Genomic DNA, 230,686 nt, shown 5'->3' on the forward strand with positions numbered 1-230,686 from the left:
GGCGTGGTCTCGGCCGGGTTCGATGCCGCAGTCAATGAGCGGGCCAATGACTGGCGCTGGCCGCGCGGCAAGATCCGCTACCAGCTCGCCATGCTGCGGGAACTGGCGTCGTTCCGGGCCATCGATTACACGGTGACTGCCGACGGCGAGAAGTGGCAGCAGGGCGCCATGCTGATTTCCGTCGCCAACGGCCAGTCGATCGGCGGCGGGATGAGGATCGTCCCGGGAGCCGCCCTTGATGACGGCTACCTGGACCTCTTCATTGTCAACCGGCTGTCCCGGACCCGGCTGCTGGCCGTGTTTCCCAAGGTCTTTGCCGGCAAGCACGTGGGCCACCCCGCCGTGCAGCTTCGCCGGGTCCGCACCGTGGAACTGTCTGCCGGCAATATCGTGGCTTACGTCGACGGCGAGCGGATCGGGGCGCTCCCGATGACCATTGAGGTCGTTCCGCGGGCCGTCTGCGTCCTGGCGTAGTGGCGTGGCCCGGCGTCTTCGCCCAGCTGCCGGGACCAGTTGCCGGGACCCGCCGTCTGGCCTAGCTGCCTGGCGTCGCGGCCGGCACGGCCTTGCGCGGGGACAGCCTGTTCAGCGCCAGGGCACCCACGAGCAGCCCGAAGTCACGCAGAGCGACATCGTAGAAGCCGCCGAGGACGATCAGGTTGATGATGATGCCCAGCAGCCAGGCGGCCACGATCACCGATCCGAAGCGCGGGCGCAGCGCCACCGCCACGCCGGCGACGATTTCCACCACGCCAACGATGTACATGATCGTCTGGGCCGGCAGCGGGACCACTTGGGTCACCACGGGCGCCAGGTACATCGTCCAGTCGGTCAAGAGGTTCGTGAACTTGTCCAGGCCGAACAGGATCGGCGCAACCGTAAAGACGGTCCGCAGCAGCAGGAAGGCCTGACGGTCCGCCGTGAGCTGCTGTGCGGGATTGGCGAGGGCTGGGGAAACTTTCATGGCATTGCTCCTTCTAAAAATAGATATCTCGATTTTAGAGGGCCCCGCAGCAATTAAGCAATGATTCTTGTTTTTAGAGATATTCTTGTGTCATGACCAAGCTTCCGTGGAACCAGAGGCTGGCGGCGGTCGCGTCGCTGGGAGACGAGAGCCGCAGGAGGCTGTTTGACTTCGTCGCCTCAGCGGCAGATGCCGTTGGCCGGGACGATGCCGCGCAGGCCGTGGGCCTGGCGCGGAGCACTGCCTCGTTCCATCTGGACCGGCTCGTGAAAGACGGGCTGCTGGCTGTGGAGTTCCGCAAGCTCGGAGGGCGGGAGGGCCCGGGGTCCGGCCGGCCCGCCAAGCTGTACCGGGCCGCCGTGGATGAGGTCGCGGCCTCGGTGCCCGATCGCCACTATGATCTCGCCGCCGAGCTGCTGGTGTCCGCGATCGAGGACGCAACCAGCGGCGGCGGTTCGCCGCGGGAGGCCCTGCTTCGGGCTGCCCGCGCGAGGGGGCAGTCGGCGGGTGAGTCGGCAGCCCGCGCAGCCGGCCGCGAGCCGGCGGGGGCCACCGGGGCGGAGCCTGCGGACTCCGCCGGCAGCCCCGATGGCGCCGGCCCGTTCGAGGACTTCCTGGCGGGGCAGGGCTATTGCCCGGCGGACGACGGCGGCGGGGGACTGGTGCTGCTGAACTGCCCGTTCCATCGCCTCGCCGCCGGGCACGCAGACGTGGTGTGTGCCATGAACGGAGCCTTTCTCGGCGGGGCCTCAATGGCCCTGGGGATCGAACCGGGCCGGATCGAAGCCCTCGCCATCGAAGATCTCAGGGAGCAGGGCGGCGCGCGGCCCGGGCAGTGCTGTGCCCGTATTCTTCCATCGTGACCGGACTGCCTGCGTGAGCCTGCCCGCCTGCAGCGGCGGCGGGCGGCCCGGCTTGGGCCCTGCCGGCGGGGTGGCCGGCGTTGCGGGCCTGGCCCTTGATTCCGGTCAGCAGCACGCCGGCGATCACCAGGAGGCCGCCTGCGATCTGCACGAGGGTGAGCGGGGTCCCGAACAGCACGGTGATGATCGCGGTGAAGACCACCATCAGGTTGAGGTAGTTTCCGGCGGTCCCGGACGGGGTGGTTTTCAGCGCCAGGTTCCAGAGGAGATAGGAACCAAGGGACGGGAACAGGGCGATATACGCCATCGACCAGCCTTCGGCCGCGGTATCGGGAAACCGCACGTTCATGGCGAGAGCAAACGGCGCCAGAGTCACGGTTGCGATCACCACCTGCACCGCTGTGGCCGCGACGGGCGGCACATCCAGCCGGCGGGCAACGATGGTGTAGAAGCCCCAGACGATGATCGCGCCAATCATCATGAGCTCACCGGTGTTGATGGCGAGGCTGACCACGCGGGCCAGCTCGCCCTGGGTCAGGACCAGCAGCACACCCAGCAGGCCAAGGCAGATGCCGAGCCAGCCCAGCCGTGTGGTCTTCTCACCGAGCAGGACGATCGCCATGACCACAATGAGGGCCGGGTTTGCGGCCGTCACCAGCGAGGCGTTCATCGCGGACGTGAATCCGAGCGCGCCGTAGAGCAGCAGTGTGTAGCCGCTCATGCCCAGGACACTCAGCAGCAGAAGCACGGGCCAGCGGCGCAGCACCGCGCCCCAGTCGGGCCGTTCAATGAGGTGGGCCAGGATCAGCAGCGGCACGGCGGCCAGGCTCCAGCGCCAGAAGGTCAGGTCCAGCGGTGTCATTGAGGCTCTGGCGGTCTGTCCGACGACGAAATTGCCGGACCAGAACAAGGTGGCCAGCACAAGGCAGAGTGGCGCTTTCACCGCTTGAATGTACACCAGCCCCGGGTGCTTCACTGTGCCCTTCACTGTGCCTCCGGCCGGTGCCTTCGCCCTGACACTGTGCCTCTGCCCTGAGACTGTGCCTTCGCCCTGGCACCGCGGCAGCCCGGGCGCGCGCAGGTAGAATTGGGCTGTGCCTGTCTACCTCGATCACGCCGCCACCACCACCCTCGCCCCGGAAGCGCTGGCCGCGCTGACGCGCGAACTGGCCCGGACCGGCAACCCGTCCTCGCTGCATGGATCGGGCCGCCGTGCCCGGCGCTCCGTGGAGGACGCGCGGGAAGTACTCGCGGCGGCCGCCGGCGCCCATCCCTCGGAGGTCATCTTCACCTCCGGCGGGACCGAGGCGGACAACCTGGCGGTCAAGGGCCTGTACTGGGCCCGCCGTGCCGAGGACCCGGCGCGGACCCGCATCCTCTGTTCCGCCGTCGAACACCACGCGGTGCTGGACACCGTCGAATGGCTCGAACGGCATGAAGGCGCTGACGTGTGCTGGCTCCCCGTGGATGAGGCGGGCGTCGTGGACCTGGCCGTGCTCGAAGCCGAGCTGTCCCGGGATCCGGGCTCGATCGCACTGGTGAGCGTCATGTGGGCCAACAACGAGGTCGGCACCATCCAGCCCGTCGCCCGGGTTGTGGAACTGGCACACGCCGCCGGCGTACCCGTCCACTCCGACGCCGTCCAGGCCTTCGGCTCCCTGCCCGTTGACTTCCGCGGGACGGGCCTGGACGCCATGTCCGTCTCCGGGCACAAGATCGGCGGACCGGTCGGCGTGGGCGCGCTGATCCTGGGCCGGGCGGTGAAGCTGACCCCGGTGCAGCACGGCGGCGGGCAGGAACGCGACGTCCGCTCCGGGACGCTGGACACCGCCTCGATCGCCGCGTTTGCCGCGGCCGCCGAGGCCGTTGCCGCGAAACTCCCCGAGGAAGCCGCCAGGATCGCGGCCCTTCGGGACCGGCTGATTGAGGGGGTCCGTGCGGCCGTCCCCGAAGCCGTCCTGCGGGGCGCCCCGGGCCCCGGGCGGTTGCCGGGCAATGCGCATTTCACGTTCCCCGGCTGCGAAGGGGACTCGCTGCTGTTCCTGCTGGACCTCGCCGGCGTCGAATCCTCCACTGGCTCCGCCTGCACCGCCGGTGTTCCGAGGCCCTCCCATGTGCTGCTGGCGATGGGCCTGGACGAGGACACGGCGAGGGGGGCGCAGCGATTTACGCTCGGGCATTCCTCAACCGACGCCGACGTCGATGCCCTGCTCGCGGCGTTGCCGGGCGCCTACGCGCGGGGCCGCCAGGCCGGCATGGCCGGGCATGAGTCCAGCATCCAGACCGCCGGAACGGTCGCGCGCGAGGCCGCCCGTCAGGCTTCCGGCAGGAGCTGATCCAGGAGCTAATCCAGGAGCTGATCCAGGGGTACCGAGGAGTCGGCAAGCAGGTCCGGGCTCACGGCGGTGCGGGCGTTGATGAGCGCCTTGATCGCCTTCTGCGGCTTGGCGGCGCGGGGCCAGTTGACATTCATTCCGGCGATCACCTGGCCCTCGCGCTGCCAGAAGGCAATGAACTCCTTGTCCGCAAGCGAGCCGCGGATGACCGGCGGGCCGGCAACGAGCGTCGGGAAGCCCGAGTACTCCATGCTGACGTCGTACTGGTCCGTGTAGAAGTACGGGATGGTCTCCAGCGTGGCGTCGAGGCCGAGCATCGCCTTGGCTGCCACCTTGCCGCCATTCAGGGCATTGGACCAGTGCTCGCTGCGGTGGTGTTCCCCGGTGAACGGGTGCAGGGCGTTGGCGACGTCGCCTGCGGCGAAGATCCCGGGCGCCGAGGTCCGCAGCGACGCGTCGGTGAGGATGCCGTTGCGGATCCCGAGCCCGGCCGCCTCGGCCAACCCGACCTCCGGCACAACGCCGACGGCGATGACCACGAGGTCGGCGGGCAGGACTTCGCCCGAGTCGGTGACCACTGCCGTCGCCCGACCAAACCACCCCTGAATCTCGGCAGCGGACGCCGGAAGCCTGAACCGTACCCCGTGGGCCTCGTGCAGCCCGCGGAAGAAACCGCCCAGGTCCGGGCCAATCGCCGCGCCCAGCGGCACGTCCTCCAGCCCCATCAGGGTGACGGTGTTTCCAAAGGTGCTGGCGGCAGCGGCCAGTTCCATCCCGATCCAGCCGGACCCGACCATGACCACGTGCAAACCGCCGCCGGCAAGGCGGGCGTGCAGGCGCCGGCTGTCCTCGACCGTCCGGAACGTGCTGACGCCCTCGAGACCGCTGCCGGGCAGCGGGATGGTCCTGGGCCGCGCTCCCGTGGCAAGCAGGAGCGAGCCGTACTCCAGCCGCCGCCCGTCATCCAGAACCACAGCCCGGGCAGCCGGGTCCACCGCCGTGACCTGGACGCCGAGCCGGAGGTCGACGTCGTTCGCGTCGTACCAGTCCTCGGGCACCACAGGCAGGGCGTCGTCGCCGGCCTTGCCCAGCAGGTACTCCTTGGACAGCGGCGGGCGCAGGTACGGCTGGTGGGACTCGGCGGCCACCAGCACCACCGGACCGCTGAAGCCCTCCGCCCGCAATGTTTTGGCGGCGGTGGCGCCGGCCAGCCCGCCGCCCACGATCACGATGTTCCCGACAGCCATGTCCGCTCGATTCCCGCGTCGGTGCGCTTCCGTTTTCTAAAACCGCTTGTCCTGACGCTAGAAGGGGGAGGCGGTCCCGTCAAGGCCTTTTGGGGAGGATTCGGCGTGGCGATAGAATGGCGGGGCAGGCATTGTGCTATTTCCGGGGGCCAGCAGTAGCACTGCGGTTCAACCCAGCAGTGAAAGCCCGGCAGTAGCCCAGCACTAAAAGCCCAGCAGCACCGCAGCTGCGAACAGCAGCCCCGGGGCCTGTGACCCCCGAACCCTAGAGAAAGCCAGTATGCGAGTTCTTGCAGCCATGAGTGGCGGCGTCGATTCCGCCGTTGCCGCCGCCCGCGCCGTCGAGGCGGGGCACGACGTCGTCGGCGTCCACCTCGCGCTGTCCCGGATGCCGGGCACCCTGCGAACCGGCAGCCGCGGCTGCTGCACCATCGAGGACTCCCGCGACGCCTGGCGTGCGTGCGACATCCTCGGGATCCCGTACTACGTCTGGGACTTTTCCGAACGGTTTAAGGAAGATGTCGTCCAGGACTTCATCGATGAGTACGCCGCAGGCCGCACCCCCAATCCCTGCATGCGCTGCAACGAGCGGATCAAATTCGCCGCCCTGCTGGAGAAGGCCATCGCCCTGGGCTTCGATGCCGTATGCACCGGCCACTACGCGAAGGTCATCACGGACGCCGACGGCAACCCCGAACTGCACCGCGCTGCGGACTGGGCCAAGGACCAGAGCTATGTGCTGGGGGTGCTGACCCACGAACAGCTCAAGCACTCGATGTTCCCGCTGGCCGAGACGCCGTCCAAGGCCGAGGTCCGCGCGGAGGCGGAGCGCCGCGGCCTCTCCGTGGCGAACAAGCCGGACAGCCACGACATCTGTTTCATTCCCGACGGCGACACCGCCGGCTGGCTCGCCGAGAAGATTGAAATGACCACGGGGGACATCGTGGACGAATCCGGCGCCAAGGTCGGCGAGCACCCGGGCGCCAACGCTTTCACCGTGGGCCAGCGCCGCGGGCTGAAGCTCGGCACCCCGGCCGCGGACGGCAAGCCGAGGTTCGTGCTGGAGATCCGGCCCAAGGAGAACAAGGTGGTGGTGGGCCCGGAGGCCCTGCTCGCCATCGACGAAATCCGAGGCATCAAGGTCTCCTGGGCGGGGCTGCCCATCGCCGAGGTGGCGAGCCGCGAAGAGTTTGACTGCTACGCCCAGGTCCGCGCCCACGGCGACCCCGTCCCTGCCCGCGCGCATATGGCGGACGACGAGCTTGTGGTCACGCTCACCGAGCCGCTGCGCGGCGTGGCCCCCGGCCAGACGGTGGTGCTCTACCAGGGCAGCCGCGTGCTCGGCCAGGCCACGATCGATGCCGCGCGCTCGCTGCAGCGGGCCGCGCTCTAGCTGCCCGCCCCACCGACTCCAGCGAAGGGTCCCGCCAGTTGGCGGGGCCCTTCGTCGTCTGTACCCTCCGTCGTCGTCAGACTACCCGGCCGTCCACGGCGCCCGGATGCGCAGGACCCTGCCGAAGATCCGGGCGGAATCCTGCAGAAAATGAGAGAAACCTTCGAATCGTGTAAATTTTGTGTCTCAACTCACAAAATGCAACGTTTCACCGAATGATCGTCTGGTTGAATCTAGGAATCAGCAAAGCGTGCCGCCCGACGAGTCAGTCGTTTCACTTCGGGCTGCGCTAGAACGCATCGAACAGAAAGTTCACAGATGGCAATGAACAAAAAGGCCTGGCACAGCGTCATCGCGCTGGCCGGGGTTTCCGCCTTTGCACTGACGGCCTGCACAGGGCCGACCGGGGGCGCTGGCGGGTCATCAGCCGCAGCTAGCGGTCCGATCGCCTACGGCACCACGGACAAGGTCACTGCCTTGGATCCGGCGGGCGCGTATGACAACGGTTCGTTCATGGTGATGAACCAGATCTACTCCTTCCTCCTCAACTCGAAGCCCGGCAGCGCAGATCCCGTGCCCGACCTGGCAGAGTCCGCGTCCTTCACCTCGCCGAACGAGTACACGGTCAAGCTCAAGCCGGGCCTCAAGTGGGCCAACGGCCACACGCTCGACTCCAAGGACGTCAAGTTCTCCTTCGACCGGCAGACCAAGATCAACGATCCCGCCGGTCCCGCAAGCCTGCTGACCAACATCGAAAGCATCACCGCCCCCGATGCCAACACCGTGGTCTTCAAGCTGAAGCAGGCGAACGACCAGACCTTCGCTCAGATCCTCAGCAGCCCCGCCGCGCCGATCGTAGACGATGAAGTCTTCCCGGCCGACAAACTGCTTGACGACGACTCGATCGTCAAGGCCAAGGCGTTCTACGGCCAGTACGTGATCGACACGTACAAGAAGAACGAGCTGGTCAGCTTCAAGGCATTCCCTGACTACCAGGGGGTCCTCGGCAAGCCGGCCAACGACGCCGCCACGATCAAGTACTACGCCGACCCCACCAACATGAAGCTGGACATCCAGCAGGGCAACATCGACGTCGCGAACCGCAGCCTGAGCGCCACCGACGTCGATGACCTCAAGAAGGACTCCAAGGTCAAGGTCAACGTTGGCCCCGGCGGCGAAATCCGCTACATCACGTTCAACTTCGACACGATGCCGTTCGGTGCCAAGGCTGCCGACGCCGATCCGGCCAAGGCGCTCGCCGTCCGCCAGGCCATCGCGAACCTCGTTGACCGCCAGTCCATCGCGGACCAGGTCTACAAGGGCACCTACCTGCCGCTGTACTCCAACGTTCCCAACGGCTTCCTGGGCGCCAACGAATCGTTCAAGGACGCCTACGGCGACGCCGGCAAGCCGAGCCCGGACAAGGCCAAGAAGGTCCTCGCCGACGCCGGTGTGACGACCCCCGTCTCGATGAACCTTCAGTACAACCCGGACCACTACGGGAAGTCCTCCGGCGATGAGTACGCCATGATCAAGGACCAGCTGGAGAAGTCCGGTTTGTTCAAGGTCAACCTGCAGTCCACGGAATGGGTCACCTACAGCAAGGCCAGCCGCGCCGACGAATACCCGCTGTTCCAGTTTGGCTGGTTCCCCGACTTCAGTGACGCCGACAACTACCTGACCCCGTTCTTCCCGGAGGGCGGCTTCCTGAAGAACCACTACAACAACCCCACCGTCAACGACCTGATCAGCAAGCAGCTCACCACCGTCGATAAGACTGAACGCGAGTCCACGATCAAGGATGCGCAGAATGCCCTCGCCAAGGACATCTCCACGCTTCCGTTGCTCCAGGGCGCGCAGGTTGCCATTTCCGGCAGCGGTGTCAAGGGTGTCGATTCCACCCTCGATGCCTCCTTCAAGTTCCGTTTGGGAACTCTTTCCAAGTAAGGCTGCAGCCCTGCTGTCCTGACCAGCCTGCGAGGCGGGGCGCCCTCGAGGCGCCCCGCCTTTGCTGGTCATTGCCGCATCCTGCAGTTCACGCCGGCCCGCCCAAGGCCGCGACAGCACAATCTTAGGTACCAATGACAACATTGACTGAGGCGCCGCTAAACGACGCCGACGGACTTCTTCCGTCCAAGAAAAAATCCTCGGGTGGGGGCTTGGGGACCTACATCCTGATCCGGTTCTTCCTGATCATTCCGACCATTTTCATTCTGGTGACTTTGGTCTTCTTCCTGATGCGGGTCATCGGCGACCCCATCACCGCAGCCCAGGGCGGCAGGCTTCCGCCGGAGGCGCTCGCGCAGCGCATCCACGACGCCGGCTACGACCGCCCGATCCTCGTGCAGTACCTCGAATACGTTGGCCAGGTGGCGACCGGCAACTTCGGCACCACCATCACCGACCGCCGCCCTGTGGTCGAAATGATCATCACGTTTGGCACGGCAACCCTGGAACTGGCCATCAATGCCCTCATCGTGGCGCTGTTGGTCGGCATCCCGCTCGGCCTGATCGCCGCCTACCGGCGCGACAAGGCCCCGGACGCATTTCTGCGGTTCTTCGCCATCCTCTGCTACGCGACCCCGGTGTTCTTCGCCGGCCTGCTGATGAAGCTGGCCTTCTCCGTCTGGCTGGGCTGGCTGCCCGTCGCAGGACGGGCCTCCACCAGGACCGAGCTGGCCATGGGAAGCCTGGCCGCACCGACCGGGATCTACTGGCTGGATGCCTTGCGCAGCGGCAACATGGCCGCGTTCGGCGATGTCGCGGCCCATTCAGTCCTCCCCGCACTCACCCTGGGGCTCTTGACGGCAGGGGTCTTCCTGCGGCTGGTCCGCACCAACGTCATCGGCACGCTCGGCAAGGATTACGTCGAGGCCGGCAGGTCCCGTGGCGTCAGTAATTACCGGCTCGTGACCAAGCATGCCTACAAGCCTGCCCTCATCCCGATCATCACTGTCATGGGGCTCCAGATTGCCCTCCTGCTCGGCGGCGCCGTCCTCACGGAGTCCACCTTCGAGTGGAAGGGCCTCGGCTACCAGCTGGTGCAATACCTGAACGCCCGCGACTTCGTCGCCGTCCAGGGAATCGTCGTGATGCTGGCGGTCATCGTTGCCGTCACGAACTTCATCGTGGACGTCGTCGCAGCCCTGATCGACCCGCGAGTGAGGTACTAGCCATGAATGCAACCAAAGTAAGCGGGCGCAAGCAGCCCCTCATCTACCGGCTGCCGGTGATCTCGCATTTCCGCTCGAGCGTCGGGCTGCAACGCGGCATGCTCGTCACAGGCATGGTGCTGGCCGCCGTCTTCCTGCTCGTCGCCGTGTTTGCGCCGTGGATCGCGCCCTACGGGTTTGCCCAGCTCAGCGACGCCGCCGGTCCCTTCCCGACACAGCAGCCCCCCAGCCCGGCCCACATCTGGGGCACCACGGTGGGTGGCTATGACGTCTATTCCCGGGTGCTCTGGGGTGCCCAGACGGCCGCCGTGGTGATCATCGTGGCCGTCGCGATGTCGATCTTCCTCGGCGTAGCCCTCGGCCTCGTCAGCGGCTACTTCGGCGGCTGGCTGGACCGGGTGTTCGTGGTGATCGCCGATGCGATCTACGCTTTCCCGTCACTGCTTCTGGCCATCGTGATGTCAATCGTCATCAGCCACGGGCAGTCCAGTTTCTGGGGAGGCATTGTTGCCTGCTCCATCTCCATCTCGGTGGTGTTCGTCCCGCAGTACTTCCGCGTCATCCGGGCCGAGACCATCCGGCTAAAGGCGGAGCCGTACGTCGAGTCGGCCAAGGTGGTGGGTGCCTCCAGCATCCGCATCATGGGCCGGCACATCTTCAAGAACGCAACCCGCACGCTGCCGCTGATTTTTACGCTGAACGCGTCCGAGGCCATCCTGACCCTGGCGGGCCTCGGCTTCCTGGGGTTCGGCATCGAACCGACCTCCGCCGCCGAGTGGGGCTATGACCTGAACAAGGCCATTGCAGATGCCTCCTCGGGCATCTGGTGGACCGGTGTCTACCCCGGTACGGCGATCGTCCTGACCGTGCTTGGGCTGACCCTCGTCGGTGAGAGCATCAACGACCTCAACGATCCCCGCCTGCGGGGCCGCAAGAAGGCTGTGGCAGGCAAGGGCGGACCCGACTCCACCGCCGGCACCCAGGCTGCACTCGAAGCAGAATCGAGAGTTCTATGACCACCAACATCGACAAGCCCGGCGCAGGCGCAGGCCCGGTCCTTGACATCGACCGGCTCAAAGTCACCTTCGCCACCGACGCCGGGGATGTGTATGCCGTCAAGGACGTGAGCCTCCAGGTCAACCCCGGCGAAGTGGTCGCCATTGTTGGCGAGTCGGGATCCGGCAAGACCGTGACGGCCAAGACCATCCTGGGATTGCTGCCGGAGACGGCCATCAGCCAGGGCGCGGTCCTGATCAACGGCAACAACGTCATCAGCGTCAGCGAAGCCAAGCTGCGGGAGATCCGGGGCCGCGACGTGGCCATGGTGTTCCAGGAGCCATCCACCGCCCTCAACCCGGTCTTCACCGTGGGGTGGCAGATTGCCGAGGGCATCCGCGCACACGCCGGCAGCGGCGGCCGCAGCAAGGTCTCGGCCAAGGAGGCCAAGGCGCGGGCAATTGACGCCCTCCGCAAAGTTGGCATCCCGGACCCGGAAACTCGGGTCAACTACTATCCACACCAGTTCTCGGGCGGCCAGAAACAGCGCGTCGTGATTGCCGCCGCGCTGGCCCTGAACCCTGGCCTCATCGTGGCCGACGAGCCCACGACCGCCCTGGATGTCACCGTGCAGGCCGAGATCCTTGAACTGCTGCGGGACCTGCGCGACAACTACGGGACCTCCATCGTGCTGATTACGCACAACATGGGCGTCGTCGCCGACCTCGCCGACCGCGTCGTGGTCATGTACCAGGGCGACGTCGTGGAGGAGGCATCCTCACGGGTGCTGTTCGCCGAGCCCAGGGAGGACTACACCAAGAAGCTCCTCGCCGCCGTCCCGCACCTGGGCCGCAACTCCGCCTCGGAAGGCATGGTGGAACGCGCCCACCAGGGCGGCAAAGTGCTGGTTGAGGCAAAGAACCTGACCATCGAGTACCCGGGGCGGCTCGGCAGCCCGGCGTTCAAGGCCGTCGACGGCGTCAGCTTCACCGTGTCCGAAGGCGAAGTCTTCGGCCTCGTGGGGGAGTCCGGCTCCGGCAAAACCACCATCGGCCGGGCGATCGCCGGCCTGAACCGCACCACGGGCGGCAGCCTGAATGTGCTGGGCTACGAGATGCTGAACTTCAAGGAGCGCACCTTCAAGCCGCTCCGCAAGGAGATCGGCTTCGTTTTCCAAGACCCGGCGGCCTCGTTCAACCCGCAGCTGACCATCGGCGATTGCGTGGCGGAACCGCTGATCATCCACTCCAACCCGACCGCGGCCGAGGCACGCAAGAAGGTCGGGGAGCTGCTCGAGTCCGTGCAGCTGCCGGCGTCGTACGCTGACCGGTTCCCGCACGAACTCTCCGGCGGGCAGCGCCAGCGCGCCTCCCTGGCGCGGGCGCTCATCCTGAACCCGAAGCTGCTCATCGCCGACGAGCCGACCTCGGCCCTGGACGTGTCCGTGCAGGCCGTCGTGCTGGAGCTGTTCAAGGAGATCCAGCAGGAGTTCGGCTTCGCGTGCCTGTTCATCAGCCACGACCTCGCCGTGGTGGACATGCTCGCCCACTGGGTCGGCGTGCTCTACAAGGGCAAGATGGTGGAGCAGGGCCTCGGCAACCAGGTGATGGGCAACCCGCAGCACGACTACACGAAGAAACTCATCGCCTCCCTGCCTGTTCCGGACCCCGACGAACAGGCCAGGCGCCGCGAGGCGTTCAAGGCCGTGCTCCACAGCTAACTGCCGGAACCGGGCACCTGCCCGATCCGGCGCGGCCCGATCCTGCGCCGGCCAGGGCGCCGGCAGGGCCACAGCCAAGGGGCATGCCCACCGTTCGCCACGAACGGTGGGCATGCCCCTTGGTGTCTCCGCAGGCGCCTGCAACGGTACTTAACAGCGGGAGGCATTGGCCGCCGAACCCCTAGACTGGGTCAATGACCGAGCAGAACCCCACTCTTCCCGAAACCGACTCCTACGACCCGGCGGCAAGCTCCCTGGCCGGTTCCGTGGATCCCGCGGTCATGGCGGAGCTGCTGTCGATCCGCTCCAGCATCGACAACATCGATGCCACCCTCGTCTTCCTCCTCGCCGAACGCTTCAAAGCCACCCAGAAGGTCGGCTTCCTCAAGGCCGCGCACCAACTTCCCGCCGGGGACCCGGGCCGTGAAACGGCGCAGATCGCCCGGCTGCGGCACCTCGCCGCCGAAGCCCACCTGGACCCGGCCTTCGCGGAGAAATTCCTGAACTTCATCATCGGCGAGGTCATCCGCCACCACGAGGCCATCGCCGAGGACCACCAGGCCGCCCAGGCCTCCGGCTCCGCGGACGCCGCCCGCGCCGCAGACGCCTAGCCATGGCAGCACCAGACGCGCCCGCACCGGGCCAAGTGACCGCGACCGCCCTTGGCCCCTGGCCGGGCGAGGACCCGGCCGAGGCCGCCCGCATCATCCGCGGTGAACTGGGCAGCCCGCACCTGCCGTTCCTCGCCGAGCTTCCCGATCGCGGCGTCGGCTCCGATGCCCTGGGCCGGACCGCCTCTTTGCTCGTGGAACTCGCCGTCGACGTCCAGCCGCATGGATGGCGGTTCGTGGACCGGCCCGGCAAGGACCTGCAGCGGGCCAAGTCGGCCCTGTCCACCGACATCAACATCATGGCGGACGTGATCGGCGTCGAGGAAGTGCCGTCGGACGATATCAAGATCCAGCTGCGCGGGCCGCTCAGCCTTGCCGCCGGGCTGCACCTGCACAACGGCGAGCGGGCCCTGATCGACTACGGTGCCCGCCGGGACATCGCGGACTCGCTCGCAGCGGGCGTGGAAGGCTACCTCAAGCGGGTGGCGGCGGCTGCCCCCGGTGCCCGGCTCGTCGTCCAGATCGACGAACCTGAAATTGCGTCGGTGCTGGCCGGCACCATTCCCACCGCCAGCGGTTACCGGACCCTGCGTTCGGTGCCGGGCCGGGAAGTGACCGAGTCCTGGCAATTGGTGATCGACGCGCTCCGGGCCGCGGGCGCCGTCGAAACCGTTGTGGCCGTCTCCGAGGTAGAGGCGCCGTTCGAGCGGATCCTGGCGGCAGGCGCGGATGGAATCGCTGTGCCGCTTCGGGCCCTGACCTCGCGCCAGTGGGAACAACTCGCGGGCGCGGTGGAGGCCGGCAAGCGGCTCTGGGCCGGCGCGCTGGACGTGGCTGATCCTGCCGCGTCACTGCCACGGGTCCGCGACGTCGTGGAAAACGTATGGCGCCCATGGCGGCAGCTGGGTCTGCCGGCGTCCACGCTGGGTGCGCTCCGGGTCACGCCGTCGGAGGGCCTGGCGCGGCACTCACCCGCCACTGCGGAGGCGGTCCTGACCCGGCTGACCCAGGTGGCGGACGGGCTCAACCAGCTTGCCCTCGGCTAGCGCGGCACCTTCGGCCGCCGGCGGCCCGGGGCGCAACCGTGCCCGCGGTGCCTCCGCTGTGCCCTGCTGGCCCCGGTCAGACCCTGCTTTCCCAGGCGTCCGGTCGGGCGTGCCCTGGCAGGTAGCCCGGCGCCGCAATACCGCCGGGGTAGGGCTCGAGCCGGTAGTCGAAATGGCCGGCGTAGACCAGCACCAGCCCGAGCTGGGGCTGGATCACCTTGACCTGGATCCGGTGCCTGCCGCCGTCCTGCGGCTCCCACCACTGCTCGGCGTAGGCCTTGGCGTCGAGGGCCGCCGGCAGCGGAATCCGGAGCGGTCCCACGAACAGCCGCGACGCCTCGGACACGCCGCGCAGCCGGCCCTCCGGCGTGACGCTGAGATTGAGGTCGGTGACGAGCCGCCGGTACCGGCCCACGTAGTCCACGAGCCCGGGCCCGAGCCCGCCGTCATCAAAGCTGGTGGTGTCCTGGAACAGCCGGGTGGTGCCCGGGAAGAAGATTTCCCTGCGGGCCGTCAGGCTGGACCTGCCGAACGGGTCCAGGTGGGCGTGGTTCTCGATCCGGAAGCGGACGCCCTCGCCGTACTCGGGGAAGAAGGCCTGCTCGCCGGTGGTGAGCCGCAGCAGGGGACGCAGCCAGGCCTGCCGGCAGCCGACGACGTCGAACACCCCCTCGCCGACGCCGTAGTGGCCGGATCCCGGTGCCAAAGCAAAGTATTCTTGAAGCTCCGGCTGCAGTCGGGCAAAGTCGCTGCCCAGGGCGCGCTGGTAGATCGGGGTGTTCACGGGTTCCTCCTGCGGTCCGGGCCGGTTCACTGGGCCTGTCCACAGCATGCAGGACAACGCGGCAATTGTCACAGCGTCCCGTGCATCGGCGCGGTTCCGGGCCGGTTCCGGCGGGGTTCCGGCGGCGGTGGCAGGCCCGGTTGCACCATGCCGGCGGGCCGCCCGATACGACAAAGCCAATTCAATGGGGGAATATATAACTATGAAGGCACGCATTCTGGTAGTGGATGATGACGAGGCTCTGGCCGAGATGATCGGTATTGTGCTGCGCAATGACGGCTTCGAACCCGTCTTCTGCGCGGACGGCGCACAGGCGCTGGACGTGTTCCGCTCCTCCAAGCCGGACCTCGTCCTGCTCGACCTCATGCTGCCGGGGATGGACGGCATTGAAGTCTGCCGCCAGGTCCGAGCCGAGTCCGACGTCCCGATCGTGATGCTCACGGCCAAGGCGGATACCTCGGATGTGGTCCGCGGCCTCGAGTCCGGTGCCGATGACTATGTGCCCAAGCCGTTCAAACCCGCCGAGCTCGTCGCCCGGGTCCGGGCCAGGCTCCGCCCGGGTGACCAGAAGGCACCGGAAACCCTGCGGATCGCCGATGTCACGATCGACGTGGCCGGCCACCTGGTCAGCCGCGGCAACGACCGGATCTCCTTGACGCCGCTGGAATTCGACCTCCTCGTCGCCCTGGCCCGCAAGCCGTGGCAGGTGTTCACGCGCGAACTGCTCCTGGAGCAGGTCTGGGGCTACCGGCACGCCGCCGACACCCGGCTGGTCAATGTCCATGTCCAGCGGTTGAGGTCCAAGATCGAACGCGACCCGGAAGCCCCCGAAGTTGTATTGACGGTCCGTGGTGTCGGCTATAAAGCAGGTTCCTGAGCCTGCGGACCGCAGTGTCCGGCAGTCCATAGCAACGGATACGGCGTCGCCGGCTGAGTCAGCCGCGCCGCCGTCGGCCGAGTTATCCGCGCCGCCGCCGGCCGAGTTATCCGCGCCGCCGGCCGAGTCGTCCGCGGCGCCGGCTGAGTCATCTGCGGCCTCATCGCCGGAGACGTCCATGCCCCGCGCGCCCGAAACGCCCCGCGGCGGGCCAGGCCCGTGGCGGCGTCTGGCCTTCCGGACCCGTTTGTGGGCCAAACGCGCGAGGATCGTTGGCGTCCGGGTCGCGCGGCTGGTCCGCACCGGGATGCAGCGCCTGTGGCCCGGCATCCTGTACCTGCTCCGGGCGGTACAGCGGAAGTGGCGGCGTTCGCTGCAGTTCCGGACGGTCCTGACCACGCTGATGCTGGCCATGGGCTCGTTCGCGGTGGTGGGCGCCTACCTGTCCAACCAGATCGCCAACAACCTGTTCCAGGAACGGCTCGCCCAGGCCGAATCGGAGACGCGCTACAACGTCAAGCAGGTCCAGGACACGTTCGACGGCGCCCAGGTCACCGACCAGTCCAGCGTCATCACCCTGGTCTATGACACCCTGAACGCGGTCGAAGGCCGCGGATCCGTGATCCAGCGGCGCTACGTCTTCGAGGCCATGCCGGAGCAGACCAAGCCGCGCAACCGTTGGGTTGAATCCCGGGCCTCGGACCAACTCACCATCGGCGTCATCCCCCCGGACCTGCGCAAGGCTGTGCAGGACTCGGGCAAGGACCAGTACTGGGCGTCCACCCAGTTCCCGGTAGGGACCGAAGACCGGCCCGGCATCGCCGTCGGCAACAAGGTGACCTTCAACGGCACCGTCTACGAGCTCTACCTCATCTATGACCTCAACACGGCGCAGAAGACCCTCGACGAGATCCAGAATGTCCTGCTGGCCGGCGGCGCGCTGCTGGTGCTCATGATCGGCGGCGTCGCCTGGTATGTGACCCGCAACGTGGTCAGCCCGGTCAGCCATGCCGCCGTCGTCTCCGAGAAGCTCGCCGCCGGCCAGCTGCAGGAGCGCATGGTGGTCAAAGGCGAGGACGAGGTTGCCCGCCTGGGCGCCTCGTTCAACCACATGGCCGCCAGCCTCCAGGAACAAATCACCCAGCTGGCCACGCTGTCCCAGATGCAGCAGCGGTTCGTCTCCGATGTCTCCCACGAGCTCCGCACCCCGCTCACCACGGTGCGCATGGCCGCCGAAGTCCTTTATGACGCCCGCGAGGACTTCGACCCCATCAACAAGCGCTCCGCGGAGCTGCTCTACAACCAGGTGGAACGCTTCCAGTCGCTCCTGGCGGACCTGCTGGAAATCTCCCGCTTTGACGCCGGCGCCGCTACCCTGGACGCCGAGCCCACCGACATCGTCCAGCTTGTCGCGCATGTCATCGAGGGGGTGGCGCCCGTCGCCGCCGAATACGGGTCCGCCGTCACCCTCAACGCCCCGGCCGGCAGCGTCATTGTCGACATGGACGACCGCAGGATCGACCGGATCCTGCGCAACCTGATCCTGAACGCCCTCGAACACGGCGAGGGCCGGCCGGTCAACGTTTCCGTGGCCGCCAGCGGCACCGCCGTGGCTGTGGCCGTACGGGATCACGGAATCGGCATGACCCCGGCTGAGGCGGCGCGCGTCTTCGACCGCTTCTGGCGCGCCGATCCGGCCCGGGCCCGCACCACGGGCGGCAGCGGGCTGGGACTGTCCATTGCCGCCGAGGACACCAAGCTCCACGACGGCTGGCTGCAGGCCTGGGGGAGCAAGGGAGAAGGGTCGAACTTCCGCCTGACCCTTCCCCTGCGCCGCGACGAGCCGATCACCAGGTCCCCGCTCCAGCTCGAACCGGTCAACGTCGGGCTCCCCGAGGCAGGCCGCCAGCGCACCGTGGTGTTGCTGGACCCGCTCCGGACCGCGGGCGGGACCGGTGTTGAGGGATCCTCGGACGGATTCGCAGACGGCTTCGATGACGACTTTTCTGACGACGGCGGCAGCGGTGCCGCCGGCGGGGCCATCCCGGACGGCGGCCCGGCCGGCCCCCGGGGGACCGGGACGGAGGGCAGGGCATGAGTGGGGTTTCGGGCAGGTTTACCCGCGTGGGGGCTGCGCTGCTGGCGCTCATCCTGCTTCTGTTGACCTCGTGCGCCCAGATTCCGCGCTCGGGGCCGGTGGGCAAGAGCACGGACGAGAGTGCGGGAAACCCGAACGCCCCGGTCTTCTTTCCGGCCGCGCCGCGTCCCGGCGCCGGACCCGAAGCGGTGATCGAAGACTTCTACCTCGCCGGCAGCGGCTACGAGGACGACTACGCCGTGGCCCGGCAGTACCTCACCCAGGGTTCGTCGGTGACGTGGAAGCCGGACCAGCGGGCGCTCGTGTTCCGCAAGGCCACGGTGGTGGCCACCGGCGTCGAAAATGTCTTCAACTACCAGCTCGACCTCGCCTATTCGGTGGACGCCGACGGCGTGGCCACGCAGCTTCCCGAGGGCACCACCGAAAACATACCCGTCACCGTGACCCAGGTGGACGGCGAATGGCGAATCTCCGATCTTCCTGACGGCACGGCCATTCCGGAAGAAACCTTCAAGGTCATTTACGGCGCGTTCCCGATCTACTTCTACGACCCCACGTTCACCTACGCAGTGCCCGACGTCCGGTGGTTCATCCGCAAGAAGACCGTCAAAGCCATGACGAGCGCGCTCCTGGGCGGACCCGCCCCCTACCTCAAGGGCGCCGTCGTCAGCGCGTTCCCTTCAGGCATCAAGCTGGCCCGCGAATCAGTGCCCGTGGTGTCCGGCGCCGCGCAGGTGGATCTCACCGCCAAGGACCTGGTCGAGGCCTCCAACGAGGACCGGCTGCGGATGCAGACGCAGCTTGCCCTGACGTTCCGCAGCCAACCGGATGTGATCAACGTTGAGCTCCGGGCCAACCAGGACCTGGTGCGCGTCGAGGACAACGGCACGGTCCTGCCTCCGGTCCAGGACGAAAGCGTCCCCGCTTACCAGATCGCCGTCAGCAACAATGACCTGGTCCGGTACGAAAACAACAGGATTTCACCGCTCCCGGACGTCCGGTCCGTCGCAGCCCTCTCACCCCGGGCGCCTGCGGAGTCCACCGAGTCGCAGGCGGCCGCGTTCCTCAACGCCGCCCGCACCACGCTGTACTCGATCGTTCCGGGCCAGCCCGCCAGGGCGCTGACCACGCGGGCCGCGCTGTCCCGGCCTTCGTTCGGCCGCTATGACTGGGTCTGGACTGCCGGGCCGGGTGCCGGCGGCGCCACCGAGGTGGTGGCCTACCGGCCGGTCGGTGCGGCGGAGAACGCCAGCGTACCCACTGTGACCCTGTCGCCCGGATGGCTCGCGGGCCGGACGGTGAAGGAGTTCCGGATTTCCCGGGACGGCACGCGGGCCCTCGTCATTTCGCAGCAGAACGGCAAGAGCAAGGTCCAGATCACCGGGATCATCCGGAACGCGGACGGCACCCCGAGGGACCTGACCGTGCCCCTGACGCTCCTGACCCCCCGGGACCCGGACCAAGGGGTCTGGGTGGATGACACCACCGTCGCGGTCATGAAGGCATCCGCCAGCGATGCCGTCACCCCCGAGCTGTTGTCGCTGACATCGGCACAGCCGCAGCAGCTGGCGCCGTGGCCCGGGCTGACCGCCCTCAGCGCGGGCAACGGACCGGCCGAGATCTACGGCCAGTCCGCGGAAGGGATCTTCCAGCGGCTGGGCAACGGCTGGTCACCGCAGCTCAAGGGCCCCATCGACCCCTCGTTCCCCGGCTGACCGGCGTCCCCTCGGACGACGGCTGACCGGCGTCCCTTCGTTCCCCGGCTGACCGAGGCCCCCTCGGACGACGGCGACGACGACGGCGGTGCCGCCGTCACCCGGATCCGGTGAAGGTTCCGCGAAGGTTCCGGCCGGGGTGTTGTCCACATAGCGGCCCGCCGGGCTGCTACCGGGGGCGCACCCGGTCCAGGATCGGAGAATGGGCAGCCACACCACCCGGGTCCCGGCAGCGGACCCTGATCTTGCCCCGGCCGCGGCCAGGGCGGCTCGACACCGCGGGAGCTACGCGCGGCCGCTGGCGAGGCTGGGCGACCGGACAGCCGAAGCGGCGGCTGAGGTGCTCGCCCTGGCCATTCCAGTGGACTGCGTCTGCTGCGGGGCGGAGGACTCGGCACTCTGCGGCGCGTGCTCCCGTAAGCTGCGCCTGCTGACGCTCAGGCCGTTCCGGGCGGAGGCCCAGGCTCCGGCCCTGATGGACATGGACGGCTCCGTGCTGCTGCCCGTGGTGGCGGCCGGGGCATACCGGGCCGAGCTGGCGCAGTGCCTGCTGTCCTTCAAAAGCCACGGGCAGGCCCGGCTGGGCGCCGAGCTGGCCCGGGGACTGGCGCGCGCCCTCCACGCCGCGTCCGGGCCCGGGCGGGGACTCGTCCTCGTCCCCGTGCCCACGAGCGCCGCCGCTTACCGCAGGCGGGGCTTCAGCCCCGTCCATATCCTGCTCCGTCGGCTCGTCCGTGGCGATGAAATCCCAGGGTTCACCGTCGCGGACGCGCTGCGGAAATCCGTGCCGCCCGCGCGGAACACCAAACCCCCGGCTTTGCCCCTGTGGGGCCGGTTGCGGGACGGCCCCACAGGGGCCGGCTCCCTGTCCGGCGGACAGAAGGGATTGGGCCGGGGTGAGCGCGCCCGTCGCGTGCGCGGATCCATGCGGGCCAGGTCCGGTCCGTGGCCTGCGCGAGTCGAAGGACGTGTCTGCATCATCGTCGATGACGTGCTGACCACCGGCGCCACCCTGGCGGAGGCGGCCCGTGCGCTCCGTGCCGCGGGGGCCATTGTCAGCGGCGCCGTCGTGCTGGCCGCGACACGCCCGCCGGCCGCCACCGATGTCGGCGCCGCCATCCCCGCGGCGGCGCGGATGATCGGTGGGAGCTAAAAAAATAAACCGTAAAAGGATGAATAACAGGTGTCTATGAACTAACGTCGAAGATGGGTACCAAGAACAGATGTACCTGTCGATAGCGGCTCGGAAAGGGGCTCGACTGTCAGTCAGATCGGCCCCCGGGAAGTACCGCCGTCGTGTCACCGAAGTCATTTGGAGGGCACCATGGAGTTCATGATCAGCGGACGCAACTTGACGGTCTCAGACCGGTTCCGCGAATATGCCGACGACAAGATCTCAAAGATCGCGTCGTTGGGAGACAAGGTCCAGAGGGTAGACGCGAAGGTCACCAAAGAGACCAAAGCCCGCCAGACCGCCGAATCGCTCACGGTTGAGCTGACAGTCCTGGGACGCGGCCCAGTAATCCGCGCAGAAGCGAGTGCCGCCGACAAGTTCGCTGCGTTCGATCTCGCTTACAACAAGCTTCTTGAACGCCTGCGCAGGGCCAGGGACCGCAGAAAGGTCCACCACGGCCGGCATACCCCGAAGTCCGTCACCGAGGCGACGGCAGCCCTGGAGCCGGCCAGCCCCAGCGAACCCCTCTATGTGGAGGCGGCGCAGCAGCAGGAGACCCATGCGATGGCGGCAGAGAAGTCGCCGTATGAGGTCGAGAACGATATTCCGGCCGGCGACTCGCCTGTACTGATCCGCCGGAAGGTGTTCGCCGCGTCCCAGCTCACCCTCGATGACGCCGTCGACAACATGGAACTTGTGGGTCACGACTTCTATCTTTTCGTGGACAAGGAGACCAAGGCGCCGTCGGTCGTCTACCGCCGTGACGGCTGGACCTACGGGGTCATCTCCCTGGACCAGACGTGCGAGCCCGGACATTCGAGTCTGGAAGACAAAATCCTGGCCTACCGTTCAGAGGATGAGCCCGCCAGCGCATAAGCTGGTGCAGACTTTTCCGACGAAGGGACTAACGTGCAAGCATCGCTGAGCCTGGCACAGGCACGGCGGATCGCGTTGGCAGCCCAGGGACTGGAGAAGGAACGGCCCACCGGACCCGTGAGTGCACGGGCGGTGGGCCGTACCTTTGCCCGGCTGCACCTGGTTCAGATCGACTCCGTCAATGTGGTGTCCCGCAGCCACTTCCTGCCATTCTTCTCGCGGCTCGGCAACTACGACCGCGCCATCCTGGCGCGCATGGCGGGGACCCACCCGCGCCGGATGATGGAGTACTGGGCCCACGAAGCCTGCTTCATCCGCCCTGACCATTTCCACGATCTCGTGCAGTGGCAGAGCCGCAAATGGGTGGGCGCGCACGCGATGGACCCCGAACTGCGCAACGGGGTGGCGGCCAAGGTCCTGGAAACCCTGACCGTCGGGAAGCCGCTGACCGCCGCCGAACTGACAGCCCGGCTCGGCCACGTGGAAGACCAGCAGCGGGACAACTGGGGCTGGAACTGGAACGCCGTCAAAAGGGTGCTGGAACATCTCTTCGAAGAGGGCCTTGTCTCCGCATCCTCGCGGACCGACTCCTTCGAACGGCGCTACACCCTCACCGCCCGGGTGCTCCCCGGACCGGGCAAGGAAGCGGTGGCACCCGAACCGGATGCGGCCGCGGCCATGGACCGGCTGATCGACGCCGCGGCCCAGGCCCACGGTATCGGGACGGTGCGATGCTTCGCCGACTACTTCCGGACACCGCAGAAGGACGCCGCCGTCGCCGTCCGGAACCTCGTGGACAGCGGCCGGCTGCAGCCGGTCACGGTATCCGGCTGGGACCGGCCCCTGTACCGCCACGTGGAGGCGAAACTGCCGCGCTCGGCCACCGGCCGGGCGCTCCTGAGCCCCTTCGACTCCCTCGTGTTCGAACGCCGGCGGCTCGAGGAGCTCTTCGGGTTCCACTACCGGATCGAGATCTACACGCCCGAGCCGAAGCGGAAGTACGGCTACTACGTCCTGCCGTTCCTGCTCCGCGACGCGATCGTCGCACGGGTCGACCTCAAAGCGGACCGGGCCGGCGGCCGGCTCCTGGCCAGGGCCGCCCACGCCGAACCCGGCGCGCCGGAGGACACCGCCGTCGAACTCGCCGCGGAACTGCAGCTCATGGCAGAGTGGCTGGGACTGGACGACGTAGTTGTCTCGCCAATGGGGAACCTTGCGCCGGCGCTCGCCGAAGCCGTGGCTGCCCGGTAAACCGCACTATCCGCTGTGAGGGAACAGGCGCCACCGGCCTTGCGTCTCTCCCGTAGACTAAACACGCCAGAATTCGGCAGCTTGAGACTGGGAGCAACTTCACGTGGCATCACTTATCGAAAAACTTCTCCGCACGGGTGACAAAAAAACCCTGCGGCAACTGCGGAACTATGCCGATTCCATCAATGCCCTGGAGAGCTCCTTCCAGACCTTCACGGACGCCGAGCTCCGTGAAGAAACTGACCGGCTGCGCGAACGCCACCAGGCCGGCGAGAAGCTCGACGATCTGCTGCCCGAAGCGTTCGCGGCCGTACGCGAGGCCTCGTCCCGTACCCTCGGCATGCGCCACTTCGATGTCCAGCTCATGGGCGGCGCCGCCCTGCACCTGGGCAACATCGCGGAAATGAAGACCGGTGAAGGCAAGACCCTGGTGGCCACCGCTCCGGCCTACCTCAACGCCCTCACCGGCAAGGGCGTCCACGTCGTCACCGTGAACGACTACCTCGCCGAATACCAGTCAGACCTCATGGGCCGCGTCTATCGCTTCCTCGGCCTCACCAGCGGCTGCATCCTCTCCAACCAGGACCCTGCACTGCGCCGCGAACAGTACGCCGCGGACATCACGTACGGAACGAACAACGAATTCGGCTTCGACTACCTGCGCGACAACATGGCGTGGGACAGCTCGGAACTGGTCCAGCGCGGCCACCATTTCGCCATCGTCGACGAAGTGGACTCGATCCTCATCGACGAGGCACGCACCCCGCTCATCATCTCCGGTCCGGCCCAGGGGGACACCAACCGCTGGTACAGCGAATTCGCCAAGGTGGTCACACGCCTGCAGGCCGAGACCGACTACGAGGTCGATGAGAAGAAGCGTACCGTCGGTGTCCTCGAGGCCGGCATTGAAAAGGTCGAGGACTACCTCGGCATCCACAACCTCTACGAGTCCGCCAACACGCCCCTGATCGGCTTCCTGAACAACGCCATCAAGGCCAAGGAGCTGTTCAAGCGCGACAAGGACTACGTCATCCTCGACGGCGAGGTGCTGATCGTCGATGAGCACACCGGCCGCATTCTCGCCGGCCGCCGCTACAACGAAGGCATGCACCAGGCCATCGAAGCCAAGGAAGGCGTCGAGATTAAGGCCGAGAACCAGACGCTCGCCACCGTCACGCTGCAGAACTACTTCCGCATGTACGACAAGCTCGCGGGCATGACCGGCACGGCCGAGACCGAGGCCGCCGAGTTCATGAGCACCTACAAGCTCGGCGTCGTTGCCATCCCGACCAACCGCGACATGACGCGGATCGACCAGGCCGACCTCGTCTACAAGAACGAGACCGTCAAATTCGACGCAGTCGTCAAGGACATCGCCGAACGCCACGAAAACGGCCAGCCTGTCCTCGTCGGCACCACCAGCGTCGAGAAGAGCGAATACCTCTCCCGGCTGCTGGCCAAGGAAGGCGTCCGGCACGAGGTCCTGAACGCCAAGAACCATGCCCGTGAAGCGTCCATCGTGGCCCAGGCCGGCCGCAAGGCCGCCGTCACAGTCGCGACCAACATGGCCGGCCGCGGTACCGACATCATGCTCGGCGGCAACGCGGAATTCACCGCCGTCGCCGAAATGGCCAAGCGCGGCCTGGACCCGGAGGAGAACTCCGAGGAATACGAGGCCGCGTGGCCCGAGGTGTTCGAATCCGCCAAGCAGTCCGTCAAGGACGAACACGAGGAAGTCCTGAACCTGGGCGGACTCTACGTGCTCGGCACCGAACGGCACGAGTCCCGCCGCATCGACAACCAGCTCCGCGGCCGTTCCGGACGCCAGGGCGACCCCGGCGAGTCCCGGTTCTACCTCTCGCTGACCGATGACCTGATGCGCCTGTTCAACTCCGGCGCAGCCGAACGGCTCATGAACAGCTCGGTGCCCGACGACGTCGCACTCGAATCCAAGCTCGTCTCGCGCGCCATCGCCTCGGCCCAGGGCCAGGTGGAAGGCCGCAACGCCGAACAGCGCAAGAACGTGCTGAAGTACGACGACGTCCTGAACCGCCAGCGCGAGGCAATCTACGGCGACCGGCGCCGCATCCTCGAAGGCGATGACCTCCACGAGAAGGTCCAGTACTTCCTGGAAGACACCATCAACGCCTTCATCGACGAAGCCACAGCCGAGGGCACCGGCGACGACTGGGACTTCAACCTCCTGTGGTCCAACCTCAAGACCCTGTACCCCGTGAGCTTCACCCCGCGCGACGTCATTGACGAGGCTGGCGGCAAGTCCCGGATCACGACCGAGTTCCTCCGGGAAGAGATCCTTTCCGATGCCCGTCTGGTCTACCAGGCCAGGGAGCAGGCGATTGGCTCCGAGAGCATGCGCGAACTGGAGCGCCGGGTGGTCCTTTCCGTCATCGGGCGCAAGTGGCAGGAACACCTCTACGAGATGGACTATCTCAAGGAGGGCATCGGGCTGCGCGCCATGGCCCAGCGTGACCCCCTGGTGGAGTACCAGCGCGAGGGCTTCATCATGTTCCAGGCCATGATGGAGGCCATCCGCGAAGAGAGCGTCGGCTTCCTGTTCAACCTTGACGTCGAAGTGACGCCGGCCGAAGACGTTGTGGTGGCGGACGCCGAGGGCCAGCACACCGAACACCACGAGCCGCAGATCCATGCCGCCGGGCTCGAAGCCCCGGAGAAACCCGCGCAGCTGCAGTACACCGCCCCTGGCGAGGACGGTGCCGCCCAGACCCGGATCGAGGCGAAGGTCTCCGGACGTTCGGGAAACCCGGCCAAGGCCGCGGCGCAGGACATCGGCCGCCGCGCTGCGAAGAAGAAGCGGCGCTAGGCACGACGCCAACACGGGAGGACCGGAGCATTTGCTCCGGTCCTCCCGTGTTTGCGCCTCCTTTCCCTTACATGCCGGGCATTCCCTTGCAGACCGGGCCCGGTTCCGCAGGCTCCTGCCCGTTGCTGCCTCCGGCCCTGCCGTTCAGCCGATCTCCAGCACTGTGACGCGCCAGGCCGCCGTGCCGCGCTCCAGCCGCAGCGCGACCGCGCGAACCCGTGATTCCTCGACCACCACGGCGCTGGCCTCGTAGACGTCATCCGACACTCGGCAGGCCCGGACGGACCTGACGGACGGGTTGCGGTGCAGCCTGCCCGCCGTCGGCGAGCTGCCGGAGGCAACCCGGCGGGTCAATGCGGCTCGGTGCTGCAGGGCCGCCAGACAGCGCGGGTCCAGGCGCCGGGAGAGCTGCTGTGCGGGCCGCGTCCCGGCCAGCACCTCGATCGCCGCCTGCACGGTGCTCCGGGAAATCGCACAAATCTCTCGGGCCTCGTCAACAACGCGCAGCGGCGGCGGGGCCGCAGTGGCGTGGTTGGCCGGTGGTGTAGCCGTGCCGGACACAACCCTGAGAGCGGGGGCATGCGGGACGGGGGTCGCCGCGGCTGAGCGGATCCCGGTGACTGCGTTCATGACGGTTCCTTTGCTGATGGCTGGTGCGGGTGGCTTGCGGCTGGTGCGGGTGGCTGGAACCGGGCGAATCTTCCGACCGGCTTGTCCCTGTGGTCTTCGGTGGGCCGGGACCAGGGCCGGGGCCGGCGCTGCGGCCCGGCCTGTGGTGCGGCGGCCCCTAGCGCGGCGGCGGGAGGACCAGGACCTGTCCGGGCCGCAGGAAGTGCGGGTCGGCTCCGATAGCGTCGCGGTTGCCCGCATAGAGCCGGGGCCACTCTCTGGCGATGTCGGCGTCGGAAGCCAACGGCCCCAGAGCGGCCGCGGTGATGCTCCACAGCGAATCGCCGGACCGGACCGTGACCTCCCTGCGGGCGCCGGGGAAGTCCTGTGTGCGCACATGGCGTGCAGCCAGCGGTCCGGCATCCACGATCGGGCTCAGCGGCTTCCACCGCGGATCCAGCGCGGAACCGGCTCCCGGCCCTTGTGGCTCCGGTGCCAAGGCCTCCCCGGGTGACGGAGTCCAGGATGCCGATACCGCTGCCGGACCGGGTCTTTCCGGTCCGGGCCCGCCAGGTGCAGTGGCCGCGCTGGCCAGCGGCGCCGTCAGCAGCTGCAGTCCGACGGCGGCGAGCACCAGCCGCCGCATGAACGCCGGGCTGAACCGGCCCGTGGCGGCCGCCGCGCGGGTCCGGCCGAGGCGGTCCAGCAGTGCCGCCGCGACGGCGAAAGCGAGCGACATCACCCACCAGGTGATGACAATCAGCCCGGCCGTATTTGCCACGATCCCGAGCTGGTCCTCGAAGGACAGCGACTGCCGGCGTGCCGAGCCGGACTGCCAGCGCTGAATCAGGAAACTTCCCGTAGCTGCGAGGAAGATCCCGAGCAACAGGATGGCGGCGGCCATGGCGGCGTCGGCCCGGACTGTTTGTCTGGGCATGGGGACGGGCAGGGGCCGGTCCCCGGGTTGCGGCGTCACTGTCCGGTCCATGGGCTATTCCTCCAGTCGAAATGTGTACCGTTTGATGGTGTTTAATGCCATTTGATAACTTTTAAGCCTGTTTAGTTGAGTCTGATCCTGTTGTGCTCCGTTTGTCTAGACGCAGTCCGAGTCTGTGGATAGTGGAGGCCTCGGATTGACCAGTGCGGGAGGGCCGCCTACGCTGGCGCCATGCGGTGGGACGCCTTGTTTGAGGACATGGAGGCACAGCTGGCCGCGCGCCAGCGGCTGGAATTAGAGGCTGAAATAGCCGAGCGTGCACTCGTGGACTCTGCGGGAGTGCAGCTCGCGGACCGGCTCCGCGGGTCCCTCGGGCTCAGTATCCGCGTGCATTTGTCCTTGGGGCGGGTGTTCGAGGGAGTGCTGAGCCACGCGGGCAGCGAGGCCCTGGTCCTTGATGAGCCCCAACACCAAGTGCTCATTCCCTACGCCGCGGCCGCGCACTATGGGGGCCTGTCGCGGGTGGCGGTCTCCGAACCGTCAATCGTCCGCCGGCGGCTCGGTTTGGGCAGCGCCCTCCGGGGACTCGCCAGGAACCGTGCACGGGTGACGATCTTTGCCGGTCACGGGAGGGCAGATGCGGGGCTCCACGGCATCATCGACACGGTCGGCAGGGACTTCCTGGACCTGGCCGTGACACGGGACGGCGGGGAACGGCCTCCGGCGAACGCCCGGAAGGTGATTGCCATCCCCTTCGGCGCCCTCGCGGGCATCAGGTCCGTAGGTACCGCGGGCGGCTAGTCAGCCCGCCAGGTTCAACTTCCGGCGGACTTCGCCTTGGCCTCTTCGATCATGCGGCTGGCCTCGGCATAGCGCTCCTGGATGTACTGCTCGAGCATCTTCTCCTCGACGCGCCACTGGCCGCGTCCGCCCACCTGGATTGCCTTCAGCTCGCCGCTGCGAACGAGCGCGTAGGCGGCCGGAGAGTTGATCTGGAGCTGCTCGGCAACGTCAGCGAGAGTCAGGAATCGGGGCATGAACCCATTTTGCCACCGTTGAGGCCTACTGGTGCCGTTATCCACAGTTTGCGCCTGTTTGGCCCCGGATCTTCCACCCGGGCGGCCCGGGCGCAACAATAGGGGTGCCCGGCATCCGGGAATGGACGGCGACGACAGGGGGAGCGGACGCATGAGTGGAAGCGCGGCAGCCGAAGGGGCTCGTTTGAAAAGGCCGTCCTGGAAAGACCCCCGGCTCCTCGTCGGAATCCTGCTGGTCCTGGCATCCGTCGTTGGCGTGGTCTCGCTGGTCGGCGCCGCGGACCAGACCACGGAAGCGTACGCGGCGCGGGAGCCGATCGCCGTCGGCGAGACGCTGACAACCGACAAGCTGCACCGGGTCAAGGTGCGGCTCGGCGAAGTGGAACAGCACTACCTGACCCCGGAGGCCGGCCTGGATGCCGGACTCGTGGCCGTGCAGCGGATCGGCAAGGACCAACTGCTGCCGCGTGAGAGTGTCGGGCAGCTCGACGGGCTGGACCGCAAGCCCGTGGCCGTCACCGTCGAGGAGACCCTTCCCGCCCAAGCCGTGGCGGGCTCGCGCGTGGATGTCTGGGTGGCGTTGCCGGATACCCGCAACGGCTTCAGCGAGCCCTCCCTGCTCCTCTCCGGCGCCGAAATTGCCCAGATCACCCCGGGCAGCACGGCCCTGGGCTCCTCACGTTCCACGGTGGTCATGGTGCTCGTTCCCGACGCCCAGATGCCCAAGTTGCTGGGGGCCCAGGCCAACAAAGCAAAGATCGCGGTCGTGTGGAACCCGGGCGGTACCTCGCGATGAGCATTCCCGTGGTGACTGTGGGGGACTCCCGCGATGACCTGGTCGGCGGACTGGAGCGGCTGCACGGGCCCGTGTCCGTTGTCCGGCGGTGCAGCGAGCTGGCGGAACTGCTGGCCGCCTGCCAGAGCGGGTTGGCCCGCGCCGCCGTCGTAGCGGCCGGCAGCGAAGAGCTGACGGCCTCGCTGGTGGACCGGCTGTCCGCCGTCGGCGTCGTCGTCATCGCCTTGACCGACAATCCGGAGGAAACTGTCCGCCTGCGGACCATTGGCGTGGCAGCGGAAGCCCGGGCCGTTGACGCCGCGGCCCTGGCGGCCCGGATTTCCGCAGCGGTGGCGCAGCTCAGTGGCACCGGAGAGGGCCCGGGACCGGCCGCGGGTGACGGCGCCCCTCCCGTCGCCGCCGCAGGGCAGGTGCCGCGGTCTTCCGGGGCGCACACCGTCACCGCAAGCACAGGCGCGAAGGGCCGGATCATTGCGGTCTGGGGTCCGGCCGGCGCGCCGGGCCGGACCCTGGTGGCCGCCAACATCGCGGGGGAGCTGGCCGCGGAAGGCCATTCCGTGCTGCTGGTCGACGCCGACAGCTACGGTGCCAGCGTGGCCGCCCTCCTGGGTCTGCTTGACGAGGCCGCCGGGCTGGCCCAGGCCTGCCGGCTGGCAGACCAGGGCCTGCTTGACGCCGATGCCCTGCTCAGGATCGCCACGACCGTGCCGACCAAGGCCGGCGCGCTGCGGGTGCTCACCGGGATTACGCGGGCGGACCGCTGGACGGAACTGCGCGCCGCGGCCCTCACACTGGTGCTGGAGCGGGCCCGGGAGATTGCGGATGTCACTGTGGTGGACACCGGCTTCTGCCTCGAAGCCGATGACGAGCTTGGCTTTGACAGTGGCGCGCCGCGCCGCAACGCCGCGACCCTGCGAAGCCTGGAGCTGGCCGACACGGTCTTTGCCGTCGGGGCGGCGGACTCCATCGGGGTGCCGAGGCTCGTCCGCGGCCTCGCCGAGCTTCGGGCGGCCGTCCCGCAGGCGGCGCCGCAAGTGGTCCTGAACAAAGTCAGGACCTCCGCCGTTGGGCGCTCGCCCGAACGCCAGCTGCGGGCCGCCTGGGAGCGGTACGGCCCCTCGGCGCCGTTGTCGGCGTTCCTGCCGTCCGACCCCGCGGCGAGCGACGCCGCCCTCCTGTCCGGGGCACTTTTGCTCGAATCCGCCCCTGAATCCGAGTTGAGGCACGCGATCGCCATTTTGGTTTGTGCACCTGCCCAGCGAAATAGGAAATCCTTTGTCTTTTCTTCCACAGCACGACGCCGGGCAAAGGGTTAGGGTCAACGTAAGGGCCGCAAAGAGGCGGCTGTGAACTTCTTTTATGGAGGCGTTTCGATGTCGTCTGGGTCCAGCGTGGAGGATCAGCCCGTTTCGATCGGTAGCAGCGAAAGCTACCTCGGGGATTACTACGAGCACCTCGCGGAGGAGGATTTCCGGGCCTATCCCCAGGAAGTCCTGACGGCAAGGACCGAAACCCACCGCCAGATCGCGGCGACGCGGAAGCCGGGCATCGCGAACATCGACCTTCGTGACGAGGCAGACTGCAGCGTCCTGTACATCGTCACCGACGATATGCCCTTCCTCGTGGACTCCGTCAACGCCGAGCTGGTCCGCCAGAACGCGCCCATCCACCTCGTGCTACACCCGCTTTTCGTGGTGACCCGCAACCGGGAGACGGGCAACCTCGTCAAGGTGGCCCGCGTCCCCTCCCACCTGGGCATCTCCAGCGGTGACACGGCGGCCATGCCGAACCTCTCCCACCTGATCGCCGAGGGCGACAACGCCTCGCACATGGAATCCTGGATCGCCGTCGAGATCGACCTCGTCGGCGAGGAGAAGCGCGCGGAGCTGGTCAAGGGAATCTCCCGCGTGCTTGGCGACGTCCGCGCCGCCGTCGAAGACTGGCCGAAGATGCGCACGAAAGCCCTTGAAATTTCCGCGGATCTGGACCGGGTGGCCAACCGGGCGCAGATTGCCGAGCTGCGCCAGGCCCAGGACCTGCTCCGCTGGCTCGATGACGGGAACTTCACCTTCCTCGGCTACCGCGAATACGACCTCGTGAACGAATCAGGCGAGGATGTCCTGGAACTGCGCGAGGAAAGCGGCCTCGGCCTGCTCCGCGCCGGCGCGGACACCCGCCAGGTCCAGCACCTCACCGAGGCCGGCCGGAAGAAGGCCCGCGAGAAGCGCGCACTCGTGATCACGAAGGCGAACTCGCGGTCCACCGTGCACCGCCCGGCGTACCTGGACTACATCGGGGTTAAAAGCTTCGACGCGGCCGGCAACGTCAACGGCGAACGCCGCTTCATCGGCCTGTTCGCCACAACCGCCTACGCCGGTTCCGTCCGCGATATCCCCGTAGTCCGGGAGAAAGTCGCTGCTGTTCTCAGCGACGCCGGCTTCCCGCCGGACTCGCACTCGGGCAAGGACCTCCTCGGCATCCTTGAAACCTATCCGCGCGATGAGCTCTTCCAGATCGAAATCCCGGACCTCGCCGCCATCGCCACCGGCATCCAGCGGCTGCAGGAACGCCGCCGGACGCGGCTCTTCCTCCGCCCCGACATCTACGGCCGCTTCATGTCCGCCGTCGTCTACCTGCCCCGCGACCGCTACACCACCAACGTCCGCCTGCGCATTGAGCAGGAACTGCGGGAGACCTTCAACGCCGTCTCCATCGACTATGAGGCGCGCATGACAGAGTCCGCTCTGGCCCGCCTCTTCTTCCGGATCCGGCTGCCCAAGGACGCCGATGTCAGCAACGTCAACAGCGACGAACTGGAGAAGCGGCTGGTCCGGGCCGCCCGTTCCTGGGGCGAAGGCATTTCCGAAGTTCTGCGCGCCCGCGGCGACGGCGGCACCAAGGAGGACGGCGCCAAGGAACTGGCAGCGGTCTGGGCCGAGGCGTTCCCGGCCGGATACCGGGTGGACTACGAGATCGAAGACGCGCTGCAGGACATCGACCGCTTCGAAAAGTACGGTGCCGCGGCCGAACGGGCCGGCGAAGCCGTCAAGGAGCACCCGGGCGTCCACGTGTACCTCCCCGACGGCGCCGGAGCCACACTGGAAGAGGACGCCCGGGTCAAGCTCTACATGCTGGAGCCGAAGAGCCTGAGCCAGATCCTGCCGTACTTCCACAACCTCGGCCTCGAGGTCCTGGACGAACGCCCGTTCGAGATCGAGACCGCGGATCACCGGGACTTCTTCCTCTACGACCTCGGCCTCAAGTACCCCGCCGGCGTGGATCCCCAGGCCACCGGCCAGCTGCTGGGCGAGTTCTTCGGCGCCGCCGTGACCGGCGCCGTGGAATCCGACAGCTTCGACCGGCTGGTACTGCGGGAGGGCATGCACTGGCGCCAGGTTGTCGTACTGCGCGCTTACGCCAAGTACATGCGGCAAATGGGCAACACCAACTCCTTCGGATTCCTGGCTGACACGCTGCTGGCGAACCCGGACGTCACCCGGGGACTCAGCGCCCTGTTCACAGCGCGGTTCGACCCGGCGCTCAGCGACTCCGACCGCGTGCTCAGGGAGGTAGAGGTCCTCGCCGGACTGGATGCAGCGATCGAGCAGGTCGCGACCCTCGATGCCGACCGTCTGCTGCGCACGTTCAAGAACCTGATCCAGGCCACGCTCCGCACGAACTACTTCCAGAACAAGCCCCACCTGAGCTTCAAACTGGATCCGTCCCTGATCGAGGGCCTGCCCTTCCCGCGGCCGATGTTCGAGATCTGGGTCTACTCGCCCCGGGTCGAGGGCGTGCACCTGCGCTTCGGCAAGGTGGCCCGCGGCGGCCTGCGCTGGTCGGACCGGCGCGAGGACTTCCGCACTGAAATCCTGGGCCTGGTGAAGGCGCAGACCGTTAAGAACGCCGTCATTGTTCCGACGGGCGCCAAGGGCGGCTTCTACGCCAAGCAGCTCCCGGACCCCGCCGCAGACCGCAGCGCCTGGATGGCCGAAGGTGTTGAGAGCTACAAAACGTTCATCCGCGGACTCCTGGACATCACGGACAACCTGATCGTGACGCCCGAGGGCGAAACCGTCAGGCCCCCGGCCGACGTCGTGCGCCATGACGACGACGATTCCTACCTTGTGGTCGCGGCCGACAAGGGTACGGCGTCATTCTCCGACATCGCCAACGGACTGGCCGGCGAATACGGCTTCTGGCTCGGCGACGCCTTCGCCTCCGGCGGCTCCGTCGGCTACGACCACAAGGCCATGGGCATCACCGCCCGCGGCGCGTGGGAGTCGGTCAAGCGCCACTTCAGCGAACTGGACCTCGACACCCAGGCCGAGCCCTTCACCGTGGTGGGCGTCGGCGACATGTCCGGCGACGTGTTCGGCAACGGCATGCTGCTCTCCAAGCACATCCGCCTGCTGGCTGCCTTCGACCACCGGCACATTTTCCTCGACCCCACCCCTAACGAGGCAACGTCCTACGCGGAACGCCAGCGGCTCTTCGAACTGCCCCGGTCCTCCTGGGATGACTACGACAAATCGCTCATCAGCGAAGGCGGCGGCGTCTTTGCCCGGCAGGCCAAGTCGATCCCCGTGTCCGCGCAGATCCGGACCGCCCTCGGCCTCCCGGAGGGCACCACAGAACTCAGCCCGCCGGAGCTCCTGCGCGCCATCCTCCTCGCCCCGGCCGACCTGCTCTACAACGGCGGCATCGGCACCTACGTCAAGGCCAGCACCGAAACGAATGCCGAGGTCGGCGACAAGGCCAATGACGCCATCCGCGTTGACGGCCGCGAACTGCGGGTCAAGGTGGTTGGGGAAGGCGGAAACCTCGGGATGACCCAGCGCGGACGCATCGAGGCCGCGCTGCAGGGCGTCATCCTCAACACGGACGCGATCGACAACTCGGCCGGCGTCGACTGCTCGGACCACGAGGTCAACATCAAGATCTTCGTGGACCGGATGGTGGCGGCAGGCAAGCTTGAGCCCGCCGAGCGTGCGGACTTCCTGGCTTCCATGACCGACGAGGTCGGCCGGCTGGTGCTCGAGGACAACATCGACCAGAACATCCTTCTCCTCAACGACCGGATGCGGGTCTCCGAATGGAGCCCGAGCTACGAACGGCTGATGGACTGGCTGGAAAAGTCGGCGGACCTCAAGCGGGACCTCGAGGCCCTGCCCACCACGGACACGCTGCGCGAGCGCCTGGAACAGGGCCAGGGGCTGACCTCCCCGGAGCTGTCGGTCCTGGCCGCCTACGCCAAGATCGAACTTGCCACCGCTTTGCGCGACAGCGACCTCGCCGATGACCCGTGGTTCCGCATGACGCTGCGGGCCTACTTCCCGGAGCAGCTGCGGGAGAGGTTCGACGCCGAACTGGACACCCACCCGCTGCGCCGGGAGATCATCGCGACCGTGGTTGCCAACGACATGATCAACCTCGGCGGCATCACCTTCGCGTTCCGTGCCATCGAGGAAACCTCGGCCACGGAGGCCGCCGTCGCCAAGGCGTTCGTGGCCCTCCGCGAGGTCTACGAGCTCGACATCATGGTCAAGGAACTCAACGAACTGCCGGCGTCGTTCCCGACCGAACACTGGAGCACCGTCCACCTGGACATCCGGCGGCTGCTGGACCGCGCCGTCCGGTGGCTCCTCGGCCAAGGCTCGGCGTCCCGTCCGATCGCCGAGATCGTGGCCGAATTCAAGCCGCTGATGGATCCCATGCGGGCCCGGCTGCTCGACTACCTCCGGGGCGACGACCGCGCCCGCGTGGCCGAATGGCTGGAGAAGGCGCGCAGCTGGGACCTTCCGGAAGACCTGGCACACCGCTGGGCGGAACTGTTCGAGAGCTTCGTGCTCCTGGACATCGCCAAGATCGTCCACGGCAGCAAGGAATCCGTGGCCGATATTGCCCACGTGTACTACACGGTCTTCAACCGCTTCCATGCAGATTCCCTGCTCGAACGCATCACCAAGCTGCCGAGGGAGGACCGCTGGCAGGCCCTGGCCCGCGCAGCCCTGCGTGATGACCTCTACTCCACCGTCTCGGACATGACGACGGCGGTGCTCGAGTGCACGCCGGCCGGGACTCCCGCCGAGGAGCGTCTTGCGGTCTGGGAGGGCCAGAACGCGGAGCAGCTGGGCCGGGCGAAGTCAATGTTTGATGAGGTCAATGCGCTCGAGGCCGATGACATGGCCTCACTGTCGGTAGCATTGAGGCTCTTGAGGTCAATCGTCCGACGCTAAGGGGCTGCCGTCCCTGGCGTCGCAAATGGAGGTGCTGTGGCAATCTTTACGGACCCAATCAGGGAACATGCTGATTTTGGCCCGGGGGATGCCGAATGGCTGCATCTCCTGGTCGGCGACTGGCAGATGGTCGCCGACCTCGCGTTCGCCGACCTGGCCCTGTGGTTTCCGCACCCGGAGTTCGGTTATGTGGCACTGGCCCACGTCCGCCCCTCCACCACGCACACGGTGTTCCACGCCGACTTCGTGGGGGAGGGGATCCGGTCGGACCTGCAGCCGCTGGTCGACAAGGCGTGGGAGAGCCGCGCGATCGAACGCTCCAACGAGACCAACTGGAGCAGCGACATGGCCCTGCGGGTCGAGGCGGTTCCGATGGTCCGCAACGGCCGCACCCTGGCGATCGTGACCTCCCATATGGACCTGTCGAGTTCGCGGATGCCCTCGCGGCTCGAGCTAACGTACCGGCAATGCGCCTACGATTTGCTGCGCATGGGAACCCTGGGCCTGTGGCCGGACTTCGCGTCGCCCACAGGCTCGCGCCGCGGCGCGCCGCGTGTGGGGGACGGTCTGATCAGGCTCGACGCCGAGGGGATCGTGCAGTATGCCAGCCCCAACGGGGTCTCCGCGTTCCGCCGCCTCGGCGACGGCGAGTCCCTCGAGGGCCGGTCCCTCGCCGAGGTCACTGCCGGGCTTCTGCGGGACCGGCGCATGGTCGATGAAACCCTGCCGCTCGTCGTCACGGGCCGGATGCCGTGGCGCAGCGAAATCGAGTCACGCGGCGTGAGTCTTTCGCTGCGCGCGATCCCGCTGCGCGACGAGCAGCAGCGGTTCGGCGCCCTGGTCCTGTGCCGGGACGTCTCGGAGCTGCGCCGCCGGGAGATGGAGCTGGTCACCAAGGACGCCACGATCCGCGAGATCCACCACCGGGTGAAAAACAACCTGCAGACTGTCGCCGCCCTCTTGCGGATGCAGTCGCGGCGCATGGTCAGTGACGAGGCCAAACAGGGGCTCGAGCAGGCCATGCGGCGGGTGGCGACGATTGCCCTCGTGCATGAGACGCTCTCGCAGGGCCTGACCCAGAGCGTTGATTTTGACGAGCTCATCGGCCGCCAGTTCCGGCTCTCCGCCGAGGTCGCCTCGCCCTCGCAGCAGGTCAAGACACAGCGTTCCGGCCTCTTCGGCGACCTGCCGAGCGACTTCGCCACCCCGTTGGCCCTGGTCATCAACGAGCTGGTCACGAACGCGGTCGAGCACGGGCTGGAGGGGCGCACCGGTACTGTCTGGCTCATCGCCGACCGGTCGGAGAGCGAGGACGGGGATGAACTTCTCACCGTGACGGTGGAGGACGACGGCGTCGGACTGCCGGACACGCCGTACGTCGAGGGCCTGGGCCTGCAGATTGTCCGCACGCTGGTCATGAGTGAACTCGGTGGCACTATCCACTGGCAGGGAAGGGACGGCGGGGGAACCGCAGTCCAGATTGTCCTGAGCCTGACGCCGCGCTGACAGCCTGACGCCGCGCTGATGCCGGGCGCACCGCAGGCTCCGGGTGCACCGGCTTAAACGGACAATGGCCGCGGACCTGTGGGTCCGCGGCCATTGCTGTAGGGTCGTGCGATCGTTGCCGGCACCGTAGCTATCGGTGCTTGGGCAGCAGAATCAGGAAGCGCGCCGTGCCCGTGCTGCGCGGCGCTTGAGGGCGCGGCGCTCGTCCTCGCTCATCCCGCCCCACACTCCGGCATCCTGGCCGGACTCCAATGCCCACTGCAGGCAGGTGTCCACGACCGGGCAGCGCCGGCAAACACTTTTCGCTTCCTCGATCTGCAGGAGGGCAGGTCCGGTGTTTCCTACGGGGAAGAACAGCTCCGGGTCCTTGTCAAGGCAGGCTGCGCGGTTACGCCAATCCATGCTGATCAGTCACTCCATTCCTGGGAACTCGTTAAATGCCTTTGTGAAATTATTCACTAGAGGCTTCATAAGAAAAGGGCCCATTGGGGCCCCCTCGGTCATCTGGATTAAGCGTGTCATGTTAACGCTGTGTAAACAAGGGGTAATAGAGGCCAAGATGCCTCGAGACCGTGAGCGATGCATCACATTCAGTGGCGGCGTCCTCACATCTAGACGACTATGTCCGGTAGTGTGCCAGTGTGTCAAGGCCCCCTGTGAACCCTGAAGATCCCCGTGAACATGCCGGCGAAAACCCCGGTGAGAATCCCCGCGAAAACCCCAGTGAGAGTCTCCCTGAAAATGCCGGCGGGCCTCCCGAAGCAAATTCGCTGCCGAATCCGGGAGAAACCCCTGGTGGTGGCCCTGTGCGGCCTCGGGGAATTGTTGTCATCGCCGTGATCGTGGCACTGGAAGCCACGGCGCTGCTCGTGGCGGCCGTCTGGTACGGGACCCAGCTTCTGACCGGGGCGCCGGTACTCTCTTTTTGGGGTGCCGTCTTTACGCTCTGCCTGCTGCTGGCCTTCTCCGTGTGGCTCTTTGCCGTCGCACGCTTCCTGCTGCGGGGGTTCCGCTGGCCGCGGGCCGGTGCCCTGGTGGCCCAAATCTTTGTGCTGACCATTGGCTTCCCCACCCTGACCGGCGGCTATCCGTTGGCCGGACTGGCCATGCTGATCCCGGCTGTGACTGCGATCGTGCTTCTGTTCGACAAGCGGGTCATAGCGTTCGCCTCACGGGCTGCCGGAGCCCCTCCCGCCCTGTAGAGGTCCGTCCCGTGCGGCGTGCCGCCCGGGGGAGATGTGGTCCTGGCCGCCGGCGGCGCGGAGGAGTGCCGCCCGGCCGGCCGGGCGGAGCGCAGCCAGCTGGACGGGCGTCGCGCGGCCGTCGGAAATGACGACGGCGCGTCCCGGCGGAGGACTGTGCTCCGGTTCGAACCGGACCCCGAACGGCTCACTGTCCATGAGCCCGCGCGGACGTATCAGGACCGCCCGCCCCTGGCCGCGCGCGATGGCAGCGAGATCCACCCGTTGCCCAAAGCCTGGGCCAAATCCCGCGGTGAGGATCACCCTCCAGCCCAGGCTGTTCAGGGACGCCAAGGCCCTGTTGGCCTCGGGTGAGAGCAGATCGGCGTCATCTGCGAGCGCAATCGCTGTCCGGTCCAAGGTGCCCGCGAGCGCGCTGGCGTGGAGCCCGGACCAGTACTGGCCGGAAGCGGTTCCCGGCCGCGGCGCGAGCCAGGCGCAAGCAGGGTTCATCCCCGGCAGCGCAGCCAGCAGCGTGCTTTTCCCCGAGCCGGGGCCGCCGAGGACCGCGAGAACGCCGCCGGAGGGCAACTGGATCCCCTGCGGCCGCAGTTCGTCCCCGCCGACCCCGAGGACCAAAGCAACCGCCGGGACTGGGACATCCGCCGGGCCGGGCATGGCGCCGGGCGCGGCAGCAGGCGCCGGAATCCTCTGCCCTGGACCGGAGCCGCACCGGGCCAGCACCTCGTCCACGGTCACCGACCCGGGCAGCGCGTCCACCCGGAAGGGCCTCGTCGAAACGGCCCCACTCGTGGGACGCAGCTCGTCCGCGGCCGCTGGTTCGAACAGCTGGGCCGCATGCCCGGTCGCCACAGGCGCGGGAACAAAAGCGCCGAACACGGCCACGCGGCCGGGGAGAGGCTCCAGCGCGGGAAGCCGCGGCCATGCGAGGCGGCCTTCGTCGGTAGAGCCTAAAGGGAAGAAGATCCGGTTGGGCAGGCCAGCGAAGAACCTCGCGGTCACGAGCTCACGCCCGCCGGAGACGAGGACAGTGATCCCTGCCCGGGAACCGTCCCGCACGATGTCATGAACGAGGTCTTCTGCCCAGGCCAGCGGCCCGGACCGGAATGCCGAGACCCAGGCGCCCCAGCCGCTGACCACCAGGACCAGCCCGGGCCGCGGCCTGCCCGCAGGCGCACCGAGCCGTGACGTGGCTTCTTCGGCGACGCGCCGCAGCACCCTGGCAGCCCGGCGCACTTCGTGCAGGCCGGCTACGGCGCCGACCCGGGATTCCGCTGCGGCGCCGCTGAAAGTGCCCGCGGCGTCAAGTATGTACAGGTGCGACTCCACCCTGCCGGCCAGAAGCTGATCAACCGCGAGGGCCATTGCTCGGTCCCCGGCACCGGTTTCAGCGCCGACAAGGCCCAGATGCCCATGCCCGGCGGGACTCCAGCCCAGCTCCGTGACGCGTTGGAGCTCCGGCAGGTCCACCCGCCCCAGCCGGACCATGTCCCGCCCGGCGTGCCCGGAACCTGGGTGCGGCAGCAGGGCCGGCAGCGGATCTGCCACCGGCCGGCGGGGCCTTCGTGTGCCGAGACCCTGCCACGCGGCCGCAGCGGCGTCGATCAACGCCGCCGCCCCCTGCGCCGGAGTCAAGGCCGGAGCCAGCGCCGGAGCCGGAACCGGTGGCAGGGCCGCGCCGTCGTCTGCTTCGCGTCCGGCGGAGCCGTCGGCCCGGACACCGGCGGCTGCCGGTGGCAGGGTCAGCTCGTCCGTGGCCGTGCGAACCGTGACCGTCCCGTCTGACCGCGGGTCGGCCCGGGGCGTCAGGGTGGCTGTCTGGAATTCCTCCGGAGCTTGTGCACCGCGGACCAGGAACGCCCGCCCGGGGCGTGCGATGGGAATCGCGGCCGCGAGCCCAGAGCCCATAACGTCGAAGGATTCGGGGCCGGACTGGACCCGGAGCGCGATGCAGGTGGTGACATTGGCCCTGATGTCGGCGTTCAGGGCTCCCTGCGGGCGCTGGGTGGCCATGATGAGGTGGATCCCCAGTGACCGGCCGATGGCGGCAATCCTCATAAGTTCGGTGAGGGCGCCGGGCGCTTCGTCCACCAGGATCCTGAACTCGTCAACGATGATGACCAGAGAGGGGACGGGCGGTCCGGCGGCCGGTGACGCCTCGTAGGCCGCGAGATCCGGGGCATTGGCCCGGGCGAGCAGTTCCTCCCTCCGGCGGACCTCGGCCCGCAGGGAAACCAATGTGCGCTCCACCTGCGCAGCGCCCAGATCGGTCAGCATGCCGACGCAGTGCGGGAGGCCGGTGAGCGGGCCCAAGCCGGAGCCGCCCTTGAAATCTATGAAGAGCAAGTTGACCCGGTCCGGCGGATGGCTGGCCGCGAGGCCGGCAGCAAGAGTCCGCAACATCTCCGACTTTCCGGAACCCGTGGTCCCCGCGACCAGGAAGTGCGGACCGTCAGCCTTCAGGTCGATCCGCACGGCACCCCGGGCCGCCACGCCGACGGGAGTACCCAGCCCGGCCTCCGCGCCGCTCCGGGACCAGCGCGGGGAGATGTCCTGTGCCGCGAGGGGAAGGACGTCGGCCAGGCTGCAATGCTGCGGGATGACCGGCGGGGGAGCCGCCGGCGTCCGCCGTGCGGCGCTGAACCCCCGGCAAAAGCGGTCAAAGACCTCGGCCGGGACCAGATCCGGCACGAAGTCCACGGGTGGGGACCCAGCCCTGATCAGGGCGCCGCGCCGGCCGAGGACAATGCCGGGGTGTACGCCGGGACCGGGCTCCGGCGAGCACTCGATCACCCTCCACCCATGCGCCGCCGCCATTGCCCTGAATGCCGGGCCGGCGCCAGCTGCGCCCGGGCCGGGCGCGGCGCCTGACTGCGCCGGAGTGTCCCAAAGAATGAGGACGCCGCGGTCAAATCCCCCGCCATGACCCGGAGGACCGCCGGGACCGCCGGGACCGCCTGGACCGTCGGGAGCGCCTGGACCGTCGGGAGCGGCGGAACCGGCGGCCAGCACGGCCGCAGTGGTGGCGTCATTCGCGGACAGTGTGACGCCGGGCAGGAAGCGCGCCGGCAACGGCACCGTGTCCGCAGGGCCATGCAGCAGCAGTCGGGTGCTGTCCGCCAGGGGATAGGCGGCCAATTGCAGGATGAACGAGCGCATCAGTCCGGCCTTCGCGGGCGCGGGGCCGTGGACGGTCACCACCGCCGGGACCGGGTCCAAGGTCAGGGGCACCTGGCCGAGCGACGGTGGCAGAAAGCCGGCGTCGGGTGGTTCGGGCCGGATATTCGCGCTCTGTTCCGCCAGCCCGAGCCGCAGGCAGATGTCCGGCGGCTCCCCGCCAGGCGCACGGGCTGCCGGGGGCACCGCAGCCGCGCAACCAATGGTCAGGTCAGCCGCGGAAGGTGCGGCGTGCCGGCGTCGTTCCCTGTCCTGCAGGGCGGCCTCCGCCACAGCGGCCTGGAACTCGCGACGCTGGCGGCGGCCCGAGAGGAACGGGACCAGGACGGACACGCCAGAGACTGCGGTGAAGGCCAGGAATATCCACATGCCGGTGAGAAATGCCATGCCGACGCCGACCAGGAGCGGCAGCACCGCGGCCAGCGCCATGGCGGCCCGGTGGCCTTGGGCGGCGGTGCCGCGGACAACCAGCGGCGCGGCAACGCTGGAGCCTGCCAGCACCGTCACGGCGTCCGGGGCAGCACGGGGCACGCCCGATGGCCCGAGCCGGAGCGAGATAGTGGAATCGCCGCAGCGGATCGAGGACGCCGTGGTCACCGGGGCCGTTCGCACGCTCCGGCCATCGACGCTGGTGCCGTTCGCACTGCCGAGGTCCATGATCGTGACGTCCGAGTCCCCGACGTCCAGGCGCGCGTGCTCCCGGGAGAGCGCGGCATCAGGGATCACGACCTCGGTGCCCCCGCGTCCGATCCGGAACCTTCCCCGCCGCAGGGCGACCAGCGTGCCCGCGCCGGGACCGCTGTCCACGGCCAGCAGCAACGTGGCAGTGTGCCGTCGGCCCGGCCCGGAGCTGAATCCCGCGCCCGATCCCGGCACGAGCCCAGCACCCTCAACCAGCACAGCACCCTGGACCAGGGGAGGCACGCCAACGGTCATGGCGGCGACCGGCGCTCCCCGGACGGACAGCTCACCGGTCCCGTAGCGCCGGGCAACGGCAGCCTCCAGGTCCGCGCCCGGGCACGGGTCGGGGACTTCGACGGACAGCTCAATGAGCTGCCCGTCCGGCGTCGTACCTGCTGCGGGGGCGCTCTGCATCAGGCTGCTGGGCGCGAGAGTGCAGTGGTAAATCATCCGCGGCATCCTTTCCGAGCGGCCGTCCTGTTCCACGGGTCCTGTTCCACGGTCCGGTTCCAGAGTAGGGAGGCTCCGGCCCGGCAGCGCCGGGGAAAATGATCCATGTGGAAAACGCTTCGCAGCGGCGCCGCTGCCCCCGCCATGCGGGGCTCCCGGACCCGTGACGGGGGTGGCATCTGATCGCGGGGCCAGCCGCGATTCGCCGGTACCCACAGGGTCTCAGGTAGGCTAGACCAGCAGACAATGCACAACATTGCGCTGCCCGCATTCGAACCAGGAGAGTTTGTGACCGCTGACCTCGTCATCGTAGGGTCGGGCTTTTTCGGCCTGACAATCGCAGAACAGGCCGCCACTGAGCTGGGCTTGAAGGTAGTCGTCATCGACCGCCGGCACCACATTGGCGGCAACGCCTACAGCGAAAAGGAAGAGCAGACCGGCATTGAGGTGCACCGCTACGGTGCCCACCTCTTCCACACGTCCAACGACCGCGTGTGGGAGTACGTAAACCGCTTCACGACGTTCACGAACTACGTCCACAAGGTCTACGGCGTGCACAAGGGCGAGGTCTACTCCCTGCCCATCAACCTGGCCACGATCAACCAGTTCTTCCGGGCCAACCTCACCCCCGGGCAGGCCCAGGAACTTATCAAGGAGCAGGCCGGCGAACTGGCCGGCACCGATCCTCAGAACCTGAACGACAAGGGCATCCAGCTGATCGGCCGCCCGCTCTACGAGGCGTTCATCAAGCACTACACCGGCAAGCAGTGGCAGACGGATCCGAAGGACCTGCCCGCGGGCATCATCTCCCGCCTTCCGGTGCGCTACAACTACGACAACCGGTACTTTAACGACAAGTACGAGGGCCTTCCGACCAACGGCTACACGGCGTGGATCGAGAAGATGGCCGAACACCCCAACATCGAGGTGCGGCTCAACACGGACTTCTTCGATGAGTCCCACGAGTACAGCAAGGGCAAGGTGGTCGGCAACATCCCGGTCGTCTACACCGGACCTGTTGACCGCTACTTCGACTACGCCGAAGGCGATCTGTCCTGGCGCACCATCGACTTCGAAGAAGAAGTGCTCGACGTCGGGGACTTCCAGGGCACGTCGGTAGTGAACTACAACGACGAAGACGTTGCGTACACCCGCATTATCGAGCCGCGCCACTTCCACCCGGAGCGCGACTACCAGACGGAGAAGACGGTCGTTATGCGCGAGTTCTCCCGTGCCGCGGAGAAGGGCGACGAGCCCTACTACCCGATCAACACGCCCACGGACCGCGATCGGCTCCTGAAGTACCGCGACCTGGCCGCGGCCGAGCAGGATGTCCTCTTCGGCGGCCGCCTCGGTACCTATAAGTACCTGGACATGCACATGGCGATCGGCTCGGCCCTGACCATGTTCGACAACAAGATCCGCCCGCACTTCGAAGGCGGCGCAAAGATTGAAAGCGGAGGAGTGGACGCATGAGCGCCGCAACCGACACCCAGGTAGATTCCGCCCAGCAGTGGGACACCCTGCAGCGGGTCATCCTGCCCAACGCCAGCCAGATGGACACGGTTCCCCTGTACATGGACATGGGTACCGCGACCGGCATCCAGCTTCCTACGGTCGGCAGCGGCGACGGCAAGAAGGCCCGGGCACAGTCCTTCAGCAGCTCCACCAAGGAAGCCCACGTTGAAGACTTCCTGTCCCGCAGCTCCACCAAGGTCCGTTCGGGGGAGCGGGTATCGTTCGGCAGCTACTTCAACGCCTTCCCGGCGAGCTACTGGCGGCGCTGGACGTCGGTGGACAAGGTCCGGCTTCAGGTCCGAACCCAGGGCGCCGGATCCGTCATCGTCTACAAGTCCAACGCCCGCGGATCCCTGCAGCGCGTCGACACGCGGCGCGTCGAGGGTTCGGCGGAGAACACCTTTGAGCTGTCCCTTGCGCCCTTCGGCGACGGCGGCTGGTACTGGTTCGACCTCGTGGCGGGCTCCGAACCGCTTGTCATGGTCGACGCCGAATGGCAGGGCCCCGCTGTTGAGAGCACGCCCGGGTCTGTCACCCTGCAGATCACGACGCTGAACAAGACCGACTTCTGCCTCAACAATCTTCGGCTGCTGGCCGAGAACCCCGATGCCCTCAAGCATGTCCAGGAGATCCTGCTGGTTGACCAGGGCACGCAGAAGGTCGAGGACGCGGACGGCTTCGCCGAAGTCCGTGAATCTCTTGGCGGCAAGCTGCGGATCATCAACCAGTCGAACCTCGGCGGCTCCGGCGGCTTTGCCCGGGGCATGTTCGAGGCCGTCGAAAACGGCAGTGACTACGTCCTGCTCATGGACGACGACATCGTGGTTGAGCCTGAAAGCATCATCCGCCTGCTCACGTTCGCGGACCGCTGTAAGACGCCGACGATCGTTGGCGGCCACATGTTCGACCTCTACAACCGGACGGTTCTCCACACGTTCGGTGAGGTGGTCAACCCCTACCGCTTCCAGCCGTCATTGCCGAGCGAGGACATGGTCCTTGGGCATGATTTCCTGTCCTCGAACCTGCGCCAGACCTCCTGGCTGCATCGCCGCTGCGATGTGGACTACAACGGCTGGTGGATGTGTCTGATCCCGACCTCGGTTATCCGGGAAATCGGCCTCTCCCTTCCGCTCTTCATCAAGTGGGACGACTCGGAATACGGGCTGCGCGCCAAGGCGCACGGCTTCCCGACAGTTTCCCTGCCGGGTTCGGCCGTATGGCATGTGTCCTGGATCGACAAAGACGATCTCGTGGGCTGGCAGGCCTACTTCCACGCCCGCAACCGGATCGTGGCGGCGCTGCTCCACAGCCCCTACGAGCACGGCGGCCGCGTGGTGCGCGAATCGCAGTATGCGGACATCAAGCACCTCGTGTCGATGCAGTATGCGACCGCGCACGGCCGTGGCTGGGCGCTTGAGGATGTCCTCAAGGGCCCGACCGACCTGCCGGACCTGCTGCCCTCGAAGCTGCCCGAGATCCGGAAGATGATGGCCGGCTACTCGGACTCGATTTTCCAGGCCGACGCGGACGATTTCCCGACGCCGAAGATGGACAAGCCGCCGCGCCGCGGGCACGGCGTGTCGCAGCCGTCCAGGGTCACCCTCCTTCCCTGGGCTGCCAAGACGGTCGCACGCCAGTTGTTCCGCCCGGTCACCAAGACGAGTGCGGAACGTCCGCAGACCAACATTGCGCACCAGGACAACCGCTGGTGGCGGATCGCGCAGTTCGACAGCGCCATCGTCTCCAACGCTGAAGGAACCGGCGCTTCCTGGTACAAGCGGGACCCCAAGCGCGTGCGGGAAATGCTCACCGAGAGCAGCCGCCTGCACGCTGCCCTGCTCAAGGACTGGCAGTCGCTGAGCAAGCAATACAAGGCGGCGATGCCGGAACTTACGTCCCTGGATTCCTGGAAGAAAATCTTCGAAGAACACACCCAGAGCGAAGTGAAATAGCGTGACAACCACGATTTCCGGGGAATTGACCCGCCCGGGTCTCGGTGGTGGATTTCGGGATCTTCGCCAGTCCAGTTTTCTGCTGAAACTGCTGGTCCGCAAGGAACTGAAAGTCCGCTACCGCGGCTCCGTTCTGGGTCTCCTTTGGTCCTATGTGAAGCCCGCTGTGCAGTTTCTCGTGTTCTATGTGGCCCTGGGCGTCTTCCTGGGCCTGGAACGCAGTGCACGGAACCCGGACGGCCTCTCGAACTATGCCGTGTATCTCTTCTCCGGAATCGTGCTGATCAACTTCTTCTCCGAAGCCCTCGGGAACTCCGCGCGATCGATCGTGAACAACGGCAACCTGATTAAGAAGATCTATCTTCCCCGGGAGCTGTTTCCGGTGGCGTCGGTCTGGGTATCGGCCGTGCATTTCTTCCCCCAACTCGTTGTCCTGGTAATCGGATGCGTCGTCGCCGGGTGGCACCCGGACGCGTTCCAGCTCCTGGCGGCGGTAGGCGGATTCGCCATTGTGGGCTTCCTGGCCACCGGGCTCGGGCTGTTGTTCGGGGCCGCCAACGTGTATTTCCGTGATTCGGAAAACCTCGTTGACATGCTCCTGATGGTGGCGACCTGGGCATCGCCCGTCATGTACTCCTGGACCATGGTGGAATCAAAGCTGGGACCCGGGCTCTTCGCCCTCTACCAGGCAAACCCCATCACGGTCGGCGTCGAGTTGTTCCACTATGCCTTCTGGTACCCCACAACTGACGGTTCTGCCGCGATGCCGCCGAACCTGTTCAGCCTGTGGCTGCCGGTCGGCATGATCATTTCGCTGGTGGTCCTGGCACTGGGACAGCTAACTTTTCGGCGGCTTGAAGGCCGCTTCGCCCAGGAGCTCTAGATGGCAAACGCGATTGAAGTTTCCAATGTCAGCAAGGAGTTCGTGCTCCGCCACACCCGTTCCATCAAAGAGGCGGTTGTCTGGCTCGTGAAGGGCCGCAAGGGGGATCTTTCCAAGAAGTTCCACGCCCTGAAGGACGTCTCCCTGATGGTGGAAACGGGGGAGACCGTGGCGCTGCTCGGCCTCAACGGCTCCGGCAAGTCCACGCTGCTCAAGCACATCTCCGGCGTGATGCTCCCGGATTCCGGCAGTGTCTATACACGCGGCCGCGTGGCCGGGCTGATCGAGGTCGGGGCGGGTTTCCATCCTGACCTGTCCGGCCGCGACAACGTGTACCTCAATGGAGCGATCCTGGGGATGACAGAGAAGCAGATCAACGAACGCTTCGACGCGATCATCGAATTCTCCGAGATCGGCGAATTCATCGACACGGAAGTCAAGTTCTATTCGTCCGGCATGTACCTGCGTCTGGCGTTTTCCGTGGCAGTCCACACCGACCCCGAGGTCTTCCTGATCGACGAAATCCTCGCCGTCGGAGATGAGCCGTTCCAGCGCAAGTGCATAGCCAAGATTCAGGAACTGGCCCAGCAGGGCAAGACTCTGGTGGTTGTCAGCCACGACCTTGACCTGGTGTCGCGGATCTGTTCCCGGGGTGTCTATCTCGAGCATGGCAACGTATTATTCGACGGACCTATTCATGAGGCCGTTGCCCGCCTCCGGGCCTAGGCAGTGCCGCAGCCGGTAACGGCAGCGCATCTGTTGGGACCATGTCCACTGGACATGGTCCCAACAGGTTCCAGGCAAGCGCACACAGCGCAAAATACCGATGACGTTGTTTGAAAACCGAAAGAGAACTGTGACCTCTGTCCCGTCGGCGGCTGTCCTGACCCAGCCCCAGGGCTCCCCCGAGCGGGCCAGGCCCGCCAGCAACACGGGCACTTCCAGGGCGGGAAGGAACGGCCGGCGACTGGACATCCAGGGGCTGCGCACCCTGGCGGTGGGCATGGTGATCATCTATCACGTCTGGCCCGGCATTCTCCCCGGCGGTTTTGTCGGGGTCGACGTCTTTTTCGTCATCTCCGGCTTCCTGATCGTGGGATCGCTCGTCCAGGAACTGGCGCGTACCGGACACATCCGGCTCCCTAACTTCTACGCGAAACGGATCAGGCGCCTGCTGCCGGCTGCCACCACGGTTCTGCTGGCGACCATGCTGGGCGCCGTGGTCCTGCTGCCGCAGAACCGCTGGCAATCCATTTCCCTGGACGTCATCATGTCCGCCCTGCAAGTGCAGAACTGGAACCAGGCCTTCAGCGTGGACAGTTACGCCGCGGCGACCGCCCTGGTGTCCCCGGTGCAGCACTTCTGGTCCCTGGCCGTGGAAGAGCAGTTCTACCTGATCATTCCCGTCATCCTGCTGGCGGGAGTGGCCGTCACCGTGAAACGGCGCCTCCGGATCGAAACCGTCTCCTTATGGATCCTGGCGGTGGTGTCACTGGCGTCGTTCGTCCACAGCGTCGCCTTCTCGTCCTCCCAGCACGACATGGCGTACTTTGCGACCACCACGCGGATCTGGGGGCTGGGCGCCGGGGGCATCGGCGCCCTGCTGATTCCCAAATTGCGCCTGGGCCCGGTGCGGGCCTGGCTTTCGGGCTGGATCGGCCTGGGCGTGATCGTCTATTCCGCGATGGCACTCTCCGTTGCGATGGACTTCCCGGGCAGCATCGCCCTCCTGCCCGTCGCGGGGACATTGCTTCTGCTCACCGCCGGTTCGCCGGCGGCCCAGCCGGCCACTCCGGGCAGCCCTGCCGGTTACTCGGCAAGCCGGGTCCTCAGCCTGCGGCCAGTGACCTACATCGGCGATCTCTCATATTCCCTCTACCTGTGGCATTGGCCCGTCGTCGTGATCTACGTCTTCCACCTCGGGCGGGCTCCGGGCGTCATCCAGGGAACCGCCATGGTGGCCATCAGCCTGGCCCTGGCGGTCGCCTCCTACCACCTCGTCGAGCAGAAGTTCCGGCACGGAACCCCGGCCGCCCAAGGATCGACGCCCGGACGGTGGGGATTGCTGCGCCGGAATGCCTTCGTCCTGGCAGCAGGACTGATCGTCGCGTCGACGGTGGCAGCGGCGGTGCCGTGGGGCGTCGTGGAAGCCAAGTCGCAGCAGCTGAACGCGGCCATGAACCTGCGCGACTATCCCGGCGCGACGGCATTTGATCCCGTCCGGCCCGCCGCCGTCCCCGACGGCGTGCCCGTCCGGCCCGATCCCGCCGTCGCCATGAAGGATGTGCCACTGACCTGGACGGAGACGTGCGGGAAGTTCAACCCGGCCGTCACCGGGGTTGACCAATGCGTTTTCGGCGCGCCGGAGGCCACCCAGACGGTGGTCGTCGTCGGGGACTCACACGCCGCGCAGTACGTGGATCCGCTCGTGATTGCCGGCGCAGACGGGGGCTGGAAGGTACAGGCCATGGTCCGGAACGGATGCCCCTTCACGGCAGCGCCGGCGGCCAATGGCACCACGGTGTACCGCAGTTGCTCGGAACAGAACAAGGCCACATTGCAGCGCATCCTGACGCTGCGTCCACAGTTGGTGGTGGTATCGGGAATGGCGCCGGCCGGCTACCGCGAAGCCCTCAACTGGACGTGGGCCAGCCCGGAAGAACTCGTCAACGGCTATGTCCAGCTCCTGAAGCCGCTCCGGGAAGCCGGGATCCGCGTGGCCGTCGTGCCCGACACGCCGTATCCGGAATTTTCGGCACCGGACTGCGTCCAGGCCAATGGACCAGGCTCGCCCGCGTGCCAGTTCAGCGCATCCGACGCCGGCACCGCCGCAGACCCCCTGCAGCTGGCCGGAGCACGCGTGCCCGGCGTCGAGGTTCTGGATATGTCCGCCTATTTTTGCCGGCAGGGGATCTGCCCGGCCGTGATCGGCAACGTGCTCGTGTACCGGGACAACCACATGACCAACACCTTTGCCAAGACGCTGGCACCGGCACTGGCCCGGCAACTCAGTTTCTAGGCAGCGGCCGCGGAGGTGCCCCTGGAGCCTGCCCCGCGGGCCAGGGACCGGCGCAGCCTGCGGGCAGGTTGCGGGCAAGGTGCCGCTGCAGGCTGCGGAACCTGCCCCGCAGCCTGCAGCACGCCGGGGTTCAGTTCCCGCAGGCCGTGACCTTGTAGAGCTTCGCCTCGCCCTGGCTGTCAATGAGCTGCACGCCGGGGTTCGCTGCGAGATTCCGCAGCCCGGCGGGAGTGTGGTCTCCGCCGTGGACTTCGACCGGGCCGAAGTCCAGGATGTAGTAGGCATTCGCCGCGCGGACTGCCTGGCAGACGCTGGCGTCCGTCGTCACGTTGCCCATCGAATCGTAGATCCGCTTCACGTCCGGGGAGACGTAGCTCATGACGTGCAGCTGGGCCGACTTCCGCTCGCCCAGCGCGTAGGACAGCGCCGCACCGGTGTAGGGATTATCGATCAGCAGGGCATTTTCGGGGACAGTCTGGGGCAGGCGCTTCATGAGCTGGAGCTCGTCGGTGGAGACCAGCGGCGAATCGGCGGCGAGCCTGTAGTTCCTCGAGCCCTGCTCAACCTCCAACTCCAGGCCGCCCTGCTGTCCCAGGGCGATGGCGGCCAGCACGACGGCGGCGATGCCTACGGTCCGGTAGGCCGCGGTTCCGGCGCGCCCCCAGCGCGGAGAGCCGTCAAGGGCCACCGCGAGGGCCTTGGACCGGCCGCGCACCGCCAGGATCCGGCGCCCTGCCCAGTCAATGCCGACGGCGACCAGCAGGACCGCAACCAGCGGCAGCAGGGCGGCAATCCGGTAGCTGTCGTTGTACCAGACGCCGGTGAGGAAGTCCCGGGTTTCCGACCTGGTGAAGCCGGAGACCACAACGAACAGATAGGTGAACAAGGCGAAGACGGCAGCGATCCACACGCGCTGCCAGCGGTCCTGGAAGCACGCCCAGAGGCCGAGGAATACCAGCGGGGCCACGAGCCAGGCCAGTGCCAGGCCATCGGGGGAGATGGTGACGGCTTCGCCGATGGCCTTCGGAATGCTCTGGTACGGGCCCCAGAACGAAGCCTCCAAGGGCGGGCGCAGATTGGTCCACAGCAGGTCGAACGCGACGGCGTACCCGGCGACCGGCAACGCCAGCCTCAAGACGTACGAGCGGGCGCGGGCCTGCTTCCGCCGAAGGGCAGCCGCAGAGCGCCACACCAGCGTCACCACCATGGGCAGCGTCCACGTCAGCCAAGCCATGAACGTCGTGGGATGGGCGACAATCAGGCCGGTGAGCGCCAGCAGCAGGGCAAGTATCGAGGCGAGATCGCGGCGGACCAGTCCGGGCGCCAACCCGGCACACGCCGCCGCCAGGGCGACGCTGGAGGGCAACACGCTAATGGCCAGCAGGTTGGGATACAGGACCCCAAAGTCCATCATGAGCAGCGGGAAGGCACCCAGCGACGCCGCCGCAATGCCTGCGGCGACCAGCGCGGCCGGGCGTCCCCCCGCCACGGACCGCGCCAAAAGGAGGCATCCCAACGGCCAGAACACGGCCGCAAGGACGATGCTGGTGATATTGACGGCGAGCGGGACGCTCGCGCCCGTTGCCATGGCGACGAGGGTGGCTACAGCGTTCCAGCCGGCCGGGTAGGCGCCGCCGCCGGTCATCGCACCCAGGGTCAACGACGACGCCTGGCCGGTATCCAGGGCAAACCTGACCGAATTCAGGTGGAAGACGGCGTCATACGTCTGGGAAATGGCCTGCGGGCTGCCGATGAGATGGACGGTGTGGACGGCTAGGAGCCCGCCGGCGATGACGGCTCCGGCCAGCGCCGCAAGGTCGCCGCGGACGTCCGGCACCCTCAACGGATTCAGGCCGGTTGCGGCCGGGCCGGAGGGACGGAACCGCGCCGCCCACAAACCGAGCAGGGACAGAGCCACCGCCACCGCGGCCACGGGGAGCAGCCCGAACCGCACCTTCAGGAACGGGGCCAACGTGGAGGTGATGACCACAACACCCACGGTCAGTGCGGGGGCCAGCGCCAGGGCGCTGAATCCCCTGAATCGCAGGGCAACGGAGATGATCAGCCCGGGCAGGACCAGGACAGCGCAGGCGATCAGGACCTGCGGTAAGACGGACATCCACATGGAGGGTTACGGCTCCAGGAGTCCGAGGAGGTACGCGCCGTACCCGCTCTTGACCAGCGGCTCGGCGCGCTGGCGGAGTTCATCGTCGCTCAGGAAGCCCTGGCGCCAGGCGATCTCCTCCGGGGCGCCGATCTTCAGGCCCTGCCGGTTCTCGACCGTCCGAATGAAGTTCGACGCGTCGTTGAGGTCATTAAAGGTTCCGGTGTCCAGCCAGGCCGTGCCGCGGGGCAGGATTTCGACGCGGAGCTTGCCCCTTTCGAGGTAGGTCCGGTTGACGTCGGTGATTTCCAGCTCGCCGCGGGGCGAGGGCTTCAGGTCCTTGGCGATCCCGACGACGTCGTTGTCGTAGAAGTACAGGCCGGGCACGGCGTAGTGGGACTTGGGCCGCTCCGGCTTTTCCTCCAGCGAGACGGCCTGGCCGGCGTCGTCGAACTCCACGACACCGTAGGCTTTGGGGTTCTTGACCCAGTAGCCGAAGACGGCACCGCCGTCGATGTTTTCATGCTTGCGGAGCTGGGTTCCCATCCCCTGGCCGTAGAAGATGTTGTCACCCAGCACCAGGGCAACAGTCTCGTTGCCGATGTGCTCCTCGCCGAGGATGAAGGCCTGCGCCAGTCCGTCGGGGGTGGCCTGCTGGACGTAGCTGAGGTTGACGCCGAACTGCGAACCGTCGCCGAGGAGGCGCTTGAACTGCTCGGCGTCATGCGGGGTGGTGATGATCAGGATGTCCCGGATGCCGGCCAGGATCAGCGTCGACAGCGGGTAGTAGATCATCGGCTTGTCGTATACCGGGACGAGCTGCTTGCTGATGCCGTGGGTGATGGGATGGAGACGAGAACCGGTCCCGCCGGCAAGAATTATTCCGCGCATGGTATACATACTCTCCTACCGGTCTGCACTCGGCCAAACCCGTGGAGGGCCTGCCGGTCGCGTGCCCGGTGGTGTCAGACCGAATGCCGGCGCCCGGTACGTCCGCGGAGGCCGTCGGCGGTGCCGCGGACCGCTGAGCCGAGCCGGGCGGTGCGGCCGGGCGCCAGCAGGGTCACGATCAGCAGATGCCGCAGATCGCCCCACATCCCGCCGGCCACCCAGGCGGGATACCGGCCCGCGTACCTGCGGCCCGTGACGAGGCGGTTCCTGAAGATGTAGTAGTAGCGCCAGGTCGCGGCGGTGCGCACCTGCAGCGGGCGGCCGCCCGCCGGGACGGGCCGGCCAAACACCTTGGCCTCCACCATCGTTCCCAGGGAGTGGTCGAACTCCGCCTCCGCGAGGACGGTGGGCAGGCCCGCGGCGAGTGCGCGGTAATAGTACTCGGTGTCGACCAGGTCGATGAAGAGCTCTTCCCAGAACCCGCCAAGGGCGTCCAGCGTGCCGGCCGGGATCAGGAGGCCCGACTGGATCGGCTCCCGGCCCAGGGCGACGCCGTTCCGGGACCCGGCGCGCAGCACCGGGTTTCCGTGGATCCTGGACGGGGAGATGAGGCCGGGCTCGACGCCGGCGGCCCGCGCGTCCGCGGCGGCACGGCGCAGCGCCTGCACATAACCCGCGGGCAGCAGGGAATCCTGGTCCACGGTCAGGATGTAGTCCGGGTTGCCGTGCCGGCGTGCCGTGCGGATGCCGGCGTTCAGTGCGGCGCCGATGCCGGCGTTCTCCGGAAGGCGCACCACTTCCGCGCCGGCCGCGGCCAGCGCAGCGAAGATCGGCTCGAAGCCGGGGCCGCCGCCGTCGTCAACCACCACGACGGCGTCCACCTGCTCGCGCAGCGATTCGACGTTGCCGATCAGCGCGGCCGTCGGCCGGAACGCGGTGACGACGCCGGTGACGCCGGTGGCAGGGACGGGGGACTCGCCGGTCACGTGGGGTTCGCTCACTTTCCGAAGGAATGCCGCAGGAGGATGCCGAGCGTCCCGGAGGCACTTTGCCGGAGCGTGCCCGCGAGGATCAGGAGGGCGTGCGCACGGGACGTGAGCCGCAGCCGGGCGGCGCGGGCCGCCTTGCGCCAGCCCTTCGCCGTGCACAGCGCCGCGGCCAGGTCGAAGAAGTCGCGCTCACCGGTGAACCGGGACCCGTCGACGAGTTTCGCGGACGACGCGCTGTGAGTGTGCCGGCGGTATTCGAAGCAGATATCCGGGACGATCAGCAGCTCAGCCCCGCCAAGCACCATGTCCATGACGAGGGCGAGATCCTGGATGACGGGGAAACCGTCACGGAAGTCGTAGCCCCGAATCCGGTCGCGGCGGAAGGCCAGGGAGGGCCAGTAGAGCCAGTCGCCGTGCAGGAGGCTGACCGCCAGCCGCTCGCCGCCCACGAGCCGGGACCCGGTGCCGCGCGGTTTGACCAGCCGCTGCTTGACGATGTCCACCAGGGGAACGGAGGGTTTGCCGTCCTCATCGATGATCTGGACGCCGGGCTGGATAATCCAGGCGTCGGGGAATTCGGCGTGGGCGCGAAGCACGACGTCCACGAAGTTCGGCAGCAGAAGGTCGTCGCATCCCATGACCACCAGGACGTCCTGGCTGGCCAGCGAGACGCAGGTCCTGAAGTTCTCGGTGATGCCCTCGTTCTTATCCTTGCGGATATACGTGATCCGGGGATCGTCCGCGGCCTCGACGTAGCGTCTGACGTCGTCGCCAGGGTACGCGTCGTCAACCACCGTCAGGCGCCAGTCCGGGCTGGTCTGGGCCAGGACGCTGTCCACGGCCAGTTTCATGTAGTTAACGTCGCCCCAGTAGGGGATAAAGATGTCCAGTGCCACCGGGGCCTCCTACTTCGTCGTCGGCGTCGCCGGAGCGTCGCCGTCCCGGGAGGACATGTCCTCGACCATGGTCCGGAGGATGGCCACTTCCTCCGCGAGGGTGCGGGTCTCGTCCTCGACCACGGACAGCTCCCAGGACAAGTGCAGGCAGACACCGAGCAGCAGCAGGATGCTGATGATGAACAGCAGATTGGACGGCAGCTGGACGCCGACGCGTTCGGCCACGATTGTCAGCAGGCTCGGAAACGCGGCCAGAACCAGCGTGCCGATGCCCACGAAGAGCCAGAGCGCTGCGTATTTCTCGCGAAGCTTCTTTCGGCGGAGCATCTCGAAGACGACGCCGACGATCGCCAGGGCAAGGAAAAAGGCGGGCCAGTTGCCCATTAGACGGCTCCTTTGGCGGCCAGTGCGGGGTCGGAAATGGTGGACCGCTTGCGGGTCAGCGCGAACATGAGGGCGAAGACGGACCGGCCGAGGTAGACGGCGGACTTGACGGGGTTGTGACTGGGAGTCCCGCCTTGGCGCGGGCGCATTTCCACCGGGACCTGGGTCACCCGGCAGCCGGAGCGGATCGCCACCACCAGGGAGTCGATGGTGTCACCCAGATACTCCGCAGGGTAGTGGTCCAGGTACTGGTTGATGGCGCGCCCGTTCGCGGCCCGGAAGCCGCTGGTCACGTCCGTGAGCCGGGTCTTGGCCAGTCCTGAGATGACCTTGGCGAGTAGCTGCATGGCCCACTTGCGGGGCCCGCTGACCGAATAGTCGCCGCGGTCGGCAAAGCGGGCACCGATGGAGATGTCCGCGTGCTCCAGGCCTGCCAGGACCTCGTGGATATTGCGGGGATCGTGCTGTCCGTCGGCGTCCACCTGGATCACGCGCTGGTAACCGAGGCGCTGGGCGTACTTGAAACCGGCCCTCATGGCACCGCCGACGCCCAGGTTGAACGGCAGCGTCAGGACGGTGGCGCCAGCGTCTTTCGCGACCGTCGCGGTGGCATCCGCCGAGCCATCATTGACCACCAGGACATCGTAGGGCCGGCCGACGCTGAGCACTTCCCGGACGGTATTCCCCACGGACTCGGCTTCGTTCCACGCCGGCATTATGACCAGCACACGGGTCGAGTCAAGAATTTTCATAGTTCTCCAATATATCAACGGCCCGGAGGCGGCTGACGGAGTGGGCGGCGTCCGGCTCGGGATTCGTGATCACCCGGGGGCATGCGGTGTTGACGGCGGCGACCGGCCGCGGGTATCTGGCGATCACGCTGCTGATCCTACCTTCCGGCCCCGGCCGCGGGCGCCCGCTGGCAGGATCCGGAGGGAAGGGCGCAGCAGGCCCAGGAACAGGAGGGCCTCGCTCACTGCCATGCCCAGGGCGATGCCGGGAACGTTGGCCGCCAGCCCGGCCGCCACCATGAGCAGCACGCCGACGACGGCGGAAACCGCGGTCCACATCAGCACCGACTTCTGGCGCTGGGCGGGGATCAGCACATTCCGGATCAGGGGCGTTGATGAGGAGATGAAGAAGAAGGACACCCCGTAGAACAGGCAGGTCAGGGTGTCCGCGCGGACAGCTTCGCCGAACATCACGCCGGAGACCCACGGGCCGAACAGTGTGAGGAAGATCCCGCCCGCGAGCCCCAGGGCCGCGTGGGCAGCCATGGCCGCGAAGTGGCGGCGGCGCGGGTCGGCGGCATCGTGCTCCAGGGTCCAGCCCTGGAACGTGTTGCCGAGCGCCACGATCGTGAAGAGCCCCAGGCGGTAGATGGCGTCCGCCGAGGCGAAACCGGCCGTGGCAGCGGCCGACGGCACCGTAGCGGTGGCGATCGGAACCGGGGACGAGCCGTAGGCGCTTCCCGTGAAGTTGATGCCGGCCGTGCCCGCGGTGGGCACGATCTCCCGCACGACGTTCCGCGGGCTCCGGGGCAGCCAGGTCCGGGGTTCGCCGAACCGGCGGTGGAATGCGATCAATGCCACGAGCGTCGTAAAGACCGAGACCAGCCCGTAGGTCCAGACTTGTCCGGTGAGCAGGATGACCGGGGCGCTGATGATGGCCGCGAAGAAGCGGGGGAGGGTGTCGTAGACGGCGAGGATCCGGGGCTGGCCGGTGCCGATGCCGTACCACGCGGGCGAGAAACCGGTCAGCGCTGTGGCCCAGGCCATGGTGATGGCATCGAGGCGGAAACCCTCCCGGGCCACGAGCGCGACGATCACGCTCATGACGGGCAGCACGACGACCGCGAGCAGGATCCGCGAACGGACGCTCCTGGAATAAAGTGCCGCCCGCAGCGGGAAGGCGCCGGCGCGGGCAATCTCGACCGGGCCGGAGATGTTCCAGCTCCAGAGAATGATGGTCGACGCAAAGATGCCAATGGCCTGGCCGGAGGTGATGCTGGACCAGCCGGCGGCCCCCACGACGCGCGAAACGACCGGGAGGAGCAGGAACGGCAGGACCAGCGCCAGCAGGGGCAACAGGGTGAAGCCTGCAAGCCTGAACAGAACGGGTCTCATGCGGTACGGTCCTCGTGCTGGGGGGGGCTTGACCTAACGATGATACGCGATTGCCCCGCACCGGCCCCTGGCCCAGGAGTCGCCTAGAGTGGTTCGCATGAACGACGAGAATGGCCCCGGCGTGCCGAAGATCAGGGCCAGCGTGTGCATGGCCACCTACAAGGGTGCGGCCTTTGTCCGGGAGCAGATAGCGTCCATCCTCGCCGAGTTGGGTCCCGATGACGAGCTCGTCGTGGTCGATGATGCGTCCCCCGACGAGACTGCCGCGATCGTGGAGGGGATCGATGATCCGCGGATCCGCCTCGTCCGCTCGCCTGTGAACCGGGGGTACGTGCGCAGCTTCGAGGAAGCGATCCGGCTGAGCCGGGGGGAGTACGTGTTCCTGTCCGACCAGGACGATGTCTGGATTCCGGGCCGGCTGGAGCTGATGCTCGCTGCCTTGTCCGGTTCTATGGTGGTCGCCAGCAATTTCGACGTGCTGGGCGGCGGAAACCGGCCCTGGATTCCGCGGCTGAAGTCCGCGGACTCGCGGCGGCACGTGGCAAACTTGTTCGCCATCCTGATCGGGTACCGGGCGTACTACGGCTGCGGCATGGCCTTCCGCCGGGAGGCTGCCCGCTACTTCACCCCGATTCCCGCTTACGTCCGGGAATCACACGATCTCTGGCTGGCCATCTGCGGCAATGTCGCCGGATCGATAACCCACCTTGACGAGTCGACCATTTACCGCCGGATCCACGAATCGAACCAGACGCCTGCCGGCCTGCGGTCGCTGCCCAAGATCGTCGCGGCCCGCGTGATGCTGGTCCGGCTCATGGTCGAAGCCCTCCGGAGGACCCGCCGGCGGGTCTGAGCCGGCAACGGCCTTTCGGTAAGCTGGCCTCATGCAGAAACTCCTCGTCACCGGCGGCGCCGGTTTCATCGGCTCCAATTTCGTCCACTACGTACTGGAGAACACCGACCACCACGTCACGGTCCTCGACAAGCTCACCTACGCGGGCAATGTGGAGTCGCTGGCGGGCCTGCCTGCAGACCGGTTCACGCTGGTGCAGGGCGACATCTGCGACGCCGCCGTGGTGGAGCGCCTGGTTGCCGGGGCCGACGTCGTGGTGCACTACGCCGCGGAATCCCACAACGACAACTCGCTGCACGATCCGCGCCCGTTCCTGGACACCAACATCATCGGCACCTACACCCTGATCGAGGCCGCGCGGAAGCACAATAAGCGCTTCCACCACATCTCCACCGACGAGGTCTACGGCGATCTCGAGCTCGATGACCCGGAGCGGTTCACCGAGAGCACGCCCTACAACCCTTCCAGCCCGTATTCCTCCACCAAAGCGGGCTCGGATCTGCTGGTCCGCGCCTGGGTGCGGTCCTTCGGCCTGCAGGCAACCATCAGCAACTGCTCCAACAACTACGGTCCGTACCAGCATGTGGAGAAGTTCATCCCGCGCCAGATCACCAACGTGATCGACGGCATCCGTCCCAAGCTGTACGGCAAGGGCGAGAACGTCCGTGACTGGATCCACGCCAACGACCACTCGTCCGCTGTCTTGGCGATCATCGCCGAGGGCCGGATCGGGGAGACCTACCTGATCGGCGCCGACGGCGAGAAGAACAACAAGGACGTCGTCGAACTGATCCTCAAGCACATGGGCCAGGCGCCGGACGCGTACGAGCACGTGGTGGACCGGCCCGGCCACGACATGCGGTACGCCATCGACTCCTCCAAGCTGAGCGAGGAACTCGGCTGGAAGCCGCAGTTCTCCAACTTCGAGGCCGGCATCGAGGACACCATCGCCTGGTACCGGAACAACGAGGACTGGTGGCGGCCCCAGAAGGCGGCCACGGAAGCGAAGTACAAGGAACAAGGCCAGTAGATTATGTCGATCGAGTTCTCGAAGAAGCTCACAGCGCACGAAACCCCGATCCCCGGCGTCGTCCTCTACGACCTTCCGGTCCACGGTGACAACCGGGGCTGGTTCAAGGAGAACTGGCAGCGGGAAAAGATGGTGGCGCTTGGCCTGCCCGACTTCCGGCCGGTGCAGAACAACATCTCGTTCAACGAATCCGCCGGCACCACCCGCGGCATCCATGCCGAGCCGTGGGACAAGTTCATCTCCGTGGCCACCGGCAGGATTTTCGGCGCCTGGGTGGACCTGCGCGAAGGCCCGACCTTCGGCGCCGTGTTCACCGCCGAGATGGACCCCAGCCAGGCCATCTTCATTCCCCGCGGGGTGGGGAACGCCTTCCAGACGCTGGAGGACAACACCGCCTACACCTACCTCGTCAACGACCACTGGTCCGCCGACGCCCAGGGCCAGTACACGTTCTTGAACCTCGCCGACGAGACCGCGGCCATCAGCTGGCCGGTGCCGCTGGGCCAGGCCGAGCTCTCGGACAAGGACAAGGCGCACCCGCGCCTGACGGACGTCACGCCGATGCCGCCGAAGAAGGTCCTCGTGGTCGGCGCCAACGGCCAGCTCGGCAAGGCGCTGCGCCGGCAGTACGACGGCGACCCGTCCGTTGAGTTTGCCGGCCGGGGCGAGTTTGACCTCGGCAGCGAGGACGCCTTCGCCGGACGGAACTGGAAGAACTACTCCACGATCATCAACGCCGCGGCCTACACCGCCGTGGATGCCGCCGAGTCGGCCGAGGGCCGGGCGGCCGCCTGGGCAGTCAACGTCACGGCCGTGGCGTGGCTGGCCCGCACCGCCGTCGAACACGACCTCACCCTGGTGCACGTGTCCTCGGACTATGTCTTCGACGGCACGCGCGCCACGCACGACGAATCGGAGCCGGTGGCGCCGCTGGGCGTCTACGGCCAGACCAAAGCCGCGGGCGACGCCGTCGTCAGTGTGGTGCCCCGGCACTACATTGTGCGCACCAGCTGGGTGATCGGTGAGGGCAACAACTTTGTCCGCACCATGGCCTCGCTGGCCGAGCGCGGCATCGAACCGTCGGTGGTTGATGACCAGATCGGGCGGCTGAGCTTCACCGAAGACATCGCCGCCGGCATCCGGCACCTGCTGGAATCGGGCGCCGAGTACGGTGTCTACAACCTCAGCAACGACGGCGAGCAGCAGTCCTGGGCGGACATCGCCGCGGACGTCTACGAACTCTCCGGCAAGCCGCGGGAGGCCGTGACCGGTGTGAGCACCGAGGAGTACTTCAAGGGCAAGGCCGTCTCGCCGCGGCCGCTGAACAGCGCCCTCAACCTGGACAAGATCAAGGCGACCGGGTTCACCGTTCCTTCCGCGGCGGAGCGGCTGAGCGACTACCTCGGTTCCTGATTTAACGGTCTTCAACGGTCAGCCCCAGGCACCACAACGCAGACCGGCCCCCGCATGTGCGGGGGCCGGTCTGCGTTGTGCGTGGTGCGGCGTCAGCCAGGGCCACTAATAGGTGAGCGTTTGGCACCCCAGCAGGGAGTTGTTCAGGCTCAGCATCGAGACCGCGACGCCGTAGGCGCACACCCGGTACTGGCCGCGCTGGGTGATGGGGACCGATGACGTGAAGCCGTGGTTGCCGACCGTGTCGAGAGACCGGTTGACGTCCGGGCGCTTCTGGTCGGCCATGAAGGCGTACCCCTTCCGGATCCCGTCAGGCGAGGTCACGTAGACGTGGTCCGGGATCGATGAGGCCGGGAAGGACGGATCCAGGGTCCAGCCGGATGCCTTGATGGAGGCTTTGCCGCTGGTGACCTGGATCGAGGCCGCATCCAGGTAACCCATGGTGGCGGGGGTCGGGGCCGCGCTGATGGACTTGCAGGCCAGCAGGGTGTTGCCGGCCGTGACCGGGGCGATGCCGATGGCATAGGCGCACACGGTGTACTTCCCGGCACCAGTCAGCGGGACCGAGACCTGGAAACCGTGGTCACCGACCGTCTGCAGCGCGGCGTTGACGTCCGGACGCGGGCGGTTCGCGGTGAAGGCGTAGCCGGGATTGGTTCCGTTGGGCGACTGGACGTAAACGTGCACGGGCACGCTCTTGCCTGGCTGCACCGGATCCAGTGCCCATCCGCTCACCTGGAAGTTCGCGGCGTTGGGCGCCTGGGTGAGGGACACCGAATCGTAGGAGCCGAAGGGTGCGGGGTTGGCCTCGACGTTTGTGGTCTTGCAGGACAGCAGTACGTTGGCGTTGCGCCCGATCCCGTAGACGCACGCACGGTACGATCCCGGAACGGTGGCTTTGACCTGGTAGTCGAATCCGTGGGCCAGCCCCAGGCCGGTGGCGTCCGCGACATCCTTACGGGCGACGTTGGCGCTCATCCGGTACCCTGTGGTTTTCCCGGCCGGGTCGGTGACGTAGGCGTCGGCGTAGCTGGAGGCCGAGGGGTTGGCGAGGTCGGCCGCCCAGCCCTTGAGCTGCAGCGTGACCTTGTCGGCCGTGCGGACCTGGCCGAAGCTGTCGAAGGACCCCGTCGGTGCCTCCACCCCGGTGGCCCGGAGCGACTTGCAGTCCAGGAGCGTGTTGCCGAAGGACCCGATGGCGTAGGCACAGACCTTGTACGTGCCCGAAGTCGTGATCCGGACCGTGCCGTCGAAGCCGTGCAACGGACCGTAGCCCAGGGCCTGGTTAACATCGGGCCGGGGCTGGTTGGCCTGCCAGGCGTAGCCCTTGGTGGTCCCGGACGGATCAGTCACGTAAATGTGGGTCTGGATCGAGGACGATGTTCTGGCCAGGTCTGCCGACCAGCCCCGGGCGCGCAGGGAGACCGCGGCGCCGTCGCGGGTTACGGAGAGGTCGTCGAAGGACCCGGTGGGCAGCGGCGTCCCGGCGAAGCGCTGGAGTGAGGCATAGTCGCCGTTCCAGATATTGGAGTCACCCACGAACGGCCCGGTGCTGCTGTATTGCCACATGCTGAAAACGCTCCAGCTGGAGGGGACGGGTCCGGCGTTGTCCGTGGCGGAGAGCGGGTAGGACGCGACCCACAGCGGGTAGTCGCCGAAACCCGCCGCGTTGGCCGTGCACTGGTTCCACCACGACGTGTTGGTGTAGATGACGGGAAGGCGGCCCGTGAGGGCCCGCATGGTGTTCCCGAAGTCGCGCACCCAGGACGTCAGCTGCGAGGGGGACATGCCGTAGCAGGTGTTGCCGAAGTAGAAGCCGTTGATGGTGCGGCCGGCGTAGGGGTTGAATTCGAAGTCGAGGACCGGGGGCATGGTCCGGCCGTCGGCACTCCAGCCGCCGCCGTTCTGGACGAAGAAGCGTGCCTGGTCGGCTCCCGAGGACCAGTTCGGGATCGCGAAGTGGTAGGCGCCCCGGATCATCCCGACGCTGCGGGCGCCGTCGTACTGGGCGCCGAAGGAATCATTGGTGAAGTAGTTGCCTTCGCTGGCCTTGACGTAGGCGAAGCGCGCCCCCATGTTCCACTGGCTCTGCCAGTTGACGCTGGTCTGGTGGCCGCTGACGTCCAGGCCTTTGACCCCGTACGACGGCGACCACGTGCCCTGCGTGGTAAGCGATTCAATGGCGGCGGACTCGGTGGTCGCCTTCAGAAGTGGCGACGGAGCGCTGACCCGGGCGGAGCGCTGGCCCATCTCGGCGCCACCGGGGCCGACCGCCGCGGCCATGGCCGCCCGGTCCTTGACGCCGCCCGGCGCCGCCGCGGACTGTGCGGCTGCCTGCGTTGCGGTCGGTGCCGGTGCCGCTGCCTGTATTGGGGTCGGTGCCGGGGCGGCCGTGGCGGCCGGGCGGGCCGTTGCGGATGGCGCCGGCACGGTGCTCGTGACCGTCGGCGACGGACTGGCAGGCGGCGTGGCAGACGCCGGGGGCGTGGCCGGCTGCTCGACGGCGGTTGCCGGCGACGGAACGCCGGTGATGGCCAGCAGGGTGGCGGCGAGGAGAATGGCCCCTGCCCGGCGGCATCGGTGGCTGGTGGGGGGATATAGGGTGCGCTTCATGTTCCGCTCCGGGGCAATGGCACGCTGTGGGAGCCGCGCCACACGGTCTCGCGCCCGAGGGGCTACGAAGAGAGCTGGCCGGGCTGAGAGAATGTCTGACTTAACGCGCTCACCCTAACATCGGCCGACATCTGAGACCAGTGATTCAAGTGTTACTAAAGTGAAAGTTGTCATGTTGAAACCAGGCGGTTATCCACATGCACCCACGGCACCCCTTGCCGGGCCGGTTGCCCGCCCTTAGTTTTAACCCCATCGCGCCGGCACAGGGGCGGCAGTCATATGGGGGTCCAGGTGGAGGCTGTACGCATTGTTGAGGATGAGGTCCGTGAGCTGATCCGCCGACGGGGCCTTGACCCCCTGCGGGAGTCCGGCGAAGTCCGGCGCCTGGTCGAAGCGGCGGTCAGCGACTACGACGAACGGGCCCTCCTGGCGCCGTTGCCCCCGCTGGGCCCGTTGGAGTCGGCCCGGAGATTCGTCTTCGACGCTGTGGCGGGCTTTGGTGCGCTCCAGCCGCTCCTGGACGATCCGGGCATCGAGGAAATCTGGCTCAACGCGCCCAATGAAATCTATGTGGCGCGCAACGGCGAATCGGAACTGACCTCCGTTTCGCTGACGGACCAGCAGGTCCGGGACCTTGTGGAACGGATGCTGAAGAGCTCGGGCCGGCGCCTGGACATGTCCTCGCCGTTCGTGGATGCGGCGCTCCCGGACGGCTCCAGGCTGCACGTCGTGATCCCGGACGTCACCCGGCGTCACTGGGCCATCAATATCCGCAAGTTCGTCGTCAAAGCCAGCCGGCTCGAGCACCTGGTGGAGCTGGGAACGCTCACCCCGCAGGCGGCCAGGTTCCTCGGCGCGGCCGTCGCCAGCGGCCTCAACATCCTGGTCTCGGGCGCCACGCAGGCGGGCAAAACCACCATGCTCAACTGCCTCGCCGCCAGCATCGGCACCCGCGAACGGGTCATCACGGTGGAGGAAATCTTTGAACTGCAGCTGCCGCTCCGCGACGTCGTCGGCCTTCAGTGCCGTCAGCCGAACCTGGAGGGGCAAGGGGAGATTCCGCTGCGCCGCCTGGTCAAGGAGGCCCTGCGCATGCGGCCGGACCGGCTGGTGGTCGGGGAAGTCCGGGAGGCCGAAAGCCTGGACATGCTCATCGCTTTGAATTCCGGGCTTCCCGGGATGTGCACCGTGCATGCGAACTCCGCCCATGATGCCGTGACAAAAATCTGCACGCTGCCGCTGCTCGCCGGCGACAACATCTCCAGCGCGTTCGTAGTGCCCACCGTCGCGTCCTGCATCGATCTGGTGGTCCATTGCAGCAGGCACGCCAGCGGGCGCCGACAGGTCACCGAGATCCTGTCCCTGGGCCGCCGGGTGGAAAACGGGATCATCGAGTCATCCATGGTGTTCACGATGTCGGACGGGCAGCTTCTGCCCAAGGCCAACTCCATGCCCGCCGCGGAAAAGTTTGCCCGCTCCGGGTACGACGTCGCGGCGCTGCTGGAGCAGCGGTGATGGCGCCGCTGGTCGGGATGCTGGGCGGCGCAGGCCTCCTGCTGATCTGGTGGTCCGCGTGGGAGAAGCCTGAGAACGTGCGGCGCAGGCCCCGGACCAGCCGGCTTGAGGACCTCCTGCGGTCGGCGGGCATCGAAAAGGTCAGCGCGGCAGGGCTGCTCGCCTCGTGCCTTGGACTCGGGGCCTTCACAACGCTCGCGTTCTTCGCGGTTACCGGGTCTTGGCCGATCTCGGCATGCTTTGGCCTGTTCGGCGGCTGGCTGCCGATGGCGATGGTCCGGTGGCGTGCCAGAAAGCGCACGGCTGTCCTCCGCCAGCTCTGGCCCGACGTCGTTGATCATTTGCGCTCAGCCATCAGGGCCGGCCTGTCGCTGCCGGAGGCCCTTATCCAGCTGGGCGACAAGGGCCCCGTGGAGCTTCGCCACGTGTTTGTGGACTTTGGCTCCGACTACCGGTCGGGAGGCCAATTCGATCCCTCACTCACCCGGCTCAAGGACCGTCTGGCCGATCCCGTGGCGGACCGGATCGTCGAGGCCCTCCGGCTCACCCGGGAGGTGGGCGGTTCGGACCTCGGGAGGCTGCTGGGCACCCTCGCGGAGTTCCTGCGGGAGAGTGCCAGGACCCGGAGTGAGCTGGAGGCAAGGCAATCCTGGACCGTCAACGCCGCACGCCTGGCCGTCGCTGCGCCCTGGATTGTCCTGGTGCTGCTGGCCAGCCGTCCTGAGGCTGTGATGGCGTACAACACCCCGCTCGGCGCTGCCGTCCTTTTGGGCGGCCTTGCCGTCTCCCTGCTGTCCTATGCCATCATGCTGCGTATCGGGGCGCTGCCGGAAGAACAGCGGGTCCTACGATGACCGGCCTGATGGCCGGCGCCACGGTGTGCGGGGCCGTGCTCGGGGCGGGCCTGTGGCTGTTCCTCGTCCGGCTCCCCTTCATGCGCCCAACGACGTTCGTCGAACGTATCGAACCGCAGCTGAGAACCCACAGCCTCGAATCCCGGCTTTTGCGCACCGCCCCGCGGAATGTCACACCGTTTGGGCCGCTCGAACGGATCCTCCGCCCGGCGTTCCGGGACGGTGCCAGGTCCCTGGGCCGGATCAACCTTGGCGCGACGGCGTTAAACCGCAGGCTCGCACGCGCCGGCAGCGCCAAAACAGCCGTGGACTTCCGGGCTGAGCAACTCCTCTGGGCGGCCGGCGGATTCGTCCTCGCCGGCGGCGTTGTGGCGCTCGCCGGCTCGATCGGCCGCTTCAGCCCGTTCGTCGCCGTCGTGGCCGTCGTGGGAAGCGCCGTCGGCGGGTTCCTGCTCCGGGACTACCTGTTGGGCGCGCACATCAAGAAACGGGAGGCGCGGATGATGGCGGAGTTTCCGAGCATCGCCGAACTCATGGCCCTGGCCGTCAGCGCCGGCGAAAGTGCCACCGGTGCCCTGGACCGGGTCTGCCGCAGCGCGCGGGGTGAGCTCTCGCAGGAATTCGGCCGTGTCCTCGCCGAGACCAGGTCCGGCAAGCCCCTCGTGGAAGCCCTCCACGAGTTCTCGTCCAGGACCGATCAAGGGCCGCTGCTCCGTTTCGTGGACGGGATGATCGTGGCCGTCGAACGTGGAACACCCCTCGCCGACGTCCTCCGGGCGCAGGCACAGGATGTCCGGGACACAGCCAAGAGGGAGCTCATGGAGTCCGCCGGCAAGAAGGAAATCGGCATGATGGTGCCGCTTGTCTTTGGCGTCCTTCCGCTCACGGTCATCTTCGCCGTCTTCCCCGGTCTGGCCGCCATCAGTCTCGGACTCTAGGAACCTGGCGAACGACGACGGCGAACGACGACGACGGACAGCCGGCGGCCCGGACAGGACTCAAGAAAAGTCATACGAGGAGGGGACAGGATACGAAGGACGCCCTGCAGCTGGCCGGCCAGCCTGGGCACACGGTGCACGATCTGCCGGCGACACGTCACAAACCATCAGATCCAAAAACAGGACTCCGGAAAAACAGAAAACCAGAAAACAGAGAACCAGAGAACCAGGAAAGAGGACACGGTGAAGAACTTCGGAACCCGGGCGGCATTGGCGGCCTGCGCGCTCAGCATGTTGACCTGGTGGTCTGCTCCGTCGCAAGCGCGGGCGGGGGACCACTCTGACGTGGGAACCGCCCATCCCCAGCGCGGGGACGTCCCCGGCTGGGTCATGATCACCCTCATGTCGGCAGTCCTCGTGGCCGCCCTGCTCGCGCTCGCCGGTCCTGCGCTTGAGGGACTCTTCAACCAGGCCATGGACAAGGTCGGACAGTAGGCAATGGCAGCCCAGGGCGGGGGGACCGGGCGCCAGATCGATAGCGGGGAAAACCGCAAGGGCGTAGAACGGGGCGCTGCAGTGGTGGACTTCGTGCTGATCGGTGCGTTGCTCACCTTGCTCTTCCTCGCGATCGTCCAGCTCACCCTGGTACTTCACGTCCGGAATACGCTGATCGACGCCGCCGCCTCGGGCGCCAGATACGGCACGTTGGCCGACCGCAACGACGGGGACGCCAAGGAACGGACTGTCCAGCTGATCACGGCGGCGCTCAACTCGGATTTCGCGCGGGACGTGGGGACAAGCGAATCGACGTTCCAGGGCATCCGCACACTCGAGGTGACCGTCCGGGCACCCCTGCCGGTCATCGGCTTCATCGGTCCCCGGGGGCTCTTGGAGGTGAAGGGCCATGCGGCCATCCAGCGTTGAACGGCCGGAGCACGGCGCCTCACCGGAACAGGGGAGTGCCGTGGTCGAGTTCGTCTTCCTGTCCGCACTGCTGATGGTGCCGCTGGTGTACTTCATCATCACCGTGGGCCAGATCCAGGGCGGCTCGTTCGCAGTCGTGGGCGCCGCCGACCAGGCCGCCAAGGTCTACGTTGCCCAGCCGGACGCGGCAAGCGGCCGGGCAGCGGCAGAGCAAGCCGTGCTGCTGGCGCTCGCCGATTACGGCCAGCCGGCGGGAAACGCCACCGTCGACACCCGTTGCGAGCCTGCCGATTGTCTGGCTCCCGGCTCGGCGGTGACAGTCACCGTCCGCCTCACCGTTCCCCTGCCGTTTGTGCCGTTCAGCGACGCACTGCATCTGAATGCGAGCCAGCTCAGCGCGTCGGCAACCCAGCTGGTGGGCAGGTTCCGGTGAGGGGCCGGCCCGGGCCCCGCCGGCAGGAGGGGCAGGTGCTGGTGCTGAGCATCGGCTTCGTGTTGATTGCCCTGCTGGTCGCCACCGTCGTGATGGCGGCCTCCAGCGTTTACCTCGAACACAAGAAGCTGCTCTCCGCCGCGGACGGTGCCTCGGTGGCGGCCGCGGACAGTTTCACCCTCGGCCAGCTGGGCAACTCCGGCGGCACACCGTCCGCCGTCCTCAGCGCGGCGAGGGTTCGCAGCGCCGCCGTCGACTATCTGGGCCGCAACGGCGCGTTCGACCGCTTCAGCGCCCTAAGCGTGGCGCCGGCGACGGGCAGCCCGGACGGCGCCACCGCCGTCGTCGTGCTGAGTGCAGCCGTCCACCCGCCGGTGGTGAACTTCCTGGTGCCGGACGGCATCCGGATCGAGGCGACGTCCACGGCCCGGTCCCGCCTCAGCCGGTGAGCTGCTGGCCCGCCACTCCGGTTGCCCTGTCAGTAGATGCTGCCAACCGGGCCGTCAGGCAACCCAAAGTAATAGGGCAACCAGCTATCGGGTGACCCAAAGTGACAGGGCAACCGGCAGGGTCAGGGGGCTAGGACACATAGCGTAGGCTTAAAAAACCATGGCAAACATTGATTTTCCCGCTGAAATCCGCGCGCTGCGGGCCACCTACACGTCCATCGAGAACGTCTCGAACGTCGAGGCGCTCAAGGAAGACATCGCCGAGCTCAGCGAGCGGGCCGGTGAACCCAATCTGTGGGACGACCCCGCCGCGGCGCAGGTCATCACCTCGAAGCTCTCGCACAAGCAGACCGAGCTCGAGCGGCTCAACAAGCTCGTGGCCAGGATCGACGACCTCGAGGTCCTCGTGGAACTCGGCCAGGACGAGGACGACGCCGACTCCATGGCCGACGCCGCCGCGGAACTCGAATCGGTCCGCAAGGCGCTGGCCGACCTTGAAGTCGTCACCCTGCTCTCCGGCGAGTTCGACGAGCGCGAAGCCGTGGTGACCATCCGCGCCGGCGCCGGTGGCGTGGACGCGGCGGACTTCGCAGAAATGCTGCTGCGCATGTACCTGCGCTGGGCCGAACGCCACGGCTACCCGACCACCATCATGGATACCTCCTATGCCGAAGAAGCCGGGCTGAAGTCCGCCACCTTCGAGGTCAAGGCGCCGTACGCCTTCGGCACGCTCAGCGTCGAGGCCGGCACCCACCGCCTGGTCCGGATCAGCCCGTTCGACAACCAGGGCCGCCGCCAGACCTCATTCGCGGCCGTGGAAGTGATCCCGCTGATCGAGCAGACGGACTCCATCGACATCCCGGACAACGAGATCCGCGTGGACGTCTTCCGCTCCTCCGGCCCCGGCGGCCAGTCGGTCAACACCACCGACTCCGCGGTGCGCCTGACCCACATCCCCACCGGCACCGTCGTGTCGATGCAGAACGAAAAATCGCAGCTGCAGAACCGCGCCGCCGCCCTGCGCGTGCTGCAGTCCCGGCTCCTGCTGCTGAAGAAGGAACAGGAGGACGCCGAGAAGAAGGCGTTCGCCGGCGACGTCAAAGCCTCATGGGGCGACCAGATGCGCTCCTACGTCCTGAACCCGTACCAGATGGTCAAGGACCTCCGCACCGAGCACGAGGTCGGCAACACCTCGGCCGTGTTCGACGGCGAAATCGATGACTTCATCGACGCCGGCATCCGCTGGCGGACGGACAACCGCAACGCCGAGAAGTAGGCCCGGCGCCGGGCCGGGCGCCTCCACTGGGAGGTCCCCGACAATCGCGCGACACGCCCCGCCGTTCCGGCGGTTCCGCCGTTACCCGTGCGTATAGTCGAGGGGCCGGAGCTCTACTTCCCCCAAACGAAAGCCCTTGCGCCGGCAGCAGAACCGGGCCCTCGCGGCCATGTCCTGCAGGGTACTAAGGGCCATGATCCGTTTCGAAAATGTCACCAAGGTCTATGACCAGAAGGCGCGGCCGGCGCTGGATTCGATCAACCTTGAGATCGACCGTGGCGAATTCGCCTTCCTCGTCGGCGCCTCCGGCTCCGGCAAATCGACCTTCCTGCGCCTGGTCCTCAAAGAAGACCGCGCCTCCTCCGGCGCCGTCTACGTGGCCGGCCAGAACGTCGCGAACATCTCCAGCTGGCGCGTGCCGCGCCTGCGCCGCGGGATCGGCGTCGTCTTCCAGGACTTCCGCCTGCTGCCGCAGAAGACCGTCTTCGCCAACGTCGCCTTCGCCATGCAGGTCATCGGCAAGAGCCGCAGCGTCATCCGCGACACGGTCCCCGAGGTCCTGAAGACCGTCGGCCTGGACGGCAAAGAAAACCGTCTCCCGCACGAACTCTCCGGCGGCGAGCAGCAGCGCGTGGCGATCGCCCGCGCCGTCGTGAACCGCCCCGGCATCCTGCTGGCCGACGAGCCGACCGGAAACCTGGATCCCACCACCTCGATGGGCATCATGGGTGTGCTGGACAAGATCAACCAGAACGGCACCACCGTGGTGATGGCCACGCACGACGACGACATCGTCAACGAAATGCGCAAACGGGTGGTGGAACTGAAGAACGGGGTCGTGATCCGCGACGAGGCCAAGGCCCTCTACACCTCCATGATTCCCGTCGTGGGCCAGTCGCGCCGGTTGCGCGACGCCAGCGGACGGGACGAACAGCCGCAGGTTATCCCGCCTCGGGCCGGCTCGCGCGCCGAAGCCCGCGCCGAGTTCCGCACCGCAGGGGAGGGCCAGGCGTGAGGCTTGCATTCGTCCTGGGCGAGATCGGCAGCGGCCTGCGCCGCAACCTGTCCATGGTGATCTCCGTGATCCTGGTGACCTTCGTGTCGCTGACCTTCGTCGGCGCCGCCGGCATGCTGCAGCTGCAGATCAACCAGATGAAGGGCTACTGGTACGACAAAGTCCAGGTGGCCATCTTCCTCTGCAGTGACGGTTCGACGGCGCCCGGCTGCGCCACCGGTCCGGCGACGCCGGAGCAGGAGGACAACCTGCGCACGCTGCTGAAATCGCCCGCGGTGGCGCAGTACGTCAACGACTTCCAGTACGAGTCCAAGGACGACGCCTACAAGCACTTCAAGGAACAGTTCTCCAATTCCCCGATCGTTGACTCCGTGACCCCGGACCAGCTGCCGGCGTCCTTCCGGATCAACATGAAGGACCCGGAGAAGTACGAAATCATCAGCGAGACCTTCTCCTCCCAGGCCGGGGTGGAGACCGTGATCGACCAGCGGCAGCTGCTGGAGCGGCTGTTCTCGGCCATGAACGCCGCGTCCCTGGTGGCCGTGAGCATTGCCGGCGTCATGATCATCTGCGCCATCCTGCTGATCGCAACCACCATCCGGCTCTCCGCGTTCAGCCGCCGCCGGGAAACAGGCATCATGCGCCTGGTGGGCGCGTCCAAGATGGTGATCCAGCTCCCGTTCATCCTCGAAGGCGTGATCGCCGCGGTGATCGGTGCCGCCCTGGCCTCCGGCACCCTGTGGGCCGTGGCCCGCTTCTTCCTCGAAGGCGTCCTGTCCAAGCAGTATCCGGACACCGCGTTTATCTCGCCCGGGCAGACCCTGATCCTGGTACCTGCCCTGATTGGCCTGGGCGTTGTCCTGGCCGGAATTTCCTCCCTGCTGACCCTCCGCCGGTACTTGCGGGTCTAGCTTTGCGCAACGAAAAGGGAATGCTTATGACACCGATGGCCCGCCGCCCCCTCCGGCAATCCCTCCGGCTCCGCCTGGTGGGGCGCCGCAGCCGGATGATCAGCGCCACTCTGGCGCTGGTCCTGGCCGGGACCATGGGGGCCTCGAGTCCGGCGGCATTCGCCGACGACCTTGAGGACCAGCAGGCCGCGCTGCGCGAGGAGGCGGCCCGGGTCCAGCACTCCCTCGAATTCGTGGACGGCAAGATCGCCCAGGCCGCGGCAGACCTGGTCCTGTACCAGGGCCAGCTCCCCGGCGCCCAGCAGGCGCTCACGGACGCCCAGGGCCGGGTGGCCGGAGCGGTCCAGGAAGTACAGGCCCTCGCGGCCCGCGTGGACCTGGCGCAGCAGAACAAGGCAAAAATCACGCAGCAGCTGGAAGCCGACAAACAGAAGATCGCGGACACCCGGAAACTGATCGGGCAGATCGCCACGCAGGCCTACAAGTCCGGCGGCGTCCCGTCCAATCTGTCCCTGTTCTTCGGCTCGAACCAGGGCAGCAGCCTGACGGACACCATAGACCTCGCGGACCAGGCCCTGCGCAGCCAGAACTCCGCGATGGACAAGCTCACCCAGCAGAGCGCCACCAACGTCAACGCGCAGGCCCGGCTGGCCGCCGTCGAGGCTGAAATTACCGACCTCAAGGCCAAAGCCGACGCCGCACTGGCCCGGGAAAAGGCCGCCCGGGACGAGGCCGCAGCCAAGAAGGCCGCCGTGGACAAGCTGATTGCCGACACCACCCGGCTCGACGCCCAACTCCAGGCCGCCAAGCCCGGCATCCAGAACCAGCTCGCCCAGGTCAAGGCCCAGCAGGACGCCGTCGCCGCCGAGATCGCCGAACGCGACCGGAAGCTGCGTGAGGCCTGGCTGGCCGAGCAGCGGCGCATTGCCGAGGCCGCGGCGGCCGCCGCCCGGGCGCAGGGACAGGCGGTCCAGCCGTATGTCCCGCCGGCCCAGGGCTCGCCGTCGGCCTTCGGGCTGCAGCACCCGTTCCCCGGCAATATTCCGATCACCTCCGGGTTCGGCTGGCGGGCGACGCCGCCGGGCACCATCGACTTCTACGGCCAGGGCGGCTACATGCACACCGGCATCGATTTCGGTGCCGCCTGCGGCACGCCCGTCTACGCCGCGGCTGCCGGCACCGTCTTCTCGGCCGGCTGGGCCAACGACGGCGGCGGCAACAACGTGAAGATCTCCCACGGGGTGGTCCAGGGCAACTCGCTGACCACGATTTACTACCACAACACTTCCGTGGCGGTCTCGGTCGGCCAGCACGTCAACCAGGGGCAGCTGATCGCCTATTCAGGCACCACCGGCAACTCCACCGGCTGCCACTCGCACTTCGAGACCTGGCTCAACGGCCGGGCCGTGGACCCGATGAACCTGCTGTAGTCCGGCCCGGGCGGTCCGGCCCGGGCCATCCGCTGAGGCGGGCGCACTGCCGTAAACTGGAAAGACTCCGCACCACCTGGCCGGAGTGAACCACCAACAAACCGAGGAGTCCTACCGTGCCCAAAGAAAGTGGCCGTAAGGTAGTGGCCACCAACCGCAAGGCCCGGCACGACTATCACGTCCTTGACACCTATGAGGCCGGCATCGCGCTGATGGGCACGGAAGTGAAGTCCCTGCGCGAGGGCCATGCCTCGATGGTGGACGGCTTCTGCACGTTCTACAACGACGAGCTGTGGATGGAGGGCATCCACATCCCCGAGTATCACCAGGGGAGCTGGACGAACCACGCCGCACGCCGCCGCCGCAAGCTGCTGCTGCACCGCGAAGAGCTCACGAAGATCTCGCACAAAATCCGCGAGTCGGGCTTCACGATCGTGCCGCTGCAGCTGTACTTCGTGGACGGCCGCGCGAAGGTCGAAATCGGCGTCGCCCGCGGCAAGAAGGAATACGACAAGCGCCAGACGCTTCGCGAACAGCAGGACAAGCGCGAGGCCCAGCGCGTCATGCGCGAACGCAACCGCCGCTAGCGCGCCGCAGGCTATCACGGTCCCCGGGAATGTTTCCCGGAGGCGGTGCGTTATGATTGGTAGTCCGGGAAGGATCCGAAAGTATCCGGTCCGGGTTTGATAAAAAAATACGGGGATGATCGGTTTCGACGATGTTAGTCGCGACAGGTGAAGCGGGCCGAGGATGCAGAATTATCTCGTAAACGCTGTCTGCAAACCAATAAGTGCCGAATCAAAACGCACTGACTTCGCTCTCGCTGCCTAAGCAGTAAGACAGTCCGTCAGCCCGAGGTTGCTATTGCCCCGGATCCTGGCGTCATTTAGATAGCCACTGCTGTTTACCTCCGTCATCGGGGTAAACGGGACTCTTAGATGACTGGGCCCGGATCAGCCAGCTGTTTGCAGCATGGCTGGGGCCGAGAAAATCCGACGCAAACTGCGCCCGGAGAAGCCCTGACAACACGACATCGGACGGGGGTTCAATTCCCCCCATCTCCACATAGGGGCCCGGCAACGGCGCTCCACCCCGTATTGGGTTCACGAAACTCCCCGCCGGCTTCTGTCGGCGGGGAGTTTTGTGCTTAAGGCCAATGAGGAGGGAAGCGTCTTCCGACACTTCCCTCCTCCTTCCAGTTGCTTGGCACTACATGCCGAGGATCTTCGCCTTCTGGACGCCAAACTCTTGTTCCGTGAGAATCCCTTGATCCTTCAGCGCCCCGAGCTGCTTGAGCTGTTCGAGGGCTTCGTTTGAGATGCCGCCGGCAGCCGGGGGAGGGGGTGGTGGCTGCTGGTAGACCGGCTGCTGGTAGGCCTGCGGCGGTGGTTCCTGCTGGGCCATCTGCGAATCGTAGGCCTCCTGCTGCTTGGCCGCGGTCGCGGCGTCCTTCTCGGCAAACTTGTTGGCCTGCCGTCGCTGGACCCGGCCGCTGACTGCACTGGCTGTCCCGGCAACCACCGCCGTGCGCCCTATACCTCTGAGAAGTCCCATAATTTTCTCCTGTCGGATTGCTTCCTGTGTGTCTTACGCGTCGGGTGCCGGCGACACGGCGGGTGCCGTCGTCTCGGCGGCGTCAAGGGCATCAAGTGCTTCCATCACGTCCGGAGCAGGGATCCGCGTGCTCGCGATGAGTTCGCCCCCGCTGTCCCGAACGGCCGCCACGAAAGGTGCCGCCCAGGTGTTCTCGTAGACGATCAGCGCGGCCACCGTCCCGGGGAGCAGCGCGGCCGAGGCCTCGGCGATGTCATCGTCGCCCAAAAGCCCGGTCCGGGCCCCCTCGAAGTAGGAGAACCCCGCCGCGGGACCGCCTGGGTCGGTGAGTTCGAGCACCTCGACAGATCCGTCGTCATTCTTCATGACGACGAGGAGATCGAAGAGGCGGATCACGCCCTGCTCGACGAGCTTAACGAGTTCCTCACTCGCCCGTCCCGTCAGTCCCGATACGGGGAACTCCAGGAGTACGAAGTCGACCGGCCCGTGGGCCTCAGTCTCCGGTGTGGTTGTCACTGGTATTCCTCCGGTCTGTGTCGAGCACGCTGTCTGGCGCACTGGTCTTAGTGTGGGCGGTCCCCGCCGGGCCGTCACCACCCGCGTCGAATGATTCCGATGGGCCCCGCGCCGCTCAACGGTTGGAACTGCGTCGCGGACATGGCCCCGGAATAGGACCTCTCGGTCGGATCCCAAGACCACTCAACCGCCAACGTGAGATTGTCACATCATCCATTTCGGGTGAGCCACCAGCCCGCCGGGACGTGTCAGGGCAACACGACAAGAGGCCGGAAGCAACGGCTTCCGGCCTCTCGATTTTTCAGCGCTTCTTGATGTGTGCCACTGGGTCGGTGTGGGCATCAACGATGTGTTTCGCCTTTTTCTCTGCCCGTTTTTCCTTGATGGTTTTAACCGACTTCTTCGACACGCTCTGGTGCGGCGTCTTGTCAGGCATGGTGCTCTCCCTCACGGCAGGGGCCAGGGGTAGCCCCGTCTTTTAAGCTACGCCTCGGGAACGGCGGCGTCCACGATCCCTGCGAAACGGCTGCCGACGCCGTCGTACACACTGCGCACGAGCCCGGGCCCGAGCACCGGGATCTCGCGTGCCTCGTGGTGCGCGCAGCAGACGTAAGTGAACTCTGGCCACCATTTTTTGGGCCGGGCCGCTTCGGAGAATCCGCAGACGGCACAGGTGAGCTGGACCCAGACGGGCCGCTTGCCGGTGCGGTTTGCCTTGGACTGGACCAGCCACGCCGGCGGGTTGTCCAGCAGCTCCCCCAGCTCGGCCTCGGACAGCCGGGGCGGGATGCCGTGACGGTGCGCCATTTCCAAGGGAATGTCGAGGGTCTGGGCTGCTTCACGTCGGGTAACCATCCTTCAACGATACGGGAACGACGGCGGCCCGAAGCCACCAGGGCGCCCCGATGTTACCCTCGACACACCGGCGGCGGGCTAAGGTTTTCAGCCCGCGAGGGCAAGCCCAAGCGCGGCGGCCGCGAGCCCCACGAGAAGGTTCGCGCCGATGTTGAGCGCCGCCGCCCGGTACCGCTCTTCGCTGACCAGGCGGACCGTCGCGGTGGTCCATGAGCTGAAGGTGGTCAGGCCGCCGGCGAGACCGGTTGCGATCGCGGCGTGCCAGTCGGTGCCCAGCTCCAGGTGGCCGGTCAGGCCGACGGACCAACCGATGATAAAGGATCCGGCGACGTTGACCGTGAACGTCGCCCAGGGCCAGTGCGGTCGGGAGCCCTGATGGTGCGCAAACCAGGAGTCGACGGCGAACCGCAGGAGTGCTCCCGCCACCCCGCACGCCCCGACCACGAGCGCGGTCATCATTGGGCACCGCCGCGGAGGTCTGCAATCGCCTTGCCGGTTTTCCAGCCGGCCGCCGCCGCCCCGAGGCCCAGGACCAGCGAGAGCCCGAGGTAGGCCAGCCACGTGGCATGGAAGCCGCCGCGGATCTGCTGGTCAATGGCGATCACCAGCGCCGAAAAGGTGGTGAAGGACCCTAGGAGGCCGGGGCCGATGCCGGCCCGCAGCCAGAAAGCCGTCTGCGGCCGCGCGATCCAGAGGGTGGTCAGGGTGGCCAGAACGAAACTCCCGGAGACATTGATCGCCAACGTGGTCCACGGCACCGCGCCGGTGCTTTCGGGAAAAATCAAGCCGGCGCCGAAACGCAGCTCGGTTCCGATCAGCCCGCCGACGGCGACGGCGGACCAGGCCTTCCACCCCGGCACGCCGGGGCGCGGCACGGCCCGGCGCTCGTCCAGCGCACCCTTCACTCAGCTCTCCGTGACGCTGCAGCCGGCGTGCCCGGCATCGCTGTGGACCCAGAGGGCCGAGGCGACCTCGTCGGCGAAATCGAATTCGCGCGGTGCCGCGGCGGAACCGATCCGCACTACCATGGGGCCACCGAAGGGACGCCGGCCCACCACCTCCACTTCGGCGTCGAGGTCGATGTCCTCTGCGGCGAGATAGCGCAGGAGCTCCGGGTTCTCGTCGCTGATCCGGGTGATCCGGCCGGTGTGGCCGTCGTCGAGTTCGCTCAGGCGGTGGGCGGCGGGCATCAGCACCGAGCCGTCGGCTGCCGGAATTGGATCGCCGTGCGGGTCCCGGGTGGGGTTCCCCAGCTTGGCCGCCATGCGTTCAATAAAGGTGTCCGAGACGGCGTGTTCCAGGAGTTCGGCTTCGTCATGGACCTCGTCCCAGCGGTACCCCAGCTCGCGGACGAGGAAAGTCTCGATCAGCCGGTGCCGCCGGACCATGGACAGGGCGAGCCGGACCCCATCGCTGGTGAGCGTGACGGCGCTGTAGGGCTTGTGGTCCACGAGGCCCTGGTCCTTGAGCTTGCGGACCATTTCCGAAACCGAGGAGTTGGCGACGCCCAGGCGCTGCGCCAGCTGCGTGGAGGTGATGGGCTTGCGCTGCCACTCGGTGAACGAATAGATGACCTTGACGTAGTCCTCGATCGAGGAGGAGGGCGTACTGGTCTTCACAGACCTAAGCCTACCGTCAGCTGCTTCCGGAGAAAGTGAGCCACAGCAGCACCAGGTTGAGAGCCACGACGAGCACCACGCTGATGATGGCGGCGACTCGGAGGGCCGGGCCGTCGGCGAACCGGCCCATCAGGGCTTTGTTGCTGGTCAGCACCACCAGCGGGACCAGGACAAAGGGAATCCCGAAGCTGAGGACCACCTGGCTCAGGACGAGCGCCCAGGTGGGGTCGAAGCCCACCGCCAGCAGCACGACGGCGGGGATGAGGGTCACGACGCGCCGGGCCATGACGGGGATCCGGATCTTGAGCAGGCCCTGCATGATGGTGCCGCCGGCATAGCAGCCCACCGAGGTCGATGCCAGGCCGGAGGCGAGCAGCCCGACCGCGAAGATCACGCCGACGATCGGGCCGAGATTGGCGGTGATGGCCGCGTGCGCGCCCTCGATCGTGTCCGTGCCTTCTTCGCCGCCGAGGGTGGAGGCGGCCAGGAGCAGCATGCCGATGTTGACCAGTCCGGCGATCGCGAGGGCGGCCACGACGTCGAACCGGGTGGCCCGGACCAGGCGCGCGATGGCCGCCGGGGGAACATGCAGGTGTTCGTCCGGCCGGTGCCGGTCCCGGGACAGGGCCGAGTGGACGTAGATGGCGTGCGGCATGACGGTGGCCCCGAGCATGCTGGCGGCCAACAGGACGGTGTCCGGGCCCTGGAAACCGGGCATGAGCCCGGCCAGGGCGGCCCCCGGATCGGGCGGGCTGATGAACAGCCCGGCCAGGAAGCCGACTGTGATGATGCCGAGCAGGAACATGATGATGAATTCGAACGGCCGCTGTTTCTGCCGGGCCTGGACCGCGAGCAGGAGCATTGACACGGCGCCGACAATCACGGCGCCAAGGGGGAGGGGCAGGCCGAAAAGCAGGTACAGGGCGATTGCGCCGCCCACCACCTCCGCGAGATCGGTGGCGGCGGCGACAACTTCGGCCTGCACCCAGAAGGCGCGGCGCCAGAACGGCTTGAGCCGTTCACCAAGGATCTCGGGAAGGCTCTTGCCCGTGACGATCCCGAGCTTGGCGGACTGGTACTGGACGAGGACGGCCATGACGTTGGCGGCCACGAGGACCCACACCAGCAGATAGCCGTACTGCGCTCCGGCGGTCAGGTTGGCGGCCACGTTTCCGGGGTCCACGTAGGCGATCGACGCCACGAAGGCCGGTCCCAACAGGCCGATCAGCGCCCTCCGGGCCCCCGGGTGTTTGTAAGTGGGGGCGTCCTGCGCCGGTTGCCCGTGTCCCGTTAGCTCCAGCACTGCCAGCTCCTGTGATTGGCGCGTCGGCGTTGACGCGATGATCGGCGCCGGCCGGAAAACAGCCGGTGTCAAAGTTTCGTGTGCCTATAAGAATTTATTAGGCATACCGAAACAATAAGCCCGGCGGGCGCTGCGTGCAATCCGGGGGAATCCGGGGGAATCCGGGGTGAGCGTGCATCAGGCCCGGAAGGCCCGCCACGTCTGGGTCAGGTAGGGCAGCCGGAGCACCTCGCCAGGGATGTGTCCCAGGTGCTCGTGCAGGTACCAGGCGAGGTTGTCGGTGACCTTGGCCCGGGTGGAGTCCGATGCCGCGAGATAGTAGCTGCGGGACTTGGCCAGCTCCTGGATGTCCTCCGTCGTGACGGAATCCTCCCAGCGCGTCAGGTGGCTCTCCAGCCCGGTGAACTCGGGGCCCACGGCCGGACGGAAGTGTGGTTTGTGGACGTCCCCGGCGTGCATGATCCGGGAGAGCCGGTGCACCCAGGGCACGCTGGTGTCCAGCTGGTTCCAGATCAGGCCCAGCACGCCGTGCGGCCGCAGGATCCGGGCAATCTCGGTGCTTGCCAGGCCGGGGTCGCACCAGTGCCACGCCTGGGCGACCGTGACCAGGTCAAAGGACTCCGGCTCGAGACCGGTGTCCTCGGCGCTGCCCTCGATGGCGGTGACGTCCGGCAGGGTCCGGCGCAACTGCCCGAGCATGTCGGCAGAGGGGTCCACGGCCACCGTGCCCAGTCCGCGTTCCGCCAAAAGGGAGGTGAACTTCCCGGTGCCCGCGCCAATGTCCGCGGCGTCCCTGGCTCCCGACGGGACCAGCCAGTCGGCTGACTCCTGCGGATAGCCGGGGCGGACGCGCTCGTAGTGCTCCCCGCCGTCCTGGAAGCTTTGTCCGAGTTCCTGGCGCCGCACGCTGTGCAGCTTCGGTCCGCTGTGCAGTTTCGGTCCGCTGTGCGGCTTGACTCCGCTGTGGAGCCTGGGGCCGGCGCTTGCCACGTGCGATCTCCTTCGGGAAGGTCCTGCTGGTCTCAGATACCTTTCGAATTTACCGCACCCGCGCCGGGCCCCGATCCTGCCTAGTCGAGGGTGCAGGGCGCAGCGCCGGCGGTGCCCGGGGTGTTCGGCGCCCAGTGGGGATAGCTGCGGGTATCGTTGGCCGGCACCCAGCGGCCCGCGTCCACCACGTAATCCCAGCCGAGTCCGTTCTGCCGCAGCTGCTGCAGGCCGGCCAGCAGGCGTTCGGCGTCCTCAAGCCGTGAGCCGAGGCCGAAGCTGGCCCGCAGGGAGCCGGCGGGCAGGCCGAGCCGCTTGAGCAGCGGGTGGGCACAGAAGCGGCCGTCGCGCAGGCCAATGCCGTGTTCGGCCGACAGGTAGGCGGCCACCAGTCCGGCGTCGTAGCCTTCCACGGAAAAGTTCACGACGCCGATCGTGCCGGTGTCCGGCTGATCGCCTCCAGTGGAAGAAGCAGGGGAAGAATCGGAAGCCGAATCGGCAAAGATCCGGTGCACGGTTACTCCCTCGATGCCCTGGAGGCCCTCGACGAGGAAGGACCGGATGGCGTCCTCGTGGGCCTGCCACTGCTCCGGGTCCAGGGCCGCAATGACCTGGGTGGCGCGGGCGAGGGCCGCCGCGCCGAGGACGTTCGGCGAGCCGCCCTCATGCCGGGCAGGTCCCGTGGTCCAGCTGACGGAGTCGAGCCGGGCATCGCGGACCGCGCCGCCGCCGGCCAGGTGCGGGGTGCCGGCGTCGAGCCAGTCCGTCCGCCCCACCAGCACGCCGGCGCCGAACGGGGCGTACAGCTTGTGTCCCGAGAAGGCGAGGTAATCGACGTCGTCCGCGGCGATATTGATCCGCCGGTGCGGGGCGAGCTGCGCGGCGTCGACAACGATCCTGGCGCCGTATTCGTGCGCCAGTGCGGCCAGGGTCCGGATCGGGAGGATCTCCCCGGTGACGTTGGAGGCGCCGGTGACGGCCAGCAGGCTCACCCCGCCGCGGGCGAGTTCGTCGCGCAGGCGGTCCACGGTGGCCGCGAGGGTGGCGGCGGCCACGACGCTGCGGTGCGGGACATTCTGCCAGGGCAGGAGGTTGGCGTGGTGTTCGATGTCGAGGTAGAGGACCTCGCCCGCGGGCCGCCCGTCGCGCAGCGGCAGGCAGCCGGCCAGCAGGTTCAGGGAATCGGTGGTGTTGCGCGTGAAGATCACGGAATCGCCGGGCCGGCCGCCCACGAAGTCCCGCACGATGTCCCGGGCGTTCTCGTAGACGGAGGTGCTGATCTGTGATGCGTAGCCGGCGCCGCGGTGCACGCTTGCGTAGTACGGCAGGATTTCGTTCAGGTAGGCCGAGACCACGGACAGGGCCGGTGCGGAGGCGCCGTAGTCGAGGTTGGCGTAGCGCGCGTGGCCGCCTGTGATCAGCGGGGCCTGGATTTCAGCCCCGGTGACGGCTGCCAGCGGGCGGGCCGCGAGGGCAAGCCGTGCATGGAATTCAGTGGCGGCGGGGAAAGTGGCAGTTGTCATGGGACCTCACTCGAACAGGACCCCACACCGTGGGAATCCGCGCTTGCCGGGTCCGTTCCGGACCGGCCAGGTCGTCACCCGGGGCACCCCACCGCGACTGGAGGGTTGCCGGCCAGCAAACCGGGGTTTAGCGCTGGCACTCGTGACCTGCATCGAGCGTAGGACATCGGCGCAGCCGGGGAAAAGGCGGCCGCCGATTGTGAAGCGGAATATTACGGGCGCGGATCAGTTGTTCGGGTGGGCCTGGAAGAGGTCGTCGAGTCCGGGGTTGAGCCGCTTGAGCACTTCCGAGTGCAGGATCGAATTGGTGGCCAGGGCGTTGCCGCCGAAGGGGCCGTCCTCGCCTTCGAGCGAGGTGAAGCGGCCGCCGGCCTCGGTCACGATCGGCACCAGGGCGGCCATGTCATAGAGATTCAGCTCGGGTTCGCAGGCGATGTCCACGGCGCCCTCGGCCACGAGGCAGTACGACCAGAAGTCACCGTAGGCGCGGGTCCGCCACACTTCCTCGGTCAGGCCCAGGAACTCATCCAGGTTCCCGCGTTCCTTCCAGCCGCCAAGGCTGGAGTAGGACAGCGAGGCGTCCTCGAGATTGGAGACGTTGGATACCTTCAACCGTGTGGCGGCGGCGAGCGAGCGGCCCGTGTAGGCGCCTGCACCCTTGGCGGCCCACCAGCGCTTGCCCAGTGCCGGCGCGCTGACGACGCCGACCACCGGCTCGCCCTCATCGACGAGGGCGATCAGGGTGGCCCAGACCGGGACGCCGCGGACAAAGTTCTTCGTGCCGTCGATCGGGTCGATGATCCACCGGCGGGAACCGTGGCCCGAGCTGCCGAACTCTTCGCCCAGGACCGCGTCACGCGGACGTGACCGGGAGAGCTGGCCGCGGATGGCCTCTTCCGCGGATTTGTCGGCATCGGTGACGGGTGTAAGGTCGGGCTTCGTCTCGATCCGAAGGTCGAGCGCCTTGAAGCGGCTCATGGTCTGGGAATCGACCGAATCTGCCAGTACATGGGCAAGGCGCAGGTCATCGTTGTAGCTCGAAGCGGGTTGGCTCATGGTTCCAAACTACCGTCAAACCGGGCCCCCGGGCGGGAGGCCGCGGCTCGGCGCCGCCGCCCCGCTGCCGGTCCGGCTAGGAGACGGTGCCCAGTTCCTTGGTTTCCTGCGCTTCCATCCGCGGGTCCGTGCCCAGCAGCCGGCGCAGGGACGCGAGCCTGGCCGGTCCCGAGGGCCCCGCGTGCCCGGCCGCAACCCACTTGTCGACGCCGCAGTTGACGGCGGTGGAGTCATGCTTGCAGCCGCGTTCGCAATCATCGGTGCCCGGTTCCAGGTCCGGGAAGGAACGCAGGATCCGGTCCGGGTCCACGTGGGCCAGACCGAAGGACCGGATGCCGGGGGTGTCGATGATCCAGCTGCCGGCAGGGGCATCGTTGACTTTGAGCGCCAGTGCGGAGGAGGACGTGTGGCGGCCGCGGCCGGTTACCGCGTTCACGCCTCCCGTGGCCCGCTCGGCCCCGGTCAGGGCGTTGACCATGGTGGACTTGCCGACGCCGGAATGGCCCAGCATCACGGTGACCTTGCCGTCGAGGTAGTCGCGCAGCTGGGATACCGCGTCCTTGTCGAGCCGGGCGGAGAGCCCGTCGTCGGAGCGGGCGTCGATGCCGGAAGCGGCGGTGTCGGCGGTCTTGGAGATGATGACGGGGAAGTCGAGGTGCTGGTAGTTGGACAGCAGCTCGGCGGGATCCTTGACGTCGGCCTTGGTGACGAGCAGCAGCGGCTCAATGCCGGCGTCGTACGCGGCCACCAGCGCGCGGTCGATGAAACCGGTCCGCGGCTCGGGGTTGGCAGCGGCGACCACCACCACCAGCTGGTCGGCGTTGGCCACGACGGCACGTTCGATCGGGTCCGTGTCGTCGGCGCTGCGGCGCAGCAGCGTCTTGCGGTCCTGGATCCTGACCAGCCGCGCCAGAGTGTCGGGCTCGCCGGTGACATCCCCGACCAGGGAGACGAAGTCGCCGGCAACCACCGGGTTGCGGCGCAGTTCCCGGGCCCGGGCCGCGATGATCTTGCGTTCGTCCGCGGTCCCCTCGCCGACGACGGCGGTGTAGCGGCCGCGGTCAACGGTGATGATGCGTCCGGTGACGGCGTCATCGTAGCTGGGCCGGTCCTTGGTGCGGGGCCGTGTGCCCTTCTTGTTCGGCCGGATCCGGACGTCGGACTCGTCCCAGGAATCAGTGCTGCGTGCCACCGGCGGTGTCCTCATCTGCGGCGGGTCCCTGGGCCAGCATCGCTTCCCAGAGTTGCGGGAAATCGGGCATGGTCTTGGCCGTGGTTGCGATGTCCTCGACTTCCACGCCGGCTACGGCAAGGCCGAGGATGGCGCCGGCGGTTGCCATGCGGTGGTCCGCGTAGCTGTGCACGACGCCGCCGTGCAGCGCGGCCGGGCGGATGATGAGGCCGTCGGGGGTTTCTTCGGCGTCCCCGCCGAGGCGGTTGATTTCGGCGACGAGGGCGGCGAGCCGGTCCGTTTCATGGCCTCGGAGGTGGGCGATGCCGCCCAGCCGTGAGGGGCCGGTGGCGAGGGCGCACAGCGCGGCTACGGTGGGGGCGAGTTCGCTGGTTTCGTCGAAGTCGCCGCCCTTGATCTCCGGGCCCCCGCTGACGGTCAGGGTGCCGCCGTCAACCGTCACCGTGGCGCCCATAGCGGTCAGGATTCCGCGCCAGAGATCACCCACCTGGGTGGTTTCCGCGGGCCAGTTCGGGATCCGCACGGTGCCGCCGGTGGCCAGGGCCGCCGCGAGGAAGGGGCCGGCGTTCGAGAGGTCCTGCTCGATCCGGACGTCGAAGGCGCGGATCGGGCCGGGGGAGACAACCCAGTGGTTCGGCACCGAGTCGTCGACCGCCACGCCCACGCCGCGCAGCACGGCCACGGTCATGTTGATGTGGTCCAGGCTCGGCACGGGCTTGCCGACGTGCTCCAGGTGGAGTCCCTCGGTGAAGCGCGCCCCGGCCAGCAGCAGGGCGGAGACGAACTGGGACGAAGCGCTGGCATCGATGACCAGGTGGCCGCCGCGCACCTCGCCCGAGCCGTGCACCGTGAACGGCAACGACGACGCCGGACCGCCGTTGGGTGCGGTGACTGCCACACCCAGGCCGGCGAGGGCCTCGATAATGGTGCCCATGGGGCGTTTGCGGGCGTGCGGGTCGCCGTCGAAACGGGACTCACCGCGGCGCAGCGCGGCCACCGGCGGGACAAAGCGCATGACCGTGCCGGCCAGGCCGCAGTCGATCGCCGTGTCAGCCGCCGCGGTGTCCATGCTGATCGGGACGATTTCCAGGTCGGGGCCGAAGGCGCCGTCGCCGGGCACTTCCGTGACGGTGGCCCCCAACTGCCGCAGGGCCTCAATCATCAGCGCGGAATCCCGGGAGTGCAAGGGAGCCCGCAGCCGGGAAGGTCCGTCCGCGAGGGCGGCGAGCACGAGGTACCGGTTGGTCAGGGACTTGGAGCCGGGAACGGTGACAGTGGCATCGACCGGCCGGGCGGCGAAGGGGGCGGGCCAGTGCAGGCCGGCGTCGGCTGCATGGGCGCCGGCAGGGTGGGACGGGGCAGCTGCAGAGGGGGTGGTGCCAGTCATTACCGTCTTAGGCCCCGGCAGAGTGGTCTACGGCTTTGCGCACGACTTTGTCGGCCTTCTTCAGCTGCTTGTTGGTGGTCTTGCGGGCATCTGCGGCGAGGTGTCCGGCGCTCTTCTTGGCATCGGCGGCCAGGTGCCCGGCGCGCCAGGCCAGGCTGGGCTTGCCGGCGGTATCGACCGCGGCGAGGAGCGCTCCGCCGGTGAGGGAGACGTTTTTCAGGAGCTGTTTGCGGCGGGCGTCGCGGGCTTCCTTCGAGGAGATGTCCGCGCTGCGCCATTCGACGTAGCCGTTCAGGAGCGAGATGACGGCGAGCAGGGTGGCCGCCAACCGGGCGGACTTGCCGAGGGCGAAGCAGACGCCGGCGCCGATCTGGGTGCCGCCGATCACGCGTGCCACGACTTTTTCATTTGGCTGGAACGGCAAGGCGTCGGCCGCACGGCGCAACAGGGGGGACAGCTGGGCCGCAGTGTCATCCGCGTTCTTGAGCTTGTCCATGCCGGCGAGGACGAAACTGGAGGCGAGCATGGGCCGGGCGAGAAAGCGGACAAACGACATGAATTTCCTCCTGGATGGACGAACAGCGGCTTCACTGCGGGAGAACCGGTTCTAGTCTTGCACTTTTGCGGAATATTTGCCCGCAGGACGTGGTTGTGAAAGGCAGATCCCAGCAGGCTAACGAAGGCGGAGATTTGACTCTGGTCAAAGACAGGGCGGAACCGGAAGCCGGTTCCGGTCAATCATGGACCCTCGCGCTTCCGGCGGTTCCGGGTGCCCGGCGGAAGGTGACAGTAGACTTGAACGCAATGAGCACCATGGACCCGGCCGTTGCGGCCATGCACGAGGTTGCCGGAAACGACGCCACGCCCACCAAGACACCTGATGCTGGCACGCCCGCCGCTTTGGAGACCGAGGTGGACGGGAAGCCCCTTGATGTCTCCACCGAATCCGCGGAAGAGCGCCGGGCGCGCTTTGAGCGTGACGCCATGCAGTACGTGGACCAGCTGTATTCGGCGGCCATGAGGATGGCCCGGAACCCCTCCGACGCCGAGGACCTGGTCCAGGAGGCGTATACGAAGGCGTTTTCCGCGTTCCACCAGTACAAGCCCGGAACCAATCTGAAGGCCTGGCTGTACCGCATCCTCACCAACACGTACATCAACCTGTACCGGAAGCGCCAGCGCGAGCCGCTGCAGTCGAATTCGGACACCATTGAGGACTGGCAGCTGGCCCGCGCCGAGTCGCATACGTCCTCGGGACTGCGTTCGGCGGAGGCTGAGGCCCTTGACCACCTGCCCGATTCGGATGTGAAGCGCGCCCTCCAGTCGATTCCGGAGGAATTCCGGCTGGCCGTGTACTTCGCCGACGTCGAGGGTTTCGCGTACAAGGAAATTTCGGACATCATGAACACCCCCATCGGGACCGTCATGTCGCGGCTGCACCGCGGCCGGAAGATGCTGCGGGACATGCTGGCGGACTATGCCGCCGAACGAGGATTCAGGGCCGCCACCGAGTCAAGCGCCGCGGCCGACAGCAACAAACAGGAGAACAGGAAATGAGCGACTGCCAGGGACTGGGCGATTGCGATGACGCCCGGATGCAACGTATCTATGAATATCTGGATGGTGCGCTCACGCGTGCAGACATCGCAGAGATCAAGGACCACCTGGACAGTTGCCCGGAGTGCCTGGAGCAGTACGACCTCGAATGTGTCATCCGCGTGATGGTCAAGCGTTCGTGTACCGAAGCAGCTCCGGAAAACCTCAAGAACTCCATCCTGGACCGGATTCACTCGATCCGGACTGTGGAAGCCTGAGCCGGACTGTGGAAGCCTGAGCCGACATAAACGAATGACCCCGGAATCCGTGAGGATTCCGGGGTCATTCGTCTAAAGCTGTCATTCCAAGCTTTGCTTAGGCGTTGGGGCGCTTACCGTGGTTCGCGCCGCCACGCTTACGGTCACGACGTTTACGTGCACGTTTGCTCATAGCTGGCCTCCTTAATCTTGGTACTCAAAAGAGCTGCCCTCAAGTCTCCCACATCGCGGCACCCGCCGCGAACCGGAGGCCCGTGCTACGCGCCGTGGCCGGTCGGTCCCGGCCTCAGCCCTCCAACGAATTTCGGATCGAGATCCGGGCCTGGTCCAGCACGGTCCTGACCGTTTCGAGCGTGACGGCGGTGACCGGACGGCTCCCGGCATGACGCCGCAGTTCCACCCGCATGTCGTCGCGGAACGCCTGCACCAGCATTTCCGCCTCCTTCAGCCGCCGTTCGCCCTCCGGGGAGTACCACGGGCTTCCCGCGGCGCCGGCAGTGCCCGTCCCGCCGGCAGAACCGGCGGCGCGGGCCGAGGTCCGGGCCGCCTCGGCCGTGGCCGCAAGGTCGGCCCGGAGGCCGCGCATGTTGACGCGGATGTCCTGGCGCAGGTTGTCGGCGAGCCGGCGGACCGACGCCGAGATGTCGTTCTCGACGCCGGCGAGTTCGTCCCGCCGGCGGTTCAGTTCCGTGAGGCCGGCCGGAGTGATGCTGTAGTTGGTGCGGCGGCCTTCCGTCCGGGTGGCGACGAGCCCTTCCTCTTCAAGCTTGCCCAGGCGCGGGTAGATGGTCCCGGCACTGGGGGAGTACGTTCCGCCGAAACGCTCGCTGAGCGCCTTGATCAGCTCGTAGCCGTGCTTGGGGCCCGATTCGAGCAGGGCGAGCAGGTACAGCCGCAGCGCCCCGTGGGCGAAGACGGGAGGCATCAGAGAGCCGTTTCGGTGTCCGGGCTGGGCTGGCCGTGGAAGAGCGACGTCTTTCCCGAGACCGAGTTGGTCCGGACCAGCATCAGCTTGGCGTCCGGTCCCGCGATGGTCTGCACCGTGCCGCCGGGCTGGGCGTACCTCGTGTCATCGATGACCACCGCGCCGCTGGCGGACTTGGCAACGATGTCCACCCCGACGTCGTGCGGCAGCCGGATGGTGACGTCGCCGGAGACCGAATTGGCGCCAAAGTCATGGGTGAAGCCGTGCAGGTCGAAGTTCAGGTCGCCGCTGACGGTGTTCGCCCGGATGTTGCTGAATTCGCCCGAGGCCGTCACCTCGCCGGAGACGCTCTTGGCGGTCAGGACGCCGCGGTGGTTGCGGGCAATCACCTCGCCGCTGACCGTGTTGACGGACAGGTTCCCGGCGGTGCCGTCGGCCAGCACGGACCCCGAGACGGTGTTGAGCCGGGTGTGGCCGCTGAGCCCGGAAACCATGCCGTCGCCGCTCACCGTCCCGGCCTCGACCTCGACGCCGGCCGGCAGGGCGATGCTGATGACCACCGAGTTGCTGCTGCCGTTGTTGACGGTGCTCATCAGGTTCTTGAACCAGCCCTGCGGGCCGTGCAGCTGGTGGCGGACTTCCAGGCGGCCGTTGACGATCGAAACCGACAGCGGATCGCCTTCGATTTCCGAGACCTCGATCCTGGCAACGTCCTCGTCATGGGTGACGATGTCGAAGCGGCCGCGGACAATCCCGAGTTTGAGGGAGTGGACGCCGTCGACGTCGATGGTCTGCGGGCCGGTCACGGTCCACGTGTTCTCTGACATGGTTCCTCCGGAAGGGCGAAAGGGCTGGGGCAACTAACGATATATCGCGACTATGAAGTCACGATATATCGCGCTTGCCGGCAGGTCAAGATATATCGCGAAATCCCTGGAGGGTGGGGTCCCGGCGCGGCCGGTTGCCTGCTTGCCCGCCTATTCCGGGGTGTCCAGGCCCAGCCACTGGAACCAGCCGCGGTGCAGCACGAGCCAGGCCATGAGGCCATAGCCGGCCTGGCCGGGCGTGCCGCCGTTGGCCGCGAGGTCCTGGCGCCACTGCTCGTGGTTCAGCAGCGGCGAGAACGTGTCGACATAGAGGTGCTTCCGGCGCGTCGTGACGTCGGCGAAGGCGGTGTTGAGCTCGCCGAGCCTGCGGTTCTGCGCGGGGTCAAGCGTGGGCGGCGGGCCCACGACGAAGACCTCGATCTTGTTCTGGGAGGCGGAGTCCAGGATGTTGGCCAGGTTCAGGCGGCTGCGGGCCGTGGACAGGCCGAACTCAATGTCGCGTCCTGACAGGCCGATCACCAGGCGGTTTTCGTGGTGGTTGCCGAAGCGCCGGCCCGCCTCCTCAAGCCAGCGGGCCGCAATGCCCTCGGTGCCCTCTTCAGGGCATGGCAGGGAGTAGCACTCCAGGGCGACGCTGTCCTGCGGCGTGCGGGCCAGGACCCGGCCCAGCCAGCCCAAGGCGCGCGGATCACCAAGCCCAGCCAACAGCTCGTCCCCAACGGCTGCGATCCGCAGCTTCCGATCTTCCACGACTACCTCTTCACTTCAACGCTGTCCATCAAGCTGACCACTAATAGTCCATTAAACAGAACCGCCCGGCCGGAGTGTTGTTGTTTCAGTCTCCGGCCGGGCAGCAATGCCGCTATTTACGAGCGAATGCCTGCTTGAGCAGGGCGTCCTGTTCTGCCGCGTGGCGCTTCATCGACCCTGCCGCGGTGGAGGCCGAGGCGGGGCGGGAGATGAGGCGGACCCGGCGGTCCAGGGCGTCCGGCAGGTTCAGGCCGATGAACGGCCACGGACCCTGGTTGGCCGGTTCGTCCTGCGCCCAGACCACTTCGGCGTTCGGGTACTTGGCCAGCTCCGCGGCGATCTCGTCGGCCGGCAGCGGGTACAGCTGCTCGACGCGGACGATCGCCGTGGTCTTGTTCTCGGTCTTCTGCCGGGTGGACAGCAGATCGTAGTACAGGCGCCCGGAGACCAGCAGCACGCGTTCGACGGCGTCGGCCTGCAGCTGCGCGTGTTCCGGAATGACCGGGCGGAACGAGCCGGTGGTGAAGTCCTCCACGGAGGACGCTGCGGCCTTGAGGCGGAGCAGCTGCTTGGGCGTGAAGATGATGAGCGGCTTGCGCGGCCTGCTGTACGCCTGGCGGCGCAGCAGGTGGAAGTGCGAGGCCGACGTCGTGGGGTTGGCGACGATCATGTTCTCTTCGGCGCACATCTGCAGGAAGCGCTCGATGCGGGCGGAGGAGTGGTCCGGACCCTGGCCCTCGTAGCCGTGCGGCAGCATGAGGACCAGCGAGGACCGCTGGCCCCATTTCTGCTCGGCCGAGGAGATGAACTCATCGATGATGGTTTGCGCGCCGTTGACGAAGTCACCGAACTGCGCTTCCCAGAGCACCAACGCATCCGGGCGTTCCACCGAGTACCCGTATTCGAAGCCCATGGCGGCGTATTCGGAGAGCAGTGAATCGTAGATCCACAGCTTCGCCTGGTCATCCGAGAGGTGGGACAGCGGAAGCCACTCGTCGCCGTTGGCGCGGTCGTGGAAGACGGCGTGGCGCTGCACGAAGGTGCCGCGGCGCGAGTCCTGGCCGGCGAGCCGGACGGGGACGCCTTCCATGATGAGCGAACCGAACGCGGCCAGTTCACCGAAGCCCCAGTCGATGCCGCCTTCACGGGACATCGCCTCACGCTTCTCCAGCAGCTGCTTGAGCTTGGCGTGGACGGTGAAGCCGTCCGGGATATCGGTGTGGGCCTTGCCGATGCGGGCCAGGGTCTCCGCGGAGATCGCGGTGGATACCGGCGCGCTGACGCCGGAATCGGACTGCTGGGCCATCGGGCGTTCCAGGTCCGACACCGCGGCCGAATCGGCCGTGATGATCGGGATCGGGGACGTCTGGGCCGCGTGGGTTTCCGCGAAGACGCGTTCCAGGCGTTCCTGGTAGTCCCGCAGCAGCTGCTCGGCTTCTTCCTCGGTGATGTCACCGCGGCCGATCAGTGATTCGGTGTACAGCTTGCGGACCGAGCGCTTGGCCTCGATCAGGTTGTACATCAGCGGCTGGGTCATCGAGGGGTCATCGCCCTCGTTGTGGCCGCGACGGCGGTAGCAGACCATGTCGATGACAACGTCCTTGTGGAAACGCTGACGGAACTCGTAGGCAAGCTGCCCGATGCGGACCACGGCCTCCGGGTCGTCGCCGTTCACGTGGAACACCGGTGCCTGGATCATCTTGGCGACGTCCGTGGAGTACGTGGAGGAACGCGAGGACGACGGTGCGGTGGTGAAGCCGACCTGGTTGTTGACCACGATGTGGATGGTGCCGCCGGTGCGGTACCCGCGCAGCTGGGAGAGGTTGAGCGTTTCCGCGACCACACCCTGGCCCGCGAAGGCGGCGTCGCCGTGCACCATGATCGGCAGCACGGGGAACGCCTCGCCCTGGTCCAGGCGGTCCTGCTTGGCACGGACGATCCCTTCGAGGACGGAATCGACGGCCTCGAGGTGGGACGGGTTCGCGGCGAGGTAGACCTTGGTCTCCTTGCCGTTGTCCGAGGTGAAGGTGCCTTCGGTGCCCAGGTGGTACTTGACGTCGCCGGAGCCCTGCACGGAGCGCGGGTCCTGGGTGCCTTCGAATTCGCGGAAGACCTGCGCGTAGGTCTTGCCCGCGATGTTGGTCAGCACGTTGAGCCGGCCGCGGTGGGCCATGCCGATCGCCACTTCGTCGAGTTCGTCGTCGGCGGCGTCGGAGATGATCGCGTCCAGCAGCGGGATCAGGGACTCGCCGCCCTCGAGCGAGAAGCGCTTCTGGCCGACGAACTTCGTCTGCAGGAAGGTCTCGAAGGCCTCGGCGGCGTTGAGCTTGGAGACGATGCGCAGCTGCTCGTCGCGGCTCGGCTTCGAGTACGGGTGCTCCAGCTGGTCCTGGAACCACTTGCGCTCGGCCGGGTCCTGGATGTGCATGTATTCGATGCCGGCGGTGCGGCAGTAGGCATCACGGAGGACGCCGAGGATGTCGCGGAACTTGAGCATCGGCCTGCCGCCGAAGCCGCCGGTGGGCCACTCGCGGTCCAGGTCCCACAGGGTCAGGCCGTAGGTCAGGACGTCGAGGTCCGGGTGCTTGCGCTGGACGTACTCGAGCGGATCGGTGTCCGCCATGAGGTGGCCGCGCACGCGGTAGGCGTGGATCAGCTGCTGGATCCGGGCGACCTTGTTGATCTCGTCGGCCGGGTCCACCTGCAGGTCGGGGCTCCAGCGCACGGGCTCGTAGGGGATACGCAGGGACTCGAAGATCTCGTCGTAGAAGTTCTGCGCGCCCAGCAGCAGCTGGTGCACGAGCTTGAGGAACTCGCCGCTGCCGGCACCCTGGATGACGCGGTGGTCATAGGTGGAGGTCAGCGTGAGGACCTTGCTGATCGCGTTCTGCGCGATGATCTTCTCGCTGGCACCCTGGAACTCGGCCGGGTAGTCCAGTGCGCCGACGCCGATGATGGCGGCCTGGCCCTTGGACAGACGCGGGACCGAGTGGACGGTGCCGATGCCACCGGGGTTGGTCAGGGACACGGTGGTGCCGGAGTGGTCGTCCGCGGTCAGCTTGCCGTTGCGGGCACGCTTGATCAGGTCCTCGTAGGTGTGCCAGAACTCGGAGAAGTTGAGGGTCTCCGCCTTCTTGATGTTCGGGACCATGAGCAGGCGGGTGCCGTCGGGCTTGGGCATGTCGATCGCGATGCCGAAGTTCACGTGCGCCGGCTGGACAGCCACCGGCTTGCCGTCGATCTCGTCGTAGTAGACGTTCATCGACGGGAACTGGGACAGGGCGCGGATGACGGCGTAGCCGATCAGGTGCGTGAAGGAGACCTTGCCGCCGCGGGCGCGGGCCAGGTTGGAGTTGATGACCACACGGTTGTCGATCAGGAGCTTCGCCGGGATGGCGCGGACGCTCGTGGCGGTCGGCACTTCCAGGCTGGTGACCATGTTAGAGGCGATCGCCTTGGCCGGACCGCGCAGGACCGAGACGACGTCTTCTTCGGGAGCCGTCGGGGCCTTGAGGTTCTTGGGCAGCTGCGCCGGGATCGGCGCGGTGCCGGGGCCGGCGTCGGAAGTCTTGGAGCCGTCCCGGGCGACGGTGGCCGGGGCTTTCTTGGCGGCGGGCGCAGCCGGTGCGGGAGCGGCCGTGGCGGCGGGAGCTGCGGGGGCGGCAGGCGCAGGTGCTGCCGGAGCGGCGGCGGGCGCTACAACGGGAAGTTCACGGGTGGCAGGATGCACAGCTGTCGCGGTGCCGGACGTTCCGTTGGCGGGAGAGGCGTCACTAGCTTCAAAGGATTCGAACAGGGGCCACCACTTGGAGTCGACCGTGTTCTTGTCCTGCTGGTAACGCTCATACAGTTCGTCAACGAGCCACTCGTTTCCGCCAAATTCCTCTGGTAGACGGTGGCTAGGCTGCTCTGGCACTTGAAATACGCCTCTTCCGTGAGTTTGATTCCCTCTGGCTTCCACGGTGCCTCGGCACAACGATTGAGCCAGTCTCTGCGTCCAGTGAACCCAGACCCATGCCAGTCTAGTGAGGATTCTTGCCAAACCGCCAATAAGCGTGACCCAAATCATGATCCGCCCCGGCAGCCGCCGAATTGCGGTGAAGAAGAGTTGCAGAATCGGCCCCGGATGCGGCCCACATGCGGTGCCCTGCGCGAGGCCGGACGCGGTGCCGGACGCGGTGCCGGCCCTGCCGGAAACCGCCCTAGAATGCAGTGAGAACCCGTTTGTCGCCGACGGTGCCAGCTGCGGGTGCCAGCAAAGGAGCAGCAGTGCGTTTCCTGAATGAGCCCACCACCGATCTGACCTACTCGGACCTCTTCCTGGTCCCGTCCCGGTCCGATGTCACCTCCCGCCTGGACGTCGACCTCGCGGCCGACGACGGGACCGGCTCCGCGATCCCGCTGGTGGCGGCGAACATGACGGCGGTCACGGGGAAGCGGATGGCCGAGACCATGGCCCGCCGTGGCGGCCTTGGAGTCCTGCCGCAGGACGTCCCGCTCGACGTCATCCGTGACGTCACGGCCTGGATCAAGGGACGCCACCCGGTCCTGGAAACCCCCGTCACGCTCGCGCCCACGGACACCGTCATTGATGCCCTCCACCTGATGGGCAAGCGGCCGCACGGGGCCGTTGTGGTCGTGGACGACTCCGGCGCGGTCACCGGTGTTGTCCGGGCCGCCGACTGCGAGGGCCAGGATCGTTTCGCATCACTGGCCTCCGTCATCCGCCACCAGCCGCTGGTGCTCGACGCCGGACCGCTCGCCGGCGGATTGTTCGGGGGCGGGTCGACGGCCGATGCTGCGCAGGCCCTCCGCCGCGCCTTTGAAGCGATGGACGCCGCCGGAACCGACTACGCACCGGTGCAGCAGGACGGGGTCCTGGCCGGCGTGCTCACCCGTAAGGGCGCCCTGCGCTCCACGCTCTACCGGCCGTCCCTGGACGACGACGGCAGGCTGAAGGTCGCTGCCGCCGTCGGAATCAACGGCGACGTGGCCGGGCGGGCCGCCGAATTGCTGGCGGCCGGCGTCAACGTGCTGGTCCTCGACACCGCGCACGGGCACCAGCAGAAAATGTTCGACGCCCTCGCCGCCGTGAAGGGTCTCAACCCCGGCGTGCCGGTGGTCGCCGGCAACGTCGTCACCGGCGATGCCACGCGTGAACTCATCGAGGCCGGGGCGGACATCGTCAAGGTCGGGGTGGGCCCCGGCGCCATGTGCACCACGCGCATGATGACGGCCGTGGGCCGCCCCCAGTTCAGTGCCGTCCTGGAATGCTCCGCCGCGGCCCGGGAAGCCGGCGGCCGGGTATGGGCCGACGGCGGGGTCCGCTACCCGCGCGACGTCGCCCTGGCCCTGGCCGCCGGGGCCAGCCAGGTCATGATCGGCTCCTGGTTTGCCGGTACTCACGAGAGCCCCGGGGACCTGCAGCTCGACGCCTCGGGCCGGCAGTACAAGGAGAGCTTCGGCATGGCGTCCGCCCGGGCGGTGCAGAACCGCAACCAACGCGAGGGCGCCTTCGAAAAGGACCGCAAGGCCCTCTTCGAGGAGGGCATCTCCACCTCCCGCATGTACGTCGATGCGGCCCGGCCCGGCGTTGAGGACCTGCTGGACATGATCACCGCGGGCCTGCGCAGTTCCATGAGCTACGCCGGCGCTGCCGATCTCGCCGCTTTCCGGGAACGCGCCGTGGCAGGCATCCAGTCGGCGGCCGGGTACGAGGAGGGCCGGCCCGTCCCGCAGAGCTGGTGAACCCGGCGCGGCCGGTGACGCGGGCGGTCCGGGGCTGGCAGCGGTTGCTCCTGTAGACTGAAATTCTTATGGACAGTAAATCTAGGTGCCGGCCTGGGGGCTGTCAGCGGAGTACGGAAACCGTTCCCGCCCAGTCCACCCGCAGAGCCGGCAAACCCCGTTCACGCGCCCATCACTCTCCGGCCGCACGCCATTCCGGAGCTATCCAGGAAACAGGGTCGGCCGCCGCCGACCATCCTCCGCCAGGCCGGGCTTTCCCGCATTTGCGTCCCCTGACGCGGCACGTGCCATGCGTTGCTGCGGAAGCAGGCCGCTGACATGGAATGGCTACTCCTCGCAGCAGGCCTCCTGCTCATCCTCGGCACCGGCTTCTTTGTCGCCGTGGAATTTTCCCTGGTCGCCCTGGACCAGGCCACCGTGCAGCGCGCCGTTGACACCGGCGACACCGCCGCCGAGCCGTTGCTCAGATGTCTCAAGTCACTCTCCACCCAGCTTTCCAGCTGCCAGCTGGGCATCACCATGACCACGCTGCTGACCGGCTATGTCATGGAACCGTCCGTGGGCAAGCTGCTCGAAGGCCCGCTCACCGCGCTCGGCGTCCCGCCCGCGGCGGCTGCCTCGCTGTCCCTGGTCCTGGCAATGGCGGTGGCCACCCTGCTCTCCATGGTGATCGGCGAACTGGTGCCCAAGAACATGGCCATCGCGCTGTCCTTCCCGATCGGCAAGGCCGTGGCCCGGCCCCAGCTGGTGTTCACCGCCATCTTCAAGCCCGCCATCGTGGTGCTCAACGGCTTCTCCAACAAGGTCCTCAACGTTTTCGGCCTGGAGGCCAAGGAAGAAATCTCCGGCGCCCGCACCCCGGCCGAGCTGGCCTCGCTTGTGCGCCGCTCCGCGGCCATGGGCACCCTCGACGCCGGAACGGCCAACTTCATCGCCCGAACCCTGAAGTTCTCCGGGCGGACCGCCGCGGACGTCATGACCCCCCGCATCCGCGTGGAGACCATCGACGCCGACCAGCCGGTCTCAGATATCGTCGAGGCCGCCAAGCGCACCGGATACTCCCGGTTCCCCGTGATCGGCGAGTCCTCCGATGACATCCGCGGCGTGGTCCACATCAAGAAGGCCATTGCCGTGCCCGCGGACCGCCGCGCCAAGCTGCAGGCGGGGGCCATCATGACCGACGTGCTCCGGGTCCCCGAAACCATCCACCTGGACGCCCTCCTCGCCGAACTTCGCGAGGGCAACCTGCAACTGGCCGTGGTCCTGGATGAATACGGTGGAACCGCCGGCATCACCACGCTGGAGGACCTCGTGGAGGAAATCGTCGGGGAAGTGGCCGATGAGCATGACAAGGTCCGGCCCGGCCTGCTCCAAAGCGCCTCGGGGGACTGGTACTTCCCGGGCCTGCTCCGGCCCGATGAACTCTCCGAACAGATCCCGGGCCTGACCGTGCCCGACGAGGCTGCCTACGAAACGGTGGGAGGCTACGTCATGAGCCAGCTCGGCCGCATCGCGGCAGTCGGCGACACGGTCGACGTCGTCGGCGGGACACTCAGCGTGACCCGCATGGACGGCCGCCGGATCGACCGGATCTGTTTCCGGCCCGTCCGGGTGTCCGGCGACGGCCAGCCCGCCAGCCAGGCAGGTGCCGCGTGAGCGACTGGGCCGGAATCCTCTGGCTTGCGTTCCTCCTGGTGGGCAACGCCTTCTTCGTGGCCGCCGAATTCGCCGTCATGTCGGCCCGCCGGAGCCAGATCGAGCCGCTGGCCGAGGCGGGTTCGAAGCGCGCGCAGACCACCCTGCGGGCGATGGAAAACGTTTCCCTCATGCTCGCCTGCGCCCAGCTCGGCATCACCGTCTGCTCGCTGCTGATCCTGCAGGTGGCCGAGCCCGCGATCCACCACCTCCTGGCCGTGCCGCTGGAAGCGGCGGGCGTCCCCGAGGAGGTCGCAAACATTGTGGCCTTCGCCGTCGCCCTGCTGTTGGTGACGTTCCTGCACGTCACATTCGGCGAAATGGTGCCCAAGAACATTTCCGTGTCCGTCGCGGACAAGGCTGCGCTGCTGCTGGCGCCGCCGCTGATGTTCATCGGGCGGCTCGTCAAGCCCGTCATTGCGGCGCTTAACTGGTCCGCGAACCACATCCTGAAGCTGATGCGGATTGAGCCGAAGGACGAGGTGACCTCCACCTTCACTCTTGAAGAAGTGCAGTCGATCGTGCAGGAATCCACCCGCCACGGACTCGTGGACGACGACGCCGGACTCATCACCGGAGCGCTCGAGTTCTCCGAACACACCGCGTCCCGTGTGATGGTTCCGCTGGGCAAGCTCGTCATGCTCAAGGCGGCCACCACGCCGGTCGAATTCGAAAAGGCAGTGAGCCGGACCGGGTTCTCGCGCTTCCCGATGCTCGACGACGACGGCATGCTGGCCGGCTACCTCCACATCAAGGACGTGCTGTCCATCCCGGACGCCGGTTACCACCAGCCGATTGCGGAAAGCCGCATCCGGTCGCTGGCGAACCTCGCCATGGACGACGAAATCGAGCAGGCCATGTCCGTCATGCAGCGCACGGGCTCGCACCTGGCCCGCGTGATCGGACCCGATGGGCTGACCCAGGGAGTGCTGTTCCTCGAAGACGTGATCGAGCAGCTCGTCGGCGAAATCCGGGACGCGACGCAGGCCACCGGCTACCGCAGGCTGGGCCAGGACCAGTAGGGGGCAGCCCAATATCGGGCAGCCCAGTAACGGCCGGTCCAGTAACGGGCAGCCCAGCTGCGGCCGGGCACCGGCGGGGGCACGCCGTGTATCCCTAAATAGGAATGATTCCTATTTAGGGATACACTCGGGCTGTTGCTATTGCTCCTGATTCTCAATAACAGATCCGAGGTTTTCCGTGCGTCGTCCCGCTGCCCGAGTCCTGCTGGCTGGTCTTGCCGGCCTGGGCCTCCTGCTCACCGCGTGCAGTCCGACGTCCGGCAGCCCCCGGGGGACCGCGGGGGACGGCGTGGTCAACGTCGTCGCATCCACCAGCGTGTACGGCGACATCGTCTCCAGCATCGGCGGCGACAAGGTCCGGGTCAGCTCGATCATCAACCGCACCAGCCAGGACCCGCACTCCTACGAGGCCACCACGCAGGACAAGCTGGCCGTCTCCAAGGCCGAGCTGGTGGTGGAGAACGGCGGGGGATACGACGCCTTCATGGACACGCTGGCGACCGACACCGGCCTGGACCGCGGCAGCGTCATCAGCGCCGTGGATGTTTCAGGGCTTGTCTCCGAAAGCGCTGCCAGCGAAAGCCCGCCAGCGGCGAGCCCCGACTCCGCCGGCCACCCCCACGGGTCCACGGGGCTGAACGAACACGTCTGGTACAGCCTGCCTGCCATGTCCCGCCTCGCGGACGCCGTGGCCGAGAAGCTGGGCTCGCTGGAACCGGCCTCGGCGCAGACGTTCCGGAGCAACGCGGCGGCCTTCAAGGACTCGCTCGGCGGCCTGGAAACGAAGCTCGCCGCCATCAAGTCCTCGGCGGGCCACGCGCCCGTGGCCGTCACCGAGCCTGTACCGCTGTACCTGCTCGAGGACGCCGGACTGGAGAACGAGACCCCGGCCGAGTACACGGCGGCGATCGAGGAGGACGCCGACGTCCCGCCCGCCGTGCTCAAGACCACCGTCGATCTCGTGGCATCCCGGGGCGTCAGGCTGCTGGCCTACAATACCCAGACCGAGGGACCGCAGACGGCGGCGGTGAAAAAAGCCGCCGAGAACGCCGGCGTCCCGGTCGTGAACTTCAGCGAGACCCTCCCGGACGGCCAGTCCTACCTGCAGTGGATGACCGGAAACGTGGAGAGCATCGGCAAGGCCCTAGGATGATCGCAACAGCGGGAGCAGCCATCTCCGCGGAAAATCGAGGAAACCCGTTTTGACACCGGTAGTGAGCCTGCGCGGCGCCTCCCTGGCGTTCGGCCAACGGACTCTCTGGGAGGGCCTGGACCTGGACATCAACCCGGGTGAATTCTTTGCCGTGCTCGGGCCCAACGGCAGCGGCAAGACCACCTTCCTGAAGGTCCTGCTGGGATTGCAGGAACTGAGTACGGGAACGGCCGTGCTCGACGGCCACCCCGTTGAGCGGGGAAGCCGCCGGATCGGCTACGTGCCCCAGCAGAAATCATTTGACCCCGATACGCCCCTGCGCGCCCGCGACCTCGTGGCCCTCGGCGTCGACGGCCACCGCTGGGGCATCCGCCTCGGCGGCGCCAAGGTGAACCGTAAAGTCGATGAACTCCTGGAGCTTGTGGGCGCCACCGACTACGCCAAGGTGCCGGTGGGGCAGCTTTCCGGCGGTGAGCAGCAGCGCCTGCGCGTGGCGCAGGCCCTCGCGACCGATCCCAAGGTGCTGCTGTGCGACGAGCCGCTGCTCTCCCTTGACCTTCAGCACCAGCAGGGCGTCAGCGCGCTGATCAACAGGCAATGCCGCGACGCGGACAGTGCCGTGGTGTTCGTGACCCACGAGATCAACCCGATCATGGACTACGTGGACCGGGTCCTGTACCTGGCCGGCGGAAAGTTCCGGGTGGGCACACCCGCGGAGGTCATGACCACCGAGGTGCTCTCCGATTTGTATGACAGCCGTGTTGAGGTCATCCAGGCCAACGGCCGGCTGATCGTCGTCGGGCTGCCGGACGCCGCGACGCACCACCATCTGGACGCGCACTCAGTCGCGGGCGAGGTGGGCTAAGTGGATCTGGGCGACCTGCTGCACTCAATCTTCAACTTCGAAAACTACGGCGAGCTGCTGGTCCTGGTGCAGAACTCCATCTGGGCCGGCGCCGTCCTCGGGCTGCTCGGCGGAATCATGGGCACCTTCGTGATGAAACGCGACCTCGCCTTCGCCGTTCACGGGATCTCGGAGCTCTCCTTTGCCGGCGCGGCGTTCGCGCTGCTGATCGGCGCCGACATCATCCTCGGCTCGCTGGCAGGATCCGTGCTGGCAGCCCTGGTGCTGGGCGTGATGGGGGTCCGCGCACGGGACAAGAACTCGATCATCGGCGTCATCATGCCGTTCGGGCTTGGCCTGGGCATCCTCTTCCTGTCCCTGTACGAGGGCCGGGCGGCCAACAAGTTCGGCCTGCTCACCGGGCAGATCGTATCGGTCGGGACCGTCCAGCTGCAGGTCCTGGCGGTCGCCGCCGTCGTGGTGATGCTGGCGCTGGCCGCCATCTGGCGGCCGTTGACCTTTGCCAGTGTCGACCCCGACGTCGCCACCGCCCGCGGCGTGCCGGTGCGGGCCCTCGCCCTTGGTTTCATGGTGCTGCTGGGGATCAGCGTGGCGTTGTCCATCCAGATTGTGGGCGCGCTGCTGGTGCTGGCCCTGCTGATCACGCCGGCGGCCGCCGCCATGCGCGTCACGTCCTCGCCCCGGCTGGTTGTCACGCTGAGCATCGTCTTTGCGATGACGGCGACCGTCGGAGGCATTCTGCTGGCCCTCGGCGGCCGGCTGCCGATCAGCCCCTATGTGACCACGTTGTCCTTCCTGATCTACGTGGCCTGCCGGATGATCGGTGGCGCACGGGCCAGACGGGGACTCAACGGCCGGGTGGTGCGGAGCGCCGCTGCGTCGGCTTAACGCTCTCACGCCACAGTGGCGGAATTTCCCCAGGTTTGCCGCCGGCCGCCGGCGGGTCCCTGCGCCCCGCCGGTGATTTCCGGGGTCACGAGGTCAAAGGTGGGGAATTTCAGCAGCTCCGGCTATTCGCCGGGCTGACTGGCTGTGCATTCGGGGCACAGGCCGAAGATTTCCACGGTGTGCTCCACCGCGGTGAAGCCGTGCTCATTCGCGATCCGCGCGGCCCAGGCCTCGACCGCCGGTGCTTCCACTTCCACGGCCTTGCCGCAGTTCCGGCACAGCAGGTGATGGTGGTGCCCGGTGACGGCGCAGCGCCGGTACACCGCTTCGCCGTCGGCGTTGCGCAGGACATCCACCAGCCCGTCGTCGGCGAGGGACTGCAGGATCCGGTAGGAGGTCGCGAGGGACACCGCGGTGCCGCGCTCCTGGAGAATGCGGTGCAGTTCCTGGGTGCTGACGAAGTCCGCCAGGTCGTCCAGGGCGGCACTGACGGCGAGGCGCTGCTTGGTGACGCGCTGTTCCTTGCCCTGCACGGGTGCCGAGGCCGGAGCCCGGCTGCTGCCGGTGGTAGCGCCTTGGGACATCGTGGAACTCGCTTCGTCAAAAGAATTCGCGGGTGGGACTCGCTGAGTGTGGCAATGTCCAAGATTACCAGCGCCCAAGATTGCCAGCGGCGCTTCGTGGACACTGTGACGGCTGGTGCCTAGGCTGGCCGGATGAAGCTGACCAAATTTACTCACGCCTGTGTCCGCCTCGAACAGGACGGCCGGGTGCTGGTGTTTGACCCGGGCACCTTTTCGGAGACGGACCAGGCCCTGGCCGGAGCACATGCTGTGCTCATTACCCACGAGCACGCGGACCATGTGGACGTCGACGCCGTCGCCGCGGCGTTGCAGTCGAACACCACCCTTGAGCTTTTCGCCCCGGAGTCCGTGGCCGCGACGCTCCGCGGCAAGGCGCCCGACGCCGGAAGCCGCATCCATGCGGCGGGCGCGGGCGAGGAATTTGAAACGTCGGGCTTCGCCATCAGGACCTTTGGCGGCCAGCACGCCCTCATCCATCCGCAGATCCCCGTGGTGGCCAACGTCGGCTACCTCGTCGACGGCAATGTCTACCACCCGGGGGACTCCTTCGCGATCCCCGACGGCGTCGACGTCAAGACGCTGCTTGTACCCATCCACGCCCCGTGGAACAAGGTGGGCGAAGTGGTGGATTTTGTCATCGGTGTCCGCGCACCACAGGCCTTCCCGATCCACGACGCGCTCCTGAACGAGCTGGGCCGCGGCCTGGTGGAGGGGCACGTGACCCGGATCGGCGCCAAGTACGGCACCGAGTACCGGCACCTTTCCAGCGGCGATACAGCGGAGGTTTAGCCGCCGCTGGCGCCTTGGCGGGCTTAGGCCGGCGTGCTGACGGGCGGGCTGGCCGGCTGGTTTAGGCCGGCCAGACGCCGGTCCGGAAGAACTCGCCCAGCACGGCCTCGTGGGGTTCGGGATCCAGGCCGTGGGCCGCCAGCCACTCCGGGTTGTAGTAATTTCCGGCGTAGCGGTCCCCGGCGTCGCACATCAGGGTCACAACACTGCCCCGGCGGCCCTCCGCGATCATCCCGGCGATGAGCTGCCACGCGCCCCAGAGGTTGGTCCCGGTGGACGGACCCGCGTGCAGACCGGCGTGGTCCCTCAGATGCCGCATGGCCGCCACCGACGCGGCGTCGGGAACCTGGATCATGTGGTCGATCACGGCGGGCACAAAACTCGGCTCCATCCGCGGCCGGCCGATGCCCTCGATGCGGGAAGGCAATCCCGCCGCGGGTGCGGCAGCTGTAGTCCCGCCGCCAGCTGTCCCGCCGTCGGGCCGGCTGTTCCGCCAGCCCGGATAGAACGCGGAATTTTCCGGGTCGACGACGGCGAGGCCCGTCTCGTAGCGGTGGTAGCGCAGGTACCGGCCAATCGTGGCGCTGGTCCCGCCGGTGCCGGCCCCGACCACTACCCAGCGGGGGACCGGGTGCTCCTCCAGCGCCAGCTGGCCGAAGATCGATTCGGCGATGTTGTTATTCCCGCGCCAGTCCATGGCCCGTTCGGCGTACGTGAATTGGTCCATGTAGTGCCCGCCCGTGCTGCTGGCCAGATCCGCGGCGGCCTCGTAGACCTCGGAGGCGTGGTCCACCAGATGGCAGGAGCCGCCGAACTGTTCGATCAGGGCGATTTTCTCGCGGCTGGTGGTCCGGGTCATCACGGCGATGAAGGGCAGTCCCAGCAGCTGCGCAAAATAGGCTTCGGAGACGGCGGTGCTGCCGCTGGATGCCTCCACGATCGTGGTGCCTTCCCGGATCCAGCCGTTGACGAGGCCGAAGAGGAACAGGGACCGCGCCAGCCGGTGCTTGAGGCTGCCGGTGCGGTGGGTGGATTCGTCCTTCAGGTACAGCTGCACGCCCCAGTGCTCCGGGAGCGGCACCGAGTACAGGTGGGTGTCGGCTGAGCGGTTGTTTTCGGCGTTGATCCGGCGGACGGCCTCGTCGGCCCAGGCCCGGTCCTGCAGGTGCGCTGTGTTCACCGCTACAGCCTACCGGGGGCGGCGGGACGCCAAAGATAGAGTGGGGAAATGGACACCCTTCTCGATGCTGCCGCCCTCAAGGACCGGATGGACGACGCCGGCACAGCCAGCCAGCGCACAGTACTCCTCGACGTTCGCTGGGCGCTGGGGGATCCCCACGGTCACGATCACTACCTGCGCGGACACATCCCTGGGGCCGTCTTCGTGGATCTCGCCACTGAACTTGCCGGACCGGCGGAACCGGAACGCGGCAGGCATCCGTTGCCGCCGTCGGAGGAGTTCCAGGAGTCCTCGCGCCGCTGGGGCATCAACGACGGCGATGTGGTCGTAGCGTACGACGACAGCGGCAACATGGCTGCGGCCCGGCTGTGGTGGATGCTGCGCAACGCCGGCTTCAGTTCTGTGTACCTGCTCGACGGCGGCTTGGCCGCGTGGCGGGCTGCCGGGTTCGAGCTGGCGGCCGGACCCGAACAGCCCGCACCCGGCAACATCACCCTGTCCGACGGCGCCATGCCCGCGATCGACGCCGGACAAGCCGCCAGTTGGGGCCGGCGGGGGCTGCTGTTGGACGCCCGGGCGGGGGAGCGGTACCGCGGCGAAATCGAGCCCGTGGATCCCCGCGCCGGCCATATTCCGGGGGCCGTCAGTGCCCCTACCACCGGGAACCTGCGCGCTGACGGGCGCTTCCTTGCCCCGGCGGAGCTGCGGGAGCGCTTCGAACAGCTCGGTTACCGGGACGGCGTCCCCACTGCCGTGTACTGCGGATCCGGAGTGACAGCGGCCCATGAAATCGCCGCCCTCGAGATTGCCGGCTTTTCCGCTGCCCTCTATCCGGGGTCCTTTTCGGAGTGGTGCCACGGTCCCGCGAACGATGTTGTCACCGGGCCGGAACCGTACGGCGAGGACGCGGCTTCACGCTAAGGGCCAGCACGAGCACCGGACGGCCCGCTCAGGCTGCTCAGAGCGCCTCCAGTTCCTCCCCAGGCAGACCATGATTCCTAGGCTGCGGCAGCCACTTTGGGCTTTCCACGCCTGAGCGTTTTGGCTTGGTGCCGGAGCTGGCGCCGGTGGCGGGAGCCTGGCTGGTCTGTGGCTGATGGCCGAAGCGGTGTTCCGGGCAGGGGCGGCGCGGTGGAACGGTACGTGTGGCCGGTGGGGGTGGTGAGTTCGATGGTGTGCCTCGCGCCGATGCTCGAGGCGGATCCGGGTGCGGCTTCGGGGCTGGGGCGTGCTTTCCAGCCGTGGGTTTCTTTGGTGTGGTTGCAGGCTTCGCAGAGGCCGGCGGCGTTGTGCGTGGTGGTCGGGCCGCCGGTGTGCCAGGGAATGATGTGGTCCAGGTGGCGGATGGGCGCGTCGCAGTACGGGGTCCGGCAGGTATCGTCTCTGGCCTGGATGAAGCGGCGGTGCCCGGGCGGGAAGAGCCGGGCGCGGGAGTCCATGGCGATGAGCTCGCCGGTGCCGGGGTGGGTGTAGAGCCGGCGGAGCCAGGTGTTGAAGTCCCGGTCCTCGGCGTTCGTCCCGGCGCCGATGCGTTCCCGGGCCCAGCCGGCGGGGACGGTGCCGTAGCCGGGGAGCCGGGCGGGTTCGGCGCCGGCCTGGAAGAGGGTGCGGTCGGTGATGACGAGCTGGATTTCGACGCCGGTGATCCCGCCCGGGGTGCCGGTGGTGCGTTCGACCAGGGCATCGGCCATCAGCTGCCCGCGGCCCCTCGGGTCCCCGGCGGCACGGAGGGTGTCGGCGTGCCCGGTGAGGGCCTTGTAGACGGCGACGCCGGCGGTCACGGGCAGCAGGGCGGTCAGGCAGGTCATCGCATCGGGGGCCGGGCGGAGGCTGACACGCCGCCCGGTGGCGGCGTGCGCGGCGCGTTCGGTGACGGAGCGGGGGTCACTCCGGTACGCGGCGGCCCGGGCCGCGGCGACCAGGGACCGGTCACCGGCCCCGGCGAACGTCCCGGCGTCGGCGGCGAGGTCGGCGTCGACGGCGGCCCGGTCCGCGGCGCTCAGGCACGCGGTTTCGCGCACCAGCAGGGTGGCGCGCCATTCGTTCAGCTGCCCGGTTTCCAGGGCGGCGAGGGTGTGCGGCATTTCGGTGATCAGGGCTTTGGCCAGGCCCAGGAGCCGGCCGCCCCTGGCGGGGGATTCGTGCCGGGCCAGGGCGATCTGCGCGCCGATCCCGGTGCCGAGCTTCTCGGGCGGGACCCCGAGCCGGGCTTGTTCGCGGCGTTGGAGCAGGTCGAGGGCCACGGCGAGCCGGGCCTGTTCCGCGGACGCGGCGGATTTCCAGTCTTCCAGTTCCCGGATCCGGTCAATGATCCCGGCACTGTCCGTGGGCGGACAGCCTAAGTCCACCGGTCCGGCGGCCAGCCGGCCCGCGACGGCCGCCTCCCTGGTGCCCGGAATGGCGGCGGCATCGCCCGCGGCGGGGCCGAAGCCGGCGTCGCCGTGTCCTGCCGGAACCACTTCGGGCCCCTGATTGCCGTCCATGAATTAAGTGTCCCTGCGGGCTATGACATTTATGGCCCGCCGGAGCCGTTCCACGGCTTCGGAAGCCACTAGCGACCTATCAGATCCGAATGTCCACTGCTTGCCGTTCATGGTTCAAGTCTCCCTCGGAGGTGCGACAGAAGGGCGCCCGACGTACCGGCGGTGGGCTGAAGTGATCGTGGCAACGCACCCAGCGGCGCCGCGACTCGAGGGGGCTGTGTCCTTCAACGCCGAGTCCTTCGGGGCTGCGTCCTTCAGCGCCGCGAGGTTGTATCGCCGACGTATGGGTCTCTGTTTTCCGTCCGCGCTTCAAGTGTCCCTGTGGGCTACGACATTTAGTCCGGGGATAAAGGAGGCTGCCTCATGTCTGTTGCGGATCCTGAAGGGTGCCTGCGTGAAACCGCATCTGGAAGTTGGAGAGTGCAAAGTCTTTGAGTTTGTTGTCGTTGATCAGCTGGGCAGCGGCTGCAACCTGCAGGGGCAGCGATGCCCGGTGAATCCTTGCCCTGGCGATCGTCTCCCTGTCCGCTATGTCGGAGACCCGGGCCGAGCCGAACGTTCCGATGAGGGGTGCGAGGTCAAGCGCGGGGTCGCCAACGCAGACGTTGTCGAGGTCTATGACACCTGAAAGCTGATCTCCACACCACATGATGTTGTGCAGCCCAAAGTCGCCGTGCACTAGTGAGGTCTCAACTCCTGTTTCTTCTTCCAGTACTTCCTCAACAGCTCGCCGGGCAGCGGTCTTAGCGGCCTTATCTAAAGGTTGGATGATCCGGTCGACAATGGCTGGCCATTGCTGCCCTCCGCACCACTGCCTGACGGGCCGGAGCTGGCCGCGAGGACTCGCAGCTTCCCGGAGACCGGCCAGGACGCGTTCCAACGGCCCCCTAGCCTGCTCCCAGGAGATGCCAGACCGATGTTCGCCCGGGATGCAACTGCTGACCTGCGCAGACCATGAAGGCCCCGAAAGCGGTTCGGACATGGCCAGAGGGATACGGAACGGAAGATCCACGTCTCCTAATGTCCTGAGGTTCTGATGCTCGCTGTGAGTCCGCGAAGCGTGGCCTGCGCCGCGCGCTACGCGCACCACGGCAGAGGTGCTGAGGACGGCGACATGGTGGAAAGCTCCGTGCTTGAAGGTGGCATCATTCCATTCCAGATGCGGCCACGCGCTCTCGACGGGCGGCCAGAGCGCTGAGGTGTCGGGATCGAGGGTATTCACGACCGCCAGTCTCTCAGGCACAGCCGCCCATCGCCTGAGTTGGCGCGTGAGACTGGCTGCGGCTCCGCCCCCTGGACAACCACGTGACCCGCAGTGTGGCCCCGCACCCCAAAGTGGAATACATCCCGGGACCGGGGGTAGCGTCAATGTATGACACCTGGACGTCCCGTACCCCCGCCCCTTGCCAAGCCGCTACCGGATTTGGACACCACAAACACCAAATCCGCCACCGCGGACAGCGCCGCGCAGACCGCCGGACCCACACTCGCTGCTGCGTACGGTGCCACCTCACCGGACAGCGGGCTTGTTCCCTTGACCGTGTCCCGACGGGCGCCGAAGGCGGACGACGTCGAGATCGGCGTCGAATTCTGCGGACTGTGCCACTCGGACGTGCACGCCACCCGGGGCGAATGGGGCGGCGACACCTACCCGTTGATCCCGGGCCACGAGATCGTCGGCCGGGTCACCCGGCTCGGTTCCGCCGTCGACGACTTCACGGTGGGTGAGCGCGTGGGCGTGGGCTGCATCGTGGACTCCTGCCGCGAGTGCGACAGCTGCCTGGACGGCCTCGAGCAGTACTGCGAAAACGCCGCGGTGGGAACCTACGGGGCGAAGGATGCCCGCAACGACGGCGCCATCACCCAGGGCGGGTATGCCACGTCGATCGTGGTGGACCGCCACTATGTCCTGCGGGTGCCGGAAGCACTGGACCCCGCCGCCGCGGCGCCCCTGCTGTGCGCCGGCATCACCACATATTCGCCCCTGAACCACTTCGAAGTCGAGGAAGGCGACGTCGTCGGCGTCGTCGGACTGGGCGGTCTCGGCCATATGGCCGTCAAGATCGCCAAGGCCATGGGGGCCGAGGTCAAGGTCTTCACGACGTCGGAGAAGAAGTTCGCCGCAGCGCGCGAGCTGGGCGCCGACGACGTCATCCTCTCCACCGACCCGGCCGCGATGGAAGCCGCGAACCGCAGTATCGACGTCATTATCGACACTGTCGCCGCACCGCACGACCTCAACCCCTACCTCCGCACGCTGGGCCTGGACGGTGTGCTGTTCCAGCTGGGCCTGCCCGCCGAAGTGATGCCGCCCGTCAACCCCGGGGTGCTGATCCGGCGCAGGATCGCCTATGCGGGTTCGCTGATCGGCGGCATCGCCGAGACGCAGGAGATGCTGGACTTCTGCGCCGAGCACGGCGTGGTGTCCGACGTTGAGGTGGTCGGCGCGGACCAGCTCAACGAAGCCTACGACCGCATGGTGGCAGGCGACGTCAAGTACCGTTTTGTCCTGGACGTCAGTACCCTGGGGTCCCCGGCAGAAAAGGCGGACGCATGAGCACTCTCTTCACCAAAATCATCAACGGCGAGATCCCGGGCCGCTTCGTCTGGCGCGAGGACGACGTCGTGGCGTTCCTGACCATGGGCCCGCTGGCCGACGGCCACACCCTCGTGGTGCCCACCGAGGAAGTGGACCGCTGGACGGATGCCTCGCCCGAGGTCCTCGGCCGGGTCATGGAGGTTGCCCGCAAGATCGGCGCGGTCCAGGTGGAGGTGTTCGACGCCGCCCGGGCCGGGCTGATCGTGGCCGGCTACGAAATCAACCACATGCACGTCCACGTGTGGCCATCGAACTCAATGGCGGACTTTGATTTCGGCTCCGTGGACCAGCACCCGGATCCGGCCAGGCTGGACGCCAACGCGGAGAAGCTCCGCGAAGGCCTCCGCACGGCCGGCCACGCGGAGCACGTCCCGGCCGCCTAGGTCCCGCCCGGACATTCCCGGCCGCCAGTGCTGGCGCCGGCGCAGCACCCTCAGGGGTCTACGCCGGCGCCAGCACTTTGTTAAGGGCGGCCCGGATACGCTTTTCGGACACCGAATAGGCGGTCCCGAGTTCGACGGCGAAGAGGCTCACCCGCAGTTCCTCGATCATCCAGCGCACGTGGGTTAACTCCGCGCCCGCCCGCCGCCCTGGCAGCAGCGCGGACACGGCGTCGTCGTAGTCGTCCTCCAGGGCCTGGACCGCGGACATGTGCTGGGCGTCCCGCTGCACGTTGCCCGGCAGCTTCTCGAGGCGCTTTTCGATGGCCGCGAGATAGCGGGGCAGCTGGCTGAGCTGGGCGTAGCCCGTGCGTGCCACGAAACCCGGATACACCAGCTGCTCGAGCTGGCTCTTGACGTCGTTGAGCGCGCTGATCAGGGCCAGGCTCGTGGTGCCCTTGAGCTGCTTTTCGATCCGCCGGGTGCTGGCCAGGATGCGTTCGACGACGGCGGTGACAGTGAAGACGGTGTCGATCAGCTCCGCCCGGACGCTCTCGTAGAGCGCCTTGAACGATCCCTCGTCCCACGGCAGCGGGGCCGGCGTGAGTTTGTCGATGGCGGCCAGGGCGCAGTCGGCGATCAGCGCGGCCACGGAACCATGCGGGTTCTGGCTGAACGTCAGTTTCTCGGTGTTGTTCAGGTGCTCCAGGACATAGCGGTCCGGCGGCGGCACTTTCAGGGCCAGGAGCCGGATGACCCCGCCGCGCATGGCTTCCTGCTGTTCCGACGGCGTCTGGAACAGCCGCAGCGCCACGGACGTTCCCTCGTCCACCAGGGCCGGATAGCCGGTGACGGTGTGCCCGCCAACGGTTCCCTGGACCTGGCGCTGGACGGTTCCAAAGGTCCAGTCCTTGAGCCCGGACATTTCGGTGAACCCGCCCGGCGCCGCGGCAACGGCCAGGGCGGCCGACGGGGACCTGCCGGCCCGTGATGAACGCGCGCCATCCTTGCCGTTCGCGCCGGCTTTCGCCTTCGCCGCGGCATTTCCCTTGGATTGGGGTGCCGTGGTGCCCGGGGTGGCACCGAGGGATTCCGCGATGGCCCGGCGGGTGGCTGGGGCCAGCCGCTCCTGCAGCGCGGTCAGGTCCTTGCCTTCATCCAGCAACTTGCCGCGGGAATCCACCACGCGGAAGCTGACCCGCAAATGCGACGGGACGGCGTCCCAGTTCCAGGAGCCCGGCGGAATGACCTGTCCGCGGATCCGGCGCAGCACCAGTTCCAGCGACGGTTCGAGCTCGTCCGTGACGGGATCGAAGTCCGCTTCCAGGGCCGCGACGGCCTGGCGTGCCACATCCGGGGCAGGAACGAAGTTCTTGCGGATCTGCTTCGGCAGCGACTTGATCAGCGCCGTGACAAGCTCCACCCGCTGCCCGGGGATCAGCCAGCGGAAGGCGGCGTCGTCGAGCTGGTTCAGGAACAGCACCGGGACCTCGGCGGTGACGCCGTCGGACGGATTTGGCGCCGAACCGGGCGCCACGGGGTGGAACTCGTAGCTCAGCGGCAGCTCGAAGCCCTTGTGCAACAAGGTCTTGGGATAGGCCGAATCGTCCAGGGCCGCGGCGTCCTCGCTGATCAGCAGGGACTGGTCGAAGTCGAGCAGCGTGGGATCCTGCTGCCGTGCGTCCTTCCACCACTTGTCGAAGTGCCGCTCCGAGACGACCTCCGCGCCGATCCGGGCGTCGTAGAACTCGAACAGTGTCTCGTCGTCCACCAGGATGTCGCGGCGCCGCAACCGGGCCTCGAGCTCCTCGACTTCGTGCAGCAGCGCGCGGTTGCGGTGGAAGAACTTGTGGTGGGTCTGCCAGTCGCCTTCAACCAGGGCATGGCGGATGAAGAGCTCGCGGCAGAGCTCCGGATCCACCTTGCCGTAGTTGATCCGCCGGCTCGGGATGATGGGCACGCCGTACAGCGTGACCTTTTCGTGGGCCATCACCGCGCCCATCTTCTTTGACCAGTGCGGCTCGCTGTAGCTGCGCTTGACCAGGTCGGGGGCCACCTGTTCGGCCCAGAGCGGATCGAACTTCGCCGCGACGCGGGCCCAGAGCCGGCTCGTCTCGACGAGCTCGGCGGCCATCACGAACGTGGGTGACTTCTTGAACAGTGCCGAACCCGGGAAGATCGCGAAGCGGCTGCCGCGGGCGCCGGCGTACTCGCGCTTGCGCTCGTCGAGGATGCCGACGTGGCTCAGCAGCCCCGAGAGCAGGCTGATGTGGATGCCGTCGTGGTTGCCCACCGGATCGGCAAGGCGCTTGTTGTCCAGGCTGATGCCCAGCGGGCGGGCCAGCTGGCGGAGCTGGGCGAACAGGTCCTGCCACTCCCTGACCCGCAGGTAGTTGATGAACTCGTTGCGGCAGAGCCGGCGGAACGCCGTGGAGGACAGTTCCTGCTGCTTCTCCTGCAGGTAGTTCCACAGGTTCAGGTAACCGGTGAAATCCGAGTTCTCGTCCCGGAAGCGGGCGTGCTTCTCCGCGGCGAGCTGCTGCTTGTCTGTTGGACGCTCGCGCGGGTCCTGGATGGTGAGCGCGGCGGCCAGGATCATGACCTCCCGGACACAGCCCCGCTTTCCGGACTCCACGATCATCCGGCCGAGCCTGGGGTCCACCGGCAGCTGGGCCAACTGCTGCCCGACGGCGGTGAGCCCGCTTCCGGGACGGCCGGAACCGCGGCGCTGCCCGCCGTCGCGCTGCCCGCCGTCGTCCGTTGGCTCCTGCCGCGCGGCGGTCAGGGCGCCGAGCTCGCGCAGGAGACTGACGCCGTCGTTGATGGCGCGCGAATCCGGCGGCTCGACGAACGGGAAGTTCTCCACGTCCTTCGGTCCGCGGGCCACGCCCATGGCGGTCATCTGCAGGATGACGGCCGCGAGGTTGGTGCGCAGGATCTCCGGATCCGTGAACAGCGGCCGCGACTCGAAGTCCTCCTCGGAGTACAGCCGGATCGCGATACCGTCGGAAACGCGGCCGCAGCGGCCCGAGCGCTGGTTGGCCGAAGCCTGGGAGACGCGCTCAATCGGCAGGCGCTGGACCTTGGTCCGGTGCGAGTAGCGCGAGATCCGGGCCGTGCCGGTGTCGATCACGTACTTGATGCCGGGGACCGTCAGCGAGGTTTCGGCGACGTTGGTGGCAAGTACGATCCGGCGCTTGCTGCCGGGGTGGAAAACCTTGTGCTGCTCCTGCAGGCTCAACCGGGCGAAGAGGGGAAGGACCTCGGTGCCCGCGAGGCGCCGGTTGGACTGGATGCGGGCGTTGAGGGCCTCCGCCGCGTCGCGGATTTCGCGCTCGCCGGAGAAGAAGATCAGGATGTCGCCGTGGGCTTCCAAGGCGAGCTCGTCGACGGCGTCGCACACCGCATCGAGCGGGTCGCGGTCCTCCTCGAGTTCGTCGTCCGCCGCGGCACCTTCTCCGGCTCCATCTTCGGCGCCGCCGGCCGGCTGGGAAAGCGGCCGGTAGCGGATTTCCACCGGGAAGGTCCGGCCCGACACCTCGATGATGGGGGAGGGCTCCTCGTCGCTGCCGAAGTGCTTGGCGAAGCGCTCCGGATCGATGGTGGCCGAGGTGATGATGATCTTCAGGTCCGGGCGCTGCGGCAGGATGCGCTTGAGGTAGCCGAGGATGAAGTCGATGTTGAGGCTGCGCTCGTGCGCCTCGTCAATGATGATGGCGTTGTACTTGCGCAGCAGCCTGTCGCGCTGGATCTCCGCCAGCAGGATGCCGTCGGTCATGAGTTTGACCTTGGTGGACCGGCTGACCTCGCCGGTGAAGCGGACCTGGAAACCGACTTCCTGGCCGATTTCGACGCCGAGTTCCTCCGCGATGCGCTCGGCCACGGTGCGGGCCGCGAGACGGCGGGGCTGGGTGTGGCCGATCAGCCCGTTCTCGCCCAGGCCGAGCTCAAGGCACATCTTGGGGATCTGGGTGGTCTTACCCGAGCCGGTCTCGCCGGCGATGATGGTCACCTGGTTGGCCGCGATGGCGGCCATAAGATCTTCGCGGCGCTCGGAGACCGGCAGCTCGGCGGGGTAGGAAATATGCAATGTCATGGCTGGAGACAGTCTACTGGGGTGGACTGTCCGCTGGGGTGGCGGCGGCTGTGCGGTCCTTCTATCGGGTCCGGCTGCTGCGGCCGGGCTGTTCCGTTGCTGCTTCAGGCCCGGCGCATAGTGAGGGCCCGGCTTGATGAGCCGGGCCCGATGGGCGTGTGGGCAAAACGTGCGCGGACTTAGAAGTTCCGCAGGGTGTAGTTGACGCTCGGCAGGTCCCGGGCCATCCAGTACTCTTCCGAGCGGACGGGCGGGGTGTGACCGAGGCCGTCCTTCCGCAGGGCGGAGATGGTGGCTGCGAGGCCGGCGATGATCAGGACGATGACGGCGATTCCGAGGAGTTCCATACCTCTATGGTTCTCCGGTCCAAGAACTAAAAAAAGTGGCAGAAATGCCCAAAAAGCTACAATTTCTGCCACTGTTCTGTCAGGATGAAGTCATGATCAAATCAGTGGCAATGATCGTGGTTCCCAACTTCTCGATCTTCGAGTTCGCGACGGCTTTCGAGGTCTTCGGCATCGACCGCTCGGACCGCGGAAACGGCGTGCCCGCGTTCGATTTCCGCGTCTGCGCGCCCGAGCCGGGCGACGTCCCGCTCAAGTCCGGCCTGTCCATGCACGTCGGTCTCGGGCTGGAAGCAACTGCCGACGCCGACCTTGTGGTGATGGCGCCGTACGGCCGGGACGAGGACGTTCCCGAATCCGTCTTGGAGGCGCTGCGGGCGGCCCATGCCCGGGGCGCCTGGGTGATGTCCATTTGTTCCGGTGCCTTTGCCCTGGCCCGGGCAGGCCTGCTCGATGGCCGCCGATGCACCACGCACTGGCATTACTCCCAGGAACTGGCCAGCCGATACCCGGCCGTGCTGGTGGATGAAAATGTCCTCTACGTCGAGGACGGCCGGATCATCACGAGTGCCGGCACGGCCGCGGGGATCGATGCCTGCCTGCACCTGGTCCGCGTGGAGTTCGGCGCCAAGGTGGCCGCCGCCATCGCCCGGGACATGGTGGTCCCTCCGCACCGGGACGGCGGCCAGGCCCAATACATCGACCGGCCCATTCCGCAGTGCGGCTCGGAACCCATGGAGCAGCTGCTGCAGTGGATGGTCCGGCACCTGGACGAGGAACACGCAGTCAACGAGCTGGCGGCCAGGGTCCATATGTCGCCGCGGACATTTGCGCGGCGCTTCCGTGCGGAAACGGGGGCCACCCCGGCGGCCTGGCTCAATTCCCAACGGGTGCTCCGTGCCCAGGAGCTGCTGGAAACCACGGAGCTCAATATCGACGAAATCGCGAGGGAATCCGGCTTCGGACATTCGGTCCTGTTGCGGCACCACTTTACGAAGGCGCTGGACACCAGCCCGCAGTCCTACCGGCGCACTTTCCGCGGGCACCTGGCCACGGCGTAGCGGGCCCCGGCCCGGCAGGAGCGGCTAGGCAAAGCCCGGCGGCGCCGATTCCTCGGCCGCGGCCCGTGCGCATTCGACGAGGTCGCGCCACGGGCCCGTCAGTTCACGCTCGGGCAGGACCGCCCGCCGTTGATCGGCCCGGATGCTGTACATGAACCGGTCCGGCTGGCCGGATGTCCCGCTGGTCCCGGCGACGTCGTCCCAGGGGCAGGCCTCAATCAGCGGCTGCCACCGGTCGGTGTCCTCGGGCGGCTCGGGCCGGACGGTCCACGTCCTTTTCATTCCGGCCACGCCGCCACTGCGCTGGACAGTTATCTTCATCGGACTCGGACCTTCATCGGACTCGGATCTGCAGGGGCCTGGGCTTATCGTCGGGCTCCCGGGAGCTTGACCTTCACAGTTTCCCACGCGGAGCGCACGGCGTCATGTTCCTTGGAATCCTCGCCGAAAAGCTCCTTGGCAGAGGCGGCTGTTGCCTTGGCGAAGGCACCGAACGTGGCGGTGGGGGACAGCTTGCCGCCCGTCAGGGTCTCGTACCAGATCTGTGCCGGTGCGTCCCAGGCATTGCCGCCGAGGGCGGTGGCCACCAGGCAGAACGCGCGGTTGGGGATGCCGGAGTTGATGTGCACGCCGCCGTTGTCCGCACTTGTGCGCACGTAGCCGTCCATCGAGTCCGGCTGCGGGTCCTTGCCGAGCACGTCGTCGTCGTAAGCCGTTCCCGGAGCCTTCATGGAACGCAAGGCGGCCCCCTGCACCTGGTCCGTGAAGAGGCCTTCACCGATCAGCCAGCTGGCCTCCGCCGTCGACTGCTTCCGCACGTACTGCTCAACGAGGGCACCGAAGACATCGGACATCGATTCGTTCAGGGCGCCGGCCTGGTTGCGGTAGACCAGCCCGGCCGAGTACTGGGTCACGCCGTGGGTGAGCTCGTGGCCAATGACGCTCAGGGATTTCGTGAACCGCCCGAAGACCTGGCCGTCACCGTCGCCGAAGACCATTTGCTGGCCGTCCCAGAATGCGTTGTCGTACAGGCGGCCGTAGTGGACCGTGGCATCGAGGTGCAGGCCTTTGCCGTCGATCGAGTTGCGTCCGAAAGCCTCGGCGTAGAGGCGGTGGGTGTGCCCCAGCCCGTCATAGGCCTCGTCGGCGGCGGGGTCGCCGGTGGGCGGTTCGCCTTCTTTGCGGACCACGCTGCCGGGCAGCTTCTCGGTGGACTTGGCGTCGTAGACCGTCCGTTCCGGCGGGGACGGCTTGAGCTCCCGCAGGCCCGGACGGCTGCCGGGCCCGGGCACTGCGCGAGAGGCCTGGAACCCCGGGACGTGTTGCAGGGCCTGCTTTGCCCCGTGGGCGGCCCTGGAGAGCTCCGGCTTTTGCTGTGCGGCCAGCCTGCGGAGCAAATAGGGCGGAACGATGGAACAGTGCACAGTTGAGAAGAACACTTGAGACCCCCTTCATGCTTCGGAGCCGGCAGGGTAGCCCGCCACCGATGAAAACAGCCTACGAGGGAGCACCGACAATCGGCAGGGGCAAAGCCGCTGGATTTCCGCGATCTTTGGGCGGGATTCAGGGCACAAAAAAACCCCGCCGTTTCAATGAAACAGCGGGGTTTGCCGGCGATGCCGGTATTTTGTGCCCTCGATTGGAATCGAACCAACGACCTTCTGCTCCGGAGGCAGACGCTCTATCCCCTGAGCTACGAGGGCAGTCAGGGTTCCTGCCGTTACCGGCGGGACGTCCTAGAGCTTAGCAGGAAGGTGGCCTCCAACGGAAAACCATGGAAAACGGTCGCTCATTTGTGGAGTCAAGTGGCGGTCCAACGCGGCCTATGTGCGGGGTCCGCAGCTTGGCCGATCCCGCGGATTGGCCGGTCCGCTCAGTAGCGGCGTCAGTAGCCGGTGAACGTATCCACATGGACCCGGCGGGCGCCCGCGCCACGCGCCGCGGCCCGCAGCGAACGCACGCTGGCGGGCGAGCCGGAGATGAAGACTTCCCGGCCGCCGATGTCCGGCACCAGGTCCTTGAGGGCCGCCGCGTCAATCCTTCCGGCGCCTGCGTCCTCCATGTTGGCCGGCGGCGCCGAACCGTCGGCCAGCCGGGCCACGATGCGCGCCCCCGAGCGCTGGAGCTCCTCGGCGTAGCCCAGTTCGGCGGCACTCTTGGCCAGGTACAGCAGGACAACGTCGCGGTCCCCGGCCGGTTTGCCGGCCGACGCCCCGGCCAGCTGGGCCACATACGGGGTGATCCCGATTCCGGCCGCGACGAGCAGCACGGGGGTGGCCGGGTCCCGGGGCAGGACAAAGTCGCCGCTCACCGTGGTGGCGGTGAGCCAAGCGCCGGGTGCCAGGGACAGCAGCGATCGCTTGGCTGAGGACACCGGTTCGGCCGTCCCCACCCCGATCGTCAGCAGGGAGGCTCCGGGTGCGCTGGTCAGGCTGAACACGCGCCGGATTCCCTTGCCATCACCCTTCCCATCGCCCCTGGCGGCGCCAGCGTCGCCGGCCGTGTCCGGGGGCAGGTGCAGCTCCAGGGCCTGTCCGGGAGCGAAGCGCACCGGACGTTCCGGGCGGAAGCTGAATTCCGTCGTCGTGGGCGTCAGCGGACGGCTCGCGACGAACGCCAGCCGGACCCCGCCCCGCTGTCCGACGGCGAAGGCAAGCGCGTTGCCCGCGAGCAGCGCCAGCTCGGGGGAGTTGGCCACAAACCCCAGGTTGTAGGGGACGGCAAACAGTGCCCCGACGACGGCGGCCAGCGCCAGCTGCTGCCAGCGCCGCGGGGGCAGGGTGAGCGGCTCGGTGAGCATGAACCCGACGAAGAACAGCACCGGCCGCTGCGCGAGCGTCTGCCACAGGGCCTCGGGGAGATTCATCCCGGCCTGGAGCAGATCGGCGGCCACGATGGACACGGCAACCACGGTGAAGACGGCGGCCATGGCGAACTTCCGGGTCCGGTAGAGCACCAGCAGCACCCCTGGCAGCACCAGCCAGAGCATGGCCGGCGTCGCGGCCCACCAGGTGGCAATGTTGAGCCCGGTCAGCCCGGCGAGGAACGCGCCCGCCGCGGCCGGATTGAAGATGTGCCGGCCGCGCCAGGCCAGCGCGTACTTCGAGGCCGAGGCCAGTACGCAGGCCAGGGCGACGCCGGCGATCTCCGCCAGCTGGAGGCCCTGGGTCAGCTCGCTGGGCCAGAAAAGGAAGTACAGCAGCAGGCCGGTGATGAGTGAGGATTCCGTGTGCGGCCGCACATGGAACAGTGCGGCCAGCCCCTGGCTGGAGGCGTACGTCAGGCCAAGGCACAGGGCAAGGTGGGCCAGCATTTCCGGCAGCCCGAACGTCAGCCAGCCCAGCACATTGAGCAGCAGGCTGTAGCCGGCCAGGACGGCCAGGACCCACAGCACCAGCCGGTACATCGTGAGCCGGCCCAAGGCGGTGTCCAGCCTCGAGCCGAGGGCGGTGGTGGTGATGGCAGTCATGAGAACAGGGCCCCTTCGAAGTCGGCTGAATATTCCGCGTGCCCGTCCGCATAAACCGTGAGCCAGGCGCAATCGAACTCCTGCTCCAGCCGCGGACCGTCGACAAAGAACAACGCAGTGGCCAGCGCATCCGCCACCATCGCGGTCCCGGCCATGGCCCAGCTGGCGACAACGGTACGCACCGGCGCTCCCGTGGTGCCGTCCAGGACATGATGGAACCCGTCGCCCCAGGCGCGCCGGTTGGCGGCGGAAGCGCACAGGGCACCGGCCCCCAGCTGGACGGTGCCGATTGCCCGGGTGGGATCGTAGGGGTGCTCGAGGGCAACCGCCACCGGATCCGGCCCCGGATTCAGCAGGTCCCCGCTGGCATCGATGAAATGCCCGGCGCAGCCGCCGTCCCGGAGCTGGGCGGAGAGCAGATCGGCCAGCTGGCCCTTTCCGGCCGCGCCGACGTCGATCACCACCGGAACCGTGGTGGTCAGCGCGGTGCCCTGCCAGTCCAGCGCATCCTCCCACCGGGGCGCGGGAAGCGGCGCGCCGCCCGGGCGCAGGGTGTAGGTGGCGTCGTAGCCCAGGCGCTCCAGGCTCCCGCCGATGAGCGGGGTCATCGCACCCCCGGTGAGCCGGTACAGGGTGCCGTACAGCTCGCCCAGGGCGGCCCCTTCGGCGGGCAGCTCAATGCGGCCAGGCGTCCGGGCTGCGTCGGCAATGAGCGCATCGGGGCGGAACCGGGACCACGCGGCGTCGTACTCCGCCACCGTGGCGAGCAGGCCGCGGCGGAGCTCGCCGGAGAGCCGGGACGGGGTGGAAATCTCCCAGCGGGTCCCGATCCCGTCAAAGCTGAAGTGCGCCCAGCCCGGATGCGCCACGATTCCTCTGTCCCTTGTTGCGCTATTGGGCCTGTGACTTGATCTTCGCCACGGCCTGGTTGAAGCCGCCGCTGGTCAGCGAGGATCCGGCCACTTTGGAAACCTTGATCTCGTCGAGCTTCTTGCCAACAACCTGGGACTGGATGCCGCCGGCGAACTCGCCCTGGAACTTTCGGGTGTTCGGATTCGAGGGGTGCTGCGTGATCTTCACGTCGGACACGGCACCGCCGGCCAGCGTCAGCTCCACGCCCACGGTCTCAGTGCCGTTGGGGGAGGTGTAGTTCCCGTCGGCGCTGTACGTGCCGTCCTTGTAGGAACCGGTACCGGCGGTCCCGGAAGCTGCGGGCGGCGCGGCCTCTGCGGCCGGGGCCTGCGCAGAAGGGGCGCAGCCAGCCGCAGTTCCGGCCACGGAGAGGCCGGCAATGCCGACGAGGACGCTTTTGCGGAAGGCGGTATTCATGCGGGACTCGATTCTTTGCGGGGATCGGACAGCGAACAATGTGGAGGCACTGACACGGTTGCAGACGTTGAATTCAGGGTAACGGTTCACCCTTGGTGCGAGGCATCGAAGACCTTGGGTATTCCCGTAACCGGCCCCGCCGTCATGCCGGGTGCCAGATTCCGCCGCACTCCGGGCCCACCGGTAGGCTAGAACTGTGACCCCAGAAGAACTCTCCCTCGCCATATCCGCCTGCCTGAAGGACGCCGTTGCCGCCGGTGACATAGCCCTCTCCGCGGCCGACATCCCGGATGAGGTGCGCGTGGAGCGCCCCAAGAACAGGGACCACGGGGACTGGGCCACCAACGTCGCCCTCCAGTTGGCCAAAACGGCGGGCACCAACCCGCGGGAGTTCGCGTCCGTCCTGAGCGCCCGGCTCAAAACGATCGACGGCGTGTCCGCGGTGGACATCGCCGGCCCCGGCTTCCTGAACATCACCGTGGACGCCGCTGCCGCCGGTGCCCTCGCCAAGGCGATCGTCGAGGCCGGTGCGGCCTACGGCACCAACACCGCGCTCGCCGGGCACGTGGTCAACATGGAATTCGTCTCGGCCAACCCCACCGGCCCGCTGCACATCGGCCACACCCGCTGGGCCGCCCTCGGCGACGCGATCGCCCGCGTCCTCCGGGCCTCCGGTGCCGACGTCACTGCCGAGTACTACATCAACGACGCCGGATCCCAGATGAACGTGTTCGCGAACTCCGTGTTCGCGAGGCTGCACGGCCTGGACGTGCCCCAGGGCGGCTACCCGGGCCAGTACATCGCGGACCTCGGCCACGAGGTGCTCACCGAGCACCCGGACATCCGCGAACTCACCGAAGTGGCGGCCCTGCCGGTGATCCGGGGCGCCGCCTACAAGGCGCAGATGCATGACATCAAGCAGACGCTGGCCGTGTTTGGCGTCGACTTCGATGTCTACTTCTCCGAGCAGGAGCTCCACGACGCCGGCGCGATCGAGGACGCCGTCGCCCGCCTGCGCGAACAGGGCCACGTGTTCGACGACGGCGGCGCGGTCTGGCTGCGCACCACCGACTTCGGCGATGACAAGGACCGCGTGATGGTCCGCGCAAACGGTGAGCCCACGTACTTCGCCGCCGACGCCGCCTATTATCTGTCCAAGAAGGACCGCGGCTACACCGAGAAGATCTACCTCCTCGGCGCCGACCACCACGGCTACATCAACCGGCTCAAGGCCATCGCGGCAGCCGCCGGGGACGACCCCGAGGTCAACATCGAGGTCCTGATCGGCCAGCTGGTCTCCGTCAACGGCGCCAAGCTATCCAAGCGCGCCGGCAACATCATCGAGCTCAAGGACCTCATCTCCTGGCTCGGCAAGGACGCCGTCCGGTACTCGCTGGCCCGGTTCCCCGCCGATTCGCCGCTGACGCTGGACCCGGAGCTGCTGAAGAAGCACAGCAACGAAAACCCGGTGTTCTACGTCCAGTACGCCCACGCCCGCTCCCGCGGCGCCGCCCGCAACGCCGTGGCCGCCGGCGTGGAGCGCCGCGTGGACGGCATAGACAGCTTCAACGCCGCCCTGCTGGAGCACCCCACCGAAAACGAGCTGCTCTCGCACCTGGGCAGCTATCCCTCGATCGTGGCCAAGGCCGCCGAGCTGCGCGAGCCGCACCGCGTGGCCCGCCACCTCGAAGTGATCGCCGGCGCCTACCACCGCTGGTATGACGCCTGCCGCGTGGCGCCGCAGGGCGAGGAACCCATCACCGACACCAACCGCACCAGGCTGTGGCTCAACGACGCCACCAGCCAGGTGCTGGCCAACGGACTGGAACTGCTGGGCGTCTCGGCGCCGGAACGGATGTAACCGCCATGAGCGCAAATTCAGGACAGTCCCCGCTCGCCCCGGACTGGCTCGAGGTCCCCGCCGACCTCAATGCCCTCCACGAACCGCTGTGGGCGGGCGGTGTTGCGCGCAACGACGACGGCGAGCTCACCATCGAGGGGCTGACGGTCAGTGAGCTTCAGCGCCAGTACGGCACGCCGCTGTTCGTGCTGAGCGAGACCGACTTCCGGGCCCGGGCCCGGGCGTTCAGCGACGCCTTCAACGACGCCTTCGCCGATATTTGCGGGGGAGTGGACGTCTACTACGCCGGCAAGTCCTTCCTGTGCACCTCCGTGGTCCGCTGGGTCGAGGAAGAGGGGCTGCGCCTGGACACGGCGTCCGGCGGCGAACTCGCCGTGGCCTTCCGCGCCGGCATCCCCGGCGCCGACGTCGCCCTGCACGGGAACAACAAGTCCGACGGCGAAATCCACCGGGCGCTGGACATGCAGCTGGGACGGATCGTGGTGGACAGCCTCGACGAGCTCGAACGCGTCGCGGCGATCGCCGCCAACCGGGGCGACACCGCCAGGGTCATGCTGCGGCTGACCCCCGGAGTGCACGCCCACACCCACGAATTCATCGCCACGGCCCACGAGGACCAGAAATTCGGCCTGTCCATGGCCGGGGACTCCACGGACCAGGCCGGACTGTCCGCCGCAGAGGAAGCCGTGGCCGCGGCCACCGGGCACGCCAGCATCGAACTGCTGGGCCTGCACTGCCACATCGGCTCGCAGATCTTCGAACCGGACGGCTTCGCCCTCGCCGCCGAGCGGCTGCTGGACTTCCTGGCAGCGATGCAGTCGAAGTACTCCATCGTGCTGCCCGAGCTTGACCTCGGCGGCGGCTACGGCATCGCCTACACCCCCGTGGACACCCCGCGCCCGGCCGCCGAAATCGCGCAGGCGATGGCCGCCGTCGTCCGTTCCAAATGCGCTGCCCTCGGCATAACCGCCCCCCGGATTTCGATCGAACCGGGCCGCGCGATCGTCGGAAGCACCACCTTTACGCTGTACGAGGTCGGCACGCTCAAGACCGTCCGGGTGGATTCCCCGGCCACGGCTGGTGCCGCGGCCGGCGACGACGGAGCCGGGGACGTTACGCACCCCCGCCGCTATGTGTCGGTGGACGGCGGGATGAGCGACAACCCCCGGCCGGTGCTGTACGACGCGGATTATTCGGCGATTCTCGCCTCGCGGAGCTCCGACGCGGCGCCGCAGCTGTCCCGAGTGGTGGGCAAACATTGCGAGAGCGGCGACATAGTTGTTAGAGATGTATATCTGCCCGAGGACGTGGCAGCCGGTGATCTGCTTGCTGTACCGGGGACCGGCGCCTACTGCTGGGCCCTGTCAAGCAACTACAACTATCTGGCCCGGCCGGGCGTTATCGCTGTCAGCGACGGATCTGCCCGGCTCATTGTCCGCGGGGAAACCGAAGAAGATTTGCTCAACCGCGACATGGGAGTCTGAATGTCTGAATTGCGAACCCTGAAAGTGGCCCTCCTGGGCTGTGGCAACGTTGGGGCCCAGGTTGCGCGGATTCTCATTGACGACGCCGACGCCCTCGCCGCGCGCACCGGCGCCCGGCTGGAACTGCAGGGCATCGCGGTGCGCAACCTCGATGCCAAGCGCGACGTCGAGCTGCCGCAGGAGCTGTTCACCACTGACGCCGAAGTCCTCGTCAAGGACGCCGACGTCGTCATTGAACTCATGGGCGGCATTGAGCCGGCCCGGACCCTGATCCTGACCGCCATGCGGCACGGAGCCTGTGTTGTCAGCGGCAACAAGGCGCTCCTGGCCCAGGACGGCCCCACACTGTACGAGGAAGCGGACAAGGCCGGGGTGCAGTTGTCCTACGAGGCCGCCGTGGCCGGCGCCATCCCCATCCTGCGGCCCATCCGCGACAGCCTGTCCGGCGACCGGATCACCCGGGTGCTCGGGATTGTCAACGGCACCACCAACTTCATCCTCGACCAGATGGACTCCACCGGCGCGCAGTTCGCCGACGCGCTGGCCGAGGCCCAGCGCCTGGGCTACGCGGAAGCCGACCCCACGGCCGACATCGAAGGCTACGACGCCGCCGCCAAGGCCGCGATCCTCGCCTCACTGTCCTTCCACACGCGGTTCGCCCTGGAAGACGTCTCGTGCGAGGGCATCACGTCGGTCACCGCGGCGGACATCGCCGCCGCCAAGGAAGCCGGCTTTGTCATCAAGCTGCTGGCCATTGCCGAGAAACTGGTTGACGAGGACGGCAAAACCGGCGTCTCGGTCCGTGTCCACCCCACGCTCCTGCCCCGCGAGCACCCCCTCGCCGCTGTCCGCGGTGCCTTCAACGCCGTCTTCATCGAAGCCGAGAACGCCGGCGAGCTCATGTTCTACGGCCAGGGTGCCGGCGGCACCCCGACGGCGTCCGCCGTGCTGGGCGACCTGGTCTCCGCGGCCCGCCGCATTGTCCTGGGCGGCCCCGGCCGGACCGAAACCACCACGGGGCACGTGCCATCGCTGCCCATCGACGCGGCCGTCACCAGCTACTACATCGGACTCGACGTCGCGGACCAGCCCGGTGTCCTGGCCAGGATCGCGCAGCTCTTCGCGGAGCACGGCGTGTCCATCGAAATCATGCGGCAGACCATTCACCGCGACGCCGACTCCAACGTGGAATCGGCCGAGCTGCGGATCGTGACACACCGTGCACGCGAAGCCGCACTTGCAGCAACCGTCGAGGCCGTCAGGCGCCTGGACGTCATCAATTCCGTCACATCCGTACTCCGGGTAGAAGGAGTCTAAGTGGCTCACCAATGGCGCGGTGTCATCCGCGAATACGCCGACCGTCTTCCTGTCACGGAAGCGACCAAGGTCATCAGCCTGGGCGAGGGCGGCACCCCGCTCGTGCACGCCCGCCACCTCTCCGAGCTGACCGGCAGCACCGTATACCTCAAGGTCGAAGGCATGAACCCGACCGGTTCCTTCAAGGACCGCGGCATGACAATGGCCATGACGGCAGCGGTGGCTGCCGGCGCCAAGGCCGTGGTCTGCGCCTCCACCGGCAACACCTCCGCCTCCGCCGCGGCCTACGCGACGGCGGCCGGGCTGCAGTGCGCGGTGCTGGTCCCGGAGGGCAAGATCTCCATGGGCAAGCTCAGCCAGGCAGTCGCGCACGGGGCCACGCTGCTGCAGGTGGACGGCAACTTCGACGACTGCCTCGACATCGCCCGCAAGCTCGGCGAGTCCTACCCGGTGTTCCTGGTCAACTCCGTCAACCCGGCCCGGATCGAAGGCCAGAAGACCGGCGCCTTCGAAGTGGTGGATTCGCTCGGCGACGCCCCCGACTTCCACGTGCTCCCGGTGGGCAATGCCGGCAACATCAGCGCGTACTGGAAGGGCTACAAGGAATACGCTGCGGCGTTTGAGTCGCCCACCGCCGGGTCGCTGCCCGCAGTGTCCACCAAGACACCCGTCATGTGGGGCTTCCAGGCCGCAGGGGCGGCGCCCTTCGTGGCCGGCCACCCCATCACCGAGCCCGACACCATTGCCACCGCCATCCGGATCGGCAACCCGGCCTCCTGGGACACCGCCGTGGCGGCCCGGGATGAATCCGGCGGCGTGATCGAGGCCGTCACGGACGAGGAAATCCTGTCCGCGCACCGGTGGCTCTCCGCCCGGGAAGGCGTTTTCGTGGAGCCCGGCTCCGCTGCCGGCGTCGCCGGGCTGATCAAGAAGCACGCGGCCGGGGAAGTGCCGGCAGGCAAGACGATCGTGATCACGGTGACCGGTCACGGCCTCAAGGACCCGCAGTGGGCCCTGCGCACCGAGGACGGCAGCGACGTGCAGCCGGTCAAGGTCTCCAACGACGTCGTCACCGTCGCCGCAGCACTGGGACTGGAAGAAAAATAACGTTGGAAACAACCCTCACCGTCCCGGCCGAATCAGCTGCCGGCTCCCCGGCTGTTCCGGCGGGCCAGCTGGTAACCGTGCGTGTCCCGGCCACGAGCGCCAACCTGGGCCCCGGGTACGACAGCCTCGGCCTGGCCCTCTCGCTGCATGACACGCTGACCGTGGAAACCCTGGCCAGCGGTGAACTTGAATTCGAGCTCAGCGGCGAGGGTGCCGAGTCCCTGCCCCGCGATGCGACGCACCTCGTGGTCAAGGCCCTGACCGAGGCCCTGCACCGCCTTGGGTTCCGGCACGAAGGCCTGCGGATCACGGCGGACAACGTCAACCCGCACGGACGGGGCCTGGGCTCATCGGCCTCGGCCGTGGTGGCGGCCGTCAGCGCCGCCAATGCCCTGGTTCCGGAGGCCTCCCGGCGTGGCCGCGACTGGATCCTGCAGCTCACAAGCGAAATGGAAGGCCACCCGGACAACGTTGCACCCGCCATTTTCGGCGGACTGGCGCTGTCATGGCAGGACAGTGACCAGTACAGCAGCACGTGCGCGTCCGTGGCGGCCTCGGTGATCCCCGTGGTCGCTGTGCCCGACTACGAGCTCTCCACTGAGGCCGCCCGGGCCCTTTTGCCCGCCTCGGTGGGCCACCATGCCGCGGCCATGAACTCCGGCCGCGCCGCCCTGCTGATCCATGCCCTGACCACAAACCCGGAATTCCTGCTGCCCGGCACCGAGGACTACCTGCACCAGAGCTACCGCGCCGAGGCCATGCGGCCCAGCGCGGAACTGATCGGCGCGCTGCGCCGGGCAGGGCACGCCGCCGTCGTATCCGGCGCCGGACCCACCGTGCTGGTCCTGGCCAACGGCGAAGCGGAAGCCCGTGAGGTTGTGGACTTCATCGGCGCCCACACCGCGGGCAACACGCCGGAAGTGGGCTGGCGCGTGATGAAGCTGGCCGTGGACGTTGAAGGTGCTAAAGTGGAAGTGCACCGGCGGTAAATACGCAGGCGGTAAATTTTTAACCGTTGTAAGACCGCGATGTTGGCCACGTAGCCTCTCTCATCTTTCACTGCGCAATATTTTCCGGTGCCACCTGCTTTCGGTCTGACGCAGGAATCAGCAGAATTGATCTGCCCCCTGAAACTCAGCCCGCCGTTCCTCATTTCTCGGATCGTGCATGGTGAAGCAATATCCGGCCCTGCTGGCCGATATACATCCGGCAAGGCCGAAATCCCGGCTGCAGATCTGAACTGCAGCCCAGATCAAATCACCGCGTCCAGCTCTTAGCCTGGACGCCGTCGAGGGGGAAGGATCCTTCGTGACCGAAACCACTGAGCTGTCTCCGGCTGTGGATACATCTTCTGCTGCCGAATCAACGGCAGCACCCGCCAAGAGCAGCGGCCTTGCAGGCCTTAAGCTCGCCCAGCTCCAGGCCCTCGCCAGCCAGCTGGGCATTTCCGGCGGTTCCCGCATGCGCAAGGGTGATCTGGTCACGGCCATTTCCGCCCACCGCGCAGGCACCCCGGTAAGCAAGGCTCCGGCCCGCGCTGCCGAAAAGGCGAGCGACAACGGCACTGTGTCCCACGCAGCGGCCCCGGCAGCTGCGCCCGCAACAGCGCCCGCCGCCGATGACGCCCCCGCCCAGGAAAGCCCCCGCGCCCGCCGTGGCCGCAGCCGCCGTGCAGGCAGCGACGGAGTCGTCACGGCTCCCGCCGTTGAGGCACCCGCCGCCGCCCCGGCTGAAGCCCCCGCGGTTTCCACCGACTCCGGCGCCTCCGCCACTGCCGAATCCGGTTCTGCCGTTTCCGGGACCGAAGGCAGCGACCGCACGAGGCAGCCGCGCACCCGCAACCGCCGCCGCGGCGAAGCCGCAGCCCAGGCCACCGAGGCCGGCCAGACCGCCGTCGAGGCCCAGGCCGAACAGCCCGCCATTGAACAGCGTGAACAGCGCACTGAACAGCGTGAACAGCGCACTGAACAGCGCGAACAGCGGACTGAACAGCGCGAACAGCGTGAACAGCGCACCGAACAGCGCGAGCCCGGCAGCGAAGACGGCCAGCGCCGTGACACCCGCACCCGTGGCGGCCGCGACGACTCGGCCGGCACCCGCGAGAGCACCCGCGAAAACACCCGCGACAGCGATGATTCTGACGGCGGAAGCCGCCGGAACCGCCGCAACCGTCGTGACCGCAACGACCGCGGTGACCGCCAGGGCCAGCAGGACAGCCGCGACAACTCCTCGCGCAACGACCGCTTCCGCGACCGCAACGACCGCCGCCGCGGGCGTCAGCAGGGACCCGACGTCGACGACGTCGAGGTCACCGAGGACGACGTCCTGCTGCCGGTCGCCGGTATCCTCGACGTGCTCGAGAACTACGCGTTCATCCGCACCTCCGGTTACCTGCCGGGCCCGAACGACGTCTACGTCTCCCTCGCCCAGGTCAAGAAGTACAACCTGCGCAAGGGCGACGCCGTCGTCGGCGCCATCCGTGCACCGCGCGAAGGCGAAGCCCAGCAGGGGAATCAGCAGCAGTCCGCCCGCCAGAAGTTCAACGCCCTGGTCCGCGTCACCTCGGTGAACGGCAAGACGCCGGAAGAGCTCAAGGACCGCGTCGAATTCGCGAAGCTCGTCCCGCTCTACCCCTCCGAACGCCTGCGCCTCGAGACTGACCCGAAGAAGATCGGCCCGCGCGTCATCGACCTCGTGGCCCCGATCGGCAAGGGCCAGCGCGGTCTGATCGTTTCGCCGCCGAAGGCCGGCAAGACGCTCATCCTGCAGTCCATCGCCAACGCCATCACCACCAACAATCCTGAGGTCCACCTCATGATGGTGCTCGTTGACGAACGTCCCGAAGAAGTCACGGACATGCAGCGCACCGTCAAGGGTGAGGTCATTGCCTCCACCTTCGACCGTCCCGCCGACGACCACACCACCGTGGCCGAGCTTTCCATCGAGCGCGCCAAGCGCCTCGTGGAAATGGGCATGGACGTTGTGGTGCTCCTGGACTCCATGACCCGCCTGGGCCGTGCCTACAACCTGGCAGCACCGGCCTCAGGCCGCATCCTGTCCGGTGGTGTGGACTCCGCAGCGCTGTACCCGCCGAAGCGCTTCTTCGGTGCAGCCCGCAACATCGAAAACGGCGGCTCGCTGACCATCCTGGCCACCGCACTCGTCGAGACCGGTTCCAAGATGGACGAGGTCATCTTCGAAGAGTTCAAGGGCACCGGCAACATGGAACTGCGCCTGTCCCGCCAGCTCGCGGACAAGCGCATCTTCCCGGCCGTGGACGTCAACGCGTCCGGTACCCGCCGTGAGGAAAACCTGCTTTCCCCCGAGGAAGTCAAGATCATGTGGAAGCTGCGCCGCGTCCTGTCCGGACTCGAAACGCAGCAGAGCCTTGAGCTGCTGACCAACAAGATCCGGGAGACCCAGAGCAACGTCGAGTTCCTCATGCAGGTGCAGAAGACGACGCTTGGTGCGAAGTCCGATAACGACAAGTAGCTGGCTTTCGCCGCTCAAAATATGCCGGCCCCGCCCCTCCGCCGGGTGGCCAACGATCTGCGATCGTTAGCCACCCGGCTCCGGCAGGCCCGCAAGGGAGATGACGAGGGCCCCAACCCGAGCTTGCAAGGGTTGGGAGTCATCGACTGCACTCCCTGGCCGGCATATTTTGAGCGGCTTCTGGTTTAACTCACCACCCCCTGGCCGGAGCAACGCGGGTCACCTACGGCCCATCAGGGCCGCCGGAATGGGCGGTAAGTGACCCCGCGTTGCAGTAACTAGACTTGAGAGAGTCGAAAGAGGTTTGAAAATGTTTGAGTCCGTACAGGGCCTGTTGGATGAGCACGACTCTATCCAGGCTCAGCTGGGGGATCCTGCTGTCTACGCTGACCAGCGGCTGGCCCGGAAGCTGGGGCGGCGTTCTGCCCAGTTGAACGGCATTGTGGAGGCCTACCACCGCTGGGAAGGCATCCGCGACGACCTGGCCGCTGCCAAGGAAATGGCGGACGAGGACCCCGAGTTTGCGGCCGAGGTACCCGAGCTGGAGGCCGCGCTGGAGCTGGCGGCGGCCAAGCTGCGCCGGCTGCTGATCCCGCGCGACCCGGACGACTCCCGCAACGTGATCCTCGAGGTCAAGGGCGGCGAAGGCGGCGACGAGGCAGCCCTCTTCGCCGCGGACCTGCTGCGGATGTACAGCCGTTACGCGGAATCCCGCGGCTGGAAGACCGAGATCATCTCCGCCACCGAGTCGGACCTCGGCGGGTACAAGGACGTCCAGATGGCCGTCAAGGGCAGCTCGAACGATCCGGCCGAAGGCGTGTACGCCCGGCTCAAGTTCGAAGGCGGCGTGCACCGGGTCCAGCGTGTGCCCGTCACCGAATCCCAGGGCCGCATCCACACCTCGGCCGCCGGCGTGCTGGTGCTGCCCGAAGTGGACGAGCCCGAGGAGCTCGAGATCAACCAGAACGATCTCAAGATCGACGTCTACCGCTCCTCCGGTCCCGGCGGGCAGTCGGTCAACACCACCGACTCCGCAGTGCGCATCACGCACCTTCCCACCGGAATCGTCGTCGCCATGCAGAACGAAAAATCGCAGCTGCAGAACCGTGAGGCCGGCATGCGCGTGCTGCGCGCCCGCATCCTGGCGCACCAGCAGGAGCTGATCGACGCCGAAAACTCGGCGCAGCGCAAGTCGCAGATCCGCACCATGGACCGCTCCGAGCGCATCCGTACCTATAACTACCCGGAAAACCGGATTGCGGACCACCGCACCGGTTACAAGGCCTACAACCTGGACCAGGTCATGAACGGCGACCTGGAACCGGTGATCCAGTCAGCCATCGAATTGGACGAGCAGTCCCGGCTCGACGCCATCGGCGAATAGGCGCGGGTCACTGGTGATGACTGCAGGTGATGGTCCGAGCCTCGCGGAGGCCGTCAGCGAGGCGACGGCGGTCCTCGCGGCGGCCGGCGTGCCCAGCCCGCGCGTGGACGCCGAGCTCCTGGCCGAGCACCTGCTCGGCGTCGGACTGGGCCGGTTGCGCGCGCTGATGCTCGGGGACTCGCCGGCGCCGGAAGGCTACGCCGACCTGGTCGCCGAACGGGCGCAGCGGATCCCGCTGCAGCACATAACGGGCGTGGCGCACTTCCGCTACCTCGAACTCGCCGTCGGCCCCGGTGTGTTCATCCCGCGGCCGGAGACCGAATCCGTGGTGCAGCTGGTCCTGGACTGGCTCAGAGCTAGGAAACAACTGGACGGCCTGGCGCACCCCAAGGTCGTGGACCTGGGCACCGGGTCCGGTGCCATTGCAGGCTCGATCGCCCATGAGGTTCCCGGCGCGGAAGTCCACGCGGTCGAGTTCAGCGAATTCGCGCACGCGTGGGCGGCGAAAAACTTGGCTCCCCTGGGCGTCCACCTCATCCGCGGCGACCTGCGCGACGCGCTGGCCGAACACAACGGCACGTTCGACGTCGTCGTCTCCAACCCGCCCTACATCCCCGCCGAAGCGATCCCGAACGAACCCGAAGTGGCGCTGCACGACCCGCCCGAGGCGCTCTACGGCGGGGGAGCGGACGGGATGGAACTTCCGACGGCGGCGGCCGCCTCGGCTGCCCGCCTGCTGGCCTCCGGCGGCTACTTCGTGATGGAGCACGCCGAGGTCCAGTCGGAATGGATCGCCGCGATGCTCAAACGCGCCGGGGTGTTCGCCGAGGTGACAACGCACCGTGACCTCAACGGCAAGGACCGCGCCACCAGCGCCGTCCTGGCACCGTCAGGGCCTACGGCCGCGAAAAATCGTGTGACAAGTGATGAAAGAATAGGCCAGTGACGACTAGCTACGATTGCACGGCGGCCGAGCAGCGCGCTGCGGGACTTGAGCACGCCCAACGGGCCATCCGGGAGAACAAGTGCGTGGTCTTTCCCACGGACACGGTCTACGGGATTGCGGCCGACGCCTTTTCACCCCTTGCCGTGACCCTGCTGCTCGCCTCCAAGGGCCGGAGCCGGAAGATGCCGCCGCCCGTGCTGATCCCCAGGCTGAACGCCCTCGATGGCCTGGCCACGGACGTTCCGGCCGAGGCGCGGCGGCTGGCCGAGGCGTTCTGGCCCGGCGGCCTGACCCTGATCCTGCATGCCCAGCCGTCGTTGGACTGGGATCTCGGCGAGACCAAGGGCACGGTCGCCCTGCGGATCCCGGCCGACGAGATCGCCCAGGACCTCCTGACGCTTACCGGACCCCTCGCGGTGTCCTCCGCTAACCGCACCGGGCACGCCGCGGCGCAGACCGCCGCGGACGCCGAAGCCCAGCTGGCGGAATCCGTGGAGGTTTACCTGGAGGGCGGACCCCGGCCCGCCGACGGCGCCGACGCCCTCGCCTCGACCATCGTCGACGCGACGGCGCTGCCCTTGCGCGTCGTCCGGCAGGGAGCCATCAGCCTCGACCGCCTGCGCGGCGTGGTGCCCGGCGTCCTGGACATCGACGGCAACGCCCCCGATGCTGCGGACGCTCCGGAGCCCGCCGCAGGGCCCGACGCTGCGCCGGAGCCCGGTTCCGCATGACGCTGGAGCGTCAGCGCGTCCCTTTCCTCGACGTCGAAGCGACCCCCGTGACGGTGTCCGAGCTGACCGCGGTCCTCAGCACCTTCATGGCCGAGGGCAAGACCCGGATCGTGGTGGGCCACAACCTGCACAGCGTGACGCTGCTGCACTCCGATCCTGCCTTCCGCTCTTTCTATGAGCGCAGCGACGTGGTCCTGATCGACGGCGCACCGGTGCTCTGGCTCTGGGCGAAGACCGGCGAAGAGGACGACGGCAGGGAACCGGTGATGGACTACCGCCTTGGGTCGACCGACTGGATTCCCGCGCTCGGCAATGTCGCGGGACTGGAGCGCATTGCGGTCATCGGTGCAGGCGCCGTGGCCAACGCCGGTGCCGTGGCCAGGCTGCGGGAGATCGTCCCCGGGGCGCGGGTCGACGGCATGCCCGGCGAAGGCTGGAACAAGGAAGTTGAGGAAGCCGCGGTCGAATGGCTGAACCGGCTGCGCCCGCAGCTTGTGCTGCTGGGCCTCGGGATGCCGCTGCAGGAGCAGGTCATGGCCCGCCGGCTTGCCGAGCTTCCGCCTGCGGTCTACTGCACCGTCGGCGGCGCCATCGAACAGATCGCCGGTGTGCAGAAACTGGCGCCGCGCTGGATCGGCCGGCTCGGACTCGAATGGGCCTGGCGGCTCATGCTCCACCCGCAGCGGGTAGCCTACCGGGTGTTCGGCGAACCCTGGGTGCTGCTGGGCCTGCTGCTCCGCAGGCGCCTGCGCCGGCAGCCCTAGGCTGCCGGCGGGGCTGCCAGCGGGGGAGCACGGTCAGAACTTCTGGTCCTCCAGCGGGCCGAAGCCCTTGCCGCGGAGCCCGGCGGAAAAGGCGCGGAACCAGTCAGCGAGCCCGCGGAAGTCGCCGCTGCGCAGGAAGTAGCCGAGGTAGCCGCCCACATCCGCGATGAAGGACTTGACCCGGAAGTGGCGGCGGATCATATACCCGCGGTTCCGGTAGTAGAAGTAGCGCTTGAAGGCGGAATCCGGAGCGATCACGTGCCACCGCGCACCGAAGACGTGCTTGGTTTCAGCGAAGGCGTGCGGGTGCGTGATGGCGGCGGTGGTCACCGTGCCGAAGCGGATCCCGGCCTTCCTGAGCCTGAGCGTGAAGTCCACCTCGTCGCCACGGATGAAAAGGCGCATGTCCGGCAGGCCGACTTTGAAGAAGACATCGGAACGGATCAGGGCGCCGTTGAAGAAGTGCCCGTCGTCGGGCAGGAATCCGACCTTTTCCACCTCCGCGCGCTCATGCGTGACCTTGCCGTCCAGCCGGAAGAAAAAGGACAGCTGGTCCGGGTGGCCGGGGGCCACCACGAGGGGCACGACGGCGTCCAGATCACGTTCCTGGGCCTCACGGAGCAACGTGGCAAGGCAGTCGGGATCTGCCGGTTCGGCGTCGTCGTCCATCATCCAGATCCAGTCAGCCCCGCTGGCCACGGCCTTGAGGATGGCCAACGAGAATCCGCCGGCGCCGCCAAGGTTTGCCTCGGACCGGACATAGTCCACGTTGGCGTGCTGGCCGGCAACGTCCGTCGACGGCACGGTGCCACTGTCGACGAGGCAAATGGACTGCACTGGAGCGGTCTGGTTGTTGATGGCGTCCAGCAGGACCGCCAGCTCCCTGGGACGGTCAAACGTCACGGCAGCGACTGCAACCGAGGGGGTCATCGCGGGGTCCTTTCAGCACGACCGTCAGTGGTTTTCCCGCCGGCAGAGGGCCGTGTGACGCGAAGACAGGTGGCCGTTGGCATTAGTATCTTGACTAGAGTCCACTGTAATACAGCCCTGTCAGGCACTACGCACTGCCTGCCCTGCGCACGGCGACGGAGAAGTTTCATTTTTCGAAAGACAGTTCCACCGCAATCGAATCCACCCCATTTCCGCAGCTCACCGGCGCGTCCGGTGCTGCGGGACGTGCCGGCGTGCGGTGCCTGTGCTGACGGTACTGACGGCGTTTGGCTGGTGGTCGTCCCGTGATCATGTACCTGCTCATGATGCTGACGGCAGCGATCGTGACCTACGCGGCGACATGGGGTGCCCGGCTCGCGGGCAACAAGCTGGAGCTGTATTCCCCGATCCGCAGCCGCGACATGCATTCCACCCCGATCTCCCGGCTCGGCGGCCTCGGCATCTTCGCGGGCGTGCTGGTTGCCCTGGTCACGGCGAGCAATTCGTTCTTCGTCAAGGACATCTTCCGGAACAACACGGCGCCATGGGGAATCCTGGCCGGGGCCGCGGTGATCGTCGTTGTCGGCGTGGCGGACGACCTGCTGGACCTGAGGTGGTGGGTCAAGCTGATCGGCCAAAGCGCCGCGGCGCTGGTCGTGGCCACCTGGGGGGTCCGGATGACGATCATCCCGTTCATTCCCGAGCCGATCGTGATCCAGAACGAGGCCGTGAGCATTGTGCTGACGGCCGGGCTGATCGTCACCACCATGAATGCGTTCAATTTCATCGACGGACTGGACGGGCTTGCCGCGGGCGTGGCGATCATCGGCGGAGCGGCGTTCTTCCTCACGGCCTACTGGGTCCACCGCACGGCCGTCCTGCTGGACCGTTCGGACCTCGCCACCTTGCTGACCGCCGTCGTGGTCGGCAGCTGCGTCGGCTTCCTGCCGCACAATTGGTTCCCCTCCAAAATCTTCATGGGCGATTCCGGGGCCATGCTGATTGGCCTGCTGATGGCCTCGGCCGGCGTCGTCTCGACCGGTCAGATCAGCTCAGGCCTCTACGACCGGGCCAACGGCATTCCCACGATCATCCCCATCCTGTTGCCGTTCGCGGTGCTGTTCCTGCCGCTGCTGGACCTGTGCCTGGCGGTGGTGCGGCGGACAGCGCTGGGCCGGTCGCCGTGGTCGGCGGACCGCGGACACCTGCACCACAAACTCCTGGACATCGGATACTCGCACCGCGGCGCCGTCGTGCTGATGTACTTGTGGACCTGCATCCTTGCCTTCGGCGGCCTCGCTTTCGCGATCTTCCCCTGGCACATAGTCCTCGCCGTCGATCTGGCCGCCGCGGCAATCATGGCCGTGGCGACTGCCTGGCCGTACCTGCGCCAGCGCGGGCCGCGGCAGATGGCCCGCACTCCCGAATAGCGTGACCGGCATGCCCGGGAACCCGCTCCGACGCGCTTTTCCGAATAATTTCTATCTAATGTAGAATTCAGGGGCGGTACTTCGCCGCCTGCCTTGACCAGCAATACGCCAGCGACGATTGGGATCTGATGACCTCCAACGCCGAACCGGAACCCGCTTCCGGCAACGGACCCGTTGGCGTCTCCGGCCCCACAAAATCCCTGTGGCTCAGGCTGCTGGCAATGAGTTCCGCGGCCACCGCCGCAGCACTGGTGTTGACCGGCACGGCTGCCTTCATCTTTAACGGCGCCGTGGGGCTCTGGTCCGCCCTGTTCGGCGGCGCGCTGGTGATGGCCTTCTTTGCCATCAGCCTCGCGGTGGGCCACTTCGTCGGCCGCAACAACCCTTCGGGAGCGATCGGACTGTTCGTCGCGACGTACTTCGTCAAGGTTGTCGGCTTCGCCGTGGTCCTCTTCGTCATCGGCGCCCCGGCCTGGCTGCACGGCCGCTGGTTCCTGATCGGCGCCGTCGTCACCGTCGTGTTCTGGCAGGCAGCCGAAATTTACGGTTTCAGCAAGGCCAGGCTCCAGATTTACAACGATCCCGAAACGCGAAAAGGCGGCACCGATGTTTAGCCGCAAATCCGGCCGCAGGCCAGTTGCCGGACCACGTACCGGACCAGAAAACCAGCCAGCCAAATCACCCAAAACTTCGTCCGGTGCCCCCGGTGTATCGACCGACGGAAGCGACGGCGGATACAACGCCGGAATCGCCGTCTTCAGCTACATTGTTGGCGGAATCATCGTCTGGAGTTTGATAGGGTGGGGACTGGATAATCTGTGGGGAACCCGCTGGATTGTGCTCGCAGGCGCTCTGCTTGGAGCTGCGGGAGGGTTCTATCTTTCTCATATGCACGGCCTCACCAGTAACAGAACTTCAGCTGATGACGGCACTGCTGCACGTGGCCCGTCCCAGGACGAGGAACAGTAATGCCAAATAATTTCACAGGGGGAGAGGCGGGCACCAATGTCGCCGGTCCCCGCCCAACGCCCAATGATGGACACTGCAGAGAGGAAACGCGTTGATCGCGCTTGCGCTCCCGGCCCAAGATTCAGGAACCTTCACGCCTCCTGGAATTGAAGAACTTCACCTGCCGGCTATCATCCCCTGGGGTGCTGCCGACGGATTTTCCAAGCAGATGCTGCTGGTAATCCTGTCGGTCGTCATTATCGGTACATTCTTTGTGATCGCTGCACGGAAGCAGCAACTGGTTCCCGGCAAGCTGCAGTTCGCTGGCGAGGCCGCCTATAGCTTCGTCCGCAACAGCATCGCCAAGGACATTATCGGCGGCCGGGACTTCATGAAGTATGTCCCGCTGCTGTTCACGCTTTTCTTCTTCATCCTCGTGAACAACATCTACGGTGCAATCCCGCTGATCCAGCTTCCCACCTTCTCGCACGTCGGCGGTGCCTACGTGCTCGCCGCGATCGTGTACGTCACCTGGATCGCCGTCGGCATCCGGAAGAGCGGCCTGAAGTACTTCAAGCTGGCCACGGTTCCGTCCGGTGTGCCGTTCTACATTCTCCCGATCGTCGTACCGATCGAGATCATCTCCAACTTCCTGGTCCGCCCGGTCACGCACAGCCTCCGTCTGTTCGCCACCATGCTGGCCGGCCACCTGATCATCATGATCTCCGGTGCGGGCATCGAATACCTCGTGATGCAGGAAAACGTCCTCCTCAAGGGCGCGTCCGTACTCGTCCTTGGCGGTGCCATCGCCATGTACATGCTCGAAGCGCTGATCATGGTGCTGCAGGCCTACGTCTTCACGCTGTTGACCGCGATCTACATCGAAGGCGCGCTGCACGCCGACAGCCACTAGGCGAAGGCCTTCAGGCGCACACGCCAGAAGGCACAACCCCAGCCGGCACAACATAGTCTTCCCCTCACGGGGATGAAGCAACCCAAACAACCTGCCACATGGGTGGCATCTTGAAAGGAAGAAAAATGGAAGGCTCCATCAACGGCTCCCTCAACCTCATCGGCTACGGCCTCTCCGCCATCGGCGGTGGTATCGGTGTGGGTCTCGTGTTCGCCGCTTACATCAACGGTGTGGCACGTCAGCCGGAAGCCCAGCGCGTCCTGCAGCCGATCGCATTCCTCGGCCTCGCGCTGACTGAAGCCCTCGCCATCCTTGGCCTGGTCTTCGCGTTCGTTCTTAAGTAAACAGAACAACCGAACATCCAGAACCGAGTAGATAAGGACGGGTGAAATATGAATCAAGCGATCATCTCAGCCGCCACCGAAGGCGGTACTAACCCCCTCGTTCCCAATCCTTGGGAAATGCTTGTCGTCTTCGCCGGCTTTGCGCTCCTCTTGTTCATCGTGGTCAAGTACGTTGTCCCGATGTTCGAGAAGACCTTCGCAGAGCGGGCCGAAGCCATCGAGGGCGGTATCGCCAAGGCCGAAAAGGCCCAGGCCGAGGCCTCCGCAGCGCTCGAAGAGTACAAGGCGCAGCTCACGGAAGCCCGCACCGAAGCCAACCGCATCCGCGAGGAAGCACGCGCCGAAGGCGCCCAGATCCTTGCAGAGCTGAAGGAGAAGGCGGCTGCCGAGTCTGCCCGCATCACCGCGCAGGCCCACACGCAGATCGAATCCGAGCGCCAGGCGGCCGTTGTGTCGCTCCGCGCGGAGGTCGGCACGCTGGCCACGACGCTGGCGAGCCGCATCGTCGGCGAGGCACTGAGCGACGATGCACGGTCGGCCCGAGTGGTGGACCGCTTCCTGGCAGATCTGGAGAACCAGAACGCGGGTGTAGCTAAGTAATGGCAGGTGTATCGAGCGAATCGCTGGCCGCTGCGCTGGCGGCACTGGAGGCCAAGCTTCCCACCGCGTCGCTGCAGTTGGCAAAGGAACTCTTCGGAATCCTGGGAACCGTGGACAGCTCGGCCGGCTTGCGCCGTGCTTTGACTGACCCGTCCCGCAGCGGTGACGAAAAGTCGGCGCTGGTCAAGCAGCTCTTCGGCGGGAAAGTATCCGCTGACGCTGTTGAAATCGCAGCCGGACTGGCCAGCTCCCGCTGGGCATCGGCACGGGATATCGGCGATGCACTCGAGACTCTTGCCGCTTCGGTGGTCATCGCTGTTGCCGAGAACAAGTCGGCCGTCTCTGCCTCCGGGCTCAGCGGACTGGAATCGCTGGAGAACGATCTGTTCTCCTTCAACCAGGCCGTTGAGTCCAGCCACGAGGTCCAGCGTGCTCTGTCCGAGCCGCAGGCCAGCCCGGCCGCCAAGGTGTCCCTCGCCGACAAACTCGTACCCGGTGCGAGCGAGGACGCGAAAGTCCTGATCGGGCAGGCCGTCACGGCTCCGCGCGGGCTTAAGGTCACCAGGCTGGTCCGCCGTTTCGCCGAGCTTGCCGCCAAGCGCCAGCAGCGCTGGATTGCAACGGTCGACGTCACCCGTCCGCTGACGGAGACGCAGATCAGCCGCCTGCAGGCGGGGCTGAACGCCCTTTACGGGCGCGAGCTCAAGATCAACATGAATGTTGACCCGGCACTGATCGGTGGCATCCGGATCCAGGTAGGTGACGAAGTGGTTGACGCTTCGGTCGCCGGCCGCCTGGGCCAGCTCCAGCGTCAGCTTGCCGGCTAGCCGGACAAGCACAACCTAACGACAAGAAACCCCGGTCATCGTGAGCAACGATGATCACGAAAACAGGAGAGCAGGGACTGCAGATGGCCGAATTGACCATCAACGCCGACGACGTCCGTAATGCGTTGAACGAGTTCGCGGCGTCCTACGAACCCGGAAACGCAGAGCGCGTAGAGGTCGGCCGTGTAACAACCGCAGGTGACGGCATCGCCCGTGTTGAGGGCCTTCCCTCGGTCATGGCGAACGAGCTGCTTCGCTTCGAAGACGGCACGCTGGGCCTGGCCCAGAACCTCGACGTCCGCGAGATCGGCGTCATCATCCTCGGTGACTTCACCGGAATCGAAGAAGGCCAGGAAGTCCACCGCACCGGGCAGGTTCTGTCCGTGCCGGTTGGCGACGCCTTCCTCGGCCGCGTGGTTGACCCGCTGGGCCAGCCCATCGATGACCTCGGCGAGATCAAGGCCGAGACCACCCGTGCCCTGGAACTCCAGGCACCCGGCGTGACCCAGCGTAAGTCGGTCCACGAGCCGATGCAGACCGGACTCAAGGCTATCGACGCCATGATCCCGATCGGCCGCGGCCAGCGCCAGCTGATCATCGGTGACCGCCAGACCGGCAAGTCCGCCATTGCCATCGACACGATCATCAACCAGAAGGCCAACTGGGCTTCCGGCGACGTGAAGAAGCAGGTGCGCTGCATCTACGTGGCGATCGGCCAGAAGGCATCCACGATCGCAGCCGTCCGCCAGACCCTCGAGGACAACGGCGCCCTGGAATACACCACGATCGTGGCTTCCCCGGCGTCCGACCCCGCAGGCTTCAAGTACCTGGCACCGTACGCCGGCTCGGCCATCGGCCAGCACTGGATGTACGGCGGCAAGCACGTCCTCATCGTGTTCGATGACCTGTCCAAGCAGGCCGAGGCCTACCGTGCAGTGTCACTGCTGCTCCGCCGCCCGCCGGGACGCGAAGCCTACCCGGGCGACGTCTTCTACTTGCACTCCCGTCTGCTGGAGCGTTGTGCCAAGCTCTCCGACGAGCTCGGTGCAGGCTCGATGACCGGTCTGCCGCTGATCGAGACCAAGGCAAACGACGTTTCCGCCTACATCCCGACCAACGTGATCTCCATCACCGATGGCCAGATCTTCCTGCAGTCGGACCTCTTCAACGCCAACCAGCGCCCCGCTGTCGACGTCGGTGTGTCCGTCTCCCGTGTTGGTGGCGCCGCCCAGGTCAAGTCCATGAAGAAGGTCTCCGGTACCTTGAAGCTGGAACTGGCCCAGTACCGCGACATGCAGGCCTTCGCCATGTTTGCCTCGGACCTGGACGCCGCATCGCGCCAGCAGCTGACCCGCGGTGCACGCCTGATGGAACTGCTCAAGCAGGGCCAGTACTCGCCGTTCCCGGTCGAGAACCAGGTCGTCTCCATCTGGGCCGGCACCAACGGCCACCTGGACGAGGTTCCGGTTGAAGACATCAACCGCTTCGAGACCGAGTTCCTGGAGCACCTCAAGCACAAGTCCTCCATCCTGACGACGCTGGCCCAGACCAACGTCATGGACGATGACACCGCTGAAGCACTGAAGACCGCAATCGTGGACTTCAAGAAGGGCTTCTTCGGCGAGGGAGACAACCTCCTGGTCGGTGCGGGGCACGAGGAGCACGCCCCCATCGGCGAGGATCAGGTCGACCAGGAAAAAATCGTCAAGCAGAAGCGCTAGTTTCGCTGGCAGGGACTGCCGGGACCCGCACGGGTTCCGGCAGTCCCGGCCATCGGGATCTTAGGAAAGGATAAGTATGGGAGCCCAGATCCGGGTCTACCGCCAGAAGATCAGCTCGACGACGTCGATGCGCAAGATCTTCAAGGCGATGGAACTGATCGCTACCTCGCGCATCGGCAAGGCCCGCGCACGCGTAGCAGCTTCACTGCCTTACGCGAACGCGATCACGCGTGCCGTTTCTGCTGTCGCAAGCCAGAGCGAAATCGACCACCCCCTGGTCACCGAGCCGGCGCAGATCCGCCGCGCCGCCGTCCTGGTCATCACCTCGGACCGTGGCCTCGCGGGATCTTACTCGGCGAGTGTCCTCAAGCAGGCCGAAGGCCTCAACGAGCTGCTCCACGGGGAAGGCAAGGAAGTCAAGACGTTCCTGGTCGGCCGCAAGGCGCAGGCGTACTTCGACTTCCGGAACCGTGAATACGCTCGCGTATGGACCGGCAACACGGATGCACCGGAGTTTGCGACCGCGCGCGAAGTCAGTGAAGCACTGCTGGCCGAATTCGCTAACGCCTACGAAGAGGGCGGCGTCGACGAAATCCACGTCGTCTACACCCGCTTCAAGTCGATGGTGACCCAGGAGCCGACGGTCGTCCGTCTGCTGCCGCTCGAGGTTGTCGAAGAGAAAGCCGCGTCCGAATCGGACCTGCTGCCCCTCTACGAATTCGAGCCGGAAACGGAGCAGGTTCTCGATGCCCTGCTGCCGCGCTACATCGAATCACGTATCTTCGCCGCCATGTTGCAGGCAGCAGCTTCCGAGCTCGCAGCCCGCCAGCGTGCGATGAAGTCCGCCGGCGACAACGCGACGGATCTCATCAAGAAGTACACGCGTCTGCGCAACACTGCCCGTCAGGCTGAAATTACGCAGGAGCTTTCCGAAATCGTTGCCGGTGCCGACGCGTTGTCCGCGTCCTAGCCAGCACGAGCCCGGATCCAGCTGTACCTGCACCAAAAGATAAACTTAACCCCACGCCATCTACTGAGTGAAGTGAGAGAGATGACTGCCACTGCTACCGATCACGTAGCCGCAACGTCCGGTGCTACCGGTCGTATTGCACGTGTTATTGGCCCGGTTGTCGACGTCGAATTCCCGGCTGACGCAATCCCCTCGATTTACAACGCACTCACCACCGAGATCACTCTCAACGGTGAGACCCGAACCATCACGTTCGAGGTTGCCCTGCACCTGGGTGACAACCTGATCCGTGCCATCTCCCTCCAGGCCACCGACGGACTTGTCCGCGGTACCAACGTGGTGGACACCGGTGCCCCGATCTCCGTGCCCGTGGGCGACGGCGTCAAGGGCCACATCTTCAACGTGCTGGGCCAGCCCCTCGACGTTGCCGAGTCCGAACTCCAGATCAGCGAACGCTGGCCTATCCACCGCAAGGCTCCGGCCTTCGCGACCCTGGAAGGCTCCACCGAGATGCTGGAAACCGGCATCAAGGTGATCGACCTCCTCACCCCGTACATCAAGGGTGGCAAGATCGGCCTGTTCGGTGGTGCCGGCGTCGGCAAGACCGTGCTGATCCAGGAAATGATCACCCGTGTTGCCCGCAACTTCGGCGGCACCTCGGTGTTCGCCGGTGTCGGCGAGCGTACCCGTGAAGGTAACGACCTCTGGGTCGAAATGGAAGAGGCCGGCGTCCTCAAGGACACCGCCCTTGTGTTCGGCCAGATGGACGAGCCGCCGGGAACGCGCCTGCGCGTTGCACTGTCCGCCCTGACCATGGCGGAGTACTTCCGCGATGTGCAGAACCAGGACGTGCTGCTCTTCATCGACAACATCTTCCGCTTCACCCAGGCAGGCTCCGAGGTTTCCACCCTCCTCGGCCGCATGCCGTCGGCCGTGGGCTACCAGCCCAACCTGGCTGACGAGATGGGCCTCCTCCAGGAGCGCATCACGTCCACCAAGGGCCACTCCATCACCTCGATGCAGGCCATCTACGTTCCCGCAGATGACTACACCGACCCGGCTCCGGCCACGACCTTCGCACACCTCGACGCGACCACGGAACTTTCCCGTGAAATCGCTTCCCGTGGTCTGTACCCGGCCGTTGACCCGCTGACGTCGACCTCCCGCATCCTGGATCCGCAGTACATCGGCCACGACCACTACAACACGGCCGTCCGCGTCAAGCAGATCCTGCAGAAGAACAAGGAACTTCAGGACATCATCGCCATCCTCGGCGTTGACGAACTCTCTGAAGAAGACAAGATCGTCGTGTCCCGTGCACGCCGCATCCAGCAGTTCCTCTCGCAGAACACCTACACCGCCAAGCAGTTCACCGGCGTCGAGGGCTCCACCGTGTCCATCAAGGACACTGTTGAAGGCTTCACCGCTATCTGCGACGGCGACCTTGACCACGTTGCAGAGCAGGCGTTCTTCAACGTCGGCGGCCTGGACGACGTCGAGCGCCAGTGGGCCAAGATCCAGGAACAGACCAAGTAATATGGCTGAGCTTGAGGTTGAGATTGTCGCAGCGGACCACTTTGTGTGGTCCGGAGCGGCCAAGATGGTCAAGGCCCGCACCAGCGATGGTGAAATCGGAATCCTGCCCGGCCACTCGCCCCTGCTGGCGATTCTGGCCGAAGGTGAACTGGCAATCGAGCCGGTATCCGGTGACCGCATCGCTGTAGTTGTTGACGGGGGATTCTTCTCTGTCGACAACAACAGGGTGGTCATTGTTGCTGACAACGCCCAAATGGGCGAAGCGGCTACTGCGGGGATCCGCTAGCACGACCTTGATGAACGATATTGGTTTGCCGTTCATCGTCCTGGCAACTGCGTTTGGGTTGCTGGTATTTGCACTGTGCCTTTCGGGGGTGCGCCGCTTCAATCTGCGGCGCGCCCTGGGCACGGTGGACGCCTCCATCTGCACGGCTGGAAACAGCTGGCAGATGGGGGTTTGCCGTTATCAGGACAACGACCTCGAATGGTTCCGCCTGGTCTCACTCAGCGTCCGCCCCAAGCACACCTTCCGGCGCAGCTCGCTGGAGCTGCTTGGCCGGCGCAAGCCGACCGAATCCGAGCTCCTCAAGGTCCAGCCCGACGCCGTCATCGTGGAGCTCCGCTACGAGGGCCAGCAGGTCCTCCTGGCCATGCGATTCGATGCCTACACAGGGTTGTCATCCTGGCTTGAGGCCGGACCCGTCATCGGCGTCGGCACCTGGCGCTAGCCCCGGTGGACTACCTCGATGGCCTTAGCCTGGTCGACGGCCCGGTGGTGTGGATCGTGTGGGCAGCCGCCGCGGCGGGCCTGGCCTACCTCCTGACGCACGTTGCCCTCCGGCACACGGGTTTCCGGCGCACGGGCCGCCGCGCTCCCGGCGCGGCCGTGGCCGTCGCGGCTGCCATGACCCTGCTCGCCGCGGCGCTCGTCGCGGCCGTGCACTGGTTCCTGCTCTACGCCGTCACCGTCTTCCCTGCCGAACTGCCGTTGGAGACCCTGGCCTGGTCCGTTGCCGGCGTCCTCGCCCTGCTGCTGTGGCTCATGCGCCTGCTTGGACTCTGGGGCCGCGGACGGACCGGCACTAATCCGACCGGCACTATTCCGGGCCGTAGCCGTCGCTGGCGTTCAGGCGCAGCAGCCACGGCCGCCTTCCTGGCCGTCCTCGCGCTGTCCGCCGTCCAGATCAACATCTACTTCGGCCTGAACCACACTGTCGGCGACCTCACCGGAGCGGCCGCAGCCCGGATCCAGCCGCTCGAGGCCGGCCTGACGCGCGCCGCCGGCGCCCCTGCCGCCACCGGGCTCACCCACTGGCAGGCGCCGGACCACCTTCCCGACGGCGTCATCCGCAAGGCGGTCATCCCGGGCACCGTCTCCGGCTTCCAGAGCCGGGACGCCTACGTCTATCTCCCCCCGGCCTACCTGGGTTCCCCCCGGCCTGCGCTGCCGGTGCTGGTCCTCTTTTCCGGCCAGCCGGGCGGTCCTGCCGACTGGCTGACTGGCGGCGCACTCCGGAGCCGGCTCGACCGGTTCGCCGCGGAGCACGCCGGGGTGGCGCCCGTAACGGTGGTGGTCGATCCCAACGGCTCGGCGTCGGGAAACACGCTGTGCATGGACAGCCGGATTGCCCAGGCGGACACCTTCCTGGCGCGGGACGTGCCGGACTGGATCAAGCGCACGCTCGACGTCGACCCGGATCCCCGCCGGTGGGCCGCCGGCGGTTTCTCCTTCGGCGGCACGTGCGCCATGCAGATGGTCACGAGGCATCCCGGCGTCTACAGCGCGGCGCTGGCCTTCTCCAGCGAGGAGGAGCCGGCCCTCGCGAAGGTGCGGGCCAAGACCATTGAGGCCTCCTTCGGCGCCGACGCCGCGGCCTTCGACCAGCTGACCCCGCTGCGCGTCATGGCGGAACACCGCTTCGACGGCCACGGCGTGTACTTCGCCGCCGGAGACCGAGACCCGCAGTTCACCGGCCACATGGACGTGCTCTCCGAGGCGGCACGCCGTGCCGGGTTCAGCGTTGAAACACACCGGATCGCCAACGCGGGGCACTCCTGGGACGTGGCATCCGGCGGCCTTCCCGGCGGCCTGGACTTCCTGGCCCGACGCTGGGGGATCGCGCCATGAGCCAGGCCAAGACCGGGAGTAACCGGACCGCGGCGGGCCCAGGGCCGGAGATCCCGCCGCTGCAGGGTGTCTGGCGCCAGGGCTTGCGCCGGACGCTGGCGCACTTCCGTGCCGTACCCTTCACGCTGGCGGTCCTCGCGGCCTTCCTCGGTGTCGGGGCCGTGACGGGCAGCTTCCTGTCAGGCCCGCCCGACGCCCTGTTGCCTGTAGCGTCCGTCAACGCTTCGGGGCTGAAAGCGGGGCATTGGTGGTCCTTGTTCACCTCGCTGTTCTTCGCCACCAACCTGCTGGCCTACCTGGCCGCATCACTGATGATCCTCCTGCTGCTGGGTCTCGCTGAACGGCATCTGGGGACCCTGCGGACGGCCGTATTCTTCTTTGTAGGCCAGTTCGCTGCTGTGACGGTGTTCCTGCTGGTTACCCAGCTGGCCCGGTATATCGGCGACGGCTGGCTGGGGCTCATGGTCAACGCCCGGCTGATTGGCCCCTACGCCGCCGTCCTGGCCGTGGCCCTGGCCGCCAGCGGCCTGCTGCCCACGCTGTGGCAACGCAGGCTGCGGACCGCCGGCCTGTCCGCGTCCCTGCTGCTGGTGCTCTACGTCGGGCATCCGGAGACAGTGGTTGGGCTCGCCGGTGCCCTTGCCGGCCTGGCCGCGGGCTGGTGGATCCAGGGCGACCGGGGGACCCTGCACCGGCACCGTTCAACCGGACGCGAGACCCGCAACCTGCTGGCCCTCACGGTCGCGATCTTCGCGGTGGGGCCGATCCTCACGGCCGCCGTCAGCAGCCCCACCGGGCCCCTGGCCCTGTTGCGCGACGTCGTGCTGAACCCGCTGCCCACGCTGGGCCAGCTGGAGGAAAACTGCGGCGGGACGGTGGACGTCAGCTGCCTGGAGGCCGGCCGCGCCGGACTCGCCGGTCCGCTGGGCCTTGCGCTGGCGGTTGTCCCGGTGGTCCTGCTGTTGATCTGTGCGGACGGCATGCGGCAGGGCCGCCGCCTGGCCCTGCGGATCGCGATCATCGTCCAGCTTGGCGTGACAGCCCTGGCCGCCGTGTACCTGGCCCTGTTCGCCCGGATTCCGCACTACGCCAGCCAGCCGCACACGGCCGTGATGGGCTCCGGCTTCGTCCGCGTCCTTCCGCTCGTGGCCGTCCCGTTGCTGCTCGTTGTGCTGCTCTGGCTTAACCGCCGGCAGTTCCGGGTCGAGACTGCTCCGCGGGCCAGGCGGATCCTGGGCATCGTGGTCGGGGGCACGTGGCTGGTGCTCGCCGGGGCCTATTCGGTGGCCTGGCTCGCCGCCGGCGGGATGGACCGCGACGGGGGAGTGCTGGGCCTCGCGGCGGAACTCGCCCGGCAGTACCTGCCGCTGCCCATTCCGGGCGCCTACAGCAGGTTGTTCCAGAACCGCAACGCCGTCGAGTCATTTCTGTTCGCCTATGCCGGCATCATCTTCTGGGGGGTGGCCCTGGCGGCGGTCTGGCTGGTGCTGCGGCGGCGGCTGCACGGTACCGGACACAGCACCGACGTCGGCTCCGGGGACCGGGACACGGCCCGTGACCTGATCCGCCAAGGCGGGGACTCACTGTCCTGGATGGCGCTCTGGGAACCGAACAAATACTGGTTTACGCCGGACCGGCGCGGCGGCGTGGCCTATCAGCAGCACGGCAACGTGGCCCTGACGCTGGCGGGCCCGTTCGGATCCGCCGCCCTCCACGAGGAGACCGCGGCGGGTTTCATGCGCTACTGCGCCGAACACGCCCTGATCCCGTGTTTCTACTCCTGCACCGCCGGCCTCTGGCCGATGCTCCGGGCCCGCGGATTCCGCCGCGTGGCCGTGGCCCAGGAAACCAGGCTCGCCGTGCGCGAACTCGAGTTCAAGGGCAAGGAATGGCAAAACGTCCGCACCGCCCTGAACCGTGCCGCGAAGACCGGTGTCCAGGCCGTATGGGGGCGCTACAGCGAATTCCCGGCCCCGCTGCGGACCCAGCTCAGCGAGGTCTCCGAAGAATGGGCGGCGCAAAAGCACGTGCCGGAGATGGGCTTCACGCTCGGCAGCATCGACGAACTCGACGACGACGAGGTGCTGTGCTGCCTGGCGGTGGACGCCTCCGGACGCGTGCAGGGCGTTACGAGCTGGCTGCCGGTATACGCGGACGGACAGCTCGTGAGCTGGACCCTGGACTTCATGCGCCGGCGCGGCGACGCGTTCCCCGGTGTCATGGAGTTCCTCATTGCTTCCGCCGTGCTGGAGCTCAAGCGCACGGTTGAGGTGATCTCCCTGTCCGGCTCGCCGCTGGCGAAGGACCGTGACGGAGACAATTCCGGCGGCGGCGACTCCGGCAGCGACTCCGGCGGCAGCGACGCCGGGCCGGAGGGGCTGGCCGGGATCCTGGACGTGGTGGGCAGGGCCCTGGAACCCGTCTACGGCTTCCGCTCGCTGGCAACCTTCAAGTCGCGTTTCAAACCGGACTACCGCACGCTGTACCTCTACTACCAGGATCCGTTGCAATTGCCGGCGATGGGCCGGGCCCTGAGCCGCGCGTACCTTCCCGGGTTGTCCGTCCGGCAAAGTGCCCGCCTGCTGCGCACTTTGGTGCGTTAGGCAGGGCCCGGCGGGTTAGTGCCCGGGGTTAGTGCGGAATTCGGCTGAAGAATGCACCGGGCCAATGCGGACGAGCTGAAACACCGCGCCCAAGAATGCACAAAAAATGATCCCCGGCACAAATGCCGGGGATCATTCCTGGTGCCGGAAATGCCCTAAAGCACTTCCCGGCGGCAGACTAGACCAGCGTTACGCCGGTAGCCTGGGGGCCCTTGGCGCCCTGGCCGATCTCGAACTGAACACGCTGGTTCTCGTCGAGGGTCTTGAAGCCACCGGTCTGGATCTCGGAGTAGTGAACGAAGACATCGCCATCGGAGTCATCCGGGGTGATGAAGCCGAAGCCCTTTTCTGCGTTGAACCACTTGACGGTTCCCTGAGCCATTTGTTTCTCCTCATTGTGGATCTTGAATAAATCCGGCGCACTTCGCACCGGACTTGGTCACTCTGCGAGAAGAACCTTTGGCAACGGAACCGGATTCACGGACCGTGGCGGCAGGAGCTTCACGCTCGCAACATGTCTTGCGAGCATGAAAAAACACCTACACAAAGACTCGTATAAGAATTTCATGACACTTGCGTCAGGTCAACGGGCGAACGGAAGAATTGCATAAAAATTGTGCAAAGAACGTCTTAACGCGAATCATCCCCGAGGAAAGCCTGCCGCAGGTGCTTAAAAGAGCCGGGATTCGCTGTCGTCAACGCCGCGCATGGCGTCGTAGTCCAGGGTCACGCAGTCGATTCCGCGGTCCTTGGCGAGGACCTTGGCCTGCGGCTTGATCTGCTGGGCTGCGAAGATTCCCCGGACCGGAGCCAGCAGCGGGTCCCGGTTCAGCAGTTCCAGGTACCGGGTGAGCTGCTCGACGCCGTCGATGTCGCCCCGGCGCTTGAGCTCAATGGCCACGGTGGCGCCGTCCGCGTCCCGGGCCAGGATGTCCACGGGGCCGATCGCTGTGAAGTACTCCCGGCGGATCAGCGAGAACCCGGTGCCCAGCAGTTCGATCTGGGCGGCCAGGAGCCGCTGGAGGTCCGCCTCGACGCCGTCCTTGATCAGGCCGGGGTCCTGGCCCAGTTCGTGGGAGGTATCGTGCAGCTGCTCGTGGATGTTGATGATGAGCCGGTCATCGGTCTTGGCCGACTGGACCGTCCACTGTTCGACGACGCCGACCTCGACGTCGACCTCATCCGGTGTGGAGACCCGCAGGGACGCAGGAGGGCTCATCCAGTTCAGCGGCTTGTAGGACCCGCCGTCGGAATGGACCAGGACCGAACCGTCGGCCTTGACCAGCAACAGCCTGGTGGCCAGCGGCAAGTGGGCTTTGAGGCGGCCGACGTAATCAACGGAGCAGCGGGCTATGACTAAACGCACCCGGTCAACTCTACCGCCTGCGCGGGCGGCGGCCTGGCGGGGCGGCAATGAGCGGCAGCCGGACTGGGGCAGAATGGAGGCATGCCCCGTTCCAACCGACCCCGCCGCGCCGGTTCTGCGAAGACAGGCTCCGGCAAGGGCACAGTGCCCGGCAAGAGCAAAGCCGCCGGAGCCAAGCACGGCCCGGCACCGGAACTTGACCTGGAGCGCGCCCGCTCGGGTTTCGCCCGCCGGGAGAGCGCACCGGACGGCGAATGGATGGTCCGCCCCATCACCGCGGGCCGCGCCGAGAAGACCTACATCTGCCCGGGCTGCTCAACCGCCGTGCTGCCGGGAATCGCCCACCTGGTGGTCTGGTCCGAGGACCACCTCTTTGGCGCCGCCGCGGGTCTCGCCGAGCGGCGGCACTGGCACAGCAACTGCTGGACTTCGCGGAGCTACCGGTATCGCTAAGCTGGTCAGCATGAGCTTTGATCCCGCGTCGTACGTCTTCACCCAGCCCTCTGCTCCCACTGCCATCCGTGCCTCCACGGTCCTGCCGGCCCGCCGCGAGAACGTCGAACTCCGCACGTCGGACGGGCACCGGCTGGTGGGCGAGCTCGCCGTCCCGGAAACCGGCGGAATCAAGGCAACACTCATCACGCTGCACCCGCTGCCGACGCACGGCGGCTTCATGGATTCGCACATCTACCGCAAGGCCTCCTACCGGCTGCCCGCCCTCGCCGGAATCGCCGTCCTGCGCTTCAACACACGCGGCACCTCATCGCCGCGGGGAACCAGCGGGGGAGCCTTCGAGGAAGGCATCGGCGAGCGTCTCGACGTCGAGGCCGCGGTGCAGTTCGCGGTGGACCGCGGCCTGCCGAACCGGTGGCTGGTCGGCTGGTCCTTCGGCACCGAGCTGGCCCTGATGTACGGCGCCGCCGAGCCCGTCGCCTCGGAAATCGAGGGGGCTGTGCTGCTCTCGCCCCCGCTGCACCGGGCCACGGACGTGCACCTGAAGGAATGGGCGGAGGCCGGCAAGCCGCTGAAGGTCCTGGTCCCCGAGCACGACGACTACCTGAAGCCGGCGGCTGCGGCCGCGAGGTTCGCGCTGGTGCCGCAGGCTCAGGTGGTGGGGGTCGACGGCGCCAAACACCTGTGGGTGGGGGAGAAGTACGCCGGGCGGGTTCTCAACGAAATCGTGGACGAGGTCATCCCCGGCGGCGCCACAGGCGGTGCCGAAACGGTGCTGCCGCAGGAATGGGACGGGCCGGTCGCCACGGCACACGCCTGAGCCGCCAACGGCGCAAAGAGGGAAAACCGCACCGAAACAGGACAGCCGCACCGTGGACCACGGTGCGGCTGTCCTGTTTCAGTGCGAAAACCCGACCGGGAGCCCCGTCAGCGGCTGTCCTGGCGCGCGATGAGGATTTCCTTGACCAGCAGCATGATGGCCGCCGCAGTGGGAATGGCGATCAAGGCTCCGAGGACGCCCAGGAGGCTGCCGCCGGCGATCACGGAGATGACGGCGACGGCGCCGGGGACCGCCACGGCCTTCTGCATGATCCGCGGAGAGATGAAGTAGGCCTCGAACTGGAGGTACGCGAAATAGCAGATAGCGAAGACGAGCGCGGTCTGCCAGCCGGCGGTTAGGGCAACGAGCGTCACCAGGCACCCGGCAATCATGCCGCCCACGAGGGGGATGAAGGCCAGCAGGGCCACCACGAACGCCAGCAGCGTTGCAAAAGGCACTCCGATGATCGACATCACAATGAACGCGAACGTCGCGTTCAGCACTGCCACGGCGGCCTGGCCGATCACGTAGTTGCCCACCGAACCGGTGATTTCCTCGGACAGGGCTTCTACCCGGGCCCGCCGCGAGCGCGGCGCGAGCCGGTAGCCCCATTTCTTCATCGCAGGGAGGGCGCCGAGGAAGTACAGGCTCAGGACCAGCACGATCAGTGCGCCGAAGATCCCGTTTGCCACGGTGGAGCCGAAGCCCACAACGCCGCCGAAGATGCCGCCCATGGCGTCCGGGTTGTTGACGAACTTCTCCAGCTCCTGGCTGATGCGGTCCCGGATGCCGAACTGGCTGTCAATGCTCCGGAAGAAGTCCGAGTCAATGAAGTCCTGGACCCACTTGGGCGCCTGCTGCACGATCTGCGTCACCTGCTGCACGATCGTGGGGATCAGGGTGGCGAAAAATGCGGCGACGCCCAGTGCCAGGGTGGACACGGACAGGAGGATGCCGGCGGCGCGGGGGACATTCCGGTGTTCGAGCCACCGCACTACCGGGTCCAGGCCGAGGGTGATGAAGAGCGCCGTGATGATCCACAAAAGCAGCTGAGTCGTATTTGATCCGATCCAGTAGACCAGGAGGGCGAAGCCGACGCCGACCGTGCCCATGAAGCCCATGTACAAGGGGTGCTGGGCCGACATGCGCGGACCGGGACTGCCGAAGCGGGCATCGGCCGCGGACGTCTCCGCGTCCCCGGCCTCATGCTCCGGGGGCATCTCGAAGCGGATTCTCGGCTGGGCTCCGGGCAGGGGCTGGCGCAGGCGCCGGGCCGCGGACAGAAGGACATTTGCCGCGGCAATCCGGGGCCGGGAGGTTGTAGGCCGGGGACTGGAAACGGGTTGTTCGGGGCCGGGTTCCTGGCTGTCGGATTCCTGCGCTTCTTCTGGTCCGGCGGAGGACGAATCCGTATGTTCAGTCACTGCGTTAAATGCCCTTAATTCCTTGCGGCGCCACACTGGCGGCACTGGTGTGATGATCACCGCAAACACTATCAGCAGGCTTGTCACCAGAGGGGAAGAACGCCCCCGCGGGCACCGCCGCCGGGGGCCGTCCGGGTCCCCGATCTGACTCGCGGGTAACAAAATGGTTACTATTGAAGCTAACTGTCCGCTGATGATAGGTAGTATTTTGCGTTTCAAGACTGCAGTCGCCCTGGTGCTGCTTGGCCTCCTGACACTCCTGGCCGGGATTGGCCAGAAGACGTTCTGGGCTCCCCCGGAGACGATTACGGCCACCGCTCCGACCGGCACCGCCGCGCCGCTGACCGTCTTCGACCAGAAGCTGAAGACTCTGCACCCCGGGACCGTGAAGATCACGGTCAAGGGTGAAGGGGCCTTCTTGCTGGCCGCGGGACGCCCGGACGACGTCGACGCCTGGGTGGGTAAGACGGCCCACAACACCGTCGCCGGCGTCTCCGAGGACGGCAAGGCGCTGCAGCTGACGCATACCGACGGCGAAGCTACCGCGCCGTCGCCCGCCGGATCGGATCTTTGGGTCACCACAGAGAACGCCACCGGCGAAATGGACTACTCGTGGAACGCGCCGGCCGACGGCGACTGGTCGCTGCTCCTCGCCGCGGACGGCACCAAGACCGCCCCGGGCTCCATCACGATGACTTTCCCGAACGACACCTCCACGCCCTGGGCCATTCCGCTCATGGTGCTCGGCGGCCTGCTGATCATCGCCGGCGGGGCGCTGCTGGTCCTCAAGCCGAAGTCAGGCAACCGCACCGGGGGCGGCACCGGCGGCGGCAGCACGTTCGCCCGCCGCGCGCAGGCCAAGGCCGCGGCACGCCGCGGGGACAACGGCTCGACGGAAAGCACCCAGGATCCTGCCGCACCCGGCACCTCCGCACCCGGCACCCCCGCACCCGAGACTGCACCGCAGCCGGCCACGCCGGAGAAACCAGGCCCGGAAAAAACAGCGCCGGAGAAAGCAGCGGCCGGCCAGAAGAAGGGCTCCGGCACGGTGCGCCGTTCCGGCATCGTGGTGGCAGTGCTGACCGCCGCCGCCGTCGCCGGAACGTCAGTGGCCGCCCAGGCCAGCCAGACGCCCGCGCCGCCGCCCAGTGCTCCGGCCTCCAGTGCTCCCGCCTCCGGTGCCCCGGCCTCAGACGCCGCGACCCCGGGCAGTGAGGGCCAGACCGGCGATGCGCCGGTGCTGCTGGACGCGCAGTTCCGCCGCGTCCTGGAACAGGTTGCCGGTGCCGTCGATGCAGGAGACGCTGCCAAGGACGCCGCCAAGCTGGCGCCGCGGGTGGCCAAGTCCGAACTCCAGGTGCGCACACAGAACTACAAGATCCGCTCGCAGGTCGGTTCCTACGAGGCCCGCATGCCTGTCCGCTCCACCAAGCTGCTGACCACGGTGGTCACCAACAAGCGCAGCTGGCCGCGCTCGGTCATGGCCGTGACGCAGGGCGAGGGCAACGTCGTCCCGCAGCTGCTGACCCTGACCCAGGACTCCCCGCGGGATAACTACAAGCTGGTCAGCAGCACCCCGCTGCAGCCGGGTGCCACCTTCCCGGGGATCGGCCGGGCCGGTACGGAGACGCTGGCGCCCGCAGACAAGACCGGGCTCGCGTACAGCGGCGACGAAGCCCTCGCCGGGCTCGGTGACCGCCTGACCAAGGCCGACTCCACCTTCAAGGACAAGCTCGTCGAAGGCCAGTCCTCGCCGTACATCGCGGACACCCTCGCCTACCAGGCCGACGTCGTCAAATCAGGCGTCAACGGCACCTTCGCCTTCACGCACAAGGCGGCCGCGGACAACACTGTCGTGTTCCGAACCGCTGACGGCGGGGCCTTGGTGCTGGGACGGCTGAACTTCTCGTTCGACGGCACTCCGAAGGCTGACGGGGACAAGCTCACCATCGGCGACGACGCGGCCGCCCTGGCCGGCGGCAAGGAGACCAGCACCGGCATGGTGCTGGACTTCGCAGAGTCCGTGGCTGTCTATGTTCCGCCGGCCGGTTCCACGGACCCGATGAAGCTCGTGGCCGCCACCCGCGGCCTGGTCGGGGCGTCCTTCAAGTAGCCTTCGCCGGCGGGCATGGTGGCGCCGGGCGGGACTTCAATGGCTAGAGTGGAGCTATGACTACGCCAGCTTCCCGCCCGGTCCCGCCAGTTGCCGCCAGCCCGCTGAACCTGCGCGGCGCCGTCGATCTCTCCGCCCTGAAACAGCGGCCGGCACCGAGTTCTCCGGGACCTGCCCGTCCCGGCGCCGCAGCCCCGGGCCCGGCGGGCTCCGCCGGTTCTGCCGGTGCCCCGGCGGCCCCGGCATCCGGCCCGGCCGACCACGCGGGCCGGCCGTTGCGCGTGGATGTGACCGAGGGCAACTTCCAGGAGCTCGTGGACCTCTCGGCCCAGGTGCCTGTGGTGATCGCGCTCTGGGCCTCCTATTCGCCAGGCTCCGGCCAGCTGGTGGACGTCCTCGAAGGCATCGTCGAGAGCTACGACGGCCGGCTGGTCCTCGGGGCCGCGGACATCGATGTGTTCCCGGAACTTGCCCAGGCGTTCCAGGTGCAGGCCGTGCCGACCGCCGTCGCGGTGGTCAAAGGCCAGCCCGTGCCGCTCTTCCAGGGAGGCGCGGACGAACAGCAGGTACGCAGCCTGTTCGATGAACTTCTCAAGGTCGCGGCCACCAACGGCGTGACCGGACGGATCGGCGCCGGCGGCCCGGTTGGCGCGGAACCGGAGGCGCCGCCGCTGCCGCCACTGCACCAGGCGGCGTTCGATGCGATCGAGGCCGGCGACTACGCGGCCGCGGCCGCCGCCTACCGGCAGGCCCTGAACGAGATGCCCGCCGACGCGGAGGCCAAGGCCGGCCTGGCGCAGGTGGAACTGATGGATCGCCTGCAGGCCCTCTCCGGGCCCGAGGCAGATGCCCTGCGCCGGCTCGCGGCCGACGAACCGGACAACCTCGAGGCCCAGCTCGGGGTTGCGGACCTGGATATCGCCGGCGGCCACATCGAGGACGGCCTTGGCCGGATCGTGACGTTCATTGGCCGCAACTTCGGCCCGGAACGGGAGACCGCCCGGGTCCGGCTGCTTGAACTCTTCGACGTCGTCGGCACCGGCGACGAGCGCGTCGCCAAGGCCCGCCAGGGGCTGGCCCGGGTGCTGTTCTAGTGGGATCGGCACTCTTTGCGCCGCTGGATCTAAGGTCACTGCGGCTGCAGCACCGTGGCTGGGTGTCCCCGATGTGCCAGTACAGCTGCGACCCCGAAACGGGCGAGGGCGTGCCCACAGACTGGCACCTGATGCATCTGGGCTCCTTTGCCACCGGGGGAGCGGCCCTGGTCCTCACCGAGGCCAACGCCGTCAACGCCGCGGGCAGGATCAGCCCCCGCGACGCCGGACTCTACAACGACGACCAGGCCGCGGCCTGGGAACGCATCACCGCCTTCGTGCACCGCCACGGCACCGCGGAGACCAAGATCGGCACCCAGCTGGCGCACGCCGGCCGGAAAGCGTCCTCCTACTGGCCGTTCTCCGGCAAGGTGGGCAGCGTGCCGGCGTCCGAGGGCGGCTGGGACACCGTGGGTCCTGGCACCGGCGCATTCGACGGCTACGCGCCGCCGTCGGCCATGACGGAAGCGCAGATCGACGGCGTGATCGCCGATTTCGCCGCGTCCGCCGTGCGGGCCGTCGATGCCGGGTTCGACACGATCGAAATCCATGGCGCGCACGGCTACCTGCTGCACCAGTTCCAAAGCCCGCTGGTCAACGACCGCACGGACCGCTGGGGCGGGGACGAGGCGGGCCGGAACCGATTGACGCTTGCCGTGGTGGACGCCGTCCGCGCGGTCATCCCGGACTCCATGCCCCTGCTGCTGCGGATCTCGGCCTCGGACTGGGCGCCGGGCGGGATCGAGGCCGACGCCTCGGTCCGGATGGCCGCTGCCGCCGCCGAGCGCGGGGTGGACCTGGTGGATGTTTCCAGCGGCGGGGCCGTGGCCCACCAGCAGATTCCCGTAGGCCCGGGCTACCAGACCGGGTTCTCCGCACGGATCCGGCGCGAAACCGGGGTCAGGACCGGCACGGTGGGACTCCTGACGTCCGCCGGGCAGGCCGAGCACGCGGTGGCCACCGGCCAGGCGGACGGCGTGTTCATCGCCCGTGCCGCCCTGCGGGATCCGCACTGGTGGCTGCGGGCCGCGTTTGAGCTCGGCCATGACCTGGCGTGGCCGCCGCAGTACGAGCGCGCCATGCCCCGGCATTCGTTCTAGAACCGGCATCCATTCCAGAACCGGCATTTATTCCAGAAACAGCTGCGCGGTTCCCGCGAGTGAAAACGTACGCCTTGCGGACTATCCTTTTCGCGCCGTCCGGCGGTTAGTCTGGCGTCATGACATTCCAACCCCCTGGCCAGCAGGGACAGCCAGCCCCGCCCGGTCCGTCTTCGCCGCCGGCGGCTGTCCTGCAGGTGCCTGCCTTGTCCCTGCTTGGCCTCGCCAAGCGCTTCGGCGACAAAATCGCCGTCGATGGCATCAGCCTGGACGTTCCGGCCGGGTCCTTCTACGGGGTGGTCGGGCCTAACGGCGCCGGTAAGACCACCACCTTGTCCATGGCGACCGGCCTGCTGCGCCCGGACTTCGGCACCGCGCTGGTCCATGGCATCGACGTCTGGCAGCATCCGCTGGAGGCCAAGAAGCTGATGGGGATCCTGCCCGACGGCGTCCGGCTGTTCGACCGCCTCAGCGGCGAGCAGCTGGTCACCTATGCCGGCCTGCTGCGCGGGATGGACCGGGAGATGGTGGCGTCGCGGGTGGCGGAACTGCTCGCTGCCCTGGACCTGGCCAATGACGCCGGCACACTGGTGGTGGACTACTCCGCCGGCATGACCAAGAAGATCGCGCTGGCCTCGGCGCTGATCCACGCCCCGCGGCTGCTGGTCCTCGACGAACCGTTCGAATCGGTGGACCCGATCTCCGCGGCGAACATCCGCGACATCCTGGACCGCTACGTTTCCTCGGGCGGAACGGTCATCGTCTCCAGCCACGTCATGGACCTGGTCCAGCGCATGTGCGACCACGTCGCCGTCGTCGCGGGCGGCCGGGTCCTCGCCGCCGGGACGGTGGAGGAAGTCCGCGCCGGCGCCAGCCTCGAGGACCGCTTCGTGCAGCTCGTGGGCGGCCGGAACCACACGGAAGGGCTGGAATGGTTGCGCACCTTCTGAGGCTCAAGCTGACCCTGCTGCGCAACAGCGTCCGGCGCAGCCCGTGGCAGCTGGTGGGCCTCGGGATCGGCGCCCTGTACGCCCTGGGAATCGTGGCTGTTTGCGTGGCCGGGCTGTTCGTCCTGCGCGGGATGGAGATTGAACTCGCCCAGACCGTCGTGGTCCTGGGCGGCGCCACGGCGCTGCTGGGCTGGGCCATCATTCCCGTCGCTGTCTCCGCCGCGGACCTGACGCTGGACCCTGCCCGGTTCACCACCTTTGCCGTGCCCATGCCGAAGCTGCTGGCCGGGCTGGCGCTCGGCGGCCTGATCGGCATACCGGGTCTCGCAACCTCACTCGTTGCGCTCGCCACGGTGGGCACCTGGTCCCGCAGCCTGCCGGCCGCGGCCGGCGCCCTCGTCGGTGCCGTGCTGGGCGTGCTGAGCTGCATCGTTCTGTCCAAGGTCGTGACCACGGCCACGGCCGGACTGGCAAGCTCCCGGCGCTTCAAGGACATCAGCTCCGTCGCCTTCCTCATCCCGCTCGTGCTCACGGGGCCCATTGTGGCGGGCATCGCGAGGGGAATCGCCGGTTCCGGCGATTTCCTGACCGGCCTGGCCCGGGCCCTGTCCTGGACGCCGGCCGGGGCGGCCTTCTCGCTCGGCGGCGAGTTGGCTGCCGGCAGCTACGCGGCCGCGGCCGTGAAATTCCTCATCGCCGCGGCCACCCTGGCGGGCCTGGCCCTGGCGTGGAAGCTCCTGCTGCAGCGCGCCCTGGTGACCCCGCCCTATGCCGGGACATCCAAGCGGCGGACCGGCGGCACGGGCCTGTTCGGGCTGCTCCCGGCGACACCGGCCGCTGCCGTCGCCGCGAGGTCCCTGTACTACTGGCTGCGCGATCCCCGCTACGCCGGCGCGCTCGTGGTCGTTCCGCTCCTGCCGGTGCTGTTCCTCTTCCAGGGCAGCCAGAGCGGGTTTTACGGCCCGTTCCAGTTCGTCGGGCCGCTGACGGCCTTCCTCCTGGCGTGGTCGATCTCCACGGATGTCTCCTATGACAGCACCGCCTTCGCCCTGCACGTGGCAACGGGGGTGCGCGGCGCCGACGACCGGCTCGGCCGTGCGCTGGCGTGCCTGAGCTTCGCGCTGCCGGTGGCGGTCCTCTTCAGTGTCGGGCCGTTCTTCTTCACCGGCGACTGGGACAAGCTGCCCGCGGTCCTGGGCCTCAGCCTCGGCGTTCTCTTCACCGGCCTGGGCCTGGCCTCGGTGATCTCGGCGCGCTACACCGTGAGCGTCCCGCTCCCGGGGGACAGCCCGTTCAAGAAGCCGCCGGGCAACGTGGCCCAGACCCTCGCCGTGCAGTTCGGCGGCATGGCCGTGCTGCTGGTCCTCGTGGCGCCCGAGGCGGCGCTCGTGGCCGCGCAGTTCATCACCGGCAGCTCCATGCCGGGCTGGATCACGCTGGCCCTCGGACCCGTGCTCGGTCTCACGCTCTTCGCCGTCGGTGTCCGGACCGGCGGCGCATGGCTGGACCGGCGGGCGCCGGAGCTGCTGGCACAACTGGCCGTCAACCGCTGACGGGTGCATGCTGGGAGTGCGCAGACTCGGACACCAGGTAGGCCAGTAAAGGCAGGATCATGGAAGTTGTCATCCTTCCCGGCAGCAAACGGATCGCGTCGCTTGCCGCGGATGCGGTGGAAGCCCTTCTCCGCCGCAAGCCCGACGCCGTCCTGGGCCTGGCGACCGGTTCCACGCCCCTGCCGGTGTATGTCGAACTGGCGGCGCGGCACGAGCGCGCCGGACTGGATTTCAGCCGGGTCCGCGCCTTCGCCCTGGACGAGTACGTGGGGCTGCCGGCCGGCCACCCGGAGTCCTACCGCGAGGTGATCGCCCGCGAATTCACCGCACGGGTGAACATCAGTCCGGCCAACGTCCACGTGCCCGACGGCGCGGCGGCGGACATCCCCGCGGCCTGCCGGGCCTATGAAGGCGCCATCCGCGACGCCGGCGGAGTGGACCTTCAGCTCCTCGGCGTCGGAACGGACGGCCACATCGGGTTCAACGAACCGGGCTCGTCGCTGGCGTCCCGGACGCGGATCAAGACCCTGATCGAGCAGACACGCCGGGACAACGCACGGTTTTTCGGCAGCCTGGCCGACGTGCCGCACCACGTCCTGACCCAAGGCCTGGGCACCATCCTGGATGCCCGCCACGTGATCCTGATCGCCACCGGTGCGCAAAAAGCCCAGGCCGTCCGGGACCTCGCGGAGGGCCCCGTCGCCGCCATCTGTGCGGCCTCCGTGCTGCAGTTGCACCCGCACGCCACCATCCTCCTGGACGAGGCGGCGGCGTCGTCGCTGCGGCTGGCGGATTACTACCGCCACAGCTACGACCACAAACCCGCCTGGCAGGGCCTCTAGGCCCCGCCGCCGGCACCCCGCAGGTCCGGCAGCGCCCTTCCAACGGCTAAGATGGGTGTCATGACTAGCATGACCGATCCTCTCGAAAACGATCCGATGCGCGAGCTCTCCGGAGCCGGGACGTCAACGGCCACGATCGAGCGCGAGGAACTGCGCCAGGAAGTTGAGCCCGGTGACCGGGAGCGCTTCTCGCACTACGTGCGCAAGGAAAAGATCATGGAATCCGCGCTGACCGGTGAACCGGTGATCGCGCTCTGCGGCAAGGTCTGGACCCCGGGCCGGGATCCGCAGAAGTTCCCCGTCTGCCCCGAATGCAAGGAAGTCTACGAGGGCCTGCGCCCCGGAAACGACGGCGGCAAGGGCTCCGGCGACAAGTAAGGGCAATCAACGGAACCAACAGGTTCCGTTAGCCGTCTTCTGACGGTGCTTCCCTATGGCGGCGCGTCGTCGCGCCCCTGATTTTCTGCTTTCCTGATTGCCGGTCCATGCTGTCCGGGTACTGCCTTACGGTCCATCCAAAAAGATTGGTGTTTTTGTGCTTAATTGGGTTTCTCCGTCGGCTGCAGCCATGCGCGGATGGAGGGCGCCTTAATGACGGAGACACTTTTCGGCGGACCCACGCTTCCCCCCGCCTATCCCGAGCGGGCCGCCTGGGGCACCGCCCCCAAGCTGCGCGCCTGGCAGCAGGAAGCGCTGGACAGCTACTTCAGCACCCACCCCAAGGATTTCCTCGCCGTCGCAACCCCCGGCGCGGGTAAGACCACCTTCGCCCTGCGCGTGGCGTCCATGCTCATCGATTCCGGGGTGGTCAACCGCGTGACCATCGTGGCGCCCACCGACCACCTCAAGCGCCAGTGGGCCGACGCCGCTGCCCGGGTGGGCATCGCGATCGACCCGAACTTCAAGAATGCCGACGGCCAGCACGGCCGCGGGTTCATCGGCGTCGCCGTGACCTATGCCCAGGTGGCCAGCAAGCCCATGCTGCACCGGGCCAAGACCGAAGCCGCCCGCACGCTGGTGATCCTGGACGAAATCCACCATGGCGGCGAGGCCCTGTCCTGGGGTGACGGCCTCCGTGAGGCGTTCGACCCGGCGGCCCGGCGGCTCTCCCTGACGGGCACCCCGTTCCGCTCGGACACCTCGCCCATCCCGTTCGTGGAGTACGCCGAGGACCGGGACGGGATCCGGCGCTCCAAGGCCGACTACACCTACGGCTACGGCAAGGCCCTGCGCGACCACGTGGTCCGCCCGGTGATGTTCATGGCGTACTCCGGCCAAATGCGCTGGCGCACCAGCGCGGGGGACGAGATGGCCGCCTCGCTCGGGGAGTCGGCCGTCACGAAGGACATCACATCCCAGGCCTGGCGCACCGCGCTGAACCCGGCCGGCGAATGGATCCCCGCCGTCCTGGCCGGCGCGGACAAACGTCTCAGCGAGGTCCGGCGCAGCGTCCCGGATGCCGGCGGCCTGGTCATTGCCACCGACCACGAGGACGCCCGCGCGTATGCCGGCCAGCTGAAGAAGATCACCGGCGAATCGCCCACCGTCATCCTCTCCGACGACGCCAAGGCCTCCAGCAAGATCGAGGAATTCACCGCCAGCGAGAAGCGCTGGATGGTGGCCGTCCGGATGGTCTCCGAAGGCGTGGACGTTCCGCGGCTGTCCGTCGGCGTCTACGCCACCTCGACCTCCACCCCGCTGTTCTTCGCCCAGGCCGTGGGGCGCTTCGTGCGTGCCCGCAAGCGCGGCGAGACGGCGTCGGTCTTCCTGCCCTCGGTGCCGCAGCTGATGGCCCTGGCCAACTCGATGGAGGCCGAGCGCGACCACGCCCTGGACCGCCCGGAGAAGGAAGACAGCGACGGCCTCTTCAATCCCGAGGATTCGCTCATGGACGAGGCGAACCGCGAGGAGAAGGCCTCCGATTCCCTGATGAAGGGCAAGTTCGAGGCCCTCGACTCCCAGGCGTCCTTTGACCGGGTGCTCTTCGACGGCGGCGAATTCGGCACCGGCGGCGAGGTGGGCTCGGAGGACGAGCTCGACTTCCTCGGGATCCCGGGACTGCTGGACGCTGAGCAGGTCGGCACGCTGTTGCGCCAGCGCCAGCACGAGCAGCTGAACCGGAAGAACAGGCGCTCCCCGCAGACTGAGGCAGCCGCGGCTGCGGCCCCGGCCGTGCCGGACCACCGGATGCTCATGGACCTGCGCACCGAGCTGGCCAAAAACGTCGCGGCCTGGTCGGCCCGCACCGGGACCCCGCACGGCGTCATCCACACCAAGCTCCGGACCGTCTGCGGCGGCCCGGCCGTCGCCCAGGCCAACGAGGAACAGCTGCAGACCCGCCTGCGCAAACTCCAGGACTGGTTCATCGGCCGGAAGTAGCCCCGCGCAGGGAGTCATGGGCACGGGGTTATGGGCCCGGGGTTATGGGCCCGGGGTTATGGGCTCAGGCCAATAGGCGCCGGGCAACAGCAGAGGGACCAGTTCACTGTGAACTGGTCCCTCTGCTGTTTACTCTGCTGTGAACTTTGCTTCGGCTACTGGCCGGCGCCGCAGACCTGGCCGTAGGTCTGGCCTGCCGCGGTGTAGTCGGCCTTCATGTCCTCGAGCTTGGCGGTGTCCGGGGAGGGCTTGGCCGATTCGTCGAAGTATTCGATGATGGTCTGCAGCGGGGCCCGCAGGTCCTCGGATGCCGCCGCCTTGATGGGCCGCAGCTGGTTGGCGACCCGGGTCATGCCGGTCTTGTCCGATGTGGCCGACTGGGCGGAGACCACGGTCTTGACCCGGGCGCAGGTTTCCTCGTTGGTCAGCTGCGGCGTGGCAGAGCAGCCGGCCGCGCCGAGCAGCGCTCCGGCGGCAATCAGGACGGTCAGGGTCTTCTTCATGGTGTACTCCGGGGTTCTACGGGTCTGTCAATATGGCAAGACTGGCGATGGGGCAAGGATTTCGAGTCTACTGGCTCAGAGGACATCGACGCCGCCGAGCTCCATCTCGGCCACGGCATCGTCCAGGTCTTCGGCAATGCCGACCGTCAGGCCGCGCAGCACCGTGACGGAGTAGCCGGCCTGGACGGCATCCAGGGCGGTCGCTTTGACGCAGTAGTCCGTGGCGATGCCCACCACCACGATGTCCTCGACGTCGTGGCTCTGCAGCCAGTCGTCCAGCCCGATCGCGTCCTCGCCGGCGGCGAAATCACTGCCGGCGAAGGAACTCACTGTGTTGTCGGAGTCTGCGGAGCCTGCGGCGTTTTCGGAGTCGCCGGAGCCTCCGGCGCCGGTAACGGGCATGGCGCCGGGCTGGCGGTCGCCGGTGGGGATTTCGTCCTCGGGGGCCAGCAGCCCTTCGAAGCCGGAGTACGCCGCGGCGAACTGGCCCTTGCGGAAGTACGCCTGGATGTGTTCGGGATCAAGATCGGGATGCAGCTCGGCCCCGCGGGTGCCCGCCACGCAGTGCCGCGGCCAGCTGTCCACGAGATCGGGTTTCTCCGAGAAGTGCTCACCCGGATCGATGTGCCAGTCCTGGGTGGCCACGACGTGGTCAAACTGGCCGTGGTGGGCGTCAACGTACTCGCTGATTTCCCCGGCCAGGCTTGCCCCGCCGGGGACGGCCAGGGCACCTCCCTCACAGAAATCGTTTTGGACGTCAACGATGATCAGGGCGCGGGACATTCAGTCCTCCTCGTAGATGGTGGGGATGGCCGCTTCGCCGCGCTGGAGCCGGTTGACCACCGCGGGAAGCTCCAGCATGGTTTCCGCGTGGCGCCGGCGCGCGCGCTGGACCCCCTCCGGGCCCGTCCACCCGGGGAGGAGCTCGCCGTTCTTGACGAACTGCTGCAGCAGCGGACGGTCGTTGCCGTCGTCCTCCGGGTGATGGCCGACGCCGACGATTTCGGCCGTGGCGGTCCCGCGCTCGTTGAGCTTGCGCAGCGCGTACTTCCGGCCGCCCTTGCTGGCCTTGTTCTTGGCGGCCTTGGCGACGGAGATGAAATCGCCGGCGTCGTCGGTGCGGCTGACGAGCTTGTAGACCATGCTCGCCGTCGGGGCCCCGGACCCGGTCACGAGCGAGGTGCCCACGCCGTAGGAGTCCACCGGCGCGGACGCCAGCGCCGCGATGGCGAATTCGTCGAGGTCTGAGGTCACCACGATCTTGGTGTGGTCGTTGCCGAGCTCGTCGAGCAGCCGGCGCACCCACTGGGCCTGGGCCACGAGGTCGCCCGAGTCCAGCCGGACAGCGCCCAGCTTGTCCCCGGCGAGATCGACGGCGGTGCGGACGGCCGTTTCGACGTCGTACGTGTCCACCAGCAGGGAGGTGTCCGGCCCAAAGGCGGCAATCTGGGCCTCGAAGGCCTCCCGCTCGGTGTCATGGAGGAGCGTGAAGGAATGGGCGGCCGTGCCCACCGTCTTCAGCCCGTAGCGCAATCCGGCCTCCAGGTTCGAGGTGCTGTCGAACCCGGCAATGACAGCGGCCCGGGCAGCGGCGGCCGCCGATTCCTCGTGCGTCCGGCGCGATCCCATTTCGATGCACGGGCGGGTCCCGGCCGCGGAGATCATCCGGGAGGCGGCAGAGGCGATGGCGCAGTCGTGGTTGAGCACGGAGAGCAGGTAGGTCTCCAGGATGCAGGCCTCGGCGAACGTGGACTCAACGATCAGCACGGGGGAGTTCGGGAAGTACGCCTCACCCTCCGGATAGCCCCAGATGTCGCCGGAAAAGCTGTAGCCGGCCAGGTAATCCAGTGTCTGGTCGTTGACCACCTTGGTCCGGCGCAGGTAGTCCAGTTCCGGCTCGCCGAAGCGGAAGTTCGCGATCCCTTCCAGGAGGCGGCCCGTGCCTGCCACGATGCCGTAGCGGCGCCCGTCCGGGAGCCGCCGGGCGAAGGCCTCGAAGACCGATTTGCGGTGCGCCGCGCCGGACTGCAGGGCGCCCTGCAGCATGGTCAGCTCGTAGTGGTCTGTGTACAGGGACGTGCGGGGACGGTCCCAGCCAGCGGAGGTACTCACAAATTCACTCTAGTGTGCATCCCCATAGAATGGACAGATGACCCTCAGCGTTGCGCTCGGCCCCGACACACGGGAGAGTACCCAGACCGGAACAGTGACGTCCGGCGACGTCCTGACCGCCCCGGACGTCCCCTGGAACCTCGTGATCTGGAACGATCCCGTGAACCTGATGAGCTATGTGAGCTATGTGTTCCGCAGCTATTTCGGCTACTCGGAGGCCAAGGCGAACAAGCTGATGATGGAGGTCCACAAGAAGGGCCGCTCGATCGTGGCGCACGGCAGCAAGGAACAGGTGGAGCAGCACGCCGTCGCGATGCATGGCTACGGACTCTGGGCGACGGTGGAAAAGGCCACCGGCGGCAACGCGGGCGGTTCCGGCAAAGGCAAGGGAAAACGTGGCTAAGGCATTCAAGTACGGGCTCAAGGGCATCAAGGGCCATCTGGAGCCGGCCGAGCGGGAGCTGCTGCGCAGCCTTTTCGATGACGTCATCTCCATGCTGGAGCCGGAGCAGCGCGCCAACGAGGACCCGCTGGCGGCCCTGGTGGGTTTGGACACCGAAGCCCGCGAACCGTCGGACCGTGCCATGCGGCGGCTGTTGCCGAACGTGATGAAGAACGACGACGACGCCTCCCTGGAGTTCCGCCGTTACACGGAGCGGTCGCTGCGCGAAAGCAAGATCGGCGCGCTGAAGGCGGCCGCACTGAGCCTGGACCGGGACAACCTCGTCCTGACCCCGGACGACGCCCGGCACTGGGCCACCGCGCTCAACGATGTCCGGCTGGTGCTGGCCGAACGCCTCGACATCCGTGATGATGCCGACGCCGACAACATCCACCTCATGCAGGACTGGGCCCAGGCCGAGGACGTCGAAAGCTACCTGGCCCTGGTGTACAACTTCACCACGTGGCTGCAGGAGTCGCTGGTCCAGGCCATGGTGCACTCGCTCGATAGGTAGGGCCGCTAAGCGACAGCGGTGGCGTCAGAAACAGGCACGGACTGTATCGGTGGAAGCTCCTCGAATGCCGGCTTTGCGAACCAATATCCCTGGAACAAGCGGATGCCGGCTTCCTTCAGAATCCGGAACTCCGCCTCCGTCTCGATGCCCTCTGCGAGCACCGTGATGTCGAGCTCCCTGGCGATGCCGACGATGCCAGCAACGACAGCCTGGCGGGCCGGGCTGGTGTCGATTCCCCGGATGAGCTTCATGTCGATCTTGATCAGGTCTGGCTGGAAATCGACCAGGAGCCCCAGCCCTGCATGACCGGCACCAAAGTCGTCGATGGCGGTGGTGAAACCATGCTTGCGGTATTCGGTGATGATGTTCGTGAGGTGGGCGGTGTCGGAAACCTCCTCATTCTCCGTGAACTCGAACATGATCGACGACGTCGGAAAGCTGCAACGCCTGGCTGCAAGCAGCGTCGCACGAAGGCACGCAGCCGGTTCGTAGACCGCGTTCGGCATGAAGTTGATGGAGAGAATCAAGCCCTCACCGGCAGGAAACAGCCGCGATGCCAGCTCGATTGCCTTGACGCGGCAGTCCTGGTCGAAACGGTACTTTTGCTCAGGTGCGACTCTGGACAGGACGTGAAAAGCCCCCTCGCCCGACAAGCCTCTGACCAGTGCCTCGTAGCCCCATACGCGAGCAGCAACGGCGTCATAGATCGGTTGGAAGGCCATGCTGAAATCGAAGTCGAGCTGTGACGACGTCGTGCAGCCGTCGCATGTCATATGCGGTCCTTTCGCTGTTTCGTCCATCGTGGGGGCACGACGGTCGCCCCCGATATCTCGACGGCGCCCATAGCATACAGGGCGGGGACAGCGGCAGGCTGCCACCGATGAGCAGGGGTCTTCCCCGCGTTGCCCATCCGCCGGAAACCCGTGTGACCCATCAGACACGAGTTGCAGGACACAATGTGATGGCCGCGCCTGTAGTGAAGCCCTATCCTCGAATAATCATGACTTCAGCATCAAATACGGATCCGGCAGCGCCAGCTGCGGCGGAGACCGCAGCGGGCAGCGCCGGAAATGCCGGGCTGGCATCGCGCCCCATCGGCGTCTTCGACTCCGGCGTCGGCGGCCTCACGGTGGCCCGCTCGATCATCGACCAGCTGCCCAACGAATCCATCCTGTATGTCGGTGACACTGCGCATGGCCCCTATGGCCCCCTTCCCATCGCCGAAGTCCGGGCCAACGCCCTCGGCGTCATGGACGAGCTCGTGGATTCCGGCGTGAAACTGCTGACCATCGCCTGCAACTCCGCGTCCGCCGCCGTGCTGCGTGACGCCCGCGAACGGTACACGGCCCGGTACGGGATCCCCGTGATCGAAGTGATCCAGCCGGCCGTGCGGCGTGCCGTCGCGGCGACCCGGACGGGCCGGGTGGGCGTGATCGGGACCTCGGCCACGGTGGGCTCGCGCGCCTACGAGGACACCTTCGCCGCGGCCCCGGACCTGGAGATCACGTCCGTGGCCTGCCCGGCGTTCGTGCCGTACGTGGAGGCCGGGATTACCACCGGACCGGAACTGCTCGCCGTCGCCCGCGACTACCTGGCACCGCTCATTGCCGCCGGGGTAGACACCGTGGTGCTCGGCTGCACCCACTACCCGCTGCTCACCGGCGTGATCTCCTTCGTTATGGGCGAGGACGTCACGCTGGTTTCCAGCGCCGAGGAGACGGCCAAGGACGTCTACCGGGCTTTGGCCTCCCGGGGCCTGGAGCGCACGGACACCGCGGCGCCGGAGCACAATTTCATCGCCACCGGCGACGCCGCCCAGTTTGAGCACCTCGCCCGGCGCTTCCTGGGCCCCGAGGTCCTCAGTGTCCGCCACGTGGACCACGTCGCGGCGCAGTACCCCACCGGCAGCCTCGCCCGGATCACCCCGGAAATGATCGCCGCCGCCCGGGCCGGCGCGGGCGGGCCGCGGATCTCCAACTTTGTGGGCGGATCCGCGGGCGGGGGACCACGGCTGTGAAGCTGACCATCGTGGGCTGTACCGGCTCCTTCCCGGGGCCGGGCTCGCCGGCGTCGTGCTATCTGCTGACCGCCAACGACGGCGAGCGGAACTGGAAGATCGTCCTGGACCTCGGCAGCGGGGCGCTCGGCGCCATCCAGCGCTACACGGACCTGGAGGACATTGACGCGATCTTCCTCACCCACCTGCACCCGGACCATTGCATGGATCTGTGCGGGCTCCATGTTGCCGTGCGCTGGAAGCCGGGCGGCTGGGGACGGGGCAGGATTCCGGTGTGGGGGCCTGCCGCGACGGCCGACCGGATGGCCACGGCCTACGGGCTGGACCTGGATCCGGGCATGCACGAGGAATTCGATTTCAGCAACTGGTCCGAGCGCAAGCCGGTCAGCGTCGGCCCGTTCACGGTGACGCCCTACGCGGTGAACCACCCCGTTGAGGAGGCCTACGCCCTCCGCGTGGAGGTCACCGAGCCCGCCAAGGACGGCACGCCCGTGACCCGCGTCCTGAGCTACTCCGGGGACACGGATTCCTGCGCGGGCCTGGAGGACGCCGCTCGCGACGCCGACCTTTTCCTGTGCGAGGCGGCGTTCGAGGAAGGCCGCGACGACGGGATCAAGGACGTGCACCTGACGGGCAAGCGGGCGGGGGAGGCCGCCGTCGCCGCCGGCGCGCGCCGGCTGTTGCTGACGCACATTCCCGTCTGGACGTCGCCGACCACTGTCATGGCCGAGGCCAAAGAGATCTTCGGCAAGGACGTGGCCGTCGCCGTCGCGGGTGTGCACTACACCGTCTAGCGCGCGCTGGCCGCCCGCGCGGGCCGGGGCGGGTGAGTCGATAAGCTAAAGGCATGACTTCCCAAGCTCCCAGTGTCCCCGTCATCCGCGCCGACGGCCGTACCCCCGACCAGCTGCGCCCGATCAGCATCACGCGCGGCTGGTCCAAGCAGGCCGAGGGTTCGGCCCTGATCGAGTTCGGCAACACCCGGGTCCTGTGCACGGCTTCGCTGACCGAAGGCGTGCCGCGCTGGCTCAAGGGCGAGGGCCGCGGCTGGGTCACGGCCGAGTACGCCATGCTGCCCCGGGCCACGAACACCCGGTCCGACCGTGAGTCCGTCAAAGGCAAAATCGGCGGCCGCACCCACGAGATCTCCCGGCTGATCGGCCGCTCGCTGCGCTCCATCATCGACACCAAGGCCCTCGGCGAGATCACGATCGTGCTGGACTGCGATGTCCTGCAGGCCGACGGCGGCACCCGCACCGCGGCGATCACCGGAGCCTACGTGGCACTGGCCGACGCCATCCGGTTCGCCCGCGAGAAGAAGATGATCGCCCGCAACGCCCAGCCCCTGATCGACACGATCGCCGCGGTGTCCGTCGGCATCATCGACGGCGTCCCGATGCTCGACCTGCCCTACGTCGAAGACGTGCGCGCCGAGACCGACATGAACGTCGTGGTGACAGGCTCCGGCAAGTTCGTCGAAGTCCAGGGCACCGCCGAGGGCGCACCGTTCGACCGCGACGAGCTGAACAAGCTGCTGGACCTGGCGCTGCTGGGCACGGAGCAGCTCGCCGCGATCCAGCGCGACACCCTGGCGGAGGCCCCGTGACGGAGACGCCCCTCGCGGACCGGCCGGAAGCCGACGGCCCGGGCCCGCGGCTCGTCCTCGCCACCCACAACAAAGGCAAGCTCCGGGAACTCCGTGAGCTGCTCCGCGGCCAGGTTCCCGGGCTCGACGTCGACACGCAGGTGGTGGACGCCGGCGCCGTCGGTGCCCCCGACGTCGCCGAGACCGGCGTAACCTTCGCCGAAAACTCGCTGCTCAAAGCCCGGGCGGTGGCAGAGGCCACGGGGCTCGTGGCGATCGCCGACGACTCCGGGCTTTCTGTGGACGTCCTCGGCGGCGCGCCCGGGATTTTCTCGGCCCGCTGGTCCGGCCGGCACGGCGACGACGCCGCGAACCTGCAGTTGCTGCTCGCCCAGCTGGCCGACGTGCCGGACAAGTACCGCGGGGCCGCGTTCGTCTGCGCGGCAGCGCTGGCGGTCCCCGGGTCCTCGCCCGACGGCGGCCGGGAAGTCGTGGAATACGGGCAGCTGGAAGGGACACTCCTGCGGGAGCCGCGCGGGGAGGGTGGCTTCGGCTATGACCCCGTCCTGCAGCCGAACGGGCTGGACCGCAGCTGCGCCGAGCTCAGTTCCGAGGAGAAGAACGCCATCAGCCACCGGGGCCATGCGTTCCGGGCGCTCCTGCCGGCCATCGTCGAGGCCCTGGCCGGGAAGTAGCCGGCCCGGCCAGGCTCAGGACGAAGGAAGGCGCCCCACTCGGTGGGGCGCCTTCCTTGTTAACTGCTGCGTTCACTGCGGCACTGCATTTACTGCGGCGCTGCGCTACATTTACTGCGGCGCTGCGCTACGGGGTCCGGCGTTCTTCTTCCGGCTCGTGCTCTTCGATGAATTCGTCCACGACGTCGGTGCCGTACTTCTCGGCCTGGCGCTTGGCGATCGTGCCGCGGACAACCTCGATGGCGATCGGGATCACGGAGACCAGCACGATGGCGATGAAGATGATGTCCAGGTTGTCCTTGACCCACGGGACCTTGTCCCCGAGCAGGTAACCGAGGAGGGTGACGCCGCCGCCCCACAGCACCGCGCCGATCACGTTGTAGGTGAAGAATTTGCGTTTGCTCATCTGCGCGACGCCCACGATCACCGGGACGAAGGTGCGGATGATCGGAACGAACCGGGCCAGGATCAGGGCCTTGCCGCCGTGCTTTTCGAAGAACGCATGCGCACTATCCACGTTTTCACGCTTGAACAGCTTGGAGTTGGGCCTGTTGAACAGGGCAGGTCCCGCCTTGGACCCAATCAGGTAGCCCACCTGGTTGCCGATGATCGCGGCGACGATGATCAGCGCGGTCAGGACCCAGATGTTGACCTGGATGGTGCCGGTGGCCACGAGCAGCCCGGCCGTGAACAGCATGGAGTCCCCAGGCAGGAAGAATCCGATCAGCAGCCCGGTTTCGGCAAAGATGATGCCGCAGACCAGCAGGACCACCCACGGCGCGAAGGCCGGATTCGCCAGGAAAACCTGGGGGTTGAGCCAGTCCGGCAGGAAGGAGGCCAGGTGCGGCTGGACGGGGCCGGCGCCGCCAAGGGCGGACACGGCGAGGTCGCTCATTGCTAGTACGTTCACCTGTTAAGGGTACTTGACGGCAGGCTGCAGGCCCGGGGGCCGAGCCCCGCGGGCCGGTCCGGTGCGGGAGGGTCCGTCCGCGGGCGGTAAAGTTGGGCCGTGACTTTGGACTTTACGGCGATCGACTTTGAGACCGCGAACGGCTTCCGCGGTTCACCGTGCGCTGTTGGCCTGAGCAAGGTCCGTGGCGGCGTCGTCGTAGAGGAAGCCTCCTGGCTCATGCGGCCACCGGAAAACCATGACACATTTGATCCCCACAACGTCCGGATCCACGGCATCCGGCCGGACCAGGTGGCTGGACTGCCGCGGTTCGGGGAGTTGTTCCCGGAGATCGGCGCGTTCATCGGCGGCGACGTGCTCGCGGCCCACAATGCAGGGTTCGATCTCGGTGTGATCCGCTCCGGCCTGGAGGTGTCCGGGCTGTCCGGACCCGCCTACGACTACGTCTGCACAGTGATATTGTCCCGGCGCTGCTACTCCCTGGTGTCGAATTCGCTGCCCTACGCCGCCGAGGAGGCCGGGGTCCCGCTGCTCAACCACCACGATGCCGCCGAGGACGCCCGCGCCTGTGCCGGCATCCTGATCGACATCGCGGCCCGCAACGGGGCAGCAAGCATCGCGGAACTTTACCTGTCCCTCGGCCTGACGGTGTCCCACCAGCCGGCGTTCGACCCCCGGCGCGACCCGCTGTCCAAGGCCACCCTGGCCGCCATGGAGGCGCTCGCGGGGGGAACCGCCGGCTCGCCCCCGGGCCGGCGCTTCGTGGCCGGGTGGCCGGAGGAAGGCCCCAACCCGGCCCCCAACGCCGCCGCCAGCCCCGACCACCCGCTGTTCGGCCAGACCGTGGTGTTCACCGGCGAACTGGCAATTCCCCGCCCCGAAGCAAAGGTCCGTTCCGCAGAGCTTGGCGCCAGGCCTGAAAGCCGGGTGACGGCCCGTACCACCGTTCTGGTGGTGGGCGACGGGTTTGTGGCCGCGGACCTGCGCTCCGGCCGGTTGACCGGCAAGGCGCGCCGCGTCCTGGAACTGCACGAACGCGGGCAACGGATCGAGGTCCTGTCCGAGGGCGAATTCCTCCAGATGGTCGGCGGACATCTGGCTGCCGCACCTGCCTGACCCGGTCCTGGCTGACGGGTCCTGCCTGATCCGGTCCTGGCTGACGGGCAGTCACACGGCGCAACAATCATTCCTCCCACGGCGCGCCCGCTCGTAGCCTTGGCGGATGAGCAAACCCACGGATGCACAGGCCCCCACAGCGCCGGCCAAGTCAGCGCCGCCGGCGTCAATGCCGGCGGACTCGGCGTCGTCGGCGCCCGCGAAGTCAGCACCGGTGACGCGCGGAATTGACTGGCATCGGGTGTTCGCGTTTCCGAACCCGGTGAATGAGTACGCCGCCCGCATCGCCGCAGCCCTGGTGGTGGCGCTGTCCGCCGTGACCCTGCTGACCGGTTTCGGCTGGGGGCTCGCCGTCATCGCCGCCGGGTTCTGGCTGCGCGTGCTGTTCGGTCCCCGGATCTCGCCCCTGGCCCAGCTCTCGGTCAAGGTCCTGACGCCCTGGCTTGGGCGGACCCGTCTTGTTCCCGGACCGCCCAAGCGGTTCGCCCAGGGCATCGGCGCTGCCGTGTCGACGGCGTCGGCGGTGCTGCTGGCCGCCGGCCTCGCGCCGGCGGCGTGGGTGCTGCTCGCCGTGCTGATCGCCGCCGCGTCCCTTGAGGCGTTCGCCGGGTTCTGCCTCGGCTGCACCATTTTCGGCTTCCTGCAGCGCCGCGGGCTCATCCCCGAGGACGTCTGCGAAGCCTGCAACAACATCTCGCTCCGCGGCGCCTAGGACTCGGGGCGCTTAGGTCCGGAGCGCCGGGGCTCCGCCGAAGCGGCCGGGTTCCGCCGAGGCGGCCGCCAGGGACGGACATGTCCTCCGGAGGCTCGGACGGGTGGACATAGTGGCAATATGTCCAGTCCCCGCCGCCGGAGATGGGCATGTCCTGAGGATGCCGCGGCCAGGTAGGGACATGTCCTTCGCAGCGGGGGCGACCGGACATGTCCTCCGGAGGCTCGGACGGGTGGACATAGTGGCAATATGTCCAGTCCCCGCCGCCGGAGATGGGCATGTCCTGAGGATGCCGCGGCCGGGGATGGACATGTCCATCGCAGCGGGGCGGTACGGGGCATGTCCCGCGGACAGGCCGGGCCGCTGCTTCCGGGCGCAGCCGGCTGCGCTGCGCAACTGCCGGAGACTCGACGCCTGGCGTCCAGGGGCCCGGCCGAGTGTTGCCCGCCGAAGCTATGAGCCAGTGACGGCGGCCAGCTTCGAGGCCATGCCCCGGATGACCTCCGGCGCCTGAAGGGCCGCTAGCCAGTCTGCCGGCAGGCACCGCTCGCCGTAGAACGCGCCCAGGATGTTCCCGGCGATCGACGCCGTCGAATCGCTGTCCCCGCTGTGGTTCACCGCCAGCGCGATCGCGGCACGGAAGTGGGCCTGGGCGGGATCGGCCTCGGCAGCGCCGGCGTCCGCCGTCCCCGTTCCTGTCCCGGTTCCCGGGGCTGTGGCCAGCACGGCGTACAGCGCGACGGCAAGGGCTTCCTCGGCCACCCACCCCTCGCCGAGTTCGCCGACCAGGCCTTCGGGGCTGAGCACGTCTCCGCCGGGCAGGTCTCCGGCCAACCGCAGGGCCGCCTCCAGCCGTGCCACCACCTCCGGATCCGGATTTTCGCCCTTGCGCAGGATGCCGCCGAGCAGCTGCCCGAGGGCCGATTCCGCCGCTTCGCGCAGCCCGTGGCCGGAGGACAGGGCATGGATGAGAAGGCTGAAAACTCCGGCGCTCTGCCGTGCCGCGGGGTGGCCGTGCGTCAGGGACGCGGCATCGGCGCTGAGCTTATAGACCGTTTCCGCTTCGAGGTGGGGGATCAGGCCGAAGGGCGCCGACCGCATCACGGTGCCGCAGCCCTTCGAATCCGGATTGACCGGCCGCTTCACGGTACCCATCTCGCCCGTGGCGAGTCCGCTCAGGCACGCGTCGCCGGGTGAGCGCCGGCTCTTCAGGACATCCTGGGCATCGATCCAGCGCGGCGGCTGGAACGGGGCCGACGCCGGCACGGCGACGCCCTGGGTGCCCAGCCAGCGCAGGTACGCGAGCCACAGGCACGCGTTGATGTCCGCCGCCACGCCGTCGTTGGCCCATTCCAGCGCCTCGAGGAGGCCGTCGGCGGTGTACAGCGTCATTTGCGTGTCGTCCGAAAACGGGCTGCCGGCGTCGAGCGCGGAAAAATCCTGCAGGCCCGCGGGGCCGAACCGGGCCCGGATGGCGGAAATGCTGTCGAACTCGACGGCGTAGCCCAGCGCATCTCCGAGCGCGCCGCCCAGCAGGCAGCCGTGGATCCGCGAGCCGTGGGCAGGGGAGTGCGGCTGGCCGGGTGTTGGGGCGGGTGCGGGGCTGGTCCCGGGCTCGGTGCTCATGCCCTCAAATTTACCCGGCGCTGCACCGCACCCCGCAATGCCGGCGCCCGCCGGGGACTTAGCGCCGCCGCCTGGGGGCCGGGCGGCGGCGGATGCGGAAGGCCGGTAGGGTGCTGGTAGGACCCGTCCAGCGGTCAGACGAGGCAACCGCCGGCGCCGTACCGCCGGGCAGCGGAGGAAACGAATGCGCGAACCAGCGTGGCGGAAGACCGGGACCACCCCCGACTACAGGTTCTCCCTGGCCAACGAGCGGACGTTCCTAGCCTGGATCCGCACGTCCCTGGCCCTGATTGCCGGAGCCCTTGCGATCGACCAGCTGGCCCCGGAGATCGCGCCCGGACCCGTGCGGATCGTGTTGTGCGTCATCCTCGCGTTCCTGGGCGCTGGCCTGGCCGCCCTGTCCTACCACCGGTGGGGTCTCATGGAGGCTGCCATGCGGAACAACGGAGAGCTGCCGTTCTCCGGAGTGATGCTGGTGATGACCATCGGCGTCGCGGCTGCGGCCCTGGTGTTCGCGGTCCTGATCCTGGTGGCGCGGTGAGGCCAGCTGCGGCCAGGGACCCCGGGCTGCAGCCCGAGCGGACCTCCCTGGCCTGGCGCCGGACGTTGCTGGCCCTCATCGTGGCGGACCTGCTGGTCTGGCGCAGCTGGGCGCTCGCAGGATCCCGGGGCGGCGCTGTGGGTCCCGTTGATTTCCTTGGCATCTGCGCGCTGGCCGCCATGGCCGCGACGCTGGTCCTGGGTGTGTGCGTGCTGGTCCGCGGGCGCGAGCTCCGGCGGTCCAACGCTGCGCCGCCGGCGCCGCTGCTGCGCTGGGCCGCCGCCGCCGTCGTGGTCCTGGCCGCCAGCGCCGTAGCCGCGGTGGCCCTGGGGCACTGAACTGAGGCACTGAGCCGCGGCCCGGAACGGGCACCCAGCCGGAATCCAGCCAACATCCAGATTGCGCTGGCAGACTGCTGGCGGAGCTATTCTCCCAGGCGGCCGAGGCCGCCCCGGACCACGAACCCGGCGGCGGTCCAGCGACGCCGCAACTGCAGCCCCTGGGCGCGCCGCCAGCAAAGGAATCCTGACCATGACCCTGCTTGTGCCAGCCCCAGACTCCGTTGACGTCCAGCCACCGGCCGCCAGCGACGTCCCGCCCCGGCCCGGGCTCGTGGCCCGGCTGTCCGCCGAGGCCCTGGGGACCCTGATCGTCGTGGTTGCGGGCCTGGGCGTGCCGCTCTTCACCATTCCGCAGTCGAGCCCGCTGCCCGCCGCCCTGGCCGCCGGCCTGGCCCTGACGGCGGCGATGCTCGCCGTCGGTTACGTCTCCGGCGGCCACTTCAACCCTGCCCTCACCGTGGGCAACGCCATCGCCGGCCGGATCCGGCTTGCCCACGCCGCCGCCTACATCGGCGCGCAGCTGGTGGGCGCCGTGCTCGGGGCCGTCGCCCTGTACGGCGTCCTGCGCACCGTGCCGACCATCAACGACTCCCAGGGCGCGTTCGCCACCGTGGCCGCCGGATTCGGCGAGCACTCGATCATCCAGGTGCCCATGGCAGGCGTCCTGCTCGTGGAGGTCCTCGGCACGGCACTGCTCGTGGCCATCTTCCTTGCCACGACCGCCCGCCGGAATCCGGCCAGGGCGGCTGCGCCCTTCGCGGTCGGCCTGACGACGGCGATGCTCCTGCAGTTGGGCCAGGCCCTCGGCAATGTGCCGTTCAACCCGGCCCGGGCAACGGCGTCGGCCATCTTCAGCGGCCCGGACGCGCTCGGGCAGCTGTGGCTCTTCTGGGTGGCACCGGTGGTCGGTGCGGCCATCGCCGGGCTGGTTTTCCGCGGCTTCGTGCAGTCGGCCCGGACCAGTGGACAGGCCAGTGACGCTGCCACTGCCACTGCCGCGGTCACCGCCCAGCCCGCCGCCCAGCCCACCGCCCAGACCGACGGAAAGCTCACGGAAGCCGATGTGGATGGCGCCGATTTCGACGACGCCGGGCTGGCCAACGTCACGGCCACCACCGCTTCTGCTCCGGCCGTCCCCGCCGGCAACGACGAGGCCCGCAGCTTCTTCGACCGCAAGGGCGGGAAGTAGCCACTGCTGACCACTTTTAACCTCCGTCACACCGCCGGGGTGGTGGCGCAAGAGTGTCGGTGGCAGCCGATACCGTAGGAATATGCGGTTATTGCACACCTCCGACTGGCACTTGGGCCGGTCCTTCCACGGCATCGGCATGCTGGATGCCCAGCGCGCCTTCATCGACCAGCTTGTGGCGTTTGTCCGGGAAGAGAGCGTCGACGTCGTCCTCATCGCCGGGGACGTCTATGACCGCGCATTGCCGGGCGTCGACGTCGTCGGCCTGCTGGATGACGCCCTGGTGCGCCTCACCGGGGCCGGCGCCGAAGTTGTGTTGACCAGCGGCAACCACGATTCCGCCATCAGGCTGGGGTTCGCGTCGCGGCTGCTCGAGCGCGGGGGAGTGCATTTGCGCACACGGCTGAATGAACTGGACGTTCCCGTGCTCTTTCCGCTCGGGGACGATGCCGGGAATGAGGCAGCGCCGGTGCTCGCCATCTACGGGATCCCCTGGCTGGAGCCCCGGCTGGTCGCCGAGCAGCTGGGCGTCGAGACCGCGAGCCACTTCGAGGTCACCCGCGCCGCCACCGAACGGATCCGTGCCGACGTGCGGCAGCGGAGTCAGACCCGGACCGTCCATTCGGTGGTCCTGGCGCACACCTTCGCCAGCGGCGGCATCAGCTCCGACAGCGAACGGGATCTGAGCATCGGCGGCGTCGGCGCGGTCCCGCTGGATCTCTTCGACGGCTTTGGCTACACCGCACTGGGCCACCTGCACGGCAGGCAGGAGCTCTCGCCGGCAGTGCGCTACTCCGGCTCGCCGCTCGCGTATTCGTTCTCGGAGGCGAAGCACAGGAAGGGCAGCTGGCTCGTGGAGGTCGACGCCGAGGGGATCGGCGGCGTGCGCGAAGTGCTCTGGGACGCGCCCCGGACCCTCGCCGTGCTCCGCGGGAAGCTGGATGAGCTCCTGGAGTCGGAGGACTTCGCGTGGGCCGAGACCGCCTACTGCCAGATCACGCTGACGGACGAGGCCCGCCCGGCCCAGGCGATGGACCGCCTGCGGGCACGGTTCCCCGACACCCTGGTGCTCGGCTTCGATCCCGATGGTCCCGGCGCGGCGCCCAAAGCCAGCTACAGCAGCCGGCTGGCCGAAGCCGGGGACGACCTCTCCGTCTGCTGCGGATTCCTCGAGCACGTCCGGGGCAGGCCGGCTTCCGACGCCGAAGCCGCAGCCCTCGCCGAGGCGCTCGACGCCGTACGCCTGGAAGGAGTGTCCCTGTGAGGATCCACCGCCTGGAGATTTCCGCGTTCGGCCCGTTTGCCGGCACGGAGCGGATCGACTTCGACCGCCTGAGCGCACACGGGCTCTTCCTGCTGAACGGCGCCACCGGCGCGGGCAAGACCAGCGTCCTGGACGCCATCTGTTTCGCCCTCTACGGATCGGTTCCCGGGGCCCGCCAGGACGGAAAGCGGCTGCGCAGCGACCACGCGGAGGCCGCCGCCGAACCGCGCGTCACCTGCGAATTCTCGGCCAAGGGCCGGCACTTCGAAGTCTCCCGCTCGCCCGCGTGGGACAAGCCGAGTGCCCGGGGCCGGAACGGCTTCACGGTCCAGCAGGCCAACACGCTGCTGCGCGAACGCATCGACGGCTCGTGGGTGGAGAAATCGGGCCGGAATGATGAGGCCGGCGCCGAGATCACCGACGTCCTGGGCATGAACCGGGACCAGTTCACGCGCGTGGTCATGTTGCCGCAGGGGGACTTCGCTGCGTTCCTGCGCTCCAAGGCGTCCGACCGTCTGGAGCTGCTGCAGAGCCTGTTCGGCACCCAGCGCTTTGAAGCCGTGGAACAGGAACTGTCCCGGCAGGCGCAGACCGCCAAGGCCGAGGTCGCCAACCTCAACGCGAAGCTGGACCTGCTCCTGGCTCAGGCGGAGGCCGAAACAGCGGCGCTCGAACTCGACCCCGACGGCGCCCCCGGCCGGGACGAGCCCGATGCCCTGTTGGCCTGGCTCGACGCCGCTGCGGCAGCCGCCGCGGAGGGCCGGCGCAGCGCTGCCGCGGCAGCCGAGAAGCAGGCCGCCGATCAGGCGTCCCTGTTGGAGGCGGCGAACGCGCGGGCCAACCGCCACGCCAAACTCGCCGCCGCGGAACAGCGGCGGATCGACGCCGACGCCGCCGCCCCCGTCCTGGCGGGCAAGGCCGTCACACTGGGCCTGCACCGCCAGGCCGAAATGCTCGGCGGCCAGTTGCAGGCAGTCGAAAGCGCCGCGGCAGCCGAGGACCTGGCAGGAACGGCCCTGCTGGAGGCCGCGCGGCAGCTGCGGTCCGCGGCCGCCACAGACCGGGAGCTCGCCGGGCAGGACGTCCTCGACGCCGGCGTCCCCACCGCCGACGACGACGATGCCGACCCCGTCCGGGCGGGTAAATCCGTCATGTTGGACAGCGCGGCCGTCCGCGGAACCCTCGCCCGGCTGCGGTCCCTGCACGCCGTGCTCACCGAACGCCTGCCCGACGAAGCCCGGTTCCTCGGGCTGACCCAGCGCGGCAGCCGGCTGCGCCTGCAACGGCAGGAGCTGGAAAAAGAACGGCTGGCCGGTGCCGACGCACTGGACACCCTGCGCACTGAGTCGGCGGCCCTGTCCGCCGGCATCCGCCCCCTCGAGGAGCTGGCCGCGGAAGTCCAGTTGCGCACCAAGGAAGCCACGGCAGCGGACGAACTCGTGACCATCGTTGGCCGCTTCCTCGCCGCCGAGGCCGAGTGCGCGGCAATCTCCGGACAGCACGCCGCGGCCCTCAGCACGCACCAGGACCGGAGGCAGCACTGGCTGGACCTCCGTGAGCAACGGCTCACCAACGCCGCCGCCGAGCTCGCCACCCAGCTCCTGGCCGGGGTCCCATGTCCTGTCTGCGGCAGCCCTGAACATCCGGCACCTGCCCCCGCGGCAGCCTCCGCCCTGGCCGTCGCCGAGGCCGAGAAAACCGCGCAACTGGCCAGCGACACGGCAGAAGAAGCCGTCGCCGCCCTAGGTCGTGAGCTCGCCGAGGCCCAACAGAACGTCGCAGTCCTGGCCGCCCAGGGCGGCAACACACCTGCCGGGGAAGCCGGTGAGGAGGCAGCCTTGGCCCGGGAACGGGCTGACGACGCCGTCCGCGCTGCCACGGACCTTGCTGCGAGCCGGGCCCGGATGGCAGAACTCGAAGCGGTGATCGCCCACGCAGAGCGGGCGCAGGCCGACGCCGCCTCCGGCATCGTGCAGACGCAATCGACGATCGCCGAAATCGACGAACAGGCACAGGCCCTCGAAGCCACCCTGGACAAGCTGCGCGCCGGCCACGCGACCCTCGAACAGCGGATCGCCGCCCTGACGGCAACCACGGCGGTCCTGGAGCACGCCGACGCCGCACACTCGGCCCACGAACAGGCCGCCACCCGCACCGCGGAGGCACGCCGGCACCTTGAAGTGGCCCTTCCCGGAGCCGGTTTCAGCACCGAAACCGCGGCGCGGGAAGCGCTGCTGCCAACGCCGGTGGCCACAAGCCTCGAAACGGCCATCCGGGTCGGACAGGACGAGGCCGCCAGGATCCAGGAACTGTTCGCCGGAGATGACCTGGCCCTGGCGGCAGCCGAGCGGGCCGCCGGGGACATCGTCAGCGACGCCGCCCTCGAGGAGCTCAGGACGGAATCGGCGGCGGCTGAACGCAAAGCCCGGGAAGCCGTGCTTGCGGCCGGGCTGGCGGAAAACTCGCTCCGGATACTCGGGCGCATCGCCGGTGACTACGCGGACCTCGCTGCCGCCGGCAGGGAACCGCGGGACCGGGCCGCGATGCTCACCGCCGTCGCCGACGCGGCCAGGGGCGGCGGAGACAACACCTATCGCATGAGCCTGAACAGCTATGTCCTCGCCGCCCGGCTCGAGCAGGTGGCCGTCGCTGCCTCCGAACGCCTGATCGGTATGAGCGATGGCCGCTACACGCTGCAGCACACCGACGCCAAGGCAGCACGCGGCGCGAAGTCCGGCCTTGGCCTGGAGGTCGTGGACGAGTGGACCGGCCAGCGCCGGGACACCGCCACCCTCTCCGGCGGCGAGTCCTTCATGGCCTCACTGGCGCTGGCCCTTGGGCTGGCGGACGTCGTGCAGCATGAGTCCGGTGGCGTGGACATCGAGACCCTCTTCGTGGACGAGGGCTTCGGCAGCCTCGACGAACAGGCGCTGGAACAAGTCATGGACGCCCTGGAGAGCCTCCGCGACGGCGGCCGGGTGGTGGGGCTCGTGAGCCACGTCGCCGAAATGAAGCAGCGCATCGGCACCCAGCTCCAAGTGGTCAAGGGCCGCAGCGGCTCCACCCTGCACATCAGCGACGACACCCGGGCCTGAGCCGGTCCCAGTGTGGGCCCCGGGACCGGTCCCGAGGCCCACTCTGGTCCCGTCCCGGGGTCTGGTCCCAGGGCCGGCGTCCCGGGATCGGGTATCATTGGTCTGTTACCGGGTCGCGCGCATCGGGAGGAGGGACGATGCGCAGTATTTAGCGAACCCGGAAACCATGAACCCTTCACCGTCTTCTTTGGGGTCTACTCTTGACGCCCCACTGCCGCCGACCTACGCGCTGCCGGCCACCGCAATTTCGACCGACGCTCTGCCTGCCCCGTCGCCCGCAAAGGGCGGCCGCTACGCGCAGCTGCCGTTGCTCGCCGGCCGCAGCTTCATCCCCCTCGGGCTCTTCGCCCGCCTGCCGCTTGCCATGCTGACAGTCGGCGCCCTGACACTCGTCACCGCCGTCACAGGCTCGTACGCCGTGGGCGGCGCCGCGGCCGGCGCCGTCGGCATCGGTTCCGCACTCGGTGCCCCCGTCCTCGGCGTCCTCGCCGACCGGCTCGGCCAGCGCGGCGTCCTGCTCGTATCCGCCATCGCCAACACCGTGGCCATCGTTGCCCTGATCCTCACGGCCTACCTCATCCCCGGGGTCCACGACCTTGCCGCCGCGGTGCCCGTGCTGGCCGCGGCCTTCGTGGCCGGGGTGAGCTGCCCGCAGGTCGGTCCGCTGGCCCGCGTCCGCTGGATGGCGCTGACCTCCCGGACGTCCGGCTCCGGAACCCGTGCGGCCGGGAACTCCGCGGACCTGGACACCGCCCTTTCCTATGAGAGCACCGCGGACGAGCTCACCTTCGTGCTCGGCCCCGCACTCGTCGGAATCCTCGCGAGCCTGCTCGCGCCGTGGCTGCCGCTGGCCCTCGCTGCAGCACTGACCGTGGTCCTCGTACCCGCCTTCGCCGTCCACCCCACGCACCTTGCGGTGGTCCGCACAACGAAACGCCGGCCCGCCGGTCCTGCCGCAGGCCACGCGGCCGGCCACGCGGCCGGCCCGGCGCCCACGACGGCGGGGGACATCCACGGGGAAACCCGCACGGCAGCCCAGCGGGTCAAAACCTTCGCCGCCGTCGCCCTCCCCGTGCTGGCGATGGTGTGCATGGGCACGTTCTTCGGCTCCACCCAGACAGCCCTGAGCTCTTTCTCCGCCAGCTTCGCCACCTCCGAACTCGCGGGCCTGCTCTACGCAGTCATGGGACTGAGCTCTGCCGCGGCCGCCCTCTCGGTCGCGTACTGGCCCCGGCGCTTCACGGTGAACGCCCGCTGGATTGCCTGCGCGGCCCTGATGGCCGGCTTCGCATCGCTGCTGTTGCTGCCCTCGACGGCGCTGCCCATGGTCCTTGTACTGTTGGTCCTGGGCCTGCCCGTTGGTCCGCTCATGGTCACTGTCTTCGCGATCGGTGGCCTCGTGGCGCCGGCCGGAAAGCTCGGCACGGTCATGACAGCCCTGGCCAGCGGCATTGTGGCCGGCACCGCGCTCGGATCCTCCATCGCCGGACAGCTGGCGCAGAACTTCGGCTATTCGACGGCCTTCCTGGTTCCGGTGTGCGCCGCCACGGCGCTGTTCCTGCTCGGAACGGCAGCCGCCGTCGTACTCCGGCAACGCGGGAAGAAGACGGCCGCGGCCGCATAGACCCCGACGGGACAGCGCTGCGGCGGCGCTTTCCGCGGGCTCAACCCAGCTGCGCCTCGATGCGACGCGCCGCCTCGGTCAGGGCCGCTGCGACCTCGTCCGGATCCTGCGCGGCGCGGATATAGACGACGGCGAGGGCGGCCGGACGCCCGCCAGGCACACGCAGCGGCACCGCAATCGAGGACACCCCGGGGATCACCTCGTCATGGCTGGCGGCATAGCCGCGGCGCCGGGCCTCGGCCGCCTCGGACCGGTACGGGATGCCCGGGACCAGGGCCCGCCACTCCTGCTCCGGGAAGGCTGACTGGATCGCAATGCCCGGCGCCCCTGCGCTGATGGGGTGCCGCGACCCCGGGTGCTGCACCACCGCGGCGCCGCTGTGCCGCGGATCCACGGTCACCAGCGTCACGCACTCCTCCCGGTCCCAGACCGCCACGAAGGCGCTCATGGTCAGGGTGTTGGCCAGCTGGGTCAGTTCCGGCAACGCCGCCGACTGCAGGTTCCGGGAGACCCCGCGGGCCAGGACCGCGAGGCCCGGGCCGGGCTGGACGCGGCCGCCATCGTCACGTACCAGCAGCGAGTGGTCCTCGAGCGTGCGCAGGATCCTGTAGGCCACGGAGCGGTGGACGCCCATGGCGTCGGCGAGTTCGGCAATGGTCAGCGGCTGCTGGGCCTCGGCGAGGATCTCCAGCGCCCTGATACCACGGGATAGCGTCTGGGACGGGGAAGCCTGGGCGGTGCCGGCATTCGGGGTCATGGGGTCCATCCTAGGTGCGGGGTTACTGGACGCCGGGCTCGCCGGGCTACCCTTGTGTTCCGGCTCATGGTCAGCTAGCGTTCTATATGGGAACTGTTTGTTCGATTATAGAACACAATCACAGAACTCGACTATAGAACACGGCTGATCCAAAGCACACCCACACCACGGTCGGGAAACGCAACGAACGCAAGGGATCAATGATGATTACCACGCCGCGCGGCCACGCCGGGGGCGCCCAAGGCCCCCTGTCGGCACCGCGGGCCAACCACTTCCGGGGCAGCCTCGGCAGGTTTGCCACCGGCGTCGCGATCGTGACCTTCGACGGGGCCACGAAAAAACGCCACGGCATCACCGTGAACTCCTTCACCTCGGTCTCGATGGACCCTCCGCTGGTGCTGGTGAGCATCGCCCGCACGGCCAGGGCCCACGACGAGCTCGCCGGCCGGCCCTTCACCGTGAATATCCTTGGCGCCGAGCAGCGGTACCTGGCCATGCGCTTCGCCGGAAGGCCCGGCCCCGAGCCGCTGTGGGTGGAGGGGAAGACCGCGCCGCGGCTGTCCAATGTCCTCGCCTATTTCGAATGCAAGCCGTGGGCGGCGTACGACGGCGGCGACCACACCCTGTATATCGGCGAGGTAGTGGACTTCAACTACCGCAACGGCGATGCCTTGGCCTTCGCCAACAGCACCTTTACCACCATCCCGGAAAGCCAGCTGGGTATGGAGGATCTGCTCTAGCGCCACATTCCTTCCCGGCAATTCAGCGCAACGACGACTGGAGGAAGACCAATGGGTATCCGTACCGGACGGCAGTACCTGGACAAGCTCAATGCCATGACGCCGCACGTGGTGATCGACGGCGAGGTGGTCAGCGAGAAGATCGCCGAGCACCCGGCCTTCCGCAATGTGGCCCGCTCCTACGCCAGGCTCTTCGACATGCAGCATGATCCGCAGTACCAGGAGGCGCTCACTTACGCCTCACCCAGCACCGGGGACCTGGTCAGCGCCTCCTTCCTGGTGCCGAAGACCGTCGAGGACCTCCAGCGGCGGCGCCGCGCCATCTCCACCTGGGCCGAGTCCTCCAACGGCTTCCTTGGCCGCTCCGGGGACTATATGAACTCCGCGCTGACCGCGCTGGGCACGGCGGGGAAGTGGTTCGCGCAGGCGGATCCGAAGTTTGGCGAGAACATCCGCAACTACTACGAGCGGGCCCGGGAAAACGACGTGCTCGCCACCCACACCCTCATCCCGCCGCAGGTCAACCGGTCCGTCTCCGGGTCGGAGCAGCTCGGCGGCCAGCTCTCGGCCCGGATCGTGGAGGAGCGCGGGGACGGGATCGTCATCCAGGGCGCGCGCATGCTCGCCACCATCGCCCCGATCGCCGACGAACTGCTCGTGTTTCCGTCCACGGTCCTGCGGGGCACCCCGGAGGACGCCCCCTACTCTTACGCGTTCGCCATCCCCAACGACGCCCCCGGCCTGCGCTACCTCTGCCGCACCTCGCTGTACAACGGCGGCAGCACCCACGACGAGCCGCTGGCCTCCCGCTATGAGGAAATGGACGCCGTCGCGGTTTTTGACCACGTCTTCGTGCCCAGCGAGCGCATCTTCATGCTGGGCCACCCGCAGCTGTGCAACAGTTTCTACACCGAGACCGGTGCCGGCGCGCTCATGACCCACCAGGTGGTCACCCGCACGATCGCCAAGAGCGAGTTCTACCTGGGCCTGGCATCGGAACTGGCCGAATCGATCGGCATCGACGGATTCCAGCACATCCAGGAGGACATCGCAGAGCTGATTATCGACGTCGAAATCGGCAAGGCCCTGGTCCGCGCGTCCGAGGCCGACGCCGGACTCAACGACGCCGGCGTCATGCTGCCGAAGTGGTCCACCCTGAACGCCGCCCGCAACTGGTACCCGAAGATCGCCCAGCGCTTCCCGCAGATCATCCGGAAGTTCTCGGCGTCGGGCCTCATGGCCCTGCCGGGGGAGGCGGACGTCAACAGCGAGGCCCGGGAGGATATCGAGCTGTACCTGCAGGGCAAGACCCTGACCGGCCCCGAGCGGGTCCGGCTGTTCAAACTGGCCTTCGACGCCTCGATCTCCGGGTTCTCCGGGCGCCAGTCGCTCTACGAGTACTTCTTCTTCGGAGACCCCGTCCGCATGGCCGGCGCCCTGGTCAACACCTACGACCGCGAGCCGGTCCGGGCCAGGGTCCGCGAGCTGCTCAACCGCACCGACTGACCCGCGGAAGACACTTTCCGGGAACATGTGTGCCTTATCACATCTTTCGTAGTAGTATTCAGGATACTAACTGACCGTTCGATCAGTAATTCATGAGGCATCAGTTATCCACTTCGCACCCACCCGGGCAGTACCTCTGCCCCCAGCAACGGAGTTCCAATGACCGTAACTTCATCCGTAGATTCCGAGGCGGGTCCCAGCAGCAAACACGAGGAACGCAAGGTCCTCGCCGGGACACTGGTCGGCACCACCATCGAGTGGTACGACTTCTTTATTTTTGCCCAGCTGACAGCAACGCTGCTGTCGCCGCTGTTCCTGGCCCCGCTGAACGCCTCCAACCCTGGCCTGGCGCAGATCCTGTCCTTCGCCCTGATCGGCATCAGCTTCCTCTTCCGCCCGCTCGGCGCGATCGTCGCCGGCCACCTCGGCGACCGCCTCGGCCGCAAGGCCATGCTGGTCTTCACCCTGATCATGATGGGCGCCGCCACGGCCCTGATCGGCATGCTGCCCACCTACGCGCAGATCGGCGTCTGGGCACCGATCCTCCTGATCCTGCTCCGCGTCATCCAGGGCTTCTCCGCCGGCGGTGAATGGGGCGGCGCTGCCCTGATGGCCGTGGAGCACGCTCCCAAGAGCAGGCGCGGCCTGTTCGGCGCCTACCCGCAGATCGGCGTCCCGGTCGGCATGATCCTCGCGACCGGCCTGCTGTACTTCCTCAACACGTCCATGTCCAAGGAAGACTTCGCGTCCTGGGGCTGGCGTGTGCCGTTCCTGCTCTCCATCGTGCTGGTCGTGGTCGGCTACCTGATCCGCCGGGCGGTCGCCGAGAGCCCCGTCTTTAAGGAGATGCAGGACCGCAAGGAAGAAAGCAAGGCGCCCCTGGGGGAGCTGCTCCGCAAGCACAAGAAGGCAGTCCTTTACTCGACGATGATCTTCATCGGCAACAACGCTGCCGGCTACCTGCTGATTGCCTTCTTCATCTCCTACGCCACCAAGACGCTGAAGATGCCCACCCCGCAGATCCTGCTCGCCACGACGCTGGCTTCCTTCGGCTGGCTGATCTTCACGCTGGTCGGCGGCTGGCTCTCGGACAAGATCGGCCGGGTCAAGACGTTCCTGATCGGCTACGGCATTGTCTTTGCCTGGATGATCCCGATGTTCGCCCTCATCGACACCAAGAACATTGTGCTCTACGGCGTCGCGCTGTTCGTCCTCACGGTCGGCCTGGGCCTGTCCTACGGCCCCATGTCCGCCATGTACGCCGAGATGTTCCCGCCGGAGGTGCGCTACTCGGGCATCTCGATCGGCTACGCCTTCGGCGCCATCCTCGGCGGCGCGTTCGCGGCCACCATCGCGGAAGTCCTCCTGCAGGGCACCCACTGGACCGGCTCCATCGGCATCTACATCATGATCCTCTGCGTCATCTCCGCCGTCGGCGTCCTGCTGGCCGGGGAAACGAAGGGCCGCCCGCTCGGCGTCGCGCACCACGCGCCGGCCGAAGCCGCAAAGCAATAGCAACCAGGCAAGCACGAGGGGCGCGGACCGCAAGGTCCGTGCCCCTCTGGGTTAAAGAGCAACGCGGGGTCACTTCGCGCCCATCCAGATCATTCGGATGGGCCGTAAGTGACCCCGCGTCGCTTTTGTGAGGCGGGTTTAGACGCCCAGGAAGCTGATGGCGCCTTGCTTGAAGGCGCGGCTGGTGATGGCGTTGGTGTGGTTGCGGCCCGGCAGCACGAGCTGTTCGACCATGCCGCCGGCCTTGGCGCCCAGGGCGGCGAGCTCCGGCATGGTGGCGGCCCGGTCGTCGTTTTCCCCCGCCACGAGGAGCATCGGCATGTGGGGGACCGCTTCGGCGGGGTCATACGGCTCGGTCTTGATTGCCTCGACCAGGGACAGCAGCGCGAAGATGTTGTTGCTGGGCAGCAGCATGGCCATCTTCAGCAGCCCGGCGGTCGACTCGTCCGCGATCGGCGTGCCGTCGGCCAGGTACCGCTGCGCGGCGATCAGGTCGAAGTCCGCCAGGGGGTCGGCGACATTCGGGCCGCCCAGGACCAGCCGGTGCACCAGCTCGTGCTGTGTGGCTCCGAACTCCCAGGCGAGCCGGGACCCCAGCGAATAGCCGATCACGTCGAGCCCGCTGGACGGGTCCCCGTCGCGCAGCGGCCGCGCGCCGGCGTCGAAGACTATCTGCAGCAGGTCCGCACGGATCCGGCTGGGGGAGTAGGAGTCCATGTCCTCCGGGGCGCCGCTGCGGCCGTGGCCGGGCAGGTCCACGGTGATGACGCGCCGGCCGGCTTCCAGGAGCGCGGTGAGCCAGCCGCTGTCTTCCCAGTTGAGCTTGGAGGAGGAGGAGAAGCCGTGCAGCAGCAGGACGGGACGGAACCCGGCGTCGTTCTGGGGCTCATGCACCTGCACGTACAGCTGGGGGTCGGTGCCCTCAACGGTGTGCGAATGCTGCTCGCCGGTGTGTCTGCCGCTCATGCTCTCAGTCCTCATCAAGTACGGCGCTCAGGCGGACCCGGCGCTTAGGTGCCTCTTCCTTCGGGACCGTGCCCACGATGCCGGCGGTGTTGTCCGGCACCTCAAACACAATCAGGGGCTCGCCGACATTAATCTTGTCGCCGGGCCCGCCGTAGATACGCACTACCTTACCTGCCTGCGGGCTGGGCAATTCAACGGCCGACTTGGTGGTTTCGACCTCCACGAGCGGCTGGTTGCGCTCCACCTGTTCGCCCGGGGAAACCAGCCATTCCAGCACGGTGGCCTCGATCAGGCCCTCGCCGAGATCCGGGAGCGGGAAGGAAATTTCAGCCACGTTTGTACTCCAATACTCGCTGGATGCCGAAGAGGATCCGGTCAATGTTCGGGATGTATTCATCTTCCAGGTCGCCCGAGGGGTACGGGACGTCGAAGCCGGTGATGCGCTCCACCGGCGCCCTGAGGGTGTCGAAGCAGCTTTGCGTGATCAGCTGCGCCACTTCGGCGCCGAGGCCGGAGGTCAGCGGCGCCTCGTGGACGACGACGGCGCGGCGCGTCTTGCGCACGGAGGCGGCGAGGGCCTCGGCGTCGATCGGCTTGAGCCAGCGCAGGTCCAGGACCTCGATATCGATCCCGTCCTCGGCCGCGAGCTCCGCCACCTGCAGGCAGCGGGCCACCATGGCGCCCCAGGCGACCAGCGTGAGGTGGCGGCCTTCGCGCATCACCTTGGCGCCGGTGGGGGAGCCGCCGTCTGCGTCGTCGTCCGCATCGCAGTGCGCAAGGTCCACCTCACCCTTCTGCCAGTACCTCGACTTGGGCTCCATGAAGATCACCGGGTCCGGCCGCGTGGCGGCGTACTTGAGCAGGTGGTACGCCTCGTGCGGGTTCGACGGCGAGACCACCTTGAGCCCGGGAACGTGCGCGAAGAGTGCCTCGAGGCTCTCCCCGTGGTGTTCGGGGGCGCGGATGCCGCCGAAACTGGGCACGCGCAGCGTGATGGGCATCGGCATGGTGCCGCGGCTGCGGTAGTTCATCCGGGCAATCTGGCAGACGATCTGGTTGATCGCGGGGTAGGCGAAGCCGTCGAACTGGACCTCGGGGATGGGGTGGAACCCGGCCATCGCCAGGCCCACGGACATGCCCAGGATGCCGGATTCCGCCAGCGGGGTGTCAAAGACGCGCTGCGCGCCGTGCCTGGCCTGCAGCCCGTCGGTGATGCGGAAGACGCCGCCGAGCCGGCCGCAGTCCTCGCCGAAGATGACGGCTTTGGGGTTGTCCGCGAGGACCTCGTCGAGGGCGCGGTTGAGTGCTTGCTGCATCGACATCACCGTGGTGGCGGGCTCGCTTCCTGCCGGGTTGGTGACAGTGTCGTCGCCGGTGTTGTCGGCAGTGTTGTCGGCAGTGTTGTCGCCTGCGGCGTCTACGTTTTCGAGAATCGAGTTAGACATGTTCGGACTCCTCGCGCCAGTTGGCGGCCTGGGCCTGCAGGGCAGGGGTGGTTTCCTGGAAGACCAGGTCAAACATTTCGGTGCCGGGCCGGGAGCCCAGGGCCTGGATGCCGGTACGGATCTGCTCCTCTTCGGCCTTGGCCGCGGCCAGCGCTTCGGCGAAGAACGCCTCGTCGGCGATACCATCGGCCAGCAGCCGCTGCCGCAGCCGCTCGAGCGGGTCGGTGCCGGCGCTGTCGCGCTCCTCGTCGAGGGAGCGGTAGCGGCCCGGATCATCGGACGTGGAGTGCGGGCCGCGGCGGTACGTCATGGCCTCGATGAGCACGGGGCCGTTGCCGGCGCGGGCGTGGGCGAAGGCGCGGCGGGTCGCCTCGAGGACCGCGACGACGTCGTCGCCGTCGATCTTCAGCGCGGGCATGCCGTAACCCGCGGCGCGGGCCGCGACGGAGCCCCCGGCCACCTGCCGTTCGGTGGGGACCGAGATGGCCCAGCCGTTGTTCTGGACGAAGAACACGACGGGCGCCTTCATCACGGCGGCGAAGTTCATCGCCTCGTGCACGTCGCCCTGGGAGGAGGCGCCGTCGCCGAAGTACGTCATTGCGACGCCGTCCTTTTTGTCCAGCGTCTGGCCGTGGGCCCAGCCGACGGCGTGCAGGACGGATCCGGCAACTACCGCCTGGATCGGGGCCAGCCGGGATTCCAGCGGGTTGTACAGGCCGCCGTGCCACGTGGCCTTGTGGGTGGACATGTAGGCCACCATGTCCACCCCCATGGTCCGGGCAACGCCCATTTCGCGGTAGGTGGGGAAGACGAAGTCCCGGGTGGTGTCCACGGCGTAGCCGCTGCCCACCTGGGCCGCTTCCTGGCCGAGTTCGGGGGCGTAGCCGGGGATGATGCCCTGCCGCTGCCAGGCGATGGCCGAGGTGTCGAGGTGCCGGACGGCCACCATGAGCGAATAGAGCTCGCGGAGTTCATCGGCTGTGAGCGGCCCGGCATCGCTGCCGGAAGCCACGGGGAGAATTGTGTCCATGCCTGTGACCCTAGTCACCGGCGGCGGGGTGGGCAATCAGCCTAGGCTGGGGTGCCCAGACTGCACACTTATGCCGCCCCGCGCGCCGGTGAGCTTGGCAATTTGTCTAGCGGCTGGGCTGTTCCGCCTGGTCGGCTTTTGCGCCGGCGGCGGCGGCGTTGCGGTTCCGGGTGATCCGGGCGCCGGTCCAGCACGCCACGGCGATGCCGGCCACCAGTACCAGGGTGCTGACCAGCTGCTTGCTGCTCTCCGGGCTGCTGAAGCCGACGGCGAAGATCAGTGCCAGGAGCACGAGCCCGAAGATCGTCAGCCCGGGGAAGCCCTTCATCCGCAGCGGCAGCGCCGTGCCGTCGCGGTCTGCCCGGCGGCGCAGGATCAGCTGGGACACCAGGGCCGAGCCCCACACAACGAGGCAGGTGGAACCGACCAGCTGGAACAGCGCCGGCAGGATCTGGTCGGGGAAGAGCAGTTCCAGGACGGCGGCCAGGAAGCCGAAGGCCACGGAGACGCTCACCGCCACGACCGGGACCCGGGCCGTGTTGAGCCTGGAGAGGAACTTGGGGGCTTCGCCGCGCTCAGAGAGCGAGTACACCATGCGGGACGCGCCGTAGAGGTTGGCGTTCAGGGCGGACAGCAGCGCGATAACGGCGACCAGGGTGATCGCGGCGCCGGCGCCGGGGATCCGGGCGACGTCGAGGACGCCGGCGAAGGGGGACTTCAGGGCCGCGGAGGTTGAGGGAAGGACGGCCGCGATGACGAATACCGAGCCGATGTAGAACACGAGGATCCGCCAGACGACGGTGCGGATCGCCTGGGCGACGCTGCGCTCCGGGTTTTCCGTCTCGGCCGCGGCCACGCTGACAATCTCGGTGCCGCCGAAGGCGAAGATGACGACGAAGAGTGCCGTTGCGATGCCGCCCAGGCCAGCCGGGGCGAAGCCGGATGTGAAGTTGCCGAGGCCAGGAGACGGGACGTCCGGCAGCAAGCCCAGCAGCAGGGCCCCGCCGATGGCCAGGAATATCACGATGGCAGCCACCTTGAGGATGGCGAACCAGAATTCGAACTCGCCGAAGTTCTTCACGCCCGCCAGGTTGATGGCGGTGAACAGGGCCATGAAGATCAGGGACAGTGCCCAGACGGGGATCACCGGCCACACAGTGAACAGGAGCCCGGCCGCGCCGAGGGCCTCGGCGGCGATGACCACCACGAGCTGCAGCCACCAGAGCCAGCCGACGGTGGCGCCCGCGGTCTTGCCCATGGCCTTTTGCGTGTACACGGAGAAGGCGCCGCTGTTGGGATTGGCCGCGGCCATCTCTCCGAGCGCCCACATCACCAGGATGATCAGGGTTCCGGCGACGAGGTAGGAGATCAGCACGGCCGGTCCCGCCGCCTGGATTCCTGCCCCCGAGCCGAGGAACAGGCCGGCGCCGATCGCGCTGCCCAGTCCCATCATGGTCAGCTGGCGTGGTTTCATGCTGTGCCCCAGGCTCGGGGCGGGAACCGCGGTGGGTAGCGTCGCGGTGGACTTCATCGTCATGGCGAACCTTCGTGTGGTTTGGATCTTTGCGTCCTTATGGGACCTATTGAATTTACCGGATTTGGGCCCGGCCCCCGGCCGCCGGGGCGCCTCCGCCGTGAGAGCATGGTGGCAGTTTGCTAACTGAATCGGGGCATCGGTGGCTGTTTGTCCGGCCCGGTCCCGCTTGGGAAGGAAGAATCAGTGGACGTTGATCCGCTTGATGCAAAGATTGTCCGATTTTTCACGGATTCCCCCCGGGCCTCGGTCCTGGAGGCCTCCCGGGTGCTGAAGGTTGCCCGCGCCACGGTGCAGTCGCGCCTGGACCGGATGCAGGACGCCGGCGTGATTGGCTCATGGGTGCCCCAGCCCGATCCGGCGCACTTCGGCTACCCCGTGGTGGCTTTCTGCTCCCTCACGATCAACCAGGACCTCGGGCACGACGCCGTCGTGGAGGCCCTGGCGCGGATCCCCGAGCTGATTGAGATCCATACCGTCTCCGGGAGCTCGGACCTCATGGCCCGGATAGCCGCCCGCTCCAATTCGGACCTCCAGCGCGTCCTCGATGCCATGATCGCCACCAGATCGGTCCTGCGCTCGTCCTCCGTGATCGTGCTCAATACGCACTTCCAGGGCCGCACCCTGCCGCTGCTGGAAGCCGCGGCCGCCGGCACGGGCTAGAGGACACTCAGGTTTTCGGGCAGGCCGGTCCGGCCGGTGAGCAAGAGCAGCAAATCACCGGCGGACGGCAACCGGGAACCGATGGCTCCGGCGAGCTCCAGGGAGGCCGCGACCGCCGGGGCCAAGGCGGCGGGCGGCTGCAGGCCCAGGGCGCGCGCCAGATCCAGGGTGTGCACGGCCAGCTCGAAGGTCCGGGTCGGCAGGTAGTCGATGAGCGTCATTACTCCGGCAGGGGTGGCCACCAGGGCATCGTCGGGCGTATTCCTGACGAGGGCCGTGACGCGTTGGACAAGCTCCCGCACGGCAGCGGCAGGGTCCTCGCCCAGCGCCTCCCCGGTTTCCCTGCCCCGCTGCGCAATCGCGGCGGGCGAGGTGGCGCCCCGGACGCCCAGGAAGTATTCCACTGGACCCGGCACCCGCGCCCCGGCGGCCGGGGTGGCGAGGTAGGTTTCCACGGTTGTCAGGGCGCGGCTCGTGTGGCCGGTCAGCGCCCGGACATCCCATTCACCCAGTGCCGGCCGCGACCACGCCTGGTGCGGTACCCGCCCGGCGAGCTCCATGAATGCCTGGGCCGCTCCCGCGTATCGGGCCCTGACCGCCTCTGCGCCCGCTGCCTCTCCGTCCGTGCCCTCCGGGTCCATGACTTCTCCGTCCATAGCCTCGATTAATACCGTTGCCGGCACCCGCGGACAAGCCCGGTCCGTGCGCCGGCGGCATCCCGGTCCGGCCCATGTGACCTGAAACATTTTGCGCCCGGGCGGCGCGGCCGTATCATTAGTTCTAGTCAATGTGACTATAACTAATCCGGCGGTCGGGCCGGATCCAGCCGGGCAGTCCATCGCGGGACCCGCCCGGGACCTCAGAGGGCGGGTAGATCACCGTTTACACCACAGCAGCCAACGTCTCGGAGCGCCAGACCGCGCCGCCGTCGCTGGCCATCTCCACGGTGATCTTTGCGCTGCGTCCCAGCGAACGCTCCGGGCGGCCCACGCTGTGGATCCCGCTGGTGCGCCGGATCCGCGAACCGTTCAAGGGCCTCTGGGCGCTGCCGGGCGGCCCGCTCACGCACTCCGAGTCACTCCAGGACGCCGCCTCGCGGAACCTGCGCGAGACCACCGGGCTGGCCCCGAACTACCTCGAACAGCTCTACGCCTTTGGCGGGCTGCACCGCTCGCCCACCCAGCGCGTCGTCTCGATCGTGTACTGGGCACTCGTCCAGCCCACGGAGGCCGCGCTGGCCGACGAATCGGAGAACGTGCGCTGGTTCCGCGCCGACAGGCTGGACGGGCTGGCCTTCGACCACAACTCGATCGTCGACTACGCGCTGTGGCGGCTGCGCAACAAGATGGCCTACGGATCCATCGCCTACCACCTGCTGGGCGAGTACTTCACCCTCGCCCAGGTCCGGGAGGTCTACGAGGCCGTCCTGGACCGCGAACTCGATCCCGCCAACTTCCGCCGGCAGGTCAAGGCCACGCCGGAAATCGAAGAAACCGACCATTATCTGCAGGGCGGCAAGCACCGCCCGCCCCGCCTCTACCGCTTCACCGGCCGCCCAGGCCTCGACCCAGACAACAGGAGCACACCATGAGCAGCGTCAACACGGCAATCCAGCTGATCACGCGCGAGCAGGCCACTACTCTGGCACAGGGCACGGCCGCCTCCACCTGCAGCCCCGCGCTGGCCCGCGGGCCCTGGGACTACGACCTCGCCGAGGCCCTCGCCGGCGTGCCCGCCTACGGGCCGGGGGCCTCCTCCACCGACGTCGCACCGGCCTCCACTCCCCGGCAGGGCCAGCTCCCGGAAGAATACAAGCTCGCTTCCGACGCCGAGCTCGACGCCCGGATCCGCGCCGCCAAAGCGGCACTGGGGGACCGCGCCGTCGTGCTGGGGCACTTCTACCAGCGCGACGAAGTGATCGAATACGCCGACTTCGTGGGCGATTCGTTCCAGCTCGCCAACGCCGCCCTGACCCGGCCCGACGCTGAGGCCATCGTCTTCTGCGGCGTGCACTTCATGGCCGAGACGGCGGACATCCTGTCCCGCCCCGACCAGGCCGTGATCCTGCCCAACCTGGCCGCCGGCTGCTCGATGGCCGACATGGCGGACATCGACTCGGTCACCGAGTGCTGGGAACAGCTTGAGGAGGTCTTCGGCACCGAGCCCGACGCCGAGGGCCGGGTCCCTGTCATCCCGGTCACCTACATGAACTCCTCCGCCGCCCTCAAGGGCTTCTGCGGCGAGCGCGGCGGGATCGTCTGCACCTCCTCGAACGCCGCGACGGTGCTGGAATGGGCGTTTGAACGCGGCCAGCGCGTGCTGTTCTTCCCCGACCAGCACCTGGGCCGCAACACCGCGAAGGCCATGGGGGTGCCGCTGGAGCAGATGCCGATGTGGAACCCGCGCAAGGACCTCGGCGGCAACGACGAACAGGCCCTGCTCGATTCCCGGGTAATCCTCTGGCACGGCTTCTGTTCGGTCCACAAGCGCTTCAACGTGGGCCAGATCGAAAAGGCCCGCGCCGAGTTCCCCGGCGTGCAGGTGATCGTGCACCCGGAATGCCCCATGGAGGTGGTGGATGCCGCCGATTCCGCCGGGTCCACCGACTTCATCAAGAAGGCCATCGCCGCGGCAACGGAGCCCACCACGTTTGCGATCGGCACCGAGATCAACATGGTGAACCGGCTCGCTGCGGAATACCCGCAGCACACCATCTTCTGCCTCGACCCGGTGATCTGCCCCTGCTCCACGATGTACCGCATCCACCCCGGATACCTCGCCTGGGTCCTGGAAGCGCTCGTCCGCGGCGAGGTGCTGAACCGCATCACCGTGGACGAGGACGTGGCCGCCCCGGCCAGGGTGGCCCTGGAACGCATGCTGGCGGCGCGGCCGTGACCAGGCGGCTCGTGATCGTCGGCAGCGGGATTGCTGGGCTCTACGCCGCGCTGCTCGCCACCGACGACGCCGCCACCGGCGGCCGTGACATCGAAGTGGTCCTCCTGAGCAAGGGGACGCTGGAGCAAAGCAACACCTTCTACGCCCAGGGCGGCATCTCGGCCGTGCTGGCCCCGGAGGATGCTGCCCCCGGGGACTCCGTGGCAGCGCACATCGCGGACACGCTCGCCGCCGGTGCCGGGCTCAACGACCCCGAGGCAGTCCGGATCCTGTGCACGGAGGCTGTCCGGGACATCGCCGGCCTGGGCCGCTACGGCGTGCACTTCGACGCAGCTCCCGACGGCGGACCGGCCCTGGGCCTGGAAGCGGCACACTCGGCCCCGCGCATCCTGCACGCCGGCGGGGACGCGACGGGCGCCTGCATCGCCCGCGGGCTCGTCGCCGCCGTCCTCGAACGCGCCGTCCTGGACCGCGCCGGCCACGGCCGGCTCCGGGTGGAGACCAGCGCGTTCGTCACCGGGCTCCTGACCGAACCTGGTGTCCGCCCGGAAGCTCCGTCACAGCCCGGCAGCGCACCCCCGACGCCGGCCCGGGTCACCGGCGTGGCCTACCAGGCCGGCGGACGGCCCCAGGAGCTGGCCGCCGACGCCGTCCTCCTCGCCACCGGCGGTGCGGGCCGGCTCTTTGCCCGCACCAGCAACCCCGCCGTCGCCACCGCCGACGGCCTGGCCCTGGCATGGCGTGCCGGCGCCGCGGTGCGGGACCTCGAGTTCTTCCAGTTCCACCCCACCACCCTTGCCGCCGGGGAGATTCCAGGCGGGCCGCCGGCCCTGCTCATCTCCGAAGCGGTCCGCGGCGAGGGCGCGGTGCTGCTGGATGCCGCGGGATACCGCTTCATGCCCGACTACCACCCCGACGCCGAACTGGCCCCCCGCGACGTCGTCTCCCGCAGCATCGCCCTGCACCTGGCCGCCACCGGGGCCGCGCCGGACAGCCCGGTCTACCTGGACGCCCGCGGCATCGAAGCAGAGCGGGGCGCGGGCTTCCTGGCCCGGCGGTTCCCGACCATCACGGCGGCCACCCTCGCCGCAGGGTACGACTGGACCACAGAGACCGTACCCGTGTCCCCGGCAGCCCACTACTGGATGGGTGGCGTGTGCACCGACCTGTGGGGCCGCACGTCGGTACCCGGCCTGTATGCCGCCGGCGAGGTGGCCCGCACGGGCGCCCAAGGGGCCAACCGGCTGGCGAGCAACTCGCTGCTGGAGGGCCTGGTGTTCGGCCGCCGGGCGGTCGAGGACTTCCTGCGCGCCGACCCGTCGCACGACACCACTGCTCCGTGTGCTCCCCACGATCCCCCTAGCCTCGCAAGCTCGGCCAGGGAACCCGGATCGTGTGGGCCCACGGCCGCGGGCGGCCTCCCCTTGACGCACGCTTCCGCAGCGCCGTCGCACGACTTCACGTCAGGGGAGGACACTTTAGCGAGCGTGTCCGAAGATTTTGTGAAGTCGGTATCCGCGTACGGGGTTTTCACGCGCGACGCTCTTCGGCGGTTGATGACGGCGGACGCCGGGGTAATGCGCAGCGGGGAGCAACTGCGGGAGGCGGAGACCGTGCTTGCGGCCTGGGACGCCGTTGTCCATTCTGAGACCGCTCCCGATGCCGGCCACAGTGACTGGCTCTGCCAGGATGCCCATGAGGACCGGAACCTGCTCCTCGCGGCCCGCCTGCTTGTGGCGGCTGCCCTGAACCGCACGCAGTCCGTCGGAGCCCACTACCGGGCGGACACGGACGACGCCTCAGCCCTCACCCATTCCATGCAAAGGATTTCCTCGTGACCACCACTGCCCACGCAACCGCTGCCCCGGAAACCCTGCCCTCCCGCACCGCGGCGCTCGCCGGGAGCCTGCCCGAGGCCGCCGTCCTGGCCGTCCTCCGCGCGGCGCTGCAGGAGGACGCCCCGTACGGGGACGTCACTTCCCAGACGCTCATCCCGGCGCAGGCGCGGGCCACCGCGGTGCTCAACGCCCGCGCTCCCGGGGTGCTGAGCGGCGGGGAGGTCTTCGCCGCGGCGATGCGGCTGACCGACCCGGGCGCCGTCGTCGAACTGCTGGTCCACGACGGCGAGGCCTTCGCCGCCGGAACCGCCCTGGCCCGCGTGACCGGGAACGCCCGCGCCGTGCTGCTGGCCGAACGCGTCGCACTGAACCTGGTCCAGCGGATGAGCGCCATCGCCACCAAAACGGCCGAGTTCGTGGCGCTCGTGGCCGGCACCCGGGCCCGGATCACCGATACCCGCAAGACCACGCCGGGGCTGCGGGTGCTCGAACGCTACGCCGTCCGCTGCGGCGGCGGCGCCAACCACCGCTTCAGCCTCTCCGACGCCGTCCTGGCCAAGGACAACCACCTGGCCGTCCTCACCGGCGGCGATCCGGCGAAGCTGACCGCAGTGCTCAGCGGCGCCAAGGCCCAGCTCGGCCACACAACACACTTCGAAGTGGAGGTGGACGCCATGGAGCAGATCGAGCCCGTCCTGGCCGCCGGGGTGGACACCATCATGCTGGACAACTTCTCCCTGGCCGAGCTCGCGGCCGGCGTCGGGCTGGTGGGCGGCCGGGCCCGCGTCGAGGCCAGCGGCAACGTCAACCTCGCCACCGTGGCGGACATCGCGGCCACCGGGGTGGACGTCATCTCGATCGGCGCCCTGACGCACAGTGTCACGGCACTGGACCTCGGCCTGGACATTGAGCTTGACGTCGAGCCGGCCGTCGACTCAGGCGCCGGCCCGGCGGCCGGCTGAGGCGCGCCATGATCTTCCTCGACGCCGCGGCCACCACCCCGGTCCGCCGCGAGGTGCTGGAGGCCATGTGGCCGTACCTCACGGGCGAATTCGGCAACCCGTCAAGCCATCACTCCCTGGGTGAGGCGGCTGCCGCGGCGCTCGCAGGGGCCCGCGCCGCAACCGCCAGGGCCCTCGGCTGCCGCCCCGGGGAAGTCGTCTTCACCTCCGGCGGCACGGAAGCGGACAACCTCGCCGTCAAGGGCATCGCCCTGGCCCGGCGCGCCGCCGATCCGCGCCTGGACCGGGTGGCGATCAGCGCCGTCGAGCATCCCGCGGTGGAAGAATCCGCCAGGTACCTTGAACGGGTCCACGGGTTCGCCGTCGACGTGATCCCCGTGGACCGCTTCGGGCAGGTAAGCGAAGAGGCCCTCGCCGCCGTGCTGCAGCCCGGCACGGCCCTGGTCAGCACCATGTACGCCAACAACGAGGTCGGCACGGTCCAGCCCATCGCCCGGCTCGCGGCGCTGGCCCATGCCCACGGGGTCCCGTTCCACACCGACGCCGTCCAGGCCGCCGGCTGGCTGCCGCTGGACACCGGCGCACTGGGCGTGGACGCGCTCAGCATTTCCGGCCACAAGCTGGGCGCGCCCAAAGGCAGCGGCGCGCTGTTTGTGCGCGGCCGGGTCCGGCTTGAACCGCTGGTCCACGGCGGCGGGCAGGAACGGGGCCGCCGGTCGGGCACGGAAAACGTCGCCGGGGCCGTGGCGCTGGCGACGGCACTGGCGCTGCCGCGGGAACCGGCCGGGCACGTCGCTGCCCTCCGCGACGGGTTCATTGACGCCGTGCTGGCCGGTGTTCCCGGCGCACTGCTCACCGGCCACCCCACCGAGCGGCTGCCCTCGGTGGCATCCTTCTGCTTCCCGGGCACCAGCGGCGAGTCCGTGCTGCTGGAGCTCGAACGCCAGGGCATCATCTGCTCCAGCGGTTCCGCGTGCGCCGCCGGCTCGGATGCGCCCTCGCCGGTGCTGCTGGCCCTGGGCATCGAGCCCGAGATCGCCCAGACGGCGGTGCGGTTCAGCTTTGACTCGACCGTGACGGCAGCGCAGTTGCAGGAGGCGGCGGCCGCGGTCCGCAACGCCGTCGCCGGCGTCCGCTCCCTCGGGACCCCCTCCACCGGTTGAGCTGTCACTAAATGTCTTTATCGGGCCTCCATAGCGGCTTGAACTGATAGCTCAACCCGGGGTGAGGGCCCCGGGCGACGTCAGCGGTGGCGGGCGCGGCGGAAGATCCAGTGCCGCAGCATCGTGAACCGCACGGCGGTGGCGGCGAAACCGGAGAGGGTGGTGGTCCACAGCTCCTCGGCCACGGTGGCGTCCGGGTTGACCCAGTGCAGGACGGCGAGGCTGCCGCCGGTGATCAGCAGCGCGACGAGGATCACGATCAGGCCGTTGAGGTGGTCGCGCTTCATCCGGCGGCGTTCGGTGATCTTGAACGTCAGGCGCCGGTTGAGGGCGGTATTCATGAACGACGTCAGGATCAGGGCCGCCGCGTTGGCCGGCTGGGCCCCAAGCCAGGGCCGGGAGAGGGCGTACAGGGCCAGGGAGGTCAGGGTGCAGACAATGCCGACGCCGGTGAACCGGATGAACTGCCGGACCACGGGGTAACGGAGGACTCCACGGTACCGGCGGGTCTTCGGCCCGAGGACGACGGCGGGGGCAGGGTCAAGCTGTTCGAGCTGGGACTCCATCCGCTCAGTACAGCTCGCCCACGGGGATGTCCACGGCCAGCCGGTTTGTCGGGCCCGCCAGCGGACATGCCCAGGCCTCGTTGTAGGCGCACGAGGGGTTGTAGGCGAAATTGAAGTCCAGGATGAATTCGGCCTGGGGCCCGGAGCCCCGCACGCCGTGGAAAGCTCCCTTGATGGTGTCCAGGAGGTAGCGTCCAGCGCCGTAACTGCCGCCGGGCTGGCCTGCGGTGGCGTCACGGAACGGCACGAAGATGCCCCCGCCGTAGCCCCTGAGCTTCCAGACCGCGAGCTGTCCCATCTCGGGCAGGTCGAAGGTGCCCAGCCGCACAAACCGGACCAGGCCGTCGGTCCCGGTCTCTACGTTCATCTCCCGCCCGGCGCCCTCGGGGGTCAGCGGCACGTGGAAACGGTAGATCGGATCGTAGTCCGCCGTCTTCAGGCCGCCGAAAGTGGCCTTGGCCTCGGCCGTCAGCGCGGAGGCCGGATGGGTGCCGAACATGCGGTCCCGCTCCTGGCGCCAGTAGGAATGCGCCTCGGCCGGGCTGTCCGCGGCAATCTTCCGCGTGGTGGCGTAGAGGGCAAAGGTCCGCAGCCGCCAGTCCGCGATATCGAGGGCCGACATGCCTGCCACGTCGCCCAGATCCCCAAAGTGCGTTCCGTCAATGCTCTGTTCGGCCATGCCCCCAGCGTATCCGCTTTCGCGGGGCCGAAATTTGTGCGCCGAAATTGTGCCCCGGATCCCGGGGCCGGACCCGCGCGCCGAATAGCCCGTTCCGGCGGACCCTCCGGCCGTAGACTTTCGCGCATGCGCAACCCCCTGCAGAACGCGGCCGCCGGCAATACCCTCAAGAGCCCCGGCGGAACACCGGGCGGCCCCGGGCACCCGCCGGGCGCCGGGCGCGCGGCGGCGTCGCTGGCGGAGCTCGTGACGTACCGGACCGTGTCCATCCGGGCCGCGGGGTCCTCCCATGCCGGGGCCGAGGTGGAAACAGCCGAGTTCGAGGCCTTCATCGCGGCGCTGCCCCGGTTGTATCCGGCGGTCCATGCTGCCCTGGAACTGGAGCGGATCAACGGCCACGCCCTCCTGTACCGCTGGCCCGGCGCCGCACCAGCGGAGGACCCAGCGGCCGTGCACCGGGCGTCGGTGCTGATGGCGCACTACGACGTCGTCCCGGCAGACGACCCGGGGGAGTGGACACACCCGCCGTTCTCCGGCCACAACGACGGCACGTTCCTCTGGGGCCGCGGGACGCTCGATGACAAGGGCCAGCTCGTGGCCATCCTGGAAGCGGCCGAGAGCCTGCTGCTGGCGGGGTATGCGCCCGCGCACGACCTCTACTTCTCGTTCGGCAACAACGAGGAGACGGCCGGCAACAGCGCAGCGGCCGCCGCGGACCTGCTGGCCGGCCGCGGCGTGGTGCCCTGGCTCGTGCTGGACGAGGGCGGTGCCGTCGCGGGCGGCGCCTTCCCAGGGGTGAGCCGGCCGGCCGCCGTCGTCGGCGTGGCCGAAAAGGGAATCCTGGACGTGGAGCTGCTGACCCGGGACCCGGGCGGACACGCCTCCACGCCGCCGCGGATGGGGGCGACGGCGCGGCTGGCCCGTGCCATCACCCGGATCGAGCGCAGCCCGTTCCCGCAGTCGCTGCCGGAGGTGACCGCCGAGATGCTGCGCCGCTTCGGCCCGCACACCCCGCCACCGCTGCGGGCCGTGTTCGCGAACGTGGCACTGCTCCGGGCGCCGATCACCTGGCTCTTCGGCCGGCTCGGCAGCGAGACCAACGCCATGACCCGAACCACCGTCGCCATCACCACGCTCGAAGGCAGCTCCGGGGCCAACGTCCTCGCCGCCACGGCGAAGGCCAACGCCAACATCAGGGTGGCGGTGGGGGAGACGGTCGAGGGCACCATGGCACTGCTGCGGAAAATCATCCGCGACCCGAAAGTCGAACTGCGCGTCGTGGAGGGCAACGACCCGTCTCCGGTGTCGCCGTCCTCGGGGGCCCAGTGGGACCTGCTGGCGAACTGCATCGGGCAGGTCTTCCCCGAGGCGATCATCACCCCCTACATCATGATGGGCGGCACCGACTCGCGCCGTTTCACCGGGATCTGCGGTGCCGTGTACCGCTTCGCGCCCTTCTTCATGGACGTCCGGGCCCGCGGCTCGATCCACGCCGTTGACGAAAAGATCGGGCTGGAGACACTGGAGCAGGGGGTCCGGTTCTACGAAACACTGATGCGGGAGCTCTGAGTCATGCGGCGTCCCGGCTACGCTGGCACCATGACAGGGACGGCCCCTTCTTCAGCAGGCACTGCAGGAATCCGGTGCGCTGTGCTGCGCACCGGTGCGGTGCTCGCGGTCGCGGCGGCAGCCCTTTCGGGCTGCAGCAGCGACGGCAAGGGGACGCCGGTCTGGACCGCGGGCAGCAGCGCGGCGGACACTGCGGGTCCCGGTGCGAGTGAGAGTGCGACGCCGTCTGCCACCACTGGTGCCGCCGCCTCGGCCGGCGCTTCCCCCAGCGCGGGCTCGAGCGCAGCGGCCTGGAAGGTCTTTACCGACCCGGCAAAGTCCGTCAGTTTTGAGGTGCCGCAGGACTGGATTGTCCAGTCCGTAGCTCCCAACGCCGGTGCGCTGCCCGGGGCGCTGAAGATCACCGTCAAGGACGCCGGCGGCGCTTACCTGGCCACCTTGCAGACCGGCCTGCCCCCGCAGCCGGCCGCGGCCTGCCCGGACGACGCCGCCCGCAACTACGTCGTGGTCAGCAGCGTGCCGGTTGACCTGCCGCGCGCCGGCGGCGGGGGAACCATTGACCCGCACGTGGTGTTCCGGGTGATCCAGGGCTACAAATACTTCGGCTCCTACGGCATCACCAACGTGGTGGGCGGCGCCGGCGGCAGGAGCTGCGCGTTGCAGAACGTGGTCCGTGGCCCGGCCGGCAAGGGGGACTATTCGTTCGGGGACCTGACAGTGCTCAAAGCGTTGGCGCCGGACCAGAAGGTTGCCCCCGCCAAGGCCTTCGACACTCTCGACCAGGCGGCCAAGTACGTCAATGAGGGGTCCGAATTCGCGAACGTCCAGCGGATGCTAATGTCTCTGAAGATCAAAAACTAGTCCCGCCCGCCCCGCACATCCCCGGGCCGTTGACGGCGGCTTCCCCTGCACCCACCTCAATCCCACATCCCGGAGACAGAGATACATGGAACGCGCCGTAGCCGCCCGCCTGGCCTTCAAGACCGTTGCCGAAACCAAGGTGGCTCTCGCCGTGGCGGTGGCCCGGAACGCCGGCTACGACTCGATTGAAGAATCGCTCAGGGTGACCGCGGGAGGCGGGGACGTGCCGCTGACCGAGCTCTCGGACCATCACGGCGGCCGCTTCCACTACATGGAATTCGCCGAACCCACCGAAGTCCTGGTTGAGTATTCGGCCACCGTCACCGGCTTCGCGCTGCCCGAGGAACCCGGGCTCATGGAACTGATCCGCTATGTCCGGCCCAGCCGCTACGCGGAATCGGACCGGCTGTTGCCCACCGCCTATGCCGAATTCGGGGGGCTCCAGGGCGAGGAGTTGCTCCACGCCGTCCGGGACTGGGTTTTCAACGAGCTGCGCTACGTCAGCGGATCCTCGCGGGGGACCGACGGCGCGGTCGAAACACTGCTGCACCGCCGCGGCGTCTGCCGGGACTTTGCCCACCTCGCCATTGCCCTGCTGCGTTCCAAGAACGTCCCGGCCCGGCTGGCCGCCGTCTACGCCCCGGGACTGGCCCCGATGGACTTCCATGCCGTGGCCGAGGCGCACATCAACGGCGCCTGGCACGTCATCGACCCCACGGGGCTGGCGCCACGGGAGAGCATGCTGCGGATCACGGCAGGACGCGATTCCTCGGACACCGCCTTCCTGTCCACCGTGGGCGGCAGCCTGTCCCTGAAGGAACTCAGCGTCACCGCCGTCGTCGATGACCTGCCGCAGGAAGACCCGGCGCAGCTCGTCGCGATCCACTAGGCAGCGCACGGCCTCAGGGCACGGTCTTAGCGCACGGAGACAGCGGCGCGGAGCTTCTCGGTCAGCCGCAGCAGCTCCTGCTGTTCGGCGGCGGAGAGGGCCGGGCCCACGAGCGCGGCGATGTCGCGCACGTGTTCCCGGCCGATCTGCTTCTGCAGGTCCCGTCCGGCATCGGTGAGCCGGATGAGGATCCCGCGGCCGTCCTCCGGGGCTGGAGTCCGTTCAACGAGCCCGCGCTTCCCGAGCCGCTCCACCAGCCGGCTCAGGCTGGACTGGCTCAGCAGCACGTTGTCGTTGAGTTCGTTCAGGCGCAGCCACCCGGAGGGGCAGCGGGAGAGCGTAAACAGGACGTCGTACTCATTGAGCGCCAGGGCTTTGAATGCCGGCGCCGCCTGCAGTTTGCGCATCACCGCCACCTGGGCCCGGAACAGGGACTCCCAGGTTTCCGCGGCCAGGCGTACCGGCGATTCGGTAGTCTTGGCGGGCATCATGAGCCCTGAACGGTGGTCTCTGCCGCGGCGGCGTCGGCGGTGCCCGCTGCCAGCGCGGCCGCCACCCGGCCGGCGTGCGTCGGCGGTTCGGGAACGTGTGCCGGCTTGAGCGCGGCATATTCCTTTCGCAGCACCGGCAGCACCTCCTCGCCGAACAGGTCCAGCTGTTCCAGGACGGTCTTCAGCGGCAGGCCGGCGTGGTCGATCAGGAAGAGCTGGCGCTGGTAGTCGCCGAAGTACTCCCTGAACGTCAGGGTCTTTTCGATCACTTCCTGCGGGCTGCCGACGGTCAACGGGGTCTGGGACGTGAAGTCCTCCAGCGAGGGGCCGTGGCCGTAGACCGGGGCGTTGTCGAAGTAGGGGCGGAACTCCTTGACGGCGTCCTGGGAGTTCTTCCGCATGAAGAACTGGCCGCCGAGGCCCACAATCGCCTGGTCCGCCTTGCCGTGGCCGTAGTGCTCATAGCGTTCGCGGTAGAGGCCGATCAGCTGCTGGTAGTGCTCCTTGGGCCAGAAGATGTTGTTGGCGAAGAAGCCGTCACCGTAGTACGCCGCCACTTCGGCGATCTGCGGCGTGCGGATCGAGCCGTGCCACACGAAGGGGGCGACGCCGTCGAGCGGGCGGGGGGTGGAGGTGAAGTTCTGCAACGGGGTGCGGTGCTTGCCGGACCAGTTGACGGTGTCCTCGTCCCAGAGGCGGCGCAGCAGGGAGTAGTTCTCGATCGCGAGTTCGATCCCGTCCTGGATGTTCTTGCCGAACCAGGGGTAGACGGGGGCGGTGTTGCCGCGGCCCAGGACCAAGTCCACGCGTCCGTCCGCGAGGTGCTGGAGCATCGCGAAGTCCTCTGCGATCTTCACGGGGTCGTTCGTGGTGATCAGGGTCGTGGCCGTGGACAGGATGATGCGCTCGGTCTGGGCCGCGATGTACGCCAGCGTGGTGGTGGGGGAGGACGAGAAGAACGGCCGGTTATGGTGCTCGCCGATGGCATAGACATCCATGCCGATCTCTTCGACCTTCTTGGCGATCGCCACGGACGCCTTGATGCGCTCGTGCTCATTCGGGGTGCGGCCCGTGGTGGGGTCGGTGGTGATGTCGCTGACGCTGAATACGCCGATCTGCATGGTGTGCCTTTCCGTGGCCGGGGTGGATCCGGGATCTGCTTCTACTATAGCCGATTTAGATGCGTTTGCATCTATCGACCGGTATAACGCCCGGCGTGGACGAATATTCCCGCGCCGTTCCGGCCGGGTTTCCCGCCCCGTCTTCCCGGCCGCGTTGCCGGCCGCGTTCCCGCCTTCGGCGACGGCGCGGGCCTAGGATGCAATCAATCGGCTGGCCGCGAGGTGCCCGCCCTCCCGGAAGGCCGCCATGCGCCGTGTTGTAGCTTTTCTGTGTCTGGTGGAGCTCACCAGTGGAGTCCTGCAGGGCTATTACACGCCCATCCTCACCGATATCGCCCGGCACCTGGGAATCCACGACGCCGACGTCAACTGGTTCGAGGCCGCGCAGCTCATGGTCAGCGCCCTCGCCGTCCCGGTGCTGGCCAAGCTGGGGGACATGTACGGGCACAAGAGGATCCTGCTGGTTTCCACGCTGGTCACCGCCACGGCCTCCTGGGGCGTCGCGCTCGCCCCGGACTTCTGGACCTTCCTGGCCGCGTGGTCGTTCCAGGGTTTCTACGTGGTCTGGCTGCCCCTGGAAATTGCCCTGATCTTCAGCCGCGTCCATCAGCTGCCCGACGGCGCCGCCCGCACGCGGCGCGCGGCCGGCGTCCTCGTCGGGGCGCTGGAAGCCGGTGTCATCGCCGGGGCGCTCGCCGCCGGTGCGCTCGTGGAAGTGTTCGCGGGCCAGCTGCAGCTGGTGCTCCTGGTCCCCGCGGTGGCCGTCTCCGCATGCTGGTTCGCCGTCAGGTTTGGCGTGCCGGAGTCGCGGGAGCGCAGCGGCGGACGCGTGGACACCCGCGGCTTCACGCTCCTCGCCCTCGGGCTGCTGCTTGTCACGTCCGGGCTGACCTTCATGCGCCTCAACGGGGCCGGCGCGTGGTGGCCGTGGGCGCTGGTGGGAGCCGGAATTCTGGTGTTCGTTCCGTTTGCGCGGTTGGAGCTGCGCGCGGCCGATCCGCTCGTCGACATCCGAATGCTGCGGGGTAAGTCCATGTGGCCCGTCCAGCTGACCGCCGGGCTCTTTGGCGTCTCGGTGCTCGGCGCGCAGGCCCCGCTGTCCACCTTCGCCCGGACGGATCCCGCGCTGCACGGCTACGGCCTCGGGCTGCGCGCCGGGCAGGTCTCCATCATCATCGGGGTCTACGTGCTGGCGCTGCTGGTGGGCGCGCTGCTGTACCCGGTGGTGACCCGCCGGCTCACCCCGCGCTGGACCCTCGTGGGCGCCGCCACGCTCGTGGGCCTGGGCTACCTGCTGTTCCTGCCGTTCCACGGCAGTCTCGCCCAAGCGCTGGCCAACATGGCGATCGCCGGGGTCGGCTCCGGGGCCCTCGTGGCGGCGCTGCCTTCGGCGGCCGCTGCGGCCGCGCCCCTCAACCGGACCGCGATGGCCACGGGTTTGACCAACACCACCAAGACCATCGGCGGAGCCTTCGCGTCCGCGGTGTTCGGCATCGCCCTGGTCAGCCACGTCCTGGCCGAGGCCGGGGCCGGCGCGGGGGACGCCGGTCAGACCGCGGCGCCGCTCGCTGGCTACCTCACGGTATGGACCATCTGCGGAGTCACCGGGCTTGCCGCCGCTGCCGCGCTGGTGGTGGTGCCCCGTCTGGCCTTCTCCGACCCGGCGGCCGTGGCCGCCGCACCGCTTAGGGCCGGCTCGCACTAGGGGTGGCCTTCCTCCCCGGCGACTGAGGAAGTATGTTCTTAGCGTGACGGGTACGCGGAGGTACGAGCGGGGGCGCGCGGCGGCCGCGGCTGTCCTGGTGGCAATCAGCCTTTTGGTTTCGGGATGTTCGGCACCCACCGTGCTGGCCCCGGCGAGCACGGTGGACGCGCGCGCGGTGCTGGCGGCGTTCGAGTCCCGGGACGTGGTGGGGCACCTGCAGGCGCTGCAGCGGGTGGCCGATGCCAACGGCGGGAACCGGGCCTCGGGCACCTCGGGGTATGAGGAGTCGGCCCGATACGTCGAGGAACAGCTGCGCGCGGCCGGGTACTCGCCGGTGCGGCAGAGCTTCACGTTCAAAGAGGACGGCCGCCGCGGCAAGACGGTGGAGTCCTTCAACATCCTCGCCGACACGGGTGGCGATGCCGGGCACACCGTGGTGGTGGGCGCGCACCTGGACTCCGTGCAGGAGGGCCCGGGCATCAACGACAACGCCAGCGGGGTCGCGGCCGTCCTGGAGACCGCGCGGTGGATGAAGGAGGCCGGGATCACCCCGGCCAACCGGGTCCGGTTCGCGTTCTGGGGCGGCGAGGAGGACGGCCTGTACGGGTCCCAGCACTACGTCGACGAACTCAGCCAGACCGAGATCGGCCAGACCGCCGCGAACCTGAACGTGGACATGGCGGCCTCGCCCAACGGTGTGCGGTCCGTGCATGACGGGGACGGATCGGATTTCGGCGACGGCGGCCCGGCCGGGTCCAAGGCGATCGAGGACATCCTGTTCCGGTACTTCCAGGAGAACGCGCTGCCGGCAGAGACCACGCCCTTTGACGGCGGCTCGGACTACGACGCCTTCCTCTCGGCCGGCATTCCCGGCGGCGGGCTGTTCACCGGGGATGTCGAGAAGAAGACCCAGGCCCAGGCGCAGTCCTTTGGCGGGGTGGCCGGCAAGGACCTGGATCCCTGCTACCACGAGGCCTGCGACACCATCGCCAACACCAACCCGCAACTGCTCACCGAAATGTCCGGCGCCCTGGCCTACGGCACCGTGGCCTACGCGATGGCCAAGACCGGCTAAACACCAGCTTCGCCTTTCAAACGACTCTCAAAACGGTGTCCCATCCCTCGCCGCGTTCGCCGGCCCCGTTGGCAGAGGAAGTCGGATGTCCATGGCGCCGGCGCCCATGTCCGCCGGATGCCCGGCAGCCGGCATTTTTCCGAGTAGCCCGGGGCCGTCAAAGGTGAGAAACCCCGCCGAATCGGGTAGTTAATCAGCCGTTTGAGGGGAAAAGACAGGTACCCGCTACTCAGGTGCTGTGAGTTTCCTGAGTTTACGATAAGAAACGGAAAAGCATTTGGGCAGGCGTCTAGGATCTGCCCAGTTCCCGCCTAGAGCACCTCTATGCGGGAGTAAATACGGGCCCCGTGAAGCAAAGGTCAGTGCGCCACAGGCGTTGCGCTGTCCCCTTCCCCGCGCCCGTCATCCGGGAACCCGGGTTGTGTTTGCGCTCGGGCAACTTCGCTAGTCGGAAGTACGGGGGAAATCGACAGATGGATATCTTCGAAAGCTTGGAGTCTGAGGTCCGCAGCTACTGCCGCAGTTGGGACACCGTGTTTGAACGTGCGTCCGGCAGCAGCCTCTACAGTGAAGACGGCAGAGAATATTTGGACTTCTTTTCCGGTGCCGGAGCACTGAACTACGGGCACAACAACCCGGTGCTGCTGCAGCCGCTGGTGGACTATCTTCTCTCCGGCGCAATCGTTCATTCACTCGATATGAAAACACCGGCCAAGCGGCGCTTCCTGGAAACCTTCCGGGAGTTGATCCTCGAGCCCAGGAATTTGGACTACAAAGTCATGTTCCCCGGACCGACGGGAACAAACTCAGTGGAGGCAGCCCTGAAGCTTGCCCGGAAGGTTACCGGCAGGCAGCATGTCCTGAGCTTCACCAACGCGTTTCACGGGATGACCCTGGGATCGTTGTCGGTCACGGGCAATTCAATGAAACGGCAGGGAGCCGGCGTCCCGCTGACGAACACATCGAGCATGCCCTATGACGGGTTCTTCAATGGTCAGATGCCGGACTTTCTGTGGCTCCGGCAAGCCTTGGAGGACAGGGGATCGGGCATCGATAAGCCCGCAGCGGTGATCGTGGAAACCGTCCAGGGCGAGGGTGGGCTCAGGGCCGCCCGGGTGTCCTGGCTGCGAGGCCTTGCCGAGCTGTGCCGGCAACACGACATCCTGCTCATCGTGGATGATGTCCAGGCCGGCTGCGGACGGACCGGGACCTTCTTCAGCTTCGAGGAGGCGGGGATCACTCCGGATATCGTCTGCCTGTCGAAGTCCATCTCGGGCTTTGGACTGCCTTTGGCACTGACACTGTTCAAACCCGGACTGGATATTTGGAAGCCTGGCGAGCACAACGGAACTTTCCGGGGGCACAACCCGGCATTTGTCACCGGCGCCGCTGCCCTGGAGCACTACTGGCGGGACGGCAGCTTCCAGTCAAGCGTCGCGGGGCTCATTTCCCAGCTCCACGAGGGGCTTACCCAGATCGCAGCGGGCGTCGAAGGCGCCACGGTCCGTGGCCGGGGACTGCTCGCGGGTGTTTACTACCCCAACCCCGAGACTGCGGAGAGGATTGCGGCTGAATCCTTTGCCCGGGGTCTGCTCGTGGAAACGTCCGGACCCGAAGGGGAAGTGGTCAAGACGATGCCCGCGCTGACTATCAGCCCCGAGGATCTTCAGAAGGGACTCGATATTCTCGCTGCGGCTGCAGTGACTGTGACCGGGGAGCCGGTGGCCTTGGGATCAACCATTTGAGCATCCGATCAGGGCGAAACGGCTCGAAGGGGCCAGTGCCCCTTGCAAGAATCGAAGTAGATTTCGGGGAGCAAAATGGGTACCCGCAAGGCAACAGCTTTCAACGACAGTGATCTAGCGGAAACCGACCGGGCGATTCCCCCGGGTAGTGTCATTGTTCAAAAGTTTGGCGGTTCGTCCCTGGCGGATGCCGCGGGTATCCTCCGGGCAGCCGAGCGGATCGCCAAAACACGGACCAACGGCTATCGGGTCGTGGCGGTGGTGTCCGCCATGGGGGACACCACCGATGAACTCTGCGATCTTGCCGCGGAAGTTTCCGCCCGGCCCTTGCCTGTGGACCTTGACGCCCTGCTGAGCATCGGCGAGCTTGTGTCCTCGGCCCTTTTGGCGATTGCCCTGGCGGATCTCGGCCAGCTGCCCCGCACATTTACGGGCAGTGCGGCCGGCCTCATTACCGACAACATCCACGGCAAGGCACACATCACCGATGTCAGGCCGGACCGCGTCCGCAGTAGTCTGGCCCGTGGCGAGGTCCCCATCGTCGCAGGATTCCAGGGCAGGACGCAGAAACGGAACAGGGTGACCACGCTCGGCCGTGGCGGCTCGGATCTCACCGCGGTCGCCCTGGCCGCTGCGCTCGAAGCCGATATTTGCGAGATATACACGGACGTCGACGGCGTCTACACCGCGGACCCCCGGGTTGTCCCGACGGCGCGGAAGATCGAGATCCTCTCGAGCGAGGAAATGCTTGAGTTCGCCGCCTCCGGCTGCAAGGTATTGCACCTGCGGTGTGTTGAATACGCCCGCCGGTTCGGTATTCCGATCCATGTGAGGTCCTCCTTCGTGCCGGAGCCCGGGACGTTGATCCTGCCCGGCCTTGACCGTCATCCACTGCTCCAGCCCGCCAGGGAACAACCCGAGGTGACCGCTGTAGCCGGGGTCAACTCGGCGTCGAAAATCACTGTCGTGGGAATTCCGGACCAGCCGGAGAGCATGGCGCGCATCTTGCATGTCCTCTCTCGGTCCGGGGCGCATGTCCAGGCAATTGTCCAAAATACGGCCGGCCCCGGCCCGAGGCGTTCCGATGTTGCACTGATCGTGCCTGCTGCCCATGCAGGTAACGCCCTTGCTGTGCTGGATGCCGAAAAGGGAAGCATTGGATTTGAAGGTTTGCAGCACGACGACCGGGTGGGCCGGGTGTCCATTACTGGACTGGGCATGCGGTCGTCCCCGCAAATCTTCTGCACCTTCCTCAAGGCCCTGTCCGACGCCGACGTGGAGCTCGATCTCGTCGACATCTCCGAGACGTCCGTGGGGGCTGTCACGCACGCCGACCGGCTCGCGGATGCCGAGCGCGCTGTCCGGCGGGCCTTCGGCATGACCCCGGCGGACGAGGCAACGGCGGCCGGTCATGAAGGCCATCTCACACCCGCTGTTGGCCCCCCGCTCCAGACGTGGGTCCCGATTTCCGGCCAGGATATGACCCCTGTTCCGGCGGGCGACAGAACTGTGGCACGTCACTTCTAGCGAAGGAGCTAAAGGATGGGCAAGACCGCGAGGACCGGAAACGGCCTCACCAGACCTCCCGAGTTGCGGGGAATCATGTCGATGATCGGCGGCTCGGAAGGCGGAACTGTCCTGACGTCGGCTGCGCCCGATCAGGCCGCCCGCTGGCGGCGGGGCGAGCGGTTGGACCGGCTGTTTGAGGATAGTTGCGACCGCTTGCGGGAACAGGGGCGCGGCGACCAGGTTGCCGTCGATGCGGGGGACGTTGTCCTGACGTACACGGAGCTGGATGAACGGGCGAACCAGCTGGCGCGGCATCTCTTGGTGTGCGGTGCCCGGCCGGGTGACCGCATCGCCCTGCTCTTTGACCAGCCATGGCGGGCCTACGTGGCGATGCTGGCCGTTCTGAAGATCCACGCGGCCTATGTTCCCCTGGACCCGGGTTTCCCCCCTGACCGTCTTCAGTACATTGTCGAGGACGCCAACGTGGCCATGGTCCTGTCTCTGTCCCATCTGAGGGATCTGCTGCCTGAGGTGGCCGCTGTCACGGTGTGCGTCGATGATGTGCAGGCCCAGATCGACGCCAAGGATTCCTCCCGTTTGGGAAGCGCGGACCATGGCGGAACCAAGGATGAGCTGGCCTACATTATCTACACCTCCGGCTCGACCGGCCGGCCCAAGGGCGTGGCAGTGGAGCAGGCCAGCATCTGCAATTTTGTCCGGGTGGCCTCTGACATCTACGGGATTGAGTCCACGGACCGCGTGTACCAAGGCATGACGATCGCCTTCGATTTCTCGGTGGAGGAAATCTGGGTTGCCTGGATGGTCGGAGCCACGCTGGTGCCCAAGCCGGGCCGGTCCAGCATGCTGGGTGCCGAACTCGCGGAGTACCTGCAGGAAAAACGGATCACCGCCCTTTGCTGCGTTCCAACGCTGCTGGCGACGCTTGACGAGGACCTGCCCGATTTGCGGTTCCTGCTGGTCTCCGGAGAGGCGTGCCCGAAGGATCTCGTGATGCGCTGGCACCGCCCCGGCCGGCGCTTCCTGAACGTCTACGGCCCCACCGAAGCGACCGTGACTGCCACCTGGTCGGTCCTGGACCCGGACCTGCCCGTGTCCCTCGGAGTGCCCTTGCCCACCTACACCGCGGTCATTGTGGATCCCGCCGAGCTTCGGGCCCTGCCGCGCGGTGAAATGGGAGAAATCGGCCTCGCAGGGGTGGGGCTGGCGCGCGGGTACGTGAACCGTCAGGACCTGACGGAGCGGGCCTTTGTCCCGGATTTCCTCGGAATCGAGAACAACCCGTCCGGCCGGATTTATCGCACAGGGGACCTCGGACGGGTGAACGACGACGGGCAGCTCGAATATTTCGGCCGGATCGATACCCAAGTCAAAATACGTGGCTACCGCATCGAACTGAGCGAAATAGAATCCGTCCTCCTGCAGCTCCCCGGCATTGCACAGGCAGTCGTACAGACGTATGAGCCGGAACAAGGAACCGTGGAGCTGGCGGCCTACTACACCCTTCGCCAGGACGTGGAGGGCGTGGATGCTCATGACCTCCACCGGATGCTGCGCACCAGGCTCCCCGGATACATGGTTCCTGCCTATTTTGAACAGCTGGACTCCATTCCGATGATGGCCAGCGACAAAGTGGACAGGAAGCGGCTACCCCGTCCCGAGCACAGGATCAGCCGGGCGGCTGCGGGGTCCTTCACTGCCCCCACAACCGCCGCCGAAGAGGCCCTGGCCGCGCAGCTTGGCACCGTCCTGAGCCTTGAGAAGGTTTCCACCGATGCCCACTTCTTCAATGACCTTGGCGCCGACTCGCTGTTGATGGCCCGCTATTGCGCCCGCATCAGGAAAGAAACCGCCCTGCCCGCAGCCGCGATGCAGGATATCTATGAGAACCCGACGGTCCGGCAGCTCGCCGCGTGCCTCGAAGCCCGGCACAGTGAATCCGTCCTCAGCGCGGCCGTACCTGAGACCGGCGCCGTACCCCCGGTACCGATGCCACCACCCAGCACCTTCCAGTTCGTCATGTGCGGGGCAATTCAGTTGCTGATTTTCCTGGGTTACACTTCGTACGCTGCTTCCCTGCTGATTATCGGCTTCCAGTGGACATCCGGGGGCAGCAATCCATTTGACATGTGGCTGCGGTCCATTGGTTTCGGCGCCGCCATGTTCCTGATCCTTTCCGTGACCCCGATCCTCGCCAAGTGGATTCTGGTTGGGCGGTGGAAGCCGGGCAACATTCGAATATGGAGTCTGGCTTATCTCCGTTTTTGGGCAGTCAAGACACTTACCAGGGCTAATCCACTGGTCTTGTTCGCCGGCTCTCCGCTGTATGTGGTGTACCTGCGGCTCCTGGGCGCAAAGATCGGCAAGGGGGTGGTGATCTTCTCCCGGAAGGTGCCCGCGTGCCCGGACCTGCTCAGCGTCGGTGACAACACAGTCATCCAGAAGAACTCCTCGTTCCAATGCTATCGGGCACGCTCTGGCATGATTGAAACCGGTCCCGTGATGCTGGGCAGAAATGTCCTTGTGTCGGAGAAAACCACGTTGGACATCGGTACGTCGATGGGAGACGAGACTCAGCTGGGACATGCTTCATCGTTGCAGACCGGGCAGGTTGTACCTGATGGACAAATCTGGCACGGTTCGCCTGCTGCGCGCACCAACACCAATTACCTGCGTGTCCCGCCCACTAATTGCGGCACGCGACGCAGGGTCATTTTCAGCCTTCTCCAGTTGTTCAACCGTTTGGTGCTGGTGGTTCCGGCGGGCCTTCTCGGGCTGGCCGTGCTCCTGCCGCCCTACCTGAGCACCGGACACCTGCAGCCCGGCTCCCCAAGCTTTTTCATAGACGTACTCGCCGTAACGCTGGTTCTGTTCGTTGTCGGGCTGATCACCGGCCTGATCATCATCTTCAGCATCCCGCGTTTGCTCAACCGCTTCATCAAGCCGGAAAAGGTCTATCCGCTGTACGGCGTGCACTTCACTCTCCAGCGCATGATCGCCCGCGTGTCCAACGTCAAACTGTACAAAGACGTCTTCGGCGACAGTTCGTACATCGTGCACTATCTGAAGGCCTTGGGTTATAACCTCGGCAGGGTGGAGCAAACCGGGTCAAACTTCGGCCCCACACTGGCCCACGAGTCGCCGTTCCTGAGCTCAGTGGGAACAGGAACTATGGTCGCGGACGGCCTCAACATGATGAACGCCGACTTCTCAAGCACGTCGTTCCGTCTCTCGCGGGTCCACCTGGCTGGCCACAACTTTCTCGGTAATGCCATCAGTGTTCCGATCGGATCCAGGGTCGGGGAGAACTGTCTTTTGGCCACGAAGGTGATGATTCCGATCGACGGTCCGATCCGTGCGGATGTGGGCCTGCTGGGGTCACCGCCGTTCGAGATTCCTCGGTCTGTTCAACGTGACGCCCAGTTTGATGAACAGACGATTGCAGAGGCGCGGAACAGCGCTCTCCCGGCAAAGAACCGGCACAACATCCTGAGCATGGTGCTGTTCCTGGCCGTGCGCTGGTTCCTGTTGTTTGTCGCCACACTCAGCGCCGCCGTTGCCGTGTCGGCATTCAGCTTCCTCGGTGTGCTGGCGATCGCAGCCATGATGCTCACCTTGCTGCTGTTCCGCGTACTGATTGCCGTGCTTGTTGAGCGCTCGGTCATGGGCTTCCGCCACCTGAAACCGCAATACTGCTCGATCTACGACCCCTACTTCTGGCGGCACGAACGTCTATGGAAGCTGCTGGCCATGCCGGGCTTCAACGGAACCCCGTTCAAGCCCGTGATCTGGCGGATGCTGGGCGTCAAGGTCGGCAAGCGGCTCTACGATGCCGGCGCCAACATACCGGAGAAAACTCTTGTGGCTATCGGTGATGACTGTGCGTTCAATGAAGGAGCCACCATTCAGGGCCACTCCATGGAAGACGGGGCCTTCAAGTCCGACTACATCGTTCTCGGCAACCGCTGCTCTCTGGGCGTGGATTCGTGGGTCAACTACGGGGTGACGATGCAGGATGGTTCGTCACTCGGCGCCGACGCCCTCTTGATGAAGGGCGAAGACGTCCCTGAAGATTCAACCTATACCGGCAACCCGGCGCGGGAGGTGACAAGCCCCGTCGCCCCTAAACCGCTCGCGGCCTTGGTGTCCAGCGGGCCCCGTCACAGGGACGGCGTCGCGGCGGCGGCCGGCCGGCCAAGACTCTCGAAGGGAACCTACGCAACTCACGGAACGCACAGGGCGCCCAAGGCAGCGCGGACCCTCGTCAAGCCTAACGTCGAGGCCGAGGACAAGGCAGGGACGCCGGGTTCTGGTTCCTAGTGCGAACTGGTTGGCAGGGGAGCGTCTTCGGGGAAGTCGTCGGGGAAGTCCTCGGTCACGGCCGGCCCGGAATGGCGTCCGCGGCGCAGCGACTTCTGCAGTGTCCTGCGCTCGCGCCGGCCTTCCACGAGCCGGTACAGCACCGGGACCAGGATGAGTGTGAGGGCGGTGGAGGAGATCAGGCCGCCGATCACCACGATCGCCAGGGGCTGGGAGATGAATCCGCCGCCGCCGGTCAGTCCCAGCGCCATCGGTGTCAGGGCGAACACCGTGGCGAGCGCCGTCATGAGGATGGGGCGGAGGCGCTGGCGGGCGCCGTGCATGATCGCGTCCGCCACGTTCATCCCGGGTTCGCCGTTGCGCGGCTGGCGATACTGGTTGATGAGGTCGATCAGCACAATCGCGTTGGTCACCACGATGCCCACGAGCATCAACATGCCGATCAGCGACGGCAGGCCCAACGGCACACCGGTCACCACGAGCAGGGCGATTGCGCCTGTCGCGGCGAACGGGACGGAGACCAGCAGGATCAGCGGCTGCACGAGCGATTTGAACGCAGCCACCATGATCACGTAGACGATCGCGATGGCAGCGAGCAGTGCGAGCCCGAGCTGGCGGAACGAATCGGCCTGCTGCGTCGTGGCACCGCCGATCGTGGCGGTCACCCCGGGCGGCAGCTGGACTGACTTGAGCCGGTTCTGCACTTCGGTGCTGACCGCGCCGAGGTTGGAGCCCGACGGCGTCACCGAGACCCGAGCGGTGCGCTGGCCGTTGCTGGCAGTGATGGAGACGGGGACGTCCACCTGCTCTACCGAGGCGATGCTGCCCAGCGCAACGGCGCCGGCCGCCGTCGGGAGCGGCATGTCCCGGACGGCCTCGATGCTCGTGAAGCGGGTGCCCTCGCCAATCCGGACCGGGAAATCGTTGGTGTCGATGCGGATCGTCCCGGCCGGAATCGGGCTGATCGTGGCGGCCAGGACCCCGGCCACGCGCTCCTCGTTCAGGCCGGCCGCGACGGCCTTGGCGCGGTCCACCTTGACCTGGACCACCGGCTGGCTGGCGGCCAGGTTGGTGGCCACTTCGCTGCTGCCCGGGACACCGTCCATGGCCTTGACCATCGCGTCACTGGCCGTCTGGAGGTCGGCGGTGGTGGCGGCCTTGAGGGTGATGTCCACGGTTGACGAAGTGCCGAAGCCGCCCTGCTGGGAACCAACCGTGATCTTTCCGGCGTCGCCGAGCTTGGAGAGTTCGCTGCGGACAGTCTCCTGGAGCTTGCCCTGGTTGGCTTTCTCGTCCGTCACCACGGTGAACGTCGAATTGGACGCGCCGGAGGAGAGCAGGGCCGAGAAGCCGGTCTGGGCGTTGCCGGTGGTGGCCTGGACGTCCTTGATTCCGTCGATGCCCCGCAGGGTGTCCTCGACGCGGATCGCCGAAGCGCTGGCCTCGTCAAGGCTGGTCCCTGCCGGCAGGGCCTGCTTGACGGTCATGCTGTTCTCGCCGGAGCGGCCCAGGAGGTCGGTGGCGAGCAACGGGGACATCGCCACGGTGCCGGCAAGCACCAGGGCCGCGGCGACCAGGGTGAGGACCGGGTGCCGCTGCGTGCCGGACAGGACAGGCAGGTAGCCGCGCTGCAGGAGCGTGCTCTGCTCGGCCTCGTGCGCCTTGGCGGCAATGCCAGCGGCAGAAGCCGGAGAGCCGGTGACGGCGGGCGTGCGCAGGAACCAGTAGGCCAGCACCGGCACGATGGTCAGCGAGACCAGCAGCGAGGAGAGCAGGGCGATGGTCACTGTCAGGGCGAACGGCCGGAACAGCGCACCGGCCAGGTCGCCGACGAAGGCGATGGGCAGGAAGACGGCCACGGTGGTCAGGGTGGACGCCGTGATGGCGCCGGCAACTTCGCGGATGGCGGTCCCGATCGCGGTGATCTTGTCCTCGCCGTAGCTCAGGTGCCGTTTGATGTTTTCGATGACCACGATCGAGTCGTCCACGACGCGGCCGATCGCGATGGTGAGCGCGCCAAGGGTGAGGATGTTGAGCGAGTAGCCGGTGCCAGCGAGGCCGATGAACGTGATCAGCAGGGACAGCGGGATGGACACAGCCGTCACCAGGGTGGCGCGCACTGACATCAGGAACACCAGAATCACCAGGACGGCGAAGCCCAGTCCCAGCAGGCCCTCGGTGGTGAGGTCCTTGATGGACTTCTCGATGAACGGCGCCTGGTCGAAGACCGGGGTGAATTTGGCGTTGGAGCCAAGCTCGGCCTCAAGCTGCGGGATGGCGTCCTTGACCGCGTGGGAGATCGCGACGGTGTCGCCCTCGGGCTTCTTGGTCACGGACAGGGCGAGGGTTTCCTTGCCGTTGGTCCGCGTGATTGACGTGCGGGCGTCCTCGACCAGGCTGACATCCGCCACGCTGCCGATCGTCGCCGCATCACGGGCCGCGCCCAGCGGGAGGGCCTTGATGGCGTCGAGGGAGTCCACGGGGCTGCCGATCTGCAGCGAGAGGGTTTTGCCCTGTTCCTCGATGGTGCCGGCCGGGACCAATGCACCGTTGTTCTTCAGCGCGTCGCTGATGGCCTGGAGGCTCGTGCCCGATGCCGCCAGGTCCCGGGGCCGCGGCAGGATCTGGATGTGTTGCGTGGCGCCGCCGGTCACGTCGGCGCCGCGCACGCCGTCGAGCTTCTGCAGCACAGGGACGCTGAGCCGGGCGAGTTCGGCGTTGAGTTCACTGAGCGGTTTGTCGGAGGACACGGCCAGGAAGACGATCGGGAAGTCGCTGATGCTCCCGGCGATCGCCTGCGGCTGGACGTCCTTCGGCAGGGCCTGCTTGGCGTTGGAGATGGCGCGGTCGATCTGGTTCCGGGCCCGGTCCAGGTTGGAGCCGTAGGTGAACGCCAGGGAAATCTGCGAGACGCCGTTCCGGGACGTTGACGACGTCGATTCCAGCCCCTCGACGCTGTTCAGCGCCTTTTCCAACGGGGCACTGATCTGCTTGTCCACGACTTCCGGCGACGCACCGGGCATCGAGGAGATCACGGTGATCTGCGGGAACTCGATGGAGGGGATGAGCTCCTGTTTCAGCGAGGACATCGTGATCACGCCGAAAACGCAAGCGAACACCGTGATCAGCGCGATCAGGGCCCGGTTGGCTAGAGACAGCTTTGCGAGCCGGAACATCTCATGGTCTCCTGGTGGGTCGGGGGCGTCCTGCACAACGGGACATCAAAAAACGGGGACGTCACGGGTTGCAGCGGTCCCAAACCAGCAGTGTAAACCAGCCGCGGCCGGGCGCCGGCTTAGTTGCTGGCGGTGACCTGTTCGAGTTGCAGCGCCTTGGCCGTCTCGGCCTCCAGCGTGGCGGCGAGCTCAGGGTTGTCGTTGAGCTTGACGCCGTAGCCGGGCATCATGTCCTTGAGCTTGGACTGCCAGCCCTTGAAGTTCTTCGGGAAGGACTTCTGGAGCAGCTCGATCATGATCGGCACGGCGGTGGACGCGCCCGGGGATGCGCCAAGCAGGGCGCCGACGGTGCCGTCGCGTCCGGCGATGACCTCGGTGCCGAACTGCAGCACGCCGCCCTTCTTCGGGTCCTTCTTGATGATCTGGACCCGCTGGCCGGCGGTGATGAGCTCCCAGTCGCCGTCCTTGGCCTCGGGGTAGTACTCCCGCAGGGCCTCGACCTTGTCGCCGTGACGCTTGGCGACTTCCTTGATCAGGTAGGCGGTGAGGTCCATGTTGTCCTTGGCCACGGCCAGCATCGGGATGATGTTGGAGGGGCGGATGGACAGCGGCAGGTCCAGGTAGGAGCCGCTCTTGAGGAAGTTCGTGGAGAAGCCGGCGTACGGGCCGAACAGCAGGGAGCGCTTGCCGTTGACGTAGCGGGTGTCCAGGTGCGGCACGGACATGGGCGGGGCGCCGACAGACGCCTGGCCGTAGACCTTCGCGCTGTGCCGGGCAGCGATGCCCTCGTCGGTGCAGCGGAAGAACTGGCCGGAGACCGGGAAACCGCCAAACCCCTTGCCTTCCGGGATGCCGGAGGCCTGCAGCAGGTGCAGGGCCCCGCCGCCGGCTCCGACAAACACGAACTTCGCGTGGATGGAGCCGTGCTCGCCGCTCCTGGCGTGCTTCAGCGACAGGTCCCAGCCGCCGCCGGACGCGCGCTTGATGTCGCTGACGTTGTGGCCGTAGTTGATCTCCACGCCGTTGTTGCCCAGGTAGGTGGTCAGCTCGCGGGTCAGGGCGCCGAAGTCGACGTCGGTGCCCTCGGCGGCGCGGGTTGCCGCGACGCGCTGCTTGGGGTCGCGGCCCTTGACGATCAGCGGGGCCCACTTGGCGATCTGCGCGTGGTCCTCGGAATACTCCATCGAACGGAACAGCGGGTTCGGCTTGAGTGCCTCGTAGCGGGTGCGGAGGAACTTGGTGTGGTCCTCGCCGATCACGAAGCTCATGTGCGGAACGGTGTTGATGAAGCCCTTGGGGGAGCCGATCAGCGAGTTCGAGACGAGGTGGGACCAGAACTGGCGGGACAACTGGAACTGCTCGTTGATGTTCAGGGCCTTGCCGGGGTCCACCGAGCCGTCTTTGGCTGCGGGGGAGTAATTAAGCTCACACAGGGCAGCGTGTCCGGTGCCGGCGTTGTTCCACGGGTCGGAGCTTTCCAGTCCGGGCTCGTCCAGACGCTCAAAGAGCGAGATGGTCCAGTTCGGCTCAAGCTGCTTTATGAAGGCGCCGAGCGTGGCGCTCATGATGCCGCCGCCAATCAGGACGACGTCGGCGTGTTGGGTCTTGGAAATGAAAGTCACAATCAGTCTCCGATAGCAGCGGCTCTGGCTGTCACAGAATATCCCGCACCGCCCACTAACTGAAATTGGCCCCGGGCGTCAAGGCCTTAGCTCGACCTTTGTGAAAACTTCGTTCAGCACCGGCGACGCCGGGTACTTCAGCACCCGGTCCGAGAGCGCCAGGGCCGAGATCGGGAAGGCAATGGGAACCGCGGGCACCGTGGCCGCGATCTGCCCGTTGATGGTCTGGTACTCCTCGGTGCGGTCCTTGCCGTCCGGCAGGCCCCGGGCCCGGGCGATCTTGGAGAAGACCTGGGGATCCTGGTAACCGAATTCGCCGGTGTTCTCGCCGAAGAGCGGGCCCACGAAATTGTCGGGGTCCGAATACGAGCCGTTCCAGCCCAGCAGGTGCAGGGCGTGGTCGCCCGGGGACGTGACCTTCTGCAGGTAGCCGTCAGCCCAGTCCACCGGTACGGGCTTGACGTTGAGCCCGACGGCGGTCAGTTGCCGGCTGATCTCGGCGTACACCTTTTCCGGCGTCGGCAGGTAGGGCCGGGTGACGTTGAGCGGATAGTAGAACTTCAGCTCCTCGCCCTTGTAGCCGGCCTCGGCCAGGAGTTCCTTGGCCTTGCCCGGGTTGTAGCCGAGCGCCGCGGCATTGTTGTTGAAGCCGCTGAGCTTGGGCGGAACAAACTGGGATGCCTGGGCCGTGTTGTCGATGAAGAACCGGCGGATCAGAGTGTCCTTGTCAAGCGCCATTTCGATCGCCTGGCGGACCTTGAGGTTCTGCAGGATGGGGACCTGCTGGTTCATGCCCAGGTACATCACGGAGAACGGGTCCCGCTGGATGATCTGCTTTCCGCTCTTGACCAGTTGGTCAAAGTTTCCCACGGTGACGGCGTCGTAGGCGTCGATCTTGCCGTCAAGGAGCGCCTGCATCCGGGTCTGCGGGTGATCGTAGGTCACGAACTTGATGGTGCCGATCTGCCCTTTGTCACCCCAGTAGTCCTTGTTGCTGGCCAGGGAGACGCTGCCCGAGTCCCAGGAGCCGAAAACGTACGGCCCTGTGCCTACCGGGTGGAGGCCGTAGGCGGATACCGGCTGCCCGCCCCGGCGCTGGTTCAGGACGTCAGCGTTCTCCGCGGCGAGGGCCTTGGGCGAAGAGATCGCGAAGGCCGGCAGGGTGAGGGCCTGGAGAAAACCCGTGAAGGGCTGGGTGAGGCCGATCCGCACATTGTCCGGCGCGACGGCGGTGCAGTTCTTGTATATGGACAGCGACGCCTGGTCCGCATGGGCCTTGAAGACGCCCTTGAAGGTGGTACCGGTGGCCTGTTCGCGGAGGGCCGGTGAGAAGTTGAACCAGCGGTTGAAGTTGGTGCAGACCGCGGCGGCATCGAACGGTGTCCCGTCCTGGAATTTAACGTTCCCGCGCAGCTTGAACTCGTAGGTCCGGCCTTCATCGCTCTGGGACCATTCGGTGGCCAGCAGCGGCGTGGGCTGGCCGGTGGTCTGGTCTACGCCCACGAGGCCTTCCAGTACCTGCCGGGTGACGCGGTATGACTCGACGTCGGAGACCAGGGCAGGATCGAGCCCGAGCGGCTCCGAGCCGGTGCCGAAGGTGAAAAGCGCGGTAGGTGCCGCGCTGGCGGTGGCAGAGGCGGTGGGGGAGCTGGGTGCCGGGCCGAGGCTGCCCGTGCAGGACGCGAGCGGCAGGACAAGGAGGGCGGCCCCGATGCTGGCGGCAATCCGCCGCACTGTCCTGCTGGGCACTGTACTGCTGGGCACTCGAGAATCACCTCTGGGAACTGGATGGTCCGCCGGCTGCGGACCAGCCCCAGTCTAGTTGACGGCCGGGTCCGCCAGCTCTTGTGGCACACCGCCGCAAGGCGCACGGCAGCGCAAAAAGCGGAGGCCCGCACCTGGTGGTGCGGGCCTCCGCTTCTCCTAGTGGTCCAGGGAGTCAGGCTGGAGCCGGGCAGGAGTGCAAATGGGCTGACTACTTGGGCATCAGGACTGAGTCGACCATGTAGACAGTGGCGTTGGCGGTCTGGACGCCGCCGCAGACAACGTTGGCGCCGTCAACCTTGAGGGCATCCTTGGTGCCGGTGACCGTCACCGAACCGCCTTCAACCGTCTTGTGGGTGCCGACGATCTGGTCCGGGGTGATCTTGCCGGGGACAACGTGGTAGGTCAGGATCTTGCTCAGCGTGGCGTCGTCCGTCTTCAGGGCCTCGACCGTGGCCGGATCGATCTTCTTGAAGGCGTCATCCGTCGGGGCGAAGACGGTGAATTCGCTGCCGTTGAGCGTGTCCACCAGGTTGACCTTGGGGTTGAGCTTGCCGGACACGGCGGCGGTCAGGGTGGTGAGGATCGGGTTGTTGGACGCCGCGGTGGCTACCGGGTCAAGCGCCATGCCGGAGACGGAGCCGGCACCGCTGGGAACCTGGGCGGCGTAGGCGGCGCAGCCGGAGCCGACGAGGTTGGCGGCCGGATCCATGGCCGCGGCGGAGGCGCTCGTGGAGGGGGAGGCCATGCTGGATTCCGCCGGTGCGGAGGACGGGGCCGAGGAGGCGGGGGCCGACGAGGCGCTGGTTCCGCCACAGGCAGTGAGGCTGAGCATGGCGGCAGCTGCGATACCTGCAACGGCGAACGTGGTGCGCTTGATGTTCTGCATTTCGGTTTCTCCTTTGTTGTGCCGATGTTTGCCGGCGGCGAATTTTTGCCGCTGCGGCCCTTTCCCGACTGTTGGGCACCGACCCTTGGTTGGTGTCTCAATGGGTATTCGGCTGCTCGGAGGAAACGGATGGGTGCGGATGTGAAATTCTTTTTCGCGGCGTCAAAACTCCTGAAAAATCCCGGAACCGCGCCGGAAACCACAAGAACCCCGGTCCGAAGACCGGGGTTCTCTCTGTGCGCAAGGGGGGACTTGAACCCCCACGCCCGAAGGCACAGGAACCTAAATCCTGCGTGTCTGCCAATTTCACCACTCGCGCGCGGCGCCGTCGTCGTCCCGGGAAAGAACCCCGGCGGCGGACGCCAGGCTCCATTGTACCTATTGCCGGTTTGCTGGTTGCAACGGCTGCCGCGGGCGGACGGACCGGAGACCGGGGACTAGGCGTCGAGTTTCAGGTCCCGGCGAAGTTTGGCGACATGCCCGGTGGCCCGGACGTTGTACTGTGCGACGGCAACCCGGCCGTCGGCGTCGACGACGATGGTCGAGCGGATCAGGCCCTGGTAGGTCTTGCCGTAGTTTTTCTTTTCGCCCCAGGCCGCGTAGGCCTCGGCGACGGAGTGGTCCTCGTCGGAGAGCAGCGGGAAGTTCAGCCCTTCGGCGGCCGCGAACGCGGCAAGCTTCCCGACACGGTCGGGGGAGATGCCCACGACGTCATAACCTGCGGCCTGAAGCGCGCCGAGGGAATCCCGGAAATCGCAGGCCTCCTTGGTGCATCCCGGCGTGGCGGCTGCCGGGTAGAAGTAGAGCACGGTCTTCCGGCCCCGGAAATCACGCAGGCTGACGTCCTGTCCTTCGGCGTTCTTGAGGGTGAAATCCGGTGCTGTGGCACCGGCGGTGAGTCGCTCGGACACGGGTGTCTCCTTGGTGAGGTTGGTCATGAAGCGGGGTGATAATCCAGCGTAGTGACGCGATCGGCGCCGGACGAATCCGCTGCTCGCTATACTCTTGGGTATGCCTGATATGGATCGCTGGCCCACGGGCCGCCTATTGTCCACGGCAGCACGTCTTGTAGAACACTCCTGGAACGAAAAATTGGGGGCCATTGGCCTGACCCATGCCGGGGTGATCGCCATGGAGGTGCTCTCGGCGAATGGGCCGATGACGCAAGCCCAATTGGCCCAGCTCGTCCGGGTCCAGGCCCAGACGATGGGCAAGACACTGAGCCGGCTGGAAGCGCACGGCCACATTTCGCGGCACCGCAGCACCTCCGACCGGCGCAGCCATGTGGTGTCGCTGACTGACCAGGGGCGCGAGGCGGTTGCCGCGGCCGCCGACATGGAACGTTCCGTGCTCGCCGCCACGCCCATTGACCCCGACGTGCTGCGGCAGGAGCTCCAGGCCGTGGTCAGGGTGCTGGCAACCAAGTCTTCCTCGCCGGAGGCCAATGCCATCGTCACGGCTGCCGAGCCGGGCGCCATTGCCGGGGCCACCCCGCTGAATTAGCCACGCTGCTGAGGGGGAACGGGAACGGGACGGCAGGGTTTCCCGCCGTCCCAATCAGTTCCGTTCTCGAGGCCTTCAGTGGTGACCGGTCACCAGGTGTTCCTGTGGTGGTTGTGTTTCTTATTGTCGTGCCGGTTTCCGTGATGGTCCCAGAACCCGTCCTTGTCATGCCGGCAGCCGTCCCGGCCCGTCCATGAGCCGCGGTGGTCGTTGTCGTCACGCCAGTTGCCATGATCGTCGCGCCAACCCCATCCGTCGTCCTTGTCATGCCACCGGTTCTCCCCGTCCCACCAGCCATTGCGCGTGTCGTGCCGGTTGTTGTCCCGCATGTGGTGCCGGTTCACAAATGAGGACTGACTCCAGGAGCTGGCGGAGGCGGTCGAAGTGGTAACGGCGGCGCTGGCAGGCACGGCGCTGGCGCCCAGGCCCAGTGCGGCGGTCACCGCGGTTGTTCCAATGATGCGAATAGCCTTGTTCATGAAACTTGGTCCTTACGGAGATCGATTTCCCTGGCCCCGGGGGCGGGCCGTGCAGGCATGCTGCCGGGGGCCCATGATTTCCGTGTCTGCTGACGCGATCCTCAGTGTGGGCACCGGGAGATCTGAATATCATTTTTGGTGGTCGCGTCGGGCCCTCTGGCCGGCGTTGTTGTCGGTCCGGGTCTGCAGGACCGGTCGCTCCAGAACTGTTGCCCGGAGCACCTTTCCAGTCAACGCCCCAGCATTGACTCTCAAAAGGGACTAAAGACCCTGTTTCTGCCGCAATCGGACGGATCGTTTCAGGAGCCAGGAAGCTGGCGGTCGGAGCAGCCCCGGCACGTTGGCCGCTGCCTGGGCTGACGCTGCCTACGCCGTTACAGCCTGGTTCGCCAGGGTGGCGACGATGGCTGACATTTTGAGGCCGGTGAGCACCGCCGTGAGCAAGACGACGCTGATCGTGACCCACACCGGGGCGAGCCCACGACGCGGGGCGACCTCGTGGACGATCACGGAGCGGCCAATCACGTAGACCTCCCTGCTGAGGAACACCCACGCCCAGTGGAACGGCCGGACAACGCCGTCCTTGCGCAGCCGGTCCCAGTCCAGGTACGCCAGGAGGGCGGACACACCGTAGGCCACGAAACTGATTGCTATGAAGAGGAAGTAAGGCGCCGTGAAAATCGACGCCGGATCAATTGTCTGGATCTGCCGCGGGCCCACGGTGCGCAGCCGGAGCACAGGGTTCCAGAACATCAGCAGGATGAGCGGCACGAGCGGCAGGGCCACAATTGTCCAGATGTACGCGTTGTAGACCGGTGTCCGGTCGCTGATGCGCCTGCGCTGCGCCACCGGGTGGCGGGGCGGCGTCGCCTGGAACTGGGGTGCGTTGAACTGGCCGGTCCAGGCCGAACCGTTCCACCACTGAAGCCGGCCCGAGCCCGCCGGGTCCGGATACCAGCCAGGGCCAGGGGCGGAGGCGTTGGGCGGGACGGTCATGGCTGTTCATCCTTTGCGGGGCGTGGCGCGCGTTGGTTTCTTCTGTTCCGTGACAGAGCGTACAGGGGGATGGGCAACTCCATGATTCCCCCATTGGTCGCAGTGGTGCACTGGATGGAGTCTAACCGCGGCCCGTGCCGGCGGGAAGGCCGGCCGACGGCGCAGACCCGTCCGCTGGAACCCTTGGGCCAGCCTGCCGCCCAGGCGCAAAAGGGCAGTCCGGAAGTATCGACGCGCCAGCCGATCGGGAGGACGATTAATAGGCAATCACCACGAAGGAGGTCAGTGATGTGCTATTCGTACAACAGGGATTCCTGGCGGGAAACCAGGAAGGATGCCGCAAAGGAATCTGAGGATCGCCCGGAGACGCGGTCGCAGGCGCCGGAATTCAGGTTCTGGGCCTTCCCCCGCCGCAGCAAGGAGTTCACGGTCGAAGAACCGGAGAAGGTGCGCGACCGTTCCCGCGAGAAGGTCTGATAAATCGATGTGCATGAGGCGGCCGCTGAACCACACAGATCACTGTGACGGTTCGGCGGCCGTTTCATGGCCGGGCGGGCCGGCGGAGGCCAATGGCCGCGGAGACGCCTATGAGCAGGCCGCTGAGCGCCAGCAGGAATCCGCCGGCGAGACTGCCTTGCCCGTCCGGTCCGGGACCGACCCTGCCGGCCGCCGCTGCGGAAGGATTCGCCGTTGCGGACTCCGGGCCCTGGCCAGCGTCCGGCGACTGAGGGGCGGACGTTCCCGCCGTGGCCGGGACCGGAACGGAACCCGCCGCCGGTGGGGTGGGGGCTCCCTGGCTGACGGAGGGGGCGGGGCCCGGCGTCGGCGGAGCCGCGTCCTGTCCGGGGACAAGGCTTTGAGACGGCGACTGAGACGGCGACTGTGACGGTGGTTGGGGCGGCGCAGGGTCCGACGGCGGCGCTGTGCTGCCCGGGGGAGTCACACTGGGCGCCGGGGAAGCGGACGGTGGGCCCGGCGTCGGCGAGGCGGGGCAGATCTTTACGGGAAGAAGGCCGGCAGGCTTGCAGGGCGCGGCCGTGGCTGGCAGCGCAAGGACCAACGGCGAGACCGCGAGCAGCAGGGCCACGGCGGATGCGTACGAGGCCTTCCGGGTGGAGTTCATCCTCACCATCGTAGGGTTTCACCGCCGGCAGCCAGGGAATCCCGGCCTTTGCGTGTCTCCTTAGCTTGGGCAAGGTATTCGCTCGGCAACCACTGGGCAGCGACAGTGAACCCCGCTCCCGCCAAAGACCCCAAGCATCCGGAGATCTGACTCATGCCGAACATTGAGGGCCGCAAGCGAATGGAGCCGCGGATGACTCGCGGCTCCTGGACCGGCTCCGGCCGCACAGCTGACCTGGCATTCACCGCGGCAAGGATCTCCAGCGGCGGCCCTGGAGGGCCAGCACAATGGTCCAGGCGATCGGAACCAACGGGGAGGCGGACTCACCCAGGAATGCGAGGACCGCATAGACGATCCAGAGCCCACCGGCGATGACGGAGAGGACGACAAGCGCCTTGCGGGTCACCACGAAGGCGGGCATGTCGACACCTTCGGCTCGCAGGGCACGGGTTTCAGCGGCTGCTCCCCGGATCAGGGGGACGAAGACCGCGGCCAGGGCGGCAGCGAACACCACGGACCGCCACGGCTCGGGTATGCCCACTGCGCTCAGGACGCCTTGCAGGACACCGCTCAAGAGGAAGAGCCACAGCAACCCCCCAGACGACCAGCCGGCGGCGCTTCGGCGGCATTCCCTCCAGTGAGTCGGACGGCCACGATTGCCACTCGTACGTTCTACCGCCATCACCGCTTCCCGAGGTCATGGCGACAGACTACGCGTACCCGTCCCGGCCGTAGTCGATGTCCTGGCACAGCCACGCCTCGCGACGCGATAGGGATCGAGGGCAGCATTCAGGGCCGGCATCAGTAGTCCCTCCACCATACGAGTCCCTCCACCACATGTTGGGCTGGGTCCGATGCGCCGAGTTGAGTCCGTACCAGGCTCGTTAGCCTCACTGGCCCGTGACTTTGATTCCGGCGACCGCCCCGGTCCAGGCGCCGGTCGGGTCCGGCCGGGTCAACTGGGCACTGACGTAGCCCTTCTGCAGTTGGACGACCTGCGATTGGGTTCGCGAGCAATCGACCTCGAACACCGTGTGCTCTGTTCCGCCCAGCGAGTTCTGGGAGAGGAAGATCTGGGCATGGGGGATGCCCACGCAGGCCGCGGTGACTGTGTGCGGACCGGCGACCGTCACCGTTGCGGCTTTGGTGAAGCCAACCCCTGGCCCGTCCGCCGGACCGGCGTCGGAGAGGAGCACGGACCCTGGCGCCTCGGCCAGACGCTTGTGCAGCTCGGCGTAATTGCTCGCTTCCACGCCCAGCACCCCCGGATCTTTGGTCGGGGCGGCGGGCGCCGGCCGGCGGCTTTGCCCGGCCGCCGTCGGCCGCGGATCGCCCTCGTCCTCGTAGGCGCAGGAGGCCAAACTACCGGCGAGCAGCAGGCCAACAACGTATGCCGCAGCGCAGCGGACTGTTTTCGTTCCCCCAGGACCAGACATGGGCCGAGTCTACGGTCAGTGCCCTAAATGGCAAGTCATCCGGGCCCGGCCGGTCGGGAGGACTTAGCCAACCTCATTACGAGTCTGGTCTGCGGCACCAGCCCGGATCCGGCCCGCTACGACGGCGTCGTCGCCGGCCTTTCGCCAACAAAAAAGAAACCCCGCCTCGCAGGCCGCTAAGCCTGCGAGACGGGGTTTCTCGCTTGTGCACCCCCCGGGACTCGAACCCGGAACCCATTGATTAAGAGTCAATTGCTCTGCCAGTTGAGCTAGAGGTGCATCTGTTGTTTTCGTTCACCGGGGCTTTTTATTTCCCGCGTTGTTCTCCGCAACGACATGAAACTCTACACGAGATTGGCTGTCGTGTGAAATCGAGGGGCGCGGGATGGTCCGGGTCAGCCGGGGAGGTTCAAAATCAGCGCGAAATCAGGGTTTTGCCCGTTGCTGAGGAGCCACAGGCGCCCGTCAGGAGCGAGTGAAACGTTGCGCACCCGGCCATACTTTCCTGTGAAATAGCTCACAGGATCTCCGGCGAATTCGCCGTTGAGGGGAACGACCCAGAGCCTTTGGCCGCGCAGGGCGCCCACGTAGGCGGTGCTGCCGACAATTTCGAGTCCGCTGGGGGAAGACTCCGCCGTCGACGGCCACACCACCTTGGCGTCCAGGAAGCCGGGGCGGTGCGGGGCGCCCGTCACCTCGGGCCAGCCGTAGTTGCCGCCCGGCATGATCAGGTTGAGCTCGTCGTTGACGTCCGGGCCGAATTCGCTGGCCCAGAGCCGGCCCGCGCTGTCCCAGGCCAGTCCCTGGACGTTCCTGTGGCCAAAGCTGTAGACCGGGTTATCGCCAAACGGGTTTCCTGGTGCCGGCCTGCCATCCGGAGTGAGGCGGAGGATCTTCCCGCCCAGCGCCGCGCGGTCCTGCGGCTGCTCCCGGCGCTGCGAATCGCCCGTCCCCACATACAGGAAACCGTCGGGCCCAAAGCGGATCCGGCCGCCGTTGTGCGTGCCGGCCTTGGAAATGCCGGTGAAAACCGGTTCCAAGGCGCCGAGCTCCAGCCTGCCGCCACGTTCCTCCAGCCGCATGCGGGCGATTCTGTTGTCCGTCGCCGCGGTGAAGTAGGCGTAGAGGTAACGGTCCGACGCGAAGTTGGGGGAAAGGGCAAGGCCCAGGAGGCCGCCTTCGCCGCCGGGCACGACGCCGGGCACTTTGCCGACCGTACCGAGCTGTCCGTCCTTGATGGTCCTGAGCAGTGCTGTGTCGCGCTCGGAGATGACCGCGGTGCCGTCGGGTAGATGGACCGTGGACCACGGCAGTTGCAGCCCATTAACCCGGCCCGCAACCGTGGGCTCACCCGCTGCCCCGGCCGTACCCGCTGCGCCGGTGGCAGTGCGGTCTCCCGGCTGAACCACGGGCGAAGTTGAGCCGCCGGTGCAGGCGCTCAAGAAAAACAGGACAACTACAAGCGCCACGGCCCGGGCCGCTGCCCTGCCAGCGAAGCGCCTGCCGGTAAAAAACGTGAGTATCAACGGACGCGTTGAGAGGGGATGGGTCGGCCGCCCGGACCGCCGGCTACTGCCGTGTCCGGCGCGGCGGCCGAAACCCGGCTGCTTCGGCGTGGGCCGGGGAGGCAAACCACACCTCAGCCCGGGTTTCTTCATACGCCGGGCTGGTCTCATCGTGGTAGATCATCGACGAGGCATTGCCCTTGACTGTGAAACCCTCAGGGCCGCTTCCGTCAGCCGCCGGAGCCGCTGAGCCCTCGCCGTAGGGCTGCTCGGTGGCCAAATGGCCGGTGGGCTCGGCCGTTTGGCTGGCGGAGGCCTCGGCCCCTGCCGGCGAGGCCTCCATCTGCGTCGTTTCCGTGTCAGCGGGACCTGCGGGCTGTGTCCCGGCGTCGGGCACTCCGGGCATCGCCGTGCCGGTGACGGTACCAGCGCCAGTGCTGGTTGAAGTGGCCGTGCCGGTAACGGTGTCCTCGTCGTCGGCCGGTTCCGCGGCTGCCGATTCCGCCCCGGGCAGAGTCGGCGCGTGGGGCTCAGTGTATTCGGGGTGGTGGACGGGCAGGCCCGCCGCCCCAGTCTCCGCAGCAGCGCCAAGCTCGGCGGCCGTCACAGCGTGCGCACCGCGGGCCGGCTCAGCGTGGGCCGCGGCGGTGTGTGTCTCCGCCGGCGGGGCGGTCTCGGACCACTGGGTCTCCCACTCGGCATTGCCCGGGGCGCCCGTTGCTTCCGGGGCGGCCTCGGCGCCCGGCTCGATGATCGGGGCCGCGGTGGCCGCTGCGGGCTCGGTCGCCTCGGGGGCAGCCGTGGCCTCCCGGGCCGCTGCGTCCGGCTCAGGCGCAGGCGCTGCCTCGGGCGCGGCCATCGCGGCACCGGCGGCACCCGCCGTCGGACCCGCGGCCCCGGCCGCTGCCGGGCCAACCGGACTGGCCGCCGCCGTCGAACTGGCCGCCGAACCGCTCGCCGCGCCAGACACCGGCGTCGAACCGGCTGGGCTGCCAGAAGAAATGCCGGAAGAGGTGCCGGTGCTGGTGCCTGCGGCGGATGAGGAATCTGCGCCCGGGCGGCTCTTGTTGCGGTTCAGCAGCCGCCAGACCACAGCGACCACCACGATGATGACAACGAGCCAGACGATCCAGTCCATAGCAGAGCCTTTCAGTCCGTATTCAGCCCATGAGGCATGGTTGCCGATGCTTGACGTTACGTCCGGGC

Annotated in this window: 202 protein-coding genes, 3 tRNA genes, 1 other RNA gene and 1 riboswitch (1 of these 207 running past the window's edge); of the genes, 124 read left to right on the top strand and 82 right to left on the bottom strand. The window is 67.6% G+C overall.

What is annotated here, in order from left to right; genetic code table 11:
* On the top strand, positions 1–474 hold the 3' portion of the coding sequence (locus AC1DN2_RS00235; RefSeq protein WP_476848772.1) for a diacylglycerol/lipid kinase family protein. Its footprint begins 444 nt before the window's first position; only the last 474 of its 918 coding nucleotides appear in the window; its start codon lies off the left edge, out of view; the stop codon is at positions 472–474.
* Positions 475–535: 61 nt separating this feature from the next.
* On the opposite strand, the gene AC1DN2_RS00240 is transcribed toward AC1DN2_RS00235, so the two are convergent.
* Complete coding sequence (locus tag AC1DN2_RS00240; protein WP_476848773.1) at positions 536–964, bottom strand: hypothetical protein; 429 nt, start codon at positions 962–964, stop codon at positions 536–538.
* Positions 965–1,056: 92 nt separating this feature from the next.
* Between AC1DN2_RS00240 and AC1DN2_RS00245 the strand changes: the two genes are divergently transcribed.
* Positions 1,057–1,827, top strand: a complete 771-nt coding sequence (locus tag AC1DN2_RS00245; protein ID WP_476848774.1) for a helix-turn-helix transcriptional regulator — start codon at positions 1,057–1,059, stop codon at positions 1,825–1,827.
* Here the strand turns inward: AC1DN2_RS00245 and AC1DN2_RS00250 are convergent.
* A complete protein-coding gene (locus AC1DN2_RS00250) occupies positions 1,769–2,770 on the bottom strand; it encodes a DMT family transporter (protein WP_476848775.1) in 1,002 nt (333 codons plus the stop codon). The genes AC1DN2_RS00245 and AC1DN2_RS00250 overlap by 59 nt on opposite strands.
* Positions 2,771–2,921: 151 nt before the next feature.
* On the opposite strand from AC1DN2_RS00250, the gene AC1DN2_RS00255 reads away from it, so the two are divergent.
* The gene (locus tag AC1DN2_RS00255; protein WP_230009524.1) at positions 2,922–4,163 is read left to right on the top strand and encodes a cysteine desulfurase family protein; all 1,242 of its coding nucleotides are present in this window, start codon (positions 2,922–2,924) and stop codon (positions 4,161–4,163) included.
* An 8-nt stretch (positions 4,164–4,171) separates the two neighbouring features.
* Here AC1DN2_RS00255 and AC1DN2_RS00260 read toward each other — a convergent pair whose 3' ends face one another.
* Positions 4,172–5,410, bottom strand: a complete 1,239-nt coding sequence (locus tag AC1DN2_RS00260) for an NAD(P)/FAD-dependent oxidoreductase (RefSeq protein ID WP_476848776.1) — start codon at positions 5,408–5,410, stop codon at positions 4,172–4,174.
* A 280-nt stretch (positions 5,411–5,690) separates the two neighbouring features.
* On the opposite strand from AC1DN2_RS00260, the gene mnmA reads away from it, so the two are divergent.
* The 7 genes from mnmA (at position 5,691) to AC1DN2_RS00295 (ending at position 14,349) form a co-directional block, all read left to right on the top strand.
* A complete protein-coding gene (mnmA, locus tag AC1DN2_RS00265; RefSeq protein WP_476848777.1) occupies positions 5,691–6,803 on the top strand; it encodes a tRNA 2-thiouridine(34) synthase MnmA in 1,113 nt (370 codons plus the stop codon).
* Between the two features lie 318 nt (positions 6,804–7,121).
* Positions 7,122–8,750, top strand: coding sequence for an ABC transporter substrate-binding protein (locus AC1DN2_RS00270; protein ID WP_476848778.1), 1,629 nt, complete (start codon positions 7,122–7,124; stop codon positions 8,748–8,750).
* A gap of 134 nt (positions 8,751–8,884) precedes the next feature.
* Positions 8,885–9,976 carry an ABC transporter permease gene (locus AC1DN2_RS00275; protein WP_028275995.1) on the top strand — a complete coding sequence of 364 codons (1,092 nt, stop codon included), beginning with the start codon at positions 8,885–8,887 and terminating at the stop codon, positions 9,974–9,976.
* Positions 9,977–9,978: 2 nt separating this feature from the next.
* Positions 9,979–10,992 (top strand): ABC transporter permease, encoded by a 1,014-nt coding sequence (locus AC1DN2_RS00280; protein ID WP_476848779.1) that lies wholly within the window; start codon positions 9,979–9,981, stop codon positions 10,990–10,992.
* Complete coding sequence (locus AC1DN2_RS00285; RefSeq protein WP_028275997.1) at positions 10,989–12,692, top strand: ABC transporter ATP-binding protein; 1,704 nt, start codon at positions 10,989–10,991, stop codon at positions 12,690–12,692. The genes AC1DN2_RS00280 and AC1DN2_RS00285 overlap by 4 nt, the downstream gene beginning before the upstream one ends.
* A gap of 194 nt (positions 12,693–12,886) precedes the next feature.
* Positions 12,887–13,303, top strand: a complete 417-nt coding sequence (locus AC1DN2_RS00290) for a chorismate mutase (RefSeq protein WP_230011813.1) — start codon at positions 12,887–12,889, stop codon at positions 13,301–13,303.
* A gap of 2 nt (positions 13,304–13,305) precedes the next feature.
* Positions 13,306–14,349, top strand: coding sequence for a uroporphyrinogen decarboxylase/cobalamine-independent methonine synthase family protein (locus tag AC1DN2_RS00295; RefSeq protein ID WP_476848780.1), 1,044 nt, complete (start codon positions 13,306–13,308; stop codon positions 14,347–14,349).
* 76 nt (positions 14,350–14,425) lie between these two features.
* Here AC1DN2_RS00295 and AC1DN2_RS00300 read toward each other — a convergent pair whose 3' ends face one another.
* A complete protein-coding gene (locus AC1DN2_RS00300) occupies positions 14,426–15,133 on the bottom strand; it encodes a DUF4166 domain-containing protein (RefSeq protein WP_476848781.1) in 708 nt (235 codons plus the stop codon).
* A gap of 202 nt (positions 15,134–15,335) precedes the next feature.
* Here AC1DN2_RS00300 and mtrA point away from each other — a divergent pair, with 202 nt between their 5' ends.
* From mtrA to secA, 7 genes are all read left to right on the top strand, one after another.
* Positions 15,336–16,010, top strand: a complete 675-nt coding sequence (gene mtrA / locus AC1DN2_RS00305; RefSeq protein WP_026538469.1) for an MtrAB system response regulator MtrA — start codon at positions 15,336–15,338, stop codon at positions 16,008–16,010.
* Between the two features lie 178 nt (positions 16,011–16,188).
* Positions 16,189–18,108, top strand: a complete 1,920-nt coding sequence (gene mtrB, locus AC1DN2_RS00310) for an MtrAB system histidine kinase MtrB (protein WP_476848782.1) — start codon at positions 16,189–16,191, stop codon at positions 18,106–18,108.
* A complete protein-coding gene (locus AC1DN2_RS00315; RefSeq protein ID WP_476848783.1) occupies positions 18,105–19,823 on the top strand; it encodes an LpqB family beta-propeller domain-containing protein in 1,719 nt (572 codons plus the stop codon). Before mtrB ends, AC1DN2_RS00315 begins: the two co-directional genes overlap by 4 nt.
* A gap of 202 nt (positions 19,824–20,025) precedes the next feature.
* Complete coding sequence (locus AC1DN2_RS00320) at positions 20,026–20,976, top strand: ComF family protein (protein ID WP_476848784.1); 951 nt, start codon at positions 20,026–20,028, stop codon at positions 20,974–20,976.
* 171 nt (positions 20,977–21,147) lie between these two features.
* Positions 21,148–21,873: a ribosome hibernation-promoting factor, HPF/YfiA family gene (gene hpf / locus AC1DN2_RS00325; protein ID WP_476848785.1), complete on the top strand. Its 726-nt coding sequence runs from the start codon at positions 21,148–21,150 to the stop codon at positions 21,871–21,873.
* 33 nt (positions 21,874–21,906) lie between these two features.
* A complete protein-coding gene (locus tag AC1DN2_RS00330) occupies positions 21,907–23,124 on the top strand; it encodes a winged helix-turn-helix domain-containing protein (RefSeq protein WP_476848786.1) in 1,218 nt (405 codons plus the stop codon).
* A 103-nt stretch (positions 23,125–23,227) separates the two neighbouring features.
* Positions 23,228–25,966, top strand: coding sequence for a preprotein translocase subunit SecA (secA, locus tag AC1DN2_RS00335; protein ID WP_028276005.1), 2,739 nt, complete (start codon positions 23,228–23,230; stop codon positions 25,964–25,966).
* Between the two features lie 144 nt (positions 25,967–26,110).
* Here secA and AC1DN2_RS00340 read toward each other — a convergent pair whose 3' ends face one another.
* Positions 26,111–26,596, bottom strand: coding sequence for an Rv3235 family protein (locus tag AC1DN2_RS00340; protein WP_230008799.1), 486 nt, complete (start codon positions 26,594–26,596; stop codon positions 26,111–26,113).
* Positions 26,597–26,753: 157 nt separating this feature from the next.
* Positions 26,754–27,563, bottom strand: coding sequence for a LysM peptidoglycan-binding domain-containing protein (locus tag AC1DN2_RS00345; RefSeq protein WP_476848787.1), 810 nt, complete (start codon positions 27,561–27,563; stop codon positions 26,754–26,756).
* Positions 27,564–27,743: 180 nt separating this feature from the next.
* On the opposite strand from AC1DN2_RS00345, the gene AC1DN2_RS00350 reads away from it, so the two are divergent.
* The gene (locus tag AC1DN2_RS00350) at positions 27,744–28,313 is read left to right on the top strand and encodes a hypothetical protein (RefSeq protein WP_476848788.1); all 570 of its coding nucleotides are present in this window, start codon (positions 27,744–27,746) and stop codon (positions 28,311–28,313) included.
* A gap of 14 nt (positions 28,314–28,327) precedes the next feature.
* Here the strand turns inward: AC1DN2_RS00350 and AC1DN2_RS00355 are convergent, their stop codons facing one another.
* Complete coding sequence (locus AC1DN2_RS00355; RefSeq protein ID WP_018775212.1) at positions 28,328–28,549, bottom strand: helix-turn-helix domain-containing protein; 222 nt, start codon at positions 28,547–28,549, stop codon at positions 28,328–28,330.
* Positions 28,550–28,700: 151 nt separating this feature from the next.
* On the opposite strand from AC1DN2_RS00355, the gene AC1DN2_RS00360 reads away from it, so the two are divergent.
* From AC1DN2_RS00360 to AC1DN2_RS00375, 4 genes are read left to right on the top strand one after another with little or no spacing between them, the layout of a single operon-like run.
* Entirely contained in the window at positions 28,701–29,345 is a 645-nt protein-coding gene (locus AC1DN2_RS00360; RefSeq protein ID WP_230008166.1) for a CpaB family protein, read from the top strand.
* Positions 29,342–30,661, top strand: a complete 1,320-nt coding sequence (locus AC1DN2_RS00365) for a CpaE/TadZ family protein (RefSeq protein ID WP_476848789.1) — start codon at positions 29,342–29,344, stop codon at positions 30,659–30,661. The genes AC1DN2_RS00360 and AC1DN2_RS00365 overlap by 4 nt, the downstream gene beginning before the upstream one ends.
* Before the next feature lie 57 nt (positions 30,662–30,718).
* The gene (locus AC1DN2_RS00370; protein ID WP_476848790.1) at positions 30,719–35,584 is read left to right on the top strand and encodes an NAD-glutamate dehydrogenase; all 4,866 of its coding nucleotides are present in this window, start codon (positions 30,719–30,721) and stop codon (positions 35,582–35,584) included.
* 36 nt (positions 35,585–35,620) lie between these two features.
* A complete protein-coding gene (locus AC1DN2_RS00375; RefSeq protein ID WP_223916150.1) occupies positions 35,621–37,090 on the top strand; it encodes a sensor histidine kinase in 1,470 nt (489 codons plus the stop codon).
* 153 nt (positions 37,091–37,243) lie between these two features.
* Here AC1DN2_RS00375 and AC1DN2_RS00380 read toward each other — a convergent pair whose 3' ends face one another.
* Positions 37,244–37,492, bottom strand: coding sequence for a WhiB family transcriptional regulator (locus AC1DN2_RS00380; RefSeq protein WP_003804966.1), 249 nt, complete (start codon positions 37,490–37,492; stop codon positions 37,244–37,246).
* 404 nt (positions 37,493–37,896) lie between these two features.
* Between AC1DN2_RS00380 and AC1DN2_RS00385 the strand changes: the two genes are divergently transcribed.
* Positions 37,897–38,292, top strand: a complete 396-nt coding sequence (locus tag AC1DN2_RS00385) for a hypothetical protein (RefSeq protein ID WP_476848791.1) — start codon at positions 37,897–37,899, stop codon at positions 38,290–38,292.
* Here the strand turns inward: AC1DN2_RS00385 and AC1DN2_RS00390 are convergent.
* Complete coding sequence (locus AC1DN2_RS00390) at positions 38,260–42,600, bottom strand: FtsK/SpoIIIE domain-containing protein (protein WP_476848792.1); 4,341 nt, start codon at positions 42,598–42,600, stop codon at positions 38,260–38,262. The genes AC1DN2_RS00385 and AC1DN2_RS00390 overlap by 33 nt on opposite strands.
* A 288-nt stretch (positions 42,601–42,888) precedes the next feature.
* On the opposite strand from AC1DN2_RS00390, the gene glf reads away from it, so the two are divergent.
* From glf to AC1DN2_RS00415, 5 genes are all read left to right on the top strand, one after another.
* Positions 42,889–44,076, top strand: a complete 1,188-nt coding sequence (gene glf, locus AC1DN2_RS00395; protein ID WP_223916143.1) for a UDP-galactopyranose mutase — start codon at positions 42,889–42,891, stop codon at positions 44,074–44,076.
* Positions 44,073–46,070 carry a glycosyltransferase gene (locus AC1DN2_RS00400; RefSeq protein ID WP_476848793.1) on the top strand — a complete coding sequence of 666 codons (1,998 nt, stop codon included), beginning with the start codon at positions 44,073–44,075 and terminating at the stop codon, positions 46,068–46,070. Before glf ends, AC1DN2_RS00400 begins: the two co-directional genes overlap by 4 nt.
* A gap of 1 nt (position 46,071) precedes the next feature.
* Positions 46,072–46,953, top strand: coding sequence for an ABC transporter permease (locus AC1DN2_RS00405; RefSeq protein WP_476848794.1), 882 nt, complete (start codon positions 46,072–46,074; stop codon positions 46,951–46,953).
* Positions 46,954–47,679 (top strand): ABC transporter ATP-binding protein, encoded by a 726-nt coding sequence (locus tag AC1DN2_RS00410; RefSeq protein ID WP_243181203.1) that lies wholly within the window; start codon positions 46,954–46,956, stop codon positions 47,677–47,679. It abuts the gene before it with no gap.
* Positions 47,680–47,809: 130 nt separating this feature from the next.
* Positions 47,810–49,972, top strand: a complete 2,163-nt coding sequence (locus tag AC1DN2_RS00415; protein ID WP_476848795.1) for an acyltransferase family protein — start codon at positions 47,810–47,812, stop codon at positions 49,970–49,972.
* A gap of 130 nt (positions 49,973–50,102) precedes the next feature.
* Here the strand turns inward: AC1DN2_RS00415 and AC1DN2_RS00420 are convergent, their stop codons facing one another.
* The 7 genes from AC1DN2_RS00420 to AC1DN2_RS00450 all read right to left on the bottom strand — a co-directional run bounded on the left by AC1DN2_RS00420 (position 50,103) and on the right by AC1DN2_RS00450 (position 57,362).
* Positions 50,103–52,091 (bottom strand): DUF6541 family protein, encoded by a 1,989-nt coding sequence (locus tag AC1DN2_RS00420; protein WP_476848796.1) that lies wholly within the window; start codon positions 52,089–52,091, stop codon positions 50,103–50,105.
* Positions 52,092–52,103: 12 nt separating this feature from the next.
* Positions 52,104–52,967 (bottom strand): glucose-1-phosphate thymidylyltransferase RfbA, encoded by an 864-nt coding sequence (rfbA, locus tag AC1DN2_RS00425; protein ID WP_476848797.1) that lies wholly within the window; start codon positions 52,965–52,967, stop codon positions 52,104–52,106.
* Between the two features lie 74 nt (positions 52,968–53,041).
* Positions 53,042–53,968 (bottom strand): glycosyltransferase, encoded by a 927-nt coding sequence (locus AC1DN2_RS00430; RefSeq protein WP_476848798.1) that lies wholly within the window; start codon positions 53,966–53,968, stop codon positions 53,042–53,044.
* On the bottom strand, positions 53,965–54,852 hold the full coding sequence (locus tag AC1DN2_RS00435; protein ID WP_476848799.1) for a glycosyltransferase: 888 nt from the start codon (positions 54,850–54,852) through the stop codon (positions 53,965–53,967). Before AC1DN2_RS00435 ends, AC1DN2_RS00430 begins: the two co-directional genes overlap by 4 nt.
* A gap of 9 nt (positions 54,853–54,861) precedes the next feature.
* Positions 54,862–55,236: a DUF2304 domain-containing protein gene (locus tag AC1DN2_RS00440; RefSeq protein ID WP_043435190.1), complete on the bottom strand. Its 375-nt coding sequence runs from the start codon at positions 55,234–55,236 to the stop codon at positions 54,862–54,864.
* Positions 55,236–55,988 carry a glycosyltransferase family 2 protein gene (locus tag AC1DN2_RS00445; RefSeq protein ID WP_476848800.1) on the bottom strand — a complete coding sequence of 251 codons (753 nt, stop codon included), beginning with the start codon at positions 55,986–55,988 and terminating at the stop codon, positions 55,236–55,238. Before AC1DN2_RS00445 ends, AC1DN2_RS00440 begins: the two co-directional genes overlap by 1 nt.
* Before the next feature lie 123 nt (positions 55,989–56,111).
* The gene (locus AC1DN2_RS00450) at positions 56,112–57,362 is read right to left on the bottom strand and encodes a polysaccharide biosynthesis protein (RefSeq protein ID WP_476848801.1); all 1,251 of its coding nucleotides are present in this window, start codon (positions 57,360–57,362) and stop codon (positions 56,112–56,114) included.
* Between the two features lie 97 nt (positions 57,363–57,459).
* On the opposite strand from AC1DN2_RS00450, the gene AC1DN2_RS00455 reads away from it, so the two are divergent.
* From AC1DN2_RS00455 to AC1DN2_RS00465, 3 genes are read left to right on the top strand one after another with little or no spacing between them, the layout of a single operon-like run.
* On the top strand, positions 57,460–58,215 hold the full coding sequence (locus AC1DN2_RS00455; protein WP_476848802.1) for a glycosyltransferase family 2 protein: 756 nt from the start codon (positions 57,460–57,462) through the stop codon (positions 58,213–58,215).
* 31 nt (positions 58,216–58,246) lie between these two features.
* Positions 58,247–59,245 carry a dTDP-glucose 4,6-dehydratase gene (rfbB, locus tag AC1DN2_RS00460; RefSeq protein WP_476848803.1) on the top strand — a complete coding sequence of 333 codons (999 nt, stop codon included), beginning with the start codon at positions 58,247–58,249 and terminating at the stop codon, positions 59,243–59,245.
* A gap of 3 nt (positions 59,246–59,248) precedes the next feature.
* A complete protein-coding gene (locus AC1DN2_RS00465; protein ID WP_476848804.1) occupies positions 59,249–60,658 on the top strand; it encodes a sugar nucleotide-binding protein in 1,410 nt (469 codons plus the stop codon).
* 105 nt (positions 60,659–60,763) lie between these two features.
* Here the strand turns inward: AC1DN2_RS00465 and AC1DN2_RS00470 are convergent, their stop codons facing one another.
* Positions 60,764–63,271 (bottom strand): lysozyme, encoded by a 2,508-nt coding sequence (locus AC1DN2_RS00470; protein WP_476848805.1) that lies wholly within the window; start codon positions 63,269–63,271, stop codon positions 60,764–60,766.
* 291 nt (positions 63,272–63,562) lie between these two features.
* Here AC1DN2_RS00470 and AC1DN2_RS00475 point away from each other — a divergent pair, with 291 nt between their 5' ends.
* The 13 genes from AC1DN2_RS00475 to ssrA all read left to right on the top strand — a co-directional run bounded on the left by AC1DN2_RS00475 (position 63,563) and on the right by ssrA (position 74,083).
* The gene (locus tag AC1DN2_RS00475; RefSeq protein WP_026266742.1) at positions 63,563–64,786 is read left to right on the top strand and encodes a TadA family conjugal transfer-associated ATPase; all 1,224 of its coding nucleotides are present in this window, start codon (positions 63,563–63,565) and stop codon (positions 64,784–64,786) included.
* Positions 64,786–65,640, top strand: a complete 855-nt coding sequence (locus AC1DN2_RS00480) for a type II secretion system F family protein (protein ID WP_476848806.1) — start codon at positions 64,786–64,788, stop codon at positions 65,638–65,640. The genes AC1DN2_RS00475 and AC1DN2_RS00480 overlap by 1 nt, the downstream gene beginning before the upstream one ends.
* The gene (locus AC1DN2_RS00485) at positions 65,637–66,578 is read left to right on the top strand and encodes a type II secretion system F family protein (protein ID WP_476848807.1); all 942 of its coding nucleotides are present in this window, start codon (positions 65,637–65,639) and stop codon (positions 66,576–66,578) included. Before AC1DN2_RS00480 ends, AC1DN2_RS00485 begins: the two co-directional genes overlap by 4 nt.
* Positions 66,579–66,869: 291 nt before the next feature.
* Positions 66,870–67,073, top strand: a complete 204-nt coding sequence (locus AC1DN2_RS00490; RefSeq protein ID WP_476849007.1) for a hypothetical protein — start codon at positions 66,870–66,872, stop codon at positions 67,071–67,073.
* A 3-nt stretch (positions 67,074–67,076) separates the two neighbouring features.
* On the top strand, positions 67,077–67,502 hold the full coding sequence (locus tag AC1DN2_RS00495; RefSeq protein WP_476848808.1) for a TadE family protein: 426 nt from the start codon (positions 67,077–67,079) through the stop codon (positions 67,500–67,502).
* A complete protein-coding gene (locus AC1DN2_RS00500) occupies positions 67,483–67,935 on the top strand; it encodes a hypothetical protein (protein ID WP_476848809.1) in 453 nt (150 codons plus the stop codon). Before AC1DN2_RS00495 ends, AC1DN2_RS00500 begins: the two co-directional genes overlap by 20 nt.
* A 35-nt stretch (positions 67,936–67,970) precedes the next feature.
* Entirely contained in the window at positions 67,971–68,384 is a 414-nt protein-coding gene (locus AC1DN2_RS00505; RefSeq protein ID WP_476848810.1) for a pilus assembly protein TadG-related protein, read from the top strand.
* Between the two features lie 160 nt (positions 68,385–68,544).
* On the top strand, positions 68,545–69,660 hold the full coding sequence (gene prfB, locus AC1DN2_RS00510) for a peptide chain release factor 2 (RefSeq protein ID WP_223916104.1): 1,116 nt from the start codon (positions 68,545–68,547) through the stop codon (positions 69,658–69,660).
* Positions 69,661–69,853: 193 nt separating this feature from the next.
* A complete protein-coding gene (gene ftsE, locus AC1DN2_RS00515) occupies positions 69,854–70,675 on the top strand; it encodes a cell division ATP-binding protein FtsE (RefSeq protein ID WP_476848811.1) in 822 nt (273 codons plus the stop codon).
* Positions 70,672–71,586 (top strand): permease-like cell division protein FtsX, encoded by a 915-nt coding sequence (gene ftsX, locus AC1DN2_RS00520; RefSeq protein WP_028276034.1) that lies wholly within the window; start codon positions 70,672–70,674, stop codon positions 71,584–71,586. Before ftsE ends, ftsX begins: the two co-directional genes overlap by 4 nt.
* Positions 71,587–71,612: 26 nt before the next feature.
* Positions 71,613–73,016 carry a M23 family metallopeptidase gene (locus AC1DN2_RS00525; RefSeq protein ID WP_243181320.1) on the top strand — a complete coding sequence of 468 codons (1,404 nt, stop codon included), beginning with the start codon at positions 71,613–71,615 and terminating at the stop codon, positions 73,014–73,016.
* A gap of 116 nt (positions 73,017–73,132) precedes the next feature.
* Positions 73,133–73,603 carry an SsrA-binding protein SmpB gene (gene smpB / locus AC1DN2_RS00530; protein WP_026266743.1) on the top strand — a complete coding sequence of 157 codons (471 nt, stop codon included), beginning with the start codon at positions 73,133–73,135 and terminating at the stop codon, positions 73,601–73,603.
* Positions 73,604–73,714: 111 nt separating this feature from the next.
* Positions 73,715–74,083, top strand: a transfer-messenger RNA (tmRNA) gene (ssrA, locus tag AC1DN2_RS00535).
* A gap of 142 nt (positions 74,084–74,225) precedes the next feature.
* Here the strand turns inward: ssrA and AC1DN2_RS00540 are convergent.
* The 14 genes from AC1DN2_RS00540 to AC1DN2_RS00605 all read right to left on the bottom strand — a co-directional run bounded on the left by AC1DN2_RS00540 (position 74,226) and on the right by AC1DN2_RS00605 (position 85,564).
* Positions 74,226–74,570 (bottom strand): SHOCT domain-containing protein, encoded by a 345-nt coding sequence (locus AC1DN2_RS00540; RefSeq protein WP_243181221.1) that lies wholly within the window; start codon positions 74,568–74,570, stop codon positions 74,226–74,228.
* Positions 74,571–74,603: 33 nt separating this feature from the next.
* Positions 74,604–75,086, bottom strand: coding sequence for a DUF6325 family protein (locus AC1DN2_RS00545; protein ID WP_476848812.1), 483 nt, complete (start codon positions 75,084–75,086; stop codon positions 74,604–74,606).
* Positions 75,087–75,387: 301 nt separating this feature from the next.
* Entirely contained in the window at positions 75,388–75,522 is a 135-nt protein-coding gene (locus tag AC1DN2_RS00550; protein ID WP_018775274.1) for a hypothetical protein, read from the bottom strand.
* A gap of 47 nt (positions 75,523–75,569) precedes the next feature.
* Positions 75,570–75,941, bottom strand: coding sequence for a hypothetical protein (locus AC1DN2_RS00555; protein ID WP_223916096.1), 372 nt, complete (start codon positions 75,939–75,941; stop codon positions 75,570–75,572).
* Between the two features lie 87 nt (positions 75,942–76,028).
* Positions 76,029–76,397 carry a fluoride efflux transporter FluC gene (locus tag AC1DN2_RS00560; protein ID WP_223916176.1) on the bottom strand — a complete coding sequence of 123 codons (369 nt, stop codon included), beginning with the start codon at positions 76,395–76,397 and terminating at the stop codon, positions 76,029–76,031.
* Positions 76,397–76,846: a fluoride efflux transporter FluC gene (locus AC1DN2_RS00565; RefSeq protein ID WP_476848813.1), complete on the bottom strand. Its 450-nt coding sequence runs from the start codon at positions 76,844–76,846 to the stop codon at positions 76,397–76,399. Before AC1DN2_RS00565 ends, AC1DN2_RS00560 begins: the two co-directional genes overlap by 1 nt.
* Positions 76,847–77,560 carry a metal-dependent transcriptional regulator gene (locus AC1DN2_RS00570; RefSeq protein WP_079553023.1) on the bottom strand — a complete coding sequence of 238 codons (714 nt, stop codon included), beginning with the start codon at positions 77,558–77,560 and terminating at the stop codon, positions 76,847–76,849.
* 16 nt (positions 77,561–77,576) lie between these two features.
* Positions 77,577–78,863 carry an Nramp family divalent metal transporter gene (locus AC1DN2_RS00575; protein WP_476848814.1) on the bottom strand — a complete coding sequence of 429 codons (1,287 nt, stop codon included), beginning with the start codon at positions 78,861–78,863 and terminating at the stop codon, positions 77,577–77,579.
* 177 nt (positions 78,864–79,040) lie between these two features.
* A complete protein-coding gene (locus tag AC1DN2_RS00580) occupies positions 79,041–79,796 on the bottom strand; it encodes a class I SAM-dependent methyltransferase (protein ID WP_476849008.1) in 756 nt (251 codons plus the stop codon).
* Between the two features lie 137 nt (positions 79,797–79,933).
* Positions 79,934–81,373 carry an aminotransferase class V-fold PLP-dependent enzyme gene (locus tag AC1DN2_RS00585; RefSeq protein ID WP_476848815.1) on the bottom strand — a complete coding sequence of 480 codons (1,440 nt, stop codon included), beginning with the start codon at positions 81,371–81,373 and terminating at the stop codon, positions 79,934–79,936.
* Between the two features lie 34 nt (positions 81,374–81,407).
* A riboswitch (SAM riboswitch) is annotated at positions 81,408–81,521 on the bottom strand.
* Positions 81,522–81,598: 77 nt separating this feature from the next.
* A complete protein-coding gene (hisN, locus tag AC1DN2_RS00590; protein WP_028277489.1) occupies positions 81,599–82,429 on the bottom strand; it encodes a histidinol-phosphatase in 831 nt (276 codons plus the stop codon).
* A 76-nt stretch (positions 82,430–82,505) separates the two neighbouring features.
* Positions 82,506–83,621, bottom strand: a complete 1,116-nt coding sequence (gene rsgA / locus AC1DN2_RS00595; RefSeq protein WP_476848816.1) for a ribosome small subunit-dependent GTPase A — start codon at positions 83,619–83,621, stop codon at positions 82,506–82,508.
* Positions 83,605–85,008, bottom strand: coding sequence for a 3-phosphoshikimate 1-carboxyvinyltransferase (aroA, locus tag AC1DN2_RS00600; RefSeq protein ID WP_476848817.1), 1,404 nt, complete (start codon positions 85,006–85,008; stop codon positions 83,605–83,607). Before aroA ends, rsgA begins: the two co-directional genes overlap by 17 nt.
* 7 nt (positions 85,009–85,015) lie before the next feature.
* On the bottom strand, positions 85,016–85,564 hold the full coding sequence (locus AC1DN2_RS00605) for a DoxX family protein (protein WP_476848818.1): 549 nt from the start codon (positions 85,562–85,564) through the stop codon (positions 85,016–85,018).
* A 248-nt stretch (positions 85,565–85,812) separates the two neighbouring features.
* On the opposite strand from AC1DN2_RS00605, the gene AC1DN2_RS00610 reads away from it, so the two are divergent.
* Together AC1DN2_RS00610 and rsrA are read left to right on the top strand one after the other, a co-directional pair.
* Entirely contained in the window at positions 85,813–86,565 is a 753-nt protein-coding gene (locus AC1DN2_RS00610) for a sigma-70 family RNA polymerase sigma factor (protein WP_476848819.1), read from the top strand.
* Positions 86,562–86,822 carry a mycothiol system anti-sigma-R factor gene (gene rsrA, locus AC1DN2_RS00615; protein ID WP_018775287.1) on the top strand — a complete coding sequence of 87 codons (261 nt, stop codon included), beginning with the start codon at positions 86,562–86,564 and terminating at the stop codon, positions 86,820–86,822. Before AC1DN2_RS00610 ends, rsrA begins: the two co-directional genes overlap by 4 nt.
* Positions 86,823–86,919: 97 nt before the next feature.
* Here the strand turns inward: rsrA and AC1DN2_RS00620 are convergent, their stop codons facing one another.
* The 5 genes from AC1DN2_RS00620 to AC1DN2_RS00640 form a co-directional block, all read right to left on the bottom strand.
* A complete protein-coding gene (locus tag AC1DN2_RS00620; protein ID WP_104061284.1) occupies positions 86,920–86,994 on the bottom strand; it encodes a 50S ribosomal protein bL37 in 75 nt (24 codons plus the stop codon).
* 114 nt (positions 86,995–87,108) lie between these two features.
* On the bottom strand, positions 87,109–87,747 hold the full coding sequence (locus AC1DN2_RS00625; RefSeq protein WP_476848820.1) for a PadR family transcriptional regulator: 639 nt from the start codon (positions 87,745–87,747) through the stop codon (positions 87,109–87,111).
* Positions 87,747–88,574, bottom strand: a complete 828-nt coding sequence (locus AC1DN2_RS00630) for a DUF4097 family beta strand repeat-containing protein (RefSeq protein WP_476848821.1) — start codon at positions 88,572–88,574, stop codon at positions 87,747–87,749. The genes AC1DN2_RS00625 and AC1DN2_RS00630 overlap by 1 nt, the downstream gene beginning before the upstream one ends.
* Positions 88,575–88,724: 150 nt before the next feature.
* The gene (locus AC1DN2_RS00635; RefSeq protein ID WP_079553040.1) at positions 88,725–89,324 is read right to left on the bottom strand and encodes a GDSL-type esterase/lipase family protein; all 600 of its coding nucleotides are present in this window, start codon (positions 89,322–89,324) and stop codon (positions 88,725–88,727) included.
* A 112-nt stretch (positions 89,325–89,436) separates the two neighbouring features.
* Entirely contained in the window at positions 89,437–93,240 is a 3,804-nt protein-coding gene (locus tag AC1DN2_RS00640; protein WP_476848822.1) for a multifunctional oxoglutarate decarboxylase/oxoglutarate dehydrogenase thiamine pyrophosphate-binding subunit/dihydrolipoyllysine-residue succinyltransferase subunit, read from the bottom strand.
* Between the two features lie 353 nt (positions 93,241–93,593).
* Here AC1DN2_RS00640 and AC1DN2_RS00645 point away from each other — a divergent pair, with 353 nt between their 5' ends.
* From AC1DN2_RS00645 to AC1DN2_RS00670, 6 genes are all read left to right on the top strand, one after another.
* On the top strand, positions 93,594–95,072 hold the full coding sequence (locus AC1DN2_RS00645; RefSeq protein WP_476848823.1) for a GuaB1 family IMP dehydrogenase-related protein: 1,479 nt from the start codon (positions 93,594–93,596) through the stop codon (positions 95,070–95,072).
* Between the two features lie 318 nt (positions 95,073–95,390).
* The gene (locus AC1DN2_RS00650) at positions 95,391–96,728 is read left to right on the top strand and encodes a hemolysin family protein (protein ID WP_476848824.1); all 1,338 of its coding nucleotides are present in this window, start codon (positions 95,391–95,393) and stop codon (positions 96,726–96,728) included.
* The gene (locus tag AC1DN2_RS00655; RefSeq protein WP_459385219.1) at positions 96,725–97,789 is read left to right on the top strand and encodes a hemolysin family protein; all 1,065 of its coding nucleotides are present in this window, start codon (positions 96,725–96,727) and stop codon (positions 97,787–97,789) included. The genes AC1DN2_RS00650 and AC1DN2_RS00655 overlap by 4 nt, the downstream gene beginning before the upstream one ends.
* 178 nt (positions 97,790–97,967) lie before the next feature.
* Entirely contained in the window at positions 97,968–98,942 is a 975-nt protein-coding gene (locus AC1DN2_RS00660) for a metal ABC transporter solute-binding protein, Zn/Mn family (RefSeq protein ID WP_476848825.1), read from the top strand.
* 49 nt (positions 98,943–98,991) lie between these two features.
* Positions 98,992–99,807 carry a metal ABC transporter ATP-binding protein gene (locus AC1DN2_RS00665; protein ID WP_223916075.1) on the top strand — a complete coding sequence of 272 codons (816 nt, stop codon included), beginning with the start codon at positions 98,992–98,994 and terminating at the stop codon, positions 99,805–99,807.
* On the top strand, positions 99,808–100,695 hold the full coding sequence (locus AC1DN2_RS00670; RefSeq protein WP_476848826.1) for a metal ABC transporter permease: 888 nt from the start codon (positions 99,808–99,810) through the stop codon (positions 100,693–100,695).
* 122 nt (positions 100,696–100,817) lie between these two features.
* Here AC1DN2_RS00670 and AC1DN2_RS00675 read toward each other — a convergent pair whose 3' ends face one another.
* Positions 100,818–101,279: a Fur family transcriptional regulator gene (locus tag AC1DN2_RS00675; RefSeq protein WP_476848827.1), complete on the bottom strand. Its 462-nt coding sequence runs from the start codon at positions 101,277–101,279 to the stop codon at positions 100,818–100,820.
* A 132-nt stretch (positions 101,280–101,411) separates the two neighbouring features.
* Between AC1DN2_RS00675 and AC1DN2_RS00680 the strand changes: the two genes are divergently transcribed.
* Positions 101,412–102,068 carry an MBL fold metallo-hydrolase gene (locus AC1DN2_RS00680; protein ID WP_476848828.1) on the top strand — a complete coding sequence of 219 codons (657 nt, stop codon included), beginning with the start codon at positions 101,412–101,414 and terminating at the stop codon, positions 102,066–102,068.
* A 61-nt stretch (positions 102,069–102,129) separates the two neighbouring features.
* Here AC1DN2_RS00680 and AC1DN2_RS00685 read toward each other — a convergent pair whose 3' ends face one another.
* The gene (locus AC1DN2_RS00685; RefSeq protein WP_476848829.1) at positions 102,130–103,248 is read right to left on the bottom strand and encodes a PLP-dependent cysteine synthase family protein; all 1,119 of its coding nucleotides are present in this window, start codon (positions 103,246–103,248) and stop codon (positions 102,130–102,132) included.
* Between the two features lie 48 nt (positions 103,249–103,296).
* On the opposite strand from AC1DN2_RS00685, the gene AC1DN2_RS00690 reads away from it, so the two are divergent.
* Complete coding sequence (locus AC1DN2_RS00690) at positions 103,297–104,169, top strand: sulfurtransferase (RefSeq protein ID WP_476848830.1); 873 nt, start codon at positions 103,297–103,299, stop codon at positions 104,167–104,169.
* A 77-nt stretch (positions 104,170–104,246) separates the two neighbouring features.
* Here the strand turns inward: AC1DN2_RS00690 and AC1DN2_RS00695 are convergent, their stop codons facing one another.
* Together AC1DN2_RS00695 and AC1DN2_RS00700 are read right to left on the bottom strand one after the other, a co-directional pair.
* Positions 104,247–105,731, bottom strand: a complete 1,485-nt coding sequence (locus AC1DN2_RS00695; RefSeq protein ID WP_476848831.1) for an HNH endonuclease — start codon at positions 105,729–105,731, stop codon at positions 104,247–104,249.
* Between the two features lie 361 nt (positions 105,732–106,092).
* Positions 106,093–106,953: an aminoglycoside phosphotransferase family protein gene (locus AC1DN2_RS00700; RefSeq protein ID WP_476848832.1), complete on the bottom strand. Its 861-nt coding sequence runs from the start codon at positions 106,951–106,953 to the stop codon at positions 106,093–106,095.
* Between the two features lie 150 nt (positions 106,954–107,103).
* Between AC1DN2_RS00700 and AC1DN2_RS00705 the strand changes: the two genes are divergently transcribed.
* Entirely contained in the window at positions 107,104–108,288 is a 1,185-nt protein-coding gene (locus AC1DN2_RS00705) for an NAD(P)-dependent alcohol dehydrogenase (protein ID WP_476848833.1), read from the top strand.
* A complete protein-coding gene (locus tag AC1DN2_RS00710) occupies positions 108,285–108,713 on the top strand; it encodes an HIT family protein (protein WP_459385211.1) in 429 nt (142 codons plus the stop codon). Before AC1DN2_RS00705 ends, AC1DN2_RS00710 begins: the two co-directional genes overlap by 4 nt.
* 58 nt (positions 108,714–108,771) lie before the next feature.
* Here the strand turns inward: AC1DN2_RS00710 and hrpA are convergent, their stop codons facing one another.
* Together hrpA and AC1DN2_RS00720 are read right to left on the bottom strand one after the other, a co-directional pair.
* Positions 108,772–112,806, bottom strand: coding sequence for an ATP-dependent RNA helicase HrpA (hrpA, locus tag AC1DN2_RS00715; protein ID WP_476848834.1), 4,035 nt, complete (start codon positions 112,804–112,806; stop codon positions 108,772–108,774).
* A 179-nt stretch (positions 112,807–112,985) separates the two neighbouring features.
* Positions 112,986–113,153, bottom strand: coding sequence for a hypothetical protein (locus AC1DN2_RS00720; protein ID WP_230007826.1), 168 nt, complete (start codon positions 113,151–113,153; stop codon positions 112,986–112,988).
* Between the two features lie 92 nt (positions 113,154–113,245).
* On the opposite strand from AC1DN2_RS00720, the gene AC1DN2_RS00725 reads away from it, so the two are divergent.
* Positions 113,246–114,211 carry a GlxA family transcriptional regulator gene (locus tag AC1DN2_RS00725; RefSeq protein WP_079554497.1) on the top strand — a complete coding sequence of 322 codons (966 nt, stop codon included), beginning with the start codon at positions 113,246–113,248 and terminating at the stop codon, positions 114,209–114,211.
* A 24-nt stretch (positions 114,212–114,235) separates the two neighbouring features.
* Here the strand turns inward: AC1DN2_RS00725 and AC1DN2_RS00730 are convergent, their stop codons facing one another.
* From AC1DN2_RS00730 to AC1DN2_RS00755, 6 genes are all read right to left on the bottom strand, one after another.
* Positions 114,236–114,532 carry a protealysin inhibitor emfourin gene (locus tag AC1DN2_RS00730; protein ID WP_230007827.1) on the bottom strand — a complete coding sequence of 99 codons (297 nt, stop codon included), beginning with the start codon at positions 114,530–114,532 and terminating at the stop codon, positions 114,236–114,238.
* A gap of 44 nt (positions 114,533–114,576) precedes the next feature.
* Entirely contained in the window at positions 114,577–115,650 is a 1,074-nt protein-coding gene (locus tag AC1DN2_RS00735; protein ID WP_476848835.1) for a M4 family metallopeptidase, read from the bottom strand.
* Positions 115,651–115,841: 191 nt separating this feature from the next.
* Positions 115,842–115,914: transfer RNA gene (locus AC1DN2_RS00740), tRNA-Arg, on the bottom strand.
* 182 nt (positions 115,915–116,096) lie between these two features.
* Positions 116,097–117,680 carry an FAD-dependent oxidoreductase gene (locus tag AC1DN2_RS00745; protein ID WP_476848836.1) on the bottom strand — a complete coding sequence of 528 codons (1,584 nt, stop codon included), beginning with the start codon at positions 117,678–117,680 and terminating at the stop codon, positions 116,097–116,099.
* Positions 117,677–118,549: an FAD:protein FMN transferase gene (locus tag AC1DN2_RS00750; protein ID WP_476848837.1), complete on the bottom strand. Its 873-nt coding sequence runs from the start codon at positions 118,547–118,549 to the stop codon at positions 117,677–117,679. The genes AC1DN2_RS00745 and AC1DN2_RS00750 overlap by 4 nt, the downstream gene beginning before the upstream one ends.
* A gap of 22 nt (positions 118,550–118,571) precedes the next feature.
* A complete protein-coding gene (locus AC1DN2_RS00755; RefSeq protein ID WP_476848838.1) occupies positions 118,572–119,009 on the bottom strand; it encodes an FMN-binding protein in 438 nt (145 codons plus the stop codon).
* 196 nt (positions 119,010–119,205) lie between these two features.
* Here AC1DN2_RS00755 and argS point away from each other — a divergent pair, with 196 nt between their 5' ends.
* The 10 genes from argS (at position 119,206) to AC1DN2_RS00805 (ending at position 132,095) form a co-directional block, all read left to right on the top strand.
* A complete protein-coding gene (gene argS / locus AC1DN2_RS00760; protein WP_476848839.1) occupies positions 119,206–120,870 on the top strand; it encodes an arginine--tRNA ligase in 1,665 nt (554 codons plus the stop codon).
* 5 nt (positions 120,871–120,875) lie between these two features.
* Positions 120,876–122,354, top strand: coding sequence for a diaminopimelate decarboxylase (lysA, locus tag AC1DN2_RS00765; RefSeq protein WP_476848840.1), 1,479 nt, complete (start codon positions 120,876–120,878; stop codon positions 122,352–122,354).
* Positions 122,355–123,671 (top strand): homoserine dehydrogenase, encoded by a 1,317-nt coding sequence (locus AC1DN2_RS00770; protein WP_028276076.1) that lies wholly within the window; start codon positions 122,355–122,357, stop codon positions 123,669–123,671.
* Complete coding sequence (gene thrC / locus AC1DN2_RS00775) at positions 123,672–124,778, top strand: threonine synthase (protein ID WP_028276075.1); 1,107 nt, start codon at positions 123,672–123,674, stop codon at positions 124,776–124,778.
* Positions 124,779–124,780: 2 nt separating this feature from the next.
* The gene (gene thrB / locus AC1DN2_RS00780) at positions 124,781–125,767 is read left to right on the top strand and encodes a homoserine kinase (protein WP_476848841.1); all 987 of its coding nucleotides are present in this window, start codon (positions 124,781–124,783) and stop codon (positions 125,765–125,767) included.
* Positions 125,768–126,086: 319 nt separating this feature from the next.
* A complete protein-coding gene (rho, locus tag AC1DN2_RS00785) occupies positions 126,087–128,270 on the top strand; it encodes a transcription termination factor Rho (protein ID WP_476848842.1) in 2,184 nt (727 codons plus the stop codon).
* A gap of 310 nt (positions 128,271–128,580) precedes the next feature.
* Positions 128,581–129,654 carry a peptide chain release factor 1 gene (gene prfA, locus AC1DN2_RS00790; protein ID WP_079554478.1) on the top strand — a complete coding sequence of 358 codons (1,074 nt, stop codon included), beginning with the start codon at positions 128,581–128,583 and terminating at the stop codon, positions 129,652–129,654.
* Between the two features lie 16 nt (positions 129,655–129,670).
* Entirely contained in the window at positions 129,671–130,600 is a 930-nt protein-coding gene (gene prmC / locus AC1DN2_RS00795) for a peptide chain release factor N(5)-glutamine methyltransferase (RefSeq protein WP_476848843.1), read from the top strand.
* Positions 130,597–131,331 carry an L-threonylcarbamoyladenylate synthase gene (locus tag AC1DN2_RS00800; RefSeq protein ID WP_476848844.1) on the top strand — a complete coding sequence of 245 codons (735 nt, stop codon included), beginning with the start codon at positions 130,597–130,599 and terminating at the stop codon, positions 131,329–131,331. Before prmC ends, AC1DN2_RS00800 begins: the two co-directional genes overlap by 4 nt.
* Positions 131,328–132,095, top strand: coding sequence for a WecB/TagA/CpsF family glycosyltransferase (locus AC1DN2_RS00805; protein WP_476848845.1), 768 nt, complete (start codon positions 131,328–131,330; stop codon positions 132,093–132,095). The genes AC1DN2_RS00800 and AC1DN2_RS00805 overlap by 4 nt, the downstream gene beginning before the upstream one ends.
* 33 nt (positions 132,096–132,128) lie before the next feature.
* Here the strand turns inward: AC1DN2_RS00805 and AC1DN2_RS00810 are convergent, their stop codons facing one another.
* The gene (locus AC1DN2_RS00810; RefSeq protein WP_476848846.1) at positions 132,129–133,025 is read right to left on the bottom strand and encodes a glycosyltransferase; all 897 of its coding nucleotides are present in this window, start codon (positions 133,023–133,025) and stop codon (positions 132,129–132,131) included.
* 305 nt (positions 133,026–133,330) lie between these two features.
* Here AC1DN2_RS00810 and AC1DN2_RS00815 point away from each other — a divergent pair, with 305 nt between their 5' ends.
* The 14 genes from AC1DN2_RS00815 (at position 133,331) to AC1DN2_RS00880 (ending at position 147,045) form a co-directional block, all read left to right on the top strand.
* Positions 133,331–134,455: an MraY family glycosyltransferase gene (locus AC1DN2_RS00815; RefSeq protein WP_476848847.1), complete on the top strand. Its 1,125-nt coding sequence runs from the start codon at positions 133,331–133,333 to the stop codon at positions 134,453–134,455.
* A gap of 128 nt (positions 134,456–134,583) precedes the next feature.
* Positions 134,584–135,069: a hypothetical protein gene (locus AC1DN2_RS00820; RefSeq protein ID WP_476848848.1), complete on the top strand. Its 486-nt coding sequence runs from the start codon at positions 134,584–134,586 to the stop codon at positions 135,067–135,069.
* The gene (locus AC1DN2_RS00825; protein ID WP_476848849.1) at positions 135,062–135,424 is read left to right on the top strand and encodes a hypothetical protein; all 363 of its coding nucleotides are present in this window, start codon (positions 135,062–135,064) and stop codon (positions 135,422–135,424) included. The genes AC1DN2_RS00820 and AC1DN2_RS00825 overlap by 8 nt, the downstream gene beginning before the upstream one ends.
* A 91-nt stretch (positions 135,425–135,515) precedes the next feature.
* The gene (gene atpB / locus AC1DN2_RS00830; RefSeq protein ID WP_223916023.1) at positions 135,516–136,316 is read left to right on the top strand and encodes a F0F1 ATP synthase subunit A; all 801 of its coding nucleotides are present in this window, start codon (positions 135,516–135,518) and stop codon (positions 136,314–136,316) included.
* 125 nt (positions 136,317–136,441) lie between these two features.
* A complete protein-coding gene (atpE, locus tag AC1DN2_RS00835) occupies positions 136,442–136,660 on the top strand; it encodes an ATP synthase F0 subunit C (RefSeq protein ID WP_003804776.1) in 219 nt (72 codons plus the stop codon).
* 48 nt (positions 136,661–136,708) lie between these two features.
* Complete coding sequence (locus tag AC1DN2_RS00840) at positions 136,709–137,260, top strand: F0F1 ATP synthase subunit B (RefSeq protein ID WP_223916021.1); 552 nt, start codon at positions 136,709–136,711, stop codon at positions 137,258–137,260.
* On the top strand, positions 137,260–138,087 hold the full coding sequence (locus AC1DN2_RS00845) for a F0F1 ATP synthase subunit delta (protein WP_230008751.1): 828 nt from the start codon (positions 137,260–137,262) through the stop codon (positions 138,085–138,087). The genes AC1DN2_RS00840 and AC1DN2_RS00845 overlap by 1 nt, the downstream gene beginning before the upstream one ends.
* 83 nt (positions 138,088–138,170) lie before the next feature.
* Positions 138,171–139,808: a F0F1 ATP synthase subunit alpha gene (gene atpA, locus AC1DN2_RS00850; RefSeq protein WP_026266817.1), complete on the top strand. Its 1,638-nt coding sequence runs from the start codon at positions 138,171–138,173 to the stop codon at positions 139,806–139,808.
* A gap of 76 nt (positions 139,809–139,884) precedes the next feature.
* A complete protein-coding gene (locus AC1DN2_RS00855; RefSeq protein ID WP_028276063.1) occupies positions 139,885–140,778 on the top strand; it encodes a F0F1 ATP synthase subunit gamma in 894 nt (297 codons plus the stop codon).
* An 81-nt stretch (positions 140,779–140,859) separates the two neighbouring features.
* Positions 140,860–142,314: a F0F1 ATP synthase subunit beta gene (gene atpD, locus AC1DN2_RS00860; RefSeq protein ID WP_018775710.1), complete on the top strand. Its 1,455-nt coding sequence runs from the start codon at positions 140,860–140,862 to the stop codon at positions 142,312–142,314.
* Between the two features lies 1 nt (position 142,315).
* On the top strand, positions 142,316–142,600 hold the full coding sequence (locus tag AC1DN2_RS00865) for a F0F1 ATP synthase subunit epsilon (protein WP_018775711.1): 285 nt from the start codon (positions 142,316–142,318) through the stop codon (positions 142,598–142,600).
* Between the two features lie 10 nt (positions 142,601–142,610).
* A complete protein-coding gene (locus AC1DN2_RS00870) occupies positions 142,611–143,042 on the top strand; it encodes a DUF2550 domain-containing protein (protein ID WP_223916017.1) in 432 nt (143 codons plus the stop codon).
* A 5-nt stretch (positions 143,043–143,047) separates the two neighbouring features.
* Positions 143,048–144,442, top strand: a complete 1,395-nt coding sequence (locus tag AC1DN2_RS00875) for an alpha/beta hydrolase (RefSeq protein ID WP_476848850.1) — start codon at positions 143,048–143,050, stop codon at positions 144,440–144,442.
* Positions 144,439–147,045, top strand: coding sequence for a bifunctional lysylphosphatidylglycerol flippase/synthetase MprF (locus AC1DN2_RS00880; protein ID WP_476848851.1), 2,607 nt, complete (start codon positions 144,439–144,441; stop codon positions 147,043–147,045). Before AC1DN2_RS00875 ends, AC1DN2_RS00880 begins: the two co-directional genes overlap by 4 nt.
* Positions 147,046–147,223: 178 nt before the next feature.
* On the opposite strand, the gene AC1DN2_RS00885 is transcribed toward AC1DN2_RS00880, so the two are convergent.
* Positions 147,224–147,427, bottom strand: a complete 204-nt coding sequence (locus AC1DN2_RS00885; RefSeq protein WP_011692441.1) for a cold-shock protein — start codon at positions 147,425–147,427, stop codon at positions 147,224–147,226.
* A 288-nt stretch (positions 147,428–147,715) separates the two neighbouring features.
* A complete protein-coding gene (nucS, locus tag AC1DN2_RS00890) occupies positions 147,716–148,411 on the bottom strand; it encodes an endonuclease NucS (RefSeq protein WP_026266819.1) in 696 nt (231 codons plus the stop codon).
* Positions 148,412–148,492: 81 nt separating this feature from the next.
* Between nucS and AC1DN2_RS00895 the strand changes: the two genes are divergently transcribed.
* Together AC1DN2_RS00895 and AC1DN2_RS00900 are read left to right on the top strand one after the other, a co-directional pair.
* Entirely contained in the window at positions 148,493–148,864 is a 372-nt protein-coding gene (locus AC1DN2_RS00895) for an ATP/GTP-binding protein (protein WP_476848852.1), read from the top strand.
* A gap of 10 nt (positions 148,865–148,874) precedes the next feature.
* Complete coding sequence (locus AC1DN2_RS00900; RefSeq protein ID WP_476848853.1) at positions 148,875–149,684, top strand: alpha/beta hydrolase; 810 nt, start codon at positions 148,875–148,877, stop codon at positions 149,682–149,684.
* Between the two features lie 107 nt (positions 149,685–149,791).
* On the opposite strand, the gene AC1DN2_RS00905 is transcribed toward AC1DN2_RS00900, so the two are convergent.
* On the bottom strand, positions 149,792–151,108 hold the full coding sequence (locus tag AC1DN2_RS00905; protein WP_374706739.1) for an AI-2E family transporter: 1,317 nt from the start codon (positions 151,106–151,108) through the stop codon (positions 149,792–149,794).
* 193 nt (positions 151,109–151,301) lie between these two features.
* Between AC1DN2_RS00905 and AC1DN2_RS00910 the strand changes: the two genes are divergently transcribed.
* From AC1DN2_RS00910 to AC1DN2_RS00945, 8 genes are all read left to right on the top strand, one after another.
* On the top strand, positions 151,302–153,221 hold the full coding sequence (locus AC1DN2_RS00910; RefSeq protein WP_476848854.1) for a hypothetical protein: 1,920 nt from the start codon (positions 151,302–151,304) through the stop codon (positions 153,219–153,221).
* 56 nt (positions 153,222–153,277) lie between these two features.
* Positions 153,278–154,315: a co-chaperone YbbN gene (locus AC1DN2_RS00915; RefSeq protein WP_476848855.1), complete on the top strand. Its 1,038-nt coding sequence runs from the start codon at positions 153,278–153,280 to the stop codon at positions 154,313–154,315.
* On the top strand, positions 154,315–155,415 hold the full coding sequence (locus AC1DN2_RS00920; RefSeq protein WP_230008676.1) for an NADH:flavin oxidoreductase/NADH oxidase: 1,101 nt from the start codon (positions 154,315–154,317) through the stop codon (positions 155,413–155,415). Before AC1DN2_RS00915 ends, AC1DN2_RS00920 begins: the two co-directional genes overlap by 1 nt.
* Positions 155,416–155,534: 119 nt before the next feature.
* Complete coding sequence (locus tag AC1DN2_RS00925) at positions 155,535–156,365, top strand: ABC transporter ATP-binding protein (RefSeq protein WP_476848856.1); 831 nt, start codon at positions 155,535–155,537, stop codon at positions 156,363–156,365.
* The gene (locus tag AC1DN2_RS00930) at positions 156,347–157,918 is read left to right on the top strand and encodes a transporter (RefSeq protein WP_476848857.1); all 1,572 of its coding nucleotides are present in this window, start codon (positions 156,347–156,349) and stop codon (positions 157,916–157,918) included. The genes AC1DN2_RS00925 and AC1DN2_RS00930 overlap by 19 nt, the downstream gene beginning before the upstream one ends.
* A gap of 59 nt (positions 157,919–157,977) precedes the next feature.
* The gene (gene nagB, locus AC1DN2_RS00935; protein WP_476848858.1) at positions 157,978–158,760 is read left to right on the top strand and encodes a glucosamine-6-phosphate deaminase; all 783 of its coding nucleotides are present in this window, start codon (positions 157,978–157,980) and stop codon (positions 158,758–158,760) included.
* 60 nt (positions 158,761–158,820) lie between these two features.
* The gene (locus tag AC1DN2_RS00940; protein ID WP_370122952.1) at positions 158,821–159,138 is read left to right on the top strand and encodes a DUF3039 domain-containing protein; all 318 of its coding nucleotides are present in this window, start codon (positions 158,821–158,823) and stop codon (positions 159,136–159,138) included.
* A gap of 213 nt (positions 159,139–159,351) precedes the next feature.
* Positions 159,352–161,139 carry a DEAD/DEAH box helicase gene (locus AC1DN2_RS00945; protein ID WP_079554437.1) on the top strand — a complete coding sequence of 596 codons (1,788 nt, stop codon included), beginning with the start codon at positions 159,352–159,354 and terminating at the stop codon, positions 161,137–161,139.
* 155 nt (positions 161,140–161,294) lie between these two features.
* Here the strand turns inward: AC1DN2_RS00945 and AC1DN2_RS00950 are convergent, their stop codons facing one another.
* From AC1DN2_RS00950 to AC1DN2_RS00960, 3 genes are all read right to left on the bottom strand, one after another.
* Positions 161,295–161,642, bottom strand: a complete 348-nt coding sequence (locus AC1DN2_RS00950) for a hypothetical protein (RefSeq protein WP_223915998.1) — start codon at positions 161,640–161,642, stop codon at positions 161,295–161,297.
* A gap of 75 nt (positions 161,643–161,717) precedes the next feature.
* Positions 161,718–162,425 carry an isochorismatase family protein gene (locus AC1DN2_RS00955; protein WP_476848859.1) on the bottom strand — a complete coding sequence of 236 codons (708 nt, stop codon included), beginning with the start codon at positions 162,423–162,425 and terminating at the stop codon, positions 161,718–161,720.
* Positions 162,426–163,754, bottom strand: coding sequence for a nicotinate phosphoribosyltransferase (locus tag AC1DN2_RS00960; RefSeq protein ID WP_476848860.1), 1,329 nt, complete (start codon positions 163,752–163,754; stop codon positions 162,426–162,428).
* A 37-nt stretch (positions 163,755–163,791) separates the two neighbouring features.
* Here AC1DN2_RS00960 and clpS point away from each other — a divergent pair, with 37 nt between their 5' ends.
* Positions 163,792–164,157, top strand: coding sequence for an ATP-dependent Clp protease adapter ClpS (gene clpS, locus AC1DN2_RS00965; protein ID WP_018775730.1), 366 nt, complete (start codon positions 163,792–163,794; stop codon positions 164,155–164,157).
* On the top strand, positions 164,150–164,710 hold the full coding sequence (locus AC1DN2_RS00970) for a DUF2017 domain-containing protein (protein WP_223915995.1): 561 nt from the start codon (positions 164,150–164,152) through the stop codon (positions 164,708–164,710). Before clpS ends, AC1DN2_RS00970 begins: the two co-directional genes overlap by 8 nt.
* A gap of 5 nt (positions 164,711–164,715) precedes the next feature.
* On the opposite strand, the gene AC1DN2_RS00975 is transcribed toward AC1DN2_RS00970, so the two are convergent.
* Positions 164,716–165,510, bottom strand: coding sequence for an EAL domain-containing protein (locus AC1DN2_RS00975; protein ID WP_476848861.1), 795 nt, complete (start codon positions 165,508–165,510; stop codon positions 164,716–164,718).
* Between the two features lie 200 nt (positions 165,511–165,710).
* Between AC1DN2_RS00975 and murI the strand changes: the two genes are divergently transcribed.
* The 4 genes from murI to rdgB are packed head-to-tail and all read left to right on the top strand — an operon-like array spanning position 165,711 to position 169,007.
* Positions 165,711–166,727 (top strand): glutamate racemase, encoded by a 1,017-nt coding sequence (murI, locus tag AC1DN2_RS00980; protein WP_476848862.1) that lies wholly within the window; start codon positions 165,711–165,713, stop codon positions 166,725–166,727.
* The gene (locus AC1DN2_RS00985) at positions 166,724–167,521 is read left to right on the top strand and encodes an MBL fold metallo-hydrolase (RefSeq protein WP_223915988.1); all 798 of its coding nucleotides are present in this window, start codon (positions 166,724–166,726) and stop codon (positions 167,519–167,521) included. The genes murI and AC1DN2_RS00985 overlap by 4 nt, the downstream gene beginning before the upstream one ends.
* 53 nt (positions 167,522–167,574) lie before the next feature.
* Positions 167,575–168,333 (top strand): ribonuclease PH, encoded by a 759-nt coding sequence (rph, locus tag AC1DN2_RS00990; protein ID WP_028276043.1) that lies wholly within the window; start codon positions 167,575–167,577, stop codon positions 168,331–168,333.
* On the top strand, positions 168,330–169,007 hold the full coding sequence (gene rdgB / locus AC1DN2_RS00995; RefSeq protein ID WP_476848863.1) for an RdgB/HAM1 family non-canonical purine NTP pyrophosphatase: 678 nt from the start codon (positions 168,330–168,332) through the stop codon (positions 169,005–169,007). The genes rph and rdgB overlap by 4 nt, the downstream gene beginning before the upstream one ends.
* Positions 169,008–169,134: 127 nt before the next feature.
* Here the strand turns inward: rdgB and AC1DN2_RS01000 are convergent, their stop codons facing one another.
* Positions 169,135–169,902 carry a VTT domain-containing protein gene (locus AC1DN2_RS01000; RefSeq protein ID WP_476849009.1) on the bottom strand — a complete coding sequence of 256 codons (768 nt, stop codon included), beginning with the start codon at positions 169,900–169,902 and terminating at the stop codon, positions 169,135–169,137.
* A gap of 114 nt (positions 169,903–170,016) precedes the next feature.
* On the opposite strand from AC1DN2_RS01000, the gene AC1DN2_RS01005 reads away from it, so the two are divergent.
* Together AC1DN2_RS01005 and AC1DN2_RS01010 are read left to right on the top strand one after the other, a co-directional pair.
* On the top strand, positions 170,017–171,033 hold the full coding sequence (locus tag AC1DN2_RS01005) for a 3'-5' exonuclease (RefSeq protein WP_476848864.1): 1,017 nt from the start codon (positions 170,017–170,019) through the stop codon (positions 171,031–171,033).
* A gap of 169 nt (positions 171,034–171,202) precedes the next feature.
* A complete protein-coding gene (locus AC1DN2_RS01010; RefSeq protein ID WP_476849010.1) occupies positions 171,203–171,745 on the top strand; it encodes a DUF4395 domain-containing protein in 543 nt (180 codons plus the stop codon).
* 453 nt (positions 171,746–172,198) lie between these two features.
* Here the strand turns inward: AC1DN2_RS01010 and AC1DN2_RS01015 are convergent, their stop codons facing one another.
* Positions 172,199–173,371, bottom strand: coding sequence for an ADP-ribosylglycohydrolase family protein (locus AC1DN2_RS01015; protein WP_476848865.1), 1,173 nt, complete (start codon positions 173,369–173,371; stop codon positions 172,199–172,201).
* A gap of 184 nt (positions 173,372–173,555) precedes the next feature.
* Between AC1DN2_RS01015 and AC1DN2_RS01020 the strand changes: the two genes are divergently transcribed.
* From AC1DN2_RS01020 to AC1DN2_RS01045, 6 genes are all read left to right on the top strand, one after another.
* Positions 173,556–173,912, top strand: a complete 357-nt coding sequence (locus AC1DN2_RS01020) for a YidH family protein (protein ID WP_476848866.1) — start codon at positions 173,556–173,558, stop codon at positions 173,910–173,912.
* Positions 173,909–174,250, top strand: a complete 342-nt coding sequence (locus tag AC1DN2_RS01025; protein WP_476848867.1) for a DUF202 domain-containing protein — start codon at positions 173,909–173,911, stop codon at positions 174,248–174,250. The genes AC1DN2_RS01020 and AC1DN2_RS01025 overlap by 4 nt, the downstream gene beginning before the upstream one ends.
* A gap of 193 nt (positions 174,251–174,443) precedes the next feature.
* Entirely contained in the window at positions 174,444–175,442 is a 999-nt protein-coding gene (locus tag AC1DN2_RS01030; protein ID WP_476848868.1) for an MIP/aquaporin family protein, read from the top strand.
* A gap of 82 nt (positions 175,443–175,524) precedes the next feature.
* Positions 175,525–176,706 carry an exonuclease SbcCD subunit D gene (locus AC1DN2_RS01035; RefSeq protein ID WP_476848869.1) on the top strand — a complete coding sequence of 394 codons (1,182 nt, stop codon included), beginning with the start codon at positions 175,525–175,527 and terminating at the stop codon, positions 176,704–176,706.
* Positions 176,703–179,801, top strand: a complete 3,099-nt coding sequence (locus AC1DN2_RS01040; protein ID WP_476848870.1) for an AAA family ATPase — start codon at positions 176,703–176,705, stop codon at positions 179,799–179,801. The genes AC1DN2_RS01035 and AC1DN2_RS01040 overlap by 4 nt, the downstream gene beginning before the upstream one ends.
* Positions 179,802–179,967: 166 nt before the next feature.
* Positions 179,968–181,425, top strand: a complete 1,458-nt coding sequence (locus AC1DN2_RS01045; RefSeq protein WP_476848871.1) for an MFS transporter — start codon at positions 179,968–179,970, stop codon at positions 181,423–181,425.
* 40 nt (positions 181,426–181,465) lie between these two features.
* Here the strand turns inward: AC1DN2_RS01045 and AC1DN2_RS01050 are convergent, their stop codons facing one another.
* The gene (locus AC1DN2_RS01050; RefSeq protein ID WP_223915970.1) at positions 181,466–182,182 is read right to left on the bottom strand and encodes an IclR family transcriptional regulator; all 717 of its coding nucleotides are present in this window, start codon (positions 182,180–182,182) and stop codon (positions 181,466–181,468) included.
* Positions 182,183–182,382: 200 nt separating this feature from the next.
* Here AC1DN2_RS01050 and AC1DN2_RS01055 point away from each other — a divergent pair, with 200 nt between their 5' ends.
* From AC1DN2_RS01055 to AC1DN2_RS01065, 3 genes are all read left to right on the top strand, one after another.
* Positions 182,383–182,922: a flavin reductase family protein gene (locus AC1DN2_RS01055; protein WP_476848872.1), complete on the top strand. Its 540-nt coding sequence runs from the start codon at positions 182,383–182,385 to the stop codon at positions 182,920–182,922.
* Positions 182,923–182,973: 51 nt separating this feature from the next.
* Complete coding sequence (hpaB, locus tag AC1DN2_RS01060) at positions 182,974–184,428, top strand: 4-hydroxyphenylacetate 3-monooxygenase, oxygenase component (RefSeq protein ID WP_476848873.1); 1,455 nt, start codon at positions 182,974–182,976, stop codon at positions 184,426–184,428.
* 159 nt (positions 184,429–184,587) lie between these two features.
* Positions 184,588–185,943, top strand: a complete 1,356-nt coding sequence (locus AC1DN2_RS01065; protein WP_476848874.1) for an MFS transporter — start codon at positions 184,588–184,590, stop codon at positions 185,941–185,943.
* Between the two features lie 138 nt (positions 185,944–186,081).
* Here the strand turns inward: AC1DN2_RS01065 and AC1DN2_RS01070 are convergent, their stop codons facing one another.
* The 5 genes from AC1DN2_RS01070 to AC1DN2_RS01090 form a co-directional block, all read right to left on the bottom strand.
* Positions 186,082–186,909 (bottom strand): alpha/beta fold hydrolase, encoded by an 828-nt coding sequence (locus AC1DN2_RS01070; protein WP_476848875.1) that lies wholly within the window; start codon positions 186,907–186,909, stop codon positions 186,082–186,084.
* 4 nt (positions 186,910–186,913) lie between these two features.
* Positions 186,914–187,243, bottom strand: coding sequence for a biotin/lipoyl-containing protein (locus tag AC1DN2_RS01075; RefSeq protein WP_018775751.1), 330 nt, complete (start codon positions 187,241–187,243; stop codon positions 186,914–186,916).
* Complete coding sequence (locus tag AC1DN2_RS01080) at positions 187,236–188,231, bottom strand: alpha-ketoacid dehydrogenase subunit beta (protein WP_476849011.1); 996 nt, start codon at positions 188,229–188,231, stop codon at positions 187,236–187,238. The genes AC1DN2_RS01075 and AC1DN2_RS01080 overlap by 8 nt, the downstream gene beginning before the upstream one ends.
* Positions 188,232–188,346: 115 nt before the next feature.
* Positions 188,347–189,384 (bottom strand): thiamine pyrophosphate-dependent enzyme, encoded by a 1,038-nt coding sequence (locus AC1DN2_RS01085; RefSeq protein WP_476848876.1) that lies wholly within the window; start codon positions 189,382–189,384, stop codon positions 188,347–188,349.
* A gap of 106 nt (positions 189,385–189,490) precedes the next feature.
* The gene (locus AC1DN2_RS01090; protein ID WP_476848877.1) at positions 189,491–190,921 is read right to left on the bottom strand and encodes an amino acid permease; all 1,431 of its coding nucleotides are present in this window, start codon (positions 190,919–190,921) and stop codon (positions 189,491–189,493) included.
* A 183-nt stretch (positions 190,922–191,104) separates the two neighbouring features.
* On the opposite strand from AC1DN2_RS01090, the gene AC1DN2_RS01095 reads away from it, so the two are divergent.
* On the top strand, positions 191,105–191,581 hold the full coding sequence (locus tag AC1DN2_RS01095) for an Lrp/AsnC family transcriptional regulator (RefSeq protein ID WP_028277521.1): 477 nt from the start codon (positions 191,105–191,107) through the stop codon (positions 191,579–191,581).
* Here the strand turns inward: AC1DN2_RS01095 and AC1DN2_RS01100 are convergent.
* Complete coding sequence (locus AC1DN2_RS01100) at positions 191,578–192,237, bottom strand: maleylpyruvate isomerase N-terminal domain-containing protein (RefSeq protein WP_476848878.1); 660 nt, start codon at positions 192,235–192,237, stop codon at positions 191,578–191,580. The two genes, AC1DN2_RS01095 and AC1DN2_RS01100, sit on opposite strands and share 4 nt — an antisense overlap.
* A gap of 218 nt (positions 192,238–192,455) precedes the next feature.
* On the opposite strand from AC1DN2_RS01100, the gene AC1DN2_RS01105 reads away from it, so the two are divergent.
* From AC1DN2_RS01105 to AC1DN2_RS01125, 5 genes are read left to right on the top strand one after another with little or no spacing between them, the layout of a single operon-like run.
* The gene (locus AC1DN2_RS01105; RefSeq protein WP_230012031.1) at positions 192,456–193,172 is read left to right on the top strand and encodes an NUDIX hydrolase; all 717 of its coding nucleotides are present in this window, start codon (positions 192,456–192,458) and stop codon (positions 193,170–193,172) included.
* Entirely contained in the window at positions 193,169–194,476 is a 1,308-nt protein-coding gene (gene nadA, locus AC1DN2_RS01110; protein WP_476848879.1) for a quinolinate synthase NadA, read from the top strand. The genes AC1DN2_RS01105 and nadA overlap by 4 nt, the downstream gene beginning before the upstream one ends.
* Positions 194,473–196,314, top strand: a complete 1,842-nt coding sequence (locus AC1DN2_RS01115; protein ID WP_476848880.1) for an L-aspartate oxidase — start codon at positions 194,473–194,475, stop codon at positions 196,312–196,314. Before nadA ends, AC1DN2_RS01115 begins: the two co-directional genes overlap by 4 nt.
* A gap of 35 nt (positions 196,315–196,349) precedes the next feature.
* Entirely contained in the window at positions 196,350–197,276 is a 927-nt protein-coding gene (nadC, locus tag AC1DN2_RS01120) for a carboxylating nicotinate-nucleotide diphosphorylase (protein WP_476849012.1), read from the top strand.
* 8 nt (positions 197,277–197,284) lie between these two features.
* Positions 197,285–198,439 carry a cysteine desulfurase family protein gene (locus AC1DN2_RS01125; RefSeq protein WP_476848881.1) on the top strand — a complete coding sequence of 385 codons (1,155 nt, stop codon included), beginning with the start codon at positions 197,285–197,287 and terminating at the stop codon, positions 198,437–198,439.
* An 80-nt stretch (positions 198,440–198,519) separates the two neighbouring features.
* On the opposite strand, the gene AC1DN2_RS01130 is transcribed toward AC1DN2_RS01125, so the two are convergent.
* Both AC1DN2_RS01130 and AC1DN2_RS01135 read right to left on the bottom strand, forming a co-directional pair.
* Positions 198,520–199,005 carry a GtrA family protein gene (locus AC1DN2_RS01130; protein WP_476848882.1) on the bottom strand — a complete coding sequence of 162 codons (486 nt, stop codon included), beginning with the start codon at positions 199,003–199,005 and terminating at the stop codon, positions 198,520–198,522.
* Positions 199,006–199,009: 4 nt separating this feature from the next.
* Positions 199,010–199,684: a DUF1684 domain-containing protein gene (locus tag AC1DN2_RS01135; protein WP_476848883.1), complete on the bottom strand. Its 675-nt coding sequence runs from the start codon at positions 199,682–199,684 to the stop codon at positions 199,010–199,012.
* Positions 199,685–199,810: 126 nt separating this feature from the next.
* On the opposite strand from AC1DN2_RS01135, the gene AC1DN2_RS01140 reads away from it, so the two are divergent.
* The 3 genes from AC1DN2_RS01140 to AC1DN2_RS01150 all read left to right on the top strand — a co-directional run bounded on the left by AC1DN2_RS01140 (position 199,811) and on the right by AC1DN2_RS01150 (position 203,003).
* Positions 199,811–201,253, top strand: coding sequence for a M20/M25/M40 family metallo-hydrolase (locus AC1DN2_RS01140; protein ID WP_476848884.1), 1,443 nt, complete (start codon positions 199,811–199,813; stop codon positions 201,251–201,253).
* A 30-nt stretch (positions 201,254–201,283) separates the two neighbouring features.
* Positions 201,284–202,114: a hypothetical protein gene (locus tag AC1DN2_RS01145; protein WP_476848885.1), complete on the top strand. Its 831-nt coding sequence runs from the start codon at positions 201,284–201,286 to the stop codon at positions 202,112–202,114.
* Positions 202,115–202,199: 85 nt separating this feature from the next.
* A complete protein-coding gene (locus AC1DN2_RS01150; protein WP_476848886.1) occupies positions 202,200–203,003 on the top strand; it encodes a transglutaminase-like domain-containing protein in 804 nt (267 codons plus the stop codon).
* A gap of 26 nt (positions 203,004–203,029) precedes the next feature.
* Here AC1DN2_RS01150 and AC1DN2_RS01155 read toward each other — a convergent pair whose 3' ends face one another.
* Together AC1DN2_RS01155 and AC1DN2_RS01160 are read right to left on the bottom strand one after the other, a co-directional pair.
* On the bottom strand, positions 203,030–203,491 hold the full coding sequence (locus AC1DN2_RS01155) for a MarR family winged helix-turn-helix transcriptional regulator (protein ID WP_223916163.1): 462 nt from the start codon (positions 203,489–203,491) through the stop codon (positions 203,030–203,032).
* The gene (locus AC1DN2_RS01160) at positions 203,491–204,615 is read right to left on the bottom strand and encodes an LLM class flavin-dependent oxidoreductase (protein ID WP_476848887.1); all 1,125 of its coding nucleotides are present in this window, start codon (positions 204,613–204,615) and stop codon (positions 203,491–203,493) included. The genes AC1DN2_RS01155 and AC1DN2_RS01160 overlap by 1 nt, the downstream gene beginning before the upstream one ends.
* 277 nt (positions 204,616–204,892) lie before the next feature.
* On the opposite strand from AC1DN2_RS01160, the gene AC1DN2_RS01165 reads away from it, so the two are divergent.
* The 5 genes from AC1DN2_RS01165 (at position 204,893) to AC1DN2_RS01185 (ending at position 214,987) form a co-directional block, all read left to right on the top strand.
* Complete coding sequence (locus AC1DN2_RS01165; protein WP_476848888.1) at positions 204,893–206,320, top strand: MFS transporter; 1,428 nt, start codon at positions 204,893–204,895, stop codon at positions 206,318–206,320.
* A 43-nt stretch (positions 206,321–206,363) separates the two neighbouring features.
* Positions 206,364–207,395 carry a M20/M25/M40 family metallo-hydrolase gene (locus tag AC1DN2_RS01170; RefSeq protein WP_476848889.1) on the top strand — a complete coding sequence of 344 codons (1,032 nt, stop codon included), beginning with the start codon at positions 206,364–206,366 and terminating at the stop codon, positions 207,393–207,395.
* 473 nt (positions 207,396–207,868) lie between these two features.
* Entirely contained in the window at positions 207,869–209,140 is a 1,272-nt protein-coding gene (ectB, locus tag AC1DN2_RS01175; protein ID WP_476848890.1) for a diaminobutyrate--2-oxoglutarate transaminase, read from the top strand.
* A gap of 75 nt (positions 209,141–209,215) precedes the next feature.
* The gene (locus AC1DN2_RS01180; RefSeq protein ID WP_476848891.1) at positions 209,216–210,667 is read left to right on the top strand and encodes an aspartate kinase; all 1,452 of its coding nucleotides are present in this window, start codon (positions 209,216–209,218) and stop codon (positions 210,665–210,667) included.
* A gap of 15 nt (positions 210,668–210,682) precedes the next feature.
* Positions 210,683–214,987 carry a Pls/PosA family non-ribosomal peptide synthetase gene (locus AC1DN2_RS01185; protein ID WP_476848892.1) on the top strand — a complete coding sequence of 1,435 codons (4,305 nt, stop codon included), beginning with the start codon at positions 210,683–210,685 and terminating at the stop codon, positions 214,985–214,987.
* On the opposite strand, the gene AC1DN2_RS01190 is transcribed toward AC1DN2_RS01185, so the two are convergent.
* The 6 genes from AC1DN2_RS01190 to bcp all read right to left on the bottom strand — a co-directional run bounded on the left by AC1DN2_RS01190 (position 214,984) and on the right by bcp (position 223,349).
* A complete protein-coding gene (locus tag AC1DN2_RS01190) occupies positions 214,984–218,163 on the bottom strand; it encodes an efflux RND transporter permease subunit (protein WP_476848893.1) in 3,180 nt (1,059 codons plus the stop codon). The two genes, AC1DN2_RS01185 and AC1DN2_RS01190, sit on opposite strands and share 4 nt — an antisense overlap.
* Before the next feature lie 119 nt (positions 218,164–218,282).
* Positions 218,283–219,785 carry a malate:quinone oxidoreductase gene (locus AC1DN2_RS01195; protein ID WP_476848894.1) on the bottom strand — a complete coding sequence of 501 codons (1,503 nt, stop codon included), beginning with the start codon at positions 219,783–219,785 and terminating at the stop codon, positions 218,283–218,285.
* Positions 219,786–219,863: 78 nt separating this feature from the next.
* A complete protein-coding gene (locus AC1DN2_RS01200) occupies positions 219,864–221,519 on the bottom strand; it encodes an ABC transporter substrate-binding protein (RefSeq protein ID WP_476849013.1) in 1,656 nt (551 codons plus the stop codon).
* A 241-nt stretch (positions 221,520–221,760) separates the two neighbouring features.
* A complete protein-coding gene (locus tag AC1DN2_RS01205) occupies positions 221,761–222,438 on the bottom strand; it encodes a fasciclin domain-containing protein (protein ID WP_476848895.1) in 678 nt (225 codons plus the stop codon).
* A 237-nt stretch (positions 222,439–222,675) separates the two neighbouring features.
* Positions 222,676–222,757 (bottom strand) — tRNA-Leu (locus AC1DN2_RS01210).
* Positions 222,758–222,875: 118 nt separating this feature from the next.
* Complete coding sequence (bcp, locus tag AC1DN2_RS01215; protein ID WP_476848896.1) at positions 222,876–223,349, bottom strand: thioredoxin-dependent thiol peroxidase; 474 nt, start codon at positions 223,347–223,349, stop codon at positions 222,876–222,878.
* Positions 223,350–223,458: 109 nt separating this feature from the next.
* Between bcp and AC1DN2_RS01220 the strand changes: the two genes are divergently transcribed.
* Entirely contained in the window at positions 223,459–223,941 is a 483-nt protein-coding gene (locus AC1DN2_RS01220; RefSeq protein ID WP_043433894.1) for a MarR family winged helix-turn-helix transcriptional regulator, read from the top strand.
* An 89-nt stretch (positions 223,942–224,030) separates the two neighbouring features.
* Here AC1DN2_RS01220 and AC1DN2_RS01225 read toward each other — a convergent pair whose 3' ends face one another.
* A complete protein-coding gene (locus AC1DN2_RS01225; RefSeq protein WP_476848897.1) occupies positions 224,031–224,420 on the bottom strand; it encodes a hypothetical protein in 390 nt (129 codons plus the stop codon).
* Between the two features lie 366 nt (positions 224,421–224,786).
* Positions 224,787–225,416 carry a DUF2510 domain-containing protein gene (locus AC1DN2_RS01230; protein WP_476848898.1) on the bottom strand — a complete coding sequence of 210 codons (630 nt, stop codon included), beginning with the start codon at positions 225,414–225,416 and terminating at the stop codon, positions 224,787–224,789.
* 288 nt (positions 225,417–225,704) lie between these two features.
* Here AC1DN2_RS01230 and AC1DN2_RS01235 point away from each other — a divergent pair, with 288 nt between their 5' ends.
* A complete protein-coding gene (locus AC1DN2_RS01235; protein WP_476848899.1) occupies positions 225,705–225,893 on the top strand; it encodes a hypothetical protein in 189 nt (62 codons plus the stop codon).
* A gap of 887 nt (positions 225,894–226,780) precedes the next feature.
* Here AC1DN2_RS01235 and AC1DN2_RS01240 read toward each other — a convergent pair.
* The 5 genes from AC1DN2_RS01240 to AC1DN2_RS01260 form a co-directional block, all read right to left on the bottom strand.
* Positions 226,781–227,131, bottom strand: a complete 351-nt coding sequence (locus AC1DN2_RS01240) for a hypothetical protein (protein WP_476848900.1) — start codon at positions 227,129–227,131, stop codon at positions 226,781–226,783.
* A 298-nt stretch (positions 227,132–227,429) separates the two neighbouring features.
* The gene (locus tag AC1DN2_RS01245) at positions 227,430–227,975 is read right to left on the bottom strand and encodes a hypothetical protein (RefSeq protein ID WP_476848901.1); all 546 of its coding nucleotides are present in this window, start codon (positions 227,973–227,975) and stop codon (positions 227,430–227,432) included.
* A gap of 206 nt (positions 227,976–228,181) precedes the next feature.
* Positions 228,182–228,254, bottom strand: a tRNA-Lys gene (locus AC1DN2_RS01250).
* A gap of 116 nt (positions 228,255–228,370) precedes the next feature.
* Positions 228,371–229,498, bottom strand: coding sequence for a PQQ-dependent sugar dehydrogenase (locus AC1DN2_RS01255; RefSeq protein WP_476849014.1), 1,128 nt, complete (start codon positions 229,496–229,498; stop codon positions 228,371–228,373).
* Between the two features lie 46 nt (positions 229,499–229,544).
* Positions 229,545–230,618, bottom strand: coding sequence for a sunset domain-containing protein (locus AC1DN2_RS01260; protein ID WP_476848902.1), 1,074 nt, complete (start codon positions 230,616–230,618; stop codon positions 229,545–229,547).
* Positions 230,619–230,686: the final 68 nt, after the last annotated feature.

The sequence above is a fragment of the Arthrobacter sp. 01L42 genome (assembly GCF_056400005.1).

Bases quoted from the DNA above. Each gene is read 5' to 3' on its own strand.
- atpA (WP_026266817.1), top strand. From the start codon at position 138,171: ATGGCCGAATTGACCATCAACGCCGACGACGTCCGTAATGCGTTGAAC.
- hpf (WP_476848785.1), top strand. From the start codon at position 21,148: ATGGAGTTCATGATCAGCGGACGCAACTTGACGGTCTCAGACCGGTTC.
- AC1DN2_RS01225 (WP_476848897.1), bottom strand. From the start codon at position 224,420: ATGAACAAGGCTATTCGCATCATTGGAACAACCGCGGTGACCGCCGCA.
- AC1DN2_RS00420 (WP_476848796.1), bottom strand. From the start codon at position 52,091: ATGTCCGTCTTACCGCAGGTCCTGATCGCCTGCGCTGTCCTGGTCCTG.
- AC1DN2_RS00440 (WP_043435190.1), bottom strand. From the start codon at position 55,236: ATGGGCAACTGGCCCGCCTTTTTCCTTGCCCTGGCGATCGTCGGCGTC.
- AC1DN2_RS00540 (WP_243181221.1), bottom strand. From the start codon at position 74,570: ATGGGACTTCTCAGAGGTATAGGGCGCACGGCGGTGGTTGCCGGGACA.
- AC1DN2_RS01100 (WP_476848878.1), bottom strand. From the start codon at position 192,237: ATGGACGGAGAAGTCATGGACCCGGAGGGCACGGACGGAGAGGCAGCG.
- AC1DN2_RS00245 (WP_476848774.1), top strand. From the start codon at position 1,057: ATGACCAAGCTTCCGTGGAACCAGAGGCTGGCGGCGGTCGCGTCGCTG.
- rfbA (WP_476848797.1), bottom strand. From the start codon at position 52,967: ATGCGCGGAATAATTCTTGCCGGCGGGACCGGTTCTCGTCTCCATCCC.
- AC1DN2_RS00730 (WP_230007827.1), bottom strand. From the start codon at position 114,532: ATGAAGATAACTGTCCAGCGCAGTGGCGGCGTGGCCGGAATGAAAAGG.
- murI (WP_476848862.1), top strand. From the start codon at position 165,711: ATGACTTCAGCATCAAATACGGATCCGGCAGCGCCAGCTGCGGCGGAG.
- AC1DN2_RS00810 (WP_476848846.1), bottom strand. From the start codon at position 133,025: ATGACCCCCTCGGTTGCAGTCGCTGCCGTGACGTTTGACCGTCCCAGG.
- AC1DN2_RS00885 (WP_011692441.1), bottom strand. From the start codon at position 147,427: ATGGCTCAGGGAACCGTCAAGTGGTTCAACGCAGAAAAGGGCTTCGGC.
- rfbB (WP_476848803.1), top strand. From the start codon at position 58,247: ATGCAGAAACTCCTCGTCACCGGCGGCGCCGGTTTCATCGGCTCCAAT.
- AC1DN2_RS00400 (WP_476848793.1), top strand. From the start codon at position 44,073: ATGAGCGCCGCAACCGACACCCAGGTAGATTCCGCCCAGCAGTGGGAC.
- AC1DN2_RS01050 (WP_223915970.1), bottom strand. From the start codon at position 182,182: ATGACCCCGAATGCCGGCACCGCCCAGGCTTCCCCGTCCCAGACGCTA.
- AC1DN2_RS00825 (WP_476848849.1), top strand. From the start codon at position 135,062: ATGTTTAGCCGCAAATCCGGCCGCAGGCCAGTTGCCGGACCACGTACC.
- AC1DN2_RS01220 (WP_043433894.1), top strand. From the start codon at position 223,459: ATGGATCGCTGGCCCACGGGCCGCCTATTGTCCACGGCAGCACGTCTT.
- AC1DN2_RS01130 (WP_476848882.1), bottom strand. From the start codon at position 199,005: ATGGAGTCCCAGCTCGAACAGCTTGACCCTGCCCCCGCCGTCGTCCTC.
- AC1DN2_RS00445 (WP_476848800.1), bottom strand. From the start codon at position 55,988: ATGAAAATTCTTGACTCGACCCGTGTGCTGGTCATAATGCCGGCGTGG.
- AC1DN2_RS00240 (WP_476848773.1), bottom strand. From the start codon at position 964: ATGAAAGTTTCCCCAGCCCTCGCCAATCCCGCACAGCAGCTCACGGCG.
- AC1DN2_RS01015 (WP_476848865.1), bottom strand. From the start codon at position 173,371: ATGAGCACCGAGCCCGGGACCAGCCCCGCACCCGCCCCAACACCCGGC.
- AC1DN2_RS00450 (WP_476848801.1), bottom strand. From the start codon at position 57,362: ATGAGACCCGTTCTGTTCAGGCTTGCAGGCTTCACCCTGTTGCCCCTG.
- AC1DN2_RS01235 (WP_476848899.1), top strand. From the start codon at position 225,705: ATGTGCTATTCGTACAACAGGGATTCCTGGCGGGAAACCAGGAAGGAT.
- AC1DN2_RS01125 (WP_476848881.1), top strand. From the start codon at position 197,285: ATGATCTTCCTCGACGCCGCGGCCACCACCCCGGTCCGCCGCGAGGTG.
- AC1DN2_RS00560 (WP_223916176.1), bottom strand. From the start codon at position 76,397: ATGACCGCGCTCGTGGTCGGGGCGTGCGGGGTGGCGGGAGCACTCCTG.
- AC1DN2_RS00955 (WP_476848859.1), bottom strand. From the start codon at position 162,425: ATGTCCCGCGCCCTGATCATCGTTGACGTCCAAAACGATTTCTGTGAG.
- nagB (WP_476848858.1), top strand. From the start codon at position 157,978: ATGGAAGTTGTCATCCTTCCCGGCAGCAAACGGATCGCGTCGCTTGCC.
- AC1DN2_RS00625 (WP_476848820.1), bottom strand. From the start codon at position 87,747: ATGCCTCCCGTCTTCGCCCACGGGGCGCTGCGGCTGTACCTGCTCGCC.
- AC1DN2_RS01145 (WP_476848885.1), top strand. From the start codon at position 201,284: ATGACAGGGACGGCCCCTTCTTCAGCAGGCACTGCAGGAATCCGGTGC.
- AC1DN2_RS00975 (WP_476848861.1), bottom strand. From the start codon at position 165,510: ATGGACGAAACAGCGAAAGGACCGCATATGACATGCGACGGCTGCACG.
- AC1DN2_RS01045 (WP_476848871.1), top strand. From the start codon at position 179,968: ATGAACCCTTCACCGTCTTCTTTGGGGTCTACTCTTGACGCCCCACTG.
- AC1DN2_RS00675 (WP_476848827.1), bottom strand. From the start codon at position 101,279: ATGTCCCAAGGCGCTACCACCGGCAGCAGCCGGGCTCCGGCCTCGGCA.
- AC1DN2_RS00605 (WP_476848818.1), bottom strand. From the start codon at position 85,564: ATGTCGTTTGTCCGCTTTCTCGCCCGGCCCATGCTCGCCTCCAGTTTC.
- AC1DN2_RS00865 (WP_018775711.1), top strand. From the start codon at position 142,316: ATGGCTGAGCTTGAGGTTGAGATTGTCGCAGCGGACCACTTTGTGTGG.
- AC1DN2_RS00650 (WP_476848824.1), top strand. From the start codon at position 95,391: ATGGAATGGCTACTCCTCGCAGCAGGCCTCCTGCTCATCCTCGGCACC.
- AC1DN2_RS00280 (WP_476848779.1), top strand. From the start codon at position 9,979: ATGAATGCAACCAAAGTAAGCGGGCGCAAGCAGCCCCTCATCTACCGG.
- mnmA (WP_476848777.1), top strand. From the start codon at position 5,691: ATGCGAGTTCTTGCAGCCATGAGTGGCGGCGTCGATTCCGCCGTTGCC.
- AC1DN2_RS00895 (WP_476848852.1), top strand. From the start codon at position 148,493: ATGCCCCGTTCCAACCGACCCCGCCGCGCCGGTTCTGCGAAGACAGGC.
- AC1DN2_RS00940 (WP_370122952.1), top strand. From the start codon at position 158,821: ATGACTAGCATGACCGATCCTCTCGAAAACGATCCGATGCGCGAGCTC.
- aroA (WP_476848817.1), bottom strand. From the start codon at position 85,008: ATGACTGGCACCACCCCCTCTGCAGCTGCCCCGTCCCACCCTGCCGGC.
- AC1DN2_RS01085 (WP_476848876.1), bottom strand. From the start codon at position 189,384: ATGGACACAATTCTCCCCGTGGCTTCCGGCAGCGATGCCGGGCCGCTC.
- AC1DN2_RS00845 (WP_230008751.1), top strand. From the start codon at position 137,260: ATGGCAGGTGTATCGAGCGAATCGCTGGCCGCTGCGCTGGCGGCACTG.
- mtrB (WP_476848782.1), top strand. From the start codon at position 16,189: ATGCCCCGCGCGCCCGAAACGCCCCGCGGCGGGCCAGGCCCGTGGCGG.
- AC1DN2_RS00470 (WP_476848805.1), bottom strand. From the start codon at position 63,271: ATGAAGCGCACCCTATATCCCCCCACCAGCCACCGATGCCGCCGGGCA.
- AC1DN2_RS01080 (WP_476849011.1), bottom strand. From the start codon at position 188,231: ATGTCGATGCAGCAAGCACTCAACCGCGCCCTCGACGAGGTCCTCGCG.
- AC1DN2_RS01160 (WP_476848887.1), bottom strand. From the start codon at position 204,615: ATGCAGATCGGCGTATTCAGCGTCAGCGACATCACCACCGACCCCACC.
- AC1DN2_RS00745 (WP_476848836.1), bottom strand. From the start codon at position 117,680: ATGACTGCCATCACCACCACCGCCCTCGGCTCGAGGCTGGACACCGCC.
- AC1DN2_RS01035 (WP_476848869.1), top strand. From the start codon at position 175,525: ATGCGGTTATTGCACACCTCCGACTGGCACTTGGGCCGGTCCTTCCAC.
- AC1DN2_RS00365 (WP_476848789.1), top strand. From the start codon at position 29,342: ATGAGCATTCCCGTGGTGACTGTGGGGGACTCCCGCGATGACCTGGTC.
- AC1DN2_RS01090 (WP_476848877.1), bottom strand. From the start codon at position 190,921: ATGACGATGAAGTCCACCGCGACGCTACCCACCGCGGTTCCCGCCCCG.
- rsrA (WP_018775287.1), top strand. From the start codon at position 86,562: ATGAGCGACTGCCAGGGACTGGGCGATTGCGATGACGCCCGGATGCAA.
- AC1DN2_RS00320 (WP_476848784.1), top strand. From the start codon at position 20,026: ATGGGCAGCCACACCACCCGGGTCCCGGCAGCGGACCCTGATCTTGCC.
- AC1DN2_RS01155 (WP_223916163.1), bottom strand. From the start codon at position 203,491: ATGCCCGCCAAGACTACCGAATCGCCGGTACGCCTGGCCGCGGAAACC.
- AC1DN2_RS00485 (WP_476848807.1), top strand. From the start codon at position 65,637: ATGACCGGCCTGATGGCCGGCGCCACGGTGTGCGGGGCCGTGCTCGGG.
- AC1DN2_RS00855 (WP_028276063.1), top strand. From the start codon at position 139,885: ATGGGAGCCCAGATCCGGGTCTACCGCCAGAAGATCAGCTCGACGACG.
- clpS (WP_018775730.1), top strand. From the start codon at position 163,792: ATGACCCTCAGCGTTGCGCTCGGCCCCGACACACGGGAGAGTACCCAG.
- AC1DN2_RS00525 (WP_243181320.1), top strand. From the start codon at position 71,613: ATGACACCGATGGCCCGCCGCCCCCTCCGGCAATCCCTCCGGCTCCGC.
- AC1DN2_RS00725 (WP_079554497.1), top strand. From the start codon at position 113,246: ATGATCAAATCAGTGGCAATGATCGTGGTTCCCAACTTCTCGATCTTC.
- mtrA (WP_026538469.1), top strand. From the start codon at position 15,336: ATGAAGGCACGCATTCTGGTAGTGGATGATGACGAGGCTCTGGCCGAG.
- AC1DN2_RS00925 (WP_476848856.1), top strand. From the start codon at position 155,535: ATGACATTCCAACCCCCTGGCCAGCAGGGACAGCCAGCCCCGCCCGGT.
- AC1DN2_RS01140 (WP_476848884.1), top strand. From the start codon at position 199,811: ATGCGCAACCCCCTGCAGAACGCGGCCGCCGGCAATACCCTCAAGAGC.
- AC1DN2_RS00910 (WP_476848854.1), top strand. From the start codon at position 151,302: ATGATAGGTAGTATTTTGCGTTTCAAGACTGCAGTCGCCCTGGTGCTG.
- AC1DN2_RS00315 (WP_476848783.1), top strand. From the start codon at position 18,105: ATGAGTGGGGTTTCGGGCAGGTTTACCCGCGTGGGGGCTGCGCTGCTG.
- AC1DN2_RS01205 (WP_476848895.1), bottom strand. From the start codon at position 222,438: ATGCAGAACATCAAGCGCACCACGTTCGCCGTTGCAGGTATCGCAGCT.
- AC1DN2_RS00945 (WP_079554437.1), top strand. From the start codon at position 159,352: ATGACGGAGACACTTTTCGGCGGACCCACGCTTCCCCCCGCCTATCCC.
- AC1DN2_RS00915 (WP_476848855.1), top strand. From the start codon at position 153,278: ATGACTACGCCAGCTTCCCGCCCGGTCCCGCCAGTTGCCGCCAGCCCG.
- atpD (WP_018775710.1), top strand. From the start codon at position 140,860: ATGACTGCCACTGCTACCGATCACGTAGCCGCAACGTCCGGTGCTACC.
- ftsE (WP_476848811.1), top strand. From the start codon at position 69,854: ATGATCCGTTTCGAAAATGTCACCAAGGTCTATGACCAGAAGGCGCGG.
- AC1DN2_RS00680 (WP_476848828.1), top strand. From the start codon at position 101,412: ATGAAGCTGACCAAATTTACTCACGCCTGTGTCCGCCTCGAACAGGAC.
- AC1DN2_RS00495 (WP_476848808.1), top strand. From the start codon at position 67,077: ATGGCAGCCCAGGGCGGGGGGACCGGGCGCCAGATCGATAGCGGGGAA.
- AC1DN2_RS00630 (WP_476848821.1), bottom strand. From the start codon at position 88,574: ATGTCAGAGAACACGTGGACCGTGACCGGCCCGCAGACCATCGACGTC.
- prfA (WP_079554478.1), top strand. From the start codon at position 128,581: ATGTTTGAGTCCGTACAGGGCCTGTTGGATGAGCACGACTCTATCCAG.
- AC1DN2_RS01055 (WP_476848872.1), top strand. From the start codon at position 182,383: ATGATGATTACCACGCCGCGCGGCCACGCCGGGGGCGCCCAAGGCCCC.
- AC1DN2_RS01070 (WP_476848875.1), bottom strand. From the start codon at position 186,909: ATGAGCGGCAGACACACCGGCGAGCAGCATTCGCACACCGTTGAGGGC.
- AC1DN2_RS00840 (WP_223916021.1), top strand. From the start codon at position 136,709: ATGAATCAAGCGATCATCTCAGCCGCCACCGAAGGCGGTACTAACCCC.
- AC1DN2_RS01020 (WP_476848866.1), top strand. From the start codon at position 173,556: ATGCGCGAACCAGCGTGGCGGAAGACCGGGACCACCCCCGACTACAGG.
- AC1DN2_RS00480 (WP_476848806.1), top strand. From the start codon at position 64,786: ATGGCGCCGCTGGTCGGGATGCTGGGCGGCGCAGGCCTCCTGCTGATC.
- AC1DN2_RS00350 (WP_476848788.1), top strand. From the start codon at position 27,744: ATGCGGTGGGACGCCTTGTTTGAGGACATGGAGGCACAGCTGGCCGCG.
- AC1DN2_RS01065 (WP_476848874.1), top strand. From the start codon at position 184,588: ATGACCGTAACTTCATCCGTAGATTCCGAGGCGGGTCCCAGCAGCAAA.
- ectB (WP_476848890.1), top strand. From the start codon at position 207,869: ATGGATATCTTCGAAAGCTTGGAGTCTGAGGTCCGCAGCTACTGCCGC.
- AC1DN2_RS00390 (WP_476848792.1), bottom strand. From the start codon at position 42,600: ATGATTTACCACTGCACTCTCGCGCCCAGCAGCCTGATGCAGAGCGCC.
- AC1DN2_RS00285 (WP_028275997.1), top strand. From the start codon at position 10,989: ATGACCACCAACATCGACAAGCCCGGCGCAGGCGCAGGCCCGGTCCTT.
- atpE (WP_003804776.1), top strand. From the start codon at position 136,442: ATGGAAGGCTCCATCAACGGCTCCCTCAACCTCATCGGCTACGGCCTC.
- hisN (WP_028277489.1), bottom strand. From the start codon at position 82,429: ATGAGCCAACCCGCTTCGAGCTACAACGATGACCTGCGCCTTGCCCAT.
- AC1DN2_RS00295 (WP_476848780.1), top strand. From the start codon at position 13,306: ATGGCAGCACCAGACGCGCCCGCACCGGGCCAAGTGACCGCGACCGCC.
- AC1DN2_RS01190 (WP_476848893.1), bottom strand. From the start codon at position 218,163: ATGTTCCGGCTCGCAAAGCTGTCTCTAGCCAACCGGGCCCTGATCGCG.
- AC1DN2_RS00555 (WP_223916096.1), bottom strand. From the start codon at position 75,941: ATGGTTACCCGACGTGAAGCAGCCCAGACCCTCGACATTCCCTTGGAA.
- AC1DN2_RS01135 (WP_476848883.1), bottom strand. From the start codon at position 199,684: ATGGCCGAACAGAGCATTGACGGAACGCACTTTGGGGATCTGGGCGAC.
- AC1DN2_RS00260 (WP_476848776.1), bottom strand. From the start codon at position 5,410: ATGGCTGTCGGGAACATCGTGATCGTGGGCGGCGGGCTGGCCGGCGCC.
- AC1DN2_RS01010 (WP_476849010.1), top strand. From the start codon at position 171,203: ATGCCGGCGGACTCGGCGTCGTCGGCGCCCGCGAAGTCAGCACCGGTG.
- AC1DN2_RS01260 (WP_476848902.1), bottom strand. From the start codon at position 230,618: ATGGACTGGATCGTCTGGCTCGTTGTCATCATCGTGGTGGTCGCTGTG.
- AC1DN2_RS00270 (WP_476848778.1), top strand. From the start codon at position 7,122: ATGGCAATGAACAAAAAGGCCTGGCACAGCGTCATCGCGCTGGCCGGG.
- AC1DN2_RS00360 (WP_230008166.1), top strand. From the start codon at position 28,701: ATGAGTGGAAGCGCGGCAGCCGAAGGGGCTCGTTTGAAAAGGCCGTCC.
- AC1DN2_RS00610 (WP_476848819.1), top strand. From the start codon at position 85,813: ATGAGCACCATGGACCCGGCCGTTGCGGCCATGCACGAGGTTGCCGGA.
- AC1DN2_RS00900 (WP_476848853.1), top strand. From the start codon at position 148,875: ATGAGCTTTGATCCCGCGTCGTACGTCTTCACCCAGCCCTCTGCTCCC.
- nadA (WP_476848879.1), top strand. From the start codon at position 193,169: ATGAGCAGCGTCAACACGGCAATCCAGCTGATCACGCGCGAGCAGGCC.
- AC1DN2_RS00455 (WP_476848802.1), top strand. From the start codon at position 57,460: ATGAACGACGAGAATGGCCCCGGCGTGCCGAAGATCAGGGCCAGCGTG.
- AC1DN2_RS01150 (WP_476848886.1), top strand. From the start codon at position 202,200: ATGGAACGCGCCGTAGCCGCCCGCCTGGCCTTCAAGACCGTTGCCGAA.
- AC1DN2_RS00275 (WP_028275995.1), top strand. From the start codon at position 8,885: ATGACAACATTGACTGAGGCGCCGCTAAACGACGCCGACGGACTTCTT.
- AC1DN2_RS00805 (WP_476848845.1), top strand. From the start codon at position 131,328: ATGACGCTGGAGCGTCAGCGCGTCCCTTTCCTCGACGTCGAAGCGACC.
- AC1DN2_RS00695 (WP_476848831.1), bottom strand. From the start codon at position 105,731: ATGGACGGCAATCAGGGGCCCGAAGTGGTTCCGGCAGGACACGGCGAC.
- AC1DN2_RS00930 (WP_476848857.1), top strand. From the start codon at position 156,347: ATGGTTGCGCACCTTCTGAGGCTCAAGCTGACCCTGCTGCGCAACAGC.
- AC1DN2_RS00705 (WP_476848833.1), top strand. From the start codon at position 107,104: ATGACACCTGGACGTCCCGTACCCCCGCCCCTTGCCAAGCCGCTACCG.
- AC1DN2_RS00950 (WP_223915998.1), bottom strand. From the start codon at position 161,642: ATGAAGAAGACCCTGACCGTCCTGATTGCCGCCGGAGCGCTGCTCGGC.
- AC1DN2_RS00880 (WP_476848851.1), top strand. From the start codon at position 144,439: ATGAGCCAGGCCAAGACCGGGAGTAACCGGACCGCGGCGGGCCCAGGG.
- lysA (WP_476848840.1), top strand. From the start codon at position 120,876: ATGAGCGCAAATTCAGGACAGTCCCCGCTCGCCCCGGACTGGCTCGAG.
- AC1DN2_RS00355 (WP_018775212.1), bottom strand. From the start codon at position 28,549: ATGCCCCGATTCCTGACTCTCGCTGACGTTGCCGAGCAGCTCCAGATC.
- AC1DN2_RS01180 (WP_476848891.1), top strand. From the start codon at position 209,216: ATGGGTACCCGCAAGGCAACAGCTTTCAACGACAGTGATCTAGCGGAA.
- AC1DN2_RS00690 (WP_476848830.1), top strand. From the start codon at position 103,297: ATGGACACCCTTCTCGATGCTGCCGCCCTCAAGGACCGGATGGACGAC.
- AC1DN2_RS00755 (WP_476848838.1), bottom strand. From the start codon at position 119,009: ATGAATACCGCCTTCCGCAAAAGCGTCCTCGTCGGCATTGCCGGCCTC.
- AC1DN2_RS01185 (WP_476848892.1), top strand. From the start codon at position 210,683: ATGGGCAAGACCGCGAGGACCGGAAACGGCCTCACCAGACCTCCCGAG.
- hrpA (WP_476848834.1), bottom strand. From the start codon at position 112,806: ATGACATTGCATATTTCCTACCCCGCCGAGCTGCCGGTCTCCGAGCGC.
- AC1DN2_RS00550 (WP_018775274.1), bottom strand. From the start codon at position 75,522: ATGCCTGACAAGACGCCGCACCAGAGCGTGTCGAAGAAGTCGGTTAAA.
- AC1DN2_RS01000 (WP_476849009.1), bottom strand. From the start codon at position 169,902: ATGAGCGACCTCGCCGTGTCCGCCCTTGGCGGCGCCGGCCCCGTCCAG.
- prmC (WP_476848843.1), top strand. From the start codon at position 129,671: ATGACTGCAGGTGATGGTCCGAGCCTCGCGGAGGCCGTCAGCGAGGCG.
- AC1DN2_RS01030 (WP_476848868.1), top strand. From the start codon at position 174,444: ATGACCCTGCTTGTGCCAGCCCCAGACTCCGTTGACGTCCAGCCACCG.
- rph (WP_028276043.1), top strand. From the start codon at position 167,575: ATGACTTCCCAAGCTCCCAGTGTCCCCGTCATCCGCGCCGACGGCCGT.
- prfB (WP_223916104.1), top strand. From the start codon at position 68,545: ATGGCAAACATTGATTTTCCCGCTGAAATCCGCGCGCTGCGGGCCACC.
- AC1DN2_RS00490 (WP_476849007.1), top strand. From the start codon at position 66,870: ATGTTGACCTGGTGGTCTGCTCCGTCGCAAGCGCGGGCGGGGGACCAC.
- AC1DN2_RS00345 (WP_476848787.1), bottom strand. From the start codon at position 27,563: ATGGACCGGACAGTGACGCCGCAACCCGGGGACCGGCCCCTGCCCGTC.
- AC1DN2_RS00585 (WP_476848815.1), bottom strand. From the start codon at position 81,373: ATGACAACTGCCACTTTCCCCGCCGCCACTGAATTCCATGCACGGCTT.
- AC1DN2_RS00290 (WP_230011813.1), top strand. From the start codon at position 12,887: ATGACCGAGCAGAACCCCACTCTTCCCGAAACCGACTCCTACGACCCG.
- AC1DN2_RS00380 (WP_003804966.1), bottom strand. From the start codon at position 37,492: ATGGATTGGCGTAACCGCGCAGCCTGCCTTGACAAGGACCCGGAGCTG.
- AC1DN2_RS01230 (WP_476848898.1), bottom strand. From the start codon at position 225,416: ATGACCGTCCCGCCCAACGCCTCCGCCCCTGGCCCTGGCTGGTATCCG.
- hpaB (WP_476848873.1), top strand. From the start codon at position 182,974: ATGGGTATCCGTACCGGACGGCAGTACCTGGACAAGCTCAATGCCATG.
- AC1DN2_RS00410 (WP_243181203.1), top strand. From the start codon at position 46,954: ATGGCAAACGCGATTGAAGTTTCCAATGTCAGCAAGGAGTTCGTGCTC.
- AC1DN2_RS00820 (WP_476848848.1), top strand. From the start codon at position 134,584: ATGACCTCCAACGCCGAACCGGAACCCGCTTCCGGCAACGGACCCGTT.
- AC1DN2_RS00710 (WP_459385211.1), top strand. From the start codon at position 108,285: ATGAGCACTCTCTTCACCAAAATCATCAACGGCGAGATCCCGGGCCGC.
- AC1DN2_RS00870 (WP_223916017.1), top strand. From the start codon at position 142,611: ATGAACGATATTGGTTTGCCGTTCATCGTCCTGGCAACTGCGTTTGGG.
- AC1DN2_RS00465 (WP_476848804.1), top strand. From the start codon at position 59,249: ATGTCGATCGAGTTCTCGAAGAAGCTCACAGCGCACGAAACCCCGATC.
- AC1DN2_RS00500 (WP_476848809.1), top strand. From the start codon at position 67,483: ATGCGGCCATCCAGCGTTGAACGGCCGGAGCACGGCGCCTCACCGGAA.
- AC1DN2_RS00720 (WP_230007826.1), bottom strand. From the start codon at position 113,153: ATGGAACTCCTCGGAATCGCCGTCATCGTCCTGATCATCGCCGGCCTC.
- AC1DN2_RS00340 (WP_230008799.1), bottom strand. From the start codon at position 26,596: ATGAACGCAGTCACCGGGATCCGCTCAGCCGCGGCGACCCCCGTCCCG.
- AC1DN2_RS00770 (WP_028276076.1), top strand. From the start codon at position 122,355: ATGTCTGAATTGCGAACCCTGAAAGTGGCCCTCCTGGGCTGTGGCAAC.
- AC1DN2_RS01245 (WP_476848901.1), bottom strand. From the start codon at position 227,975: ATGTCTGGTCCTGGGGGAACGAAAACAGTCCGCTGCGCTGCGGCATAC.
- AC1DN2_RS00370 (WP_476848790.1), top strand. From the start codon at position 30,719: ATGTCGTCTGGGTCCAGCGTGGAGGATCAGCCCGTTTCGATCGGTAGC.